The following is a 230,686-nucleotide window of genomic DNA, read 5'->3' on the forward strand; positions in this document are numbered from 1 at the left end:
GCCGGACATCCTCGCTCACGATGACCTGCGGCCCGCCCGTGATCCGATCCGCGAACGGCCCGGGCAACAGGCAGATACTCTCGATCGTGGCGCCGCTGAAGGCGATCCGCGTGGCGTCGAGCAGCAGCTCGATATCGCCGTCCGGTACGTCGATGATCTCGAGGTTGCCGCCGCCGTCGCCATCGCCATCGGCGCCGGCCGGCCCCGCCGTCGGCGGATCCGTGGGCGAACCGGACGGCAGATCCGTCGGCGCGCGCCCGTCCGCGGCCAGGGTCAGCAGCGTGGCCGGGTCGTCCGCCACGGGCGAAGGTCCTCGCTCCCGACCGCCGATGTCCACGGAACCCCCCGCGTCGCCGCCCGAGTCGCCTCGCCCGCCGCCGCATCCGATGGTCGCCGCCGCGAGGACCACGAACAGGAGCCGCCCGATTGCCCGGCGCGGTTCGAATGCGCGCGCGCCCCGCTCCCGCCCGATCGCTCGCCGTCGCAACGGCCGGCGCATCCACACCGCTGCCGTGATCGTTCGAATGGCTTGCCTATCGGCCATGATCCGACCTCCCCGTGCGTGATGGCGCATCGCCCGTCACGGCGTGTCACCCGCCGCCGACCCCGTGATGATCCCGGTCGCCCCGCCTGTTCGCGTCTCTGCCGCGCCCGACGCGCCCGACGCACCCGACGCGCCCGTCGCCTCCGTGGCCAGCGGCGTCGGCGCCAAGCGCGTCGCCTCGGCCCGCGCCAGCGCGGCGGCCGTCGGCTCGGCGCGCGTGAGCAGGCCGGCCAGCGCCAACTGCAGATGGCCGCAGATCGCCGAGTTCACGCCGCGGACGAGATCGCACCCCGCTTCGATCTCTGCGCGCGCCAGGGCCAGCCGCTCCGCGCGGAGCAGCGCCGGGTCGTCCGTCCGCAGCGCGTGCACGTACGCCCGGATCCCGTGCGCCAGCGCCGCCAGCTCGACCATCGTCGGACCGGCGGTGTCGATGACGGTGGCGAGTTCGGCGTCAGCGGCGGCCCAGCGGTCCTCGATGCCCGTTCGGCTGACACAGAAGTCCACCCGCGCCAGACCGTAGCTGGCCTTCAGGCGGCTCCGCGCTTCCGGCGGCTCTTCGACGGCCGCCTCCGCCCGCGCGAACGCGGCGCGGGCGCGCGCGAGCCCGGCCAGATCGGCGCGTGCGGCCGAGCAGCCGGCGTGGGCGCGCTGGTAGACCACCTCGGCCAACCCGAGATCGGCGCGCGTGTAGCTTGCGTTGTCGGCCAGCGAAGCGCGGAAGTGCGCCTCGGCTTCGTCCAGCCGGCCGAGGCGGAGCGCCAGATTGCCGAGCCAGAGCTCGATGACATCCCGTCCCTGCCCCGCGGGCCAGTGCTCGGCCAGGCCGGCTGCCGCGGCCAAGTGCTCCTTGGCGCAGACGACATCGTGCACCGTGGCGCACGCCAGCCCCTTGAACGCGATGAGCAGCGCCTCGATCCGCGGCCGAACGCGCCGCGCCAGCTGGACCTGGAACTCCGGGCTGCGCGGGTCGCTGCCCTCCTGGCTCACCGGCGGGCCGAGCTCGAACCGCCCGGCCATCTCCTCGGCGCCGGGCAGGAGGAGCGGGTCGATGTAGAAATACGGCTGGAGCGAGCGCGCATCCTCCGACACGCGGCCGTACACCACGACCCGGGCGGCGATCCGGCGGGCCAGCGTCTCGGCGGGCGGCGACGCGAGGCCGGCCAGCCAGCCTTCCGCTGCAGCGCTCTGCGCGCGCCCGACGGCCTCGGGCGGCCGCACGCACGCACGCCACTCCAGGAACCGCCCGCACGCGTCCACCCCCGCCGCCTCGTCCGCGTTCACCACCGCGCGCACGTCGTCGTACACCGCCTGCGCCACGCTGCGCGCCGCCTCGGCCGGACCGTCGAACGCGGCGACGGCGATGCCGAGGTGCGCCCGCATCGGCTGCGGGTCGACGATCCGCGACAGCCACGAACCGGCCCACGCCCGCGACAGCCCGGCGGCCACGAAGACCGCTGCGACGGTGCTCGCGAACCAGAGCGTCGCACGCGGCACGCGGTCGGCCAGCTTGGGCACCACGGAGCGCAGCGTCCAGGGCCGGTCGTCGCCCGTCCAGGCGATGATCCGGCCGTCGTCGGCGCGCAGATAGCAGATCGGGAGTTGGGCGAGGTCGCCGGCGCCGCCGTCGAACACCACGGTCTGGCGGCGCACGTCGTTCAACGCGGCGTCCACGCCGCGGCCGCGGGCCAGCGCGCCGTAGAAGCGGCGGGCGAAGCGCACCGCGAGGCCGTCGGGCACGGTCGTCGGCATCCCGATCACGCACGGGATCCCGAGCGCCAGGACGTCGCGGGCCAGCCAGTTGGACAGCCGGGCGGCGGTCGTCGGCGGCGCGGCGCTGAAGCACGCGCTCAGGAAGACGAGCTTCAGATCGTTCTTGAACGGCTCGAGCGCGCCCGCCAGCTGCGCGCCCGTCACGAGGCCGGCATCGAGGGCATCCGGCGCCGAGTCGGTGTCGCCGCCGGCTGCGCCGAAGTTGTCGATGCCGCCGATGCCGCCGCGCTCAGCACCGCTGTCGCCGCGCCGCTCGCCGCTCCCGTCACCGTCCCCGTCCCGCTCGCGCCGCCGCAGCGCCAGCGCCACGCGGCCGTCCGTCGGCGACACCGCGCCGTGGCCGACGAAGTGGACGACGTGGACGCTCCGACCGGCGTCGCGTTCCGCCGCGAGCTTGGCCTCGAGCGCTTCGAGCGAGGCGGCGGTGAACGTCGTGAGGACCACGTGCCGCCGGCTGACGAGCCGGCGCAGCGCGGCCGCGATGTGGCCGGCCTCGGCCTCGCCCTGCAGGCGCGGCAGGTCCGGCTGTTCGGCCAGGACGACGAGGACCCGCAAGGGCGGCGAGACGGCCAGCGGCGCGCTCGGGCCGTCGAGGCCGAGCAGCTGGCGGACGAACGGCCCGTGCGTCGCCAGGAAGCGGCCGCGGGCCGGATCGTACAGGAGCTCCCACGGCTCGGACAGGAGCGCCGCCGCCCCATCGCCGTCGATCCGCAGCCGGAGCGCGAGGCCGTCGTGGCCCGCCAGCGTCCGCTCGTACAGGTCGCGCACGTCGCCCACCGGCAGCAACCGCTCGAACAGCGCCCGGCCGATCGCCTTCACGTCGTCCGACGCGCCTGCCGTGACGCGCCCGCCGACGCCGCCGTCGCCCGCGTCACCGCCGCCGGCCGCACGTTGGCCAACGCCGGATCCTGCCGCGCCCAACTCGATGTCGCCGACCGCCGTCGCGTCGCCGGGCGCCGTGACGACGATCCGGCCGGTCGGGCTGCCCTTGGACGCCGTGATCAGGACGGTCAGCGCCCCGAGCTTGCCGACGGCCACCCGCATGGCTAGCGCGCCGCGAGGGGCGTGAGGAACGGGCGGTCCGCGAGGGCGGTCGGGCACTCCAGCTGCGGGATCTGGGTGAAGCGGTCCCTCAGCTTCTCGCCGGCCGCCGCCAGGAGCGCGCCGTACGTCGGCGGCGAGGCGGCCGCGGCCAGCGTGGTGGCGACGCTCCACGTGAAGGCCCCCTGCCACGCGCCGTCGATCCGCGCGTCGGCCGAGGTCTGGCGGTCCTGGCAGGCGGCCATGAGGACGTGCCGATCCGTCCGCACCGCCCCGAACCGGTTGCGCGCGAGCCGCTTCATCGCCTCGGCCTGCAGCTGCGGCGTGACGGCCTGCAGGTCGGCGGGCGTCGCGGCCGGGTTGGCGCCGAGGAAGGCGGTGACCGAGGCCTGGAACGCGTCGACCGCGCTCTGCGCCAGCGCGCTCTGGCGGGCGTTGATCCGCCGCAGCTCCGCATCCGGCGGCGGCACGAAGCGCGGCAGGATCTCGATGTCGCGCTGGATCGTGCCGGAGTGGCAGCAATCGGCCAGGAACGTGAAGTTCACGTCGTCGGGAATCGGGGCGAAGAGCGCGGCCAAGTCGTCGTCGCGGAACGGGCGGTCCCAGTCGTGGTCGGCGGTCACGATGACCTCGTCGTCCGGTTCGTCGCCGTCGGCGTCGGCGACGTGCGTACCGTGGCTCGAGAAGTGGAAGAAGCGGACATCCGTGCCGCCGCCGCCGTAGCCGGACAGGAGCCACGCCAGTCCCTCGCGGATGCCGCCCGCGGTCGCCTCGGCGTCCGTCAGCACGCGGACGTCGGCGGCGGCAAAGGCGTAGCGGTCGTGCAGGATGGACCGCATCTGCAGCACGTCGTTCACGCAACCGCGCAGGGACGGCACATCGGACGGCGCAAACTCGTTGATCCCGACCAACAGGGCGCGGAGGGACATGTCGGCCTCCTTCGGTTGTCGCGGCGGTGCGGCTGCGTGGAATCATGGCACCACGTGCGTCGCAGGGCGAGTCGCCCTCTCGCATCTCGGTGCGATCCATCGCCGGCCGTCGCCGATCGAGGTCGACTAGCCCGCGGACACCGCCATCCCGCCGCTCTCGTAGCGCCGCAGCCCGCGGTGGAACAGGACGACGGCCAGCGCCAGGCTTACGCCCGCCGCTGCGAGGATCTGGAGCAGCGACCGATCGGAATAGCCGCGCACGAACTCGGCCGGGACGGCGCCGATGAAGGCGGCCGGGATCACCGTCATCAGCATGAGCTTGGCCGTGCCGTCGAAGATCGTCAGCGGATAGGTCGCAAACGCCAGCACCGCATGAATGGCCTGCGCGGACAGCGCCGAAGCGCCGCCGATCCAGAACGTGAGGCTGGCCACCACCACCAGGAAGCTCACGAACACCGTCATCGACGCCAGCGCCGCCACCGCGTAGCGCCCCCAGGCGGCCGCGCCGGGATGTGCCGTCAGCGCAAAGCACAGGACACCCGTGGCGACGTCCCCCCAGCCGCTCAGGCGGCTCTTGCTGGCCAGGACGTGGAGCAGCGCCGGCCGCGGCAGCGCCAGGTAGGCGTCGAGACCGTTGTCGGCGATGATGTCGGCCAGGTTCAGCGCGTTGCCGAACAGGACGACGCCGAGGCCGAAACCGGTGGCGGTCATCCCGAAGAGCTGGAGCATGTCCTGCATCCCCCAGCCGCTGACGCTCGGGAAGCGCTCGAAGAACAGGGCCCAGAAGACCAGGAACGCGGCGTTGTTGAGCATCATGCCCACCACCTGGCTGATGAAGGCCGTGCGGTACTCGAGCGCCGAGAGCAGGTTGACCCGCCACAGGGCCAGCAAGAACCGCGTTTCCCCGCGGACCGACCGGACGGCCAGGCGCACCGTCCTCCAAAGCCGCACGGGCACCCCAGGCCTGTCCAGTGGCGGGGTACGGGTCGCCGTTTCACCCTCCTTGGCCACCCGCTTACCCCCCATTGACCGCAAGGCGCGTCGTGCACTGCCGATGGACCATCGCCACGAGCAGCGCCAGACCCGCCAGCCACGCCAGTTGGATGCCGAAGAGCCGGACGAACAGGGCGGGGTCGGGCGACACGAACAACCGCGCCGGCGCCCACGTGGTGTAGGCGAACGGCAACGCCTCGGCCACCCGGCGAAACCCATCGGGCAGAAAGTCGAGCGGGAGCAGCACACCGCCCAAGACGAGGATCAATTTGGAGTAGATCCACTCGAACGCCGCGACATCCTCGATGACGAACGCCATCAGACCGATCAGTGTGGCCATGCAGAAGTCGATCAGCCAGCCCGCGATCACCGCCACGAGCGCCAGCGGCCACCCGAGCATCGATGGCGGCGGCCCAATCATCACGGCCACCAGCGCGCCGCCGAGGAGCACCGTCACCCACCCGCGCACCAACGCATCGCCCACCGTGACGGCCGCCTGGTAGCCCAGAAAGTTGTAGGGCTTCGACAGCTGATACGCCACCGACCCGTCGCGCACCGCCAGCGCGATCGCCGTGGCCACACGCGGCTTGGAGAGCGTGATGGACTCGGCCAGCACGAGGTACCACAGCGTGTCGTTCAGCGTCAGGCCGCGCACCGACGCCTGGCCGGTGGTGGCGTACGTCGAGCGCCACAAGTGGATGAACACCCACATGAAGATGACGATCGTCAGCGAGCGCATGACGAGGTCGGCCGGATAGGCCAAGCCGTGCGCCAGCTGGGTGCGGACAACGGCGGCGTACTTGGCGGCCGACCGCCGCGCCTGCCTGCCCGCGCCCCGCCGCTCGGCCGCCGCGCCGACGCTCACGGTGCTCCCGCCGGCCCTTCCGGCTCCACCGGCGGCCAGAGGCCATCGGCGGGGCGGATCGCCTCCCCCGCCGCCGCCTGTTCGTAGATCACGCGGATGACGTCCTCGAGCGACGGGTCGCTGATCGTGACGTCCTCGACGCCGCCGAGGGCGCCGATGTGCGCCAGCAGCTCCGCCGCCGGCGTGACGGTCGTGTCGAATCGCAGCTTGAGCCCGTATCCGCCGCCGCCCACCTTGATGACGTCAGCGCCGGGGATGTCGACATCGCCGGCGATCGGCTCGACGAATCGGACGCCGACGTCCTTCACGGTCAGGTAGCGCCGCTTGAGCGCGCTCACGCGGTCGTCGTACACGATCTGGCCGTGGTTGACGATGATCACGCGCTTGCACAGCGCCTCGATGTCGCCCGCGTCGTGGCTGGTGAGGAGGACGCCGACCCCCTCCTCGGCGTTCATGCGGATGATCATGTCGCGGATGCGCTGCTTGGCCACCGGGTCGAGGCCGATGGAAGGCTCGTCCAGCAGGATCAACCGCGGCTGGTGCAGGAGCGACGCCGCGACCTCGCAACGCATGCGCTGGCCGAGCGACAGTTTTCGCACGGGCGTCTCGAGCAGGTGCGTGATCTCGAAGGCCTCGCTCAGCAGGGCGATGCGGCGCTTGACCGTGCGATGGTCCAGCTCGTAGATCTTGCCGAACAACGCCAACGTGTCGATGGCCGGCAGGTGCGGCCAGAGCTGGGAGCGCTGTCCGAACACCGTGCCGATGTGGTACGCCAGCTTCCGCCGCTCCCGCCACGGCACGAACCCGAGCACCTCGGCCGTGCCGGACGTGGGGTACAGGATGCCCGTCAGGATCTTGATCGTCGTCGACTTCCCGGCCCCGTTCGGGCCGATGAACCCCAGCAGCTCACCCTCGTCCATCCGGAACGACAGCCCCTGCACCGCCTCGACCGTCGTGCGGTCCGGCCGCACCATGGCCTTGAGGCTGCCGGCGAGGCCCGCCGCCTTGCGCTTGGCGGTGAACGTCTTGCGCAGGTTGTCGACGACGATGGCGGGCATGATCGGGCGGTCTCCTGACTGACCCTGCGGCGACGGACGGGGACTGTTGCGGAGAGTAACGCCGCTGCGCCTGGCGGGGATACGCATGACCCGCCGGCCGCCGCAACCCGCCGAGCCCCCACGGCTGCGGATTGACCGCGGGCCCGATTCGTCGACAATGCCGCGGCGCCGGTCGGACGCTTCAAGGGTCCGCCTGTTCGCGCGCGACCGGCATTCGGTGCGCCGGAGGCCTTTGGGGGGCCGCAACACCACGCGCTCGCACCGCGACGCTTCTTGGCACATCACCCTGTCGGCGCCGACGGATCCGTGCCCACAGAACGGTTGATGCTCAATGGACCTCATCCCCGGCATTCCCGGCTTCGCCTACCCTGACCTGCACGATGCCGCCCGGCTGCGTGACCTCTACGACGTCTTCATGGCCGAGTTGCGCGCCGTCGACCCCGCCTTGGCCGACCGCTACGACGCCTGGCGCGCCGCCCCCGACGCCCTCGGCCCGATCGACGCCTCGGCCATCCTCACCGCAACGGCGCCGCACGTCTCGGCATTCGTGGCGCGCCTGTTCGGCATCGACGACGAGCGCGCGCTCCTGCGGGCCGGGATCCGTGCGCACGACCCCGTCTTCCGCTTCAAGATCGATCTCGTGCGCCGGCGCGCGCTCGCCCGCGGCAAGGCGGGCGTCACGCCCGAAGCCGCCGCCGCGACCGCCGCGGCGGCGGAAGCTGACCTTTCGACGCTGCACGCCGACCCGCGCTGGCCGTTCGCCCCGCGGCCCGACGCGGCACCGGCGACGCCTTCGGACCCGCCGCTGCCTGCGCGTCCGGCCGACACGGCGAACGTCGTTGACCGCCACGATCGCCGTTCCGACGACCTCGAAGCGCAAACCGCCCGCCTGGCGTGCGTGCTCCTGGACGCCGAAGCCCACGCCAAGGCCAGCGGCCCCGCGGCGCCCCTGCCCGAGCCCGCCCGTGGCGTCGTGGCCGCGTTGCGCGACGCCCTCGGCATCGGCGATCGCGACGGCGTCGATGACGGCGTCGGCGCCGACGATGCGGCCGTCGTCGCCCGCGTCATCGCCCACCTGGCCGCCTGGTGCGCCGCACGGGTCCACGACCCGGTCGGGCATCCCGAGACCGCGGGCTGGGTCAGCTTCCGCGCGCCCGAGCCCACCGACTACGACGCGCTCGTGAGGATCGAACGCCCGCGGGCCGATGTGCCCGAGGTCATCGAGGGGCCGCACGCCGCGTGGCGCCGGCGCGACGGGTTCGCGCTGACGGATCAGCGCATGGATCAGCGCGAGGTGCTCGCCGAGGTGCACTACTGCATCTACTGCCACGAGCGCGACAAGGACTCGTGCTCCAAGGGCCTCCACACGCCGGACGGCGCCTACAAGACCAACCCGCTCGGCATCGTCCTCGACGGTTGCCCGCTGGACGAGAAGATCTCCGAGGCCCACGTCCTCATGCGCGACGGCGATCCGCTGGGCGCGCTGGCGCTCGTGATGGTGGACAACCCGATGTGCCCGGGCACCGGCCACCGGATCTGCAACAACTGCATGAAGGGCTGCATCTACCAGACCCAGGACCCGGTCAACATCCCGCAGATCGAGACCGGCGCCCTGACCGATGTCCTGCGCCTGCCGTGGGGCGTCGAGATCTACGGCTTCCTCACGCGCTGGAACCCGCTCAACGTCCGCCGCCCCTATCCCTTGCCCTACCGGGGCCGCAACGTCCTGGTCGTCGGCCTTGGGCCGGCCGGCTACACGCTGGCGCACCACCTCCTCAACGAGGGCTTCGGCGTCGTCGGCATCGACGGCTTGAAGATCGAGCCGTTGGACGCGAAGTGGGTCGGCGAGGCTGACGCGGGCGTGGCGCCGCGGCCGATCGAGTCGTGGGACACCCTTTACCGTTCGCTCGACGAGCGCATCCTGGAAGGCTTCGGCGGGGTGTCCGAATACGGCATCACGGTCCGCTGGGACAAGAACTTCCTGACGCTCCTCCACCTGACCCTGGCGCGCCGCACCGCGTTCCGCATCTTCGACGGCGTGCGCTTCGGCGGCACGCTGACCGCCGAGGACGCCTGGGGTCTCGGCTTCGACCACATCGCCGTCGCTGCCGGCGCCGGCAAGCCGACGGTCATCGAGATGCGCAACAACCTGTCGCGCGGGATCCGCAAGGCCAGCGACTTCCTCATGGCCCTCCAGCTCACCGGCGCCGCCAAGCGCGATTCGCTGGCCAACCTGCAGGTGCGCCTGCCGGCCGTCGTCATCGGCGGCGGCCTGACGGCCGTCGATACGGCCACCGAGCTCATGGCGTACTACCCGGTCCAGGTCGAGAAGATGCTGCTGCGGGTCGAGGGCATCGCCGCATCGGGCGGGGAAGCACGCGTCTGGGCCCGGATGGACGATGAGGAGCGCGACGTCCTCGAGGAGTTCCTGGCCCACGGCCGCGCCATCCGCGCCGAGCGCGCCCGCGCCGCCGCCGCCGGCGAGGCGCCGGACTTCACGCCGCTGCTGCGCGCGTGGGGCGGCGTCACATTGGCCTATCGCAAGAGCCTCGACGACTCGCCGGCCTACCGCCTGAACCACGAAGAGGTGGCCAAGGCGCTCGAAGAGGGCATTCAGATCGCCGAGTGCATGGATCCCGAGGAGGCCGTCCTGGACGATCACGGCGCGGTGGCGGCGCTGCGGTTCCGCGTGCAGGCCATGGTCGACGGCCGCTGGAAGGCCACGGACCGCACCGTGACGCTGCCGGCGCGCAGCGTGATGGTGGCCGCCGGCACGTCGCCCAACATCGGCTACGCCAAGGAGCATCCGGGCAGCCTCGGGCTGGACACGCGCGGGCGGTTCTTCCTGGGCCACCGCGCCGAACGCGCGGCGGACGGCGGCTGGCGGCCGGTGCCCGCGGAGGGCGCCGCCGATGCGTTCTTCACCTCGTACGACCAGGGCGGGCGGCTGATCTCGTTCTACGGCGACAACCACCCCGTCTTCGCCGGCAACGTCGTCAAGGCGATGGCCTCGGCCAAGTTCGGCTTCCCGCACGTGGCGGCCCTGTTCGCGGACGATCCGACGCCGAACGGCGGCGCACGGGACGCCCGCGATCCCGCACGCGGCGCACGTCCCGCAACGTCGGCCTCTTCGCCGGCCTCCTCGCCGACGTCATTGCCGACGCCCTTGCCGGCATCCGCGACGCCATCCGCGCCGATGACGCAAGACGAGTTCGGCGCCTTCGCCATCGGCCTGGCCGACGCGCTCACGCCACGGGTCCACGCCGTCAACCGCCTGACGGAAACGATCGTCGAGCTCATCGTGCGCGCGCCGCTGGCGGCGCGGCGCTTCGAGCCGGGGCAGTTCTATCGACTGCAGAGCTATGAAACCACCAGCCCGCTGGTGAACGGGACGCGGCTGATGATGGAGGGGCTGGCGCTCACCGGCGCCTGGGTGGACAAGGACGCCGGGCTGCTCTCGCTCATCATCCTGGAGATGGGCGCGTCCAGCCGCCTGTGCGCCCACCTGACGCCGGGCGAGCGCGTCGTCGTCATGGGCCCGACCGGCGCGCCGACCGAGATCCCCAACGGGGAGAACGTCCTCCTGGCCGGCGGCGGCCTCGGCAACGCCGTCCTCTTCTCGATCGCCCGGGCGCTGCGCGACAACGGCAACCGGGTCGTCTACTTCGGCGGGTACAAGCGCGGCGAGGACCTGTTCAAGCGCGAGGAGATCGAGGCGGCGACCGATCAGGTGATCTGGTCGACCGACAGCGGCGAGGCCATCGTCCCGAATCGGGCGCAGGACGTGCATTTCCGCGGCAACATCGTGCAGGCGATCCTGGCGTACGGCGAGGGCCGCTTCGGCGAGCCGTTGGTGCCGCTGCCCACGGTCGACCGCATCATCGCCATCGGCTCCGATCGGATGATGCGCGCCGTCAAGGACGCGCGGCGGGGCGTGCTGGCGCCGCATCTGGCCAAGGACCCCGTGGCGATCGGGAGCATCAACTCGCCGATGCAGTGCATGATGAAGGAAGTCTGCGCCCAGTGCCTCCAAAAGCACATCGACCCGGTGACCGGCGCCGAGTCGGTGGTGTTCTCGTGCCTCAACCAGGACCAGCGCCTCGACGAGGTGGACTTCGATCACCTGGCGGCCCGGCTGCGGGCCAACACCGTGCAGGAGAAACTGGCGAACCTTTGGCTCGATCACGTGCTGGCGCACGAGACTGGACCCGTACGATGAGCGAACGCGACGCCACCCCCTACTACATCACCACCGCCATCCCGTTTGTCAACGGGCGCCCGCACATGGGCCATGCGCTCGAGTACATCCTGACCGACAGCTACGCGCGTTTCCAGCGGCTCCACGGGCGTGACGTCCGGTTCCAGACGGGCTCGGACGAGAACAGCCTGAAGAACGTGCAGGCGGCCGAGAAGGAGGGCATCCCGACGACCGCGCTCGTCGCCCGGAACGCCCAGTACTTCGTCGACCTGCGAGAGGCGCTCGACCTGTCGTTCGACGACTTCATCCGCACGAGCGCCGAGGCGCGCCACGCCGAGGGCGCGCGCAAGCTCTGGCTGGCGTGCGCCGCACGGGGCGACTTCTATCGCAAGACGTATGAGGGACTGTACTGCGTCGGCTGCGAGCAGTACTACGCGCCCGACGAACTCGTCGACGGCCGCTGCCCCGAGCACGGCACGGTGCCGGATCGGGTGGAGGAAGAGAACTGGTTCTTCCGGCTCTCCAACTACCAGGCCGAGCTCGAGCGGCTGATCGACTCGGACGCGCTACGCGTCTGGCCCCCGACGCGCAAGAACGAGGTGCTGAGCTTCATCCGCGGCGGCTTGGCGGACTTCAGCGTCTCGCGCTCCGAAGCGCGCGCCAAGGGCTGGGGCATCCGCGTGCCCGACGACCCCGGCCAGGTCATGTACGTCTGGGTCGACGCGCTATCGAACTACATCACCGCGCTCGATTACGCCGGCGAGGGCGCGACGTATCGGCGCTACTGGACCGAGTGTCCGGACCGCGTCCATGTCATCGGCAAGGGGATCATCCGCTTCCACGCGGTCTACTGGCCGGCGCTGCTCCTCTCGGCCGGCGTGCCGCTCCCGACGGAGATCTTCGTCCACGGCTACGTCACGACCGGCGGCAGCAAGATGTCGAAGTCGCTCGGCAACGTCCTCGACCCCGTCGCGCTGGCCGCCGAACATGGCATCGATGCGCTCCGCTACATGCTGCTGCGCCACATCCGCTCGACCGAGGACGGCGACTTCACGCTGGAGCGCTTCGTCGCCGCCCACAACGCCGACCTGGCCGACCAGCTCGGCAACCTGCTCCGCCGCACGACGAACATGACGAACCGCTACTTCGGCGGCCTCGTGCCAACGCCCGTCGACGGCGTGCTGGCGGACGAAGCCGCGCCGCTCCTCGAATCGGCATCGATCCTCGGCGACCGCGTGGCCGCCGCGATGGCCGACTACCTGAACCACGACGCCCTCGAGGCGATCTGGGCGGTCCTGGCCGAGGCGAACCGCTTCCTCGTCGTCGTCGAGCCCTGGCAGCTCGCCAAGGGGCGTGCCGATCCGGCCATCGAGGCGCGCCTGGCGACGTGCCTGTACGACGTGGCAGAAGCGCTGCGCCTCGTGGCGTTCACGCTGCAGCCGTTCCTGCCGGCGACGGCGGACGGCGTTGCCCGCCAGCTCGGCCTGCGCGATGCGGGCGGCGGGCTGTCGTGGGAGGAGGGCACGCGCTGGGGGGTGCTCGCGCCGGGCACGGCCGTGGCCGAGGGCGGCGTGCTGTTCCCGAAGCTGGAGATGCCGGTGGCGATCGACGAGGACATGCCCGCCTAATCATCGCCAATGCCGCTTGCCGTTCGACGCCCCTAAAGTTGACGCCCATGGCGCGCAGCAAGCAGCGCCCCTACAACTGATTGGACGATGTAGATCATCCGTTCTATGATTGCGGCCTCGATTCGCTACCGCTCCTAGGAGGTCCGCCCGTGCCCCGGATCGATTGGCGTCATGCCGTCACGTGGTCGTTGCTCGGCCTCGTCAGCGCCGTGCTCTTCACGTTCACGACGCTGAACCCGCAGCCATGGGAGATCGTCGGCTGGCTGGTGATCTACGTCGCGTGGTATCTCGCGCTCATACGCCGCCGACCTGAAGCGCCGGTGGCACAAAGCCTGGCGACATCGCTGCTCTCGGGCGTCTGGGTGGCGGTCGTCCAGAACGCGTTCTTCGGCACGTACATCGCCAATCACCCCGAGTACCAGGCGGAGTACGACAAGCTGGGCAGCGACGTCATCCGGGCCGCGCTCATCGCCGGCACCGCCTTCGGCTTCGGCCTCGTCCTCGGCGGGATCCTGGGTCTGATCGTGCGGTGGCGGCTGCGCAGCACGGCGCCGTAGCGTCCGCCGCCCGAAGTGGCGGCGGCGTGGGAGTTGAATTGGGCGTTGGCTCGGGCGGCGACTACGGCCATCCACCAATCCGGTCGAGGATGCCGCTCTTCTCGTCGATCTTGCGCTCGATCGCGTGCAATCCGCCCGGGGCTTCGTAGTAGTCGATGACGGACTTCGTGAACGCCCCGATCCGAACCGTGACGATCGTCGTGGGCACGTCGGTGATCGAGGACGTCAGCACGTCAACCGTCCCATCGTCGTTCACGGTGATGGTCGGCTTGGAATCGTAGCGGTCGCGCATCGCGAAGAAGTCGTTCTCGAAGATGGACTTCAGGAGATCCTCGACCGCCTCGCCGTCGATCTGCGCCTCATGCGGTCCCTTCACTTCTACGTTGGCAATGCCATTGAAAGCGACATGGCCCTCACCGCTGACGGTTACCGTGTATTCGGGGCAGAAGCCGAAGCATGGCGAGCGCTCCATCTGGATCGTGACATCCTTGAGATGAAACGCGTTGGGAGGAGCAGGGTTCGTCTCGGTTGGTGTGGCCACTGGGCCTGCCGTCGCCAGTGGCGACTCCACGAGCGGCAGCTCGTTGGGCGTTTCGGACGAAACGGGGACTGCGACTGCCGTGGGATCGGCTCCGTTTCGACATCCAGCGAGCACGAGTGCGAGCCAAGACGCGCTCCAAAGTGCGAATCGACCGGCGACTGTCATCGCGTTCGAGATTCGATTCACTCCCAGCCTTCTTCGTCGATCGGGTCCACGAAGCCGTCAACACGACGTGTGGCTCTGTCGAAGCGTTCGTCCGCCATCTCTCCGAACGCCTCACCCGGTTCGAGCGGCGGTCCAATCCACCGGTGTCCCTCAAGGACCGGCACGTCCGTCAATCGCTTCTTCGGTCTAGCGTGCGTCACGCCGTACACGCGCAGTGCGTCGCGAATGAGTTGCTCCATCGACCGCCTCCTAGCGTCAGCCGCCTGCCGAAGATCCTCATACTCCGAATCCGATACGGACACCGCAATATGCTTCATTCGGTCACGGTAGAGGCCAGGAGTGGCGTTGTCAAACCGGGCGAAAGGACATGATCGCTTGCCCCGCCCGCCGATTCGCCCCACCATCGCCGCCGCCCGGATCCCGCCGCCGCCCGCACCCGTGGAGCCCGCGATGCCCGCTGTCCCGCCCCGCCGCCCCCACCCGCGCCCCCACCCGCGACGCCCCCTCGCCGCCCGCACCGCCGCGTGCGCAACGCTCGCCTGCCTCGTCCTGCGCGCCGCCGGCGGCCAACTGATGCTCAATGCCTCCGCCCTCGCCCAGGACCCGCCGCCCCTCCCGCCCCCACCCGCCCTCTTCGCCACTGCCCCCGGCGCCGTGATCAGGACGACGCTGGCGGTGACGAACACGTTCGACAGCCCGCACGTCTTCAACCTGGAGACCGAACCGGGTGCTGTCGACTCCTGGCCGCTGTCGTTCGCCCCCGCCCGCGCGCTGGCCGCCGGCGCCAGCGCGCGCTTCCCCGTGACGGTCAGCGTGCCGATCGCCGCCGTCGACGGCCAGTCGATCCGCGCCCGCATCCTCGTCCGCGCCCGCGGCAACGCCGGGACGCGCGGCTGGGTGGCCGAGCGGACACTGTACGCTTGGACGGGCGGCGATATGAAGATCGACCGTTATGTCGCCTGTCGCGGGGATCTGGACGCCAGCGGGACGGTGGACGACACCGACGTCGGCCGCGTGGCGGCCGCGTTCAACGCCCGCCCCGGCGACGCCGGCTTCGCGGCCGCGATCGACTTCGACCACGACGGGCGGATCGGCGCGGCGGACGTACAGGCGGTCGCCGGGCGGCTCGGGCGCGCATGCGGGCCGGCGGCCGGCGTCGACAGCGCGGCCTTACGCCGGGCCGTCACGCTCGACGCGCTCCGCGGGCACTTGGAGGCGCTCCAGGGCATCGCCGACGGCAACGGCGGGAACCGGGCGATCGGCAGTCCGGGCTACGCGGAGTCCGTGGCGTACGCCCGCGCCCAGCTCGAGGCCGTCGGCTACACCGTCGAAGTCCGTCCGTTCAGCTATCCCGGCCACCGCAGCCCACCGCCGGCCACGTTTGCGCAGCTGGCGCCGGACACCCGGGCGTTCGTCCTCGGCACGGACTTCGTCCAAGGCTCGCTCTCGGGCTCGGGCGACGTGACGGCAGCAGTGACGGCGGTCGACGTCGTCGTCCCACCGCCGGCGGCGCCCAACGGGAGCACGAGCGGCTGCGAGGCGGCGGACTTCGCGGCGTTCCCGGCCGGCGCCATCGCCCTTGTCCAGCGCGGCACATGCCCGTTCGACGACAAGATCGGCCACGCCGTGGCGGCCGGCGCGGCGGCGGTCGTCGTGTTCAACGAGGGCCAGGACAACCGCACAGCCGTCTTCGACGTGACGCTGCGCGCCGCCGCAACCGTGCCCGTCCTCGGCGCCAGCTATGCCGTCGGCGAGGCGATGGTGGCGCAACTGCGCGCCGGCGCCGCCGTCCGTGCCCACGTCAAGGCCGAGTCCTCGGCCGTCGACCTGCCCGGCCAGAGCGTCATCGCCGAGTGGCCGAAGAGCGAAGACGACGGCGTCATCATGATCGGCGGCCACCTCGACAGCGTGGCGGCCGGCCCCGGCATCAACGACGACGGCTCGGGCGTGGCCGCCGTCCTCGAGATCGCCCGTCAAGTGGCCCGCCTCGACGCCACCCCGCGGCACCGACTCCGGTTCGCGTTGTGGGGCGGCGAGGAGCTCGGCCTCTGGGGCTCGCGGCGCTACGTCGAGTCCTTGCTGCCCGACGAACGAGCCAGGCTGCTGGCCTACCTGAACTTCGACATGATCGCATCCCCGAACCCGATCCGGGGCTTGTACGACAGCCTCCCCGAGTCGGACGGCGCCGATCAGATCGAAGACCTCTTCGCCCGCTGGTTCGATCTGCAGGGCGTCCCGCACGAGAAGGCGACCATCGTCACCGGTCGCTCCGACCACGCGTACTTCAGCGCTGCCGGCATCCCGGTCGGCGGGCTCTTCACCGGCCTGAACCAGGCGATGAGCCCCGCACAGGCCGAGCGCTACCGCGGCACGGCGGGCGCGCTCATGGACCCGTGCTATCACCAGCGGTGCGACACGATCGCCAACATCCACTGGCCGATGTTCGACGAGATGGCCGACGCCGTCGCGCACGCGACGTGGACGCTGGCGAACGATCCGCTCTTCCCGCTCACCAGCGGACGGGCCCGGCCGCTGCCGGCCATCCTGACGAGCGCGTCAACCGGCCCGGCCGTGGCCGACGCGCCCGCCCCCGACGCACGAGCCGCCATCGGCGCGGCCGACGCCCGCTCGCGACCCGGCGCCGATGCCGCCCCCGCCCCGGCACCGCTCGACCCGCGCGCCGTCCTCCCCGCGCCCCGCGCCCCGTGGCTGCGCCTCCGCCCGGACGCCGTCATCGCCCAGTCCCCCCCCTCCGAGATCGCGGTTCTCGTTCGCGCTGTCGCCGGCATGGCCGCGTACGAGGCGACGCTGCACTATGACCCGTCGGCCGTCCAGATCCTCGGCGTCGAGCCAGGCGATTTCCTGGCGCCGGACCCCTTCGCCCTCGGCCCAACGGGCACCGCCGGCGTGCTCGCGCTCGGCGCCGCATCCGCCTCGACAGCATCGGTCTCGACAGCATCGGTCTCGACCACGGTCACCGGCACCGGCCGAGTGGCCACGATCCACTACCAGCGCCTTCGCGGCCCGCAGCCGCCGCGCCTGCGCGTGGATCACGCGGCGACGGGCACGTTCGACGCAGCCGGTGTACGGCTCGGCCCTCCCGCGGCGGTGCGGATCGAAGGTGCGCTGGTCGAGGCCGCATGGCTGCCGTGGGGCGTGCGTTGACCCGAGGGACGCCCCCCTCGGACGCATGCGCTGGCACCGCGCCGCCGATTCCACATGCGCTGGCCCCGCGCCGCCGATTCGGTGTACCCTGCCCCCGTCCGTGATCCCTCTCCCCACCCCTGACACTGACCACCAAGGAGGCCCGGCGATGGACGCCGCACCGCGATCCCGGTCTGCCCAGCCCACGAGCCGACGGTCCGCCCTCTCCAACGTCCTCTCCACCGCCCTCTCCAACGCCCTTCCCACCGCCCGGTGCGCGCTGGCCGTGCTCGTCACCGCAGCGCTGCTCGCCACCGGCACCCCCGACGCGCTCCTTGCCCGCCCCGCCGCGCCGCGCGTCCTCGCCCACCACATCGGCGCCGCCGCCATCAGCGCCGTGCTCGTCGGCCCGACGGCCTACGTCGGCATCGGCCCGCGGCTGGCGGTCATCGACGTCTCGACACCGCGCACGCCGCGGACGCTCGGCCTGAGCGAGCCGGCCGAGGTGCTGCTGTCCGAGATCGTCGCCGCGCCGGGACGCGTGTACGCCGTCGACGAGTCGCTCGGTCTGCTGATCTTCGATGTCACCGATCCGGCCCGACCGCGCGAGGTCGGGCGCTACCAGGGCCGCGGCGAGGCGGGCGGCGCCGCCGCGGTCGGCAACACCGTCCTCCTCGCCGACAGCGTGGAAGGCGTGATGGCCGTCGATCTGTCGAATCCCGCCAAGCCGACGTTCCTCGGCCGCTGGGAGGCGCCGGGCGAAGGCGAGCCCCGCGAGATCGTCGCGGCCGGCGACCGCGCGTACGTCACGCTCAAGGGCGACAACGACCAGCTCGTGGCGCTCGACATCTCCAACCCGGCCAAGATGACGACGCTCGGCGAGGTCCAGCCGCCGAGCGTGTTCATGAGCGCCCTGGCGCTGTCCGGCAACCGCCTGTTCCTGGCCGACGGCCTCGGCATGACCGCCATCGACGTCACCGATCCGCGGAAGATGGTGGTGCGCGGCCAGTTCGAAGCCGGGGCGATGGAGCGCATCGCCGTCGAAGGCGACGTCGTCTGGTGCGCCAGCCAGGACGGCCTGTGGGTGATCGACGTCCGGGCGATGGCCACGCCGCGCTTGCGCCTCGCCCTGCCGTCCGTATCCGGCGCGCGCGCCGTCGCCGTCGCCGGCGGCGTGGCCGTCGTGGCCGACACCGCCGCGCTCCAGGTGATGGACGTCGGGAGCCCGCTGGCCAGCCCCGGCGGGGCCCGCATCGACCTGAGCGCGTTCCCAGGGGTTGATCTGAGCGACCTCGCCCGCTTCGGCGACCACTTGGCCGTGGCGGCCGGCGGGGCCGGGCTGCGGGTGTACGCCGTCGCAAAGTCCGGCCAACCCGCCGCCGTCGGATCGCTCGACGGCTCACCGTCCGGCCACCACCGCACGTACACCGGCGCGCTCACCGTCCGCGGCACGACCGCTTACCTGGCCGAGGACGGGCTGGCCGGCGGCCTCCGGATCGTCGACCTCACGGCGCCCGCCAACCCGACCCAGCTCGGGGCGATCGAATCGCCCGGCCTCGGCCACCGCCCGGCGGTGATGGGCGACCACGTCCTCGTCCCGTCGACCGGCGCCGACGCCCTCGGCGTGCGCGTCTTCGCCGTCGCCGACCCCGCCCGCCCGCGGGACGTCGCGTTCGTCGATCTGGCGCGCCCGGTCCCGGCCGTCGTCGTGGCCGGCAGCCACGCCTTCGCCGCCGGCGACGACCTGACGGTCATCGGCCTGACGGATCCGGCCGCCCCGACCGTCGTCGCCACACTGCCCGGACTCGCGCTCTCCGGCCTGGCCACGGACGGTCGCTGGTTGTACGGCGCCAGTTCGACGGACGGCCTCGTCGTCGTGGACGCCGCCACCCCCTCCCGACCGCGCGTCGCCGCCCGCCTCGCCCTGCCCGGCGGCGCATCCGACCCGCGTCTGGACGGCAGCGCGCTGTTCGTGGCGACGGGCGCCGGAGGGGTGCTCCGCGTGGACGTCGCCGACCCGATCCACCCGACCGTCACCGCGCGCTGGGTCACGGGCGAGCCCGCCGCCGGCCTGACCGTCGACGGCGACACGGCCTGGGTGCGCGGCACCGCCGGCATCGTCCAGGCCATCGCGCGCGCCGCGCCGTCGGCGCCGCACGTCGTCGCGTCCGTCGATCAGTCGGGCGCCGTCGTCGAGGTCGCCGTCGACGGCGGCCGGCTGGCGGCGCTCAGCGGCTGGGACGCGGACCACCGGCACCTGACGCTGCTCGACGGCCTCGACGCGCCGCGCAGCGTCGGCCGATCGCCGCTCGGCCGCCTGTCGGGCTTCCTGACCCCTGGTGAGGACCTTTCCCTCGTGGCCGGCACCGCCTGGGTGCCCGGCGGGCCGCTCGGCCTGAGCGCCTACGGCGTGCAGGACCCGCTCAACGTCACCCGCCTGACGACGACCCTCCCGTCGCCGGACGAGATCCCGACGCTCGAGCGCTCCGTCGTCGTTGGCCAGCACGGCTTCGGCCTGACGCCCGACGGCCTCTTCGTCTTCGATGTAGCGAACCCGGCCACACCCGAGATCCTCGGCGAGAAGCGGATCGCGGACGGCTTCGCCCTGGCCGCTTCGGCCGACACGGTCTGGGTGCTGGCCGGTGATTTCGACACGACCATGCTCCTCGCCTTCGACGCGCGCACCCCGCGCTCGCTGCCCCCTGCCGGATCGTGGCCCGTTCCCGGCGGCGCCGCCGACGTCGCGTACGCCGACGGCCGGCTCTTCCTGGCGAACAGCACGGACGGCTTGGACATCTGGACCGCCGCCGGCCCGCGCGACACGAAGCGCCTCGCCACCCTGCCGTTCGACGACTTCCCGCGCGCCGTCACCGCCTCGGGCAACCGCGCCTGGATCGCCCTGGACGCCGCCCCCGGCTTCACGGTGCACGCCGTCGACATCACGGACCCCGCCGCCCCGGTCGACCTCGGCAAGACCACCGTCCCCGATCGCCAGGACATCGACCTCGCCGCGGCCGACGGACGGGCCTACGTCGCCAATGCCCTCGGCGGGCTCTACGTCCTGACGTTCGGTGAACCGCCCGCGACGCCGCCAAACCCGACGCCCGCGGCGACGACCCCGATCAGCCCAACGCCGTCCGCGCCGAAACCGTCCGCCACGACGCCCTCGGCCGCGACGACGACCGCGCCGCCGCGCGGTGAGACGCCGACGCCGGGCGGAACCATCGACGCCGGAAGCGGCAAGGTGTACCTGCCGATCAGCGTGCGGACCTTCGCGCTGCCATAGCGGGGCGCGTCCGTTCGGACGGACGGCGGGTGTTGCGGCGGCGGATGAACCGGGATCCACGGATCCACGATCGGAGTCTGGTGATGCTGGACACGCGCGCGCTCGAATCGGAGCCGGACGACATCGCGGCCGCCTACACCGGGATCGAGTCCAGCCACGCCCTTGACCGCAATTCCCTCGTCGCCGCCGTCGTCGACGCCGTGCGCGATCGGCCGGACGTCCTGGCGGCGTGGGAGGGCGGCTCGGCCGCGTGGGGCAACGCGGACCGCTGGTCGGACGCCGACGTCCAGCTGCTGGCCGCCGACGACGACCCCGCCACCAGCACCGCCATCTTCGACGCCGTCGAGCGCGCGCTTGCGGCCGGCGACGGCATCACGCATCGCTTCGACGTTCCCGAGCCCGCCTGGCACGGCCACGCCCAGCGCTTCTACCGCGTCGCCGCCGCCGGCCCCTTTGTCATGCTGGATCTCGTCGTCGTCCGCCCGGGCGTGCCGGAGCGGTTCCTCGCACCGGAGCAGCACGGCCACGCCCGCGTCCTCTTCGATCGCGGCGCCCCCGGCGCCCCGCACACCGCCCCGCCGCCATTCGACGCGAACGCCCACCGCACGCGCATGCGGCGCGCCTACGACGACGCCGTCGCCCGCTTCGATCTCTTCCAGCCGCTCGTCGTCAAGGACATCGCCCGCGGCCGCCTGGTCGACGCCATTGCCTTCTACCACGGCCTCACCCTGCGCCCGCTCGTCACCCTCCTCGGCCTCCGCCACCGCCCGCTCCGGTTCGACTTCGGCAACCGCTACCTGCACGCGGACCTGCCGCCCGCCGAGGCCGCGCAGCTGGCCGATCTGTTCGCGGTCCGCGACCTCGCCGATCTGGCCGACAAGCACCCCGCTGCGTGCCGATGGTTCCATGCGTTGGCACGAGAGGTCGACATCGACGCGGTCGACCTGGAAGCCGCGTCGGCCGCCGTCCGGCGGAGCGGAGCCGGCTGAGAGGTCGCAAGCCCATCGTCCCCTTCACCCGCCCTGCGGCAACCCATCGTTCACATCGCACTGTCCGATGCACCGATGGAGGTGGATCATGGTGGCTTCACGACGGCTCCGACCTTTGTCGCTGATCGCCCTGACATCCGGCTTGCTCCTGCTGACACCTGTCGCCCGCTCGGCCGCTTCGCAAAGTTGGTGCGGCGTTCATCGGCCTTGGGGCAGCAATCGCGGTCGTGTCCAGCGGCGGACTCGTTGTCGTCAACCTCAGCGCCCGGCGGGCGCCACGCCAGCTTGGCGCGACGGTCGTCACGGATCCCCTCGCAACAGGCCTCGCGTGGGAAACGCCCGCGGCGTCGCATCCATGCTGCCGACGGTCGACATAGGGGACTGATCGAGGCTGTCGGACCGCTTCACCGCAGAAGCCCTCGCCGGCACCCACTCGGACTTGGGCATCCTCGACCTATACTCAAGCCCTTGCCTCCCGCACGATGAGGTCGACGATGAGGACACGCCTCCGCCGCACCACCGCCGCCCTCGTGGCCGCGGCCCTTGTGGCGTTCGCCGGCACAACGCTGGCCGGGTGCCGGCCGACGCCGACCAGCCCCGCATCCGACGCATCCGACGCATCCGAAGCGTCCGAAGCGTCCGACGGATCGAGCGCCGGCGACGGCATGGGCGTCGGATCTGCGGAGCGCATGTCCGACGCGGGCGCAACGCTCGCCGTCACCGAAGCCGAATCGTCCATCAGCGGCCACCTCCCGCCCGACGCCGTCGGCCCGCTGTCCATCACGCTGCGCTCGAAGGCCGGCGCGTTGCGGGCGGTCGCATCCGCCGGCGTCGACGGCCAAGGCGGCGCATGGTCGACGGCCCTCCTCGACGCCCAGGGGGACGACGTCGCACCCACCGGCGGCGACCGGCTGTACCTCGCCGACCGCGGCCGCACCTACGACTGGACGATCCCGGACGTCGCGCTCCGCTTCGGCCGGGGCACGGACGCCGTCAGCGGCACGACGGCCGCCGGGGCGCTGCTGGACGTCGCGATCACCGGCGCGCGCCAAGGCATCGCCGACGGCGGCCTGCCCCCGGCGCAGGCCGCCTACGCCCGCACGACGCCGCTGCCGTCGGGCGACGCCGCCACCGCCCCGCCGCCGCGGAGCGCACGGGCCGTTGCCGGCGCCGACGGATCGTTCGTCGTCCGCCTGGGCGCCGGCGTGGCGCTCCGCGGCGACGACGAGGTCAAGACCACCGTCACCGTCGGCGGCGTCCGTTTCCACGCGCCGCGCCGCGTGCCGTTCCTGCGCGTCTCGCTCCACCCCGGCGATGTGACGGCCTACGTCCGCCCGAACGCCCTCGTCACGGTTACGCTTCGCGGGACGGACGGCGAAGTGCGCGCTACAGGGAGCGGCGTCGCGGACTACGCCGGCCGGGCGACGGTCTGGGCGCACGACGCCGCCTTCCAACGCACGCCTGCCCGCCCGGGCGATCTCGTCGAGGTCGAGGACGGCGAGACGAAGCTGAGCCTTCGCGTCCCGGCCTTCACCGCGGTGCACGACCTCGAGCACGGCACGCTCGCCGGCATCGGCCTCGCCGGCGGGGCGCTCGACATCACCCTCTGGAATCCGTGGTACCCCGGCGAGATCGACGAGCCGCGCAGCGCCGTCGGCGCCGACGGGCGGTGGTCCGTGACCCCCGACGTCGCCCTCCACCCCGCGTCCCACTACTACGTCACCAACCACTTCCCCGACGGTGACCGGATCTTCTACTGCTATCAGATTCCGATGCTCCACGTCGCGCCGGGCCATCCCGTCGTCGGCGTGCAGGCGCTGTACTTTGCCGCCGCGCGCCTCGAACTCGTGCGCGCCGGCCGGACGATCGCCACGGGCCGCACTTCGAAGCCGTGGGTCGAGATCGCGTCGGTCGTCCTGCGCGACGGCGCCGGCGCGCCGGTCATCGCGCAGAGCGGCGACACCGTGCGGGCAACGCTCGACGGTGTGCCGGCCGAGGTCGAGGTCGGCCGGCTGACGGCCGCCGTCGATCCGGTCAACGAATCGGTCCACGGCACCGCCGCCCCGGGCACGACGCTCGAGCTGATGCGCACCTCGCCGCTCGGCGCAATGGAAACGGCCGGCGCGGACGGCACATATCTCTTCGACCACGTCGAGTCCGCCTGGCTCGACGGTGCGCTGCCGCGACCGGGCACCGAGCTGAACGTCGTCGAACGCCTGGCCGGCGGGCACTTCCGCCGCGCCCGCTTGATCGGCCCGACGATCGAGGTCGGCATCGGCACGCGGACCGTCAAGGGCCAGGCCGCCGGCGGCTCGTCCGTCGTCGTCCGCCGCGGCACCGACCGCGCGGCCACGACCGCCGACGCGAGCGACCGCTACACCGCGACGCTGCCCGCCGCGACGGGCGTCCTGACCGGCGGCGACGTCGTCACGTTGACGCTGGGGTCGTGGTCGACGTCGCTGCGCGTGCTGCCCCTCGCCGCATCGTTCGACCCAGCCACCGGCCGGATCACGGGCCGCACCGCCGGCGACATCGTCGTCCTCGCCGTCTGGGCGGGCGAGGCGGACATGCCGGAGCGCTGGACGGTGCCGGTGGACGCCGTCGACGGCCCGTGGTCCATCGACGTGACGAAGTCCGGCGTCGGCGTTGCGAAGATCGACCCGGCGCGGGTGCGCCGGATCGAGGCGACGATCCCGATCGAAGGCCACGCCGTACGATGGGAATGGTCCCGGTAGGGGCAGGTCCCCGTGCCCGCCCCCCTCCCCGCCGATGGCATAATCGAACCCGCCCCGCCAGCCACCCAGGAGCCCCGCCATGCCCTCCCCCGCCGACTTCGAGAAGCTCGGCACGTTCTACCTCGGCCGGACGTACGACATGACGGCCAAGAAGGCAACGGACGAGCTCCTGCTCTACGACGCGAACGACCTCACGACGCACGCCCTGTGCATCGGCATGACGGGCAGCGGCAAGACCGGGCTGTGCATCAGCCTGATCGAGGAGGCGCTGCTCGACGGCGTGCCGGCGCTCATCATCGACCCCAAGGGCGATCTGACGAACCTCATGCTCACGTTCCCGGAACTTCGCCCGGCGGACTTCGAGCCCTGGGTCAACCCGGACGACGCCGTGACGGCCGGCGTGAGCGTCGGCGAGTTCGCCGCGCAGCAGGCATCGCTTTGGCAAAAGGGCTTAGCCGACTGGGGCCAGGACGGCGCCCGCATCGCCCAGCTGCGCCGGAGGGCCGACATCGCGATCTACACGCCGGGCTCGAGCGCCGGCATCCCGATCTCGATCCTCAAGAGCTTCGGCGCACCGCCCCCCGCGCTCGTCGACGACGCCGACCTCCTCCGCGAGCGGGTCACGACCACCGCCACCAGCCTCCTCTCACTCCTCGGAATCGACGCCGACCCGCTGCGCAGCCGCGAGCACATCCTCGTCGCCCGGATCTTCGAGGACGCCTGGCGCGCGGGTCGGGACGTCGGCTTGGCCGAACTGATCGGCCTGATCCAGCGACCGCCGTTCGCCACCGTCGGCGCCTTGGCCACGGACGCGTTCTACGCGCCCGATGACCGCCACGAGCTGGCGATGCGCCTGAACAACCTGCTCGCCGCGCCGGGCTTCGACGTCTGGCTGTCCGGCGAGGCGCTCGACATCGACCAACTCCTCCACGACCCCGCCGGCCGCCCACGCGCCGCCATCCTGACGATCAGCCACCTGTCGGACGCCGAGCGGATGTTCTTCGTCTCGCTCCTCCTGAACGAGGTCCTCGGCTGGGTGCGCCTGCAAAGCGGCACAACCTCCCTGCGCGCGATCCTCTACATGGACGAGATCTTCGGTTTCTTCCCCCCCACCGCCAACCCGCCGAGCAAGACGCCGCTCCTTGCCCTTCTCAAGCAGGCCCGCGCCTTCGGCCTCGGCATCGTCCTGGCCACACAGAACCCGGTCGACCTGGACTACAAGGGCCTGTCCAACATCGGCACCTGGCTGATCGGCCGCCTCCAGACGGACCGCGACAAGCAGCGGATCCTCGACGGCCTCGAGGGCGCCGCCGCCGGCGCCGGCCGGTTCGACCGCGCCGAGATGGAGGAGACGCTCGCCGGCCTCGGCAAGCGCGTCTTCCTGATGAACAACGTTCACGAGAACGCGCCCGTCATCTTCACGACGCGCTGGGCGATGAGCTACCTGCGCGGCCCGCTGGCGCGCGACCAGATCAAGCGCCTGATGGCCGGCCGCAAGCCCACGCCGGCGGCCGCACCCGCGCCGACGTTCGCCGCCACGGCAGCGTCGGCGCGCACGTCGCCCGCCGCGCCGTCGTCCGCCCACGGCGCCGCCGTGCCCTTCGCCCTGTCCGCCGACGACCCCGCCGGCCTCGCCCCCGTCCTGCCGCCCGACGTCCCGGTCTACTTCGTGCCCCGCCCCGGCCCCGTCGTCGCCCGCACACCGTACCGCGCACACGCCCTCGGCGTGGCCACGGTGCGCTTCGCCGACCGCAAGACGGGCGTGGACGTGACGCGCGAGCACGTCCTGCTCGCGCCGATCGACGACACGAGCGTGCCGGTGAGCTGGGAAACCTCGACCTCGACGAGCCTGCGCTTGGACGACCTCGAGGCCCAGCCGATGCCGGGCATCCCGTTCGCGGAGCTGCCATCGCCCGCAGTGCAGGCCCGGAACTACAAGGACTGGGGCAAGGATCTGGCGGAGTGGCTGTACGCGAACAGCGAACTGCCCGTCCTCTACTGCCCCGAACTCGAGACCTACGCCCGCCCCGACGAGGACGAGCGCGCCTTCCGGGTGCGGCTGGGCGAGGCGTCCCGCGAGGAGCGCGACCGGCAGACGGATGCGCTGAAGGCCAAGTACGGCCCGAAGATGCGCCTGCTCGAGGAGCGACTGCGCAAGGCGGAGCAGCGCGTCGACAAAGAGCAGACGGACGCGAGCACCGGCCTGGCCGGCACGATCCTCGGCGCCGTCTTGGGCCGCCGCACCGTCCTCGGCATGGCCAAGGAGGCCGCCCGCGGCGTCTCGCGCGGGATGCGCGAGCGCGAGGACGTCTCGCGCGCCAAGGAGGACGTCGCGGCGGCGAAGGAGCAGATCGAGGCGCTCGACCGGTCGTTCCAGGACGACATCGCGGCGATCGAGGCCCGGATCGACCCGGCGGCCGTCGAGATCGAGACCGTCAGCCTCAGGCCGACGAAGGCGAACGTCGTGGTGCGGGCGTGCGCTTTGGCGTGGGGGATGTGACGGACATCGTCACCGCGCCCGACGACAACATGCGGCGCGCCATCGCCCGGACGCCCGACAACGACGTGCGACGCGCCATCGCCCGGACGCTGTGTAGGGGCATGCCGTGCCCCTACACAACCGTGATCGATGACCGAGGGGGCGGCCGATGGGCACGGGGGTAACCACACGGCTCTACGGCCTCGGCACCGCCACGCCTCCGCACAGCGCCGCGCAAGCCGATGTCGGCACGTTCATGGCCCGCGTCGTCGCCGCCGCCGGCCCGGCGAACGGCAATCGCCCCGTACGCAGCGCCCGCCTGATCCGCCGCCTCTACGCCGAGAGCGGCATCGCCCGCCGCCACAGCGTCCTGGCCGACTACGCGTGCGACGATCCGGCCGCGTTCACGTTCTTCCCACCCAATTGGGCGCTCGACCCGTTCCCGACGACGGCCGAGCGGATGGTCGTCTACCGCGAGGCCAGCGTCGAACTCGGCGCCCGGGCCGCGCAGCAGGCGCTCGCCGACGCGTCGATGACAGCGCGCGACGTCACCCATCTGGTCATCAGCACGTGCACCGGGTTCTTCGCCCCCGGACCCGACGTCCTCCTCTTGCGCCGCCTCGGCCTCGCGCCGAACACCGCGCGCACCGTCATCGGCTTCATGGGCTGCAACGCCGCGTTCAACGGCCTGCGGACGGCGGATGACATCGTGCGCTCGAACGCCGACGCGGTCGTCCTCCAGATCTGTGTGGAGCTTTGCAGCCTCCACTTCCAGCGCGACGACGCCTCCGAGACGCTCATCGCGAACTGCCTGTTCGCCGACGGCGCCTCCGCCGCCGTCTGGGCGGCCGACGGCGCACGGCCGGGCGGGCACGCCGCGCTCCTCGGCACGTTCAGCACCGTCCACGACGACAGCCTCGACCAGATGGGCTGGCGGATCGGCGACCACGGCTTCGTGATGACGTTGACCGACGCCGTCCCGGACACGCTCGCCCGCGCGATCCACCCGTTCGTCCAATCGCTCCTCCACCGCAGCCGGACCGACCTCGACCGCGTCGCCGGCTGGGCGATCCACCCGGGCGGCCGCCGGATCGTCGAGGGCATCGGCCGGGCGCTCGAGCTCGACGAGCCCGACCTGGCCTCGGCCTACGGCGTGCTGCGCGACCACGGCAACATGTCCAGCGCGACGATCCTCTTCGTCCTGCAGCGCGAGCTGGACCGACTGCGCTCCGGCAGTTCGGACGTAGGCGACGGCTCGCCCGCCGAACGCCTTGGCGTCGTCGCCCCCGTTCGCGTGGGATCCGACGGCCGCGACATCGTCGGCCGCGACATCGTCGCCCTCGGCTTCGGCCCCGGGCTCAGCCTCGAGGGCGCGGTGCTCCGCGCCACGCCGTGAAGGCGCCGGCGGCCCCCCGGCCCAGCCGCTTCGCGCGCCGCAGCACGGCCGACGAGTGGATGGACGATCCGTCCATCGGCGGGCCGGAGCTCGAGGCGGCGCTCCGGCAGCTGACCCGGGTCAACCGGCTGCTCGGGGGGTATGCGCCGAGCGTGGCGGGGGTGCTGGGGTTGCTTGGGGGTGAGGCGCCCCACCCATCCGTTCTCCCCCGCACCGCCCACCTCCTCGACGTCGGCACCGGCGCCGCCGACACCCCGCGGCGCCTGATCGAAGCGTGCGCCGCGCGCGGCACCGTGCTGCACGTCACGGCGATCGACCTCGCCGCGCACACCGTCGCATACGCCCAGCGCCACAGCGCCGCCCACCCGTCGCTCAACGCCGTGCAGGCCGACCTCCTCGCGCTCGACGCCGACGCCCCCGGCGCCCGGTTCGACGTCGTGCACGCCGCGATGGTCCTGCACCACTTCCGCGACGACGATGCGGTCCGGGCGCTGGCCAGGATGTACGCCCTCGCCGAGGTCGGCGTCGTCGTGAACGATCTCCACCGCCACCCGGTGGCCTACTGGGGCTTCCGCGCCCTCGCCGCCATCTTCTTCCGCAACCGCATGGTCCGCCACGACGGCCCGGTGAGCGTCCTGCGCGGCTTCCGCCGCGCCGAACTGCGCGCACTGGCCGCCCGCGCCGGCTGGCCGATGGACCGCACGCGCCTGCGGTGGTGGCCGCTGTTCCGCTGGCAGCTCGTCGCGGACAAGCGGGGCACGGCAGCGCGCACGGCCGGGCGGTGACCCGTACGACGCGCTGCGCCGGCGTCGCGGCGCGCGGTGACGACAGCGGCAATGTCGGGGGCGAGGGCGCGGGCACGGTTGCCGGCGATGACGACGCCGCGTGCGCGGGCGAGGCCGGCACCGCCGACGTCGCCATCGTCGGCGCCGGCCCGGCCGGTGCGTCGCTGGCCGCCCTGCTCGCCCGGCACGGTCTCGACGTCGTCGTCCTCGAGCGCGACCGCTTCCCGCGCGACAAGCTGTGCGGCGAGTTCCTGAGCCCGGAAGCCCAGGAGGCGCTCCGGACGATCGGCTGCCGGGACGACCTCGCCGCCCTCGCCCCGCCCGCGCTGACCCACGCCCGCTTCACGACGCCCAGCGGCTTCGCGCTCGCCGTCCCGCTGCCCGGCGCCGCGTGGGGCCTCAGCCGCCTCGCCCTCGACGCCGCCCTGGCGGCCAACGCCCGCGCGTGCGGCGCCCGCGTGCGCGAGGGGGCCGTTGCCACGGCCGTGCGCGCCGCGGCCGACGGCACGCGCGTCATCCACTTCACGCCGGCGGCCGGCGCGCCCGGCGTCGGCGGCACGGTGCGCGCCACCCTCGTCGTCTGCGCCCACGGCCGCCGCGACCGCCTCGACCGATCGCTCGACCGCCCGTTCTTCCGCCGGACGACACCGTTCCTCGCCCTGAAGCGCCACCTCCGGGCGACGGACGACGACGTCGGCCGCGCGACCTTCGCTGCTCTGGCCGGTTCCGTCGAGATGCACGTCTTCGACGGCGGCTACTGCGGGCTGGCGCCGATCGAGACCGGCGCGGTGAACGCGTGCCTCCTCCTCCACCGCCGCTTCGTCGCGCCGCTGGCCGACGCGGCCTGGCCGACCGTCCTCGCCGCCGCCGGCCGGGCGAACCCAGCCCTTGCCGCCCGCCTCCAAGGGCTCGCCCCGGCCGACGACACCGTGCACGCCGTGGCACAGGTGTCGCTGCACTTCAAGGATCGCGGCAACGCGCTGGCGCTGTTCGCCGGCGACGCCGCCGGCATGATCGCCCCGCTGGCCGGCGACGGGCAGGCGATGGCGCTCGGCGGCGCGGTGCGCTTGGCCGACCTCATCGTGCACGCGTTGCCGGGCGCCGGGTCGCGGCTGGACGACGACGACCGCGCGCACCTTGCCGCCGCATGGAACGGCGCGTGGCGGCGTGCCTTCGGCGGGCGGATGCGCCTGGCGCTGGCGCTGCAGCCCGTGCTCCTCTCGGCGCGCGCCGCCGAGCCCGCCGCACGGCTCGTCGCCGCCACGCCCGGTGCCGCGGCATGGCTCGCGCGCGCCACGCGCGGCTAGAATCGACGCGCGCAACGCCGACAAGAGGAGGCCGAACGATGACAGGAGGCCATACAATGCCGCCAACGCTCGAATCGATCTGGATCAAGCGTGCCGCCGGCGGCACGATGGACCCCGCGACCACCGCCGATGCGATCGCCGGCGTCGGCCTGGCCGGCAACGCCGACCAGGGCGGGCGGCGCCAGGTGACGATCATCTCGCGCGCCGCCTGGGACGCCACGACGGCCGACCTCGGCGCGCCCGTCGACCCATCGGCGCGCCGGGCGAACCTGCTCGTGCGCGGCATCGACCTGGCGCACAGCAATGGGCGGGTGCTTGCGATCGGCAACGTCCGTGTCCGGATCCACGGCGAGACCCGCCCGTGCGCCCTGATGGACCAGATGCACAACGGGCTCCGCCAGGCGCTCGACCCGGACTGGCGTGCCGGTGCGTACGGCGAAGTCCTGGACAGCGGCACGCTCAGCGTTGGCGATCCGGTCGGCTGGGTCGAGGTGTCCGTCAGCGAAAGGTAAGCGTTTGGTAAGAATGCGGGAATCCCGCGTACCTCCTCGCCGCGAGCGGCGTCTTGTTCCACGAAGACACGACAGTTGTGTCTCTTGCGGTTCGATTCGACGCTTTTTCCCCTTTTCGGCTTGGAGGTTTGGACGATGGAACTTGGGATGCGCCTGCGGGCATTGTGGCTGATCGGTGCGACGTTCATGTTCGGCCTTGCGGTGGCCTTCGCCCTCCTGTACACCGCACACACCCTCGGCATCGACGTGCCGACGCCGCTCAGCTTCGTCATCGACGGCGGGGCGAACGGCTGATCGAGGGTTGACCGAGTTGTGGGCTCACCGAACCGTGGGCTCACACCGTACACATGCGGCCGGCGCGGCGAACTGCCCCGTCGGCCGCATCCGTTAACGCTCCACAACGACCCGCCCCCCACTCCGAACCCACCACGCGCCCGTCCGCCGCCGCACCGCCGCGTCGCTGAACCGGTCGTCGACGAGGACGGCGCGCACCGCCATAGGCCGGCGGCCGTCGAACGGATCGGACGCCACGAGGGCCACGACGGACGCGTCGCCCCGCTTCAGCGCCTCAAGGAACCGGCCGAGCCATACCGGCGCCTCGCCGCCCGCGCCCACCTCCAGCGCGGCGAACCAGAGCTGCCAGTCCAACCGCGGCATGTGCGGCCCGGCCAGGCGCGGCGCCCGGTGCACGTCGCTCGGCAGCCAGCGCAAGGGGTACGGCCGCCACGTATGCCCGTCGAGCGTGCCCTCGATCACGATCTCCGGCCGCGCCGTCGTCATATCGGCGAACAGGCCGTACGGGTTCACGATCCGCCACGGGGCAAGGAGGACGTACGGCACCACGACCGGCGCGGCGGCGGGCGACGACGGCCGCCAGCCCGCAGCGAGGGCAAGCGGGGTGATCGTCAGCCACAGGACGGTGACGACGACGGCGGTCTGGAGGGCGCGGCCGATGCGGGCGGGCCAAGTCGGCGCGGCGGTCGGCGCGGCGGTCGGCGCGGCGCCCGCGGTCGGTTGCGCCGGGGAGGCATCGCCCAGCAACGACATGCACAGCACCACCGTCAGCACGTTGAAGAAGCCGTAGTTGCCGGTGAGCCCGATCGCCAACTGCAGCGCGATGAACAGCCACGCCGCGGTGCGCCTCGCCCGCCGCGGGCCGAAGACGAGCAGCGGTGCGCCGAGCTCGATCGCCAGCGCACCGGCCGTCATCGCCCGCAGCGCGTCCGGCGGCAGGTGGTGGGCAAACCACGCCGCGCGCGTCGGCAGCGGCTGCGTCATGAAGTGGTGCGACAGCGCCGAGAGGTCGCGCCAGACGACGTCGCCGCGCAGCTTGACGAGGCCGCTGGCGAACATCAGGCGGGCGACGAGGAGGCGGCAGAGCCAGATCATCCGGCGGGTCGTCCGGCGGGACGGCGGGCGGGACGGAATTCGGCGGATCGAACGACCGGTGCCACCGGCATCCGTCGCCGCACCGAAGTCGTGGCGTAGCGCCGCTGCCAGCCAGATCGCCAGGAACCCGGCCTCGCACAGCAGCCCGTCCCACTGGTAGCCGAGGAACACGTCGCCCGCGCCGACGAGCGACAGGTAGCCCGCCCACGCGACGACCGCGGCGGCCGCGGGGACCCACGTCGGTGCCCACGTCGGTGCCCACGGCTGGCTCCACCGTCGCCCGCCCGCTCGACCGCCGGCCCGCGGCCGGTCCCATGGCGCCAGCGCGAGCACGATGCCCGCCACGACGACCGCCGCACACGCCGTGTGCAGCGCCCCGTCCGTCGGCCAAAGCCAGAGCAGCGACGGCTGCGCCCACCACGCGCCGAACGACGCCGTTGCCTGGCCCGCCCGCTCGGCGATCGGCAGGACGCCGCGCGCGCCGACGAGGCCGATGACCTGCACCCACAGCGACGCGCCGGCGGCGGCATACACGAGGCCGATGCCGCGCACGAGCCAGGCGGCGCTGCGCTCGATCGACATGGGTGCTGGCGCGGTCGGCATCATCGCACGCGACGATACCCCGGGGTGCCGGCGGCGACAATCCCGGGCCGCGGCGAGGCGTTTGTGCGGCGCGCGGAACGGTGTTAACCTCGACCCGGGAGCAGCGCCCGCAATCCGCACAAGGAGATGCCGCGATGACCGACGGACACCCGCCGGAGCCCTCGCCCGCCGCGCCCTGGCAGCAGGCCGTGCTGGACGACGTGTTCCTGCTGACGATGTTCGGCCTGGTGGTCCCGACGCTGTTCTACATCGTCTGGGGCCTCATCGAGCTGGCCAGCCTGCCGCTGTTCAAGCCGTAGGCCCGTCGATGGCGTCGCGCATGGCGCCGTCCGATCCGCGCCGACGATGGCGGTGGCGCCGTTCGGTTTCAACCCGACGGCCCATGCCCTGCCCGCATCCAACCCGAAAACTGGAGAGCAATCGATGATCGAGCGATCGAGCACGCTCGTCGCGCCCGGCGCCCGGTGGTGGTCGCCGTTGGGCCGCGACGAACGGTTGTGGTTCATGGTCGTCCTCGTCTGGGCGCTGGCGATGTTCCTGATGATCTTCGTCATCTGGCCGGCGATCGGCGACCAGCAGCTGACGTTCTCGTCCTATCGCACCGACCCGGCCACGTTCAAGGCCGCCGTCGACGCCTCGATCGCCGCGCATCAGGTCGGCGATCTGGAGGGCCGCCCGCTCGTGGCCCCGCCGCCGGGCGACGTCTACCTGCTGGGCGAGCGCTTCCAGTTCACGCCGGCGCTGCGCCTGAAGAAGGGCGAGACGTACCGGCTGCTCCTGTCGTCCAGCGACGTCCAGCACGGCCTCTCGATCCAGCCCGACAACATCAACTTCCAAGTCCTGCCGGGCTACGTCAGCGCGATCACGCTGACGCCCAAGCAGGACGGCGAGTACACGATCGTCTGCAACGAGTACTGCGGCATCGGCCACCACCTGATGGTCGGCCAGATCGCCGTCGTGCCGTGACGCACCCGGAGACGAACATGGCGCTCAGTGGCACACTTGGGACTGCCCTCGGCCGGACCTGCGGGGTCACCGGCCTCTTCGTGGACCGCTCGTCGGAGCGGCTGATCATCGTCAACGCGGTGACGGCGGTGCTCTGGCTGGCGACGGGCGGCGTGATGGCGCTCCTCATCGCGCTCACGCGCTGGCCGGCCGTCCAGCTGATCAGCAGCCCGGAATGGTTCTACCGCCTCGTCAGCGCCCACGGCGCGGCGATGCTGGTGTTCTGGATCCTGTTCTTCGAGGTCGCCGGGCTGATCTTCGGCGGCACGATCCTGCTGAACCAGCCGATGGTCGCCCCCAAGGTCGGCTGGCTGGCCTACGGGATGATGCTCTTCGGGTCCGTCGCGGCGGCGGTCGTCGTCCTGTCGGGCCACGCCACCGTGATGTTCACGGCCTACCCGCCGCTCGAGGCGACCCACTGGTTCTACCTGTTCATCCTCGTGTTCGCCGTCGGGGCGCTCATCGCGGTGATCCATTTCCTCATCCAGATCACCCGCGCCCGGATCACCGGCCACATCCGTACGCTGCCGCTGTTCACGTTCGGCCTCGTCGTGGCCGCCATCCTGGCGCTGTTCACGCTCGCCAGCGGCACCGCGGCGCTCATCCCGGCCTGGCTCGCGCGCCTCGGCGTGATCGAGCAGGCCGACCCGGGCGTCTACCGGCTGCTCTTCTGGGGCTTCGGCCACGGCGCGCAGCAGGTGAACCTGGCGGCGATGGTGGCGATCTGGTACGGCCTGGCCAGCCTGATGGTCGGCGCGCGGCCGATCAACGAGGGGCTGAGCCGGTTGGCGTTCCTGCTCTACGTGCTCTTCATTCAGATGGGGTCGATGCACCACATCCTGGTCGACCCGGGCCTGAGCCACTGGGCGCGCGGCATCAACACCAGCTATTTCCTGTACGCCGCCGTCATGGGCAGCATGATCCACGCGTTCACGATCCCCGCCTCCGTCGAGGTCGCCCAGCGCGAGAAGGGCCACACCGGCAGCCTGTTCGCCTGGCTCCGCAAGGCGCCGTGGGGCTCGCCCGGCTTCAGCGCGTTCGCGCTCAGCTTCATGATGTTCGGCGTGCTCGGCGGGATCAGCGGCGTGATCATGGGCGGCATCCAGCTGAACCTGATCGCGCACAACACGCTGATCGTCCCGGCCCACTTCCACATGACCGTCGTCGCCGGCACGACGCTGGCGTTCATGGGGATCAGCTACTACCTCGTGCCGCTGATCACGCGGCGCGACCTCTTCCTGCCCGGCTGGGCCAAGGTGCAGCCCTACATCTTCACGACCGGCATGCTGATCTTCGGCATCGCGATGGGCCTGGCCGGCCACTGGGGCGTCCCGCGCCGGCACTGGGACATCAGCCTCTCCGCCTACAAGTTCGCCGCCGGCACGTTCGACGCCCCGCGCATCCACATGGCGCTGGCAATCACGGCCCTCGGCGCGACGATCGCGATCGTCGGCGGGACGATGTACGTGGTCGTCGCCGCCGGCACGGTGTTCCTCGGGAAGCGGAACGACGTCCCGAACATCGGCCACGTCGACGCCGGCGCGTTCGCCCCGCCCGCCCCCGCGGCGCCCCATGTGGGCCGCGGCTTCGAGGCGCCCGGCACGATGACGCTGGCGATGACGTGGCTGGCGCTCTTCGTCGTGCTCTATGCCGTGTCGTGGTACGAGTTCAGCTCGATCCAGTGGGGGATTCGCTGACGAGGCGGCGCGCCGGCGCCGTGTGACGGCTCGGCCAGATGGCGCGGAACATCGTCCCGAAGAACAGCGCGCCGGTCAGCCACATGACGACGCCGCCGAGCCGCTGGTCGGCCAACGGGTCAAGACCCCACGGCCGGCCGGCGGCCTCGGCGGCGAGGTAGCTCGGATAGAGGACGCGCGGGCTGAACAACAGCGCCGCCGCCACGAGCCCGCCGCCCATGCAGTTCGCGAACGCCATGCCGAACGCGGCGTGCGGTGACGCCTTGTGGTGCGCCGGCAGCGGGTCGATGACGATCCACCAGAACAGCAGCGACGGCGCGAAGAACGCGACGTGCTCGAGGTCGTGGATCAGCGGGTCGGCCAGTGCGGCCTCGTAGAACCGCGGCACGTGCCACAGCCCGAGGCTGACGTTCCAGAGCACGGCGACGGTCACCGGATGGCACAGGCCGTCGAGCGCCCGCCGCAGCCAGCGGCGCCCCACTGTCGCCCGGAGCACGCCGACCAATCGGCGCGGCGGCAGCGCCCGGACGAGCAGATGGACCGGCCGTCCGAGCACGAGCAGCGGCGCGGCGAGCTGCATGAGGACGAGGTGTTGGAGCATGTGGACGAGGAAGCTCTCGTCGTTGAACGCGTCCAGCGGCCCGGCCAGCGCCGTCGTCACCGCCAGCAGCCCGCCGAAGAACGCGGCCGTGCGCCACGGACCGTGCGCCGGCCGGCCGCGCCGGCGCGCCGCGACGAGGGCGAGGGCGTAGCCGAGCGCGAAGGCGACGAGGACGAGCGTCAGCCCCGGCTCGAAACGCCACAGCGCCGCGGCGGACTCGCCAGGCACGGGGACATGGGGAGGGGAGGGCGGGCATGGGGGATGGTCGGCAGTGAGGGGGTGGGTCAGGCTGGTGGGGGGCCAGCTGCGTGGGGCACCGGCCGAAGGCCCTGGCGGCGACGCCAGGGCCGAGCCTGGCCCGTTAAACGGCACGCGACTCGCCGCGACAGCACCGTTTCGCCCCCAACCCTTTGCCCCTACTGCAGCCCGATCCGAACCCCCTCCCGCACCGCCCCGTCCGCAAGCGCGAGGAGATCGGCATCCGCGATCGCCCCCTTGCCGTCCCACCATCGCCACACCGGCGGCGTGCTGGATCGATCCGCCTTCGGCGACGCGCCCACGGCGTACGTGCCCGGCTCGACGGACAGGACGAACTCGCCTTGCGCGTTCGTCTCGACCTTCGGGCCGGTCGTCGGCAACTGCCCGTTGCGGTCCGTCGGTCCGTCGCGGCGCACCGCCATCACGCGCGCCCCGGCGGCGGCGGTGCCGTCGGCCTGGAGGACCGTGCCCCGGATCGTCGCTTGCGGCTTGTGCGCCAGGTCGAAGTCGATCCCCGGACGCACTTCATCCAGCGCCAGCGTCACCACCGTCGCGGTTCGCGACTCGACCTGGTGGTCCCAGTACTGCCGGACGTGGCCGTCCGCCTCGGCGGCGACGAGCCAGGCGCCGACCGGCACCTTCAGCACGTAGCTGCCGTCGGCGCCGGTGCGCGTTCCGCCGGCCCCGGTGCTGGACCGGTCGCCGATCGTGCTGTTGGCGGCGCGGATGGCGCGCACGACGGCGCCCTCGAGCGGCAGGCCGTCGGCGCCGCGGACGATGCCGCTGACGGCGGCCATGGGCACCGGCGTCGGGGTCGGGTCGGCGGCGACAAGCTGGAAGTCGATGGATGCCACCGTGGCCCCGGCGGCGACGGTGACCGGTTTCGCGTCGCGCTGGGCGGCGGCGCCTTCGAACCACTGGACCTTGTGCCGGGCCGCGTCGACGCGAACGGCCCAGTTGCCGGGCATGACCGGGAGCCGATAGCGCCCGTCGGCGTCGGTCGCGGCGCCGCCGGCGTTCTGGCCGCGATCCGCTTGGAGCGCGGCGTCGGTGGATGGCGGATCGAACGGCAGCCCGAGCGGCCGGGCGACGGCGATCTGTTGCGCCCGCACGAGCGCGCCGGCCAGCGGCTGGCCGTCCGCGCCAAGGACGCGGCCCTCGATCGCGCCCGGCAGGCGAAGGTCGACGTCGATCGGCAGCCGCACGGTCCGCACCGCCGGCGCACCACCGTCCGGCGTGGCGCTCACGGTGAGGACCGCGACGAACCGCGACGGGCCGGGCGCCTCGACGCGGGTGGCGGCGCGCAGGCGCGCGTCGCGCAGGGCCGGCCCGGTCCGGGTGTCGGCCACGTTCTGGATGGCCACCTCGGTCTCGGCGCCGTCGGCGCCGACGGCCATCAGCCGCAGCGTCGCATCCTCGGCGCCCGAAGCACCGTCGGTCCAGTAGCCGCGGAAGTCGGCGCAGGCGCCGACCAGGCCGGGCTTGGTCAGCACGATCTTCGTCGGGCCGGCGGCCGATCCGACGGTCGCACCGCGGCTCGTCGTCCGCGGCGTGATCACGTCGGCGATCGCGCTGCCCGGCGAGAGCACGGCCAGCGCGGTTCCGGCGCCGACGCAGACCTCGGGCTCGCGCGGCGTGTTCGCGCCGCCGCGGTCCTGGGCGCCGACGCGGCCGCCGGTGAGGACGGCCAGCAAGGCGACGGCGAGGAGCGCGGCGGTGCGGCGGGTTGGGTGGGTGAGGATGGACATCGGAGCCTCCCGGGGTGTGGGAACGGAACGAGGCAGCGACCGCCCGGCCCTGAAGGGTCGGGCTCGTTCATGACGAAGTCCCCGACGGGGACTCGTTCTCGCGCTGGCCGCAGCCCGCGACAGCGGGCTGCGGCATGGACGAGCCTGGGGCCTCGGCCCCAGGCGATCGGCCGCGCCCATGACGGCATTGCTTACCCGGCCTAACGTCGCTCGAACGGGATAAGTCACGTCGCCGCCGCGCGATTCCGCCGTTCCGTATTAATATCGTCGCGCCCCGACCGTCGCCTGACGGCGGCATGCGGCGACCTCGGAGGGCGGTGTCCCGTGGGACGGATCATCCTGGGCGACAACCTGGCGGTGCTGGCGACGCTGCCGAGCGCCTCGATCGACCTGATCTATATCGACCCGCCGTTCAACACGGGCCACCGCCAGACGCGAACGCGCCTGCGCACGGTGCGGGACGACGACGGCGGCGACCGGACCGGCTTCCAGGGGCGGCGCTATCGCACGGAGTCGCTCGGCGTGAGCGGCTACGACGACCGCTTCGAGGATTTCCCGAGCTTCATCGCACCGCGCTTGAAGGAAGGACGGCGCGTGCTGAAGCCGACCGGCAGCTTCTTCCTGCACATGGACTACCGCGAGGTCCACTACGCCAAAGTGCTGATGGACGCCTTGTTCACGCGCGAATGCTTCATGAACGAGATCATCTGGGCCTACGACTACGGCGCGCGCTCCAAGCGCCGCTGGCCGGCCAAACACGACAACATCCTGTGGTACGTGATGGACCCCGAAGCCTACACGTTCGAGTACGGGCGTATGGACCGGATCCCCTATCTGGCCCCCGGCATGGTCGGTCCAGAGAAGGCGGCGCGCGGCAAGACGCCCACCGACGTGTGGTGGCAGACGATCGTCAGCACGAACGGGCGCGAGAAGACGGGCTACGCCACGCAGAAGCCGCTGGCGATCCTGGAACGGATCGTGAAGGTGCACAGCCGACCGGGCGATGTCTGCCTCGACTTCTTCGCCGGCAGCGGCACGCTGGGCGAAGCGGCGGCCAAGCACGGGTGTGACTTCGTGCTCGTGGACAACAACCCGGACGCCGTCGAAGTGATGGCGCGGCGGCTGGCGGCGTATGAACCGACGGTGGAGCGCGGCTGATCGCGGCGCCTTGGCCGCGCCCCGGCGTGACCCCTTTGTGACCCCTATGCCCCTTCCATCGCCCCCGCCATAACCGGACAATGGCACCACCGCGCAACCGAGCGCGGGCGCGGGCGCCGATCCGGGCGGCATGGAGCGAGGGAAGGATCGATGGGCCATCTTCGGCAGGTCGCTCCCGTGCGTCCATCACGCATCGTGCGCGCCGTTCGAGCCGTTCGACAGGATCCACAGTCAGAGCAATGCGACCGACGAGTATGTGTTGGGCGCACGCCGACGATACGGCGTGGGCCATCGTCCGAATCCTTGATTGCGTACGCGCAGGAGACCCGTTCCCTCAGCATTTCGGCTGCCCACGACGCGACGACGGTGCTCCTTCCGACCGCGACCGACCCGGTCGCGCGCCGCCGGCCCACACCGTCGCCGCGCCGTGGGCAATCGGCGATGCGGCCCGTCGTCCCAACCGCCTCCGGTCGGCACCTCGATCATTTGCTTTTCCCGCCTGAAACAGTGTTTACTGCGGTGCAGCTTCCAGTCCCACTGCACCATGATCCACTGCCCGATGATCCACTGCACCGTGACCCGCCACACCGTGTCCCACTGCCACGCGTCCCGACGCACGAGCTGCCGACCGAAATGACCGAAGCCGTCATCACGCCACAGCTCGTCGAGCAGGCGCTGCGCCGCCTCGACAATCCGCGTGCGCTGGCGGAACACCCGTTTTGCAGCTTGGCCGTTGTCCGCCAACGGCGCGCCGAGGACCCGCTGGCGGGCAGCGCCGGCGACGTCGGCCGCACGCTGGCGGCGGTGCTGCGGGACTTGGTCCTGCGCAACCTGACCGGCCACCGCGGCGCCGACGTGCCCGACGGTCCACAGCCGATCGACGCTGTCGTCGCCGGGCTGCAGGCGGACTTCACCGCCCGCGACGGCGAGCGCGAGGCGTGGAGCGTCGTCTACCATCGCTGGGTCTGCCCGTCGCGGATGCCGTCGATTGACATCCAGACGATCAGCGCGTACTCCAAGCGCACGATCCACCGCCGAGGCGACGACGGCTGCCAGCTGATCGCCGAACGCCTGATCTTCCACGAGCGCGTGGCGCTGGCCGAGGAGGCCAAGCGCGCCGTGCCGCTGCCCGTGCTCGGCGACGAGATGTCCCTTCGGCGCTGGGTGATCGAGACCGTTCGGCGCGACGGCCTTGCGGCGCTGGCGCAGCTGCCGCTGGCCGAAGGGGTGCGTGCGGACGCGCCGATCGTCGACCTCATCGACTACCAGGCCAGCCGGGTGCTGGCGTGGTCCGACGCGCCCGACGCGTTGTTCTTCCGCTGCGTCGAGCTGACGTTGCTGCTGGATCAGGGCGAGGATGCCGCCGACGGGCGCTGGCGGGCCGAGGTCGAGCGCTACCCCGACCTGGTCAAGGCGCTCGACCGAACCACCGACCCGGTGCTCGTGCTGCTCGGCGCGCCCGGCAGCGGGAAGAGCACACTGCTGCGCCACCTCGAGCTGAAGGCGGCGGCTGCGGCACTGGAGGCGCCGGGCGATTCCGGACGCGTGCCGTTCTATGCGCCGCTGTCCGACTACCGTGCCGACGCCCTCGGCGCCATCCCACCCCCGCCGGCGGTGTGGCTCGCCGACCGGTGGTCGCGCCGCTACCCGCTGCTGCCGCCGTTGGACGATCTGGTGGCCGACGGCCGTGTGCTCCTGCTGCTCGACGGCCTCAACGAGATGCCGCACACCTCCGACGCCGACAACCGCGAGCGGATCGGGGTGTGGAAGACCTATCTGCACGCGATGATCGCCGGCCGACCCGGCAACCGCGCCCTCGTGGCCTGCCGCCGTCTGGACTACAGCGCGCAGCTCTCGACGCCGACGCTTCGTGTCCCGCAGCTCGAGATCCAGCCGCTCGACGACGACCAGCTGGCCGAGTTCGTCCAGAAGTACAACCCCCAGCTGGCCGCGGTGATCGACGACGGTCTGGCGATGGGCGGGCGGCGCGACCTGTTCCGGACGCCATTCCAGCTGCGCCTGCTCATCCACCACATCGAGGGCGGCGGCGACCCGAACGCCGACCCGGTGACGCTGTTCACGTCGCTGGTCCGGGCGGCGCTGCACCGCGAGATAAAGAGCGAGAACGTGCGCTTCCTGGCGGACGACCTGCTGACGGAGCGGGACCGCCGCCGGCTCGTCCAAGGGCGCGCCTGGGCCAACCCGCACGCCCTGCCGGACGAGGGCCGCCTGATCCCATCCCTCGCCCGCCTGGCCTACGGGATGCAGGCCGGCCGCGGCGGGGTCGAGGGGGCGCACGTGCGCATCGGCTACGGGCACGCCCGGGCGCTGATGGACACGCGTGTGCTCCCGTGCGCCGACGCGGTGCTGCGGGCAGGGATCGACCTCGGCGTGCTGGACGAGGACGGATCGGGCGAAGAGGTGCTCTTCCACCACCAGCTGATCCAGGAGTACTTCGCGGCGCGCATGTTCGCCGCCACGCCCGATGTCGATCGCGTCCGCGTGGCCACCCGCGCCGACGAGATCCAACCGAGCCTCGACGAGACGATCGCCGGCCTGGCGATCGCCGACCCGCTGCCGCCGCCGCCCGGCACGGTGTGGGACCAGACGGTGCTGATGGCCGCCGTCCTCACGCGCACGCCGGACGTCCTGATCCCGGACTTGGCGGAGCGCAACCCGGTGCTGGCCGGCCGTGCCGCGGCGCAGGCGGCGTGCGGCGTCTCGGAGGTCGTCAAGGAGTCCCTCCGCTGGCGCCTCGTCGAGACCTCCCGCAACCCGGAGGTGGACCTTCGCGTCCGCATCGCCGCCGGCCTCGCCCTCGGTGAGCTGGGCGATCCGCGGTTCACCCGAGGTGTCGGGCCGGAGGGGCACGCCTACCTCCTGCCGCCGTTCATCGAGATCCCGGCCGGCACGTACACGATCGGGAGCGATGGGAGCATCTATCCGGAGGAGGCGCCGGAGCACCAGGTGACGCTCGAATCGTTCAAGATCGCCCAGTTCCCGGTGACGCGGGCGGAGTATGCGCTGTTCATGGAGGCGGGGGGGTACGAGGATGAGCGGTGGTGGGATACGGAGGCGGCGCGGGCGTGGAGGCGGGGGGAGGGGACGGGAGAGGGCGTTCGTTTCAACATCATGGACGTCCTCGCACAGTACCGACAGCAGCCAGGCCTTCTGGAGGAGCAAGCTAGGCGCGGAATGATGGAGGCGCGGCTCTACGACAAGTGGCGGTCGCAGCTCGACGTCGACGTGGCTGAACTACCGGCATATCTACTTGCGCTCTATCCGGACGTCCGATTTCGCGCACCGCGCATGTCCAGCGTTGGCATGGGAACTGCGTCATCACTTCCCGTCGTCGGTATCTGTTGGTATGAGGCTGCCGCCTACTGCAACTGGCTGAGCCATCAGTCTGGCGATCAATGCGCATTGCCGACCGAGGTCGAATGGGAGGCGGCGGCGCGCGGGTCTGACGCGCGCTCACTTCCCTTCCGGGGATTATCGTACGGGTCGCCGTGCAACACCGTTGAGAGTCACTTACGATCGCTTTCACCGATCGGCGTGTTCTCCTTCGGTGACACACCATCAGGCATCAGTGACCTGGCAGGTAATGTCGGTGAGTGGACATCGTCCGCATACCTCGCATATCCATATTCGTTGCATCACGAATGCTCTTCGAACGTGTGCGCTCAGCGCGTCCGGCGAGGTGGGAGCTGGATGTATGGCATTCGCGAGGCCAGAACGACGTGTCGGTTTGGAGTCCACGCCGCCATCTATTCACGTGACGGTGGCTTTCGTTTCACAATACGCTGAACACCCAGGAGCTGCACGATGTCTGACCAAAGGTCTTCGCCCTCGATCATCTGCGCAATTGCAGCAGCATTTCTTGCCGTGCTGCTAGTTGCGGCAGGGATCATTATCTGTCAGCGCTTGGCATTAGTGCGTCCTCCGATAGAATCGTCTAACGTTGTGGACGAGACTCCTGGTCCCGAACCTGGTCGCGAACGTGCGATCGATATCATCTTCGGCAACGGTGGGGCGATCACCGATCTGGGAGAAGGGGTGGTCGAGGCTAGGTTCTTTGTCGATGACATCGAGAAGTTTGACGAGACGCCAATACCAACCGAGATAGGTGCCGTTGAAACGCCCCTCCGGTATCGACGACCGAGACAATGACGGGAACGGTGTCTTCTGTCAGCCCGATTACGGTCCGGGTAACGAGCAGTCAGGCAAACGAGCGATGCACGACATCTGAGACGCTTGCCAAGATTGAACTTCACGTGAAGCCAGCACGCGGCATCGAGTACGATGAACAAATGAGCCTCTCCGGTCCGGGTTACGAGGTAGTGCTTGGCGACACGCAGCACGAAATGAATGACCTCATGGACCTCTGTGCGACGGGCGCATGGATGGAGCTTCGCATTCGGCGTTCCTGTCGCACGAGCGACGGCCAGGTTCAGCAACGGGACGGGTCGCGAGGAATGCTCGTTGCCTACATCGGATGCTATCAAGGAAGAATCCTGCAGCTTGGCGACCCAAGCGGGATTATCGACCAGCCGCTGATAGAGGGAGGCACTCCAACCTGCAAGAACAACACCTACAAGGGCCAGACCGTGACGTTGAGAGAGGTGCAGGGATGGACTGCCGGATTCACGAACCCAAATGGTGATTCGCCAGCGTCTGGTAAGTGTTACACGGTGGACAATCATACAGGTGCATGGAGTTGGCACACGGCGTCGGAAGCCGGTTCAGCTACAGTCGTGGCGCCGAGCCCCGGGGCTCAGCCGGGCAACAGCATGTCGCTGACACAGTCCGGGACATTTGGATTCTACGCGTCTGCCAGCAAGTGCTACTTCGTGGAGTTCACGACGAATGGATGTACGTACTACTCGGACATCGTCGCAGTTCCGCCTGATCCGCAGTCGCCAGCACAGCCCCAACCGCCGAATCCGGCAAAGCTGATAACGAATCTGAATATGCACTTGCCATCCGGCACGGGGTGTCAAACACTGGCACCGACTTGTCCATAGTTTCGAATTGCGCGACGACACCTCGGTGCTTGGTGATGCGTCTGGTCGCCACACTGTAGCGGACTGATTCGCTGGGGATGGCATGTCCTCTTGCCATCCCCAGCCATCACCGCCCCTTTTCAATTTCGTATGCTACAAGTGCATGCTCGTGAACCGGTCATTTAGGTCGATCTATCTGATAGCGCCACCACTCTAGGCGTTCAGCATTCCGTCTCGAAGCAATTGCCGGAGTCAAATCCAATGTGGACTTCCATGCAGCGCCAATCGGTGCGCGCCCCGCCGACCGTCGTCCTTGTGCCAGCAGCATGAAAACATCCACCGTTTCAAGATTCCATCTCCAGGAGAATTCCCATGTACGCATCGTCCGAATCGCAACGTCATCCGCCCATCAAGCGCGGCCTCGTTGCGCTGATCACCGTGTCTATCACCATCGCCGCCCTCGGCCGCAGCATGACCGCTAGCGCGCAGGGCACGGAGCTCGCATCCGGCGCCATCGACGGCAACAGCGGCGGTTCCTTCGCCACCGTCGATGTCGGCACCCTCAGCGGCGGGTCGGTCTTGCGGCTGACGCAAACCGACGCACCGTGCCTCTCCGGCCCGCGTCCAGGTGCTCCGTCCGGCCCATTCGGCTTCGCCGTGTTCGCCGATGGGGCGCTCCTCGGCACGTCGAGCAACGTCGGAGCCTGCGTCCACACGTACGGCGGCAACACGGCATCGGCGGGGACGGTCACGGTCCAAATCTTCAACTACGCCCATGGACGGCGGGCCGCGTACCGCTTGACGCTCGATGCCGACGCCGGCGCCCCAGCGCCCAGTGTCGCTGCCGACCTTGCGCTCGCGACATTCGTACCGGACTGCGACTGGAAGGACGAACCGCCAACGTTCGAGGACTTCAAGGCATGCACGTACCGTGAGCCCGACGGCGGGCCATGGATCGTCGACGGCGATATCCCGATCTACGATGAGGACGCATTGCGGAGCCTCTTCGAGGTCGTTGTCGCATCGGATGACGTCGGTGAGCTGAAGATGCGCGACGTCGGCCAGCTGAAGGACGGCCTGATCGTCCACCAGGTGAACAGCCAGGACTCGCGCTGGTACGCTCCGGAGCAATGCGACATCACCTACTGCGTTTCCACGAGCTTCGGGCCGCGCTACAACGCCGCGGTACTCGCGATGGAACAGGCTGCCGCAGATTGGTCGGCCGTGGCTGGCGTCACGTTCCGACATGTCGTGGCCCAAGATGCGCTATGCACGGCCGGGAACTCGGATGTTCAGTTCGACGTCCGGCCGATCGCCAACGCACCTTACCTGGCCCGTGCCTTCTTCCCGCACCAGCCGCGACCGCAGCGCAATGTGATGATCGACGACCAAACGTTCGGGCCGATCTCTCCATGGACGATTCGCGGCATCCTGCGCCACGAGCTCGGACACACGCTCGGCTTCCGCCACGAGCACACCCGGCCCGAAGCCGCCATGTGCTTCGAGGACAACTCCTGGCGGCCGCTCACGGACTACGACAGCCTGTCGGTCATGCACTATCCGCAATGCAACGGTGCGCAAACAAGCGACCTGTCGATCTCACCCAAAGACGCGAGCGGCGCCGGCACATTTTACGGCGCCCCAGGCGGCTGCGGCGAGTCCGTCACGTGCCGCCTGTTCGAGGACGGCTACCGTCGGATCACCGGGCCCACCACGGGAATCACCACCCTCCGCCTGCCGTTCCTCCGCGACGTCACATTCGATGTGGAGGGCCGCACCCGCAGGTGGTTCGGTCGGTGCGCGACGACGCGGACGGGGGAGGCGGTGGAGATGCGCGTCTTCGAAGACGGCCTGGCAAACCCGTCGCCGTACACGGACGCCGTGTACATCCGGCGCGGCTCGCAGGCGTGCTCGCCGGACGGCACGAGCGCCGGCGCGTGCCGCAAGTGGTTCGGGGAGTTTCGGACGACGGGCGGCCGGCCGGTCGCGTGCTTCCTGTTCGACGATGCGGGCGCGAATCGCGTCGGTCCCACCCGGGCGATCTACTACAACAGCTCCGGCAAGCTGTGCATGCCGGACGGGACAGGGACAGGGACGTGCCGCAAGTACTGGGGCCAGTGCGCTGTCCAGTAGCCCATTCAGCCAGCACGCCGTCACGTTCCGTGCGCAGCGACCGTCCGTCGCGAGTCCGACATTCACGTGAATCGAGTGAATAGAAAAGGAGTCCGAACATGACCCCGCAGCAAGCCAAGAAGCAAGTCACCACCCGCCTCGAGACCGTCCTCAACGTCGGCTGGTCCGACAAGAAGGGCGACCTCCCGCCATCCCTCGACCTGATCGCGGTCGCCGCCAACAGCGCCAACGGCGTCAAGCCGGCGCACTTCCGGGTCTTCTTCGGCCTCGACAAGAACAAGGGCTGGCAGGGCAACCTCTTCGTGCCGTAGCGGTCGACCGAGACCCAACTGCTCCTTCGTCCAGTGAAGCAGCGTTCCCAGCATCCGGCACCATCAACACAGAATAGGAGACTCCGATGCCCCTGTCCCCGCGAGAGCAACTCGAAGCAAGCATGGCCGTGCTCATCAACGCCGGCCACACGTTTGCGACCGCCAAGAAGGGCGACGAGCGCGTCGGCCCGCTCGCCGGCCTCGTGCAGCAGGCCGCCGTTCCCGTCGGCGGCGCCACCGAACTCCGGCTGACGTTCGACCTGCAGGCCGACGGCACCTACCGCTGCACTGCGGCGCTCTGAGCCATCGCGTCCGTCGCTCGATCCGAGGGCCGCCGGTGCCGGTTTCGGCATCGGCGGCCCTCGTCACACTCCCGTCACACTTCTTTTTCCCGGACCTTACAACCCCAGCCCCGTGCTGCATCGTTACGCCCCGCAACACACCCGCGGCTCCCCCCGCCCCAATTCCGTTGCCGGAGGTTGCGATGCCTGCCCCCTTCGATCGACCGCCGTCCACCCCAACGCCGACGCCGCCCGCCTCGCCCGCCTCGCTCGCCGCGTCCGCCGCGTCCGCCGATCTCATCGTCCGCAACCGCCCGGCCGTGCCCCTCGCCCTCGCCATCTCCCTCTCCCTCGCCACTGCCCTCGCCACCGCCCTCGCCACCGCGCACCACACCGCCCCGCCGGCGACCGCCCAGCCGGCCGCCTACGCCCAGTTCGCGCTGAACACGCAGGACTTCAGCTACCCCGAGCGGAGCGCCGCCACCGTTCACCGCGTCCTCGACATCCACGAGCGCCACGGCGTGCCCGTCGACGTCTACCTCACCGACACGATCCTCCGCCTGTACGAGACCGTGGCGCCCGACCTCATCGACCGCCTCCGCACCTCGACCGTCGCCGAGGTTTCCAGCCACAACCGGCCGCCGCGGCCGTACCACACCGGTTACGACTGGCTCGGCCTGGCGGCGATGTCGGCCGCCGACCAGCAGGCCACGATCCTGCGCTACGAGACGCACGCCGTCGATCCGGTGACCGGGCGGACGACGGACGATCCGGGCGGCTACGCCTACGTCGCCGACACCATCGGTTACAGGCCGTGGATCGGCGCGTTCCTCGCCGACGCCCCTATCGCAACCAACGTCGCCGCCGTGTTCCGGCAGCTCGGCGCGCGGATGCGGATCGTGCACGGGCGGATCGTGAACGCCGGCGAGCAGATCGGCGGCGTGTACGTCCGGCCCGAGCACGTGGACCTGCGGCTGTTCGAGCACGTCGGCAAGGACCCCGGGCCGGTGCTCGATGCGGCCGTGGCCGAGGCGCGGGCGGCCGCCGGGGCGCGCGGGCCGTACTTCGTCGGGATCAAGATGCACGACAACGACTTCTTCGCCGTCGACTCCGCCTGGGTGACGGTCTACCAGAAGGATCGCCGCCGGCCGCCGTGGGACCCGACGCTGAAGTCGCCGCTGCTCGACGACGCCGAACAGGCCGCGATGTGGACGCTGTACGAAGGAACGGTGGCCGAGGTGGCGGCCGGCCGTGCCGGCCTGCAGAGCGTGAACGCCCGCGGGCTCTGGACGATGTTGACCGGCCAGCAGGCGACGCCGCGACCGACCGTGGCGGGGACCGAGTCGCCTCCGACCGCAACCGCACCGCCATCGTCGCCCCCGCCCGCGGCGCCCACCGTCCACCCAGCGGCCGGCCCGATCGTCTACGTCTCGGGCTCCATGCACATCGAGACGAACCCCGAGTCGTGGCCCGACGTGACGGCGCTGCTGGACTTCTACCGCCGCGTGACCGCCGCCGGCCACGTCGGCGCGCAGCCGACGGCGATGCGCTGGTCGATCGGGGTCGACATCGGCTGGCTCAGAGGCGAGACGCGGGCCAAGGAGGCGGTCCTGGCGCTCGAAGCGATGGGCGTCGACATGGACGTCCACGCCCACGCCGCGGCGGATCGGCCCGTCATCGTGGCGCTGCTGACCAGTTGGGGCGCGCACCCCAACCGCGTGGCCTCGGGCGTGCTGGCCGCCGAGTTCGACGCGCTGCGCCTGCCGGTCGCCGTGCCGGACGGGAGCCGCTGGCAGGCCGAGGTGACGTGGGGCTTCGCCAACCGCGCCGGGCACGGGCCGGGGGCGGACGATCGGTCGACGGGCCTCTGGCGGCCGAAGAGCGGCGCCGAGATGACGGTCCACGACCCGCGCGCCAACCTGATCAGCGTCGGCGGCGGCAGCCGCGACACGGCGGGTGTCGACGCCTACGTCGGCGCCGTCACGGCGGCCGTCGCCCGCGGCCAAGCGCTGCCGCCCGTCCTGTCGACGAGCGTGATGATCAACGCACGTGCCTTCAACGGCAACGCCCCGGCCGTGGACGTGCCCGCGCTGGCGGCGTGGGCCGACCGCGCCGCCGGATCGCCGCACCTCCGCTGGGCGACGATCCGCGAGACCGCGGCGGCGTGGGTGGCGGCGGGCGAAGTCCCGAGCCGCGCCGACTACGGCGCGCTGCCTGACGCGCCGCCGCCGCTGGCCACGGCCGTCGCGACAGCCGGCGCGACGGCCAGCGCGACGGGGACGTCCGGTCCGCCCGCGTCGACCATCTCCCCGACCGCTCCACCGGCAACTGCGACCGCCGGAGCGCCGCCGGATGTCGGGATCGATCGCGCGATGCTCTTCCTCCCGTGGGCCGGGCGCCGAGCGACGCCCGTGGACGCGACGCCGTGACGGCTCGGCTCTGGGGCACGCGAAACTTTGCGTATCCGCCCCACCGGCGGTGGCGTCATAGAGCATGCAAGCAGCGGTCGACAGACCATTTGAAGTGCGCCGGTGTGGTTGGGCCGTTTGTGGGTTTGGCAGCCGATTTTTTCGATCTTGGTCTTGATCAGCACGCTTTGCGTTTCGAATGCGACCGGCTTAGGAGACAGGGACGATGTTCTACGACCACGAAACCGTTTGGCAGGACCCCATCGCCACTGCATGGCACGACGCCGCGACGACGACGGTCGATCTCGACTTCATGGCGTTGGCCGCCCGCCAGCGCAGCCTGGAAACCGAGCGACGCCGCGCCGACGCAGTTCCCACGGTCCCGGCAGCCGCCGCCTCGGAAGGCGCCCGCCTCATGGGCGCGCCGACGTCGGGCTCACCGTACCTGTTGCTGGTCCGCAGCCCGTACGAGTTGAGCTGAGAGCGAGCGGCACCCCCCACACCGATTTCTCGCGCACCGGCATCCCCCCGGAGCCGGTGCGACAGGGCGGACACACCGAAGGCCGGGCCTCTCCTCAGGGAGGGGGCCGGCTTTCGGCTTTCATGGCCGCTACGTCACCCGGTTCGGATCCACCACGAACCGCCACCACTCGTTCGCCACACCGTCCGTCTCCCCTGCCACGTGCGGCAGGTGGGACAACCACCAGACGTGGTGCGCCCGCATGTCGCCACCGCCCCACTCACGGCAGTCGACGACTCGCGCGCGGGTACGGTTCACTTCAGTGTCTGCGGCATCCTCGATGCCGGCGTGGCGCGGGAACACCAGCCAGTCGTCGCAGTAGCTCGGCACGTCGCGCCGGTTGCCCCAGTCGTAATCACGCTCGCTGTTCGGCGCGAAGTGGACGTTGCCGCACTGGGACGCTCCGGGGTGGGTCTGGTCGTGGCGGATGAAGCGGTGCCAGAGGTTGCGCTCGCCGTGGCGCCGCCGCCAGACCCGGTCCATCACGGACTCCACGCGGTGGCCGAGGTTCTCGAGCATGCAGCCCACGTCACGTTCGTAGTTGAAGCCCATCAGCGTGAAGCGGCCGGCGCAGTCATCGAATCCCGCTACGGGCGGCGAGTTGCACCAGAATGCGTCGCGCCCGACGATCGTCGACTCCCAGTCGCCGGCGTACGGGAACGTGAGGAACCAGACCTCGTCGATCTCGTCGCGCTCGAAGCGCTTGACGAGATCGAACGCCTTCACCTGCTTGGGGTAGTCGATCGCATCCGGCTGGTACATGTCGCGCGTCTTCCAGCGCTTCAGGTAATCCGCGGGCGTGTAGCGGAAGCCGTCGACCTTCGGCGGCCACCACGGCGCGGCCCGCCGCTGAACCACGTCGTAGCGCACGAGGCCGTGGCTCGCCTCGGCCACGTCGGACACATACTGCGCCACGAGCGCGTCCGGATCGTTCCACCCCATGTGCTCGCTCAGCCGCCGGCCGTGCTTCTCGTCGACCACGGGGTCATGGACGATCACGAGCACCCGCGGCGCCAGCGGCTCGACGCGCCCCGCCGCAAACGCCGCCTCGTGCGCCAGCGTCCGCCCCAGCCGCCGCGCAAACCCGGATGCCCAGCCGGCGTCGCGGTTCGCAGCCACCTTCAGCATCGCGCCGTCCTTCGTCTCCGTCAGCTCGATCGTCCCGGAGCGGTCCGTCCAGCCCATGTGCCAGTGCGGCGCGCCCGACGCGCGGCGGACCGGCAGCCGGCCCTGGCCGCGGATGCGCAGGCCGCGGACGGTGCAGGCGTCGAGGATGTCGTCGGGGTCGTGGGGGAGCGGGAGCTCGTACATGGGCGCACCTGGCGGGGAAGCTGGTTGGGTGGCGACGATGCCTATGGTAGCCGCATCGCACGGCGCCTTGCATCAACGGCCGCGCTCTTGGTGCAGCACGCGCTCGAGGATCGGGCCCAACCTGCGCAGCTGGCGCGGGTCCGCCATCGCCGCGTCCGTTCGGAGCACCGCCGCCGGCAGCACCACATCCCGCGTGCGAGCGGGCGAGAGTGAAGGAAGAAGCGCCGGCGGCGAGGCGGCGGCACGCTGACACACGATGAGTCGCGCATTGTCCAACAAGAACCTGGAGCGGTGCTCCGCGCTGTTTTCGCCATACCAGCCGAAGGCCATGCTCTCCCAGCCCGAGCGCTGCGTAAGCAACCCGGTCACGTCCACCGGATGAGCGAACTCGTACCAGGTGTCGCTGTCGATGATCTCCTCGCTGAACATGGTGCGGGGCACGCTCTCAGGATTGCCCGACTGGTCGTAGACGACGCTGGCCAGCCAGTCGTCATGAACACCGTCCCTCACCTCGTCGGTGAGAATGCCGAAGTGCATTTGCAGCGTGGCCGAGATCATCCTGCCCGGCTCCACCAGCGGTCCGTGAGGAGGCCACGGCTGGATCAGCATCTCGTCCGAGGCGTCCGGGTTGCGCCCGAGCATGGCAAGCCACTCGCCGCTCCGCGCGGCGACGCCCACGGAGGTGCCCTCCACCACGACGGTCGCCGCGTCACCGGGCTCCAACGCCGCGAAGGCCCACCAATCCACGGGCCCGGACTCGAAGCCCGGATTCACGAGCCACGATCGGCACAACGGCCCCGGCCCGCCGGTGGCCGTCGGCGACGGCGTGGGCGGGCGGCTCGTGGGGGTTCTCGTGCGCGTGGACGTTGGGCTGGCTCCCGGCATCGACGTGCGGGTCGGTGTGCGGGTAGGCGTGCGACGAGGTGTGGCGGATGCCGTCGCGGGGGTTCCTGGGGGCGAGTCGGACGCACCGAGTCGCGCAGCCCGCAACGAAATGGGCAGGTGGGCGGTGTACGCGCGCACGGTCACGCTGATCACGTCGGCCCCGAAGACGCCCCCCGAGTCCTGTGCCCCGAGCGTGATCCAATGGTCTCCCGCGGAGAGCAGCGTCACGACCATGTCACCCACACCCAGCAACCCATCGCGATCGGACGTCCACGTGAAGGCGTCGGACGGCAGCGCACCGTCCTCGAGATCGTCGCCGCCGGCCGAGAACCTCACCGGCATGCCGGGCCGCAGGACGGCACCGCGCGCCGGCGCGAGGATGACCGGTCGCGGGCTCTTCTCCGTCACCGCGAATGCGTCGGAGGTCGCGGCGGTGGCGAGGAAGCCGTCCGAGGCATACACCCGCACGAGCGCCCCGTCACCGCCAGGCAGCTCCGCCATGTCAAGGGCGTAGCTGTTGCCCACCAGCCCGGTATCGACATGGGTCCACGTCACGCCGCCGTCAGGGCTGTACACAACGTCGAACACGAGCGGCTCGCCATCCGCATCGCTGGCGGTCCAGCGGATCGTGCGCATCCCATCCCACCGGTCGCCGGCCGCCGGGCTGGTGATCGCCACGGCCGGCGCATGGGCGCTGGCCGCGCGGCGCGCCAGCGTTTGACCCAGGCGTCGCACCTCCAGCGCACGGACGCCCGGCGCCGCGCGCCGCACGACGAAGAAGTCCTCGGCGTCGACGGGCTCCTGCTCGGAGTCCAGGAAGTCGGCCTCGAAGCAGACGTCCTCCAGCATGCGGTCGTTGCCGTCCAGTTGGGCCACACAGTACTCGCCGGACGCGCCGTATTCGATGGCCGACGGGTTGCCGTCGATGAACAGGATCTTGTCCAGTGCGGCGCTGCCGGCGCGGAAGACCGTGCCGCTGGCGACGATCAGCGGCTCAGCTACCCAATCGTCCGCCGCGGCCGCACGCGCGTCGTCGGCCGGCGGCGCCGCCACGGCCAACCGATCGTACAGCTTCTGGTACGTCCACGGTGCCAAGCCATACCCCTTGTCATCGCAGTAGCTCATGACGTCGTGGAGGCCGGACGCCAACGCTTGCCAGCCGGCGGCGGCCGGCGCCACGCCGATCTCGCGGATCGTCGGGTCGAGCGGGAACGGCCAATCCGTGTCGTCGTCCCAAGCCCCGCAGGCATTGACGCGATCCGGCTTCGTGCGGATGGGATGGCGGCGCCCCAGGTTGTGCGAAATCTCGTGCGCCATCGTCTCCGGCCCGTGGGCATAGTTCTGGACCCAGACCACATGTTCCAGACCGGCCGGTGCGCTCCACGCGGGATTCGACCTCCCAACCACCTTCGTGTCGCCGGTCCTGGGGAGCCAGCCCACCAGGAGGTCGGGCGAGCCGCCGAGGTTGAGCACGCGCGGATGCGCGTACAGCCAGTTGAGGCGGGCGATGAGCGCCCGCTGCGTCGCCTTCGGCGTCAGCGACTCGTCGAAGCCGATGGATCTCCCGCGCCGGTACGTCAGCGCGCTGGCCGCGAGCGGGAACGTGCCCTTCATCCAGGCCGCCGCACGCGCGATGCGATCGGCGTCCGGCAACTTGCCCGGCTGGCCCGGCGGCCGGTAGCGAATCGGCACGTAGGTGACGGCGAGCTCCGGGCTGGGCTCGAAGTCCAACGTCACGATCTCGGTGTTGTTGCGCGTGTCGGTTTCGGCGAGCCGGCGGTCGGGGTCGAGCTCGACGCGCAGCACGACGCGCGCCCGCCGGACGAGGTCGAGCGGCAAGTCGAAGTCCAGCGTCCCACCGCCAAGGTGCGGCCGCAGCGTAAACGCGCGGCTCCCATCCGTGTGCGCGGCGGTCAGCACGGCGGGCCCGTGCAAGGGGCGCAGCACCCGGCCGGGCGGGTCGAGGACCGTTACCCGGGCGTCCAGCCGCTGGCCGTCGACCTTGCCGGAAGCGAGGTCCACGAGCGGGTAGACCCGCAGCAGAGCGGGCTTGCCGCGGATCAGCGGGATCTCGTTGTCCGCGCAGTTCGTCGCGCCCTCGGTGATGTCCATGCACTGGATCACCTGGGTGTGCTCGACGTGCCCGACCATGACATCCAGGACCGGCGTCGGGGTTGCGCTGGGCTTGGCGGTTGCCGTCGCCGAAGCCGTCGCGGTCATCGGCGGGGCAACGGCGCGCCATTCGTAGTCGAAGGTCACCGACGACCCGTTGTTCCAGCTCGTGCCGACGCCGAAGAACCACTGCAGCGTCCCGGGACCGTTCGGCACCGCGTAGGCGAACGTCCCCGTCTTGGTGCCCGGGTTGTACTCGTAGCCGCCGAGGTTGGCGGACGCGAGGCGGCGCGCCGGGGGATCCGCCCAGAAATAGGTGTCGCAGTCATGGTGCCAACCGTCGCCGGAGCCGCTGATCGACAGCGTCGACGAGACGGACACCTCGATGGTCTGGCCGGGCAGAAGCACCGCGGGCGGCGGCGTCCAGGCGTGGCTGGTGCTCATCGAGCCGCTTCGACCGGTGCTCGAGTTGCTCCAGCTGAACGAACTGCTCGCCCCGGTTGGGCTGATGTCGAACGAACCCTGCTGGTTCTCCTCGGGCACAGGCACGCGGTCCGACGCCCGGTTCACCACGGGTTCCTTGAGCACCCACGCGCCGCCTTGCAGCGTCGCCGCATCCACCAAGGGTGTCGTGGTCCGTTCAGGCGCAAGCAGTGCAGCGGCGACGAGCACGCCGGCACACACCGCAGCCGCTGCAAGCGCGAACCGCACGGGGCCGCGGAAGGGGTTCGCAGGCCCGCGATTTGCGGTCGCCGCGACGGGCCCACGGGTGTCAACCGAACCGGAGACGACCTTGTGGTTGGTCACGGCCTTGCCCTGCTTTCGTGTGAAGGACGTGTAGTGCCCGGCCGCAGCGGGCTGCGCTCGCATGGACGCGGCTAGTACCCCGCCATGCGTTCGGCCCGGGACTGGGTGCGCGTCAGATCCCACGCCCACCCGAGCAACACCGCCGCCAGCAGCCCGAACGCCACCCCCTGCAGCCGCGCTTCGAACGCCGGCAGCGCGATGCTGGCGACGAGGGCCAGCGTGCAGACGTTGAGGCCGATCCAACTGCTCCAGCGACCGCCGAGCGCCAAGCGATCCGCGGACGATGCGTCGGCCTGTTCGACCCGCGCGAACGCGGGCGGGAGGAGCGCGATGAGCGTCTGCAGCAGCCAGCCGTACGCCAGGATGGCCGGTCCGACGGACTCGACCCGCGCCACGGGCAGCGTGCCGGAGCCGAGGAGGATGAACGGCAGCGCGGTGGCGGGCACCAGGATCCAGATGTAGGCGGTCAGCACATGGGCCGCGCCCGGGCCGCCGTGCGCGCGCAAAGGCAGAATCCGCTGGACGTACAGCAGCGCCGTCGCGACGGCGAACAGAACGATGCCGCCGATCATGAGCCCGTTCGCGTCGCCCATCCACGGCGCAGCGAGCAGCGCCAGAGCGCCGGCCAGCTGCAGCCAGAAGGCAATCGTCAGCCAGCGCGGCCGCGCGGCAGCTCGGCCCGTCAGCGGCAGTTGCAGGTCCGTCAGCAGACCGGCCAGGACGAACGATGCGAAGCCCCAGACGACGGCGTGGACGTGCGTTTCCTTGGGTACCGCGATCCGCAGCCACGGCCCCCAACCGAGCCACAGTCCGGTGCCCACGAGCGCGCCGACGACGACGAACGAGAGGGCGGCCAGGTAGAAGGGGCGGCCGCCCGTGCCGTTCGCGGTCGCATCTGATGCGTCGGGCACGATCCGCCAAAGGTCCCACGCCAGCCACACGGCCGCCAGCAGCACCAGCGTGCCGCCGACGCCGATCATCGGCGCACGGATGAGCGGAATGCCGACGAGGAGGGTGACGAGACCGACGTTCAGCAGCAGCCAGCGGTCGTTTCGCGGCGGCGGCGCCGGTCGTCCGGCACGCAGCGCCACGAGGCCGGGCAGGAGCCCGAACGCCGCCTCGGCGACGATGCCGATCGTCACAAGGTGCACGCGCAGCCAACGCAGGCCCATCAGGAACGACGTGACGCCCACCGATGCCAACGCGGCGTCGATCGCGGCCAATGCGCCGAGCACGGCGAACAGTCGGACCATCGTTCGGTAGGGCTTGGTCACCGGCATCATCCTTGGTTGAGCGCGTCTGTCTGAACGGAGCGGATCTGAACGGAGTGGATCTTGGATGAACGGATCCCGGCTGAACGGATCGAGCATACAGCATGACCCACCGCGCGAACTTGCGCCAACGCAACGTCGCGTCCGAGCAAACGTGCGATCATGTCAAGCTGTCGAACCCGGTGTCGCCGACGCCGGTGCCTCGCGACGGGGGGCCAACCACCATGCCGATGCCCATGCCGACGCCCGTGCCGATGCCCATGCCCAGACCGCGAGCCCCTCGAGCGACGACACCGAGCGCGCATCGGCCCGTCCCGTCCGGACCGTTCACCCGTATCGCTGTCGCCCTCGCGATTGCCGCGTCGCTCGCCGCATCGATTGCAGCCGTACGCGTCAGCGACCCCTCCGCCCTCGCCCACGCCGCGCCCGCCGCGCAGGCAGGTACGTGCACGATCAACGGCCGCCTCCAGCTGTCCGGCGCCGGCGCGGACGACGGGATCATCGTGCGGGCGGCCGCCGGGGCCAACGGGACCGACGGGGCCGAAACGACGACCGGGCCCGACGGCGCGTTCCAACTGACCGGCCTCTCCCCCGGCACGGTCCGCCTGCACGCGACGCGGCCGCGCCACCTCAGCGCCTCCGCCGACAACGTGCCGTGCGTCGCCGACGCCGTCACGACGATGGAGACCGTCGAGCTGCCGGGCGGCGACACCGACAACAACGACCGCGTCGACCTCTTCGACCTCGTGCGTATCCTGGCCCACTACCGCCAGTGCGCCGGCGAGGCGGACTTCGATCCGACGGCGGATCTGGACGACAGCGGCTGCATCGACCTCTACGATCTCGTGCGCGTCGCGTCGAACTACCGCGTGACGGGACCCGTGCCGTGGCCCGTCGACGACGTCACGAAGCCGGGTCCGGACCCGGTCAGCTTCCGGGACGACATCCTGCCGATGTTCGTGCGCGACTGCCGGGGCTGCCACGGCTACGTCGGCGGGCTGAACCTGGACGACTACGCCCACCTCATGGCCGGCGGCAACAGCGGGCCGGTCGTCGTGCCGGGGGAGCCGCAGGCCAGCCTGCTCTACCTCAAGGTGTCCCGGCAGGTGTCGCCGTACATGCCGCCCGGCGGCGTCCGGATGTCCGACGAGGACATCGCGCTGATCCGGGACTGGATCGAAGGCGGGGCGGCGGATAACTAGCCGCCGCGAGCCTTCCCATCAAGGCTGCAGCCCACACCCAGGAGCCCCAACCGTGTCCGATCCACTTCCCCCCCGCACGATGGGCCAACAGTTCGGCCGCCGCTCGTGGGCCGAGCCGTGGAAGATCAAGGTCGTCGAGCCGCTGACGATGACGACGCGCGCGCAGCGCGAGCAGGCGCTCGGCGAGGCCGGCTTCAACACGTTCCTGCTGCGGTCGGACGACGTGTACATCGACCTGCTGACGGACAGCGGGACGAACGCGATGAGCGACCGGCAGTGGGCCGGGATGATGCTGGGTGACGAAGCGTATGCGGGCAGCCGCAACTTCTATCGTCTCGAGGAGACGGTCCAGCGCACGTACGGCTACCGCTACTTCGTGCCGACGCATCAGGGCCGCGGGGCGGAGCACCTGATCAGCCAGACGGCGATCCGACCGGGCCAGGTGATCCCGGGCAACATGTACTTCACGACGACCCGCCTGCACCAGGAGCTGGCCGGCGGCCGCTTCGTGGACGTCATCATCGACGCGGCGCACGATCCGCACGACCCGCATCCGTTCAAGGGCAACGTCGACCTCGCCAAGCTCGAGGCCGTGATCGCATCCGAGGGCGCGGCGAACATCGCCTACGTCAGCCTGGCCGGCACGGTGAACATGGCCGGCGGGCAGCCGGTCAGCATGGCCAACGTGAAGGACGTGCGCGCGCTGTGCGATCGGCACGGCCTGAAGCTCTTCCTGGATGCCACGCGCCTCGTCGAAAACGCGTTCTTCATCCAGGAGCGCGAGGCCGGGTACGCGGAGCGCTCCATCGCCCAGATCGTCCGCGAGCTGTGCGACCTCACGGATGCGGCGTGGATGAGCGCCAAGAAGGACAGCCTCGTGAACATCGGCGGCTGGCTGGCGGTGAACGACGAGGGGCTGTTCGAGGAGCTGCGCAACCTCGTCGTCGTCTACGAGGGCCTGCACACGTACGGCGGCCTGGCGGGGCGCGACATGGAGGCGATGGCGATCGGCATCACGGAGTCCATGCAGGACGACTACATCCGCTCCCGGATCGGCCAGGTCCGTTACCTGGGCGAGCTGCTGGCCGACTGGGACATCCCGATCGTCCGTCCGACGGGCGGCCACGCCGTCTTCCTGGACGCCCGCGCGTTCTACCCGCACGTCCCGCAGGACCAGTTCCCGGCCCAGCTGCTGGCCGCCGAGCTCTACCTGGACGCCGGCATCCGGGCGATGGAGCGCGGCATCGTCAGCGCCGGCCGCGATCCGCAAACCGGCGAGCATCAGTTCCCCAAGCTCGAACTGACCCGCCTGACGATCCCGCGCCGCGTCTACACCCAGGCCCACATGGACGTCGTAGCCGAGTCCGTGAAGGCCGTGTACGACCAGCGGGCGACGGCGACGGGGCTTCGAATGCTGTACGAGCCGAAGTACTTGCGGTTCTTCCAGGCGCGGTTCGAGCGGGTATAGGCCGCGGTTTGAGTAGGTATAGGACGCAGTTCGGGCGGCCATAGGCCTTGCCGGCCAAGGCCTACCCGTCGTCCGGCGACCCGCCCGTGACCGCCAGCGCAAGCGCATCCCGCTCGACGACCCGCTGCTCCTGGGCCGCGAGGTCCTTCAGCATGACCGTCCCGGCCGCCAGCTCGTCCCCGCCGATGATCGCCGCGAACCGCGCCCCGGCGTCGGACGCATCGCCCAGCTGCTTGCGCATCCCCTTCGTGCCCGGCGACATCGAGGCCGCGATCCCGGCACGCCGGAGCGCCACGGCCGCCTGCACGCACGCGTCCTTGGTGGGGCCGTCGAAGTAGACGAACCAGACGTCGGGCGTGCCGAGTGGCGGCGGCGGGATGTCGAACTGCTTGAGGACGGCCACGCAGCGCTCGATCCCGCTGCCGAACCCCACGCCGGGCGTCGGCACGCCGCCCAGGAGCTCCATCAGGCCGTCGTACCGCCCGCCGCCGCACAGCGCGCTCTGGGCGCCGATGCCCTGCACGTGGATCTCGAACACGGAGCGCGTGTAGTAATCGAGTCCGCGAACGAGCAATGGGTTGAGGTCGTACGCCAGTCCGGCGAGGTCGAGGTAGCGCCTGAGGTCGGCGAAGTGGGCGCGGCTCTCGTCGTCGATGTGGTCCGTGAGGCGCGGCGCGTCGGCGATGACGCTCTGCGTCGGCGCCTCCTTGCTGTCCAGCACGCGCAGCGGGTTCTTCGCCAGCCGCTCGATGTCGATCTCGGGCAGCTCGGCACGGCGGCGCTCGAGGTACGGGACGAGGACGTCGGCAACGTACGACCGGCGCGCCTGGGGGCTGCCGATCGAGTTCAGCTGGAAGCGCAGGCCCGTCAGGCCAAGCGCCGAGAAGTAGTCCCACAGCAGGCTCATCACCTCGAAGTCCACGACCGGATCGGCCTCGCCGATGATCTCGACGTTGAACTGGGAGTGCTGCCGGAAACGGTTCGCCTGCGGCCGCTCGTAGCGGAAGACCGGGCCGAACGTGACGAGCCGGACGGGCTGGGGCCACGAGCCCATCCCGTTCTGGAGGTAGGCCCGCATGATCCCGGCCGTGAACTCGGGCCGGAGCGTGAGCTGCTCGCTCTCCGGCCGCGGCCGGAACGTGAACATCTCTTTTTCGACGATGTCCGTCCCGGTCCCGACCCCGCGCGCAAACAGCTCGGTGTGCTCGTAGATCGGGATGTCGATCGGCCGGCAGCCGTAACGGCCGGCGACATCGCGCGCCGTGGCGAGGATCCAGCGCCAATAGGCCTGGTCGTCTGGCAGGACGTCTTGCGTGCCGGTCGGGCGCTGGAAGTCGGTCATGGGGCGGGATTATAGATGCTATCCTTCGCGCTCCCACGCGCCCGCCCTCCAGGAGCCGACGATGTCCCGCACCCGAATCGCCTTCGTCGCCGCACTCGCCACCGCCCTCATCGCCGCGCTCGTCGCCTCCTTGCCCGCGACGCTGCCCCGCGTCCAGGCGATGCCGGCCGCCCAAGACCCGGCCCAGTCTCCACTGTCGGCCGTCGTCACGCTCGGCCGCAGCACCGTCACCGGCCAGGCCGGCTCGAACGCCGAGGTGAGCGTCGAGGTCACTACGGCGGGCGGTGCGGTGAAGGGCAGCGCGGCCGGGCGTTCGATCCCGCTCCTCCGCGCCTACAGCCTCGATGTGGCAGACGCGACCGGCCGGCGAGCGCCCATTGCGGCCGGCGACCGCGTGACGGTGCGCTCCGGCGAGGCGACGATCGCGGACAGCGCACCGGCGCTGACCGTTCTCGGCGACACCGACAGCGATGTCGTTCTCGGCACCGCCCCGCCCGGCGCGGCCGTGACGGTGACGGTGCGGACCGGGCTTGGATTCGATGCCGCGTCGCGCGGCGCCGTGGCCGACGGCACCGGGCGCTTCTCGGTCGACTTCGCGGGCGCCTACGATGTCGACACGCTCACGACGCTGCGGGTGGACGTCGTGCGGGGCGCGTTCACGTTTCGTGCGGAGCGGCTGCAGTCCGAGCAGGTGATGTTCTTCCATTACAGCGACACCGTCGCCGGGATCGCGCCGGCCGGCACCGAGTTGGCCGTCGAGCTGACCCGGCGCGGCGACACCGTCGCCGGTCGCGGCGAAGGAACGGCGAACTTCATCGGCATCTGGTCGGCCTCGCTCGCCGACGCCGCCGGCCAGCCGGTCGACATCCGGCCGGGCGACCGGCTGCGGCTGCTGATCGGCGGATCGGCCATCCTCGACTACACCGTACCGGACCTGCCGGTGACCGTCGACCCCGCGACGGACAGCGTCGGCGGAACGGCGCCGCCCGGCCGCGGCGTCACCGCCATGATCGACGGCGTCGCGAACCCGCCGGCGCGGTCCGCGACGGCTGCCGCGGACGGCAGCTGGCGCGTCTCGTTCGCGCCCGAGCTGGACATCGTGCCCGGCACGATCGGCCAGCTGAACGTCTACGACCGGAAGGACGGCGTCGACGTCACGAACCGCCGCGCGTTTGCCGTCACCCGCCTGGCGGTCCGCCTCGGTGAGAGCGTCGTCACCGGCGTCGCGACGCCGGGCGAAGGCGTGCGGCTGAACCTGAAGGATGCGCGCGGCGCACTGCGGGCGAACACCGCGACGCTTGTCGAGAGCGGCCGCTTCTTCGGCGGCGGCGCGACGTTCGAGGCGACACTGGAGAACGTGCAAGGCGATCCGATCGACGTCCGCCCGACGGACGTCCTCGAGTTTCGCCAAGGCACGGCGCGGATCGACCTCCCGATCCCGACGCTGACCGCCGACATCGACATCGCGGCCGACACCGTCGGCGGCCAGGCACCGGCCGGCGCGGCGCTGCGGGTGACGGCATCCATCCTCTTCTTCAGCGCTTCGCGCGACGTCACCGCCGACGCGGCCGGCCGCTACGTGGCCGACTTCAGGGGCGACTTCGACCTCGTCGGCGGGATCGGCGTCGAGGTGACGCAGACCGTACCCGAGGGCCACACGATCACGCTCGCCACGGCCGCCTCGTCCCTCCGCGTCTGGCCCGAGGCGGGCCGTGTGGACGGCAGCGTGGCTGGCGGGGCCGACGTGACGGTCACGGCGCTGTCGGCGACCGGAACGGTCCTCGCCGGCGGTACGGACACGGCGAACTTCCTCGGCGCGTTCGACGCGACGCTCCGCACGGCCGGCGGCGCGGCCTACTTCCCGAAGCCCGGCGACCGGATCCGCGTCCAGTTCAACAACGCCACCAAGGAGATGACCGTCCCGGCGCTGTCCATCGAGTGGGACACGGCGCGCGAGCGCGTCTTCGGCGAGGCGACGCCCGGCGGCCGCGTGGCCGTGCGCGCCCGTCCGCCGGCCGGCAGCGGCAACGGCGCCGAGACGCGCGAGCAGCTCGTCGAAGCCGTCAGCACGTACGCCGCCGAGTTCGCGCCCGACCAGGACCTGCGCGCCGCGAGCCGTCTCGAGATCACCTACACCTACCCCAACGGCGACCGCTCGCGGATCGACCGCCTTCTGCCGTACTTGAACGTCCAGGTCGGTGGCAACGCCGTGGCCGGCTACGCGCTCCCGCGCGCAAGCATCGTCGGTACGTTGAAAGACGGCGCGACCGAGATCGGCCGCGGAACCGCGACCGCCGACGACGGGCAGGCGTTCGACGCGCGCATCGTCCGCGGCGGCGACATGGACGACGCCGTCGCGATCACGGCCGGCCGCACCGTCGACGTCGAGTTCGAGGCGCGCCACATCGCCCTCACCGCCGACGACCTGTCGGCGCGCTTCAGCCGCGACGGCGGCGCCACGGCCATCGTCGGCACCGGCCCGATCTCGACCGCCCTCGCCGCGCGCGTCGTCGGCTCGAACGGGCAGGTGCGCAACCAGAACGTGACGACCGATGGAACCGGCGCCTTCCGCCTCGCCCTGCCCGGCGGCATCGACGGCCTCGGCGGGACGAGCGCGACGGTGGCGTTCCTGAACGGCGAGGGGCACCGGCAGTGGGCGCTGGCGCGGATCGCGCGGCTGACGGCGTACCTCGGCCAACGCTCGTTCGGCCTCGAGGCGACGCCGCTGACGCCGGCCGAACTGCGCTGGAACGATGGACGGCGTGTGCAGACCGCAAACGGGGCGACGAACACGGACGGCTGGATCGACTTCACGATGTTCGTTTCGGGGGAGAATGCCGTCGATGAGCCGCGGCCGGGCCAATCGGTCTCGGCGAACATCGGCACGGGCGCATCGGCCGAAGCCGCCACGATGACGATCGCCGACGTCCGCCTCGCGCTCGACACGGCGCGCAGCACCGTCACGGGCCGCGTCCCGGTCGGCACCGGCGTCCTCGGCCGCTTCGCCCAGCTGCGCCTCTGGCCGCGCGACGGCGAGGCCTCGATCAACGTCGCCGTCCGCACGGACGCCGAAGGCAACTTCACGCTGGACACGACGAACCCGCCCGGCTTCGGCGCGCAGGGTGCGGCGCTGGCCCGCTACGAGCGGGTGCAGGTGATCCACACGAACGCGGACGGGCACCGGACGATCGCGGAAGACACGGTGACGATCGCGATCTACGCGCCGTACGTGGCGAAGGGGGCGCGGCGGTAGGTTCCCGTTCCCCCAACCTGCGAACCCGCGCCGCCAATGCGGAAACCGCCGTGCCCCTAAGCGATGGTTGTCGTGCGCCTGCGGATGCGGTTGTTGTACGAATGGGCACGGCATGCCGTGCCCCTACGCAACCGTTGTCGCGCTTGCCATGAACTCGCGGATCGCCTTGGCCAGCCACTCTGGGTTGGCCCGCTCCAGCGGGTGCGGCGTTTGGGGGAACACCTGCAGCTGCGCGTTGGGCAGTGCCCGGTACGCCGCGACGCACTCGTCGACCGTCACCGTCGCGTCCCGGTCGCCGACGGCGATGCGGACCGGGATGTCGAGGGCGGGCCAGTCGGTGTCCGACAGGGCTGGGGCGGTGCCGAGGGCGAGGAGCATGTCGCGGGTGGCGGCGAGGAGCGCGGGCCAGTGGGCATCGCCGTGGCGCGCGGCGAGCTGCGCGGCGAAGGCGGGGGCGCGTTCGGTCAGGCGTGCGGCATCGAGGTAGCCGGCCTCGCGGGCGGCGACATCCGGTGTCCAGGCCAGCTTCGTGCCGAGCGTCATGATCCGCTCGATCGTACCCGGATGGCGTCGGGCGCACAGGAGCGCGGCGTAGCCGCCCATGCTGTAGCCGAACACGCGCGCCGGCGCGAGGCCGTTCGTCGCGATGTGATCGCGCACCGCCTCGGCGAAGCGGTCCATCGTCATCGGCCGCGTCGGCGGTGCCAGCGTGCCGTGGCCCTCGAAGTCGAAGCGGTGGACGTCGAACGTGTCGGACAGGCGCCCGGCGAGGGCGTCGAATTGGTCGCTCGCGCCGAGGGCACCGTGTAGGAGGAGGAGCGACGGAAGGGACATCGCGGGTTCCTGGAGGAGCGGCGCGGCGATGAAGGCTTCATCGGGCACGGATGAAGGTTTCATCGGCCGGCAAAGCCGGCGTTAGGTGCCGGCGATGATAGCTTCATCGCCGCGGAGTGAAGCTTTCACTTCGCCTGGGCGAGCCGTAGGCGCCGTCGCCAGGTCGTCGCCGATGCGTCGCCGATGTGTCGCGATCCGCGTTCCACACCGCGTTGGCGGTGGTTATCCTCATCGCTATACTGCCCGAGCAGCCCACGAGCGTCGTGTGGGCGGAGGAGCGAGCGATGACACTGGCGATCCCCACGCAGACGAAAACGGTTCGACCCGGCCGCTGGCGATTCACCGTCGAGCAGTACCACAGGCTGTTCGAGGCGGACGCCTGGCCGGAGGATGTCCGCACCGAGCTGATCCACGGGGACATCTACGTCATGGCACCCATCGGCGGCGAGCATATCCATTCATCGCTCTACCTTGTGAACTACCTGGCCCACCAATTCGGACGCCGAGCGCTCGTCTCTGCGCAGAACTCGCTTCAACTAGCGGACGACACCGAGGTCATGCCCGACGTCGCCGTCGTCGGGCCCGACGTGCTTGCGCGCGACGACCGGCTCTGGCCGTCCGACGTGGCGTTCATCGTCGAGATCGCCCAGTCCTCGGTGCGGCACGACCGCGCCATCAAGCTACCGTTGTACGCCCGCTCGGGCATCCCGGAGTACTGGATCGCCGTGCTGCCGAAGCGTCAGCTGGAAGTCTATCGGGACTTGGACGCGGCGGCCGGACGGTACCGGACGATGGCGGTGCTCGAGCCGGGGGACACGGTGTCGCCGGAGCGCTGGCCGGACGTGCGGTTGGACGTGGCGGACATCGTGCGGGCGAAGCGGGGCTAGGCGGGGCGGACGGCCTTCGGCCCTCATCCCCCGACCCCCTCCCCCCAACTCCGGGGGAGGGGGAGGATCACGAGCTGGAGGATGGATCCCGCGCTGTGCGTCGTTCGGCGCACGAGCTTAGCGGTTAGCCCACGGCAGAAAGGTCGACCAGTTGGGCGTGGCTGCAGTAGTCAGAAGCGTCGGGGTGGCAGTCGTGGTCGCCGTCGCCGATACCGTCGCAGTCGCCTCCCCAACCTCATCTGCCGCCGGACACTCGATCGGCCCGGCGCTAATGATCAGGTTGTCGAAGTACCGCTCCTGGCCCTTCACCGACCCATCGTTCCAGTAGTTCTCGACGAAGACCGCGTTCAGCGCAAAGTCGCGATAACTTCGGACGAAGTCGAGCCCATCTCGCCGCGCTTCGAGCTGGCCGTCGACGAAGAACTCCTGCACGCCGTTCGCCTGTCCGGGGTCGTTCAGGCGGACGTGGTGGACGACGCAGTACCAGCGGCCGCTGTTGGCGGTGTCGAATACGGCGGTCGTGCCGGGCCGGTACCCGAGCCACTCGAAGCTCGCGAAGTCATTGTAGGTCATGCACTTCACCGCGTTCGACGGGTCGACGCAGCGCGCGGGGTCGACGAGGAGGTGGTTCTTGCCGTCGCCCCACAGGTGCGCGACCATCGCCTGCCGCCAGTCGCTCGCGTGCGTGAACACGGTGGCGCGCGAGAGCTTGGCGGGGTCGCCGGCCCAGCCGACGTCGTGCCGCACATCGAGCCGGTACCAGATCTCGCGGAAGTTCTCGTCGGGGCGGATGCGCGACCGGTTCATGTAGCCGTTTGGGTTCCGCCCGAACGCCACCTTCAGCCCGCCCGCCCCGACCTCGCCCTGCTGCCACACCGTGCGCATGCCGAGCGAGCCGTCCCGCCCGACGCCCGCGGCGCGCGCGAATTCACCGTCGTCGTCGTCGATCTCGAAGTAGCGGCCGACGCCGACGTTGGGGGCGGCGGACTCGAAGTCGTCGCAGAAGATCCACTCGGGGTGGGCGGGGGCGTCGGCGCAAGGAGCGGCACCAGCGACGGTGTCGGCTGTGGCCACCCCGTCGGCGGCGACGTGGGCGACGATCGCCGGCAGCGCAAGAGCGCCGGATGCGAGCACGGCGGCCAAGCGCCCGGGCGCGCTCATCGTTCGCGTCTCAGCTCAACCAACGCCCAACAATGTACGTCGCGAACACCGCCGCATCCACGTAGTTCGTCCCCATCACGCGCACGTAGTTCCGCTCCCAGTTGCCGCCATCGAACGTGCGGCCCCACCACGCGATGTGGACGAGGTGCCCGAGCCAGAACGCGCCGACGAGGGCCGCGTCGATCTGGCCCTCCAGGCGGTAGAGGACGGCGATGAGCGCCGCACCGCTGACGGCCAGCAGCGCGAGCGCGAACGCGAACGAGCCGCGCACGCCCAGCGCCCGCGAGAGCGTTCGGTCGCCGGCGTTCGCATCGTCCTCGAGCTGATACAGCTGGGTGAGCGGGTACATGCCGAGCGTCAGCGCGCTGACCGCCAGGCCGCCGAGGGCTGGGATGCCGCCGAGGACATCGGCCGGCGCGCCGCCGGCGGCGACGTAGCCGGCCGTATACGTCAGGAATCCCTGGCCGATGGCCACGACAGCGGCGCTGCCGATCGGGCTGCCCTTGAGCCGGACGGCCGGATGGCTGTAGGCCAGGCTGAGGGCCATGAAGACGACATAGATGGCGATGTACGCGGCCGGCAGCCGCAGCACGGCAGCGACGACGAGGCCGAGGATCTGGATCCCCCACGCCAGCCGCCACAACCACGGGTCGACGGCCGGCGGCTTCCTCAGGCCGCCGATCGGGCCGGTGTCCTTGTCGTAGAACGAGTTGAGGGCGTTGACGCCGCCGTACAGGCACAGGTTGTAGAGGACGAACGCGATCCAGAACGAAACGCCGGGGAATGCGCCCGGGTCATGGACGAACGCGCCCCACAGGAACAGCGGCGCCAGCACGGCGATGAAGCGGATCCGCAGGTGGATGAGGAACCGGCCGAAGGCGATGCCGAGGGGCGGGTTGGCGGACATGGGGGCGGCTCCAAGGGGGCGGACGTCGAGACAGGGCGCCATGGTAGCGCGGGGCGGCGGGTTGGTCGATCCTTCGCGCCCGTCGCGTCACTCGCCCGCCCCCGCCGGCAGCATCACCGCCTCCGACGCCGCGCTCTCGCCGCGCTCGAAGTACGCCGTCGACACCGCGACCCAGTACGCGCGGCCCGGGTCGAGCCAGTCCATGACCTTCATCGGCCCGTCGTCGTGCCCGGTCGCCCGGGCGTAGCTGTAGCGAAGGCTCGGCGGTCCGCCGTCCGCGGGCGAGGCCACGACGTGGTACATCCAGGCGTCCGGCACGGGATCCCACGACACGACCCACGGCTGGGCCGCGCCGAGCGACGCGGCCGCAGCGCGCCCGGTGCGCAGGTTGGTGGGCGGCGCGCCGATGCCGGCGAACGGAAGGGCGCCGATGTCGGTGCCGTCGCTGGCGGCGTGGCGGGCGGGCGAGAGGGGGGTGAGCCACCAGTCCATCGGGGCGCGAAGGGCGTCGACGGAGAGATCACCATCGACGGCCGGAATCCACGTGGCGTACGGCCGCTTGGTCTCGCTGAACAGGTTGTGGTGGGCGTCGATGCCGGCCGAGCCGATGTCCAACGGGCCGTTGTCGATCCCGACATCGGCGCCTTCGAACAAGCTGTTCGTCAACCGGCTCTGCGGTCGGCGAATCCGCGCTCCCGTGCCGGCGCTGACGGTGAGATGGTCGGCGACGAGGTGGGTGTTGGCATCGGTGTTGATCCCGATATCGCAGTTGACGATGCTGCGCCTGATGTCGATCTGCGCGATACACTCCGGCCCGGTGGTGCACGTGCCGACGAGACCGTTGGCAAGCTGAAAGAGCATCACATCCCGGATCGTGTGACGGCCGGGTCCGTCGACGAGGATGCCGACCTCGAACGGGTTCTCGGACCAGATCCTCACCCCTTCGATCGTCGTCTTCTCGCCCGCGGCGAGCACGAAGTTCTCTACCGCGGCCAGGACCAAGGTCACCCCCGCCAGGGATGCCCGCCACGATCGCCCGCCGACCGCCGGCGCCGGATAGGGGGACGCGGACACGATCGACGACCGCCGCCAACCCGCCCCGCGCAGCGTGACGCCGTCCGGCAGGCGCAGTCCCTTCTCCGCGTACGTCCCCTCGGCCAGCCGCACGGTATCGCCCGGACGCGCGGCGGCGAAGGCGGCGGCGATCGTGGCGTACTCGCTCGGGACATCCAACGTGCGGGCACGCGGGGGTGGGGGGTTGACGTGGACGATGGGGAGGTTGAGGCGGTGGGGAGGCGCCTCGGCGTGGGCGGTGGGGATGGGGGCGGGGCGAGGGGCGACGACTACGGCAAAGGCAACGAGCAGCGTGAGAAGCGTGAGGAAGTGGATCCGCAGCTGCCGCTCGGCGAACTGCGCGACGAGGCGATGGACGACGTCCGGCGCCGTGATGGCGGGGGATGCGGCGGCGACGGTAGGGTTGGCGTGGTCGGTGTGATCGTCGTGCATGGTGCGGAATGATGCCCACACCAACCGCGCAGCGCAACGCATCGCCCCGCGGACGTCGGATGCGCGGTGCTGCGGCCTGGCATCTGGGGCGGTTGTCCCGACGGGTTGCGGCTGGCCGCAAGCGGACGTGCGGTGGCACACTCGCGGGTATGGCCCTGCGTCGCCCGCCGACCGTGCTGCTCGCCCTCCTTGCCCTCATGATCCCCCTCGCCCTCGCGTGGTGGCTTTTTGTGCCGCCGTGGGAGGCGCCGGACGGGATCTGGCATTGGCACTTTGCGGCGCATCTGGCGGACGGCGGCGGGTTGCCGCGGTCGGTCGAGGAGGCGCGGGATGCGCCGTGGCGGCAGGAGGGGAGCCAGCCGCCGCTGTACTACGCGCTCGTCGCGCTCGTCGTCCGGCCGTTCGATCGCGGCGACAGCGCGACGGCGATGCGCGACAACCCGCATGCCGCCGTTGGCGTCACGACGGCGGGCGGGAACGTGAATCGGGTCGTCCACCCGCCCGGCGAGCGCTTTCCGTGGCACGGCGTCGCCCGCGCCGCCCGCGCCGCCGGTCTCGTCAGCCTCGCCCTCGCCGTCGTCGCCGTCCTCGCCACGTTCGCCGCCGCCCGCCGCTTGCTCCCCGATCTCCCCGACGTCGCCCTCGCCGCCGCCGCCACCGTCGCCCTCTCGCCCGCGACGCTGTTCTTCGGCACGCAGGTGAGCAACGACATCGCGGCGCTCGCGGCTGGCGCGATCGTCCTGTGGGCCGTCGCGCGCGTCTTGGACGGAGGGGCGACGGCGCGCAACGCGGCGGCCCTCGGCATCGCGTGCGGCACGGCGCTCCTGTGCAAGCTGAACGGGCTGTTCCTCATCCCACCGGCCATCGTCGCGATCCTCGTCGCGGGACGCGCGGCGGAGGGCGGCCACAAGGGCCGCCCCTACCATGGTTGGTACCGGCGCGGCGAGTCGACAGGGGCCGCGCGGCCGACGAGCTCCTCAGCCTTCGCATCGTCCACTCTCCTCCCCCTCGCCGCCTTCACCCTCACCCTGACCCTCCTCGCCGTCTGGTGGCCGCTGCGCAACCTCCGCCTCTTCGGCGACCCCACCGGCCTGCCGCTCATGTGGGCCGCCATGCAGCGCCGACCGAGCCCGCCGGGGCTGGCCGAGTTGGCCGGGCAGATCGTCGGTGTTTGGAAGAGCATGTGGGCCGTGTTCGGCTGGTACAACCTGCCGGCGTCGGACACGGTGTTCATCGGCCTGGCGGCGGCAGCGGTCATCGGTGTCGCCGGTGCGATGTGGGCGACATGGCGTGGCGACGGGCGGATGCGTTGGGCCGTCGCCACGTGCGCGCTGATCGTCACATCGCTCCTCGCGGGCGTTGTGCTCTGGGCGCGGGTGCAGTTCCCGCAAGGACGGCTGATGTTCCCGGCCGTGCCGGCGCTGGCGGTGCTGCTGGCCGTCGGGTGGGGCGTCGTCGGTCGGCCGATGTTCGGCGCGCGCCGCTGGCCGTGGGTCATTGTGGCCGGATGGGCGATGTTGTCGGCGTGGCTGCTGGCGACCGTCGTGGCGCCCGCGTACCGGGCACCGGCGGCGGTGCCGGCGGCAGCGGGCGGCACGGGCGGGGCGGACGTCCTCGCGCGGTTCGACGGCGGGATCACGCTTGAGGCTGCCGGCGTGGCGACGTCGAGCGGCGTCGTGCCGGATGACCTGACGCCGGGCGGAACGAATGGGCCGCCACCGCTCGGTCTCAAGCCGGGCGACAGCCTGGTCGTCGACCTGCGCTGGTCCGCGACGCAGCCCATCTCGCGCGACCTGTCCGTGTTCATCCACCTCGTCGACAGCAACGGGCTCGTCGTCGCCCAGCACGACAGCTACCCGGCCGCAGGTCGCTGGGCCACGTCGGACTGGCCGGTTGACGTCGCGATTCCGGATCGCCACGTCTTCCGCCTGCCGCCGGCGACCGCGGCACCGTGCGATTGCACGGCGATCGTTGGGCTCTACGATCATCGTACGGGCCAACGCGTCCGCCACGGAGGCAGCGCCGACACCGTCCTTCTCTCGTTCCTCTCCGTGCGCGCCCCCGTCGGCCCGGACGGCATCCCGTCCCCGATGCGCGTCCGCTTCGGCGACGCGATCGAACTCGTCGGCTACCGCCTGCCCACCCGCAGCGTGCACGCCGGCGAGACGCTGCCGCTCACGTTGTACTGGCGGTCGACGGCGCGGCTTCGCACGGACCACAAGGTCTCCGTGCAACTGCGGCGCGGGGCCGCCGAGACATGGGGCCAGCGGGACGAGGCGCCGGCCGACGGCACGCGGCCGACGTCGGGCTGGCGGCGCGGCGAGGTCGTGGCCGACGATCAGCCGGTGCCGGTGTACGCGGACGCCCCGCCGGATGCCTACACGCTCTTCGTCAAGGTGTACGATCCTGCGCGCGGCGGCCTGAGCGTCGACGTTTTCGGCCACGAGCTGGCGCTGGCGCCGGTGCGCGTGCTGGCGCCGTAGCACGTCAGGTCCGTGCTGCCATCGCACTTCCGAGTCCCCTCCCACCCACCTCCGGCCCCGTGCATCCAATCCCGTGCGTTCAATCCCGTGCATCCATGCCCCCGCAGAAAGCCGACCCGCCATGCCCTTCGCCACCCTCCGCTCCCTGTACCACGAGGAATTCGGCGCCTACCGCGCCGCCGACTTCACGCGCGATGCCCTCGCCGGGCTGACCGTGGCGGCCGTCTCGCTGCCGCTGGCGCTCGCGTTCGGCGTGGCATCCGGGGCGACGGCGGCGGCCGGGCTCGTCACGGCGATCCTGGCCGGCGTGATCATCGGCGGCTTGTCGGGCGCACCGTATCAGATCTCGGGGCCGACCGGCGCGATGAGCGCGATCCTGCTCGTCCTGGCGCACCGCTACGGCGTGGAAGGGGTGTGGGTCGCCGGGGCGATGGCCGGCATCGTCCTGCTCGTCGTCGGGTTGCTGCGCCTCGGCCGGTTCGTCGCGTTCATCCCGTCGCCGGTGATCAGCGGCTTCACGAGCGGCATCGCCGTGATCATCGCCGTCTCTCAGATCGACAACCTCCTCGGCGTGCGGACGCCCAAGGCGGACACCGCCTTTCTCCAGCTCATGGCGTACGTGCAGCATCCGCCGACGCCGCTCCTCCGGCCCCTGGCTGTCGGGCTCTTCGTCGTCGCGGTGATGGTCTTCTGGCCGCAGCGCTGGCAGCGCGTGCCGGCCTCGCTCATCGGGCTGGTGGCGGCGACGGCGATCGTGGCGCTCCTCGGCTGGCCCGTGCCGCAGATCGGCGACATCCCGCGCACGCTGCTGCTGGCCGACCGCCTTCGGCTCGGCGAGATTCCGTGGTCGCAGATGCGCGAGCTCCTGGCGCCGGCCCTGTCCATCGCGGCGCTCGGCGCAATCGAGAGCCTGTTGTGCGGGGCCGTCGGCAGCAACATGACCGGCGTCCGGTTGCGCGCGAACCAGGAGCTGATCGCGCAAGGCGTCGGCAACGTGCTCATCCCGTTCTTCGGCGGCGTACCGGCCACGGCGGCGATCGCCCGATCGAGCGTCGGCATCAAGAGCGGCGGGCGGACGCGCGTCGTGAGCTTCGTCCACAGCGCGGCGCTGTTGGCCACGGTGCTCGTGGGCGCATCGCTCATGGCGGCCGTCCCGCTCAGCGCGCTGGCGGGCGTGCTGCTGGTGACGGCGTGGCGGATGAACGAGTGGGAGGCGATCCGCTTCATGCGCCTCCACCGCCTGAAGTCCGCCATGCTCAAGTTCGCCGTGACGCTCGTCGCCACGGTCGCGCTCGACCTGACGCAGGCCATACTGCTGGGCGTCGCGCTCTCGGCCGTCTTCTTCATCGGACAGATCGCCGCGCTGACGATCGAAGTCCGGCCGGTGGACCCGGCACGCCTGCGCAACCCGCTGCCCGTCGCCTGGCCGGACCCATACGCCGGGATCCGGGTGGCGTATCTCTCCGGGCCGCTGTTCTTCGCCGCCACCGGACCGTTCAACGAGGCGTTCGCGCACCTGGAGGGCGTGCGCGCGCTCATCCTCTCGATGCGCGGCGTCCCGCTCGTCGACACGTCGGGGCTGCTCTCGCTCACCCACCTCCACGAACGGTTGGCGGCCGACGGCTCCCGTCTGCTCCTGGCCGCCGTCCAGCCGTCCGTCCTGGCCCAGCTCGAACGGGGCGGCTTGATCGGGGCGCTCGGCCCGGATGCCGTGTTCTGGGACGCCGAGGCGGCGATCCGGGCCGCTTCGGACGCCGGTTCGGACGCGTGAACATCGAGGACGGCGAGGTGGCGCGTCCTCCCGGATCAACGGCGTCAGCCGTTGGAGCCGGTGGCTCTGTTGGCCCGCTTCAGCTCGGTTGGCCCGCTTCGAATCGCCCGCCCACATGCGTCATGCCCTGAGCTTCCGGCGTCATCTGGGCCACCATGTGGAGCGCATCCGCCCAATCGTCCGTCGGCGCAGGGGGCCAGTCCGCCGTGGGATCGCCGACGAGGGCGCGCGCAGCAAAGTAGGCTTGCCAGAGCGGGTGCGCAAAGCGGACCTCATCACGATCGAGGTCGATGTCGAGCACGCCGAGCGCGTGGCCGGCGTCCAGGATGAGGGCGGCGGACGGATCGTCCAACGCGGCGCGGACTGCAGCGTAGCTGAGCGGCTCGCTCACCGTCGGACCGACGCGCTCCGTCGCAAGCGGCGGCAGCGCAAGAGCGGCCAGGCGCCGGAACAGCGGGCCGTCCTCGGGCAGGTCCCAGGGCGTCGGCCAACGGCGCGTGTTCATGATGCGGGCACGATCATGTGCGGTGAGGACCGCGCTCGAGACGACGATCGGGTTGTCGGCGGCCAGCTCGCGCACGAGCGCTTGGCGCAGGCTGCGCGTGAGCACCTCGGCGCAGCCCTGCTGGCGCACGTCGACGTCGGGCTGCGCCAGGAGCGCCGCCATGAACGGGCTTCGGGCGAGGTCGAAGAGCGGCCCGCCGATGACGGCGTCCGCCACTTCCTGGCCGCGCTCGGGGTCGCGGCGCGCGATGAGCGCCCGAACGCCCTCGGCGTCGAGCCCTTCCACGACGACGCGCGAGATCGGGAAGGCGGCGGTCGACATCGCCACCCGGTGGGACCCCGTCCGGCAGCTGAGGACGGCCCGGTTGCCGGGATGGATCGTCAGGTCGTCGGCCAGGAAGTGCTTCCAGGCGCGCAGCCGTTCGGCGTGCACAGCATCGCAGGCGTGCGGGATCTCGTTGAGCGCGTCGAGCAGGAACACCACCCGACCGGCCCGCATCAACGTCTGCAGCGGCGGCAGGTCGGGCTGATGGCCGGCCCACCGTGCCGCCAGCCAGTCCAGCGGACGCGGCGGCGCGCCGTCCGGCCCTTCCTCCCCGTAGCGGCTCAGATCGACCACGATCGGCACGCGATCCGTCCGCCCGGCCAACGCATCCGCGGACAGGGTGAGCGCAAGCCACCTCAGCAGCGTCGACTTGCCGCTGCCCGGAGGCCCGAGAAGGAGCACGGCGCTGTCAGGCACAGTGTCGAGGATCTTGCTCAGCGAAGTGAACCGGGCCGACCGATGCGTGGTGTCGTCGCCTTCGACGGACAGCGGCAGCGGAACGATCAGCTCCGCCAGCCTGTCTCGGCCGCGCCCCGCCTCGGCGATGCGACCCGCGTGGTAGCTGGTCATGTCGTCCGCGGTCGGCATCGGAGGCGGCAGGTGGGCGTCCGCCGGTTCGTGCGGATCCGGGTTGACCGGTGTCGCCCCGTCCTGTGCCGGCGCCGGCAGGTGCGACGGATCCATCACATCCGCCGCCGGCCGCTCATCCGCCAGACGGGCGGCCTCCACGATGCGCAGCTCGTGGTGATACAGAGCCTCGGCCAGCCGGGCATGGCCGGCGATCAGCCGCCGCTCGAGCGTACGATTCGTCGTCGAGAGCATCTTGGCGATGTCGCGCAGCGATCGGCCGCTCTTGACGAAATAGCGGTAGTAGAGGTAGCTCCAAGTCTCGAGGTCGGCGCTGCCCACCCCAAAATCCAGTTGGAGCATGCTCAGCGCGGCCAGCGAGGAAAGCGAGGTCCGGTCAAACCGCGGACCGGCGATGCCGTGGTGACGGCGGGCGTCCTCGAGGCAATGCCACGTGACACCGGCCAGGTGGTCCTGCAGCGCCATCGTGCGCGCGGCATCGCCCGGCGGCACGAGCGCGTCGAGCGCGCGGAGGCTGAGCAACGGGCTGTCGCTGAACATGCGGCCGTAACAGACCGCACGCAATGCACGTCGCACGTTGAGCGGGCTGATGTTGGCGGGGAGCGTGCTCGGATCGAGACTCAACATCATCGGCCGTCTTGTCTGTCGTTGACCGGGTGCGCTGTGGAGGCAATCATGCGACGGCGACGCGTCGAGACCGGCGCAATCCCGGCTAACCATCGCCAATCGGGGGTCCGAGTCAAGCGGCAGGCATCGGATTGTTCCGTACGGCAGCGGATCGTCATGCCTGCGTCTGAGTAGGCAACTCGCGGCGGTTCTGATACAAATAGAAAACAATGACCCGTCCGGCCGGCCGTGCGGTCGGACGACCACCATTCGCCGTGCCGTGGTCGAGACCAGCTGGAGGTGTGCCGTGCATTGCCGTGCCTTGGGACGTCGTGGATGGATTGTGCTGATGTGGGTGGTGATTGGCGGGCTGATCGCCGTGCCGACCACTCCCGCAACCGGCTTGACGCTGTGCCCGACCGGGGGACCAGGTCCGGGCGATCCGCACCCGGGGCCGGCCGTACCCTTCATCGGCGGCACGGTTTCGGATGGCAACGGTCAGCCGATCGACGGCGCGAATATCCACCTCACGCGTTGCGTGCTCGGCGTTCCGACGACCGCTGACGTCCAGGCCACCGCTTCGGACGGCAGCTTCGCGTTCGTGAACCTCATGCCCGGTGCCACGTACGTGGTCCACGCACCCCTCGACGGTGTCCTCGCCGGCCTCGTGCCTTCGTCCGACACGCTGAACCCAAGCTGGGCCATCCAAGGCTCGCACGGCGACGATCACGTCGACATGGTTTTCGAGTAGCGGCGCGGCCGCCGGCCCGGAGCCCTGAACGGGCAGAACGAATGAGGGGAGCGTGTGGGCTCGGCCACGCGCTCCCCCCTTCATCTCTCGATCCAGCCGACTCTCGAACCAGCCGAGCCCCGATCCAGCAACACGCGATGGCGAACGCACACCGCGCTGATCCGGCGGCTAGCCAGCCTTCGGTGCGTCCGCCTTGCGTCGTGCCGCCGGCGCCGGCGCGGCTGCCGCGAACTCAGCGGCCAGCCGCCTCACGCTCTCTTCGTCCTGGGCGACGCGCAGGAGGGCCGTGGCCCGCTGCTGCGTCGCCTGGGCCAGGGGCTCCTCGCCGCGCGTCCGGTGGAGCACGGCCAGGCCGCCGAGCGAGAGCCCGACCTGCCAGAAGCTACGGCTCTCCTCCGCCACCTTGAGGCTCTCGCGGTATCGGGCGAGCGAGCTGTCGTATTCGCCCTTGGCCAAAGCGATCTGGCCGAGGAGACGAAGCCCGTGGGCCAGCCCGTCGCTGTCGCCGGCCTTCGTGTACAGGGAGACGGCCAGCGTGGCCTCATGCCAAGCATCGTCGTGCGCGCCGGAGAGGATGTCGACCGCCGCCAGCAGGGCGTAGTTGCGGGCCAGCTCGAGGACTTCGGGCTGCTCGGCCAGGAGCGCCTGTCGCTGCTCGATGAGGTGGCGAGCGCGCACCGGGTCACGGCGCCGGATCTCGTTCTGGGCGGCGTTGTACAGCGCCGTCGACAGCAGGCGCGGCTCGTCGAGGCGGCGGGCCATGGCAATGCACTGGCCGTAGATCTCGGCCGCACGATCGAGCTCGTTCAATCCCTGGTGGGTGATCGCCAGGTTGCCGAGCGTGCGCAGCAACCCCGTGCCCGGCTCGCGGATCGCGCGCCATCGGGCATGCGCCTTCTCGAGCTGACGACGGGCAACGTCGCGGTCGTTGTCGAAGAAGGCCAACGTGCCCGAAGCGTGCAGGGCGCGGGCGTGCAGCAGCGGCGGCACCGCGCGCACCTCGGCAAGCAGACGGTCGATCTGTCGCCGCCCGTCGGACAGGAGCTGGCGGTGGCGGTAGTAGTCCCACAGCGCGGTCGGAATCGGCAGCGCGTCCAAAGCGCGGTCGCACGATACCGCATGATCGAGCGCGGCAGTGATCGTCGGGAGCAAAGCGTCGAATTGCATGAGCCAGTCGTCGCGGGCGGGGGTCTGGATGGCCGCTTCGGCCTCCGCCGCCCACTTGGCCAGGGCGTCGAGCGTCCACTCCTGACCCGACGCGGCGCCGTCCGCCGGCGCGGCCCGCGATTCGGCGGCATCGGGCCAGTGCGGGGCAGCGCCGACATGGACAGGACCCGCGTCCGACGGGCCGGCAGCCGACCATGCACCCACGACACCGTGCAGCTGGCCGGCCATCGCCGCGACGGGGGTCGGGAGCGCAGCGGCCACCATCTGGCGCGCGCCTTCGGCGAGGTCGTGGTAGCGCTGTTGGTGCGGCGTCAGCCAGGATTGGCGGTGGGACGGCAGCAGCCCCTGGCCGTACAGCTCGAGCGCCGCTTCGAGGTGGCGCAGCCGCTGATCGACCGTCGGCGCAGCGCCGGCGGCGGCCAGCTCGGCCAGGAACTCGCGCGTGTCCAGTCCGAGATCGGTCCGCAACCGGAGGCTGTGGCGGGTCTCCTCGAACGGCGTGTCGAGTCCTTCCGCCGCTGTCAGCTTCTTGAGGAGGAACAAGTTGTACGATAGGTGCTTGCGCGCCGTGGAGACGTCGGTGGACGGCCAGATGTCGGCGGCGATGGATTTGCGCAGGTGCCACGTGTCCGGTGCGATGGCCATGTACATCAACAGCAGCTCGGGCCGGTTGGCGTTGAAGTGGCGGAACGGTCGCCCTGCCGATTCGAGGCCGAACGTGCCGAGCAGGCGAACGCGAAATGGACCGGGAGCGCTCATGTGCGGTAAACCCCCATCGGGTAATCGAACCATCGGTGGCTGGCCGGCGCAACGACCTCAGGGAGGGTCGAGTGTCCGATTGCGCCCAATTCCATACGTGATTATATCGATAATTCCATGCAGGGGGGCAGTGCTCCCGTGAGCGATGTGCCGGCCGCACCGACAGCGGACCCGGGAGCGGCCGAATCGGCACTGTCGGCCGCACCGATTCGGCCGGCCACAGGCCGATCCGCACGGTTGACCTCGGCCGTGCGGTGGGGGGCGGTCGCCGCGGTCGCCGTGTTCACGTTTCCGCCCGTCGTGCTGCCGGCGGAGACCACGCTCGACGCTTCGTGGGTGCTGGCGCTCAACTTCGCGGCGGCGCGCGGCCTCGTGCACGGCCGCGATCTGGTCTGGACGTTCGGCCCGCTCGGATCGGCGGTCTACCCGCTCGACATCGGCGGCAACCTGACGTGGGCGGTGCCGCTGCGGCTCGGCGTGATGGCGGCATGGTGGTGGGCCGTTGCCCGCCTGGTGCGCCGAACCCCCGGGACGCTCGCGCCGACCGTGCTGGCAGCGGCGATGATCTTCGCCGCATCGTTCGAGCAGTTCGCCGTGCCGCTGCTCACCGCCACGGTCGCCTGGCTGGCCGTCGCGCTGCACGAGCGCCGGGCGTGGCCGGCGGCCGTGGCGGCGGCGCTCGCGGCGATCGCGCTCCTGATGAAGTTCAACATCGGCCTGGCGGGCGCCGCGGCGACGGCCACGTGGGGGATCCTCTACGTCGCCGGCCCGGCCGCGGCACCGGGCGCGGCCGGGCCGGGACGTGCGGCGCGGCTGCGGGCGGTCGCGGCGGTGGCGGCGGTCGGTGCGCTCACGCTCGGCGGGGGGTGGTGGGCGGCCGGGGGGCCGCTGGGCGTGCTGCCCATGTGGGTCGTGGCGTCCCTGCGGCTCATGCGGGGGTTCGAGTCCCAGCTCGTGGCCGCCGGTCCGTCGTCCGATCTCGCGTTCGCGTTCGTGCCGCTCGCCGCATGTCTCGCTGCCGCTCTGGCCGCGGCCGCAGCGGCGAGGCGGGGGGGGCGCGGCCGAGCCGGCACGAGCGATCTCGCCTTGGCGGCGATCGCGGCGCTGCCGCTCTTCTCGGTCTTCAAGGCCTCGTTCGTCCGACAGGACCTGCACGCCATGCAGTGGTTCCTGGTCGTGCCGTGCTGGATCGCGCTGGCGCTCCCGGGCGAGCGTTCGCGGCGCGGGCGGGCGGTCGTCATCGGCCTCACCGCGCTGGCGCTGGCCACGGGCACCGCGTGGGGCGCCGTGCGGGTTCCGGGCGGGATGCCGTTGCCGTCCGGGCTCGCGCGGATCGCCGACGCGCTCGACCTGCCTGCCACGCGCGCCCGGGCGGCGGCGGCGGCCGAGGCGGCACGGGCGACGGTCATGGCGGACTTCGGCGCCGGCTTCGACGTGCCGGGCATCGTCGGCGACGCGCCGATCGACAGCTACCCGTGGGACCTGGCGTCCGTCCTGCTGCCCGGGCTGAACTGGACCCCGCGCTACGTCCTGCAGTCCTACCAGGCCTACGAGCCGACGCTCGACCGAACGACGGCCGCCCGCCTCGAGGGACCGGCGGCTCCGCGGTACATCCTCTACCGCCACATGGCGATCGACGGAACGCAACCCGTGACGGTCGACCCGGCCACATGGCGCGCGATCTGGCGGTGGTATCAGATCGAGGCGGACGATGGGGACGACACGCTCCTCCTCCGCCGTCGCAAGCGCCCGCGCTTCGGCGAGCCACGCCCGCTCCCGCAGGCGACGGCGGTCGGGCGGCTCGGCGAGCCGATGGACGTGCCGCTCGCCGACGGCAAGCCGGTCCTCCTGTACGCCGATCTCGCACCGAGCCTCGCCGGCCGGCTGCTGGCCGCGGCATGGCGCCTCCCGCCACCCGAGATCGAGATCGAGCGGCTGGACGGGACGCGCGATCGACGGCGAGTGGTCTGGGCGAACCTGCCGAACGGGATCCTGGCCAGCCACATGCCCCAGTGGCTGTACGAGGCAAGACCGCTCCTCCGCACGGACTGGACGCCGCCGCCGCCGACGGTGCGGCGGGTGAGGTTCGTGGCGGACGGGCGGTGGTGGCGGCGGGACTTCGAAGTGCGGTGGGCGGTGGTGGAGCGGTAGGGGCGCAGGCATCGTCTCGTCGATCGTCGACGTCGCCGCCACCGGCGACGCCTAGTACTCTGTCACTGGGCACGCTTCGGACATCCGACAGAGGCAGTTATCCGCAGACCCTGCAGTAACAGAGGACTACCGCACCACCAGCCGACGCACCGCCGCCCGCACGTCCTCCGCCGCGTTCCAGATGACGAAATGGTCCTTGTCGTCGAACGTCCGGACGTCCTTCAGCATCGCCGATGGGAACATCCGTTGCATGTAGGCCACGTTCGCGAACGGCACGAGCGAGTCGTCACGGGAGTGGATGAGGATCGTCGGGGCCGTCAGCCGGCCAAGGCGCGTGCCGAGCGCCGTCAGCTCGTCTTTGAGCGGGCGGATCTCGGCGTTGGAGTTCGTCAGGGACAGCGGCAGGAGCATCCGGATCGGCGGGAAGTCGGCGGCGCGGTTGTACCACGCCCACCGTTCGAGCCCGGGGTCGAGCGAGCCGGCGGCCATGACGAGGCCGGCGACGCGGTCCGGGAAGTCGAGGGCGGCCTGGGCGACGATCGGCCCGCCGAGCGAGTGGCCGACGAGGACTGCCCTCGGCCCCGGCATGGCGAGGAGCGCACCGAGCGCGCGCGCCTGATCGGCCAGCGACGGCATCGCGGTCGAAGGCGCGGTCTGACCGAAGCCGGGGCGGTCGTACGTGATCGACTGCATCCCGTCGACCGGGTCCTTGACGTACGCCGACCAGTTGTTCGCGTCGCCCGGTGTGCCGTGGACGTAGATCACGCGGCCCATGGCCGGATCGCCGGACTCGAAGTAGCTGATCGATAGCCCTGCCGGGCCCGGCATCGCACGGCGCTCGAAACCGATCTCGTCGAGGTGCTGGATGCCCCACTCCTTCTCAAACATCGCCTCGCCGTTATGGCTGGCGATGTAGACGAATGCGAGGGTGGTGATGGGCACGACGGTCACGAACAGCGCGAATCGCTTTGGCCATGTGCGGTGGGGCATCTCGGGACGTCCGTCCGGCTTGAGTCGGCGTGCGCGCGGAGGGGCGATTGTACCTGCCGACGCTATACTCCCCACTTCCACGACCCGCCCCACGAGCGCCCGTGCCCCCGCAGCCGCGGGAAGGAGGAGGCCCATGACGACGCAGCGCAACGGCCATCATCGCGACGAACGGGCGGACCTTGCCGCCGACGCCCTCGCCACCGACGACAACGCCACCGACGCCTTCGCCGCCCACGTCGCCTGCGCCGCCCACCTGGACCACCCGATCGCCCGCGCGATGCGCGAGCGGATCCTGGTCCTCGAAGGCCCGAAGGGCACGATGATCCAGGCCCTCGACTTCGATGAGGCCGACTACCGCGGTGCGCTGCTGGCCGACCACCCGTCGCCGCTCCAGGGCAACAACGACGTCGTCAACCTGACGCAGCCCGAGGCCGTGCGGGCGATCCACGATCAGTTCGCGGCCGCCGGCGCGGACATCGTCGCCACCAACACGTTCAACGCGAACTCTCTGTCGCAGTCCGAGTACGGCACGGCGCACCTCGTCTACGACATGAACGTCGCCGCCGCCCGCCTTGCCCGCGCCGCCGCCGATGCCGCTACGGCCGCCGCGCCCGCCAAGCCGCGCTGGGTGGCCGGCGCGCTCGGCCCGACGAACCGCGCGCTCTCGCTCTCGCCGGACGTCGACGATCCCGGCTACCGCGCCGTGACGTTCGCGCAGGTGGCGGACGCGTACGGCGAACAGGCGCGCGGCCTGCTGGACGGGGGCGTCGACATCCTGCTCGTCGAAACGTGCTTCGACACGCTGAACGCCAAGGCCGCCATCTTCGGCATCCTGCGCGAGCTCGACGCCCGGCCGGCCGCCGAGCACGTGCCGCTCTGGCTGTCCGTGACGATCGTCGACAAGTCCGGCCGCAACCTCAGCGGGCAGACCGAGGCGGCGTTCTGGCACAGCGTCCGGCACGCCCGGCCGCTGGCGGTCGGGATCAACTGCGCGCTCGGCGCGGAGGACATGCGGCCGGCCGTCGAGACGCTGTCGAACATCGCCGACTGCTACACGAGCTGCTATCCGAATGCCGGCTTGCCGAACGCGTTCGGCGGCTACGACGACACGCCCGAGATGATGGCCGCCGTGCTCGGCGAGTACGCGGACGCGGGCTGGCTGAACATCGTCGGCGGATGCTGCGGCAGCACGCCGGCCCACATCGCCGCCATCGCCGCGGCGGTGCGGGACGCGAAGCCGCGCGTGGTGCCGGTCGCGGGCGACGGCCTGCGGCTCTCCGGCCTTGAACCGTACACCGTCGATGCGCTCTCGGGCTTCGGCATCGTCGGCGAGCGGACGAACATCACGGGGTCGCCGAAGTTCGCGGCCGTCATGAAGGACGGCGGCTTCGAGGCCGGGCTCGAGATCGCGCGGCAGCAGGTGAACAACGGCGCGAACCTCATCGACATCAACATGGACGAGGGGCTGATCGACAGCGTCGCCTACATGCGCCGCTTCCTGAACCTTCTGGCGGCCGAGCCCGACATCGCCCGCGTCCCGTTCATCATCGACAGCTCGCGCTTCGAGGTCATCGAGGCCGGGCTGGGGTGCGTACAGGGGCGGGCCGTCGTGAACTCGATCAGCCTGAAGGACGGTGAGGCGGAGTTCAGGCGCCGGGCCGAGATCGTGCGGCGCTACGGCGCTGCGGCGATCGTCATGGCGTTCGACGAGGACGGGCAGGCGGACACGCTGGCGCGCAAGGTGGCAATCTGCACGCGCGCCTACCGCATCCTCGTCGACGCGTGCGGCTGGGACGGCAACGACATCGTGTTCGACCCGAACGTCCTGACGGTCGGCACCGGACTCGAGGCGCACGCGCGCTACGGGATCGACTACATCGAGGCGGTCCGGCAGATCAAGACGACGCTGCCGGGCGCGCGGACGATCGGCGGGATCAGCAACGTCTCGTTCAGCTTCCGCGGCAACAACGCCGTGCGCGAGGCGATGAACGCGGCGTTCCTGTACCACGCGATTTCCGCCGGGCTGGACATGGGCATCGTGAACGCGGGCATGCTGCAGGTGTACAGCGACATCGACCCCGTCCTGCGCGACCTCGTCGAGGACGTGCTCCTCGACCGCCGCGACGACGCGACGGACCGCCTCGTCGCGTACGGCGAGACCGTGAAGGACGCCGCGTCCGGCGGGTCGGGCGGCAAGAAGGCGGCCGAGTGGCGGAGCTTGCCCGTCGGCGAGCGGCTGTCGTACGCGCTCGTCCACGGCATCGTCGACCACATCGACGGCGATGTCGAGGAGGCGCGGCAGCAGCTCGGGCGGCCGATCGCGGTCATCGAGGGGCCGCTGATGGACGCGATGAACGTCGTCGGCGACCTGTTCGGTGCGGGCAAGATGTTCCTGCCGCAGGTCGTGAAGAGCGCGCGGGTGATGAAGAAGGCGGTGGCGTACCTGACGCCGTTCCTCGAGGCGGAGCAGGCGGCCGGCGGCGCGCCGTCGAGCGCCGGCCGGATCCTCGTCGCCACCGTCAAGGGCGACGTCCACGACATCGGCAAGAACATCGTCGGCGTCGTCCTGCGCTGCAACGGCTACGAGGTGATCGACCTGGGCGTGATGGTGCCGAGCGAGCGGATCCTGGCGGCGGCCAAGGAGCACGACGTGGATGCGATCGGCCTGTCGGGATTGATCACGCCGTCGCTGGACGAGATGGTCCACGTGGCGCGCGAGATGACGCGCGAGGGCTTCCACATCCCGCTCCTCATCGGCGGCGCGACGACGAGCCGGCTGCACACCGCCGTGAAGATCGAGCCGGCCTACCACGGCCCGACGGTCCACGTGATCGACGCGTCGCGCGCCGTCGGCGTGGCCAGCAAGCTGCTGGACGATGAGGCGCGGCCCGCCTACATCGGCGGCGTCCGCGGCGAGTACGCCGTGCTGCGCGAGCGCCACGCCCGCTCGACGGCTGCGGCGTCGCTCGTGCCGATCGCCGAGGCGCGCGCGATGCGGCTGAAGTGCGACTGGGACAGCGTCGACATCGCCGTGCCCGAGTTCACCGGCCCGCGCATCCTGCGGGACTACCCGCTGGCCGACCTGGCCGAGCTGATCGACTGGACGCCGTTCTTCAGCGTCTGGGAACTCCGCGGCGCCTTCCCGCGGATCCTGGACGACCCGCGCTTCGGTCCGGCGGCGCGCAAGGTGTATGCGGACGCGCAGGCGCACCTGGCGCGGATCATCGACGGCCGCGAGCTGCGGGCGCACGGCGTGTACGGCTTCTGGCCGGCGGCGCAGGTGGCGGACGACGACATCGCGCTGTATGCGGACGAAGGGCGCGGCATCGAGGTCGCGCGGCTGCACACGCTGCGGCAGCAGGAGGCGAAGCGGGGCGCGGCCAAATCGGCCGATGGGAATCGCGAAGTCGCCGTCGCCGACGCCACCCACCTGGCCCTCGCCGACTTCGTCGCCCCCCGCGACAGCGGCCGCGCCGACTACGTGGGCGCCTTCGCCGTGACGACCGGCGACGGTCTCGACGCCCTCGCCGCGCGCTTCGACGCCGACCACGACGACTACGGCAGCATCCTGAGCAAGGCGCTGGCCGATCGGCTGGCCGAGGCGTTCGCCGAGCGGCTGCACCAGATCGCCCGACGTGCATGGGGTTATGGCGCGGCCGAGGACCTGACGGTCGACGATCTGATCCACGAACGCTACCGCGGCATCCGCCCGGCGCCCGGCTACCCCGCCCAGCCGGACCACACCGAGAAGCGGACGCTCTGGCGGCTGCTGGATGCCGAGGCGGCCACCGGGATCACGCTGACCGAGAGTCTGGCGATGTGGCCGGCGAGCTCGGTGTGCGGGCTGTACTTCGGGCATCCGGCGAGCCGCTACTTCAGCGTCGGGCGGCTGGGGCGGGATCAGGTGGCGGATTACGCGGGGCGGAAGGGGATGGAGGTGGGGGTGGTGGAGAGGTGGTTGGGGGCGAACTTGGGGTATGAGGGGGTGGATGAGACGGTGATGGCGGGCCGTGTTGGGTCGTGAACCGTCGAGAATCCACACTGCCGCCTGGCCTACGGCCCTCACCCCCCGACCCCCTCCCCCAAAGCTGGGGGAGGGGGAGGATCACGAGTTGGAGGGTGGGAACGATACGGCACATCATGCAGCGCAGGTGCGCGTTACGGCACCGATGCCCGTGGTGAGAGGAGTCCGCAATGACGCTGAGGGTCGAGTGCGAGCAAGAGGATGACGGTCGATGGTTGGCAGAAGTCCCCGAGTTGCCTGGTGTGTTGGTTTACGGCGTGACGGTCGATGAAGCATTGAGACGAGCGATTGCGCTGGCAATGCGTGTTCGTGCGGATAGGAACCGATCGTCACGAACGGGGGGTATCAGATGAGCTCTGGCGGTATCCGGCTTGGCCAGTGGTCAGGCAGCGACGCTACGGAAGCACTTCATGAAACGATGCGCGCATTCATTGAGTCAAGTGCTCGATCGTCGAAGCGAATGCTTCAGCTCACATGGGCGATTGCGACTTTGACGCTCGTAATGCTGGTGTCGGTCATCGTCCAGCTCTGGATCGCAGTCGAGGCGACTCGCTGATTTACCCGCGCGGGCCGGGGTCGTTTGAGCACTCGCACGTTTGGTCACCGCCGCCCCGCGGATGATCGGCCGTCATTCATCGTCGGTGGCGGATACTCGTCCGATGCTGACGTTCGGCAATTGGTGACGGTGCTATGCTCACATCCTCGGGATCGTCAGGAGGGGGAACGCATGGCCGAAATAGAGCAAATCGAAGAGCAGATCCGTCGTCTATCGCGCGAAGAGCGCGCCGCGCTTCGACGGTGGTTCATGGAGTTCGAGGCCGAGGCATGGGACGCCGCTTTCGAGGACGACGTGGCAATGGGGAAGCTCGACGCCGCCGCAGATCGAGCGCTGCTGTCGAATCGTGACGGGCAATCCGGCGCTTTGTGAAGCACTTCGCATCGGGAGAATTCTGGGAGCACTACCGAGGACTGCCGGAATCTGTTCGAACGGTGGCAGATCGACAGTTCGAGCGCTTGAAGGCCGACCCTTACCACCCATCCCTTCACTTCAAGCGGGTCGGCCGGTTCTACTCGGTGCGCGTCGGACGCTCATTTCGAGTGCTCGGGGTCGATGCCGATGACGGCGTCGTATGGTTCTGGATCGGCTCGCATGCAGACTACGATCGACTTGTGAGCTGAACGCGATGTCCGTCACCCCCATCACCAACCTCATCCCCCTCGACGACCGCCTGACCACCGCCGGCCAGCCCACCGCCGCGCAGCTGGCCGACGTCGCCGCCGCCGGCTTCGACGTCGTCGTGAACCTGGCGATGGGCGAGCCGACGGACGACCTGCCGGACGAGGCGGCCGCGGTTGCCGCGCACGGCATGGCGTACCACCACATCCCGGTCGTCTGGACCGCGCCGCAGCTGGACGACTTCGCGCGCTTCGTCGCATGTATGGACGCCTGCGCCGCCGACCGCCGCTTCGTCCACTGCGCGCTGAACTACCGCGTGACGACGTTCACGTCGCTCTACGCGCAGCTCCGGTGGGGCTGGTCGCTCGACCGGGCCGAGGCATTGGCAACGACGTTCTGGACGCCGAACGAGACGTGGGCTGCGTTCATTGACACGGTGCGCCCGCGGTGGGGGTTGGCACGCGGGAGTGGGCCGCGCCCGATAACGGACCAATAACGCCCACCGCGTAGGCTGGGATCACGCCCGGCGGCACCGAACCCGCCGTCCCCCACCCCTTCGCGGAGGTCGATCATGCCCACGATCATGCCTAAGCTCCGATTGCGCGCCGCCCAGGCTGACGTCCTGTCCGCATCGCGTCGTAGCCCGACGGGCGTTCCGCGCATTGCACTCCGCCTGGTCGCGGCGTGCGTCCTCACCGCGGCCATCGCTGCACCGGTGCCGGCGCCGGCGGCGGCAGCCGTGACCGTGACGAACCTCGGGCTGGCCGTCAGCACGAATGTCGGCACCCTGGCGGTCGACGGGCGGCGCGCGGCGTTCGGGGTGCACGAGCCGAAGCAGAACCAGGACCTCAACACCGACGGCGACAAGCTCGACGTCGTGCTGTTCACGTACAACGCCCAGACGGGTGCGGTGCGCAACCACGGCGTCGGGGTCGATGCGCCAATTGCGCTGCGTGGCCGCGATGTGCTCTATCTGGCGTCGGAAGTGCAGAACGGCATCGATTACAACCAGGACGGCGTCAAGATCGGCAACCGCCTGCACCACATCAACTTGGACACGCTTCAAGTGACGGACCTGCAGCACTCCGCCAGCCGCATCGTCTTCGACGAGCCGTTCGCCGTGCTCGCGCTGAACGAAGCGACGAACGGCATCGACCTGAACGGCGATGGCGACCGCATGGATCAGGTGATCGCCACCCTCGACGTGGCCGGCGGCAAGATCACGTCGCTCGGACGGGCGGTTCCCACCACGATGAATGTCGTCACGACCGCCGACGCCGTGGTGTTCACGGTGTCCGAGACGACGGACGGGAACCGCGATCTCAACAACGATGGCGATACCGTCGATACGATCGTGTTCGTCCACACACTGTCGAACGGCCTCACGACCAACCTGAAGATCCAAGGCAGCCTCAACCTCAACACGCCGGACGGGCGGCGCCACAGCCTCAGCCCGCTCGTGCCGTTCCTCACCGGCGAAGCGCTGCAGGGCGAAGACCTCAACGGCGACGGCGACCAGTCCGACACGATCGCCTACGTCGTCGACACCGTGACCCACGATCATCATCAGGGTCTGCCGGGCACCAGCGCGGTCACGGCCATGACATGGCTCGCCCAGATCGTTATCGAATCGCAGCACGGCAAGGATATGAACGGCGACGGCGACCGTATCGACCACGCCATCGTGTTCCGCGACCATGCCACCGGCGACGAATGGAATCCCGGCCTCGCCCTGGCCGCGGGCGCGATCAGCTCGCCGGCCGTCGACCCGCTCGGCATCGTCGTGGTCGAGATCCAGGAAGGCTCCTCGGGCCAGCAGGACCTCAACGGCGACGGCGACACCAACGACACGCTTGTCGCGCGGTTCGATCCGGCCCGCGAACAAACCACGGTCTTCGGCGCCCTGAGCACGTGCGGGACCTCGCCCATCTATGGCACCCCGGTGCTACTCGGCCACCGCGTCGTGACGTGCGCGCCCGAAGCGCACTACGCCCAGGATCTCAACGGCGACGGTGACCAGCTGGATCTCATCGCGATGGGCTTGAACATGTCCACCGGCGTCGTCCGGTCAAGCGGCGCGGCGCTCTACGGGCAGACTCGGTCACCCGGCACACTGATCGGCGCGCTCGCCTATGCGGTGGTCGACGAAAACGCGCAAAGCGCGGATCTGAACGGCGACGGCGACAAGCTCGACATCGTCCTCCACCGCTTCAACGTCGACAACGGCGCCAGCGAGTCCACCGGCTTGGTGACGCGGGTGTCCGGGGGGAGCGCGTTCTGGGGCGCCGGCACCCAGGAAGTGTTCGTTGCCATCTCCGAGTTCAACGGCACCGACCTCAACGGCGACGGCGACACGACCGACTATGTCCTCCACCTGGTTCGCTGAACCGTGCGGGCCCCGGCGGCGGGCCGCGACCTAGTACGCCGCCACTGGACACGCTCGGGGTAGCCACCAGGGCACGGAACCCGGTGACGCTGCAGCGGCGGGGTACTTAGCGCAAGACTCCGGCCGCGACCGCCGCCAGCAGCGCCGCAGCGAGGACCGTCACCCCCGTGATCCACGCCCAACGCCGGCCGAGCGTGCGATTCGCCGCCTGATATCCGGCGCTCACGACGCCGCCGGCCACGACGAGCGCCAGCAGGTCCCACGGCTGCTCGTGGTGCACGAAGCTGCGGTAGGCGACGGCTGCGAGCAGGCCATAGCTCAGGAAGAGGTAGGCCATGCGGAAACTGGCGTGCTCGACGGCAGTCGTGCGCTCATCGCGCTGAACGTCGCCCAGAGATGTCGGGGCCATCGTCATCACCCTCCTTCACGTTCTTCGCGTTCACTCACCGCAAGGAAGAACAGCTCATCCACCCGCTTGCCCAGCTCCTCGGCCAACACGAACGCCAGCAGTGCCGAGGGTCCGTACTGGCCGGTCTCGATCGAGCTGACGGTCTGGCGGGTCACGCCGGCCCGTCTGGCGAGATCGTCCTGCGACCAGCCGCGCTCGGCGCGGGCAACCCTGATGCGGTTGGCTAGACGGCGAGTGGCCATTGCTCTGCCCCTTGTACTGGGCAGAATGTAATACATACTAGGCAACATGTCAAGTCAACTCGTCAATCGCCCATCGGCATCACCGCGCACTCGGCCACGCTGGCGTGCGCCAACGCACCGTCATCGCTGCGCATCCGCCGCTGGACGACCGGGCGCCCTGAGGCCATCCAGCGCCGTGACCCGCGGGTCGCCGAGGATGGTCAGCGCCGCCCGGAAGGCGGCGACCGTCTCGCCGGGATCCTCGATCCCGAACAGCCGGTAGCGCAGCAGCGTCGCCGTCCGCTCGCCGGCCTCTCGCACGGCCGCTGAACCGCGATCGAGCCCGCCAGGACACCGGAGCAGTCCGGCAACCGCCTCGGGCGCCAGGTGCGGCTGGCCCAAGGCCGTGAACCCTTCGAGCGCTGACTGGAACACGGCGGCGGCGGACGCGGGTTCGGACTGCAGTCGGATGCGACCGATGACGAGGTCGGCCGCCGGCAAGAGCCCGCGTACGCCGCTTTCCGCCGCGGCCTCGCGCACTCCGGTCACCTCGGCCAGCCGCGCGTCGGTTGCGGCGCCGTCCAGATCGAGCCGAACCCGGTGCAGGCGGACCGTGAGCGCCTGCGTCGCCTCGCCCGAGGCGGACAGCTCCGTCGCCGCCCGAGCGAGCACTTCGGCGGCCGCCTGCGGTTCCCCGAGGCGCGCCATCACCACGCCCAGCTCGGCGCGCGCCATGCCCGCACCGGAGGCATCGCCGAGCGCTTCGAACGTGTCGAGGGCCTGCCGGGCGCTGCGCTCGGCCGCGGCGTAGTGGTGCGCACGGCGCTCGGCCGTGGCGCGCACGACGTCGGCGAAGGCGGCCGTGCGCGGATGCTCGTCGGCCACCGCCTGCGCCCGCGTCCGTTCGACGTGGTGCAGGGCATCGGCCGGACGGCCAAGATCGAGGAACGTCACGGCCAGCCCCATGCGGGCATTGCGCTCGGCGATGTGATTGCCGCTGTCGACGGCAAGCTGTACGGCCCGCTCCTGGTGGTCGAGCGCTTCCGACAAGGCACCGGCGCGGTACCGAATCAACCCGATGGCGGACTGGGCGTTCGTCTCGCCCAGGCGATACCCGGCGGCGAGCGCAACTTCGAGGCAGCGCTCCGCGGCCGCGGCCGCGGCGTCCCGGTCGCCGAGTCGGTCGTGCAGTGCCGTCAGCGTGTAGGCTATCGCGCAGGCGAGGCGGTCGAAGCCACGCCCCTCGATGGAGGCCAGGACTGCCGCCGTGCCGTCGATGCAGGCCTGTGTTTGGCCGCGGTAGGCATCCACGCCGGCGCGATGGTAGGCGGCCTCGGCCGCCAGGCGCGGATCGCCCCCCGCCTCGCCGTGGGCGCACGCCGCGTCCAGGTCCGCCACCGCGGCGTCATGTCGCCCCGCCATCCGGTGCAGGACACCGCGCAGCCGGAGCGCCGCCGATGCCGATGCGCGTGCGTCGGCCGGCCAGGCGGCCGAGTCGGGGCCGAGCAGGGACAGCACGCCGAACGCCGCCTCCACCGACGCCTCGGCCACCGCCGCGTGCCCGGCTCTGAGCTCGATCGCGGCCCGTTCGGCGAGCATGCGGGCGTGAAGCGGCGCGGCCGCCGCTCTGACATCGGCCCGATCATCGGCCCGATCGCCCGCTCCTTCGTCGGACAGCACGGCGACGACGTCGTTGCAGCATGCCGTGCCGAGCGAATAGATCCCCTGCGCAAAGTAGAAGCCGACGAGGTCCACGGCCACCGTCGCCAGACTCGCGCGATCGCGCTGCCCGACGGCACTGCGCCATGCGGCCGAGAGGTTGTCGGCCTCCGTCTCGACGAACGAGACGACCGGACGGCTCTCGGCGCCCATCTCGCTGCTGAGCGTGGCAAAGGCATCGAGAAAGTAGCGGGCATGGGCGCGGTCGACTTCGTCCGCCAACAAGCCGCTGGCCGTGAGCCGGCGTGCGCCGGCCACGCGCAGGAACTCGTGGATGTCGTACCGTCCGTTGCCCGCCGGGCGCAGCAGCGACTTTCGGACGAGCCGTGCGAGCAGCTCGTCCGACACGCCGGCGACCGCGTGCGCCGCGGGGCGGTCGAAGCCGCCGCGGAAGACGCACAGCTTGGCAAAGGCGATCCGCTCGGCACCGACAAGCAAGGCCCACGTGTGATCGAACACCGCTTCGAGACCGGCATGACGCGCCGGCAGCCCGAGGGGCGTGGGCAACCCCGTCGGATCGGAGCTGAGCCGCGCCACGATCGTCGCGCACGACGCTTCATCCGTCCACGGAGCCGCCAGCTCCAGCGCTAGCGGCATCCCCTCGACGAGCCGGCAGATCTCACCGATGTCGTCCAGCGCGGGTGCGGGGTCGAACTCCGGTGCGATCCGCTGCGCGGCCGCCACGAACAAGGCAACGGCCCCGTACGCATCGGATGCCCCGCGATCGGCCTGCGTGCGCGGGTAGGGAAGGCCAACCACGGCCGCGACGCGCTCGAACGGCAGGTCCAGACTCTCACGGGACGTCACGAGGATCCGCAGGCCGGGGGCTCCTGCCAACAGGTCGGCGCAGCGCTCGGCGTGCGCGACGACATGTTCGAAGTTGTCCAGCACCAGGAGCAGCTCCCGCTCGCGCAGCGCCTGGACCAGCTGGTCGCCGAGAGCGGTGCCGCCGACGGGCTCGAGCCCCAAGCCCGCCGCGATGCTGGGTTCGATGGGGCTGCCGGGCTCGAGGCCGGCGAGCGAAACGAAGCACAACCCGTCCAGGAAGCGATGGTCCAGTCGCCTGGCCAGCTCGATCGCCAGCCGTGTCTTGCCGATGCCGCCCGGTCCGACAATCGTCACGAGCCGACCGGCCAGGGCGTGGTCGGGGTCAGGCGGCGGGTGATTCCCAGGCACGCCCGAGTCCGTCGGGGCCGCAGCGTCCGTTGCGATCAGCCAACGTTCGAGAACGGCCAGCTCCGCCGACCGGCCCACGAACGGGGTCGGCGGCACGGGCAGGCGAATGGGCGTGGCCCCGCGGCGCCCGCGCGCGGCCAGGATCCGCTCGCGAAGAGCAATCGTCTCGGGCTCGGGGTCGACGCCCAGCTCGGTGGTCAGGGCCTCGCGCAGGGCCGCGAACTGGGTCAAGGCGGCCCCGTGCTCGCCGCTGCGGGCGAGCGCCAACAGGAGCCGGCGCTGCGTCGGCTCGTGGAGCGGGTCGATCGCCGTGGCGCGCCGCAGGAGATGGATCGCTTCGTCCGGACGGTCGCCGGCTGAGGCCTCGGCTAGCCGCTCGAACACCGTGCGCGCGTCCTCGGCGACCGACCGAGCGGTCGAGACGAGCCAAGCCGTGTACCCGGGCGTGTCGACGCCGATGCGCCCAACGACCAGCGGGCCGCCGTACGAACCGACCGCCCGACGCCAGTCGGCCGGGTCGTCGCTCGCCGCCGCCCGTTGCAGCTCGGCGACGTCGACGAGGTCGCCGGGCTGCGGCACGAATGCCACCTGACGGGCGTCCGCATCCAGACGTCCGGGCGCGAGCCGTCGGACGGCGCTGAGCGCCACGCGCAGGCTCAGCAATGCGCTGGCGGGCGCGGCGTTGGGCCACAGAAGCGCCGTCAGCGCTGTGCGGGATACCGGCCGCGCCTCGAGCGCGAGGTGCGCCAGGAGGGCGCACGCCTTGTCGGAGGGCAGCGGGCTGACCGGTAGGCCGTCGACTTCGACCGCAAACGTGCCCAGCAGTCGCAACGCGAAGCCGATCGGTTCGGCCGGCGGGGGATCCGACCGCGTCGCGGCCGGCGGCAGCGAGCCCGGCGCCGTCCGGGGCACGGCCGGGACCTCTTCGTCGGGACGTGGGCTCACGGTCGTCCCAGCGGGAACCGGTGCTCGAACACGAGACCGAGCGGGGCGGTGGCGGTGACGAGGAACCTGAGGCGCGGGGCGACTTCGAGAAGCTCGGCCAAGGCGACGACATCGTCCTGTGCCGGGTCGAGCCCATCGAGCACCACCAGTCGCTCGTGGTCCGTCCAATCCGGGGTACGGGCACGCGTCGCGCCGAGTTTCGAGGTCCTCCCCGCAGGTTCGCGTTCGGCGCCGTCCAATTGGAACCCGGCGGCCGCGATACGTTCCGGCAACGGCATCCGGGGGCCGGCGGCCAGTGCGACGAAGAGCACACCGTCCAGGAAGCGATGGACGACGGCCCGGGCGGCGGCAATCGCCAGAGCGGACTTGCCGGTGCCCGCCGGGCCGAAGACACAGACCAGCCGTCGTTCAGGGTCGTCCAGCCAGCCCGCGAGGCGGGCCAGGTCATCGCCGGGGCACAGACCGTGACCCGCATCCGGCAGGTTATGGCGGGCCCCCCGCGCCCGCGCCGCCCTGATCCGATCGCGGAGATGAACCGTCGCGGCAGCGGGCGCAAGTCCGGTGCGCTCCAGCAGCGTCGCGGCAAACCGCCCGTAGACGCTCTCCGCGTCGTCGTACGACCCGGCGCGGGCGCAGGCCAGCATGACATCGCGAACGACCCGTTCCTGAAGCGGATCGCGGTCCAATGCCCCGCGCAGCACGTCGAGCGGGTGGGTCGACGCCGCCTCGCGCCGGCTGTCCCTCGACCCGCCGGACGCGCCCCCGGTTGCCCCGGCGGCCAGCGCGCCCAGCACGGCGTCCGTTTCCGCACGCGCCCCGGCGAGCCACTCCAGGAACGGCTGCGGCATGCCGTCCTCGAGCCCCTCGCCGAGCGGACCCCGCACCCGGGCCAGAACGCGAGGCACATCGGCGGCGGGCGACGAACGGTTCCCGGACGAAACGTCGCCGCCCGCCGCGGCGCCCGCTGCGACGCCCGCGAGCGCGGCGCGAACCGCCACGAGATCGATGTCATCGCCGGGACGGGCTTCGAAGGTCACGGTGCGGCGATCGGCGCGGATCCGGTCGCCCAGCACGGGTCGCAGGCGCGTGAGGGCCACCCGCAGGCTGAGCCGGGCCCGGTCCTCGGGGACGTCCGGCCACAGCAGCCCGCACAGCGCGCCGCGCTCCACCGGGCGGCTCGCCGCCACGAGCACCACGAGCAGCGCGCGCGTCTTGACGGACCACCCGAGTGGCGCGCCGTCGCTCGCGGTTACCCGGAACGGCCCGAGCAGGTCGATTTGAAGCGGTGCGTGGCCCACGCAGGCGACTCCAAGACGTGTCCGGGCCGTGCCCGCCGGCACCCCGGCAGAGACGGTAACGGTGCGATAACGGTACGGCCGTAGCCTGCTCGCCACAAGTTGCGCACGGCCCAGCAGCGTTCGATCGCCGCGGCGGAGCGGCAGGGGCCGGACGCGGCGGGCACGGCGAAGGGGAGAAGCGGCATGGGATTCGTGATCGGGGCCTGGCTGCGTCGCTACGGCCCGCTCGAGCTGGTCGGCACGCTGGGCGCCCTCGCTGCGGCAGGAGCGGCGGCGGCGCTCACCGGTGAGGTTGCCTTGGCCGCGCTGGCAGGTGCGGCGGGCGAGAACGTCGGCTTCTACGGCTATGCCGGTTGGCGATCGGCGCGTGGTCACATGGCCGCGCACGGCCGGTCCCTGACCGCAACGGACCGCGCGCGCGCCTGGCACATCGGCCGCCGGACCGTGGCGGACCTCGCTGGCGAGTTCGGGCCGGCGGAACTCCTCGACAGCGCGCTGCTGCGGCCGGCACTCCTGTACGCGGCCACACGTGCCACGGGCAGCGTGGCCGTCGGCGTCCTCCTCGGCAAGGTGCTGGCCGACCTCGTGTTCTACGGCATCGCCTTCGCGTCCCTCACGTTCCTTCGACGACGGAGCTCCGCCGTCACGCCGCAAGAGGTGTCCAACCCATGACGACGACCTACGCTGCCATCCGCTCGCGCGGCGACCACGCGCCCGCCGCCGCGCCTGCGTGGCCCGACCTCACGCGCGCCACGCCGTACCTCCGGATGCGCCTGGATGCCGTAACGGACGCCTATCGGCAGTTGGCCGCCGCCCTTCCGGGGGTTCGGGTGCACTATGCGATGAAGTGCAACCCGGATCCGGAGGTCCTCAAGGTGCTGCAGCGGGCCGGTTGCTCGTTCGAGATCGCCTCTGCGCCCGAATTGGACGTGCTGCGCTCGCTCGGGGTGCCGCCGCACGAGGTGCTCTTCAGCAATCCGGTCAAGCCCGTCGACCACGTCCGACGGGCCTGGGCGGCGGGCGTCGATCGATTTGCGGTGGACAGCACGGCCGAGATCGAGAAGATCGCGGCGACGGCTCCCGGGGCCAAGGTCTACGTGCGGCTGGCCGTGGCAAACGGCGCGAGCCAGGTCGCCAGCGAGGGCAAGTTCGGGGTGGATGCCGACACGGCCGTCCGCCTGCTGCACCAGGCCGTGCGCTTCGGGCTCGAGCCGTACGGGCTGACGTTCCATGTCGGCTCGCAGATGCTCGACCCGGGCGCCTGGGAGCGCGCGATCGACTTGAGCGCGGGCGTGATGCGGACCCTCGATGCGGACGGCATTCGCCTGACGATGTTGGACATGGGCGGCGGCTTCCCGGCCCGCTACGATGCCGACGTCCCGCCGATCGCCGCGTACGGCGCGCGCATCCTCGCGGCCATCCGGACCCACCTGCCCTATCCGGTGGCGCTCGTCGTCGAGCCGGGCCGGGCGCTGGTGGCCGAGGCGGGCGTCATGGTCGCGGAGGTGATCGGGACCGCGGAGCGCGCCGGCCGGACCTGGGTTCATCTCGATGTCGGGGCATTCAACGGGATGATGGAGGCGCTCGAGACCCAGAACGGCCTGCGCTTCCCGATCCGCGACTCGCGCGACGACCCGCGCCGGAGCCTCGTCCACCTCACCGGGCCGTCGTGCGACAGCCAGGACACGATCCTCTACGACGTCGCCGTCTCGCACGGCATCCGGGCCGGCGACCAGGTGTACATCGGAACGGCGGGCGCCTACACGACGAGCTACGCCTCGCGCTTCAACGGCTTCGACGTCCCGCGCACGCACTGCGTCGGGCGGGGCTGACGGGACCGCTTGCCGCACCGATCGGCACCACGGATTGCCTTCCCCCCCACCGTGCATAACATCCTGCGGCCACGCAGGCCGCGTCCTGTCGGGCGCCGGATCGCGATGCCCGGAGTTCCGCCGATGGCCCTTTCGCCCCCCGCCGCCGAATCCGCCGGCGCCGAGCCCGCTCCCGTCGACCCCATGCCGGTCGGGACCACTCCCGTCGACCCCGCGCCCGTCGCGTCGAGCGCCTCGCCCCACGACGCCCACCCCCACCCCCCCGCCCACGGCCCGCTCTGGCCCCTCGCACTCGCGGCCCTCGGCGTCGTGTTCGGCGATATCGGCACGAGCCCGCTGTACGCGATCCGCGAGTGCTTTCACGGCCCGCACGCCGTGGCGGTGACGTACGACAACGTCGTCGGGGTGCTGTCGCTGATCGTCTGGTCGCTTATCGTCGTCATCTCGGTGAAGTACGTCCTGTTCATTCTCCGCTCGGACAACAACGGCGAGGGCGGGATCCTGGCGCTGACGGCGCTCATCAGCCCGCACGGCCACCGCGCCCACGCCGGGCGCGCCAAGCTCATCCTCCTCGGCCTTTTCGGCGCGGCGCTCCTGTACGGCGATGGGGTGATCACCCCCGCGATCAGTGTCCTGTCGGCCGTCGAGGGGCTCCGTCTCGTCGCCCCGACCATCGAGCCTTTCCTCCTGCCGTTGACGGTCGGCATCCTGATCGGCCTCTTCGCGTTCCAGCGCCGCGGCACGGCCGGCGTCGGGGCCGTGTTCGGGCCGGTGATGCTCCTGTGGTTCTTCGTCATCGCCGTGCTCGGCGTGCGCAACGTCGTCGCCGAGCCGTCCGTGCTCTGGGCGATCAACCCGCTCTACGCCGTGCGCTTCTTCATCGCCAACGGCTACCACGGCTTCGTCATCCTCGGCACGGTCTTCCTCGTCGTGACGGGCGGTGAGGCGCTCTACGCGGACATGGGCCACTTCGGGCGGCGGCCGATCAGCGCGGCGTGGTTCGCGCTCGTCCTGCCGTGCCTGCTCCTGAACTACGCCGGCCAGAGCGCCCTCCTGGTGGCGCGGCCCGCGGCGGCGGCCGAGCACCCGTTCTTCCAACTCGCCCCCACGTGGGCCATCGCACCGCTCGTCATCCTGGCGACATTCGCCACCGTCATCGCCTCCCAGGCGCTGATCTCGGGCGCTTTCTCCCTGACGATGCAGGCGATCCAGCTGGGTTACAGCCCGCGCCTGGACATCCGGCACACGTCGTCCGATGCGCGCGGCCAGATCTACATTCCGGCGATCAACTGGGCGCTCATGGTCGCCTGCATCGCCGTCGTCCTCGGCTTCCGGTCCTCGAGCAACCTGGCCGCCGCCTACGGCATCGCGGTCACGAGCACGATGGCGATCACGACGGCCCTGTTCTACGTCGTGCTGCGCGAGCGCTGGGGCTGGTCGCCGGTCAGCGCCGGCGCGCTGTGCGGCCTCTTCCTGACGGTCGATTTGGCCTTCCTGGGCGCGAACGTTCTCAAGGTGCTCCACGGCGGCTGGTTCCCGCTCCTCATGGCGGGCGTCATCTTCGGCCTCATGACGACATGGCACACCGGCCGTCGCCTGCTGTCGTTCCGGCTGGCGGCCGCGTCGAAGCCGCTCGGCGACTTCCTCGACCGCACCGAACGCACGTCGGTCACGCGCGTGCCCGGCACGGCCGTCTTCCTGCACAGCAACCGCCACGGCACGCCGCCGGCACTGATTCAAAACGTGCGCCACAACCACGTCCTGCACGCGCGCCTGATCGTCGTCACCGTCGTCACGGAGGACGTCCCGACGGTCGAGCCCGCCGCCCGCGCCGCCCTCGAACACCTGCGCGAGAACGCGTGGCGCGTCGTGCTCAGCTACGGCTTCATGGAGCAGCCGAACGTCCCGGCCGCGCTCGCCGCCATCGACGCGCCCGACTGGACATTCGAGGCCGACGCGGCCACATACTTCCTCAGCCGCGAGAAGATCCTCCCCAGCCGCCGGCCGGGCATGGCGCTGTGGCGCGACTACGTCTTCGCCTGGCTGTCGCGCAACGCATCGGGCGCCACGTTCTACTTCGGCCTGCCGCCGGCGCAGGTCATCGAGCTCGGGACGCAGCTGCCGATCTGACGGGCTGTCTGAAGTGCCGACCGCAAGCGGTGAGCGGCGACCGGCCTGCCCCTGAAGGGGTGGGCTCGTTCATGACAAAGTCCCCTTCGGGGACTAGACCTGGTGACGACCGTGAGCATCGACGACGCCGAAATCCAGTACGCGATCGAGCCCGACTTGACGCCGGCCGAGTTCGTCGACGTCCTCGTGCGCTCGACCCTCGCCCCGCGCCGCCCCATCCATGCGGCCGAGATCATCGCCGGCATGCTCGCCCACGCCGACATCATCGTCACCGCCCGCGCCGCAGACGGCGTGCTCGTCGGCGTGGCGCGGAGCATCACCGACTTCACGTACTGCACCTACCTCGCCGACCTCGGCGTCGACGCCGCCTACCAGGGCCGCGGCATCGGCCGCGCCCTCATCGCCCGCACCCACGCCGCCGTCCCGCCGACGTCCAGCCTGATCCTCCTGGCCGCGCCCGGCGCGCGGACGTACTACCCGCACATCGGCATGGAAGCGCACCCGTCGTGCTGGATCCTCCCGCGGCGACTGCCGCCGGCGCCGGACGCGTGACGGCGGAGCCGACCGGGCGCGGAGCCTCGCTGTCCGGCGCGATATCGACGTCCCCACTGCCGACGGAGACGCGACGGTGGCGCCCGTCCGCGACGACGGCGGCCGCTGCCGTTCTCCTGCTTACCTTCACCGCGCTCGCCGTCGCCTACAACGCCGCCGTCCCACCGTTCGAGGGCGCCGACGAGAGCACGCACTACTTCTACGCCAAGCACGTGTACTGCACCGGCACGCTGCCCGTGCAGCAGGCCGACGCGGAGAGCCGTGGGCTGTGGGAACAGGAGGGCAGCCAGCCGCCGTTGTACTACGCGCTGGTGCATTCGCTCGTCGGGCTCGAGTGGCTTGAACCCGACCTCGACACGTTCCGCGAACCACGCACGCCATGCGCATACCCCGATGAGGCGCTCACCTACAACCACCAGAACTCGATGGGTCGGCCGGCCGTCGTCGGCAACGAGAATCGGTTCATCGACAGTGCCACGCACCAAGCGCGCGGGTACGCCGGCGCTGTCCACTTCATCCGCTTCGCCTCGACCCTCCTCGGCCTCCTGACCCTCATCGCCCTGTGGACGATCTTCACCCGCGTGTTCGCCCTCCGCCGCTGGCTCGCCGTCGCCGCCCTCGCCCTCGTCGCCCTCAACCCGCAGTACATCCACCTGTCCTCGACGGTCTCGAACGACAACGCGATGAACGCCATCGCCGCGGTCGCCCTCGCACTGCTCCTGCGCGTCCTCGCCGGCGACGGCCGGCCGGCCATCCCGCCGACTTCGCCCCCGCGCGTCGCCCCCCCCGGCCCGCGCCGCGCCCATGCAGCCGCCATCGCCCTCGCCTTGGTCGTCGGCCTGGCGCCGCTGGCCAAGCTCACCGGGCTGGCGCTGGCCGCGTTCGTCGTCGCCGCGCTGCTGTGGACCGCCTGGCGCCGGTACGCCGCCGGCGCGCGCGGCGAGGCGCGACAGCTTGGTGCGACGGCCGTAGGCGTGGCGATCGCCTGCGTCGCCCTGGCCGGCTGGTGGTACGTGCGGAACATCGACCTCTATGGCTCGCTGACCGGCCTGAACATCATGCTCCCGCCGGAGCTGCGCCGCGACTTGAACGTGGCGCGCTTCCTCCGCGGGCTGCCGGGCGAACTGAACGGGATGTGGCTGTCGAGCTGGGGGCTGTTCGGCTGGTTCACCATCCTCATGCCCACTTGGGTTTATGTACTCATCGGCGTCGCGGCGGCCGCGGCGGCCATCGGCGGCTGGCGCGCGTGGGGCGACGAGCGGCGTCGGCGCAGGGCGCCCCAGCCATACGCGCGCGTTCTGCCGACGGACCGGCACGCCGTGGTGCTGCTGGCCCTGTGGTGGCTCGTCACGTTTGCCAGCCTCCTGCGCTGGATGCTGATCGCCAAGGGCGCCCACGGACGCCTGCTCTTCCCCGCCATCGCCGCCCCCGCCGTCCTTCTCGTCCTCGGCTGGCGCGCCCTCCTGCCGGCACGGCGCGTGGGCGACCGCACCCTCGCGCTGGCCGTCTCCGGCACGATGGCGGCGCTGGCCGTCGGTGCCCTCGTCGGCGTCATCCGCCCGGCCTACGCCCGACCGGCGACGATCGCGGCGAGCGCGCTGCCGGCCGACGCGGTGCCGATCGGCGTCGTGTTCGACGAAGCGGTCGAGCTCGTGGCGATGCGCACGCCGCGACGGGCGGCGACCGGGGCGGCGGTCGAGGTGACGCTCTACTGGCGCGTGCGGCGGGCGGTGGAGCGCGACGGGTTCGTCGCGCTGCGGTTCGATCAGGAGGTCGCTGCGAGCGACGATCCGGGCGCGTGGCGCACCGTGGCCAGCGACGCCAGCCTGAGCTACCCGGGCCGCGGGAACGCGCCGTTCGCCTTGCTGCCGCCGTCCGACGCCCTGTACGTCGACAAGAGGACGCTGCCGGTGCCGCCGGCGGCCACGGCGTTGCCCGGCGTCGTCGGTCCGCAGTCCGTGCTCGCCCGGCTGGTGGCCAGCGTCTATGAACCCGCAGCCGGGCGCAGCTGGCCGGCGGAGCGGCCCGACGGCGGAGACGGCGTCGCGGCCGTGGACATCGCGCTCGACACGGTCGCGGCCGGCGGCGCACGCCGGCCCGACGCCAGCGCACCGCTGGCCGTATTCGACGACCGGATCGAACTGCGGGTCGATGGACGAACCGGCGGCGATGCGGACGCGGAGGGCGGCCTGTTTGCGGCCGGTGGCGGGATCCGCATGCGCAGTGTCGTCGTTCCGCCGGGCAGCGACGCCGCGCATCGCGTGGCCATCCGGTGGCACGTCATCGAGCCGCCGACAGAGGATCTGTCCCTCTTCGTTCATCTCGTGGACGCCGACGGTGCCCTTGTGTCGCCGTTCGACAGCGCGCCGTCCGCCGGTGCGCGCTACCCGACGTCGTACTGGCGCGCCGGCGAAGACGTCGACTCCTTCGTCGCGTTCCGGCTGCCCGACGGGGCACGGCCGGGGGATCGCTTCGCCCTGCGCCTCGGCCTCTACAAGCCGGCAGACGACGCGCCACGGCTCGCCGCGATCGATGCCGCCGGCCGGCGCTGGACGGACGATTCGGTCCACGCGCTGACCATCGACGTGCGCAGCGACCCATGACCGCGCGACGCCCAACGAGCTCGCCCGACGGCATGCTACGTACCGCGCTGGGGTCCGACGCCCGCTCCCTGGCCGCGCTGGCCGTCATCGTCGCCGCCTTCTTCGCCCCCGTCCTCTCCGCCCGCTACTGGCTCCCCCAAGGCGGCGGCGACCTCGCCTCGTTCCTCTGGCCGATGTACCGCTTCGCCGCGGGCCGCATCGCCGCCGGCGACCTGCCGCTGTGGAACCCCCACCAGTACGCCGGCGCACCGCTGCTGGCCGACAACCAGTCCGGCCTCCTCTACCCGCCGCTCTGGCTGCTCTACGTCCTCAAACCGGCCTTCAGCTACCGCGATCTGCAATGGCTCGTCATTGGCCACATGCTCTTCACCGGCGTCGCGATGTACGCATGCCTGCGGCTTTGGCGACGCCGCGACGCAACCGACCCAGGCTCAACGGCGGGCTTCGCGCCAACGCCGGCCCTCGTCGGTGCCGTCGCCTGGATGCTGAACGACGTTTTCCTCACCCACATCGGCAACCTGAACTTCAACGCCGCCGCCAGCTGGCTCCCCCTCGCCCTCCTCGGCCTCCACCGCGCGTGCGAACCTCCGATTGCGGTCCGCGCAGGGGCGGGCCTGAGACCCGCCCCTGCCCACGGCCCGGCGCATGTCTCCCGTATCGGGTCGATGAATCGCTCGCCTGGCTGGCTCGCACTCGCCGCCCTGTCCCTCGCCCTCAGCGCCCTCGCCGGCCACGCCCAGGCCACATTCCTCTGCGCCCTCGCCGTCGCCCTCTACGCCCTCTGGCGCGCCGCCACCGACCGCCGCTGGTGGCCCCTCGCCGCCCTGGCCATCGTCGGCGCCACCGCCTTCGCCCTCGCCGCCCCCGCCCTGTTGCCCACGCTCGCGCTCCGACCGGCGACGGTCCGCGCGACGTACGAAACCGCCACGTCGGTCCAGTACAGCCTGCCGCCGCGCGCGCTCGTCGGGCTCGTCGCGCCGTGGTGGTGGGGGCGGGGCGCGGCAGGCTTCCACGGCGATTGGGACCGCGTCGAGGTGGGCTACGTCGGTGTCGTGCCCCTCGCTCTGGCGATCGTTGCGATGTGGGGTGGCCGGCGTCGCATGGCGAGGCGGAAGGCGGGCACCGGGACCCGTCCCCACGGAATCGGGGACGTCCCATTCTTCGCCGCCCTGGCGATCGTCGCCCTCCTCGTCGCCCTCGGCCCCGCGACGCCGGTGCACCGCTGGCTGATCGCCCCGCTCCACCTGCCGTTCCGCGCGCCGGCGCGCTACCTCGTGCTCGTCGACTTCGCGCTGGCGTGGCTGGCAGCGGCCGGCGCGGCGGCCGTCATCGCCCGCGTCGCCCGCACCGCGACGTCCCGGTCGTCGACCGGTCCATCCGCACGATGGCGCTGCTTGGCCGCGGCAACCGGTCCGCTCCTCGTCCTCGTTGCCGCCATCGACCTCGTCGCCCTCGGCGCCCGAGTCGAGATCGACCGCAACGACCCGACCGCCGGCTACTGGCGCACGACCGCCAAGGACTGGCTGGCCGCCAACGGCGCGACGTTCGCGCCCGGCGCCGCCGACCTCCCGCCGCGAATCGACGAAGCCTCCGGCGCGTGGCAGCCCGGCTCGGCCCAGCTCTGGGGCCTCTACAGCCTCGGCGGCGTCTACAACCCGTCCCGGCTCGGGACGTACAGCTTCGCGATGGACGGCCTGCAGCACCGCGGGTCGCCGCTCTACAACCTGTTCGGCGTCGGCTGGTGCCTGACGGACAAGGGCGCGGCCCCGAGCGACGCCGGCCGGTGGACCAAGGCCTTCACCGGCGACGCCGCCGTCGACATCTGGCGCAATGACGGCGCGCTGCCCCGCATCCGCCTCGTCACCCACACCCACGTCGCACGCGACGACCTCGCGGCATTCGACCGCCTGCGGGATCCGGCGCACGATCCACGCACGTCCGTCGTCTTCGTCGCGGCCGACGTCGAAGCGGATGCGACGGCGCAGGCCGACGAACGCCCCGACGATCCCACCGATCCCCCCGCTGCCGCCGCAAGCCCGGTCGTCGTCGACGCATACGGCCCCGACCGGATCACCCTCCGCGTCGACGTCCGCCGGCCGACCTTCGTCGTTCTAACCGACGTCTGGCACCCGGACTGGCGGGCCACAATCGACGGCGCACCGGCGCCGATGCTGCGCGCCGACTTCCTCTTCCGCGCCGTCGCCGTCGACGCCGGTGCGCACGTCCTCGAGCTGCGCTACCGGCCGCGCGGCTGGCGCCTCGGCCTCGCGCTGGCGGCCGTCATGTGGGCGGTGCTGCTGGCGGGGGCGGCTCGGGCGTTGGCACGGCGGGGCTGATCGCCGACGCCGGGCCCTCGCTCCGGAACGCCTCCGCGGTCGTCTCGGGGAACGGGCCGTCGCCGTTCGGCTCGTGACGCCGGGGCGGAACGGCCCGGTCGTCGACCGAGCCCTCGCCGCCCGGCCCGACACCGCTCGGCGGGGTCGGCTTGGGCCGTCGGTTGCCGGTGCGGTGGCCGTCGCGGCGCGGCGCCCCGCCGCCCGGCGGTCCCGCGGCCGCGGCGGCCTGCGCGACCGCCGGTTCGGACGGATCGAGCGGCGCCGGGCGAACGGTCGGACCGCGCGCTGGCGGGTTTTCGGCGCGGGGCCGCCGTTGCGGCCGCGGCGCCGGCCGCGCCTTGGCGCGGATGCCCGCCGAGGCGACGTCACGGGCGCTTGCGGCCAGCGCCGAGCGGTCGTCGCCGGTCGAACGCGGGCGCTCGTCCACCGTGCCTGCCACCGCCGGGCGACCGCGCGCGGCCGGTGCGTCGTGAAAGGCGAACTGCACCGGACCGGCCAGTGTCTGGAGGTTGATCGCCATGAGGCCGGCGACCAGCGCGGCGACGGGCAGGGCGCGACAGAACCGGCGGGCGATCGGGGCCTGGAGAACCCGGAGAGCCCGGAGGGAGAGATGCCGAGCGATCGGGGCGCGGGCTGCCATCCGGTTGGACCCCGTTGCCCACGCCGCAACCACAGCATCCTGCACACCCGCCCAGCCCGCCGCCAGCAGCGTCGAGATCGCCGGCAGCGCCGGGAACAGCAGGCGCCCCTGGGCCGCGGACAACCGCGCGTTGTGCGCCAGGAACGCGCACCACGTCACGCCCACGATCAGGCCGAGCGCGGCGGCGCTGCCGCGGTCAACGGTGCGACGGCGAATCGCCGGCGGCAGTCCGAGGACGCCGAGCACGGTCAACAAGCCGAAGAAGGCGTACGCATCGACGTGCAGCGGCACCGTCATCGAGCCGATCTTGCCCCAGTACGAGATGAAGACCCCCCACAGAAATGCCGGGTCGGCGGTCAGCGCCAGCGGCGACGCGTCGACGGCAAGCACGGCGTGCGCTCGCCGCATCGCGGCGCCGGCCAGCGGATCGCCGTAGCGCCACGTGTTCCACGCCAGCCACGGACCTGAAACCGCCAGGGCGGCCAGGGTGAAGTGCAGCGTGCGCGACAGCCGCACGCGGCGTGTGCCCGGCAGCAGGATCAGGACGAGTCCGGCCGCGGCCGCGACCGGGGCCATCGTGTATTTCGTCCACATCCCGACACCGGCGACGATGCCCATGCGCATGGCAGGCGTCATCGACGGGCGATCGCTGGTCGGGCGGCCGCCCAATGGGCCGTCACGGGCCGTCCGATCGCCCGCCAGGCGGTCGCCGGTGATCGATCGCACGAGCTGCCAGGTCAGGAGCGCGCACCACGTCGTCGCGAGGGCGTCGTTCGTGAGGACGGCGTTGTGGTGGGCGAACATCGGCGTGAGCGCCGGCAGCGCCGCGGCGGCCAGGGCGATCGAGCGGCGGCCGCGGCCGGCGGCGAGGGCGGCGGCGTAGATCAGCACGAGGGTCGCGGCGCCGAAGAGCGTGGAGAGGAGGCGCAGGCGGCGGGCGGGGCGGGCATCCGCAGGGTCGTAGCTGCGCGGATCGTATGCGTCGGCGGACGACGGGTCGTCGAACCGGAACCCGTCGTTCAACCGCAGCGTCCGCGGCACCAACGACCGGCCGCCGGCCGCGCCGTTCATCGCGGCGGCGATGACGTAGTACAGCGGCGGTTGGACGGATTCCCAGACCGTCCCGATCGGCGGCAGCGCGTGCCGGGCCGCCACGAAGTCGATGTACGATGCGTGCCCGTGCTCGTCGGCGCCCTCGAGGATCGGCACGCGCCAGGCGTACGCGGCGGCGAGGCAGAGGTAGAGCGCGACGACGACGGCCAGGGGTGCGTGGCGCGCGATCAAACGGGGTCGGGCGGCAGTCATCGGCGGCGTTCCTCGGTGTGCGCGGGTCGTCGAGCGGGGGCCGCTCGTTGCGACACGGGCGGGCGACAGATCGGTTCCAACCCGGGTTGCGATGGCCCGCCCGCGGGCCTACACTCGCCCCCCACAACCGACGCCCATCCTGGAGGCTCCCCTATGCCCCGAGCGATCGTCTACGCCAGCGACCCGGCCCACGTCCGGACGGCCGATGTGGACGGCGGCGACAACGACGCCTACCTGAGCAAGCTGACGAAGTACGTCCCGGCCGAGGTGCTGGCGTTCTTCGTGCCCACGTACGCCAACCTGCCCGCCAACGCCGAGCGCTGGCACTGGACGGTGTTCGGCATCGGCCTGGCGGCGACGCTGGGCTACACGCTTGCGACGCGGATGCGCGAGCAGGGCAAGACCGGTCCGTGGTACTACTACGTCCTGACGGGCCTCGCCTTCGCCGGCTGGGCGTCCAGCGTGACGGCCGCCGGCACCGACCTCGCCGGCCTCGATCCGGCCATCGCCCCGACGGTCCTGTCCATCACGGTCCTCATGGTGCCCCTGGCGGACGACCTCCTCACGCGGTTCTGGCCGCCGGCCGCATGACCAAGGGTGCGCCCCCCGCCGATGCCGTGCCGACGGGCGAGCTGCTGGCCGACATCCTCGACCGCGTCGACAGCTGGCTCAAGTTCGCCGAGGCCAAGAACTTGGCGATCAGCGCCCTCACCGGCACCGCCAGCGGCGCCATGATCGGGCTCCTTCGCGGCGCCGATGGGATGCCGCTGCCGGCCGTCGCCGCCTTCGGGGCATCCGAGCTCGCCTTTCTCGGCGCGCTTGCGACGGCGGTTCTTTCGTTCCGACCGCAGAGCGCGCCCAGGATTCGCCCCGCCCGCCCGCCGTCGGGCGCGCCCGACGACAACCTCCTGTACTCCGGGCACCTGGCCGCCTACACCCCCACGGAGCTTGCCGCCGAGGTCGCCCGGCGCTACGGCGGCGACACGGCGTACGATCCGACAGCGCACCCGTTGCACGCCGCGCTGGCCGGGCAGATCGTGGCCAATGCCGTCATCACCCAGGCCAAGCTGCGCACCTTCAACCGGGCATCCTTCCTCGTCCTCGTCGGGCTCACGCTACTGGCGGCCGGGCTGCTGGCGGAGCTCGTCCTCTGACGGCCGGGCAATACGCGGCCGGCAGCGCGTGGCCGACCGGCACCGTCGCGTTCCTCTTCACCGACATCCAGGGCAGCACGGCGCGCTGGGAGCGGGACGCGGACGCGATGCGGGCCGCCCTGGCGCAGCACGACGCCGTCCTCGAGGGCGCGATCCGCCGCCACGACGGCGTCTGGTTCAAGCGCGTCGGCGACGCCATGCAAGCCGCGTTCGCTGCCGCGCCCGACGCGCTCGCCGCCGCGGTCGAGGCCCAGCGCGGCCTCGGTGCCGCGTCCTGGGGACCGGACGGGCCGGTGTCCGTTCGCATGGCCCTCCACGCCGGCGAAGCCGCACCGCACCGCGGCGACTACGTGGCGCCGTGCCTGAACCGGCTGGCGCGGCTGATGGCGGCCGGCCACGGCGGCCAGATCCTGCTCAGCCAGGCCGCAGCGCTGCTCGTGCGCGACGACGTGCCGCCGGGGGTGGCGCTGCACTCGCTCGGCACCCATCGGCTGCGCGACCTCCTCGCGCCGGAGGAAGTGTTCCAAGCGGACGTCGACGGTCTGCCTGGCGCGTTCCCGGCACTGAAGACGCTGGACGCCCACCCGAACAACCTGCCCCAGGCGCTGACACCGCTCATCGACCGGTCCGACGATCTCGCGGCAGTGAACGCGCTGCTGGCCCGCAACGACGTACGCCTCGTCACGCTGACCGGCCCGGGCGGCATCGGCAAGTCGCGCCTGGCGCTCCAGCTGGCCGCCGACGCGCTCGACGGCTTCCCGGACGGCGCATTCTTCGTGCCGCTGGCCGCCGTCCACGATCCGACGCTCGTCCTTCCCGCGCTGGCCGCCGCCGTGGGCGTGTCCGAGGGCGGCAGCGCGCCGCTGGCGGCGACGCTGGCGGCACGGCTGGCGACGCGGCACATGCTTGCCGTCCTCGACAACGTGGAACAAGTGCTGGCCGTCGGCCCGGCCCTCGCGGCCCTCCTCGAAGCATGTGCCCACCTCACGCTCCTTGTCACGAGCCGCGCCCCGCTGCGCGTCCGCGGCGAGCACGAGTACGCCGTCGGGCCACTCGGCCTGCCCGGAGCGGATGGAGCGGATGGGGCGAACGAGGAGGACGAAAGCGAAGGCCACGACGTCGCTGGCGCGGACAGCCATGCGGGTCGCCCATTCGACGCCGTCGACGACTTCGGCGCCGCGGCGATCGCGCGCAGCCCGGCGGTGATGCTCTTCGTGGACCGCGCCCAGGCGATGTCCGCCGATTTCACGCTCACGCCCGAAAACGCATCCGCCGTCGCCGCGATCTGCCGGCGGCTCGACGGGCTGCCGCTGGCGATCGAACTCGCGGCGGCCCGCGTGCGCCTACTGCCGCCGGCGGCGCTCCTGGCGCGCCTCGAGGGCCGGCTGGCGCAGCTCGGCGGCGGGCTGCGCGACCTGCCGGCGCGCCAGCAGACGCTGGCCGCGACGCTCGACTGGAGCCACGCCCTCCTCACGGGCGCTCAGCAGGCGCTCTTCCGGCGCCTGGCAGTGTTCCGCGGCGGCTGGACGCTCGAGCTGGCCGACACCGTCTGCGCGACCGGCGTCGACCCGGGCGTCGACAATGGCGTCGACAATGGCGCGGGCACCGCCGCGCCGATCGACGTCTTGGATGCGCTGGCCGCACTGGCCGACCACAGCCTGATCCAGCCCGTGCCCGCCGGCGACGTCGCGCGCTTCACGATGTTCCACGTCGTGACCGAGTACGCCGCCGAGCACTTGGCGGCTGCCGGCGAGGCCGACGCGACGGAAGCCCGGCATGCGGCGGCCATGGCCGCATTGGCCGAGGAGGGCCGGCGGAACATCATCGGCGGTCAGCAGTTGGCCTGGCTCGAGCGGCTGTCCGCGGAGCACGCGAACCTGCGCGCCGCGCTCGACCGTCTGCTGCAGCGCGGCGACGACGCTGCGGCCCTTGCGCTCTCGGCGGATCTGTGGCGCTACTGGTACCTGCGCGGACACCTGCAGGAGGGCCGCGCCTACCTAAGCCGGACGCTGACCGCCCCAGGCGCGGGCGCCGCCGGCGATGCCCGGGCGCGGGCGTCCAACGGGCTCGGCGTTCTGTCCTGGCTGCAGGGCGACTTTGCCGCCGCCCGGACAGCCCTCGGCGAGGCGCGCGCCCTGGCCTCGTCGCTCGGCGACGACGCGCTCGTGTTGCGCGTCACCCACAATCTCGGCGTCGTGGCCGTCGACGAGGGCGATCTCGACACCGCGGCGGCGCTCGGCGAAGCCAACCTCGCCGTCGCTCGCCGCTTGGGGGATGCCCAGGCCGAAGCCGGCGTGCTGCACGGCCTGGGTGTGCTCAGCGCCGAACGGGCCGATCTCGAGGTGGCGCGCACGCACTTCACCGGCGCGCTGGCCCTCCAACGCCGGCTCGACGACCGGGAGGGCATGGCCGCGACGATGGTCAATTTGGCGGGGCTGTGCGTCCTCTCCGGCGACCTGACCGGCGCCGAGCGATGGCTCGACGAGGCCCAGCCGCTGGCGGAAGCCGTGGAGGACGTCTGGACGCTCGGCACGCTCCGCCAGGCGCGCGGCGAGGTCGCGATCGCGCAGCACCGCCTGGACGATGCCGGGCGCGCGCTAGCAGGCGCCGCCCGCCTGCGCCTGAGCGCGGGCGATCAGAAGGGTCTGTCGCGCGTGCTGGTGCTGACCGCCCGTCTGATGTTGGCGGCCGCCGACGCACGCACGGCGGCCCAACTCCTCGGCGCCGCGGCCGCGCTCCGCGAACGCGTGGGCGCGCCGCTGTCGCCGCGGGAGGCGCCGCAGCACGAAGGCTACGTCGCCTCGGCGCGCGCCGCGCTGGGTGATGCGGCGTACGCTGCGGCTTGGGCGGCGGGGGCGGCGCTGGATCCCGAGGCGGTCGCGGATCTGGCGCTCGGGGCGGAGATGGAGGGCTGATCGACGCGGCGGGCACGGAGCGGCCGGTCCGGCTGTTGCTCTTGCCCGCCCGCTCTGGCATCATCGCGCGGCTGCGTCGCCCGAACGATTCGCACATTGAGGAAGCACACGACTTTGGACTCCACGATGGGACTCATGTCGATCGGCGGGCTATGGATCATCCTCTACCTGGTCTACATCGCCATCGTGATCTACGTCATCCCTTCCTCAGCCCCCCGGGGGGGGGGGGGGGGGGGGGGGGGGGGGGGGGGGGCGAACACGGGCGCGGGATGTAATCGACGAAGGGGCGGAGGTGCGGTTGGCAAAGCGTGCGCGGCGCCCCCTCGAGACGATCGGCTGGCGGGAATGGGTGACGCTGCCCGAGCTCGGCATCGCCGCCGTGAAGGTCAAGGTGGACACGGGCGCTCGCTCGTCGGCGCTGCATGCCTGGAACGTGGCGCGCTTCAAGCGCGACGGTGCGCACTGGGTACGGTTCCAGGTCCATCCGATCATCGACGACGACACGACGACCGTGACATGCGAGGCGCCGCTGCTCGGCATGAAGTGGGTTCGGTCATCCAGCGGCAAGAAGACGTTCCGGCCGGTGATCCACACGACGTTTCTCATCGGATCCCACCGCTACTCGATCGACCTGACGCTGGTGCGCCGCGACCTCATGGGCTTCCGGATGCTCCTCGGCCGCCAGGCCCTCCGCCGGCGGTTCCTCGTGAACAGCGGCCGGTCGTTCGTCCAGAGCGCGCGCGATCCGGCGCTCGCCGGCACGGGCGACGTCGACGGCGACCATGACCGCGCCGAGTCCGTAACCGTATCCACCCCCGCTCCGGACCGTACGCCCGCCCCTGCCTCGGAGAGTCGCCCATGAAGATCGGCATCCTGTCCCGCCGCGCGGCGCTTTACTCGACGACGCGGCTGAGGGAGGCGGCGGAAGCGCGCGGTCACGAGGTGCAGATCGTCGACTACCTGCGCTGCTACATGAACATCACGTCACAGAAGCCTTCCGTCATCCTCGGCGGCAAGAACCTGGACTTCGACGCGATCATCCCTCGCATCGGCGCCACGTACACGTTCTACGGCACGGCCGTCGTCCGCCAGTTCGAGATGATGGGCGTGTTCGCGGCCAACGAGTCCCAGGCCATCTCGCGCTCACGGGACAAGCTGCGCAGCCTGCAGCTCCTGAGCCGCGAGGGAATCGGGATGCCCGTCACGGGCTTCGCCCACGCCACGAAGGACATCGAGGGCCTCATCGACAGCGTCGGCAAGCCGCCGTTCGTCATCAAGCTGCTCGAGGGCACGCAAGGGATGGGCGTCGTGCTGGCCGAAACGCGCAACGCGGCCGAGTCGGTCATCGCCGCGTTCCGGCAGCTGGACGCGAACATTCTGCTCCAGGAGTTCATCGCCGAGGCCGGCGGTGCCGACATCCGGGCGTTCGTCGTCGGCGGGCGCGTCGTGGCGGCGATGCGGCGCCAGGCGCCCGAGGGCGAGTTCCGCAGCAACCTCCACCGCGGCGGGTCGGCCAGCCAGATCCGCCTGCGCCCCGTCGAGCGCACGACCGCCGTGCGTGCCTGCAAGACGCTCGGCCTGAACGTCGCCGGCGTCGACCTCCTGCGCAGCAACCACGGTCCGCTCGTCATCGAGGTGAACTCATCGCCCGGCCTCGAGGGCATCGAGGCCGCCAGCGGTGTCGACGTGGCCGGGGCGATCATCGAGTTTCTCGAGAAGCGGGCACGGCGCGGGCGGACGCGCGACCGGGTCGGGGGATGATCATCCCCACACCATCGGGCCGATCGCACCGCCCACGTGCTCTTCCACCGTCTTCACGACCACGGACAGCTCGTCGGCGATCTGACGGTAGGTGCGCCCTTCGGCGATGAGCCGTGCCACCGCCGGCCGGCAGCCAGCTCGATGGGGGCGGCGGGACAAGGCGCGGCGGAAGCAGGGCGGTCATCGCCGGTCAGGACATCGCAACGATTGACATCGGACGATGTCGTCCGCCATGCGGATCCGGCCGCGCATGGCGCGGGCGCCCGCCCACGCGATCCATCGCCCAATCCACCGAGCCGCGCTATCCTACCGGCCCCGCCGCGACCCTTCGAGGAGCACGATGGGCACCCACGACGTCAGCGACGCGCTCGACGGCGACAACCTCCGCCGCTTCACGCGCCGCCTGCTGGCGGACCTTCGCGCGCTCGAGGCGATGATCGACGGCGGCCAGATCGAGACCGGCGTGCGGCGGATCGGCGCCGAGCAGGAGGTCTTTCTCGTCGATGCGGCGTGGCGTCCGGCGCTGGCGGGCCTCGACGTGCTGGCGCGCGTCGATGACGTGCACTTCACAACCGAGCTCGGGCTGTTCAACGTCGAGCTGAACCTCGATCCGCAGGTCTTCACGGGCGACGCCCTCGCGCAGCTCGAGCGCCAGCTCGGCGACCTCATCGCCCAGCTGCGCGCGGCGTGCGCGGACCTCGGCGTGCGGCCGATCCTCGTCGGCAGCCTGCCGACGATGCGCAAGAGCGACGTTGGGCCGGAGGCGATGACGCCGGTGCGCCGTTACGCGCTGCTGGGCGAGGCGCTCCACCGCCTGCGCGGCGGCCACTTCGACTTCCACATCAAGGGGATCGACGAGCTGATCGTCACGCACGACAGCTTCATGCTCGAGGCGTGCAACGCCAGCTTCCAGGTCCACTTCCAGGTCGACCCCGAGGGCTTCGCGAACGCCTACAACGTCGCCCAGCTCGTCGCGGCGCCGGTCCTCGCCGCCGGCGCGAACGCGCCGCTGCTCTTCGGCCGCCGACTGTGGCACGAGACGCGCATCGCCCTCTTCCAGCAGTCGATCGACACCCGCAGCTCGGCCGACCACCTGCGCGAGCGGAGCCCGCGCGTCACGTTCGGCAACCGTTGGGTGGACCGGAGCGTCCTCGAGCTCTACCGCGAGGACGTCGTGCGCTTCCGGGCCCTCCTCGGCGAGCTGCACGACGAGGACCCGTTCGCCGAGCTCGCCGCCGGGCGGGTACCGCGATTGCGGGCGCTCTCGCTCCACAACAGCACGGTGTATCGCTGGAACCGTGCGTGCTACGGCGTGACGGACGGCAAGCCGCACCTGCGGATCGAGAACCGCGTCCTGCCGTCGGGCCCGACCGTCGTCGATGAGATCGCCAACGCCGCGTTCTGGCTTGGGCTCGTGACGGCGATCACGGCCGACTGCGACGACGTGCGCCGCCACATCGCGTTCGCCGACGCCAAGGCGAACTTCTTCCAAGCCGCTCAGCACGGCCTGAACGCGCAGCTGCAGTGGCTCGACGGCGAGACGGTGCCGGCGGCGGAGCTCGTCGCCGACCGCCTCGTGCCGCTCGCCGCGTCGGGCCTGCGCGCGGCGGGGATCGACGCGCCCGACATCGACCGCCTTCTCGGGATCATCCACCGCCGGGCGACGTCCGGCCAGAACGGCGCGCGCTGGCAGCTGCGCTCGCTGGCCGGCCTGGACGCATCCGGGCGCGGCACGCCGGGCGAGCGGCTGAACGCGCTCGTCGGCGCGATGGCGCAACGCCAGGAGGAGGGGACGCCCGTGGCCGAGTGGCCGCCGGCCGCGCTGGACGAGAGCGGCGGCTGGCAGTTCAACTTCCTGCGCGTCGAGCAGTACATGACGACCGACCTGTTCACCGTCCACGAGGACGAGAGCGTCGACCTCGTCGCCAACCTGATGGTCTGGCAGCACGTCCGCCACGTGCCCGTGGAGGACAACGACCATCGCCTGATCGGCATGGTCAGCTACCGTGCCCTCGTCGACCTCGTTGCCCGTGCCCGGCTCGGCAGCGAATCGGCGCCGCCGGCGGTGCGGGATATCATGCGCCGCGACCTCGTGACGTGCGGGCCGGAAACGTCGACGTTGGATGCGATCCGGCTGATGCACGATCGGGGCGTCGGCGCGCTGCCCGTCGTCAAGGACGGCCAGCTGGTCGGGATGATCACGCAGTACGATTTCCTGGCCGTGGCGCGCGACCTGTTGACGGGGCACCTGGCCCAAGTCGCCTCCGACACGACGATGTCCGCTGCGACCGTGCCCGCCCCGCCCGCCCGAACGCCCGCGCCGCGTGCCCAACCGAACCCACGACGCCCGCGCAAGCGGCAAGGAGACACCACATGACCGCACCTTCGTCGATGGACGATGCAGCGATCGCCCTCCAGGACCGCTACGCCCCCGACAGCATCTGTTTCGGCTGCGGCCCCGCGAACACGAAGGGCCTGCAGATCAAGAGCCGCGTCGCGGGCGACGCCGTCGTCGCCGACTGGCAGGGCGCGAAGGAGCACGAGGCGTTCGAGGGGATGTTGAACGGCGGGATCATCGGCTCGCTGCTGGACTGTCACTGCAACTGGACGGCCGCCCACCACTTGATGCTCCGCACCGGCACACCCGAGCCCCCGTGCACCGTCACCGCCGAGTACCACATCAAGCTGCTGCGCCCGACGCCGTCCGGTGGACCGGTGCACCTGGTCGCGCGGGTGACGGACGCCAGCGACCGCCGCGCGAACGTCCACGGCGAGCTGTTCGACGCCGCCGGCGAGCTGTGCGCGACGTGCGACGGGGTGTTCGTGGCGGTGCGGGAGGGGCATCCGGCCTGGCATCGGTGGTGAGCCGTTGGGCGGGGGTTCGGCGAGGCGTCGTTACCGACGATCCCCGACCCGCTCCCCCCGCAGCGCCTCGTACGCCCGCCCGTACCGCCGATCCTGCTGTCGCATCCGCTGCCGCTCCCTCCGCCGATGGCGCACGCCGGGCCGGACGCCGAAGAACGCCAGCGCCACGGCGGTGAGGAAGAGATGAACGTCGAGCGCCGGACCACGCTTGCGGATGTAGAGCCGGTCGTAGCGCAGCTTCTCGCGCGGCGTGCTGTAGTAGTCGCCGTACACCTGCGCCATGCCGGCCAGGCCGGGCGGGACGCGGTGGCGCTCGGCGTAGCCCGGGACGTTGGTCAGGTGGCGGGCGACGAAGACCGTCCGCTCGGGCCGCGGGCCGACGAGGCTCATCTGGCCGATGGCGATGTTGATCATCTGCGGCAGCTCGTCGATGTGCGTCCGCCGCAGCAGCCCGCCGAGCCGCGTCACGCGCGCGTCCGTCGGCGCGGCAGGGACGGGACCGGTGGCGGCTTCGGCGTCCTTGATCATCGTGCGAAGCTTGAGTTGCTTGAAGCTCTTGCCGGCTTGGCGGACCGCCACCTTGGCCACGAGGAGCGGACCGGGATCCTGCCACCACAGCGCCATCGTGAGCGGGATCGAGATCGGCAGGCTGACGATGAGGATCGTCAGCGACGCGGCCGCGTCGATGCCGCGCTTGGCGTGATCCCAGAGGCGATGCGCCGGCACGACGTGCGCGTGCGCCTCCTCGACGAGACGGACGATCTCGGCGGACGGAGGGGCGATGACTTCGACGAGGCCGTACGTCCGCCACGTGGCCGCGAGGACGCCGGCGTACGCGCCGAGGACGCCGACGACGAAGTACACGATCCCCTTGTCGACGCCAAGCTGAAGCTCGGCCTCGGGGTAGCGCGACTGGTAGAGCGCGACGATGGCGGCCAGCGTCAGCCCGCCGAGCAGCGCCAGCCGCAAGCGGTTCTCGCGCTGCATCCGAAAGCGGGGCGGCAGATGTCCGACGGCCCAGTCGACGACGACGGCGAAGGCGATGAAGATCGCGCAGAGCAGGCCGTATTGAAGCCAGAGGTTCTCGATGTTGCCGCCGTACACCTGCACCAAACGCTGGGTGTATCGGTAGACGCTCCCGAATGCGACGATCGAGAGGACGGCGTACAGGAACAGGGCCAGCGCAAACCGGCGCCGCCGCCGGACACGCTCACCGCTCGGCCCGGACGCGGCGGTGGCGGGGGGTTCGGCGGACGGTTCGGCGGGCAGCCGAGCGGACTGTTGAGACGACCGTTGAGAGGACCGTTGAGAGGACCGTTGAGAGGACATGGCGCCCGATGATACCCGAACAGCCGCCCGGTGCGCCGGGCGCGACCGCCGCGCCGCCGCCGCGCAACCGTCGCGCGGACATCCTCGGCACTTGGATCGACGACGTGACGTTCGACGAGGCCATCGCCCGGATCGCCGATCTGGTGGCCGACGGACGCACGAACGGCCGGTCGCACCTCGTGGTGACGCCGAACCCCGAGATGGTGGTCCAGGCGCGTCGCGACCCATCGCTGGCCGCCGCGCTGGCCGGCGCCGCACTCGCCACGCCCGACGGTGTCGGGATCCGGTGGGCGGCGCGCATGCTCGGCACACCGATCCGCGCCGTCGTCCCCGGCAGCGCGCTGACCGTCCGCCTCGCCCCCGCCGCCGCGGATGCGGGCTGGCGCCTGTTCCTGCTGGGCGCGGCCGAGGGCGTCGCCGCCGCGGCAGCGGACCGACTCGCGGCCGATCATCCGGGGATTCGGATCGCGGGGACGTTCGCCGGCAGCCCACGGCCCGGTGATCTCGACGTGGTCCGCGCCGCCCTGGCCGCGGCGGCGCCGATCGACGTTCTCCTCGTCGCCTACGGCACGCCCGCCCAGGAAGTCTGGCTCGCGAAGCACCTGCCGGCCCTCGGGATCCCGGTCGGGATGGGGGTGGGCGGCACGTTCAACTTCATCGCCGGCATCGCGCCGTGGCCGCCGCGGTGGGTGGCGCGGATCGGGCTCATCTGGCTGTGGCGGCTCGGGACGGAACCGTGGCGGTGGCGGAGGCAGCTGCGGCTCGTGCGGTTCGTCGGAATGACGGTCGCGGCGGCGGGGCGGCGGGCCGCGGGCATGTAGCGCGCGGTCGTCAGCCGCCTCGCGGTCCTTGCCCACGCACGTCCGCGCGATCTGCCGCCGACGCCCGCCCGACCCACCCCGCCATCAACCCCGCCGCCCCCACCGCCATCCCCGCCCCAACGAGGAACGGCGCCCGCGGCCCGAACCCGCCCCACCCACCGACGCCCTGCCACAGCACGCCCGCCAGCACGCTCGCCGGCAGCGCCGTCAGGCCGACGGCCGCGTGGTACGCGCCGTACGCCGCACCGCGCCGTTCGGCTGGCACAAGGTCGGCGACGATCGCCTTGGCGACGCCCTCGGTCAGGGCGTAGTAGATGCCGTAGGCCCCGTACAGCAGCCACAACCAGCCCGGCGCGTCGGCGAACGCGAAGCCGACGTAGACGCCGGCGTAGATCAACCAGCCTGCGACGATCAACCGTCGCCGCGGAATGCGATCGGACAGTCCGCCTGCCCACGTCGACAACGCCGCGTACACGAGGTTGAACAGTGCAAGCAGCGCCAGCACCTCGATCAGCGAAGCGCCGAGGCTCCGCGCGCGGAGCACGAGGAACGCATCGCTCGCGTTCGCCAGCGTGAAGAGCACCGTGACGATCAGGAATCGCCCGAACGCCGTGTTCCCCCACATCGACGACTCTGCGGTCCCTTCCTCGAGCCAAGCATCCTCCCCCTCCCCCAAACGGCTCGACGGGGTCCCCGCCGCACCGAAGGTGCGGTGGGGTTCGGGAGGGGGTCTGGGGGAGAGGGCCGTAGGCCGCGTGTCTCCAAATGCCTTACGCCCCCCCTCCCGCACCCCAACAACGATCACGACGACCGCCAACACCGCCGGCACCACCGCCCACCCCACGATCGTCCGAAACGTCGCCTCATCCAACGGCAACGCCCCGATCCCGGCGCGCCAGACGATCGCCATGGCCACGAGCAGCCCGACGAACGCGCCGGCGCTGTCGGCGGCGCGGTGGAGGCCGAACGCGCGGCCGCGGGTCTCGGGCGTCACGGCGTCGGCCAGGAGCGCATCGCGCGGCGCCGTGCGGATGCCTTTGCCCAGGCGGTCGAGGAGGCGGGCCAACAGGACGACGGGCCAGGTTGCGGCGGCGAACAGCACAGGCAGCGCGGCGGCGGCGACGCCGTAGCCGGAGGCCGTGAGGCCCTTGCGGCGGCCCCAGCGGTCGGATAGGCGACCGCTGTAGAGCTTCGTGAGGCTGGCGGTCGTCTCGGCCAGGCCCTCGATCAGGCCGACGACGGCGGTCCGCGCGCCGAGCGTCTCGGCCAGGAAGACGGGCACGAGGTGGGTGAGCATCTCGCTGGCGATGTCGCGCAGGAAGCTGGCGGCGGACAGGGCGATGACGTTGCGTGACAGAGGGGGCGATGCGGGTCCGGGCGTCGGGCTGGACGACGCGGCGTTGCGGGCGACGCGTTCGGCGGGGCTCGGCCCGGTCACGGACAGCCAGGGCGCTTGACGGCCCTCCCCGACGGGCGAAAATAGGCGCCGCGCACCGGGCGGAGTGGACCGCTCCGCCCGTCACCCGAGGAGGATCGTCGCATGGCTGGGATCAACGGCAAGAAGGTGCTGGTCGCCAGCGCCGCGTCGGGCGTGGCCATGGTCGTCGTCGACATGCTCACGAACGGCTTGCTCCTGTCGTCGTACTGGGATGCGGCGATGACGCGGCTCAACCTGCCGCCGTTCTCGGAAGGCGGCTTCGGCGGCCTGGCGGCCTTGCTGCTGACGGACATCGTCTACGGCATCCTCGTCGCGTTCCTCTACGCGGCCATCCGGCCGCGCTTCGGTCCCGGCGTGCGCACGGCGCTGATCGCCGGCGTCCTCGTCTGGCTGCCCGGCCTGCCGCTCTCAATCGGCCTGGCGGGCCTTGGCGTGTTCGGGTGGTCGTTCGTCGCCATGGCCGGCGTCGCATCGCTCGTCATCGCGTTGGTGGGCGGCTACATCGCCGGCAGGCTCTACACCGAATAGGTCGACCCGAGCGCCGGTCACGGCACGCGCCCTGGTGGACCGGCAGCGCGCGCAGCGTGCGCTGCAGCGGGCAACGGCCGTCACCCAAGGTGCCGATCGAACCACAGCCCGAACATCATCAGCCCCCACAACTCGCGGCTGAGGTTCCGCCGACCCTCCAGGTGGGCGCGGACGAGCGCGTCGACGGCCGCCGGATCGAACACACCCTGCCGCCGCACGCGCTCGGGCGCCAGCACGTCGGTCAGGAGCGGCCGCAGCTCGCCCTTCAGCCACGCCGGGATCGGAACGTGGAAGCCCGCCTTCGGCCGGTGGACGATGTCGCGCGGCAGCAGATCCGCGGCCACGCGCCGGAGCAACGGCTTGAGCGCCATGCCGCGGTGGATCGGACGGACCTTGTAGACGTCGGGGACGCGCGCGAGCAGCTCGACGAGCGGGTGGTCGAGGAGCGGGACGCGCACCTCAAGGCCGTGCGCCATGCTCGTGCGGTCCACCTTCGTGAGCATGTCGTCGACGAGGCTGATCGAGGCGTCGACGGCCATCAAGCGGTTGATCGGGTCGGCGTGGGGGTAGGCGTCGTGGGCGGCTCGCAGCAGGTCGAGGGTTGGGCGGTTGGCGAGTGAGGGCACGGCATGCCGTGCCCCTACACGGGCGTTGGATGCGGGATCGATGCCCCGGTTCGATGGGCGGTCGGCGTCGGCGTGGGATGCGACGCCGATGCCGGAAGGGGCGGCGTAGAGTGTCGCCTTCGCCTCCTCGGTGAAGATCTCCCGCCACGCCAGGTGCGCCGCCAGCGGATCGAGCGCGACGCCGCGGGCGAAGCGCTGCAGGCGCAGGTCAAGCGCCATCTTGCGATCGGAGGCCGGCACCGCGCGGGCGATCGCCGGCAGCAGGCGCTGCGTGAGGAACGACGGCAGCCGCCGTCCGATCGCCGCCAGCCGGTCGGCCTGGTAGATCACGTAGCCGCCGAAGACCTCGTCCCCCCCGTCGCCCGAGAGCACGACCTTGGTGTGCCCGGCCGCCTCGCGCGCCACGATCCACGAGCCGATGGCCGACGAGTCGGCGAACGGCTCGTCGAAGGCGTCGACGAGGTCGTGGACGAGGTCGGCGGCGGCCGGCCGGACGACGGCCTCGTGGTGCACCGTGCCGCAGTGGGCCGCCACGCGCTTGGCAAACGGCAGCTCGTCGTACGAGCGGTCGTCGAAGCCGACGCTGAACGTCTCGACCCGCCCGCCGGCCATCCGCTGCATGAGCGCGACGACGACGCTCGAGTCGATCCCGCCCGACAGGAACGCACCGACCGGCACGTCGCTGACCAAATGGGCCGCCACGGCATCCTCGAGCGCCGTGCGGACGAGCGCGACGAGGCCGGCCTCGCTGCGCGGCAGCGGCGGCGCGCCGTCGCCGCCCGCCGCCTGACCGGCCGCCGATGCCCCGTGTTGTGCGGGCAGCGACCACCACCGCCGCACGCCGATCGCCGGCCCGCGCGGGGCCGCCGCGTCCCAGACGAGCATCGTCCCGGCCGCCAGCTTCCGCACGCCGGCGAACATCGTCGCCGGTCCGGGCACGTAGTCCAGGCTGAGATAATCGTGCAGCGCCTGCGCATCCAACGCACGATGGACGCCCGCCGCCAGGATCGCCTTGATCTCGCTGGCAAACCAGAGCCCGTCCGCCGTCTCGGCGTAGTGCAGCGGCTTGATGCCGAGGCGGTCGCGCGCCAGCACCAGCCGGCCGCGGGGCGCGTCCCACAGCGCCACGGCGAACATCCCGCGCAGCCGCCGCGGAAAGTCGAGCCCGTCTGCCTCGTACAGGTGCGGCAGGAGATCGGTGTCGCCCCGGTTGTCGAAGCGATGGCCGGCCGCGGCGAGCCGTTGCCGCAGCTCGCCGTAGTTGTAGAGCTCGCCGTTCTGGCAGGCGACGATCGAGCCGTCCTCGTTCGTCACCGGCTGCCGGCCGCCCTCGACGTCGATGATCGACAGCCGCGTCGCACCCAGCGCCGCCGTGCCGTCGCGCCAGACGTGCGCATCGTCCGGCCCGCGGTGGGCCAGCGCCGCGCCCATCGCCGCCACACGGGCCGGGTCGATGGCCGCGCCCGGTCGGACGACGACGCCGTATATGCCGCACATGCGGGCGATTATACGGGCAGGACGGGGGCGCGGCCCTCGATGTGGCCGCCGGTCCCGCCCTGTGGCACCATCCGCGTCATGCCCCGCCGCCCTCCTTCGCCGCTCGGCCACCCCGTCGCCGCGACGCCGTCCGCGACGGTCGCGACCGACGTCGCCACTCGGCCGCTCCGGACGAGCGCCGAGCCGGTCACCGGCGTCGTCCTCGCCGGCGGCCGCAGCCGGCGGATGGGCATGGACAAGGCATTCATCGAGCTTGCCGGCCGGCCGCTCATCGCCTGGGTGCTCGACGCGCTCGCCACCATCGCCGCCCACCGCATCATCGTCACGCACGACGACGACCCGCGCTACGACCGCTTCGGCGTGCCGGTCATCGTCGATCGCCTGCCCGCGCGCTGCCCGCTGTCCGGCCTTCACGCCGGCATCAGCGCGGCCCCGACCGACCTCGTCCTGGCCGTCGCGTGCGACCTGCCGCTCGTCCAGCCGCCCCTCCTTACCCTCCTCGCCGACGCCATCGGCGACGCCTTGGCGGCCCTCCCGGACGCCGGCCCGACCCCGTTGCCCGCCCGCCACCCGACACCCGACGTCGGCGCCGGCGGCCTGCAGCCGCTCCTGGCCGCCTACCGCCGCGGCTGCGTCCCGGCCATCGAGCGGCTGCTGTCCAACGGGCCGGCGCCGGCCACCATGGTCGCCTCGACCGTCCCATCCGTCATCGTCCCCCCGGACCGCTGGCGCGCCGCCGACCCGGACGGCCGATCGTTCCACAACGTCAACACGCTCACCGATCTGGCGGCGGCAGCCCAGCTGCTGAACCGAATGGCGCCGTAGCGCCGTACATGCGCTTGGTTGGGTGCGATCCGATGCGAGCGGTCACGGATCGTCACGCCCGTGCGTTCGACGCAGGCGCTGTCTGCGCGCGCCGCCCCAGCCGTCGCCGATAACCGGCATCGATCACCACAAGGCCCCCGAATGTCCACCCCATCCCTTGTCCTCTGGCTCCAACTCGAGCCGCTCACCTGGCTCTTCGGCTTCCTCCTCGGCTTGGCGACGTATCTGGCCGCATGTCCCCGCCGGCGCGAGACGTGGCAGGAGCTCGGGAGCGTCGGCTGGCAGATCCTGGCCCTGGCCGCCACCGCACCGTCCTTCCTGCTCGGCGCCGAGCTCAGCCTCTGGCTCGGCCTGATGGGCCTTCGCGCACCGCTCGCGCTGACCGGCCTCGTCCGCGGTCTCGGCTGGGCGATGCTCGCCCTCGGCCCGATCCCTGTCGTCGCCGCGCTCGTGTACGGCCGCCGCCCGACCGGCCGCTGGGCGATCGGCACGTTGTCCCTCATGACCGTCGGCTTGTCGCTCACCTTCGCCGGCCCGCGGTGGCGCGCCGCCGCCTGGACCGACCTCGCCGCCCGCGCCGCCGTCGACCCCGCCGCCCTCGACCGCGCCCTCGTCCTCGAGGCGCACCGCTACACGTCACCCGCCGAGCGCGAAGCGCTCCTCGACACCGCCGCACCCAACGCTGCCGCCGCCCGCGCCCTGGCCGAACGCGCCCGCGCGACCGGCCAGCCCTACCTGTCGCTCGCTGCCAAGTCCTCGCTCGCCGAGCGCATCCTCGCCGGCCTCACGCACAGCGCCGACGCCGCCGGCGGCCCCGTCGCCCCCGCCCTGTGGTGGCTGACCGCCGACCCTGCCGCGACCCTCCGCGGCCACGCCCTGGCCACACCCGCCCTGCGCGCCGCTGCGCTCGAAGCGGCGCCGCGCCTGCCGCGCGCCTTCCAGCCGATCGCCGCCGACGCCCTCGACCACGGCGACCCCGCGACCCGTCTGGCCGCCGCCGCCGCGACGTTCCAGGCCGCCGCACCCGTACTCCTCGAACCCGCCCTCATCGACGCCCTCGGCCGCCACCTCGACGAGCCCGACCCCGCCGGCCGCCTGATCTGGGAGACCCTCCTCCGCAACGCCTCCGCCGCCTCCCTCCGCCCCATCGTGCCCGCCTACGCCGACCCATCCGCGCGCCAGTGGCTCTGGCTGCGCGACCTCTGCCCAACCCGCACGCCCGACCTGATCGCCCTGCAGGACGATCCCGACCCGGCCGTCGCGGAGGGCGCGCGCAAGCTGTTCGCCTACGTGAAGCTGAACTGCAAGGCGGCGTATCGACAGCGGTAGGATCACGCTTGCGAGGCATGGCGATCGGCGGCGAAAACGACGGGCGAGCGGCGGGTGATCGGCGGCGATCCGCCGTTTCCGCCCAGCGCCCTAACCCCTCGCCCCGGAAACCCTCTAACCTATCCTCACCCATCCGTGTCCAACCCCCCGACGCGAAGCACCGCGCAGCCGCCCGGTCCTTCGCGCTTCCGCCTCGACGGCCGTGGGTGCGCAACAAGCGGATGGGCACAGCGTGACGATCCTCCTCGCCGAACTCCATCGCCCCCCTTCCGGCCCCGCCGCAGCGCCGGTCGACACCGACGCCGACCTCGCCGCCCGCGCCGCGTGCGGCGAGCCGGGGGCGTTCGCGGCGCTCTACCAGCGGCACGTCGAGGCGGTCTTCTACTACTTCAGCTTTCGCGTGCGCGATGCAAGCGTGGCGGAGGACCTCACCCAGGACGTCTTCATCGCCGCCTTGAAAGCCGCCCGCACGCTGCGCGAGCCCGAGCGGTTCGTCGGCTGGCTCATGCGGATCGCCCACAACCGCCTGGCGAACCATTGGCGCTCCGCCGGACGCACCTCTGAGCCGTTGGAGGCGCTCGACGGTTCGACCGAGCCCCATGTCCCACCCGCAACCCAGCATGGCGCCACCGACCCCACCGACATGCTCGACGCCCTGACCGACGCTCCTCGCCTCACAGCCGCCTTGGCGCGCCTCACGCCGCTCCAGCACGACGTCGTCGCGCTCCGCTTCATCGCCGGCCTGAGCGTCGCCGAGACCGCGGAAGCACTCGGCCGATCGGTGAACGCCGTCAAGAACGTCCAGCACCAAGCCCTCGCCAAGCTGCGCGGTGAGCTTGTCTCGATCCAGATCGCCTGAGGAGTCCCACGTGGACGAGCCCATCCGCTCCGAACAGCGTCACGCATCCCGCTCGAACCGCAACGGCAGCACGCCGGTACCCGTCGATGCGCACGATGGGATCGGTCCGATCCAGGCGCACGACAGCGTCACCCCGGTCGACGCGCGCGACCTCGTCCACCCGCTCGACCCGGCCGACCTGTTCGACACGGCCGACGACCTCCTCGCGCCCATCGGCGACGCGATCGCCGCGCTCCCGCGCCCGACCCTCTCCCCGGTCTTCCGCGCCCGCCTCCACGGCGACCTCGTCCGATTGGAGGCCCTCCTCGCCGCCGAAGCCGCCCGAACCACGCGACGCTGGGCTGTCCTCCCGTGGCTTCGTCGTCGGGACGATAGCGACGGCCCGGCCACACATCGCGCGCCGGCTCTGCCTTCGCCCCATCTCCGCCGAACGCTCTTCCCCGCCCTCGGCCTGCCGGCCGTGTTGGCGCTCAGCCTCACCGTCGCCCTCTTCACCGTCGCCGGCCTGGCCTATGCCGCCGAACGCAGCGCGCCCGGCGACCCTCTCTGGCGCGTGCACAGCGCGTTCGTCCGCTGGCGGACCGGCCGGGTACCCTCCGCCCCGGAGTCGCGCGGTCCGGCGGGCCCATCGACCGGCGGCGCCGGCGCCGCGCCCGGTGTCCGCTCCGTTGCGGTCGCCACTGTCGTCCGGCGAACGCATGCCCGTTCGATCGCGACGTCCGGCCCCGTCCGACCGCCGTCCGCACCGAACGAGGAAGTGCCCGCCGCCGTGGCACCGGCCGGCTGGCTCGAGCCCCTCGATAAGCTGAGCGCACCGCCGATGCCCGCCACCGGCGATCCGGCATCGGACGACGGCGCGACGTCCGTCGCGGACCCGCCGCGCGGCGGCCCGGATAAACCGCCCACCGGCGCGGCGACCGGCGACCCTGTTCCGCCACCCGTCGTCGTCCCGCCCGGTCGTCCGGACGGCACGGACACCCCGGCCGCCCCGACGCCGGCCTCGGCATCGCCCGATCCGACGACGCGGACCCCGCCGACCCCGCCGCCGGCGATGACCGCACCGCCGACCCTGACCGCTCCGCCCGACACCGCCACCCTCGCCGGCACCGTCCGCCTGCGCGACGGCAGCGTCGTCGTCCCGCTGGCCGGCGTGACCGTCGGGCTCGCGTCCGTCGCCCCTGACTACCCGACGGGCTGCGACCCGCTCGCGCGCCCGGCGTTCGCGCGAACGGCGACGACGGACGCCGACGGCCAGTGGTCGGCGGCCGTTCCGTCCGGCCGCTGGATCATCGCCGTCGCCGGCGGCTGCCTCGGCCCGCAACCCCTCTACCTGGCCGATTTCAACGGCGCCGCCACCTTCGACGCCTGCGCCGCCCTCACGCTACCGATCGCCGACGGCGCGAGCCCATCCGCCGACGTCGTCATCGACCTCGGGAGCGCGCCCGGCTGCGGGCCGCTGCCGACCGCAACCCCGTGAAGTCGCCCGCCGGCTCACCTACCTCAGGAGCGATTGGAATGACGTCCGCGCACCGACCGATCGGTCCCGCTGCCCTCGCGCTCGTCGCCATCACCGCGGCGTCGGCTCTCACCCTATGGTCAACGCCCGCCGATCCCGCCCACGCGCAGCGCGCCACGATGACGCCGGCGCCCTTCCAGTCGCCACCGCCGACCACCCTGCCGCCCGCCTCGCCGACGCCCGCGCCGCCGGCCGCACCTCCGGATGGGGCGGGCGTGCGGGAACGCGGGGCGCGACAGGTCTTCGTCCCGCTGCTGGGCGACCCCGTCGGGACGGACCTCTGTGGGGGGGTCGTCGCCGTATTCAACGCCGGCGATGTCGAGATGAAGCCGGCGCTCATGACGTGGGACCGGACACCGGCAGGTCCGTCCGGGGTGGAGTGCGGCGGGCTGCTGCGGCCGGGCGCGACGTGGCGCTTCATGATGCCTCCTCAGGTGCTGGAGCCCCGGAGCGGCGTCGTCTTCTCGTTCAACATGCGCCGCCTGTCGGAAGTCGCGCCCGGCCTCGGTCAGGACGACCTCGTCGGCGACTACCTCTGCGAGCAGCTGTTCTTCGGCGTCCTAGGTGATCCCGTCGACCTGCGGCTGCTCCGCCAGGCCCTGATGGACGGCGGAGAGTTCAAGGGCGTCCCGCTGGCTCAGGCGATGGGCGGCCCGCTGGCCGTCGCGGTCGAGCGGTCGTGCGAGGCGGCCGGCCAGGAGTTCATGGTCGCCGCGGAGTATGCCGGCACGCCGTTCGACGACAGCCTCTCGGCCTGGACGCCATCCCTCAAGCGCTACCGCTATGCCCTCCCCGCTCTCCACGGCCCCGACGCCGCCGGCGCCGGACCGCGCTCGCGGATCGTCATCCAGAACGCGGGCGCCGACTACGCTGCGGTCGAGCTTCTCCTCGCCGGCGACGGTGCCGAGTGCGAGCCGCCCCGGCGCGTGTTCAGCCGCGACATCGCGCCGGGCGCCAGCGTCGTCCCGACCGAGCTGCTGCCCTCCGGCGCATCCGCCGGCTGGGTCCTCGGCACGCAGCCGCTCGCCGTCGTCGTCGAGACCGCGGACGCCGAGACGCTGACGGCCTACGAGGCAGCGCCGGCGCCGGTCGAGGAACCGCCACCGGCGGCCGCCGTCGAGCCAGGCCCGAGCCTTCACGCGCCCTTGGTATACGCAGACATCGGCGGCTGGAGCACGACGGTCCAGCTCCAGAACCTCAGCCAGGACACCGCCGCCATGGTGAAACTGTACGCGCACGAGCGCGGCGGCGACATCGAGGCGGCCGAGACCGTCTGGATCTGCCCGAGCGGCCACGTCGACGTCGACGTCGGCTCGGCGCTCGGTCTCACGCCCGACCATCGCTACACGCTGCGGATCGCGAGCCTGCCGTGGCAGACCGCCGACCCGGCCCCCGCGCCGGCCGGTGTCGCGGCGGTCGTCGAGATCACCCGCCGCCTGCCGGGCGCGGCCCACGACAGCGAGGCCGGCGCCTACCGCGTCACGGGCGGGCGGCGCGGCCGCTTCGCCGACGGCCCGGCGGTCCTCGTTGTACCGGACGTCGCCGCCCCGTCGACGGACGTGCGGACCATCGGCGATCTGGCGATCCTCAACACCGTGACGCTGCCCGGCCTAACATCCGTCGTCGTCGCCTTTGGCGAGCAGGCCGGGCTGTTCCGCAACCTCGAGTGCCGGAGCATGCTCGAAAAAAGTGTCGCTTACGTCACGCTGGACACAGCGCCGACCGACGTGCCCCCGTTCCGCGGCGCCGCGCTCGTCAGCGCCGCCAGCTGGGATCATCTCATGTTCGACGAACGCGGCGTGCTGCGCGCCAACGTCGTCGGCCTCGCCCTCGCCGCCATCGAACGCCCCGTCGGCTCGATGCCGTGGGACGATCGGCCGGACGACGACGCGCCCGGCGACGCGACGCGCATCCAGGGCGGCATCCCGATCCACCTCGCAACCGCCGACGGCCCGCTCGTCCGCCGGAGCGTCGACGGCAAGCCGCTGCGCGACGTCTGCCCGAGTGGTCCGAACGTCCCGACCGCCACGCCCTCGGCCGGTGGCACGCCCCCCGTTGGACGCCCGACCGAAGGGACGGCGATGTGGCGTATCTCCCTGCCGTTCCTCCTCCGCAACGTGGAGAAGCCGCTGCCGCTTCCCCCGTCGGCCTGTGACGCGCCGTGGAACGTTCGCCTCAGCGCCGTGGCCGATGGCGGCGCGGACGAGGGCGACATGGTGACGCCCTGCAACGGCCGCGCCGAACCGGCGGACGCGCTTGGCGTCGCCGGCTGCCCGCTGCCCACGTTCAGCGTCGGGATCGTAAGTGCCGCCGATTCCACGCTCCTGTGGCGGGGCGACCTGCCCGTCAGCCCGAACGGCGCCGGCGCCACGATCCACGTCGTGGTGTGCGCGCCGCCGCCCTACTTCGTCTCGATCTTCCGTTCCGGCGATGGCGCCGCATGTTGGCGCGCCTGCCCCGGCTCGCCCGAAGTCCGCGCCGTGAACCAGGCCGATTTCGACGCGGCCGAACCGGCCGCCGGGCCGGGGAAGGGCCGCAACGTCACGGTCGGCTGGGGCTACGATCGAGTGGCGACGGTGGCCGTCCTGCAGGGGCCGCCGATCGCCTACCTTCCGATCCTCAACTTTATCGGCGACGACGATGTCTGCGCCGCTCAGGTCCGGGCGCAGAACACGGGTGCCGAGATCAGCAAGGCGGTGCTCGTCACGTGGGGCGAGCCGGGCTTCTGCCCGCCGGCGGCGGCCGGTCCGTTGAAGGTCGAGTGCTCCGGCCTGATCCGGCCGGGCGGCAGCTGGAATTTCATCGGCCCGCAGATCCCGACCGGTTCGAGGAGCGGCTACGTCGTCTCGCTGACCGCCAAGCTGCTGTCCGAGATCGGCGTCGAGATCGGCGTCGACGACGTGACGGCCGACTTCGTGTGCGAGACGCTGTTCTTCAACATCGTCGGCGACGGCGACGACGAGCGGCGCTTCCATCGCGCGTTCCTGAACGGCGAGACGTTTGAAGGCGTCCCGATGAACCGCGCCTACGGCGGCCCGGTCGCAGTCCACGTCGAGCGGGCGTGCCCGAGCGCGCTGCCGATGGACACCGACACGGAGGTCGTCACGGACAGCTACGTCGCGCTGAGCCACCGCCAGGTGGACACCCGTCCTGGCGACGTGGCGGAGTACCGCTACCCGCTGCCCGCGCTTGTCGCCGACGCGCAGTCGCGCACGCTCGTCTATCTCCAGAACGCCGGCTTGACGTGCGCCGACGTCCAGCTGACGTACCGCGCGGCCGGTGGCGGCATCGCCCGCTGCGCGAACCTCCCGCTCGCCCCCGGCGAGACCCACACCGTCGACATCGCCGCGTGCCTCGCTGCGGAAGCCCCCGGCGACGGTCTGGCGTCGCCCGGCGTCGGCTGGGCCGTCGGCACCGCGCCGCTGGCCGTCGTCGTCGATGTCGTCGGCCGCGGGGCGGGGACGCTGGCGAGCTACGCCGCGCCGCCGGCGACGGATCAAGTGGACCGTCCCGACTTCCCGCTCGCAGCACCGCTGCTCCTGCCCTCGCCCCCTTCCGCCCCGCAGCGCGCCCGCATGTTCATCCAGAACCTCGACCCGGATCGCCTCGCTTTCGTCGTCCTCATTGCCCGCGACCGGAGGGGCGACATCGCGACCCGTATCGACGGCATCACGATCACGCCCGGCGCCGGGACCGCCATCGACGTTGCCGTGCCGCTGTTCGGCGGCACGGTGCACGTCACGAGCACGTGCGCGCCCCTCGCCGACTGTCCGACCGTCGCCCCGATCGCCGCCGCCCTCCTCCAGTGGCGCCAGGCCGATGCCGAATCCCCGCCGCGCGACGCCGTGATCGGCCTCCTCGCGCCCAGAGGCAGCCCGGCGGGCACGATCCGGGGCACGGCCGTCGGCGTGACGCGGCTGGCGATCCCGACGGTCGGCAAGGCGATCCCGGCGAACACGTTGGCTCACGGCGACCAGACGAGCCGGATCGCGCTCGTCAACCGGGTGGACAAGCCGGGCTTCACGGACGTCGTCCTCTACGTCTACGACCAGAATGGGCTCCTGGACTACATCTGCCACAAGCTGAACGAGCGCGAGACGGAGTACATCGACCTGACCACGTGGGGCTTCGTGAACAACGGCTTCCGAGGCAGCCTGCTCGTCAGCGCCTTCTTCTGGGAGCACGATGTCTTCGACGGTGAGGGCAACTTGGTCCGCAACCTCGTCGACCTCGACGCCGCCTTCGGCTGGTCCGGCGCGGCCGGCAACGACGACGCGACGCTGAACAACGCCGTGCCGCTCTCCCCCGACTTCCCGTGGCCGGTCGTCTTCCCGCACGGGTGTGCGGAGTTCCCGGTCCAGGGAACGCTGGCGCACGACCCTGCGTGCGTCCCGGCACCAGCGCGGCTGCCCGTTCCAACGTCACGCCGCATCCCCGCCGCCTCCTTCGCCCGACCCGTCGCCATCCGGTGACCCACCCCCACCGCGCCGCGCGCGCCCTGACGCTCGTCGCCGTCGCCCTCGCCGCCGCGCGCCTGGGCGCGGTGCGGGCGGGTGACGATCGAGGCGTGGACGTGCGATCGGACGCGCGGACGCCGCTCGGCGAGCAGGGGTTCGAGCGCGCGGTCGACGGGGCAATCCACGACCCGTCCGGCGGCCTCGCCGACCGGGCGTGCGCCGGACCGGTCGCCTACCACCCGGCACGCGTCGACCCGGTCTTCCTGCCGGCGCTGGACGCGCCGCTCGGCCGGCAGGCGTGCGCCTCCGCGGTGCGCGTCCAGAACGTCGGCGCCTCGCCCGGGCGGGTGATGCTCTGGCTCTGGGGCACGCCGGGCGACTGCTTCGTGGCCTGCCGGCCGCCGCTGGCGGTCGTGTGCTCCGGCCTGATCGGCCCGGGCGGCACGTGGGACTTCGGCACGACCTCGGCCGGCTGGCCGGAACACGCCGGCAGCGCCGCCGCATTCAGCGTGGCGGCATCGGTCACCTGGCCGTGCGTTGGGCTGGCGATGCGGGCGGATGTCGACGATGCGGGCGACGCGCCGCCGCCCCGCACGCCGAGCTGCGGCGAGTACCGGACGTTCCGCGCTGCGTGGGACAGTGGGGCCGCAGCCGGTGGCGGCGTGCCGCTGGCGACGGCCTACGGACCGCCGATCGTCGCCTCCATCGTCCGCACCTGTCCTTCGCCGTCGAACAAGCTCGTCGCCGGCGTCAGCGCCTACGAGGGCGCGGCCGGGCGGCAGCTGGCGGGGTATGACCGCGTGGCCTGGGTCGGCACGTACGCCGTGCCGGCCGTCCGGACGGCGCCGGGGGCGGACGAGACGTGGCTGTCCGTCCAGAACGCGGGCTCGTGCTGCGCGGCCGTCGACATCTGGTTCCAGGCGCGCGACGCCTGCCAGCCGGACGCGCTGTGCTACTCCGGCAACGTGCCCCCGGGCGCATCCGTCCGCTTCCGCGCCTCGGACTGCCGCGCTGCGTTCGACGGCAGCGCCTGGATCCGCGGCTCCGAGCCGCTGGCCGTCGTCGTGGACGTCGTCGGCGCCGTCGGCGGCCCGCTGGAAGTCGACGGCCGGCCGTCGCCGGACCCGCCCGAGCCCGCCGCCGGCCTCGCCACGTACGTCGCCCCGCCCGCCGATCTGCGCCGTTCCTTCGATGCCCGTCCGGTCCACACGTCCGGCGGCACGAAGCTGTACGGCCCGTGGCTGCGCGGCGGAGCGGACGTGCGTTCGCGCCTGACGATCCAGAACATGGCCGGTGACCGGCCGGCACGCGTGCGGGTGACGGTGCGGGCGGCCGGCCAGGTGATGACCCACGTCATCGACCTCTGCCCTCGCGGCAGCTTGGCGTGGACGGGCGATGACGTCGGCGCGCAGATCGGCCGGCCGCGCGGCTGGGTGGGCGATGTGACCGTCGAGAGCGTGCCCGATCCGGCCAGCTTCGACGCGCCGCCCAACCTCATCGCCGTCGCGGAGGTGCGCGCGGCACCTCGGCCCGTCGAATCGCCCGTCCGGACCGCCGCGTCCGGCGACGTAGCCGTTCGGACGATGTACGCCGGCGATTCGCCCGTCCGGACGGTATCCGCCGGCGAATCGCCCGCCCGCATGGCCATGCCGGGCCGCGACGAAGTCGCCGGCGCCCTGACCTATGAGCTGTCGACGGTGCCCGACCACAGCCCACCCAAGACCCCGACCCGTCTCATCGCCGTCCCGCGCGTCGGCACGACGGGCGACCCGGCACCGGGCATGCCGGCAACGCTGATCGTCGCCGACCTGGGCGGCGGCGTCGGCGGCACGGCGTTCGGCCTGTTCGTCTTCGACGCGAACGGCCTCGTGTCCGTGCGCTGCCACCGCCTGCCCCCCTACGGCCAGCTCGCGGTGTCCATTCCGCCGCTGCACGGCCGCGGCGCCTCGTTCCGCGGCGCCGCGCTGATCAGCGCCGCCAGCTGGGACAGGACGATCCGCCCCGACGGCCCCGCCGCTGCCGGCAGCCTGGCCGTGCTGGCCGTCGACGACGTCGCGTCTCCGGACGGCGACATCTGGACCGCCGCCGCCGGCATCCCACTGCCGCCCGGCGCCCCGATCGCCCGCGTGCTCGCCGCCACCGGACCGCTGGCGTGCGCCGCGGGGGACGGGTGGGGGGTGTACAAGGCGCACCTGCCCGTCCTCCGACGCACGCCTTGAGGCAGCCGTTCGCGAATCCCGCCGCACGGCCTATGATCCTCGTCGCCCACGCCGTCGAACTCGTCGTCGAGCCCACGCCGTCGCGCCCGCCGTCGATGCCGGGGCACCAGGAGGACGCCATGCTCCCGCCGCCCCCGTCCGACCCAAGCCGTTCGCGCTGCGCAAGCAACCCCCTCGCCGCGACGCGCCTCCTCACCCTCGCCCTTTCCACCGCCCTCGTCCTCCTCCCACGGCCCGCCTTCGCCGCCCCGCTCGCCGCCCGCGCCCAACAACCGCCGCCCACCGCCACCGTCATCCCCCGCCCGTCGGCGACGATTCGCCCGCCGACGCACCCGACTCCGACGGTTCGCATCGATCTTATCCCCCTCCCCAAGATCTTCCTCCCGCTCGCCGCCCGCCATGCCCTCCTCAACGCGCCGCCGATGCGGCCCACCTCGGCCCCGCCGAGGACGCGAACGCCCCGCCCGACGGTGACGCCCACCCCCTTGCCCACCGACACGCCCACCGCCACCCCTCCCGCCTGCCCCCGCCCATGGCGCCTCGGCCTCACCGTGCTCGCCGACGGCGGCTTCGACCTCGCCTCGCACCCGTGCGACGGCCTCGTCGCCGCCAGCGCCCAGCGCGAGGTGGCGGAGTGTCCGCTCCCGCCGATGGCCGTGACGGTCCGCGCCGGCGGCCCGGAAGGCGCCGTCCTCTGGTCCGGGACGCTCGCACCCAGTCGCCACGACACCGCCGTCCTCTTGCGGTTGCTGTTGTGCGTCCCGCCGCCCTACCTCGTCCAAGCCCATCCGCTCGGCGCCACGTCCGACTGCTGGGCGCTCTGTCCCGGCACCACCGCGGATCGCACCGTGACGCAAGCCGACTTCGACGCCGCCTCAGCCGCCGTCCCCGGCGAGGGCCGCACGGCGCCCGTCCGGTGGGCCGTTTCCCGCGTCAGCGGCTACGCCGATTCGCAAGGACCGCCGCTCGTCTACCTCCCGGCGCTCCGGGCGCCGGTCGCGGGCATCGACGGCGACGCCGGTGGCGGCGCGAACCCCGGATCGCGGGGGCGCGCCGCGAACGCCGACCTCGCCTGCACCCCGTCGATCACGCTCGTCAACGCCGCCATCGACGTCGCCCGCGCCGTGTTCATCGTTTGGCCGGCGCCGACGGGCGGCAACGCCGATGACGCGGCAAGCGGGCCGTCCACGGTCTTCTGCACCGAGCCGCTCAAGACAGGCGTTCCGCTGACACTCGATGACATGGCGCTCCCCGCCGACTTCGCCAGCGCGTATGTCGTGTCACTGAGTGCGCGCCCCGCGTCCGAAGCCGCAGCCGGAGCGCCCGCCGACGGCGCCCCGCTCGAAGGCACGATCGCCGACCACCTCTGCCGGCAGCTCCAGAACCGCGCCGTCGGCGACCCCGCCGAGGAAGCCCGCTTCCGCCGCGCCTTCCTGGAAGGTTCGACGTACGCCGGCCTGCGCCTCGACCACGCCTACGGCGGCCCGCTGGCCGTCCAGGTATCGCGTGACTGCCCCCGCCGTGCCATCGACGGCGCCGCGCCCCGCCCCGACGCGGCGGCCTACAACGGCCCGGCGCACCGCACGGTCGACGTCCCGTTCGCGAACGCGGGCGATCTGGCGCCCGTGGCCGGCGATGCGGCGGCCCCAGGCCCCGCCACCTATCGCTACCCTCTCCCCGCCATCGTTGCCGACGGCCACCGCACGACCGTCGTCCACGTGCAGAACGCCGATTTCGTCACGAGCACGATCGAGCTGACCGTCGTCGACGCGGCGGGCGCCGCCCTGCCGTGCGCCGCCGTGACGCTCCCGCCCGGCCGCAGCCGCGGCCTCGACGTGGCGGCCTGCACCGGGCTGGGCGACCCGGCCGCCGGCGCCGTCCCGTTCGCTGCCGCCTGGGTGACCGCGGCCGGGCCGCTGGCGATCGTCGTCGACATCGTCGGCGTTGCGGACGGCTGGCCCGTGCTGGCGAGCTACACCGCGCCGAGCCCGGCCGGGCCGCGGGCGAACGTCGGCGCTGGCGTCGGCACGCACCTGGCTGCGCCGCTCGTGTACGGGCCGTGGGTGGCCGGCGCCGAGCTGTTCGTGCAGAACGTCGACCGGGCACACGCGGCCGTCGTCACGCTGTCCCTCCGCAACCGGAGCGGCGACGAAGTGTCCGGGCGAACGCTTGCGCTCGCGCCCGGCGGACAGGAGCGCATCATGATCGTGCCCAACCCGCTCGAGATCGAACCCGCCTCGAGCGTGCGGTACCTGCGCCTCACCAGCAGCGCGGCCACCGCCGACCCGGCCGATGCGCCGCCCATCGCCGCCGTCGTCGTCCACGGTCGAACGGCCTCGGCCCCGAACGCCCCGTTCGACCCCGCCCGCCCCCTCTCCTCCACCGCCGCCGAGGCCCTGCAAGCCATTCGCGAACCGCGGGACGGCACGCCCGCGTACGCCACCCGGACGGGCCGGCTCATCCTCCCCGTGATCTCGAACGCCCGCAAGGCCGGCTCGGCCGACGGACCGGTGGACACGTCCTCGATCGCGATCGTCAACCATGTCGACAAGCCGGGCTTTACCGATCTCGTCATCCTCTTCTTCGACCGCAACGGCCTGCTCGACCTGCAGTGCCAGAAGCTGAACGAACGCCAGACGGAGTACATCGATCTGGCGTCCTGGGGCTTCATCAACCCGGGCTTCAAGGGCAGTGTCCTCATCAGCGCCGTGTTCTGGGAGCACGACGTGTTCACCCCGGACGGAACGTTCGTCGGCAACATCCTCGACCTCGGCGCGGCCGCCGGCACGGTCTCGTCCGACGGCTTGGGCCGCGCGTGGACCAGCGCCGTGCCGCTGTCGCCCGACGGGCCGACCTTTGCCGGCGATGGAGATATGGCGACCGTGCGCCAGTTCTGCGGCGGCGGGCCCGATACACGACCCGACCCCCGGGTGACGGTTGCGCCACCACTGCCGCCCTTCGGCAGCGTCGCCGGCGCACAGGCCACCGGCGCGCCAAGGGGGATGGGCGAAGTGCGCCCCTACCAACCCGCGCTCGCCGCCCCCAACCCCGCCACCTCATCCGCCCCCAGCGTCAGCCCCGCCGCCGGCAGCAGCTCGTCCAGCTGCCCCACCGTGTTCGCGCCGATGATCGGCGCGGCGACGTTCGGCTGGGCGAGGAGCCACGCCAGCGCCACCTGGGCGCACGTCGCGCCGTGCGATGCGGCCACGGCGTCAAGCGCGTCGAGGACGGCAATGCCGCGATCGTTCAGGTAGCGGTCGCGCAGGCGGGCGGAGCGGGCGCCCGTCGGGGGCGCGGCGTCCAGGCGGTACTTGCCGGTCAGAAAGCCACCGGCCAGCGGGCTGTAGGGCAGGATGGCGATCTCGAACCGGGCGCAGACCGCCGCCAGATCGGCCTCGTGCTCCTGGCGATGGATGAGGCTGAAGTTCGGCTGGAGCGTGTCGTAGCGGGCCCAGTGGCCCACATCGCTGCGCCAGAGCGCCTCGACGAGGTGCCACGCCGGGATGTTCGAGGCGCCGATGAACCGGACCTTGCCGGAGCGCACGAGATCGTCCAGCGCCGCGAGCGTTTCGTCCAGCGGCGTCCCTTCGTCCCAGGCGTGCGTCTGGTAGAGGTCGATGCGGTCCGTCCGCAGCCGCCGCAAGCTGTCCTCGCACGCACGCACGATGTGCGCGCGCGACAGCCCCTCGCCGTCCGGCCCGTCCCACATCCGCCCGCGCACCTTCGTCGCCAGCACGACGCCGTCACGCGCCCCGCGATCGGCCATCCAGCGGCCGATGATCGCCTCGCTCACGCCCCCGGGGTTGCCCTCTGCCCAGCGCGAGTAGACGTCGGCCGTGTCGATCACGTTGCCGCCGGCCTCGAGGAAGCGGTCGAGGACGGCGAAGCTCGTCGCTTCGTCCGCCGTCCAGCCGAACTGCATGGTCCCGAGTGCGAGCGCGGATACGTCGAGACCGGTGCGGCCGAGCGGGCGCCGCGGCAGGGTCGGCGGCATCACGACGACCTCCGCTTCGTGAACGGCGTCACGGTCGTGGCCCCGGCACCGTCGTCGCCATCGGCGTCGCGTCGCCGCCCGTCGTCGCCCCCGTCGCCGTCGCCGCCGGAGCGGCCGCGGCCGTCGGCGTGCCGCTGCCGGGCCACGTCACGCCGCCGTCCTTCGACCGATAGACGTTGTAGGCGCCCGGCGTGATCGCGTAGATCATGTTCGGGTCTGTCGGCGCGACGGCGGCGGTCACGAGCTGCTTGAACGGTCCGAACTTCGCCCACGTCGCGCCGCCGTCGCCGCTCTCGAACAACCCGTCCGTCGTGGCGGCCACGAGACGCTCGCCCGGTTCCGGGCCGGCGCGCGTCATGGCGAGCCATTCACCGGTCGCCCCCGTGGTTGCCAGCGCCGCCCATGTTGCGCCGCCGTCGGCGCTCCGGAGCAGGCCGCCGCCGGCGCGGTCCGTCGTCGCGAGCACCGTCGGGTCGGCGCCGATCGCCCAGAGCCCGAACGCCAGCGGCGGCAGCTCGCCGGCCGCCGGCTCCCAGGTCGCGCCGTCGTCGGCGGACACCGCGACGCCGAGACCGTGGAACAGTCCGTAGAGCCGGTGCCCGTCCGTCGGGTCGACGGCGAGCCCGCGCACGTCGATCTGCGTCGTGCCGTCCACTTCGCCGCGCACGCGGCGCCACAATCCGGCCAAGCCGCCCGCACTGCTCGTCAGCGTCGGCGTGATCGGCTGCCACGACGTGCCGGCGTCGTCGCTCATCCGCAGCGTCCCCGGTCCGCCGACGACGAGCCGGCCGCCCGTCAGCTGCACGGCGGCGCTGAGCTCGACGCCCTCGTCCACTTTGGAGTGCTGCAGCGGCGCCCACGTGAGCCCGCCGTCCGCCGAGTGCATGATGCCGCGCACGAAGGTGAGGTAGAGCCGGTCCGGGTCGAGGCCATCCACCACCAAGGCGTGCGCCCGCTCGGGCCGCGCCGGGTCGGGCGTTTCGGTCGGCCGGGGTGTCACGAGTCGCAATGCCATCGTCGGCATCGCGCCGGGCTCAAGCGTCATGGTCGTCCCCACGGTCGCCGTAACAGCCCCTTCGTCGCGCGCCACCGAGCCGTCGCCCGCACCGCAGCCGGCGACGGCCGGCATCGCGACGGCGAGGACGAGGGCGATCGCGGCGGTGGACGCGGCGCCAAGAGGGCGCGTGCAGGATTCGATCGACATGGGCGACGGCTCCAGGCAGGGCGGGGGTTCGGTGGGCGGGAGGGGCGATTGTAGGGCGGGGGGGGAGGGGGGTCTAGGGTGGGGGGAGGTGCGACGCGTGGTCGCGATGGGGCGGGTCGGGGGCCGGTCGGTGGCGGGGAGAAGGGGAGACGGTGAGAAGGGGAGAAGGGTGCAGGGCCGGCGGGCGGGGGTGGTTGGGGGCGTGCGTGTTTGGGTTCGTGCATTTTGTTCGCAGGGGCCACCTTGCCCCTGCACCCCGGCCAGGGGGCGCAGCGCCCCCCTGGACCCCCCGCACCAGGTTTCGCGTCGATGCGGCCAATGGATGACGTCGGCGCGTAGATTGGAGCGGACGCCCCGCTCCTGTCGACCGAGGAAGCGAGTCACTGGGTCACATCGTCTTGCTCGATGACGTTTTTGGCTCGCACCGCGCGGGGCAGTTCATACACTTCTACGTACCGCACTTCGATCCGCCAGACCTCTTCCGGGCGCGAGACCGCGTGCTTGAACGACCGGAAACCCCGATGCGGGGGGTCCAGGGGGGCGCTGCGCCCCCTGGCCGGGGTGCAGGGGCAAGGTGGCCCCTGCGAACAAAATGCACGAACCCAAGCAGTCCCGGGCCCAACCATCCCCACCCGCCGGCTCTGCACCTCCTCCTCCCCCTCCCCATCCCCATCCCCCTACCCCTACCCCTCCCCATCCTCCCCCACCCACCTCCGCCCCCGCTTCACCTCACTCCGATGCCGCTTCCCCCGCCGCCGCTCCGCCCGCGAAGTCCGCGGCACCGCGGTCGCATGCCGCGGGCGATCCGGTTCCAGCGCGCCCGCGACCAAGTCGGCCAAGTGGCCAGCGGCGCGCTTGCGGTTCGCGTACTGGCTCCGCCCGACGGCCGAGAAGACCCGCAGCTCGCCATCCGCCGAAAGGCGGTCCGCCAGCTGCCCCACGAGCCGGGCGCGCACGTCTTCCGAAATCGACGGCGACAACACCACATTCCAGCGCAGCTCGACGCGCGTGGAGTTCTTCTGCACGTGCTGCCCGCCCGGACCGCCGGACAGGCTGAAGCGCCACTGCAGCTCCGCCACAGGGATCGTCACCGTCACGTCGCCGGCCCGCACCACGATATCTTCGATCATGGAACCCTCACACCGGTGGCCACGGGATGTGGCGGACGTTGGGGTCGGGCTCGGGCAGGCGCCCGGCCTTGAGGAGCGCCTTGGCGCGGTGGACTGTCGCCCCGACCTCCTCCGCCGTCAGCAGACCGAGCATCGTCCGCCGTAGGTCGCTGTGCCGGTCGGCCAACGCGGCGGCCACGCGCTGCACGTCGTCCGCGACGCCGCCGGGCAGGCGGTCGCCCGCCGCGTCCCAGATGACCGTCCGCAGCTTCGGCGCAACGTGGAAGGTCAGCCCGTGGTCGATCGCCCACAACCGCCCGGTCGGGTCGATGAGGACGTGGCCGCTCTTGCGGTCGGCATTGTTCGCGATGACGTCGAACACCGCCAGGCGGCAGACCGCCGCCCGGTCCGGATCCGGCAGGGCGAGGAAGTGCAGCGCCGGGTCGTGCGGGATGAAGAGTTGGACCATGCCGCCGCCCAACGGACCGCGCCGCAGCACCGTCGGCGGCGCGAGCGACCAGCCGAGCGCCTCGGACAGGACGAACGCCGCCAGCTCGCGCCGCGCCAGCGTCCCGCCCGGGAAGTCCCACAGCGGCTGCTCCCCCCGGCGCGGCTTGTAGACCACGTGCAGCGACGGTCCGTCCTCCGCGCCATCGAGGCACGCGAGGAACGTGTCGTTCGAACCATGTACGAACTGCCCTTCGATCCGCACTTCGCCCTCGGTCAACCGCACCAGCGCCTCCGCCGCCGTCAACCAGATGACGCGCTCCGCTGGCAGCGAACGCGAAACGTCCGCATCGCCGGGGTGGGCGGGCACTTGGACGGCTGTGGTCATCGGTGGGTGAGGAACGATCGTGCGCTCGGGTGGCGTTCGCACGCGTCGCGCGCTGGCGGGCGATGCATGGCACGTCGCCCTTGGCGTCAGGATTCCGGGACTTCGGGCGGCGGCGCCGGCTTGCCGTTCTTGCGTGGGCAGAAATGGCCGGCCTCGTCGACCGGCTCGCCGCACAGGGGGCACGTCGGGCGACCCTGGCGCGCCACTTCGATCGCCTGCTGGGCCAGTGCCGCCATCTGGGCGTAGCTGGCCGTGAAGCGGGCGCGCTGGCCGCTCTCGTCGTCGTCCTCGCCGCTCTCTTCGGCGATCAAGACGACCAACGACCGGTCCTCGTCGACGCCGATCCCCATCTGACTGACGCGAAAGGCGGCATCGATCGGCAGCAGCAGGCCCATGTTGCCGTGCACCGGCTCGACTTCCTCTGCGGGCAGCACGCCCGACTCCTGGAGCCGGGCGAACAGCTGCTCGATGCCGGCCGCCAGCGCCAGCGCCTGCTCCTTCTCGATCAACAGCGAGACGACATCGCTCTGCTGCGCGGCCTGCAGAAAGAACGTCCGATCCCCCGGCTGGCCCACCGCGCCGATCGTGAGGAACGACACCGGATCGAGATCGAACGTGAACGAACGCGCCATCGCGCTACTCCTCCTCGCCGTCCGCGCGCGCCGCCGGCTCGGCCGGCTTGGGTGGCGGCGGGATGCGGCCGACATCGTTGACGAGAACCACCGAAGCGCCTTCCGGCGCGAACTGGAGGATCGACACGCTGGCGGTGCTGATCGTGATCCGCTGGAAGTGGTCGAAGTGCACGCCCGCGAAGTGCGCCACGATCGCCTTGATCACGTCGGCGTGCGAGACGATCGCCACGGTCTCGCCACCGTGCGCGGCGCACACGTCCTCGACCGCCGCCAGCGCCCGCGCCTGGGCGTCGCGCAAACGCTCGCCGCCCGGGAACCGCATGGCGCTCGGCTGGGCGATCACCGTCCGCCAGAGCGGGTCTTTGCGCAGATCGGCCAGCTTGCAGCCCGTCCAGTGCCCGAAATCCACCTCGCCGACACCCGGCAGCAGCCGCACATCGAGGTCGCGCGGCCGCGCCACGTAGCCGGCCGTCTCGCGCGTGCGGTCCAGCGGGCTGGCGTAGACCGCGCTGATCGGCGTATCCGTCAGCCGCGCCGCGAGCGCCGAAGCCTCGGCGCGGCCGGCGGCGTTCAGCGGGATGCCGGGCGTCAGGCCGGCGAGGCGATCGCCGACCCAATCCGTCTGGCCATGGCGGATGAGCAATAGCTGGGTCATGGTCGCTGCTCGTGCGGGCCGGCGGGCGGGCGGCGGCCGAGTATAGCATGTGTTTGACTCCCCCCTGCCGGACGCTACACTTGCCCTACCCGTCCGGGCGGCCCGTGACGAACCGTGGTTGCGCGCCGGCCCGTCCGCCGCCCCTTCTGTCTGGATCACCGCTCCGATGCCGATGCCGTTCGATGATGCGCTGGCCGCCCTCAAGCAGGTCGAGCAGAAAAAGGACGATCTCGACGACGCGGCCCTCGAATCGGAACTCGATTCGGAAGCCGTGGCGGAGGACGATTCGGCGCCGGACGGCGACGCGCTCGCTGGCCTGGCGGACGACCTCGACGACGTCGATCCGATCCTCGCCCTCGGCGACGACGAGCCGCCGCTCGAAGTGTTGGCCGAGCTCGAGGACTTGGATCTTGCGTCCTTGGCCGAACTCGACCCCTTCCTCTCGGGCCGCGGCATTCGATCGACGCCGCTCGACCTCTCGTTCAGCGACGGCGACGATGCCGTCAGCCTCTACCTGCGCGAGATCGGCTCGATCCCGCTCCTGACCGCCGATGACGAGAAGAGCCTCGCCCAGGCCTACCAGGCCGGCCGAAAGGCTGCCGAGGACCTCGTCGCGCTGCGGGCCGAAGGCAAGACGGACGCGGTGTTGCAGGCCGCCGTCAAGAAGGGGCTCGATGCGCGCGAGCGGTTGATCCAGGCGAACAGCCGACTCGTCGTCCACATCGCCAAGAAGTACAACAACAACGACGTGCCGCTGCTCGACCTCATCCAGGAGGGCAACGTCGGCCTGATTCGCGCCGTCGAGAAGTTCGACTGGACGCGCGGCTTCAAGTTCAGCACGTACGCCACGTGGTGGATCCGCCAGGCCATCACGCGCGCACTGGCCGACCAGGCCCGCACGATCCGCGTGCCCGTCCACATGAGCGAGCAGATCGCCAAGTACATGGCCATCTTCCGCCGCCTCGAACAGGAGCAGGGCCGCGCCCCGTCGTTGGCCGAGGTGGCGACCGAGATGGGCGTCAGCGTGAAGCGCGTCGAGCACATTCGCGAGATCGCCCAGCGGCCGCTCAGCCTGGAGAAGAAGGTCGGCGACGAGGCGGACAGCGAGCTCGGTGAGTTCCTGGCCGACGACGACTCGCCGGACCCGACCGAGCAAGCCGGCCGCGAGATGCTGCGCGAGGAGATCGAGCTGATCCTGGACGACCTCCTGCCCCGCGAGGCCGAGGTCCTCCAGCTCCGCTACGGCCTGATCGACGGCAAGCAGCACACGCTCGAAGAGGTCGGCGAACGCTTCGGCGTGACGCGCGAGCGGATCCGCCAGATCGAGACGAAAGCGATCCGGCGGCTGCGGCATCCGACGCGGTCAAAGAAGCTGCGCGATTTCCTGCGGTAGGGGCACGGCATGTCGCGCCCCTACCCACCGGTGTCGGTCAAGCCGGGGTGGCGCCGTTAACGCGGGTGCTTACGGCGCCGTACCATACCCATAGAACCCCCGCCCGCTCTTCCGCCCCAGCCACCCCGCCGCCACCATCTGCCGCAGCCGCGGCGGCGCGGCGTAGCGCGGGTCCTTCGTCTCGTCGTACATCGCGTCGGCGATGAAAAGCATCGTGTCCAGCCCCACGAAGTCCATCAGCGTGAACGGGCCCATCGGGTGGCTCATCCCGAGCTTCATCGCGGTGTCGAAGTCTTGAATCGTCGCCACGCCGTCGTCCAAGGCGCGGATCGCGTCGAGGCCGTACGGGATGAACAGGCGGTTGACGATGAAGCCGGGCGCGTCCTTCTGGCATAGGACGAGCGTCTTGCCGAGCCGCTCGCCCAGCGCGCACGCCGCCTGATACGTCGCGTCGCTCGTTTGCAGGCCGCGGACGAGCTCGAGCAGCGGCATGACGGGCACCGGGTTGAAGAAGTGCGTGCCGATCACGCGGTCGGCGCGCGACGTGGCGGCGGCAATCTTCGTGATGCTGATCGATGACGTGTTGCTCGACAACACGGTGTCCGGTCCGACGAGGCCGTCCAGCTCACGGAACGTCGCCTGCTTGATCGCCAGGTCCTCGACCGCCGCCTCGATCACCCAGTCGCAGTCCGCCAGATCGGCCAGCTCCGTCGTGCCCCGCACCCGGTCCAACGCCGCTGCGTGCTCGTCAGCCGTGAGCTTGCCGCGCTCGAGCCCCTTGTCCAGCGATGTCCGCAGCCGCCCGAGCCCGCCGTGCAGCGCGGGCTGCGACACCTCGCGCACCACCACGTTCAGTCCGCTGCGCACGCAGACCTCGACGATCCCCGAACCCATCAGGCCACAGCCGACGACGCCGATCGTGTGGAGTTCGGTGGTCATCGCAGGCACTCCTGTTTGTTGCGCGACATCGGTCTTGAGCGACGCGGGTCGCGGGCAGAACGAATCGAGTCCGTCATGGTAGGTCGGACGATCACGCGGTCAAGGGATGTCACATCGCACACGCTGCCGCCGTATGAGTCCCCGTGACGTGAGGATCCCTCGCGTCCGCATTGGCTTGGCGGTGCGGCCGACCCGGTCGCACGCATTTGTAAGGAAGGAAACGCCATGAACACGCGATTTGAGTCCACCGGGCGCTTGCGCCCCCATCGTTGGCAGCCGATCTCGTTGTTTGTCGCGCTCGGCATCGCCGTCGCCGGCATCGCCGTTCCGGGCCGCGCCGCGGCGCAGGACGCCCTCGGCGGCGGCGCGACGGCCGACGTCTCGCTCGTCGACGCAGCCATACCTGCTCAGGCGCAGGCGCCCGTGCCGTTCGTCGGCACCCTGACGACCGTGCCGGCGGATGCCGCCGCACCCGCCGGCCAGCTTCTGACCGGCGCCTTCGGCGACATCGCCGACCTCGTCGACGCGGGCGTCGAAGCGCTGCCGGCGGGCAGCGCGGCCGCGCTGGGCAACGAGGGCGCGACCGCGGACGGCACCGCCGCCGCGTACACCCCGTACGTCGAGCACGCCTGGACGACGGACCGCTACGGCCGGCCGCAGACGCGGTTCAGCCAGGGCGACAGCCTGCGGTTCTACTTCACGGCGGTGAACCCGGCCCGGAACTGGCAGTCGGCCTACCTGCGACTCGCCGCCCGGATGGACATCGTCTGCATCACGACGCCGTGCCTCGCGCCGGAGACGGTGCTCCTGCAGGGCCACAAGTGGTTCCCACCCGGCCGCGCGACGTACTACCTGCCGGTGCGCATCGAGCGCGATGACACGGTCGGCAACTGGCGCTTCGAGGCGACCGTCGGCCAGACGCTGGCCATGGCGCGCTTCGAGATCGCCCAGGGCGACGGCGGCACGCCGGGCCAGAACGGCGTGATCGTCTACAGCGGGGCCGAGTACTCGGGCCAGGCGATCGTCGTCGGCGCCGGCAACTGGCAGCTGCCGACCGGCTTCCGGCCGCAGTCCGTGCGCTTCAGCGGCGCCTACGCCTACGGCTGGCGCGTCGACCTCTACAACACGATCTGCCCATTCGTCCCGCCGTGCACGTACCACTACGTGGCCACGTACGGCAGCGACCAGATCGACCTCGGCGAGGTCGGGACGGGGCCGTACCGGTTGAGCGTGCATCGGTAAGCGAACGATGACGCGGGTGATGATGCCCGTGAACGCCAGTGGGGGCGGGCCTTCGGGTCCGCCCCCGCTGTCGTTGGAGCCCCATTGCGTCAGGGCAACGGATCTGCGTCAGGGCAACGGATACCCGCCCGCCATCTCCTCCACCGCCCCGCGAATCCGCCCGATCGTCGCCTCGTCTTCCGGCCCGTCGAGCGCCTCGTCCATCCAGCGGGCGATCGTCCGCATGTCGTCGGGCGTCATGCCCCGCGTCGTGACGGCCGGCGTGCCGAGGCGCAGGCCGCTCGTCGTGAACGGGCCCTCGGGGTCGAACGGGATCGTGTTCTTGTTCGTCGTGATGGCGGCACGGTCGAGGCGCGCCTCGGCCGCCTTGCCGGTCAGGCCCTTCGGCCGCAGGTCGACCAGGACGATGTGGTTGTCCGTGCCGCCCGAGACGATGCGAAAGCCGCGCCCGGCCAGCGCGTCGGCCAGCGCGCGCGCATTGGCGATGATCGCCGCCTGGTAGGCCGCGAACCCCGGCTGCGCCGCCTCGTGCAGCGCGACCGCCTTGCCGGCGATCACGTGCTCCAGCGGACCACCCTGCAGGTGCGGGAAGACGGCCTTGTCCACCGCCTTGGCATGCTCCGCCTTGCACAGGATCAACCCGCCGCGCGGCCCGCGCAGCGTCTTGTGCGTCGTCGTCGTGACGACGTCCGCCGTCGGAACGGGGTCCGGGTGGAGCCGGGCGGCCACGAGGCCGGCGATGTGGGCCATGTCCACGAGCAGCTTCGCCCCGACCTCGGCCGCGATTTCGGCCATGAACGGGAAGTCGATCGCCCGCGGGTAGGCCGTCGCGCCCCCGACGATCAGCGCCGGGCGGTGCGCGCGCGCCAGCGCGGCGAAGGCGTCGTGGTCGATCCGCTCCGTCGCCGCATCGACGCCGTACGCGACGACCTTGTAGTCCGTGCCGCTGAAGTTCACGGGGCTGCCGTGCGTCAGGTGGCCGCCCTGGTCGAGGCGCATCGCCATGATGAGGTCGCCCGGCCGGATGAGCGCCCGGTAGGCCGCCATGTTCGCCTGCGATCCGGCGTGCGGCTGCACGTTGGCGTGCTCGGCGCCGAAGAGCGCCTTGGCCCGCTCGCGCGCCAGGTCCTCGACGACGTCGACGACGGCGCAGCCGCCGTAGTACCGCTTGCCCGGCAGCCCCTCGGCGTACTTGTTCGTCAGGACCGAGCCGACGGCCTCGCGGACCGCCCGGCTCGTGAAGTTCTCAGAGGCGATCAGCTCGATGCCCGTCCGCTGCCGCTCGGCCTCTTGGGCGATGAGGTCGGCGATCGCGGGATCGACATCGGCGAGCGCGCGCTGCAAGGACGCGCCGACCGTCGGCGCCACGCCGTCGGGGACGGGTGCGGGCGGATCGAAACGGTGCATCGGCGCTGTCGACATGTCCCGCATTGTACACTTGGCCCATGATTGAGACTCCGCTGGGTGAAGCGACCGACGAAACGACAGAGACGGCGATCGACGAGGTGGCCGTTGAGGCGCTGGGCGAGGCGAAGAACGACGCGCTCGACGTGGCGCACCATGCAGCGCTCGACGCAGGGCGCGCCATTGCGCACGACATTGCACACGACGCAGCGCTCGATGACGCGGCCGCCGAAGCACTCGACGCCACCGTCCTGCGTGACGTGGCCGCCGCCCGCGGCATCGACCTGACGGACGCGCACGTGGCGGCGTTCACCCGGCTCGCCGCCGAACTCGTCGACCACAACCGGCGCGTGAACCTCACGCGGATCACCGCCCCGGCCGACATCGCCGTCCAGCACATCGTCGACAGCCTGATCGGCTTGCGGGCGCTGCGCGACCTCGATCCCGAGCGGCCGCTGCGGGTCGTCGATGTCGGCAGCGGGGCCGGCTTCCCGGGGCTGCCGCTGGCCGTGTTGCGCCCGAACTGGCACTTCACGCTCATCGAGGCCACCGGCAAGATCGTCGCCTGGCTCGAACACGCCGTCACCGCCCTCGGCCTGTCGAACGTGACCGCGCTGCACGTCCGCGTCGAGGACGCCGGCCGAACGCGCGAGCTGCGCGAGCGGTTCGATGTCGCGGTCGCCCGCGGCTTGGCGCCGCTGCCCGTCCTCCTCGAGTACACGCTGCCGCTCGTGGCCGTCGGCGGCCGGGTCGTGGCCTACAAGGGCGCGGACGCCGATGCCGAGGTTGCCGCCAGCGTCAACGCGCTTTCCATCCTGGGCGGCCGATCGCGGCCGCGGATCGCCTATCGGCTGCCCGGCCTCGACCGGCCCCGGCACCTCGTCGTCGTCGACAAGCGTCGGCCGACGCCGCGGGCTTATCCGCGCAAGGCGGGGACGCCGGGGCGGACGCCGCTTTAGGGCGGAGGGCAGCCACTGGGGCCCGCCCCAACCGGGGGATGGGGGGGGCGATCGCGACCTATCGTCACGTTTCCTTATGGGGTTACGTCACACTGCGATGTCGCGCGCACCTCATTGACACCGCTCCGGCGGGCCGTACGCTATGTGCCATACTCTGTAGACCGCTCTGTGGACCGTCCACGGCCCCGCTCGCTCGGCGCCCGATCCGGTCGTTGCGCGTCGCTTGTTCTTCACATCTTCTTCACATCTTCTTCACCTCTGGGTCGCTACGTTTACGCACTCTTCCCGTGACGCACTCTTCCCGATAGGATCCCCCATGAAGCGATTGCCGCGCCTCGCCGCGCTGCTGGCCGCCGCCGTCTTGGCGTCCTGCAGGCCCGGCGACTCAGGTTCCACGTTGCCCGACGCCCACGGCACGACACCCGCCGCTGCCGCCGCCCCGGCCGAACATGCCCATGGCGCCGAGGCGTTGCCCGGCCTTGCCGCCGCCGAACACCCACAGCACCCCGGCACCGTCATGATGGCCGCCCGATTGGCGCAGATCGTCGCCGGCCTGACGCTGGATTCGGCCACGTACGAGAGTTCGATCCGTCTCAAGGCGCTGCAGAGCGCGCCGACCCCGGCCGACCCGCAACAGGCGTTCACGCGCGCCTACAGCATCGGCGTCGAACAGCTCGGCGCCGGCCAGTTCGAAGCGGCCATCCAGACGTTCGAGGCGCTGCGGAGCCAGCTGCGGCAGCAGAGCCAGAGCATGACGGACTCGGAGGCGCTGCGGACGCTCACGTCGATGATCGGCGTCACATGGCTGCGCTTGGGCGAGGTCCGGAACTGCGCCGTGAACCACAACGCCGACTCGTGCCTGCTGCCGATCCAGGGCGGCGGCGTACATCAGGACACGACGGGCGTGGATCGCGCGATCCCCGAGTTCGAGCTCCTGCTCCGGGTCGACCCGGACGACCTGACGAGCCGCTGGCTGCTGAACGTCGCCCACATGGCCCGCGGCACCTGGCCGGACGGCGTGGCCGAGAAGCACCGCCTCGACGCGAGCCTGTTCGAATCGACCGCCGACATCGGCCGCTTCATGGATATCGCCCCCGCCCTCGGCGTCGACGCCGCGGGACTGGCAGGCGGCGTGATCATGGACGACTTCACGGGCGACGGGAACCTCGACATCCTGAACTCGTCGTGGGGCGTCTCGGACCCGTTGCACTTCTTCGTCAGCAACGGCGACGGCACGTTCGAGGACCGGACGGCGGCGGCCGGCCTGACCGGCCTCACCGGGGGGCTGAACATCGGCCAGGTGGACTACGACGGCGACGGCTGGCTCGACTTCGTCATCTACCGCGGCGCCTGGCGGCTCGGCAGCACGACGTTCCCGAGCTCGCTCGTGCGCAACCGGGGCGACGGCACGTTCGAGGACGTCACCGAGGCGGCGGGCCTGCTGAGCTACCACCCGACGCAAGCCGGCGCATGGGCCGACTTCGACGCGGACGGCGACCTCGACCTCTTCTGCGGCAACGAGAACGCCGACGGGGGAACGACGCACCCCAACCAGCTCTGGCGCAACAACGGAGACGGGACGTTCACGGATATCGCCCGCGCGTCCGGCGTCGAGCTGCCCGGCTACACGAAGGGTGCGGCATGGGGTGACTTCGACAACGACGGCCGCCCGGACCTCTACCTCAGCCGAATGGGCCAGGACGACGTGCTCTGGCACAACGACGGGCCCGGCGAGGACGGCGCATGGCGCTTCAGCGACGTCACCGCCGCGGCCGGCGTGCGCGGCCCGCGCAACAGCTTCTCCACGTGGTGGTGGGACTACGACAACGACGGCTGGCTCGACCTGATGGTCGCGCCGTTCGGCCAACAGGGTGCCGACGTCCGCCCGGCCGCCGACACATTGGCCGGTTTGCTCGATGTCCCGACGAACGCCTCCCGCCTCGCGCTGTACCGCAACAACGGCGACGGCACGTTCGAGGACGTGGCCCCCGCGGCCGGTGTCGACGGCGTGTTCTACGCCATGGGCACGAACTTCGGCGATCTGAACAACGACGGCTCGGAGGACTTCTACCTCGGCACCGGCAACCCCGACTACCGGGCGCTGGTGCCCAACAAGATGTTCCTGAACGCCGGCGACGGCACGTTCGACGACATCACGACCTCCGGCGGCTTTGGCAACCTCCAGAAGGGCCACGCCATCAGCTTCGCCGACCTCGACAACGACGGCGATCAGGACGTGTATGCCGATCTGGGCGGGGCGTACGAGGGCGACTGGTACCCCAACTCCCTGTTCGAGAACCCGGGCCACGGCCAGCACTGGGTGACGCTGCGCTTGAAGGGCGACCGCGCGAACGGCTTCGCCGTCGGGGCGCGCGTGAAGGTGCGGCTGGCCACGCCGGCCGGTCCGCGCACGCTGCACCGGCTGGTGGGCACGGGCAGCAGCTTCGGCGCGAACAGCCTGCAGATCGAGCTCGGCCTCGGCGACGCGACGGCGGTCGAGGCCGTTGACGTGACGTGGCCGGGCGCCACCGCGCCCGAGGCATTCAGCGGCGTCGGCATGGACGCGATCTGGCAGCTCCGACACGGCACCGGCACCGCATCGCCCGTCGCGCAAGCCCCGTTCGGCCTGGGCGGCGGCGCGGGGACGGGCGAGCCGGCGGCGCCCTAGTACTCCGTCACTGGACACGCTTCGGATATCCGACGGAGGTAGTTGTCCGCAGACCCTGCAATGACAGAGTACAAGCCGGCCGCTTCCGTCCGGCCAACGGGCCGACGCCACCGCTCCGCTATCGGCGGTCTTCAGCCGCGAGCATCTGCTTCAAGAACGCGCCCTCCGGTGCCGCCAGCACCGTGCCGATCGGCCCGGACTGCGCGATCCGGCCGCCCTCGAGCACCATCAGCCGATCGGCGAGCGCCTCGGCGTCGAGCGGGTCGTGCGTGATCAGGACGGCGACGCCTTCGAACGCACCGAGCACGTCGCCGAGCAGCGCGCGGATCCGCCCGCGGGCCGGGCGGTCGAGCGCGGCGAGCGGCTCGTCGAGCAGGAGGAGGCGCGGCTTGGCGATGAGGGCGCGGGCGAGTGCCACGCGCTGCGCCTCGCCGCCCGAGAGCGCGCCGGGCCGGGCATCGGCGCGGTGGCCGACGCCGAGGTGATCCAGGGCGTCCATTGCGCGCGCCCGGGCCTCGGCGGCGGGCACTGCGCGAGCGCGCAGCGGGAATGCGGCATTCTCGACGGCCGAGAGGTGCGGGAAGAGCGCGAGATCCTGGAAGACGACGCCGATCGGCCGCGCCTGCGGCGGGACATGGACCGGCGGCCGGACGGCGCGGCCCCGCTCGTCAACGGCGGCGTCGTCCCACACGACGCCGTCCAGCGCCACGCGCCCCGTGTCCGGCCGGACGAGCCCGGCGATCACCGCGAGCAGCGTGCTCTTCCCGGCGCCGTTCGGACCGACGACGGCGCACGTCTCACCGGCCGCCGCGGCGAACGCGACGTCAAGGCACAGCGGGCCGCGGCGGAGGCGAACGCCGACGTCGAGGCTCACGCGGGCGATCTCACGCCGCGCCGAAGAGGCGCCGGTGGAGGGCGATGAGCACCGTCGCCGCGACGGCGACGAGGAGCAGCGAGACGACGATCGCGGCGTCCGGGTCCGTCTGCAGCAGCTCGTACACCGCCAGCGGCAGCGTCTGCGTGCGGCCCTGCAGGTTGCCGGCGAACGTGATCGTGGCGCCGAACTCGCCGAGCGCGCGCGCCCAGCCAAGTGCGACGCCGGCGGCGACCTGCGCGCCGAGGAGCGGCAGCGTGACGCGCCGGAGCGTGTAGGCGCGCGACGAGCCCATGACGGCGGCCGCGTCGTCCAGCCGCGGGTCCAGCGCCCGGAAGCCCCCTTCGACGGCCAGCGCCACGAGCGGCAGGCTGACGAACGTGGCGGCGACGACCGCGCCGGCCGTCGTGAACGGCAGCTGGACGCCCAGCTGAGCGAGCGGAGCACCGACGATCCCGCGCCGACCGAGCGCCGCGAGCAGCCCGACGCCGCCGACGACCGGCGGCAGGACGAGCGGCAAGAGCACGACCGGACGGACGACGGCCATCGCGCGATCCCCGCCGCGCGCCAGCCACCAGCCGAGCGGGAAGCCGAAGACGAACGCCGCGGCCGTCGCCGCCGACGAGACGAGGAGCGACAGCCTGAGGGCGGCCAATGTCGACGGTTCGCCCAGGACGTCCATCGCACGGCCCCACGGTGCGCGAGCGGCAAGACCGACGAGCGGCAGCAACAGGAACGCAACGGCGACGAGGGCAGCGGCGCGGGCGAGGGCAGGGGCGCGGCGGGTGGGGTGGGCGGGGCGGGCGGGGGAGGGCATGGCGGGAGTATACCGTGGCGGAACGGCGCGTCGCGGCGGCGACGGTGGTGCTCACGGCAGCGACGACGGTGGCCGAGGGGGCCGGGCTATCATGTGGCGCATGGCTATCCGACCGCCCTTCGGCACTGCGCTCCGCCGTGCCGCCGCCCATGCGCTGGCTGCCGTCGCCCGCAGCGTCGGGACGCTGCTGCTGTTGTGCGGCGCGCTCCTTGTCGTCGTCGGGCTCGGCGTGCGCCTGTCCCGGCAGCGGCAACTGGCAGCCGACGAACGGCTGCGCCTCGCTCCGCGGTTCGAGGACACGGTGGGGCAGCGCGTGTTGGGCGCAGAAGCCGAACGGGCGCCGCGGGCGACGGGCGCGGCAGTGCCGCCGGCGGCCACGGCGCCTCCGACCACCCGGCCACCGAGCACGCCGGGTGCGAAGCGCGTGGCGGACCGGGGACCATCCGTGTCGCTGGCGCCGCGGGTGGTCGTGTTCGGCGCAGCCGACGAACGTGGGGCGGCCAGCGCGACGCCGCTGCGGCGGTTTGGCAAGGGGAGGGGAGGGGCTGGGCAAGGAACCGAAGGGACCGAAGGGACCGAAGGGACCGAAGGGACCTATGGGACCTAGGGACCTATGGGACCTATGGGATCTACGCGACGCCGACTCCAGAAGCGTTGGGTGCGGATTCAGGCCCGGGCCGTGTGGCAGCGCCGGACCGGATTCTCATCCAATCGATTGGTGTGGATCGGCCGGTGGTGCCGATCGGGTGGACGACGGAGGTCGTAGACAACGCGACGTTGCGCAGCGTATGGCGCACGGCCGACGATGCCGCGGGCTGGCACGAGACTTCGGCGCCGCTCGGCGGCGTCGGGAACACCGTCGTCAGCGGGCACAACAACATCGCCGGTGCGGTGTTCCGGTCGTTGCACGAGCTCGCGGTCGGCGACACCGTGACGCTGCGCGCCGGCGCGGCCGAGATCCGCTATGCCGTCGAGCGGACGTTCATCGTCCAGGAGGACGGCGCCACGGACGACGATCGGCGGGCCAACAACCGCTGGATCGAGCCGACGGACGACGAGCGTCTGACGCTGGTGACGTGCTACCCGCCGTGGGGGAACACGCATCGGCTCATCGTCATCGCCCGGCCGGTCGTGTACATTCTGCCGACGGCGGTTTCCGATGCCGCCGCGACAAGAGCCGCTACGGGAGAGGTGCGATGACCGCAGGGACGCGCAGCACGGCAGCAAACGTCGACGACCCCCGCCGCGCCCTGCCCGCCGTCGACGCCCTCGCCGACGCCGCCGCGGCCGCCGCGCCCTCCACCACCGACGCCGGCCGCGGCCTGCTCGTCGCCATCGCGCGCGAGGTGCTGGACGACGCGCGGGCGCGGCTGGCGGGGGCCGCGGGTGGGAATCACGACGGCGTCGGAACTTCCCGCACGGACGACCTCGCCGCGCCGTTCGGCGTCGACGACCTCATCGCCGATGTCGTCGAGCGCACAGCCGCGATCTTGACCCCACGACCCCGCCACGTCGTCAACGCCACCGGCGTGATCCTCCACACCAACCTCGGCCGGGCGCCCGTCAGCCGTGCCGCGGCAGCGGCGATGGCGGAAGCGGCGGCCGGCTACAACGACCTGGAGTACGACCTCGCCTCCGGCCGCCGCGGCAGCCGGCACGACGTCGTCGCGCCGCTCCTCGCACGCCTGTCGGGCGCCGAGGCGGCGCTCGTCGTGAACAACAACGCCGGGGCGACGCTGCTCGTCGTCGCGGCGCTGGCGGCCGGGCGGGGCGTCATCGTGTCGCGCGGGCAGCTCGTCGAGATCGGCGGCGGCTACCGGATCCCGGACGTGATGGCTGCCGGCGGCGCGCGGCTCGTCGAGGTCGGGACGACGAATCGGACGCGGCTGGCGGACTACGAGCGGGCGATCGACGAGACGACGGCGCTGCTGCTGCGGGTCCACACGAGCAACTTCCGGATCACCGGCTTCACCGCCGCGGTCGGCCTCGACGACCTCGTCGCCCTGGGCCGCAAGCACGCCGTGCCGGTCGTCGACGATCTCGGCAGCGGCAGCTTCATCGACGTGGCGCCGTTCGGCCTGTCGCCCGAGCCCACCGTGCAGGAGAGCATCGCCGCCGGCGCTGACGCGGTGACGTTCAGCGGCGACAAGCTCCTCGGCGGCCCGCAAGCCGGCCTGATCGTCGGACGCGCCGCGATCATCGCCCGCCTGCGCGCCCACCCGCTGTGCCGCGCGCTGCGGCCCGACAAGGCGACGCTGGCGGGACTGGCGGTGACGCTGCAGAGCTATCTGCGCGGGCGGGCGATCGACGACGTGCCGGTGTGGCGGATGATCGGCGCTGACGTCGAGGGATTGCGGACGCGAGCGACACGGTGGCTGGACGATCTGCCGGCCACCGGCCGGGGAAGCGCGACGCTCTCCGTGCGCACGTCGTCGAGCGCGATCGGCGGCGGGAGCCTGCCCGGCGAGACGCTGCCGACGTTCGTGCTGGCCGTCGCAACGCCCCACCCCGACGCCCTCGCCGCCCGGCTGCGCGCCGCCGACCCGCCCGTCATCGCCCGTGTCGAGGACGATGCGGTGCTCCTGGACCCGCGGACGGTGTTGCCGGACGAGGACGAGCACGTCGTCAAGGCCCTACGCCAATCCCTCGCCCCGGCCCACCTCCCAACGTCCGCGTAGGGGCGACGCATGCGTCGCCCGCAGGCCGCTCGCTCCCGTCACTTCCCCCGCCCCCCCATCACCGCCGTGAACACCCCGAGCCCGATGAACGCCCCGCCCGCCACCCACCGCCCCGCCACTTGCGCCCGCCGCCCGCCGCCCCGCACCAGCACCGGCCCTACCGTCCCGGCCGCGACCGCGTAGGCCGAGTCCGTGCAGGCGGCGATGGCGATGAACAGCGCCCCGAGGGCCAGGCTCTGCGGCAGGGCCGGCGCGTCCGCGCGCATGAACTGCGGCAGGAACGCGGCGAAGAAGAGCGCGGTCTTAGGGTTGAAGAGGGCGACGATGACGGCGTCGCGGAACACGCGGCGGACGTCGGGTGCGTGGGCGAGCGACGCCGTCGATGCGGACGACGTGCGCGACGCGGCTGCCTGCGCATCGGCAGACACGACAGCCGACGCCACCGGCGCGGTGCTGCGGATCGTCTGCACGCCCATATAGACGAGGTACAGCGCGCCCGCGTACTTCACGAGCGTGAACGCCACGGACGACGCCGCGAACAGCGCCGCCAGCCCGATCGATGCCCCGAGCATGTTGCCGAGGTTGCCGAGCGCGATGCCCCCGACGGACGCGAGGCCGACGCGCCGGCCCTGCAGGAGGCTGCGGGAGACGATGAAGACGACGGCCGGGCCGGGGGTGACGGCGAGGACGAGGCTGGCAAGGAGGAAGGTGGAGAGGACCGAGCCGCTGGGCAGCCATCGACCGAGCCCAGATTCGAGCTGCATGATCCCCCCGGCCTGTCGACCGCACGGTCATCGACGCAGAAAAGCCCGCCCCGTACACCCGCACGGGACGACGAACTCGAGGCTACGCGCGTTGCCGTGGCAGAGCAACTCGCCGCACAACAGCCGCCGACGCCGCTATCATCACCGCCGCCCGACTTCCTCTCCCCCCAACCCGTGATCCTCCCCCTCCCCCAGACTTGGGGGAGGGGGTCGGGGGGAGAGGGCCTCCCGCAACCCGTCGAGGACCCCGCCCCATGATCCGCCTCCGCCGCCTCGTCGCCCGCGAGTTCCGCCAGCTGACCGACATCGACCTCACGTTCCCCCCCCGCGGCAGGATCCTGGTCCAGGGGAACAACGAGGCCGGCAAGAGCACGCTCTTCGAGGCCGTGTTCGTGGCGCTGTTCGGCAAGCCGCTGGACGGGAAGAAACTGGACGACTGCGTCCAGTACGGCCAGGAACAGGCGTGGCTCGAGCTGGAGCTCGAGCTCTCGGGCGGCAGGACGATGACGGTCACGCGCCGGATCCGCGCGACGGCCGCGCGCAACCGCTACGAGCTCGTCCTCACCAAGCCGGACGGGACGACGGAGACCGTGCAGGGCGCGCCGGTCAGCGAACGGATCGAGGCCGAGCTCGGGCTCGACGGCGAGGCGCTCCTGAACACGTGCTTCGTCGAGCAGAAGAAGCTCGAGAAGCTGGAAGGGATGGGTCTGCGGGAGCGCGAGCAGAGCCTGATGAAGCTCCTCAACCTGGACCGCCTCGTCGCCCTGGCCGACGAGCTGAAGGTCACGCGCGCCGACCAAGCCGACGTCCAGCGCCTCCGCGACCGCCTCGCCCTGGCCACGCTGCAGGCCCGCCTCCCCGCCCTCGACGCCGAGCTCTCCGCCGCCACCACCGCCCTCGCCCGCGCCGAAGCCGCCGCCGCCCTCGCCGCCGCCGCCGCCGAGCGCCGCGCCTTGGACGCGCTGGCCGCCGAACGCGCCGCCGCCGAGGCTGAGGCAAACCGCATCGCCGCGCGCGCCGCCGCAGCGGAGCGCCTGCGCGACGCGATGCAGGCGCTCCGCGAAGCCGCCACCGCCCGCGACCGCGCCCGCGAAGCCGTCGCCGCCCGCGTGGAGGCCGACCGCGCCGCCGCCGAGGCAACGGCTGCGCGCGACGCCCTCCCGGCCGTTGCCGACACGGGTGCGCGACTCGCGACGCTCGGCCGAAGGCGCGACGGGCTCGACCGGCTGGTCGAGGAGCGCGCGACGACGGCCCGCTGGGGCGAGAGTGCCGACGCACAGTTGAAGCGGCTGGCCGAGGCGCGGGAGGCGCTGAACGACACGCGGCGCGCGCTCGTCGAGGCGCGGGCGGCGGAGCGCGAGGCAGCGGGGGACGCGGAAGTGGCGGCGCAGGACGGGCGGGCGTTCGACGTGCGGGAGGGGCTCAAGGGGTGGGTGGAGGCGACGCAAGCAATGGCAAGCGGCGACGAGCCGGTCCGGGCCATCGCTGCGGCGCGGGCGGAACGAACGGCGGCTACATCGGCGTTGGGACGAGCGGCGCTGTTGCCGGCGTTGCTGGGAGTGGCCGTCGCAGCGGCGGGACACATCGTTCACCTGGCGGCGACGAGCCGCCTTGCTACGCTGCGAACCGCGACCGTAACGCCCCAGCCGATAGGTCCGTGGCCGACGCTGCCGGCCTCTCCGTTATGGGAATGGGCCGCGCTGGCGGCCGGGGCGATAGGTCTGGCACTTGCTGCTCGACGTTATGCTCAGATTCAAGGTGCGGCATCGCGCCTCGACCGCACCATCGCCCGCCTCGAAGGCGAAGCCTCGGTCGCCGAAGCACGCCGCACGATGTGGGCCGAGCGCCGCACCGCCGCCGAGCATCGCCTGCGCGAACTCAACGCCGTCGCCCCCACCGACCCCGCCCGCGCCGCCGCCGCGCTCGCCGAGCTGGACGCGCGCCTCGGCGACCGCAGCCGAACGGACGTCGCCGAGGCGCTCGAAGCCGCCCGCGACACGCGGTCGCGCGCCGCGGCGCAGATCGAGGCGCTCGTGCGGCGGGAGGCCGAGCTGCGGCAGCTGGACGGGCCGGTCGACGCGCAGGCGCTCGCCCAGGAGCGGGCGGCGAAGGCGGCGCGGGTGGAGCGGCTGGGGCGGTTCATCGAGCGCGCGACGGCCCACATCGGCCGCAGCGCGGCACGGCTGGACGTCGCACCCGATCGGGCGGCGATTCAGGAGGCGGTGGCGAGCATGCGCGGGCGGTGGGCGGCGCTCAGGGAGCAGGCGGATCGGCTGCCGGCGCTCGTCGCGGCGCGCGCCAAGTGGGAAGGCGAGGCGGCGGGGCGGTGGGCGGAGGCGGAGGGGTGCTGGCGGAACATCGAGTCGCTCGTCGCCGACGTCCGCGAGCGGGCGTGGCCGGCGTGGGATCCGGCGGCGAGCGATCAGGCGTGGGCGCAGCAGGCCGGGTGGCTGGCGGATGAATACGCCGCGGCCGGCGGGGATGCCGTGCGGGAGGCGCATCGGGCGGCAGCGACGAAGGCGGCGGGGGTGGCGGCGCGGCATGGGGATGCGGTGGGGCGGTGGCGGGGGACGGTGCGGGGGGTGGGGGCTTGGGTGGCGGGGGTGGTGGGTGGTGCGGGGGGGGATGGGGATGCGGGCGTCATGGGCGACGCGTTCGCGTCGCCCCTACGCGGGGGGGAGGGCGAAGAGCGGGGGGGGGACATCTTGGGGGTAGATCACGTGGCGGCGTTGGTGGGGGATGACGATCCGTCGGTGGAGGCGCTTGTTGCGGCGCAGCAGGCGCTGGGGCGGCATGGGGCGGCGGACATCTCCGTGTTGGTGGATCGGCGGGATCGGTTGGTGCGGGATATCGATGTCGGGCGGCATGAGCAGGCGCGGTTGGCGACGGCGCTTGGGCTGCGGGGGGAGGCGCTGGACGTCGGGGCGTGCCGGGTGGCGGTGGATGAGGGGGAGCGGGGGCTGGCGGTGCGGGAGAAGGCGTACCGGATCGTCGACGATGCGGGGCGGAGCGTGGTGCATCAGGTGCTGCCGAGCACGCTGGACTACATGCGGCGGCTGCTGCCGGCGCTGACGGACGGGCGGTACTACGACGCGCGGCTGACGGACGACTATCGGATCGAGACGTGGGACGAGCGGGCGGAGCTGTGGCAGAAGAAGAACCTGTTCAGCGGCGGCACGAAGGACCAGTTCTCGCTGGCGCTGCGCCTCTCGTTCGCCATGGCCACGCTGCCCGAGGAGCGCGGCGCGGCGCCGAGCTTCCTCTTCCTCGACGAGCCCCTCGGCGCCTTCGACGACCAACGAGCCAGCGCGCTCGTCCACCTGCTCACCGAGGGCGAGGTGGCGGAGGCGTTCGATCAGATCTTCCTCATCAGCCACGTCCGCGTGGACGACAGATTGTTCGACCACCGGATCGTGCTCGAAGCCGGCCGCGTCGTCGAAGGGGATATGTAGGGGCGACGCATGCGTCGCCCGCAGGCCATGCGCAACACGTGATGCCCCGGCCCAACGTCGGCCACAACGTGTGTGATACCACGGCCGAACGTCGGCGCGTATCGTGCGGATATCGGGCGACGCATGCGTCGCCCCTACGCGGGGGTGGGATGCGGGAGCGGCGGCACGGACATCGTGGACGGTGATCACGGTTGTCGTTCGGTGCTACGGTACCGTGAACCGCCCATACTCCCCCTCGCTCGGCAACCCCCGAATCGCCCACATCTCCCCCGTCGCCGGCCGCGCGACGACGGCGCCGCACGTGGCGACGTCCTTGGGGGGCTTGGGGCGCACGCAGATCGCGTCGGGGTCGCGGGTGAGGGCGATGAGGGCATCGACGGTGATCGGGCGCGTGGCGAGCATGTCGTCGGCGCGGGCGAGGCGGGCTTCCGAGGCCGCTTGGAGGTCGGACGGGCGGATCTGCATCACCGCCCGCGTCGACGGGGCGAGGCAGTGGTTCGTGTGGACGAGCGGGGAGGCGGCCAGGGGCGTGACGTGGCACGCGCTCGGGAAGGCCTCGACGTTGTAGCCGTCGCCGGCGGCGTCGAGGACCAGGTAGTTGTGCGCACCGGCGAGCGGCGCCTCCGTGATGCAACGCAGCGCGCCGGCGGCGGACGATGCCTGCAGCGCCCGGCGCACGACGAACGGCCACGTCACGCCGATCCGCCCGTCCGCCCCCGCCAGGTTGTTGATCCCGACGACGACGCCGGCCGCATTCAGGCCGATCATCCCGAGGCAGCCGGCGGACGTGAAGACGAGCGCCCGCGGCCCGTCGTCGGGTGCGATGTCCAGCAACACGACGTGCTCGGCCGCCGTGGCGTGCATGTCCCACGTCTGCGCGTAGAGCGCCGCGCCGTCGTCCGTCGCGCCGGCGGGCACGAGGCAGGCGGTGCAGTCGTCGATCGGGCGGGGGGTCGCCGTAGGCGGCATCGGCGCGCGGGGCGCCGTCGAGGCATCTGTTGTGGCCGTCGAACGACGATCCGCATCACCCGCCTCGAGGTTGAACAACGTGTCCGTGAAGTCCGTGAACCCGCCGGCGACGATCAGCTCCGCCACCGACAGCCCCGTCGCCTCCGCCATGCCCTCGAGTTCGGCGAAGAGGTCGGCCGCGTACGCGCGATGCGCCGGCACGCACGCTTCGGCCACCGCCAGCACGGCCGCGCGCGACATCGTCCGCCCCGACCACAGCGGGTCGCCGGCCAGCGCGACGCGTTCGGCGGCGAAGTGGCGGATCGCCCCGGCCAGCGCGGCGCCGTGCGCCCGGCCGATGGCGCGCGGGGCGCCGGCGAGGGTGAGGACGGGGGCCGGTCCGGCGGGGGGCATCGGTGGGCGCATCGAGAGATCCTCTGATTCGTCGTGACGTTCGGGTGCGGCGTCGACGCCGCAAGCATTCTAACGTTGTCGGATGCGATTGCCTGGCATATCGTCCTGCCCCAGCCGACCGCCCGCGAGGAGCCGCCCGATGATCCGCCCGCCCCGCGCGTCGATGACAACTCTCCGTTCCACCGCGGTCGTCAAGACCGCCGCCCTCGCCCTCTTCGCCCTTATCGCCGTCGCCACCTTCCTCGTGCCCCTCGCCCGCCCCGCCACCCACCCACCCACCGCCCGCGCCCAAGCCGTCGACCCGACGTGGATCGACGCGCCCGTCGACCAGTTCGGCGGCCGCGTGGCCGTGATGGCCGCTGGCGACGACCGTTCGACGGTCTGGCTGGGGCAGGGGCCGCGCGTGCTGGCGCTGAACGTGGCCGATCCGGCGGCGCCTCGGCTGGGGGGTCGTTCGGCGTGGCTGGACGGCTTGGTGACGGGGCTGGCGATCGACGGCGGGCGGGCGGTGGCGATCACGAGCGGCGCCGATAACGCTGGTGGACTGACTGTCGGCACCCCCGGTCGACTGGTCGTGCTCGATGTCGCCGACCCGGCAACTCCGACGATCGTCGGCACCGTCCCGCTGCCCGGCGTGTTCGGCAACCGCACCGCCGTGGCGCTGCGCGGCGGCATCGCGTTCGTGGTCCGCACGTTCACCGCGACGCTGCCCGAAGACGGCAGCCTGACCACCCACACCGGCTTGAGCATGATCGACATCCGCCAGCCCGACGCCCCGCGCATCGTCGTCGACGACATCGTGCCGCCGCCGCTGGAAGTGACGGACGTCGTCGTCATCGGCGACGTGCTGGCCGTAACGGTGGCCAGCGGGACGGACGATTCCGTCGGGATCATCACCTCGCTCCTCCTCTACCGGCAGGCGGGCGACGCGCCGCCGACACTGCTGACCGAGCACGAGAACCCCGCCTGGCGCGTGCTCGCGCGGGAGGCCGGCCCGGCGCCGCGCGCGATCGTGTACGGCCAGGGCAGCGGCGGGCTGGCGCTCGACATCTCGAACCCGTCCGAGCCGCGCGAAGTCCGGCGTTGGGACGGCTCGACGTGGTGCCATGACTGCCTGCGGCTGCTCGTGGGCGAGGGCGGCGCGGTGTCGATGGTCTCGCCGGGCGGCTTCGGCGGCGGCTACATCGCCTCTGTCGGCGCAGGCGGCCAGGTGGCGACGGCCCTGTCGCTGCTCGTCCGCCCGGCCGGCGGCGCGGCGGTCGTCGGTGAGCACGTCGTCTTCGCCGACGTCGGGGGCGACGTGCGCGTCCTCGACATGCGCCTGGCGTCCACGGCGCGCGGGACGGACCCGACCGTCGGCCGGCTGGCGCTGCCGGGCGACGCCGTGGCGCTCGCCTTCCGCGACGACGCCGACGACGCGCACGCCTACACCGCTTCGTGGGAGGGCGGGCTGCGGACGCTGTCGCTGGCCCACCCGACGCATCCGCCGCTCATCGGCGGCTGGCGGAGCGCCAGCTACCGGTCGTCGCTGGACGTGGCCGGCGACTGGGCGCTGACGTCCTACGAGGGCGAGGGTGACGCGCTGACGCGGGCGCTCGATGTCTTCGCGCTGGGGCGCCCGGAGGAACCTGCGCACATCGGCCGGCTGTACGACGGCCAGATCGGCCGCCTGCTCCACGCCGCCGGCCGCGACTTTGCGGTCGTGGCCGGCGCGCGCCGCGGCGGACAGGGCGAACCCGCCCCCGGCGCCGCGCTGGCCGTCTACGCCCTGACCCCGGCCAGCGCGACCGAGCAGGAACCGAGCGTCGCCGACGTGCCGTCGGGCACGCTCGATCTGCAGCAATCCGTGGTGGACATCGACATCCACGGCCAGCGCCTGGCGGCCGTCGGCCGCGAATGGACGCCGCCCGACGACCCGCAGTCGGGCCTCTGGATCGAGGTCATCGACCTGACGAATCCGGCCGCGCCCGCCCGCCGCCTCTCCGCCGCGCTCGACGTCCCGCCCGCCGCCTACTCGGACGGCCTGCCGCATGTCGCACTCGATGGCGACGCGGCCGTCGTCGTCACGCCGCTCGGCCCGCCCGACCCGTTCGACGGTCTGACGACTTCGTCCCTCGTCTCCCGCGTCGACGTCTCGGGTGCCGCGCCGCGCGTGACCGCCAGCGTGGCGCTGAGCGGCACGGTCGTCAGCGTCGCGATGGCCGACGGCTACGCCTTCGCCGGCCCGGTGTCGTGCGACGCGGCGGCGACGTGCGTGGTCGTTCTCGATACGGGCACGCCCGACGCACTGCGCGTCGTCGGCTGGCTGACGGTGCCGGCCGGCATGGCGCCGTACGCCCTCGGGCGCGACGCGATCGCGCTGCGCGGTCGGCACGTGTACGTGGCGGCGGACAACGCGGGGGTGTGGGTGTTCACACCGCCGTTGGACTGGGCGCGGCCGGTGGATCGGGCGCCGGTGTGGCTGCCGTGGCTGGGGCGGGAGGCGTCGCGGCCATAGCGGGGCCATGCAACGAAAGCACGATGTCGCGGTGTCAACGTCTACGGCATCCGAACGAACACCGAGGAGCGTGCGCCGTGGTTCGCCGCCGACATCGCCTCCTTCGCCCGCTTCCGCTCTGCGTGTGCCTGCTCATCACCTCGGTACCCGCGCCGACCCGCGCTGACGTCCGTGCCGACAGCCCCGCCCCGCCCTGGACCGCCGCGCCCGTCGGCCAGTTCGGCGGGACGATTTCGGCGATGGCGGTGGACCGCGGCGGCCGGGGCGGGATCGTCTGGCTGGCCCAGGGACCGCGCGTCGTCGCGATCGACGTGCGCGACCCGGCGGCGCCGGCGGTGGTCGGGCGGTCGGGGTGGCTGGATCGCGTCGTCACCGCCTTGGCCGTCGATGGGCCGGCCGGCGTGGCGTTGACCGGCTTCCCATCCGATCGGCCGGACGAAGAGGCGATCCACACGCTCGACCTGTCCGATCCGTCCGCTCCACGCGTCGTCGCCCGGCTGCCGCTGGACGGCGCGGCGCACGCGGTCGCCCTCGCCGGCGGCATCGCCTACGTCGTGCGCGAGACGTACGACCCGCAGGCCGAAGGGAATCAGTACCGCAACACGGTCGCCGCCGTCGATGTGCGCGATCCGGCCGCCCCGCACGTCGTCCACGCCGACGTCGTGCCCGCGCCGTTCGACGTCATCGACGTGCAGGTGGTCGGGCAGGCGCTGGTGGTGACCGCGTCGGAGCCCCTCCAGCCGCCGCAGAGCGCCGCGTGGCGCAAGGTCCTCCACGTGTTCGATCTCGCCGACCCGGCGAACCCTGCGCCCGCCGCCAGGATCGTCGACGAGGCCTGGTGCCGGCTCGGCGAGCGGCCGGGCGCCGATCGCACCGGGATCGTGTACGGCTACGGGGACGGCGGCGGCATCGTGGCCCTCGACGTCAGTGTTGCGGCCACGCCGCGCGAGGTCCGGCGCTGGCCGGACGCGAGCGTCGGTGCGTGGGGCTGCGGCAAGGGAATCCAGCCGCTGTTCCTCGTCGACGAGCACGGACTGCCCTATCTGGCCACGCACGACGCGTACAACCTCAAGGGCGGCCTGCTCACCGCCATCGGTCCCCCCGCCGACGCGGCTGCCCGCCGGCCGATCCACCGGCTCGCCGTCGGACCGGCGGCCGCCGCCCTCGTCGGACCGCACGCGCTCATCGCCGATGACAGCGGCGACGTCACCGTCATCGACACCCGGGCGCTGGCCGTCGGCGACGGCGCCGTCGAGGTCGTCGGCACGCTGCCGCTCCTCGGCGGCGCGAGCGCGATCGCGACACGGCAGGACCGGGACGACGGGCGGCTCTACGCAGCCCTCGGGCACGGCGGGATCTCGGTCCTGTCGCTCGACCGGCCGCACGGCCGGCCGCTCGACCCGCCGGTCACCGGGCGCTTCGTCGACGGCTTGTCACGCAGCGCGCTGCATGTCGCCGGACGCTGGGTGGTCGCCGGCCGCACGGGCCTGGCGATCGGTCAGCGCGTGCCGTTCGTGGACGAATCCGAGGTGGTGGACGCGACGGACCCGACCGCGCCGCGGCTCCGCGGCGCCTTCCGCGACGGACGCTTCGCCCGCATCTGGACGACGCCGGCCGGCGACTGGGTCGTCCACGGCCGATCCGGCAGCACAGGCCCTGCCAGCGCGCCGGTCGCGTCGCCCCTCGGCGATCCGCCGGGGCGCGCCGACGTCCCGGTCCCGCTCGACATGCGGCTGTTCGACGGCGCGACGGTCGGCGGCCGCTTCGTCGCCGTCGGCACGCACCCGCGGATCCCCGCGACGGGCGGGTGCTCCGTGAAGCGGCTCGCCGTCTGGGCGCTGTCGGACGCGAACACGGCGCGCTTGGAGGGCGAGATCGACCTCGGACCGTGCGACATGGCGCCCAAGGAGGTCGTCGTCGCGGCCGCCGGCGACGTCGCCTACGTCAGCACCGTGCTGGAGGCGCCGATGCCGCCCGGTGTCGGGCGGTCGCAGCTGACGATCGTCGCGCTGAGCGGCCCTTCGGCGCCGCGCATCGTCGCCCAACTGGCGCTCAGCGGCACCGTCACGACCCTCGCCGTTCGCGACGGCTACGTCTTCGCCAGCGGCGGCCGCGCCCTAGACGGGAGCCCGTCCGTGGTCGCCGTCGACGCGCGCGACCCGTCGGCACCGGCCGTCGTCGGGTCGCTGCCCGGCACGGGCAGCTTGGCGGTGGCCGGCGGGCGGGTCTACGTGTCGGCGGGTCAATCGGGCGTCTGGGTCTTCGAGCCGCCGCTGGCGTGGCGGAGGCCGCGGGGGGAGGCGTGGGTGGCGCTGCCGTGGGTGGGCGTGCACGCGATGCGTTGATGTTGCCGTTGCGACGGATGACCGTTGAACCGTCCGGCGCGCACCCACAACTTCAGGCGGCCGAGACTTCGATGCCGTTTCTGTCGTAGGATCTGCCAGCACCGGTCCAACAGCATCGCCGCCAACGCGAGCCGCCTCAAACGGGAGTTCCATCGCATGCCCTCGCGCCGTCCCTCCACGCTCGCTCCGCACACCGCCATTGTCGTCAGCGTCTTCATCCTCGCGCTTGCCGCACCTGGCTGCGCCGTCATCCCGGCCGACGCCACGCCTGAAGCCCCGCCCGGCCCGCGCAGCCACGCCAGCGTCGCATCGGACGCCGCAGCGGACGTCCCAGCGGACGTCGCAGCGAACGTCGCAGCGAACGTTGAATCGGACGTTGCAGCGGACGCGCCATGGATCGCCGCGCCCGTCGGCCAGTTCGGCGGCGGCATTCAGGCGATGGCCGCCGACACCGAGCGCGGCATCGTTTGGGTCGGTATCGGGCCGCGGGTGGCGGCACTCGACGTAAGCGACCCCGCGGCGCCGACCGTTGTCGGGCGGACGGCGCTGATGGCCGGCGCCGTGACCGGGATGGCCGTTCAGGGCACGACCGGCGTTGCGTTGGGATGGGCGAGGGCCACCACGGACGACACGTTTCACGTCCTTGACCTGCACGAGCCGACAGCGCCGCAGGTCGTCGGTGGCTTGTCGCTGCCCGGGACGATGGTCAGCGTCGCGATCGGACACGGCCATGCCTACGCGCTGCGGGATACGACGGATCCGGACACGTTCATCCGACGATTCCGTCTCGTCGCCGTCGACATCCGCGACCCGCAGCAGCCTCGTTTGGTGAACGACGACGTCGTTTCCGGCGCGGACGACGTCGTCGACGTCCAGGTCAAGGGGGACGTGCTGGCCGTGACGGTCCGCCACACCCGCTCGGAAGCGGACCCGACCGACCGCTACTTGCTGCACCTGCTGCGCCTGACCGACCCCGCAGCGCCGACCGCTGTCCAGGTAATCGCCGATGCGGCGTGGTGCCGCCTTGCCGACGGGCCGGGCGCCGATGTCGACGGGATGCTCTACGGCCACGGCTACCGCGGCGGGATCGTCGCGCTCGACGTCTCCGTGCCCGAATCGCCGCGCGAGGTCCGGCGCTGGTCGGCTGCCGAGAGCGGCGACTCCACGTGCGGGCCCGTCGATGTCGCCCCCTTCCTCGTCGATGCGGCTGGATCGCCCTTTCTGACAACGTTCGATGAGCACGACCGGCGGGGCAACCGGCTGACCGCCGTCGATGCGCCCCCCGACGCGCGCGGGCGGCGACCGAGCCACTTCTTCGACATCTGGGCCCAGGCGGCGGCGCTCGTCGGACCGCACGCCGTCATGGCTGAGGCCAGCGGGGACATCACCGTGCTCGACACGCGCGCGATGACCGCGGCGGAGGGCGCCGCCGACGTCGTCGGCCAATTGGCACAACTCGGCTGGACGACCACGATCGCCGTGCGGGAAGACTTCGACGACGGCATGCTCTACGCCGCGACCGTCGTGGGCGGCCTCACGATGCTGTCGCTCGACACACCGCTCAACCCGCCCGTCGCGGGACGCCTTGTCGATGGCCGGCACCAGCGCTATTCGCTGCACGTTGCGGGCGGAATGGCGGCCATTGGCCGTGGCAGACAGGCAACCGATCCCGGGCAGCCGGATGTCCACGAGGCCGAGGTGATCGATGTCACGGATCCGACAACGCCTCGGCCGCGTGCAGTGTTCGGCGGTGGGCGGTTCGCGCGTCTGCTGACGACGAACAGCGGCCCATCGATTGTCCACGGTCCTTCCGGAGTCTTCGGCGAGGGCCCGGCGCCGGTGCTTTCCGGCGTGGACGATCCGCCCAGCCGCGCGGGCACGTCGGTCCCGATCGACATGCGACTTCTGGACGGCGTCACCGTCGGCGAGCGCTTCGTCGCGGTCGGCTCCGCGCCGTCCGCTCCGTCCGCCCGGTGCACGACGAAGCGGCTGTCGCTCTGGAACCTGGCCGATTCGCGGCAACCGCGGCTGGAGAGCAAGCTCGATCTCGGCGCTTGCTCGAATGAGCCCAACCGCTTGGTCGTCGCCGCCACCGACCGTGTCGCGTTCGTCGGCGCAGCGCTGGACTGGACGGAATGGCCCGAGGTCGGTCACTCACGGCTGACCGTCGTCGCCATCGACGACCGGAGCACGCTGCGCGTCCTCGCCCAGCTACCGATCGTTGGCACGGTCAACAACCTGACCGAACACGACGGCTTTGTCTACGCCGGGACGTCCGGGTGCCTCGCGGACGGTCGCGGATGCGTCGTCGTCGTCGACGCGCACGACCCGTCCGCGCCGCGCATCGTCGGCCTGCTCGACGCCGGGTCGGCCGGCGAGCGGGACACCGTCGCCGTGCGGGGCGGGCGGGTGTACGTGGCATCCGACACCAACGGGGTGATGGTCTTCGAGCCGCCGCTGGCGTGGCGGAGGCCGCGGGGGGAGGCGTGGGTGGCGCTGCCGTGGGTAGACAGGCAGGCGGGCGACTAACCCGCGACGATCGCCGCCAAGTCGAACAGCCGCACGTCCGACCGCTCCCGCACCACCGCCCGCACACCGGCCGTAAAGCCGCTCCGCGAGCACAGCCCGTACCACACGGCCGCCCTGTCGCCGACCCCGGCGAGCGCTGTAGTGCGTGCTTCCAGGCGTGCCAATATGTCCGTGCCGACCGGCCGGCTGCTCCACCTGCACTCGAATGCCATCGCCGAATCGCCTCCAAGGGCGATCAGGTCGATCTCGGCGTCACCGCCCCACCACCCGCCGACACGTTCAGGCACGAGCGGCAGCCGCCCGCTCAGGCCAAGCCGCCAGACGAACTGTTCGCAGACCTGCTCGAACGCCGGGCCGGTGAACGCATCGAGTTGCGGCACGACCTTGGTCTCGAGAACCACCTGTGCGCCGCCGCGCTCGAGGAGCGTGCGGTTGGCGTGGACGAACCGGAGCCAGAAGCGGAAGAACGGGTCACGCAGGCGGTAGATACCGCGACGGCTCTTGTGCGGCTGTGTCTCGGTTACCGGGACGATGCGCTCGACGAGCTTAAGCTCCTGCAGTGTGCCCAGGTAGGCGCTGACCCCGTCGATGCCGGTCGCCTGCTTGATCTCGTTCTGCCGCGTCCGACCCCCGGCAATCGCTTCGAGCACCGCGAAGTAGTTCCGCGGCTCGCGCAGCTCCTGCTGCAACAGGAAGCGCACCTCGTCGTAGAAGAACGTCCCTCGCTGCAGCACCCGGCTCTGAATCGTCTCGACCAGCGGGGCCGTCAATTGGGCCGCCGTCAGATACGCCGGCGTGCCTCCGAACACCGCGAACGCCCGAACCTGGTCCTCGGCAGAGTACGACGGGCAGAAGGCGCGCGCGTCATGGAAGCCCAGGGGTTCGAGGAGCGCTTGGCCGGTGCGGCGGCCGTAGAGCGGCGCTTGATAGCCGAGGACTTCCGACTCCATCATGCCGATATGGGAGCCGCAGAGAACGAGCTTGAGGCGCGTGTGCCGAAGCTCGCTGTCCCACAACCGCTGGAGAATGGACGCCAGCGGCGGATGGGCTGCCAACAGGTACGTAAACTCGTCGAGGACGACCACCAGCGGTTCGTGCTGCGCGTGTGATGCCAGCAGCCGAAACAACGCCTCCCACGTCGGATACACTGCGCTCGCCGCCGCCTCTCCCAACAGTCGCGTGTTGACCTCGGCTGACAGCCCGGCCCTCAGCCGCGGCTCGGCATCCTGGTCGGCGACATAGAAGACGTATCGCTTGCCCTCGCAGAACCGCCCGAGCAACTCCGTCTTGCCGACACGACGCCGGCCGTAGAGAACAAACAGCTCGGCCACTTCGGACGAGTAACACTGCTCCAGCAATGCCAGCTCTTGCTCACGGTCGAGGAACACGAGGCTCTCCTTTAGATAAACACGATTATGATAATCAGGGACGCCCATATTTCAATGCCGTGAGCGCACCACGCGGCGTCGCCCTGTCGTCGGCACGCATCCTGCAGCGCCGCTCTCCCCATGCCCCCGAACGACAGATCGTGCCCGCACTCGGAACGTGCGATGCAACTTCGCCTCGCCCCCACCGCCCTGGCGCTGTGCCTGTCCACCCTCTCCTGCGCCCCGCGCCCCGCGCCCACCGTGCCGCCACTCGCCACCGCCGGCCGCACGATCCCCGCCACCGCCGCACCAACGTCGTCCGCGTCACTGTCGCCCGCCACGCCTTCGCCTTCGCCGCTCCCCTCGCTCTCCCCGCCCATCCCGCCCCCCGCCGCATGGACTCCCGCCGAGCGCCTCCCCCTCATCCCGCTCGCCCCGCCGCCCCCCGGCGACCTCTCGCCGGACGGCCTGCGCCTGATCGACCGCGTCGGACGGGAGCCAGGCAACGTGCTCGTCGACGGCCGCCGCGCCTTCGTCCACCGCGACCAGCGCCTGCAGGTCATCGACCTGAGCGACCCTGCGTCCGCGGCGACGTTCGATGCCGGCCCGATCGGCCCCGACGGCCCGACGCTCCTGCCAGGCGGCCTCGCGAACATGGCGGTGCATGGCGACCGCCTGTACGGCCTCGTCGACTGGGACCGCACCGTGCGCGACGGCGCTGCCATGCCGGCCTGGTTGGTGACGCTGGATGCCGCGGACGAGCGTGCGATCCGCGTGCTGAGCGTCGTGCAGCTGCCGATCGGCACCGGCCGGGCGACCGCCAACGGCGAGTCGGCTCTCATCGCGCTCGACGGTGACATCGTCGTCGTCACCGGATCGGAAGGACCGGGCGGACCGGACGGATCGCTGGAATCGAACGACGCAGGCACGGGTCCCCGCCATGACGTCTTGGCCACCGTCGACACTTCTGATCCCCACGCGCCAAAGCTGCACGCGCTGATGCCGCTCAGTGGCACGCTCGTCGGAGCCGCCGTGGACGGCAGAACGATGTACATCCTGGCGCGTCACGACGACCTCCGGGTGCAAAACCCGGCCCTCGCGGACGCGTCCGCCTCCCTCACCGCCATCGACCTGCGCGATCCCGCCGCGCCACGCATGGGCCAACCGGCGCGCTTCGCCCGCCCGGCGATCGACGTTCACCTCATATCCGGGCGGGCCGTCGTGCTCAGCCCGGGCATCGTCGACGTATTCGCACTCGACGACCCATCGGCGCCCGTCGCCATCGCCAACAGCGCGCCCGCGACCGCGACGCCGCGGGGGCCGGGATGGCCGACGGCGGTCCCGCGGCCGACGTCGCCGCTGTCCGGCGACTACACCTGGTACATGCGCCCGGGCGCGCATGCGGTCGTCGACAGTCCGCTGGCGTGCGTGCCGGGCCTGCACGGTATGGACGATTTCGACCTCTCGGACGTCGACCATCCCCGCCTCACGACGCATGTGCCGTTCAACGACTTCCACACCGCCTGCCCGGCGCGCTTCGACGGTCGCCCGGTCGACGGGCTCGCGTACTCGCAGGACGGCGAGTTGCAGCGCTGGATGCCGGACGACACGTGGTGGAAGCTCAAGGAGGCCGATGTCGAGCGCCGCCTTGCCTCAGCGACACGTGCGGCCGAGTTTGTCGCAGCCAATATGTCGGCTCCGGTGACAACCGACGGCCAGCGGCTGATGACCGAGGTCGGCGGACGGATCTACACGTTCGACGAACGCGCGCAGCCGGCCGTCCGAGTGTGGCCGAACGCCCTGCCCGAAGGCGCGTGGCGCTTCGCCGCGAGCAGGACCCGTTTCGCGGCTGCGTTCGACGAGGCGATCCAGATCTTTGATGCCCTCGACCCGGCACAGCGGACGGTCACCGGCACCGTGGCGATCAGCTCCACCCACCTAGCCTTCGACGGCACGATGCTGTTCATCGCCGTCGAAGAGCGCCGCCTGTCGCTCGACCCGGAACGCTACCTTATGCTCGCCGCGATCGACACCTCCGACGCAGCGCGCCCATTCGTCGTCGACCGACTGCCGCTGGAACAGGATCCGGTCAGCATCGCCGCCGGTCAAGGGCATGTGTTCGTCTCGACCTGGGACGGTCTCGCCGCCTATGCGCTCGTTGGCGGACGGTCGCTCACGAAGGTCGGCGCCACCATGGACTTCATGCCGAGCGGCCTTGCCCTTCAATGGCCCTTCCTCTTGGTCGGCGGCCTGACGGTCCTCGACGTCAGCACGCCGTCGGCGCCGCAGGTCATCGCCCAGCATCGCTTGGCGTTTCGTCCGTGGCAGTGTCCGCCGAGTGCCACGTGCCACTACTGGCCGGCGCCCGAGCCCGTCACGTGGCGCGAATCGTCCGCATTCGTCGGCGACCCGGGCTCCACCGTCTGGACGTTCGACACGCGCCAGATCACCCGCCAACCCGCCCGGCCGACCACCCCCTGAACACAGCGGCAATCTCCCCCCATCGTCCTTCCCGGCAAAGCATCCTCTCCCTCCCCCCGGTTTGGGGGAGGGGGTCAGGGGGTGAGGGCCTTCGGCCGTCGGCCAACACCAGCCCCCGCCTTTTGACCCACCCCCACCCCACCCCTTACACTCCTCCAACCCCTGAATCGCCCCCGAACCGCCCCTGTGCCGCCCACCTTGCCGGCCGCTGGAGGAAACGCACCTCATGCGCATCGTCATCACCGGCGGCGCCGGATTCGTCGGCTCGCACCTCGTCGAACGCTATCTGGCGGCGGGCGACGAAGTCGTCGTCGTCGACAACCTGATCACCGGCAGCCTTCGCAACCTCGAGAGCGTGGCGGATCACCCGCGGCTGGCGTTCATCGAGCACGACATCTCGCGCCCTCTGACCATCGACGGTCCGGTGGACGCGATCGCTCACCTCGCCTCGCCCGCCAGCCCGATCGACTTCCTGCGGCTGCCGATCCAGATCCTCAAGGTGAACAGCCTCGGCACCTACCACGCGCTCGGCATGGCCCGGGCCAAAGGCGCGCGCTTCCTGCTGGCCTCGACGAGCGAGATCTACGGCGACCCCGACGTCCACCCGCAGACCGAGGACTACCACGGCAACGTCGACACGCTCGGCCCGCGCGGCGCCTACGACGAGGCCAAGCGCTTCGCCGAGGCGATCACGATGGCCTATCACCGGATGCACGGCGTGCCGATCCGGATCGTCCGCATCTTCAACACCTACGGCCCGCGGATGCGCCTGGACGACGGCCGCGTCGTCCCGAACTTCGTCGGCCAGTCGCTCAAGGGCGAACCGCTGACGGCCTTCGGCGACGGCCAGCAAACGCGGTCCTTCTGTTATGTCGACGATCTGGTCGACGGCATCGTCCGCCTCATGGCCAGCGACGTGACCGGGCCGGTGAACATCGGCAACCCGCTCGAGCTCACCGTGCTCGAGTTCGCCCAGCGGATCAACGCCCATACCGGCAACCCGGCCGGCGTCGCCCTCCTGCCGCTGCCCACCGAGCGCACCGGCGATCCGTCCCGCCGCTGCCCCGACATCACGCGCGCCACGACGCTCCTCGGCTGGCAGCCGACCATCAGCCTGGACGACGGGCTGGCACGGACGGTGGCGTGGTTCGCCAGCGAGATCCAGCGGGCCGGCCGCTAGCGTGATCGCCGCCGAATCGAGTCGCGTGACGACCACCGCCCTTAGGCGGGCGGCCGTGCGTGCTTGGCCGCTCGGTCTGGCGACGTCGCTGTCCGCCGCCCTCGCCTGGCTCCCCATTCGCGACCTCGCCCCCCTCCTCGCCGCCGCCCTCTCAGTCGCCGCCCTCCTCGCGATGACCCGCGCCCCCGCCCTCGCGCTGGCCGCCGCCGTCGCGCTCGTCCCGTTCGGCCCACGCATGGCGCTGCCCCTCGGCGGCGCCGCGCTCACGCCCCCGACACCGCTCATCGCGCTGGCCATCGGCGGCGTCGCGCTCGGCCACCTGGCGACGCGGCGCCGACCGAAACCGGCCCCGGGCGTCGTCTTCATCGCGGGCATGACGGCGGCTTGGCTGACGGTGCTCGCCGCCAGCGCCTTGCACGCGCCGTCGCCCACGACGGCCGCCCTCGAGATCGTGCGCTGGGGCGTCTTCGGCGCCGCCGTCGCCGTCGCCGGTACGCTCCGCGGGGCGCGCGGACGCCGCTGGGGCGTCGTCGTCGTCCTGGCGATCCTGGCCAGCGGCGCCGCCGAGGCCGCGTACGGCAGCCGCCTCGCGCTGGCCGGCATCGGCCCCGACGCCTTCGGGCTGGCCGGCGGCCGGTCGCGCGCCTTCGGCAACTTCGGCCAGCCCAACCCGTTCGGCGGCTACATGAACCTCATCTGGCCGCTCGGGGTCGCGCTCATCGCCGAACGGTTGTGGCCGCGGCGCGATGCGCGCGGCGGGCGGTTGCCGCTCGCGCCCGGCCACCACCTGGCGCTGCCGATCGCCGCGCTGGCGGCCGCCGCCTGCCTGGCCGGCCTCGGCCTGTCGTGGTCGCGCGGCGCGTGGCTCGCCGCCGTCGCCGGGGGCGGCGCGATGGCGGTGCTGCGCTGCGCTGCCGGCCTGCGGCGGCCCCGCGATGCCTTTGCCGTCGTCCTGCCCTACATCGCCGTCACGACGCTCGTCGCGGCGTTCACCTTCGGCGTCGCGCCAGGCATCCCGGCCTCCGTTGCGAACCGCGTCGCAACGATCACCGGCGCCGCCGGCGCCGGCGCCGCGTCCAACGGCGCCGACAGGCTCGACCTGGCGCGCGCCGACGTCACCGGCGCCAACTTCTCGACGATCGAGCGCCTGGCGCACTGGGACGCCGCGACGCGGATGTGGGCCGACCGGCCGTGGCTCGGGCAAGGCCCCGGGCACTTTGCGCTCCGCTACCAGGCCTACCGCCTGCCCCGCTGGCCGTACGATCTGGGCCACGCCCACAACGCCTACCTGAACACGCTCGCCGAGACCGGCCTGCTCGGCCTGCTGGCGAACGTCGCGCTCATGGCCGCCGCCCTCGCCCTGGCCGTGCGGGCCGCCGTTGCGCCGCACAACGCGCTCGAGGGCGCGCTCGGCCTGGCCGCGGCCGGCAGCTTGACGGCGGTGGCGGTGCACAGCCTGTTCGACTTGCTTTGGGTGCACGATATGACGGTGCTCTTGGGGGTGTTGATCGGGCTGACGTTGGCGGCGCGGACGTGGGAACCCGGAGGCGAGACGCGATGAACCCGCCGTCCCACGACGTCGACACCCACCCTACCCCCGAGCCCGACCCCAACGAGATCCTCGACGTCCTCGACGTCCTCGGCCACCTCCACCCCGACGACCTCGCCGAAGCAGCCGCCGCCGAAGCCGCGATCGACGCCGCCGAGCACGCCGCCCACACCCCCGCCGACCCGCCGTCCACCCGCCCGCCGTCGCTCTGGCGCCGCCTGGCAAGCCCGCGCACGCTGCTGTCGTTCGCCGTTGCGGGCGGCCTCGTGTGGTTCACGCTGCAGCGCCAGGACCAGGGCGAGCTGGCCAAGGCCGGCGCGATGCTGCGGTCCGTGCGGCCGATGTGGTTCGTGACGGCGCTGGCCGTCTACTACGCCAGCTTCCCACTGCGCGCGCTCCGCTGGCGGATCCTGCTCGGCAACGCCGGCGAGCGGCCGGAGCACATCCCGCGGCTGCGCGACCTCGTCGAGATCATCTACCTCTCATGGTTCGTGAACACGCTCGTGCCGGCCAAGCTGGGTGACGTCTACCGCGGCTGGCTGTACGGGCGCACGTCGCGGGCGCTCGTTTCGCGGGATGCGGCCCGTGGTTCGGGCGGCCCAATCCACGTCGGCGTCCCTGCCGGCGGCGGCTGGTCGCGCGGCATGGGCACGATCGTCGCCGAGCGGGCGCTCGACCTGATCGTCCTCGTCGTCCTGATGGTCACGGCCGGCATCCTGACGTACGGCGACGTCGTCGCCAAGAGCACGCACGGCGATGTGGCGGCGTGCTTCCGGCACGGGCTGGACGTGACGGACCTGGGCTGCGTGCTGGCCGAGCTCTTCGTCGTCGGCGGTGTCGGCGTCGTCCTCCTCGTCGGCGGCCTCGTCGGCTTCGCCCGCTTCGGCGTCCACGTGGAGCGCTGGATCCCGCGCCGGTTCGAGCGCCTCGGGACGGCCTACACCACGTTCGCGCACGGCCTCGTGCTGTCGTTCGGCCGCTTCGGGCCGCTGCTCGGGCTGAGCGCCGGCGCCTGGCTGTGCGAGGGCGCCGCGTTCTGGTGCGTCAGCCGCGCGCTGGCGGTGCCGCTGCCGGTGCCGCTCGTCCTGTTCTTCAGCCTGCTGCAAGCGTTCCTCACCGCCATCCCGGCCACACCGGGCGCCCTCGGCTTCGAGGGCATCCTGAAGGCCGCGATCGAGCTGAAGGGCTTCGCCGCCGGGCCGGCGATCGCGTTGACGGTGTTGTATCGGGCGATCAGTTACTTGAGCTTATTGGTGGGCGGAATGATCGTGTTCGTCGTCAGCAACAAGACCCGGTAGGGGCAGGCCTCGTGCCTGCCCTCCCTCACCCCGCGAAATCCTCACCTCACCCGATGAACCCCCGCCTCCTCCGCGTCGCCTACGACCTCACCCCCGCCGTCCGCCAGCGCGCCGGCATCGGCCGCTACGCGCGCGAACTCGGGCGGGCGATTGCGGTGCGCGGGGACGTCGACGTCGTGTGGTTCGTCGCCGACAGGCTGGACGATGCGGGGCGGGCGGCGGCGGCGGCGCTCGTGGGCGCGGAGGCGCGGGATGTGCGGTCGATGCGGATCGGCGCGCGGTGGGTGACGTTGTTGTGGCATCGGGTGGGGGTGCCGGGGGGGGTTGGGATGGGGCGATGGGGCGACGGCGGGGGTGGTGGGGGGATCGATGTGTTTCATGCGACGGACTACCTTGCTCCGCCCCGTCCCGGTGCACCGACCGTCGTGACGATCCACGATCTGAGCTTCCTGCGCCACCCCGACCTCGCCGAACCGTCCCTGGCCCGCTTCCTGCGCCGCACCGTCCCGCGCGCCGCCCGCCGTGCCGCCCACGTCCTGGCGGACTCGGCCTGGACGCGGGACGACGTGATCGACCTCCTCGACGTGCCGCCCGAGCGGGTCAGTGTGGCGTATGCCGGCGTCGACGCGGCCTTCCGGCCGAGGGTCGACCGCGCCGACGCCGGCATTCGTGCCCGCTTGGGGATCGACAAGCCGTACGTCCTCGGCGTCGGGACGATCGAGCCGCGCAAGGACTGGCCGACGCTCATCGCCGCCTTCGGCACGGCGTTCGCGGGCGGCGGTGCGACGGGCGACTCCGGCGACCGGGCCCTCGTCCTCGCCGGCGGCCTCGGCTGGCGGACGGAGGGGACGGTGGCGGCGGCTTCGGCGGCCCGTGCGGCGGGAGTCGACGTCCGGCTCCTCGGCTTCGTGGCCGACGACGACCTGCCGGCGCTCTACCGCGGCGCGGACGCCTTTGCCTTCCCGAGTCGCTACGAGGGCTTCGGCCTGCCGCCGCTCGAGGCGATGGCGTGCGGCGTTCCGACGGCGGTGAGCGATGCGAGCTGCCTGCCGGAGGTGACGGGCGACGCGGCGCTCCACGTGCCTGCGGGCGACGTGGAGGGCTGGGCGGCGGCGCTGCGGGCACTCGTCGGCGACGCGGCGCTGCGGGCGCGGCTGGCGGCGGCGGGGCCGGTGCGGGCGGCGGGGTTCACGTGGGCGGGGGGGGCGGAGGCGGCGGTGGGGGCGTATCGGGCGGTGGTCGACTGAGCGAGCGGCACCCGGGGCCTCGGCCCCGGGCATCGGCAGCATGCGTTTGCGCTGCCGCACATCCCTGTACGTTCCCTGTCGTGGTATTAATGACGAACTCACGTCGTGCGCCTATCCTCCCCCTGTCAGCGCCCGGCGCAGGAACCAACCTGCGCCTTTCGCCCGCCCCACAAGAGGCCTCTCCCATGCCCGACCACATCCTGATCGTCGAGGACGACGAGCGCATCGCCAACATGCTCCGCCGCGGCCTGATCTTCGAGGGCTACGAGGCCGACGTGGCGCACACCGGCACGGACGGACTGGCCAAGGCGCGCGAGCGGATGCCGGAGATGGTCATCCTGGACCTCATGCTGCCCGAGATGGACGGCATGGAGGTCTGCCGCCGCCTCCGCGCCGCCGGCGACGTCCCGATCCTCATGCTCACCGCCAAGGACGCCATCGGCGACCGAGTGGCCGGCCTGGACGCCGGGGCGGACGACTACCTCGCCAAGCCGTTCGCGTTCGAGGAGCTCCTGGCCCGCGTCCGGGCGCTCCTTCGGCGGGCCGTCAAGGCGCCGACGTCGACGACGCCCGAGGTGATCAAGTTCATGGACCTCGAGCTCGACACCGGCACGCGCCAAGCCCGGCGCGGGGCCAAGGTCATCGACCTGACGGCCAAGGAGTACGACCTCCTTCACCTCTTCATGCGCCACCCCCGCCAGGTACTGACCCGCGACCAGATCTTCGACGACGTCTGGGGCTACGACTTCGGTGGCGAGAGCAACATCATCGAGGTCTACGTCCGCTACCTGCGGATGAAGCTCGAGGACGACGAGCTCACGCGCCTGATCCACACCGCTCGCGGCGTCGGCTACGTCCTGCGGGAGCCGACGTGACCGTGGCCGATCCGGCCTTGGCGGGGACGTGCTGCGCGGGGGGTCGGCTCGCGGGGGGCTCGGGCGGCGGCGCAGTCGCGACCGTTGGCGCGACGGCGACGGACGCTGCCGCCCGCCGCACCTTCGTTCGCATCACGCTGCCGTCGCTGTCCTTCGTGCGCGGCGTGCTGTCGTCCCTGCGCTGGCGGCTGACGCTGACGTTCACCATCGTCGTCTTCCTCATGCTCAGCTCGTTCAGCATGGGCGCGTACTACTACTTCGCCCAGCGCGCGATCGCCGACATCCAGAGCGCCAGCCGCAGCGGCGCCGACTTCGCCAACGAGCAGATCGGCGGCGCGCTGTATCGCGCGCAGGCGATCAGCGCGGCCGTGGCGCAGGCGGCCGGCACGGAGATGTCGCCGGAGCTGCGCGACCTCGTCCTCCGCGCCGCGCGGAGCCAGAGCGTCGGCGAAAAGCTGGACGAGCTCCGGCTGCCCGGGCTCGACTTCCAGTTGTTCTGGGCGAATGGGCAGCAGATCTACTCCTCGCGCCAAAGCGCACGGGCGAGCCGACCGCCGGCGGGCGAGGGGCTGCTCATCGAACCGGACAAGGACGATGCGATCGAGCGCGGGACGCAGCTCATCCCGCTCGACGTCCGCCACCGCATCGCCCAGGTCGGCCACGACGCGCGCATCGCCCAGTTCGACACCGAGTCGATGTACATCTTCAGCCGGCCGATCATCATGCAGGTCGACCGCGTGCGGGGACGGGCCGAGCCGGTGGCCTACATCCAGATCCTCACGTCGCTGACGCCGCACAACCGCGCCCTGGCGCAGCTGCGGCGAATGCTCGTCCTCGGCACGCTGTTCGCGACGATGCTCTCGCTCTTGATCGGCGCCGCGCTGGCCCAGACCGCCATCGCCCCGATCGGGCGGATCCAGCGGACCGCGGACCGGATCAACCGCGAGCAGGACCTCGGCCGGCGGATCGCCAGCACGGGCGCCGAGGACGAGCTCGGCCGGCTGGCGGTGACGATCAACCTCATGCTCGACCGGATCGAGGGGATGTTCGATCGCCAGCGGCGCTTCCTGGCCGACGTCTCGCACGAGCTCCGCACACCGCTCACGACGATCCGCGGCGAGGTCGAACTCATGAGCCGCACCGGCATCACGGACCCCGACGCGCTCAAGGCCGTCCAAGCCGAGGCCGAGCGGATGAGCCGGATGATCGACGACCTCCTCATGCTCGCCCGCGCCGACTCCGGCGTGCCGGTCGTGAAGGACGCGCGGCCGGTCTCGGTCGACGGCCTGCTGCTCGACGTCTACCAGCAAGCGTGCATGCTGTCGCGCGGCAGCCACCGCGTCGAGCTCGACATCGACCAGCCGGCGGTCGTCATCGGCGATCCGGACCGGCTGAAGCAGCTCGTCCTCAACCTCATGATGAACGCCCTCACCCACACGCCCGCCGGCACGATGGTCCGCCTCGGCCTGCGCCCCGCCGGCCGGGACGTCGTCGTGACCGTGGCGGACAACGGCCCCGGCATCCCGGAAGCCGACCTCCTCCACATCTGGGACCGCTTCTTCCGCGCCGACAAGGCCCGCGCCCGCGCCTCCGGCGGCACCGGCCTCGGCCTCGCGATCGTCCAGTCCATCGCCCAAGCCCACGGCGGCAGCGTGGCCGTCGAGAGCGCGCCGGGCACGGGGACGACGTTCAGCGTCCGGCTGCCGGCCGGGGGCTGATCATTCCCGCGCGCCAGGCCCGCCTCAGCGCCGACGTTCAGCCTGCGCCTATCGCCTTCTCATCCGCACCGCCTATCGTCAACCGCACGCACGTTCGGTGCGATTGGAGGACTCCATGAACCCCTACGACTGGTCGGACGATTCGCCGGCGTCGGATTCGACGGCCCTGACGACGACAACCCCCGCCACGCCCCCCGCCACACCGACAGCCACACCGACAGCCACACCGACAGCCACGCCCCCGGCGGCCTGGACGCCGATCGATGCCGCCGCATCCCGCATCCCGCCGCCCGCCCGGCCGCGCCGACGGCGCATCCTCGGCCTTGGCGTCGTGCTCGGCGTGAGCGCGCTGGTGGCCATGACGATCATCGGCGGCGCGATCGGCGGGGCGGCGACGGCGCTCTGGTTGGATGCACGCGACGGGTCGACGCCGGCACCTGCGGCCGTGGCGGGCAACGGCGACGTCTGGCTTGCGGAGCCGGCAGCCAACACCGAGACCGGCGAGGGCACGCTCCTGCAGGCGGTGCGCGCGACGCGGCCGGCCGTCGTCACCGTCTGGAACATGCAGTACGTCCGCCAGAGCTGGAACGCACCGGCCCAGCTGGCGCCGGCGTCCAGCGGCTCGGGCGTGATCTTCGACGCCCGCGGATACGTGGCCACCAACGCCCACGTCGTGGACGGCGCGCGGTCGCTCGAGATCGTGCTGATCAACGGCCAGCGCGCGGCCGCCACGCTCGTCAACCTGGACACGAACTACGACGTCGCGATCCTGAAAGTGGCCGACGGGACCGTGCTGCCGGCCGTCGCCCCGCTGGCCGATTCGGCGGCGCTCGAGCCCGGGATGGCGGTCATCGCCATCGGCAGCCCGCTGGGCACGGACTACCAGAACAGCGTGACGAGCGGGATCATCGCCGGGCTGAACCGCCGGGTGAAGGACCTCGCGCCGCGCTCCGCCGGCCCGTGGGGCTACACGCTGGAAGAGCGCGACGTGAACGGCGCCCCGCTCATCCAGACGGACGCGGCCATCAACTCCGGCAACTCGGGCGGCCCGCTGATCGACCTGCGCGGTCAGATCGTCGGCCTGAACACGCTCATCGTGCGCCGCGAGGGCCAATCCGACGTCGAGGGCTTCGGCTTCGCGATCCCGAGCAACGTCGTGAACGCGCTGGCCGACGAGTGGATCGACAATCAGCCCCGCGGCTGCCTCGGCATCACGTTCGCCCCCCTCGATCCCGAGGTGGCGCGCGAGCTCAGCCTGTCCCGCGCCGCCGGCGCCTACGTCTCCGGCGTCCCGAACGCCGCCGGCACCGGCGCGTTGGCCGGCATGCGCGAGGGGGACGTGATCATCGCCGTCGACAAGGTGGACCTGAACCTCGACCGCGGCCTGCGCGACGTCCTGTGGCGCTACCGCGCCGGCGACAGCGTGACGCTGACGATCGACCGCGGCGGACAGCTCGTCGAAACCTCGCTCGTGCTGGATCGGTGCGAAGCGGCGGTGCAGCCGACGAATTGAGCGCGTCGGGGCGGATGGTCGAACGCCCCGCGGAGTTCCTGCGGCACCCTGTTTCCTGGTAACGTAGCCCTCAGTACATGCCGTCCTTCCGCCCAGGAGATGACTTCGATGAACGACAGCCCCACGACCAGCGGCGTCCGTGCCCCCGTCGCGCTGCTCGCAGCGCTCGGCGCGCTCCTCGTCGGCCTGGCCGGCGGCGCGGCCATCGGCGGGATGCTCGGCTACGTCGCGGGCCAGCGGGCTGCCGGCGGCGACGTCGTCGTCCCGGCGGCGATCGAGCGCCTCGGCCTCGTGCCGCGTGCGGCGGAAGCGCCGTCGGAGTCGGCGTCGGACGACGACACCGCGGACGCGGATGGCGCGTCGGAGGGTGGGTCGGAGGGTGAATCGGCCGGATCGCCCGATGCCGACGACGGCTCCGACGCGGCCGAAGGCTCCGACGCGGCCGACGCGACCGACAACCGCGACGCACCCGGCCCGGGCAGCGCGGGCCGTTCGAAGGGCGGCCGGCAGGCCGGCATGTCGGGCGATCGGCCGCGCCTCGGCGTCGAGGTGGCCACGGAGCCGCTGGCGGTGGACGATTACGCGTCCGGGGCGCGGGTGATGACCGTGACGCCCGGCTCCGCCGCGGCGGCGGCCGGGATTCGGGAGGGCGACGTCATCGTCGCCGTCGACGGCGCGCCGGTGCGAACGAGCGACGAGCTGGCCGCGGCGATCGCAGCGCACGCATCCGGGGACGCCGTGGCGCTTGTCGTGCTCCGCGGCGAGGCCGAGCTGGAGTTCGAGGCGACGCTGGGCGCGGCGCAGCCGTGACGGGCTGGCGGGGCGTCGCGCTCGCGGCGGCGCTCGTTGCCGTCGTCGCGCTCGCGGTGTACGGCGGTTCACGCTATCGAGCGGCCATCCTTCGGTCGAACGCCGACGACGCGTCCACCGCGGTCGAAGGCGGCGGGACATTGCCGGGTGATGGGCCAGCAGCCGGAGCCTCAGGGCCGAGCGAGGCCGACGTCGCGCGCGTGATCGCCCAATTGCGATCCGACCCGCCGGCGCGCGATCAGGCCGTGATCGCCCGTCGCATGGGCCGCATCCCGGCGGACGGCCCCCTGCCGAGGCAGGTCGCAGCCGGCACGCCCCGTGTCTACGCCGAGGGCGACGTCGAGCCGTTCTGGGTACACGACATCCCGAACAACCGCCACCTGCGCGTCCAGGCCCGCCTCGAGGTGATCGGCGCGCACGCCTATCTGTGGGTACAGGAGGGCCAGCCCTTCGATCGACCGGGGCTCGAATCCGGTTCCCGCGCGTTCGACACCGAGATCTACCCCAAGGTCCGCGCCGTTTTCGGCAGCGAGTGGTCACCGGGCGTCGACAACGACCCGCGGGTCCACATCCTCCACACCGAGCCGATCGCCGGCATCGCCGGCTTCTATTCCTCGGCCGACGAGGCGACGCACGCGGTCGACGAGAAGTCGAACGCGAAAGAGATCTTCTACGTCAACCTCCAGACCTATGCCCCCGGCACGCCCGACTACCTCCAGCTCCTGGCGCACGAGTTCCAGCACATGATCCACTGGCACCAGGACCTGGGCGAGCCCGTTTGGGTGAACGAGGGGCTGAGCGAAGTCGCGCCGTACATCGCGGGTTACGGGCGGCAGAACGGAGCGGCGTACCTCTCGGACACGGACGTCTCGCTTCCGAACTGGGAGGCGACGGGGGGCAACAACGGGCCGCACTACGCCGCCGGCTTCCTGTTTTTCGAATGGCTGCGGGGGCTGTACGGGGATGCGTTCCTGACGGCGCTCGTGGGGGCACAGGGGAACGGGATGAACGGGGTGGATGAGGCGTTGGCGTTGGCGAACGCGAAAGTCGAGGCAACCCCGATGGCCGACTTCGACTTCGTGCGCGAATCCGGCTGCATGCCGACAACATTCGATGTCGCGTTCCAGTGTTGGGCCATCGCCAATGTCGTCCGCAACGTCCAACGCATGCGCATCGGCTACGCCGATCCAGGCATCGGCACGGCGCGCATCGAGGGACTGCCGCCCGGCGGCATCTCGTCCACCGTGCAGCCTTACGGCGTCGACTACTGGGATGTCACGTCGCTCGTCGGCGCGGACGGCCGAATCGCACTGCAGTTCGAAGGCGATCCGACCGTGCCGCTGCTGCCCGATGCGCCGCCCGGCCACATCTGGTGGTCGAACAGCGCCGACAGCGCGGACAGCCGCCTGATGCGCACCTTCGACCTCACCGACGTCGCCGCCGACGCGGCGCCGGTGCTCACGTGGCGCAGCTGGTACGCCCTCGAGGACAGCTGGGACTACGCTTACCTGATGGCTTCGACGGACGGCGGCAGCACGTGGCGCACGGTCCCGACGCTGAACACCCGCACGGACAACCCGAACGGCAACAGCCTCGGCGACGGGTTGACCGGAGAAGCCTACGGCTGGATCGACGACTCGGCGGACCTCACCCCGTTCGCCGGCCAGCGCGTCGACATCGCGTTCGAGGTCATCACGGACGACGCCGTCAGCCTCGAGGGCTGGGCGATCGACGACATCGCGCTCGACGCCCTCGGCTTCCACGACGACGCCGAGGCGGACGGCGACTGGATGGCCGAAGGCTGGCTGCGCGTCGATCCGACGTTGCCGCAGCGGTGGTCCGTCCAGTACGTCCAGCGCGGGGCGACGACGGACGGAATGCAACTCGACACGGGCACCGGGCCCTGGCCCGCCAGCCAAACGATCGAAGTCGACGACGTCGATCCCGACGGCCAAGTCATCGTCATCGTCAGCGCGATGACGCCGGGCACGCGGCACCCCGGCCGCTACCGGCTCTGGCCGCAGGGCGGAGCGACGCCGGTCGAGGGCGCGTATCCGGGGCCGGGCAGCACGGTGCGGGACGGGGGCGGAACGGGGTACCCGTAGGATTGCCTGCGCACTTGCGCTCACCGACCTACACCCCGACGGATTCGCATCCCAGTGTCGCGCCGCGCGCACTTACGTCGCTCGATCCGGCTACGCACGTTCGACTACGCATCTACCGCAGTGCACTTCGTGACGCTGTGCGTGCGGGGGCGGGAGAAAGCGCTGGGCGAGGTTGCGGACGGGCGGGTGGTGCTGAGCGCGGACGGGCGGATTGTCGAGGAGGCTTGGCGGGCGCTGGCCGACCGCTTCCCGTACGTTTGGCTCGACGACAACGTCGTGATGCCCGACCATTTCCACGGGATCATCGCGCTGAACGCCGGTCACACGCCGGGCGGCAAGGAGCACTCCAACATCTTCCGACCCGGACCGCCACCGCGATCCCTGGGCGCCGTGATCGGCGCCTTCAAGACCGTATCGGCCAAACAAATCAACGCGTTGCGCGGCACGCCTGGGCAACCCGTCTGGCAACGGAATTACTACGAACACGTCGTCCGCAACGAACCCGACCTCCAACGCATCCGCCAATACATCGCCAACAACCCGCTTCTCTGGCGACCCAACGCCCCAGATGCATGATCCACGGCTCCTGCACACCCCACGCGTAGGGGCGACGCGAACGCGTCGCCCGTGGGCCATCGCCCATGCGAACCGGGATCGGGTGATGCCATCGCGTCGCCCGTGACGCGCGGCCCGTGGGATGCGGTTCGCCGAATCGTGGGATGCGGACGACGGCGTGGGGCGAACGTTGGATCCGGGCGACGCGTTCGCGTCGCCCCTACGCGGATGGGGGCGTTGCGGCCGACGTGCCGTCATCTGGGGCGGCAATCACGCCGTTCGGCGCCGTGGCGACCGCACCGTTGATCGCACCGTTGCTCTCGACGTCGCCGTCGATCTCGTCATCCGCGTCCCCATCCCCTGCCGCCCGCCCCGGCATGTATGCCACCGCGGCCACCTTCTGGCCGCTGTCCAGGCGGATCACGCGCACGCCGCGGGTCAGGCGGCCCATGCGGCTGATCTCGTCCGTGGAGGTGCGGATGATGATGCCGCGGTCCGTGATGACGGTCAGCTCGGTGCCGTCCTCGACGACGCGGGCGTCGACGATCTCGCCGATCTCGTCCAGGCGGCCGATGTCGATCGTCCGCACGCCCTGGTTGTAGCGCCCGAGCGAGCGGTACTCGTTCAATGGTGAACGCTTGCCGTAGCCCTTGGTCGTGATGACGAACAGGTCGGCCTCGGGCTTGACGAGGTCGACGGCGGTGACGATGTCGCCCTTCTTCAGGCGCATCGCGTTCACGCCGCCGGCCGCCCGGCCCATCGGGCGAACGGTGCGCTCGTGGAAGCGCAGCGCCATGCCCAGGCGCGTGACGAAGATCAACTCGTCCTCGCCGGTCGTGATCTTCACCCAGTCGAGCGAGTCGTCCGCGTCCAGGTTCACGGCGATCAGGCCGCTCGGGCGGACGCCGTCGTACTCGGAGAGGACGGTGCGCTTGATCCGGCCGCGGCGGGTGGCCATGATCAGGAAGTTGCCGTGCTCGAACTGCCACTCCGGGGCGGCGACGGCCACCGTGACCTTCTCGCCGGATTGGATCTGGATCAGGTTGATCAGCGGCGTGCCGGCCGCCTCGCGGCTCGAGGCCGGGATGTGGTGCGCCCGGAGCTGGTAGACGCGGCCGCGGTCCGTGAAGAACAGCAGACGGTCGCGCGTGTTCGCCAGGAAGACGTGCTGGAGCGCGTCCTCGTCGCGGGTGCGCGCGCCGATGATCCCGCGGCCGCCGCGGCGCTGGCTGCGGTACGTGTCGGCCGGGACGCGCTTGATGTAGCCGCGGTCCGTCAGCGTGACGAGGACGTCCTCGGAGGCGATGAGGTCGTCCTCCGAGAACTCGCCGGCGCCGGCCACGATCTCGGTCCGGCGCGGATCGCCATAGGTGGTCTTGATGTCCTGCAGGTCGTCGCGGATGACGCCGAGAACCTTCTCGGGGTGCGCCAGGAGGTCGAGCAGGAATTGGATGCGGGCCGTGATCTCCGCGTGCTCGTTCTCGATCTTCAAGCGCTCGAGCGCGGCCAGGCGGCGCAGCTGCATGTCCAGGATGGCCTGCGCCTGCACCTCGGTGATCGACAGGAGGGCCATCAGCGCGTCGCGCGCGTCCGCCACGTCGTCGGCGGCGCGGATCGTGCGGATCACGTCGTCCAGGGCGCTGATCGCCTTCAGGAGGCCTTCCAGGATGTGCTGGCGTTGGCGCGCCTTCTCGAGCTCGTGCTCGCTGCGGCGGCGGATGACCTCGCGGCGGTGCTCCAGGAAGTGGACGAGCATCCGCTTGAGCGGCAGCATCGTGGGCTGGCCGTCCACGAGCGCCAGCGTGTTGATGCCGAACGTTTGCTGCAACGCGCTGTACTTGAGGAGTCGGTTCAGCGTCGAGTGCGCGTCCGCACCCTTCTTCAGCTCGATGACGATCCGCATCCCGTCGCGGTCGGACTCGTCGCGCAGGTCGTGGATCGTATCGATCCGCTTCGTGCGGGCGAGCTCGGCGATCCGCTCGAGCAGCGTCGATTTGTTCACCTGGAACGGGATCTCGGTGACGACGATCGCCAGGCGCTCGCCGCGCACCTCCTCGAACTCGCTCTTGGCGCGCATGATCACCCGCCCGCGCCCGGTGCCGTACGCCGAAGCGATCCCCTCGAAGCCGACGATCTGCCCGCCGGTCGGGAAGTCAGGGCCGTGGATGAACTGCCGAATGTCCTCCGGCGTCACGTCGTCGAGCGTCGCCCAGTGGTCGATGCAGTACATGAGCGCATCGCAGACCTCGCCGAGGTTGTGCGGCGGGATGTTCGTGGCCATGCCGACCGCGATGCCGGACGCGCCGTTGATGAGCAGGTTGGGGATGCGCGCCGGCAGCACCGTCGGCTCTTGGCGCGAGTCGTCGTAGTTCGGCCGCCAGTCGACGGTGTCCTCGTCGATGTCGGCGAGGAGCTCCATCGCCATCCGCGACGGCCGCGCTTCGGTGTAGCGGTAGGCCGCCGCCCGGTCGCCGTCCACCGAGCCGAAGTTGCCCTGGCCGTCGATGAGCATGTAGCGCATCGAGAAGTCCTGCGCCATGCGAACCATCGCATCGTAGACGGACGAGTCCCCGTGCGGGTGGTATTTGCCGAGCACGTCGCCGACGGTGGCGGCGCTCTTCTTGTAGGCGCGGTCCGGCCGCAGGCCGGCGTCGTACATCGTGTAGAGGATGCGGCGCTGCACGGGCTTGAGGCCGTCGCGGACATCGGGCAGCGCGCGGCTCGTGATCACGCTCATCGCGTAATCCAGGTAGGCCTCGCGCATCTCCTTGTCGATGTTGACGAGCGTGACGGCGGCGTTCGTGGTCTCGCCTTCCATGCTACCCCCAGGGGTGCGACGCGGCGTCGGGAGGGGACGGCGTCAAGGGGGGAATTGTACCATGGGGGGCTTATTTAACAGTCATCCCGTTACGGTTTCTTCTTCCGCTCCGCCCGCCGCCGCCGCAGCTCCCAGAAGTCCAGCCCCCGCTCGATCCGGCCCGCCCACCGGCGCGGCCCGGCCAGCGCCATGCGCATCGCCTGGCGGGTGCGCTTGTAGGGCGACCAGCGCCGGTCCTCGGGGCTGTAGCTCCACTGGACCAGACAAGCGCCCCACGTCAGGCCGCCGCCGAAGCCGATCATCAGGACGTGGTCGCCGGCGTGCAGGCGGCCCTCCTTGAGCGCATCGATCATCGCGATCGGGATGCTGGCCGCCGAGGTGTTGCCGACACGCTCCAGGTTGGAGTAGATCCGGTCGATCGGGTAGTTCAGCTGCTTGGCGGCGGTGGCCAGGATCCGCTGGTTCGCCTGGTGCGGGATGATCAGGTCGATGTCGTCCACCGCGATGCCGGCCTCGGCCGCCACCTGGCGGGTCACCTGGTTCATCGTCTTCGTCGCGAAGCGGAAGACCTCGTTGCCCGACATCGTCATGTACGGGCCGTTGCCGTTCACCATGTTCAGCGGGTTCAGGGGCACACGCGTGCCGAGCGTGACCTTGAGGACGTCCGCGCTCGAGCCGTCCGAGCCGAGCCGGCAGCTCATCACGCCGCCCGGCTCGTCGCTGGCCTCGAGGACGACGGCACCGGCGCCGTCGCCGAAGAGAACGCACGTCGTGCGGTCCGTCCAGTCCATCACGCGGCTCATCGCCTCGGCGCCGATGACGAGGACGTTCTTGTACAGGCCGCTCTTGAGCATCGCCGCGCCGACGGTCAGGCCGTACACGAAGCCCGAACACGCCGCGTTCAGGTCGAACGCGCCGGCGTGCGAGGCGCCGAGGCCGTCCTGGACCAGGCTGGCCGTGTTCGGCATCAGGTAGTCGGGCGTGCTCGTGGCGCAGATGACGAGATCCAGCTTGGCGGGATCGAGGTTGGCCACCTTGAGCGCCTCGCGCCCGGCCTTGATCGCCATCGTGCTCGTGTGGTCCTCGGCGTCGGCGATGTGCCGCGTCTTGATGCCGGTGCGCTCGACGATCCACTCGTCGGAGGTCTCGACGAGATGGCTCAGCTCTTCGTTCGTGACGATACGGGGCGGCGTGTAGGCGCCCCAGCCGGTGATGTGCGCGTAGCGCATGACGGGCCTCCGATCGGCCTATACCTGCTGATACCCTTACGGAACCTTAAAGAACCTTGCGAAACACGAGCGCCGCGTTGTGGCCGCCAAAGCCGGCCGAGTTCAGGAGGACGCTGTTGACGCCGCCCGGGATCGTGCGCGCCGCGTTCGGCACGTAGTCGAGGTCGCACGCCGGGTCGGGCGTGTGGAGGTTGATCGTCGGCGTGACGATGCCGGTCTGAATCGTCCGGCAGCTGGCCAGCGCGGCCACGGCCCCGCTGGCGCCCAGCAGGTGTCCGATCATGCTCTTCACGGCGCTCACCGGCACAGCGTACGCCCGCTCGCCGAACAGCGACTTCAGCGCGACGGTCTCGACCTTGTCGTTGATCGGCGTGCTCGTGCCGTGCGCGCTGACGACGTCGATGTCGGCGGGCGTCACGCCGGCCGAGTCGAACGCCATCGTGACGGCGCGGATCAGGCCGTCGCCGTCCTCGCTGGGGGCCGTGATGTGCCCGGCATCCGCCGAGAGGCCGTAGCCGGCGAGCTCGGCGTAGATCCGGGCGCCGCGGGCTTGGGCGATGTCCAGCCGCTCGAGGATCAGGACGGCCGCGCCCTCGCCGATGACGAAGCCGTCGCGCGCGGCGTCGAACGGGCGGCTGGCGAGCGGCGGATCGCCCGCCCACTTGGACAGCGCGCCCATGTTCTGGAAGCCGGCGACGACGACCGGCAGGATCGCGGCCTCCGATCCGCCGGCGACCATCATGTCCGCCGCGCCGCGCCGGATGAGTTCGAGCGCCTCGCCGATCGCGTTGGCGGCCGAGGCGCAGGCGCTGACCATCGACATGTTCGGCCCCTTCAGGCCGTGCTGGATGGACACCGCACCCGGCGTCGAGTCGTTCAGGATCATCGGCACCGCCAGCGGGCTGATCCGGTTCTGGCCCTTCTCGAGCCGAACGTTCTCGCTGTCCACCAGCGTCCCGACGCCGCCGACGCCCGAGCCCATGTAGCACCCGGCGCGGTTCGGGTCGTACGCCGCCGCGTCGATCCGCCCGTCGGCGTCGAGCAGGCCGGCGTCGGCCAGCGCCTCGCGCGCCGCAGCGATCGCGAACTGCATGACGCGATCGGATCGCCGCGCGACCTTGCGGTCCATGTAGTTCTCGGGCACGAAGCCCTTCACCTCGGCCGCGACCTTGGCCTCGAAGCCCATGCCCGCGGCATCGAACAAGGCGATCGGCGCGACGCCGCTGCGTCCGGCGACGAACGCGTCCCACGTGGACGGCGCGTCGAGGCCGACGGGGGTGACGGCGCCGAGGCCGGTGACGACGACGCGGTGGGTTGGCGGATGAGGTGCGTTCATGCGAATCTCCCGGGGGTGCAGAGATCGCACATTGTACATGGCGCGGCGATCCGGATGCGGCCTCAGGCGCCATGCTACACTTCCCCGCACACCCCGCCCCTGCGCCCGAAAGCCGCCGCGTGACCCCCGACTTCATCCCGTCCGACCCCGCCATCCTGGCTCTCGAAGACGACATCGACGACGTGTTCGCCATCCACGAAGTCCGCGTGCAGGCGGGCGGGCGCGGGGTGATGTTCGTCGGTGAGTTCCTGCGCAGCCCGGCCCTCGTCTTCGAGACCGTGGCGGAGCGCTTCAAGGCGCGCGATCGGATCCCGGTCCTGCGGCGCGAGGGCGGCAGGGACATCCTGATCGCCCAGACGGCCCCGCCGGCGCGCGGCCGGCGACGGGTGCGGATCAACGTCCTCCTGTTCGCGCTGACCGTCCTGTCCGTGCTGTACGCCGGGGTGATGATGAACCTGTCCGGCCCGGCGGCCGCCGCCTACGACGCGGCCCTCACCCGCCTGGCCGTCGCACCCGGCGCCGATCTGTCCGCCCGACTGGCATGCAGCATGGCCAGCAAGGGCGTGACGGGGTCGATGTTCGCCGCCAACTGGCGCGCCGGCCTCCCGTTCATGCTCGCCCTGCTCGGCATCCTCGGCGTGCACGAGTTCGGCCACTACTTCGCCGCCCGCCGCTACAAGCTGGACACCAGCCTGCCCTACTTCCTCCCGTTCCCGAACCCGTTCACCGGCACGCTCGGAGCGGTGATCCGGATCGACTCGCCGTTCACATCCCGCAGGTCCCTGTTCGACGTCGGCATCGCGGGGCCGCTGGCGGGGCTGGCGGTGGCCGTTCCGGTGCTGATCGCCGGCCTATCGCACGCGACGTTCCTGCCGATCGTCACGCCCGAGACGAGCGGCGTGGTCTTCAACGAGCCGCTCCTCTTCCGCGGCTTGGCGTGGCTCGTCATCGGCGCGCGGCCGGCCGGGATGGACATCGAGATGAACCCGCTCATCATGGCCGGCTGGTGGGGCCTGCTGGTGACGGCGATCAACCTGCTGCCGGTTTCGCAACTGGACGGCGGCCACATCAACTACGCCGTCTTCGGCCGCGCCCACCGCTACGTGGCCTGGGCGATGTACGGCGCCGCGGTCCTCGTGGCCGTCACGATGTCGACGAGCTACGTGATCATGCTCGTCCTCATCCTGTTCATGGGCCTCCAACACCCGCCCGCCCTGGACGACATCACGGACGTCGGGCGGTTCAGGCGGGTGCTCGGGATCGGGACGCTGTTGTTGTTCTTCGTGCTCGTGACGCCGGTGCCGTTGCAGTTCATGGGGGTGGTCGGTGGGGGGCGTCGTTGTGCGGGTTGCCGTTTTGAGCGCGCCCACTCTCCTTCTCACCGGTGCAACCGGCTACGTCGGCGGCCGCCTGCTTCAGTTGCTGGAGCAGCAGGGGCACCGCGTCCGTTGCCTGGCCCGGCGCCCCGAGATCCTCACGCCGAAGACCCATCCGCCCACCGAGGTCGTCGCGGGCGACGTTCTCGATCGCGACAGCCTCGACGCCGCGTTGCGCGGGATCGAGGCGGCCTACTATCTCGTTCACTCGATGGGATCGACGGGCTCCTTCGAAGACGCGGACCGGCAGGCGGCGACGAACTTCGGTGAGGCGGCGAAGGCGGCGGGTGTCGGACGCATCATCTACCTCGGGGGCCTCGGCCGCAGCGAAGATGCGCTCTCGCCGCACCTGCGCAGCCGGCACGAGGTGGGCGAGATCTTGCGCCGGTCGGGCGTGCCGGTCATCGAGTTTCGCGCATCGATCGTCGTCGGTCCCGGCAGCTTGTCGTTCGAGATGATCCGGTCGCTGGTGGAGCGGCTGCCGTTCATGATCACCCCCAAGTGGGTGAATGTGCCGGCGCAGCCCATCGCCGTCGACGACGTTTTGGCGTACCTGGTGGCGGCGCTTCAGCTCCCGGTGGCGCAGTGCCGGGTGTACGAAATCGGTGGGGCCGACCAGGTGTCCTATGCCGACATCATGCGGGCGTACGCGCGGCAGCGCGGGATGCGGCTGCGAATGATCTCGGTGCCGGTCCTGACGCCCTTCCTGTCCAGCCTGTGGCTCGGCCTTGTCACGCCGCTGTACGCGCGCATCGGGCGCAAGCTGATCGAGAGCATCATCCACTCCACCGTGGTGCGCGACGCCGCGGCGCTCACGACGTTTCCCGTGCGCCCGATCGGGATCGACGAGGCCGTCCGCCGCGCCCTCGCCAGCGAAGACCTTCAGTACGCGACGCGCTGGTCCGACGCCCTGTCGTCCTCCGGCGCGGTGCCGACGTGGGGCGGCGTGCAGTTCGGATCGCGGCTGGTGGACTCGCGCACGATCACCGTCGCCGCACCGCCCGCCGTCGCCTTCGCACCCATTCAGCGCATCGGCGGCGACACGGGCTGGTACGCCTGGAACGGGCTGTGGCGCCTGCGCGGCTTTCTCGACCTGATGGCCGGCGGCGTCGGCCTGCGACGCGGCCGGCCATCGCCCACGGCCCTCCGCGTCGGCGACACCGTCGACTTCTGGCGCGTCGAAGCGCTCGAGCCGGACCGCCGGCTGCGGCTCATCGCCGAGATGAAGGTGCCCGGGCGGGCGTGGCTCGAGTTCGAGGTTGAGGCGGACGGGCGCGACGGCTCGTCTGCGACGATCCGGCAGACGGCGGTGTTCGATCCGGTCGGGCTCTTCGGACGCATGTATTGGTACGCGCTGTTCCCGCTGCATCAGCTGGTGTTCGGCGGGATGCTGCGGGGGATTGCGCGACAAGTTGCAGTGGAGCGTGAACGCACCGCGGATCGTGGCCCGAATCACAGTGGGCCGTCGGGGACGGCGCGTCGATCGCGATGAACCCGCTTCTCATGGCCGGCCAGTCGTTAGTCGGTATGACGTTGCAGAATCACCGTGTGTTGGCTATCGTAACAAACCTACATGGACTTCGAGTTCGATCCGGACAAGAGCACCGCCAACCTGCGCAAGCACGGCATCAGCTTCGCCGTCGCGCGGGCGCTATGGGACGATCCCGATCGTCTTGAGGTTCCGGCGCGCACGGACGACGAACCGCGTCATGCGCTGATCGCGACGCTGCGAGGCCGAGTCTGGATCGCCATCTTCACCTGGCGCGAGGGGCGGGTCAGGATCATCTCCGTGCGCAGGGCACGGCCGTTGGAACGGAGGCTGTATCGTGAAGGCAGCTGAACTTGATGCCCGGTTCGACGCGGGCGAAGACATCGTCGAGCATCTCGACGTGAGTCAGGCGCGCCGGCCCGGGCACGCACAGCGCCGGATCACGGTCGACTTCCCCGTGTGGGTTATCGCCGCCCTCGATCAAGAAGCCGGCCGTCTCGGCGTCACGCGACAGGCCGTGATCAAAATGTGGGTCGCGGAGCGGCTCGATCAGCGGCGTGCCGGCGTCGGTTGATGTCGGGTTCGCGTCCCGACACGTATTCGCGTCCCGCCATGTAGAGGAGACCCCCCATGTCCATCACGCACCGCTTCACCCCCTGCCTCTGGTTCGACCACCAAGCCGAGGAAGCCGCCAACTACTACGTCGGCATCTTCAAGAACGCCCGGATCGTGCAGATCGCACGCTACGGCGAGGCGGGCTTCGAGGTCCACGGACAGCCGGCGGGGTCCGTCCTGACCGTGGAGTTCGAGCTGGACGGGCAGCCCTTCACCGCGCTGAACGGCGGGCCGGCGTTCACGTTCAACGAGGCGCTGTCGCTCCAGGTGAACTGCGAGACGCAGGACGAGGTGGACCACTACTGGATGAAGCTCGCCGGCGGCGGCGACGAGTCGGCGCAGGCGTGCGGCTGGCTCAAGGACAAGTACGGCGTCTCATGGCAGGTCGTCCCGACGACGATCAACCGCATGTTCCTCGACCACACCTCCGCCGGCGCAAAGCGGGCGATGGAGGCGATGCTGAAGATGAAGAAGCTGGACATCGCCGAGCTCGAGCGCGCGTACGCGGGCTGAGGGTTCGGATGTCCCAACGCGCCGCGGCCCCACCGCCCCCCGTCCCGATCGTCAACGTCGGCTACCGTTCGACGAACTTCTGGGTGATCGGTGCCGGTCCGTCGCGTCTCCTCGTCGACCTCGGCTGGCCGGGCTCGATGGGCACGATGCGGGCGAACCTGACCCGCATGGGGATCCCGCTCAGCGAGCTCCGCTACGGCGTCGCGACGCACTACCATATTGACCACGCCGGCGTGGCACAGGAGCTCAAAGACGCGGGCGTGCCACTCCTCGTTCTCGAACCGCAGGTGCCGTGGATCCCGCGGATGAAGCGCTGGACGAAGCCGGCGGATCGGTACCTCGACATCGCCCTGCACGACAACGTGACGATCTCGTTCGCCGAGAGCCGCGCCGTGCTCGCGCACATCGGCCTTGCCGGCGAGATTGTGCCCACGCCGGGGCACTCGGACGACAGCGTCTCGGTCGTGCTCGACGACGGCGCGGCGTTCACGGGGGACCTCACGCATCCGCAGATGATCGGCCAGGAGGACGCGGCCGTCGTCGCCGCCAGCTGGCAGCGGCTGCGAGAACATGGCGCGACGTGGGTGTATCCGGGGCACGGGCCGGTGCGGGGGATGGAGGCGGTGGTGGGAGGGCGAGCTGAATCATGATGGTGACGGACACCGTATCGTGGGGCCCATCCACGATCGAACTGACGTTTGAGCCGTGGGACCCGGCGGTCGACGGCGGCGACGTATCCTCGGTTAGAGCCATCATTCTGGCAGGAGACAAAGTGCTCGTCGTGACGAACGAACATGAGATGCACATCGTTCCCGGCGGACAGCCCCAGGAAGGGGAAACGCACGACGACGCACTGCGCAGGGAGCTGCTCGAGGAGACCGGATGGACGATCGAGTCTGCCGTTCCGTTGGGGTGCCTACGCTGTAGGCACGTGACGCCGAAGCCCGAAGGATACCGTCATCCCTATCCGGAATTCGTTCAGAAGGTCTATGTGGCTTGGGCCGACCAATTCACGCCTGAAGCCAAGCATGCGGACGACTATGAGCGGCTCGCAGAGTTCCGGCCGATCGGCAAACTGGCGCCGAACGAGCTGCCGAACACGCAGTGGGCGATGCTGCAAGCCGCCGTCCGTGTGCCGCGTCCTGGACGTCCCGGATGTTGACCGACATGCCGACGGGCCTATCATGCGCGACCTGTCTCTGCTCAACAGTCCGTGGCACGAGAAGAACGGGATGCCGTCGAGCACACAAATCAAGAAGTTGTGCGCGTTATGGCCAGTGAGTTCCACCTATCGGATGACGAACGCGCGCAGCTTCTCCCCCGTGGAGGCCAAACCGTACTGGCGAACAGACTCGCATGGGCCAAGGCACATTTCAAGCGGGCCGGTCTACTGGAAGCCACCGGACGGGGCGTATATCGAATTGCGGAGCGGGGCCGGGAAGTCAATGGACGCAGTCCTGATCGAATAGATCTGAAATACCTTGACCAGTTTCCAGGGCATCGCGAATTCCGAACGTCGCCGCGAAGATCTTCTCGTTGCGATGGGCTATGGTGGTTCACGGCAGGATGCCGGTCGAGCAATTGGGCGAGGCGGTGATGGCGGTATCGACGGGATCATCAAGGAGGATCGACTGGGCCTTGACGTGATTTATCTTCAGGCCAAACGCTGGGAGGGAGTCGTGGGGCGGCCTGAAATCCAGAAATTTGCCGGCGCCTTGCAGGGTCAACGGGCACGAAAAGGGATATTCATCACAACATCTTCCTTTACAAAAGATGCAGTCGACTTCGCTGCTGCAATCGAAAGTAAGCTGATACTTATGGACGGAGAAGATCTTGCTGGTCATATGATTGACCATGGCGTCGGTGTGAGTCATGTAGCATTATACGCCGTGAAACGAATTGACTCAGACTACTTCGTTCAGGAGTAACGGCTAGCAATTGACCGCCGTGTGACAAGTCCGCCGAATCACTGTGCATCGCTTCCGCATGCACTGTGCTCCGCGGCCCGATTCACAGTGCATCGCCGCTCGTTACACAGTGCTTCGCTCGTCGATTCACCGTACCTGTCGCCCTCTGCCCACCTTCCTGCGACACCCGCACAAGAAGAAGGGGCGGGGTGCTGCTCCTCAGCAGCTCCCCGCCCCTCAGAATCGTCGCCATCTACGTGGCGCAGGGCATCATTGCCCGCGCAACTCCGGAACCACTGTACGCGTGGCCGCCGATCGGACGTCTTGGCACGGCCACCGCCGCACGGAGCCGAACTGCGACCGCCCAGCCGCCTCGCCGACCATCCCCCCGACCGTCCACGCTAGCCCGCGGGTGATCCACATCGCTGAAGCCAGTCGCCCGACAAGCAAGCCCAAATCCATCGTCGCGATAGTCAAGACGCGCATGCACAAGTGGTTCGCGATTTCGATCAAGTATGCCATCACACTCCACCTCCTATGGCTGCCGTGGCCCGCCGACCACGGCTGCGAGCGTGCGTCCAGCATACGAGGTCGCGACGTCGATGGAAGGCCCTCGAGCCGCCGCGCAACCGCCGCGCAACCGTTAACCATCGCGCTTGACCTCCCCATCGCGGCCCATTGCCTCCCCCACCAACCCATGATCCTCCCCCTCCCCCAGACTGTTCGACGGGGTCCCCACCGCGCCGAAGGTGCGGTGGGGTTCGGGAGGGGGTCGGGGGGTGAGGGCCGCAGGCCGCCGCCTCTCGACGGCTACCGCCGCAAGGCCGCCCATTACGCGCCGCGACGACGAGGGCACGGCATGCCGTGCCCCTACACGCACCGGGATCGTGTAGAGCGCATCTCGTCGTAGCGAGCACGCCCTACCCGACCGGCGCGGCTCCACCCAGCCGCCCCTCCGCCATCCCCGCCACCACCCCCTTCAACCGCCGCGCCTCCCCCGGCGCCAGCGCGCTCTGCCGCCGCCCCTCGTCCCGCAGCCAGCCGCGCAGCTCGGTGGCGCGGACGGCCATCGGGGTCGGGGCGTTCGTCGTCAGGACGAGGCCGGGGCGGGTGAAGACGACGACGGGGATGATCGGGACGTTGCGCAGCGCGTCGTTCGCGTCACCCGTAGCGACCACGGCGGCGCGGAGGGCGGCGATGTCGGCGTCGATGAGCGGGCTCGGGTTGCGGACCGCCCGGCGGCCGAAGGCCAGGAAGCGGCGCCAGAGCGGGCGGCGGTCGCGCCACCGGGCGCCGTCGATGTCGATCGGGCCCTCGGTGCTGAAGACGTGCACCACGGCCAGGCCCCACGGCGCCACGATCACGTGCTCCGCCGCCGGGAGCGCCCAGTTGTAGAGCGTGAAGAGCGGCCCGGCGTCGGCCAGCGCCGCCGCGAGCGCCACCTCGGCGCGCGGGACCGCCACCCAGCGGTCCATCAGCGCGATGCCGAACCAGGACGCCAACGTGCCGGCGACAAGACAGAAAAGGGCGATCGGCTGCGTGCGCGGGCTGTTCAGGAAGAGGCCGCCCAACAGGAGCCCGAAGCCGAGCACCGCGACGCGCACGGCGAGGCTGCGCCGCTTGCGGGCATAGTCCGCCGCGGTGAAGATCATGGCCCCGCCGTGCGGCGCGGGCGCGCCTCTACGCGCCACGGGACGCAAGCGCGATCTCGGACGCGTGCCCGACGGCAGCCTCCGCCTCGACCACCGCCTCCACGCGCGCGATCCCGTCGGCGATCGCGTCGACCAAGTGTTGCTCGACGCCGCGCCGGGCGACGGCCACCGCACTGGCCACGGCCATCGCATCCGATCGCCCGTGGCCGATGACGACGGCGCCCCGCACCCCGAGCAGCATCGCGCCGCCGTGACCGCGGTAGTCCCAGCCGCGGCGGATCCGGCCGAGGGCCGGACGCATGAGGAACCCGCCGAGTGCGCTCAGGAAGTCCGCCTTGGCCTCGCGCTTGAGCGTGGCCGTCACCAAGCCGGCGATGCCCTCGGACAGCTTGAGCATGACGTTGCCCGTGAAGCCGTCCGTGACGGCCACGTCCACCCGGCTCTGCGGCACGTCGTGGCCCTCGATGTTGCCGATGAAGTGCAGCGGCGCGGCCTCGAGCAGCGGCAACGCCGCCTGGACCAGCGCCGTGCCCTTGCCGCGCTCCTCGCCGATCGAGATCAAGCCGACGCGCGGCCGCTCGATGCCGAGGACGCGCTCGGCGTACGCGGCGCCCATCATCGCGAACTGGAGGAGATGCTCCGGCCGAACTTCGGGGTTCGCACCGACGTCGAGGAGCGCCACCGGGCCGTCGATCGCCGGGAAGACCATCGCCAGCGCCGGCCGCAGGACGCCCTTCACCCGCCCGAGCCCGAACGTGGCCGCGGTCATCGCCGCACCGGTGTTGCCGGCCGTGACGAACGCATCGGCCGAACCGTGCCGCACCAGCTGGACGCCGACGGACATCGAGTTGTCCCGCCGGGAGCGCACGGCCTCCGCCGGCGCCTTCTCGTCCATCCCGATGACGGCATCCGCGTTCACGACTTCGATCGGCAGCCCGCGCACGTCGTGCCGATCGAGCTCGCGCACGACCTCCGCCTCCCGGCCGACGAGAACGATGCCGGTGCCGGCGCGCGCGGCGAGAACGGCGCCGGCCACGCTGCTGGCCGCGCCGTGGTCACCGCCCATCGCATCCACCACTATCCGCACGGCCGGCGATTCTAGCATAGCGCCGTGGCCGGCTCACCCGTTGTACCCGCCGATCGAGGCGCCTAGAATGGGCGCCGTCCGGCTCGCCTCGTCGCCCAGGTCCTCAGTCGGCTGGATAAGCCTCGGATCTCCGACAGAAATCTCCGACAGAGGCAGCGATCCGTAAGACTCTGCGGGGACAGAGTACTCGCCCTGGAGACCGTCATGCGCTTGCCTGCCGCACTGGCGTCCGCGCTCGGCCTCGCCGCCCTGGCGCTGCTGACCGCCGCTCCGCCCCATCCCCCCGCCGCCGCCGCCCTGATCCGCCAGGAAACGACCCCGATCGTCGTTCCGCCGGACCCGACACCGCGACCGATCTACGCGCCGTACGTGAACCGGAACTGGGACCCGCTGGCGCCCGAGCCCGTGGACAACGTCGCCCTCGGCTGGCTCGCCGCCCTGCAACCCGAGGGTCGTACCGCGTGCACCCCGGCAACGCACGTCCTGCTGCGGTTCCCGGAAGGGGCGCTGAACAACGTCGTCGAGGCCGTCGTCGCCCCGGCAGCGCCCGGCCTGACGCTCGACCTGTTCGTGAACGACTACGTCCGCCTCAACGGCGGCGTCGACTTGGCGCCGGACCGATGCCGCTTCCTGACGTGGCGGATGATCCTGGTGACGCGCGTACGGTCGATGGTGCCGCCACCGCCGTAGGGGTGGTGGGGGTGTGATCGCGGGATGTTTCGGGGGCGGACGGCGGGCGACGCATGCGTCGCCCCTACGCGGGGGGGGATGGGAGCCGGGGATCATGCGTCCGGGGGGTGGGATCAGGGAACGCGGGGCCTACGGGCGCCGCGTCCTTGTGGCAACCGCCTGCGGTGCCGGCGCCGCCGTCAGCGTCGCGTCGACATCGATCCGCCGCGGTGTCGCGACGGTCGACGCGCCTTGCCCGCGGGTGCCTTCCGACCCGTTCGTCCCCGCCCGCGGCGTCGCGGTCGGCCGCGGGCGGCGGGTGCGCGTCGGCGTGGCGGTGGGGTCGACGCCGGCGGTGGCGGTGGCGGCGGCGGCACGGACGCGTTCGCTGTCCGGGAAGTGCACACGGAAGCCGAGCGAGACGTCGTTGTAGAGCGGCGCCGTGGCGCGGAGCACGTCGACCCAGGCGTTGTCGCGCGTGCGGGGCTCGCCGGCGGGGTAGAGCTGGTTCAGGACGCCGACCAAGTTGGCGAGCGTCTCCTCGTTCCAGCCGACGTGCGGCATCGCATGGCCATCCACGATGAGGTAGAGGCCTGAGTTCGTGAGCTGCAGTTCGGCGTCGTCGACGGACGCACGCTGCAGACGCGTCTGCAGGTCGCTCCGCAGGCGCAGGAGCGGCGATTTCACGTCGGCCGGCGCCAGCAGCGTGCGCAGATCGTCCGTGCTGAAGCCGAGCCAGCTCGGCACCCAGCTCCGGTCGGCGCCGCGGCGCTCGTAGTCGAGGTCGATGTCGATCGTCTGGCTCGGCAGCGTCTCGCGCTCGGCGTCGGTCAGCGAGATGATGAACGCGTCCGCGTCCGGCGACGGGGGCTTGGGGGCGCGCGGCGCGCCCTTGGAAGGCGGGAAGTTGAAGTCCAGCTGGAGCGGCACGGACTGCAGGAGCGGCGCCAGATCGGCCAGCATGTCGCGCTGCTCGGCGGACAGGAGCGGATCGCCGTCGTCGTCGACGGCCATACGGTCGATGAGGTCGAGTGCGTTGTCGAGCTCGCGCGTGCCCCAGGCGATGTACGGCAGCGGTCGACCGTTCACGAGCACGTACAGGCCGTCGCGGCGCGAGGCCACCGTCATCTGGCGGATGCCGGCGCGGGCGAACCAGCGGGTGTAACTCTCGCCGTCCTCGTCGTCGCTGAAGAACCGCACCCGCCCGACGAGCGGGTTGCCCGTGATCCGCTCCCAGAGCTCGTCGACCTGCGCGCTCTTGAACCCACCGATCCGCGCGATCCGGCCGTCGTTGTCGACCTCGATCGGGATCGGCGGCAGGCTGAAGATCGAGGCGCCGCCGAGCACCGTCGTCATCGGCTCGAGGTCGCGCTTCAGCTGGGACAACGAAGCGCCCTTGTCGTCGCCCTGGCAACCGGCCACGGCGCCGCCGGCCGCAAGCAGCAGGACGACGGCCAGCCAAACGCCTCCGTGGCGGCGGATGGGCATGTGGACCTCCAGAAACGTCGGCCACCGACACGACACGTGATCCGTGGGGCATCGGCGGGGATACGAGCTTCTTAATGCAACGGTAACCAGGATAGCGCCGCGTACGCGCGTCGTCAACCCCCTGTGACGCGGGCGCCACCGGCGGGCGGCGCTGCATCGGGCGACGCGAACACATGGCCGCGTCGAGGGATGCGCCCGCGGAGCCATCGGTCGACGCGCACGCTTCATCCCTGCGCGGGGAGGTGAATTTCGAGCGGACGGCGCTCCACAAGCGCATCGCGCAGGAGTTGTAACCACGCGCCGCCACGGCCAGAATGGGCGCCGGCTCATCCGGAGCGACACGACTGCGCGGTCCAATGGCCCATCGCCCCATTCCGCTCGCCATCCTAGACGGTCTGGCCGCCGTCGCCAGCGGCCTCACCGAGCACGAGGCGGCCGAACGCCTTGGCGAGTTCGGGCCGAACGACATCGTCGAAGCCCCATCCCACCCGTGGCGGGCGCTCATCGCGGATACCGCCAAGGATCCGATGCTCTGGTTCTTCTCCGCGACCGCCGGTCTCTATGCGCTCGTCGGGCAGCACTCGGAGGCCGTCACGCTGGTACTGGCCATCCTGCCGCTGCTGGGCATGGACGTCTACCTGCACCGCCGCACCCAGGCGTCGACCGAGGGCCTCACGTCGCGGCTGGCCACGACGGCGACCGTCGTCCGTAACGGGGTGACAAGGACTTTGCCGACCATCGCCCTCGTCCCCGGCGATCGGGTGGTCGTGTCCATCGGCGAGCCCTTCCCGGCCGACGTGATCATCGTGGCCGGCGCGGACCTCCAGGTCGACGAGTCCGCGCTCACCGGCGAGGCGTTCCCGGTCGCAAAGCGCCCGCTCGACGCACAACCGCCGCGTGAGACATCTCACGAAGGCGCCGGACCGCGCGTCGCCGAAGCGCACTGGGGGTTCGCCGGGACGCGCCTCTTGACGGGCCACGCGCAGGCGTGCGTCGCACACACAGGCGGCGCGACGCTGTACGGCGAGATCGCCCGCTCCGCTCTGGGCGGCGGGCACGAGCGTACGCCAATCCAGGCCGCCATCGACCACCTCGTGCGGCGACTGCTCGTCGTCGCGATCGCATTGTGCGTGGTGCTCGCCGCCGTCCGGCTCGCCCAGGGCAACTCATGGCTCGACGCGCTCGTGAGCGCGGTGACGCTGGCCACGGCCGCGATCCCCGAGGAGTTCCCGGTCGTCTTCACGTTCTACCTCAGCGTTGGCGTGTACCGGCTGGCGCGGCGTCAGGCGCTGGTCCGGCGCGCCGTGACGGTCGAGAACATCGGCCGCGTGACGTGCATCTGCTCCGACAAGACGGGCACGATCACCGAAGGGCGGCTGCAGCTCACCCATGTGCTGCCGGCGCCGGGCACGTCGGCACCGCGGCTGCTCGAGGTGGCCCGCGCGGCCGCGCGGGCCGAGACGGGCGACCCGCTGGACGAGGCGATCCTGCTCGCCGCCGGCGCCACCACGGACATCGCGCCCGCGTCGGTTCGGGTGACGACGTTTCCGTTCACCGAGGATCGCCAGCGTGAAACGGCCGTCGTCGAAACGCCGGCGCACGAGCGCTGGGTCGCAACCAAGGGCGCGGCCGAGGTGGTCATGGCTATGTGCGACGCTGTCGACGGCGCGGTGCAGGCCGAGCGCACCGCCGCGATCCAGGCGTTCGCGACCGATGCCCACAAGGTCGTCGCCGTGGCATGGCGGCCGCTCGACGCGGCGGCGGATGTCGGTACGGAGCCGGCGTCGGGCTATCGGTTCGCCGGCCTTCTGGCGTTCGAGGACCCGGTGCGTGAGGGCGTGCGCGAGGCGGTGACGGCGTGCCGCGTGGCCGGCATCCACACGATCATGGTGACAGGCGATCACCCGGTTACCGCCGCCGCCGTAGCCCGCGCGGTCGGGCTCGGCGGTCGCGAGCCGCGGGTCGTCCTGGGCGACGCGCTGGAGGCGATGGTCGCCGACGGGCTGGGTGGGACGCTGCGCGACGTCGATGTCGTGGCCCGCGCCAAGCCCGCTCAGAAGCTCCTGCTCGTCAAGACGCTGCAGTCGCTCGGCGAGATCGTCGCGGTGACGGGCGACGGCGTGAACGACGTCCCGGCACTTCAAGCGGCCGACATCGGCGTCGCGATGGGCGCGCGCGGCACGCGCAGCGCACGTGAGGTCGCGGCCATCGTGCTCATGGACGACAACTTCCGGACGATCGTCGGCGCGATCGGCGAGGGTCGGCAGCTGTTCCAGAACCTTCAGATCAGCTTCCAGTACCTGCTGATCACGCACATTCCGCTCGTGCTCACCGCCGCGCTGATCCCCCTGGCCGGCTATCCGCTGCTCTACCTGCCGACCCACATCGTGTGGCTCGAGATGTTGATCCACCCGACGGCAATGCTGGTGTTCCAGGCGCTGCCAACGCGCGACCTCGTGCCGCACGCCCGATCGGTCGGGCGGGCGCGGTTCTTCGATCCGGTCCAAATGACGACGATCGTGGTCACCGGACTGCTGGTGGCCGCCGCCGTAACCGCCGGGTACCTGCGCAGCCTCGGCGTCGTCGCCGACGTCGATCACGGCCGCGCGATGGCGCTGGCGACGTTCACCCTGGCTAGCGCCGGCGTGACGGCCGGGCTGAGCGGCCTGCGATCGCGCGCGGCGTGGTTCATGTGTCTCGGCACCTTGGCGAGCTCGTGGCTGCTGATCCAGACGCCGGCGGTGGCGGCTAAGCTGCACCTGCGTCCGCTGGATCCCGACGACTGGGCGCTGGCGCTCGGCGGGGCGATCATCGCGGGGGCCATCCCGTGGTTGGCGCGGTGGATTCGTGGATAGTGGGGAGGATTGCATGACCTGCACGCTCACGAACAAAGTGGTGGTGATCACCGGCGGCACACGCGGGATCGGCCTTGCCATCGCCGAGGCCTGCGCGGCGGAGGGCGCCGCCGTGGTGATCGCATCCCGGGCGGGCGATGCGGTGGCGGCGGCCATGGCGCGGCTGGCGAGCGGCGGTGCGCGAGCTGACGGCATCGCGTGCGACGTGGCCGACGCGCGCCAAGTCGAGGCGCTGGCCGACCACGCCGTTCGCGCGTTTGGGTGCATCGATGTCTGGTTCAACAACGCGGGCATCGCGGCGCCGTACGGCCCGACGCTCGACATCCCGCCGGCGCGATTCGAGCGCGTCGTTGCGACGAACATTATCGGCACGTACCACGGCAGCACCACCGCGCTGCGCCGATTCCTGGCGCAGGGGCACGGCAAGCTCGTGAACTCGGTCGGGCGCGGCGAGCGCGGACCGGTGGCGCTCCAAAGCCCTTACGCGTCGTCGAAGGCATGGGTGCGCAACTTCACGCTGGCCATGGCCAAAGAGTACGCCGACCGAGGCGTCGGCATCTTCGGCTTCAACCCCGGCCTGACGATCACCGACCTCGTGACGGACCTCGAGGTAACGCCGGGCCAATCGGAGGGCGTGGCCGTCTTCGGGACGGTGCTCCGTTGGCTCGGCCACTCGGTCGAGGTCGCGGCGGCCAAGGCCGCCTGGGTCGCCGGCCCGGAGACGGACGGGCGTACCGGCCGCGTCTACCGTGTTTCAACCGCGGCCACGCTGGCAGTCAACCTGCGCAACGAAGTGGCCGGGCGGCTGGCGGGCCGGCCTCGGAAGGCCGTGTCGATGCGCGTACGAACGATCGGCCCCGACAACGATGCGGGCGCCGCCGGGTCGCGGCGGCCATGGCACCATTCGGCGATGACGACTCAGCCGCCGGCAGCCGATACATCGAACGTCTGCTCTCCGCCGCTGTGACGCTCGGCCTTTAGAATCGGACCCTGTTCGCCCACCTCACCGACGGGATCACGGCGTACTTCGCGGGCAAGCCGGCGCCAACCCTGTTGCCGGCAGCTTCGGAGGGGTGAACGCGCACGCCGAGGGTACAATCGCCCCATGCCCGAGCTCCCCGAGGTCGAGACCTACGCCCGCGACCTGGCCGCCGTCCTGCCGGGCCGCCGCCTCGTCGGCGCCCGCGTCGGCTGGCCGCGCCAAGCGCCGCGCAGCGCGCCGGAGGAGATGGCCGCGCGCCTCGCCGGCCAGACGATCCTGGCGGTGGGACGGCGCGGCAAGTACCTCTGCCTCCAGCTGTCGGACGACTGGCTGATCCTCCATCTCAAGATGAGCGGCCGGCTCGAACTCGTTCCCGCCGCCCACCCGCGCAACCCGCACGCCCACACCGTCTTCGCGCTCGACCGGGGCGACGAGCTGCGCTTCCACGACCCGCGCAAGTTCGGCCGCGTCTACGTGGTGGCCGATCCGGCGGCCGTCACCGGCGCCCTCGGCCCCGAGCCGCTGGACGACGCTTTCACGTTGGCCGCATTCGCGGCGCGCCTGCGCGGGCGCCGCGGCCGCCTCAAGCCGCTCCTGCTCGACCAGCGCTTCGTGGCCGGCCTCGGGAACATCTACGTCGACGAGGCGCTGTTCACCGCCCGCCTCCACCCGCTGGCCACGGCCGACGGGCTGACGGACGATGACGTCCGGCGGCTGCACGGCGCCATCCGCGCTGTGTTGGCGCGCGGCGTCGAGCTGCGCGGAACGAGCTTCTCGACCGGCGGCTACCGAGACCTGACGGGCAACCGCGGCGAGATGCAGGGCACGCTGCTGGTGTTTCGGCGAACCGGCGAGCCCTGCCCGGCCTGCGGCACGCCGATCGAGCGCCTGGTCGTCGGCGGGCGGAGCACGCACGTCTGTCCGGCGTGCCAGGCAGCGCCCGTTTCGGGACGGCGCTGATCGGCGTTCGCGCACAGGCGCCGCGTGGCGCACAGGCCCCGCGCTGACGGAAACACCCCATGCCGTTGGCGCGCGAACCGGATTGCGGCAACCCCGACGGCACGGGATAATCGTCAGGATCATTCCAGGAACGAGGAGGCAACCCGAATCATGACCACTTCCACGCTGTCCGCGCCCCGCGTCTCGGGCTGGGCGGGTATGATGGATCGCCTGAACAACGTTTGGCACGAGCGCGCGCTGCAGGTCTACCTGTTCATCGTGCTCGCGCACTGGGCCGAGCACCTCACCCAGGCTGTCCAGGTGTTCGTCCTCGGGTGGCCGCGTCCGGAGTCGCGGGGCTTCCTCGGGCAGTTCTTCCCGTGGCTCGCCAAGAGCGAGACGCTCCACTACGGCTACGCGATCGTCATGCTGATCGGCCTCTTCCTGCTGCGGCCGGGCTTCAAGGGCTCATCGCGCACATGGTGGACGATTTCGCTCGCGATCCAGTTCTGGCACCACATCGAGCACTTGCTGCTCCAGGCACAGTACGCGCTGCATCAGAACCTGTTCGGCTCGGCTGTCCCGACGAGCGTCATCCAATGGCTGCTGTTCCAGGTCGGCGACAAGCCTCACCAGTTCCGCGTCGAGCTCCACCTCTTCTACAACACGATCGTGTTCATCCCGATGGTCATTGCGATGTACAAGCACATGTACCCGTCGAAGGCCGAGTATGCCGCGCATCCCCCGACGTGCTCGTGCACGCGGAAGCCGGCAGGCATGACGAGCGCCGCATAGGGGCGCTCGGGCGACCGAAATCATGTACGGTCCGTCATCATAAACCTCCTGTACACTGGCCGCCGTCCCGCACGGCGGCCAGCGTGCATTCCGGCAACTGCGACAGGACGATAACCCCATGACGACTCCCGAACGACGCACGTCGCCCGGCTCCCGGTGGTTGGCCCCTTTGGCCCTCGCGGCGCTCCTGGCCGCCGGCGCCCTGATCGCTCGACAGGTGATCACGACGCCGCCGCACCCGTCCGTCCGGCCGGACGTGCCCGCCGACGACCCGGCAGCCGGAGCTGCCGACGAAACTGCGCCTGCCGCGTCCAACGGCGTGCCCGCCGACGGCGACGCCGCCGAGCTGCACGGCTTCGTGCTCTCACCCGCCCTGCCGGCCCCCGACGTCCGCGCCGCGGACACCGCCGGCGCACCGTGGGACCTGGCCGACCGCCGCGGCAACGTCGTGGCCCTGTTCTTCGGCTACACCACCTGCCCGGACGTCTGCCCCCAGACGCTGGCCCTCCTCGCCGCCACGAAGGCCGCCCTCGGCGACGGGTCGATCCCGTTCGACGTGGCGATGATCACCGTCGATCCGGAACGCGACACGCCCGACGTTCTCGGCCGCTACATGGCCGGCTTCGACCCGTCGTTCGTCGGCCTCGAAGCGGGCGATGGATTGGCGACGATCGCTGATGCCTTCGGGGCGACCTACACGCGCGATCTCCCACCGGACCTCGCGACACAGGCGGCGCAGATCGCCGGGCACGACGAGGCGGAGGGCGACGGCCAAGGCGGAGATGCGGATCACCCCGTCGACGACGACCACCAGGGCGACGAGGCGGCGGGCGACGGCGACCACGACGCCGCCGAACCCGCGGCCCTCGGCCACAGCGCCGGCCTGCCCGGCGGCTTCGAGCCCGGCTCGCCGGCCTACACCGTCGCGCACTCGGGCGTCGTGTTCCTGATCGACCCCGAGGGCCGGCTGCGCTCATCCTACCTGGCGCCCTTCGATCCGGCCGAACTGGCCGCCGACGTCACGGTCCTGCTCGCCGGTGATCACCGCTCCGCCAAGGCTCGATGAGGCCCACGGAGGCGCCGCCGATGCACGACACGATGCACGAGACCCCCACGTCGATCGCCACCGCGCCCCGCCGGGCGCGCGCCGGCCGCGGCGCGGTGGCATTGGCCGTGCTCGGCGCCGTGGCCATCGCCGCCGCGGCACGCCTCGATCCGGTGCGCCGCGCCACCCGCGACGACGTGTACACGATCCCTCCGGGCACCGCCCAGCGTGTCGCGCGCGGCGAGTCCGTGGCCGACGTGCTGCCGCAGCGCGTCGGCACCACCGTCGGCAACCAGCTGATCGTCGTCAACCACGACGTCCAGGACCATGCCTTCGGGCCGTTCATCCTGGCACCCGGACAGCGTTGGGCGCGCCGGTTCGCGGTCGTCGGCGACTACGCGATGGACTGCACGATCTACCCCGATGCCGGCTTCACCGTGCACGTCGAACCCGGCCCGACACCCGCCGGCGGGCCGACGCTGCGGCTGCATCAGCTGTTCCTCATCGCTTGGCTGTCCGCCGCGGCCGTCGTCGCCGGGATGCATCTGGCGGCCGCGGCGACGCTCGGCGGTTCGCCGTCCGAGACCGCCTTCGCCGCACGGATGCTCTCGGTCAGCCGCGCCGTGCGCTCCTTCCTGCCCGTCTTGGCGGTGCTGTCGGCCGTCGCGCTCGGGACGGCGCTCGCACGCATCGTGCCGTGGCGTTCCGCGCTGTCCGGAACGGCATCGCTCGATGCCTGGTTCGCCGCCGTCTGGACGTTGGTGGCGGTCCTGGTCATGCGCCGCTTGCTGCCCGCATCGACCGCGCCGTCGGCCTGGAACCTGTCGATGTGGGCCCTCGTCGTGCTCTGGCCGGCGTCCCGCATCCTCGTCCCGGCGGTCAGCCCGCTGTCCATGCTCCTCGTGCTCACCGGCACCGGGCTGCTGGCGGCGGTGGTCGTCGGCCAGCGGGCGGCAGCGCGCGCGGCAGAGAGCGCTCCACCGTCCGTCTTCGGCTGGCTGGCCGCGGCGGGCATCGCGTTCGTCGTCGCCGGCGCGCCGCTGCCCCCGACCGGCATCACGCCGCGGCTCGTGGCCGGCGGCCTCGACCTGGCGATCGGGCTGGCCCTCATCGTCGCCCTGACCCGAGCCGCACCGCGCGTCGAGCTGGCGAGGCTCGGCTACGCCGCAGCGTTTGCGGCCGGCGCAATGGGTGCGTTCCAGATGGCGTTGGCGGCCGTTGGCGGGGTCATGACGGGCTAGTACTCCGTCACTGCAGGGTCTGCGGCCCCCATGCCCTGCCGGGCCCCCCAGGCATGCTCAGTGGCGGGGTGCTAGCCGACCGCCCGCCCCTCGAAGAAGCACACCAGCGGATGGTCACCCGCCAGCGCCACGCGCACCGGCGCGCCGTCGGCGAGCACGACCTCGTGCGGCGTCGCGGCCTTGATCGCGACGCCGGAGGGAAGGCGCACGCGGTAGAGGTTGTGCATCCCCTGGAAATAGCGTCGCTCGACGCGGGCCGTCGCGCCGCCGTCCGCCGCCACGTGGACGTCATCCGGACGGGCGAGGACTTGGACCGCCGTGCCCACCGGCAGCGAGCACAGCTGCGGCAGCAGGCCAAGCTCGGTGGCGATGCCGCCCGGCACGACGGTGCCGTCAAGGAAGCCGGTGTGGCCGAGGAAATCGGCGACGAAGCGGCTGGCGGGCGCGTGGAACACGGCCTCGGGCGTCCCGATCTGCTCGAGCCGGCCGCCGTTGAGGACCGCCACCCGATCGCCCATCAGGAAGGCCTCTTCCTGATCGTGCGTGACGAAGATCGATGCGACGGCGGCGGCCGTGAGGATGTCGCGCACCTCGTCGCGGACCAGGTGGCGCATCCGGGCGTCCAGGTTCGAGAACGGCTCGTCCAGCAGGAGGAGCGCCGGCCGCGGCGCGAGCGCCCGGGCGAGTGCGACGCGCTGCTGCTGGCCGCCGGACAACTCGTTCGGCAGACGCCCCGCCAAGCCGGACAGCCCCACGAGCGCGAGCGCCCGCGCCACCTCGGCCTGGCGCGCGGCGCGGTCGCGGACGCGGTGGAGCCCGTAGGCCACGTTCCGCGCCACGGTGAGATGTGGGAACAGCGCGAAGTCCTGGAAGACGACGCCGACATTGCGCGCCTCGGGCGGCACCCAGAGACCGTCGCCCGCCACCGTCCGGCCGTGGACCGTGATCCGTCCCGCGTCGGGCGCCACGAAGCCGGCGATGAGCCGCAGCGTCGTCGTCTTGCCGCAGCCGCTCGGTCCGAGCAGCGCGACGATCTCGCCGGCGGCGACGGCCAGATCGAGGCTGTCGAGGGCCCGGACCGGACCGTAGTGCTTCGTCAGGCCGTCGCAGACGACGACGGGCGCGCCGTCGCCGGGACGATCGTCCGTCATGGCCCGCCCCGGCGCCGGCTGCGGTCCCAGCCGAACGCCAGCCAAGCGGACGGGATGCTGGCCACGATCAGGAGCGCCAGCGCCGGGGCAGCGGCCTGCGCCTGGCGGCCCTCGGTGGCCGCCGACCAAACCTCGGTGGCCAGGGTGTGGAAGCCGTACGGGCCGAGCAGCAGCGTCGCCGGCAGCTCCTTGACGGCCGTCAGGAACACGAGCGCCGCGCCGGCCGCCACGCCGGGGGCGGCGAGAGGCAGCGTGATCGTCCGGAAGACCGCCGCCGGCGACCGGCCGAGGACGCGGGCGCTCTCCTCGATGCCCGGTGAGAGCTGCGCGAAGGCCGCCTCGTCGTAGCCGACGGCCTCGGGCAGGAACAGGACGACGTAGGCGAAGACGAGCAGCGGCAGCGTCTGGTAGAGCGCCGGCACGACCCCGAGTCCGAGGAAGACGACGGCCAGCGCGACGGTGATCGGCGGGAGCGCAAGGCCGGTGTAGGACAGCCGACCAAGCCAACGCCCGGCCCCCCCCGGCCAGCTCCGCGCCGCCGCCGCCACGGGCAGCGCGGCGAGCACGGTGGCCGCAGCGGCCAGCCCGGCGGCCAGCGCGCTGTTCCGGAGCGCGCCCAACAGGCGCCCGCCATCGATCACTTGCCCCCTGACCAGCCCCCGCCCGAGTTCGAAGCCAAGCTCGATGCCCGGCACCGCCAACGCCAGCAGCACCGTCGCGGCACAGCCGAGGAGCGCCGCGACCCGCCAGCGGCCGAGCGGCACGCGCAGCGGAACGGCCGCCGCACGCGACGTCGCCGCCGCGACGCGCGGCGCGCGCGAGGCGAGGAGCCGCTCCAAGCCGAGGACGGCGACGGTGATCCCGACGACGACGAGCGAGAGCATGGCCGCGCCGGGCCGGTCGAGGCTGGCGCGGAGCGTGAGATAGATCACCTGTGAGAGCGCGTCGAAGCGCAGCACGGAGACCGCGCCGAAGTCGCGCAGCGTATAGAGCGCCACAAGGAGCGCGCCGGCGGCGATCGACGGCCGAAGGCCGGGCAGCGTGACGCGCAGGAACGTGGCCCACGGGCCGCGGCCGAGGCTGCGCGACGCCTCGGTCAGGGCGGGGTCCAGGCGGCGCAGGGCGCTCTGGGCAGTGAGGAGAACGTACGGATACGTGGCCAGGCTGAGGACGAGCCACGCCCCGACGAAGCCTGCGACCCGGGGCAGGCGCTCGATGCCGAGCGGCGCGAGCGCGACGCCGAGGCTGCCGCGCGGGCCGAGGGCGGCGCTGTACAGGTAAGCGCTGACGTAGCTCGGCACAACGAGCGGCAGCGCGAGGGCGACGGACCACGCCCGCCGGCCGGGCAGGTCGGTCGACGTCGTCAGCCACGCCAAGGGCACGGCCAGCGCGACGGCCGTGGCGGTGACGGCCGCCATCAGCGCGAGCGTGCGCAACACCGTCCAAGCCGTCTGTGGCCGGCGCAGCACGGCGAGCGCCGCATCGCTGCCCTGCGCCGCGCGCAGCGCGAGATAGCCGAGCGGCAGGAGCGCGACGACGACGATCGCCGCCGCCGCCGCGCGCAACAGCCAGGTGCGCGGGGCGACCGGGACGGGCACGGGGCGACGGCGCGCGGCGGTGAGCGCGCCCATCACGGCGCCCGCTTCACAGGGCTCCCATCACAGGACCCCCACGCCAAGACCCCGTTCGATGGGACGGCCGTCGAAGAATCCAAGACCCCCACTATGGCAACGCGCCCGCGTCGCGCAGCATCGCCACCGAGCCCGCGATGTCGTCCAGCGCGCCGAGGTCGAGCGTCGTGAGCTTCAGATCGGCGAGGGCCGGCAGCTGCGCGTCGGGCTGGACGCCGGCGGAGAGCGGGTACTCCCACGTCCGCTCGGCGAAGAAGTGCTGCGCTTCAGTTCCCTGCAGGAAGCGGACGAACCGCTCGGCGGCCTCCGGGTGGGCAGCGGTCTTCAGGATCGCGGCGCCGGCGACGAGCAGGATCGAGGCCGGCCCGCCCTCACGCAACACGGCATTGCGGGCTTTGAACGCCTCGCCTTCCTCGGCCAGGAAGCCGTACAGGTAATAGTGGTTGACGAAGCCGACGTCGATCTCGCCGTCGGCCACGGCCTGGACGATCGGCCCGTTCTTCGGGAACGCGACGGCCCCGTTGGCGACCATGCCCTCGACCCAGCGACGCGTTTCGTCCTCACCCCACGTCCGCCGCATCGCCGTCACCATCGACTGGAACGACGCGTTGGCGGGCGCCCAGCCGACCCGGCCCTTCCATTCGGGTCCGATGAACGCCCGGATATCCGCGGGCAGATCCTCGGCCATGAGCTTGTCGGTGTTGAAGACGACGACGCGGGCGCGGCCCGAGATGCCCACCCAGCTGCCATCCGCGGCGCGGTACTGCGGCTCGACGGCGCCGAGGACGTCGGCGGGGAGCGGCGCGAGCATTGCGGCCACCTCACCGAGCCCGCCCGGCTCCTGCGCGAAGAACACGTCGGCCGGCGAGCGGTCGCCCTCCTCGAGCAGCGTGACCGCCAGCTCGCCGGTGTCGCCGTAGCGAACGTCCACCTGCAGACCGCTCGTCGCCTCGAACGCTTCGATCAGCGGGCCGACAAGGCTCTCGGTGCGGCCGGAATAGACGACGAGACCGGCCGGGCCGGACGTCTCACGCGCGGCGTGTTCGGGGTCGGGCTCGGGCATGGGCAACGGGTAGGCCTCGGCCGCGGTGGCGGCTGCGGCGGGCGGCGACGCGGTCTCGGCGCCGCCGATCGACGTTGCGGCCGGTGCGCTGCAGCCGGCGATCTGCAGCAGAGAGAACGACAGACACACGGCCGCCCACGCACCGCGCGCAGCGACGAGCGGTGCGTGGGCGCGGGATGGAGTAGCGCCGGATAGGGACATCGACCACCTGCCAGTCCTGATTATTGCTGATCGCTGGTATCATTTTTCCGTGCGGCCCGCATCCAGGTCAAGAGCAGCGGGTGCTTGCGGGCCGCAACGACCATCCCATCCTCCTCACAACCGCGGTTGATCGGTGCTTCAACGGGGCGCCGGGCCGTCGGTGGTGCGCAACCGACGACGATCCCCATGGGCCATTCGACCCCGACCGAAGAAGTCGACACCGCCGCGCTCACGCGCGCCATGCAGCGCTACGCCGCCGAGATCTACCGGCTCCAGCAGGACCACGATCACGTGAGCCTTGCCCGGCTGGCGGACATGCTCGAGGTCACGGCGCAGGCCGTGTCCCGCATGGTCCGCCGCCTCGATGCGGCCGGGCTCGTCCAGCACACCCGCTACCGCGGCGTGCGCCTCACCCCCGCCGGCGAGCGCTTCAGCCTGCCGGCGATCCGCCGCCACCGCCTCGTCGAGGTCTTCCTGGTCGACGTGATGCGCTTCGGCATCGACGAGGTGCACCCGTTGGCCGACGTCCTCGAGAACGGCATCGACGATCATATCGAGGCCCGCATCGACGACCTCACCGGCCACCCGCGCCACTGCCCCCACGGCGACCCGATCCCCGACCGCGACGGCCGAATGCCCGCGCTGGACGACGGCCCGCTCTCGGCGTACGACGGTGCGCGCGCCGCCGTCAGCCGCGTCCGGACGCACGACGGCGAGAAGATGCGCTACATCTACCGGATCGGCGCACGCCCCGGCGCAGCGCTCGAGATCGTCTCGCGCGCACCGTTCAACGGCCCGCTCACGCTGCGGATCGGGGGCGACAGCGTCGTCATCGGGCGCGAGGTGGCGGACGCGATCTGGGTACGGCGGGACAGGTCGGCGGCCGACTGAGCGCCATCGGGCGGCGGCGGGTGTAACACGCGCCGGGCTGAGGAGACGGACCCACCGTTCGCGCACCCGACATCACCCGCCCGATGTCGCCTGCCCGATGTCACCTGCCCGATGTCGCCTGCCCGATGTCGCCTGCCCGATGTCACCTGCCCGATATCACCCGCCCGAGGAGCAACCCACCGCATGAGCGCCTCGACGTCCGCGTCGGATCCGGCCGACATGGGCCGCATCATCGTCACCGGCGGCTCCGGCCTCATCGGCCGCCGCCTCGTCACCGAACTCGCCGGCCGCGGCCACGAGGTCGTCGTCCTTTCGCGCACCCCTGCGCGCATCACCGGGCTGCCGGCCGGCGCGCGGGCGGTCGGCTGGGACGGCCGAACGGCGGCGGGCTGGGGCGACCTGGCGGACGGCGCCCTGGCGATCGTGAACCTGGCCGGCGAAACGATTGCCAAGCGCTGGACGGCGGACCACAAGACGCGCATCCTCGAAAGCCGCCTGAACGCCGGCGCGGCCGTCGTCGAGGCGATCCGCGGGACGGCGGTCAAGCCGCGCGTGCTCGTCCAGGCTGCGGCCGTCGGCTTCTACGGCGCGTGCGGCGGCGAGGTCGTAACCGAGGACAGCCCGAGCAAGCCCGGGCAGTTCCTGTCGGACGTCGTCGTGGCCTGGGAGGCCTCGACCTCGGCCGTCGAGGCGATGGGCGTCCGGCGCGCGGTGGTCCGCACCGGCCTCGTCCTGGCGAAGGAAGGCGGTGCGCTGCCGCCGATGGCCCTGCCGTTCCGCCTGTTCGTCGGCGGCCCGACCGGCAGCGGCCGGCAGTACTACCCCTGGATCCACATCGACGACGTCGTCGGTGCGATCATCCATCTGATCGGCGACCCACAGGCGCGCGGCGCGTACAACCTGACGGCCCCAACGCCCGTCACGAACCGCGCCTTCGCCGCCGCGCTCGGCCGCGCCCTCCACCGCCCCGCGCTCATCCCGACCCCGGGCTTCGCGCTCCGCCTGGTCCTCGGCGAGATGGCGACGCTCATCCTCGACGGCCAACAGGCCGTGCCGGCGCGGCTGCTGGCGCAGGGTTACCGCCACCGCCACGCCAACCTCGACGACGCCCTCAAGGACCTCGCGTAGGGGCGGCCACGCGTCGCACCTACATTCGCCCCGGTGCAGGATCACGGTACACTGTGACCGAGGTGACGATGACCGATCCGCCGCTCCGCCCCCCACCCTCGCCGTTCGGCGACGACAACCCGCTCGCGGCGCCGCTCGGCGTCGGCGACGTCCTGGACGGCGCGTTTCGGTTGTACCGGGCCCACTTCGGGCCGATGCTCCTCTCGGCGGCCATCGTCATGGTGCCGCTCGGGATCATGGCGGCGCAGATGCTCGGACCGACACAGGCCGCGCAGCTGGGCGTCTTCCAGGCGATGCTCCGGCAGCGCGAAGCGTTCGACGCGTCGGCCTTGGACTCCGCGGCGCCGTTTCCGATCCTGGCGATGTGCCTCCTCGTGCCATTGCAGATTCTCGGAACCCTGCTCACCCGCCTCGTCCTGACCCAGCAGGCGGTCGATGCCTTCAAGGGCCGGACGCGCAGCGTGGGCGATCGGTTCCGGATCGCGTTCCCCCGGCTGCCGAGCTACGCCGCGATGGGCTGTCTCGTCTGGCTGCTGATCGGCATCGTCGTCATCGCCCTCGGTCTGGCCGGCGCCGTGGCGATGGGGGCCGTCGGCGTGTTCGCCGCCGCGGCCGGCGCCGGGTCGGGGGCGACGGTGCTCGCGGCCGTGCTCGTCGGCGCCGCGCTGCTCGCGATGTTCGTCGGGATCGGCGGCGCCGCGCTCTACCTGTCCGGCCGCTGGGTCGCGGCGCTGCCAACCCTGGTGCTCGTCACGCCGGACCCGATCGCCGCCCTCGGCACGAGCTGGCAGCTCACGGCGCGCCGCCCGTGGCGCGCGATGGGATTCACGCTGCTGCTGTTGCTGTTGAACTACGCCCTGACAGCCATTCTCACGACGCCGCTCTACTTCGCTTCGGTCCTGATGCCGCCCTCGACCGCCGCCGCACTCGGCATGGTGATCCAGGCGCTCGGGGCGATCGTCGCGATCCTCATCCTGCCCCTGTCGACCGCTGCCGTCGTCGTGTTCCACTACGACCTCCGCCTGCGCGCCGAACGGGCGCCGTGACCGCGGTCGACCGCCTGCGCGATGCAGGCCGGTGGTGGATCGCTCGGACGGCAGTGCTCGGCATCCTCGTCGCCCTCGGCGGCGTCGCCGGCTGCCGCGGCACGCCAGCGTCAACGCCGTCGTCGGCACCGCCCGCCCGCCCGTTGGGCACCCCGACCGCGCTGACGCTGGCCGCGTACGGCGACCGCGTCGGAACGGCCGCCGCCGTGCTGGCGAACGCGCCCCGCGCTGCCACGACGCGCGCCGCGGCGCGCACCCAGCCTGACGTCCTTGCGACGATGCGGGCCCTCGTCGGCTCGCCGGCGCCGGTCGCGCTGCGTCCGAACGCCGTCGGGGAGGCAGGGTCGGCCGCGGAAGGAGCGGCCGTGGAAGGAGATCCTTCGGGGCGTGTGATCCTTGCCCAGCCGCTGGCGGCGGGAGCGCGCGGGACGGCCGAAGGGACCTCGCAGCCGAGCGGCACGCAAGCGTCCACGTCGAGCGACGCGGCCGTGAGCGCAATGGCCCGGCTCGAGATCGTTCGCGACGAGTTGGACGCGAGCCGTGCGGATGACACGGCGGCACATGCGGCGGCGCTGGACCGTGTGCTGGCGGATCCGGCGTTCCGCGACCCGCGCTCGCTCTGGCAGCGCGGGTGGGAATGGGTGACGGACCGGTTCCGGCGCTGGTGGGGCAGCCGCGGGCTGTCGAGCGGCGCGGGCGAGACCGCGCTGCGGCTCGGCCAGGCCATCGGCTGGGCGGTCGCATTCATCGTCGTCGCGACCACCGCCGTCTGGGTCGCCCGCCTGATCGCCCGCCTCACCGACGCCCCGCGCGTTCCGAACGCGCCGGGCTCACCGCCGTCCACGCCGGCCGAAGCGCGCGCACGGGCCGAGGCCGATGCCGGCGCGGGCGACTTCCGCTCGGCCGTCCGCCAGCTCTACCTGGCGGCGCTCCTCGTCCTCGAGTCGAACGGCCTGCTGCGCCCGGACCGCAGCCGGACGAACCGCGAGCAGCTGGCGTCGCTGGCCGGCGACGAGGCGCTGCGCGCGCACATGGCCGCCGTCGTCGACACGTTCGATCGGGTGTGGTACGGCGTGACCGTGCCCGACGGCGCGACGTTTCGCACATATGCGGACGATGTCCACCAGCTCGAGGTCCTCGCGCGGCGCGCATCCGCCCCGCCGCGTGCGGGGGCCCGGCCGACGTCGACGCCCGGCGTGCCAGCGGCGCCGGCCGGGGACACGCAGTGACCGCGTCCCCATCGGCGCGCCTGTCGCGCAGCGCAGCCGGACTGCTGGCCGCGCTGCTCGGCGCCCTCCTGCTGGCCGGCGTGCTCTTCGGCGGCGGGCCGGCCGCGGCGCCGCGGCCGCCGTACGCCCTCGACAGCGCCCAGCCCGACGGCCTGCTCGCCCTCGTCCGGTGGCTCGAACGCCTGGACTACGACGTCGCGACGCTGGACTCCGCCGCCCCGCCGGCCGAGGACGACGCGCTGCTGTTCATCTGGCCGGGCACGGAACGCTACACGCCGGACGAGGCAGCGGCGCTCGAGCGGTGGGTGCATGCCGGCGGCACGCTGGCCCTCATCGGGCCCGGTTTCCGCGAGCAGGCGCTGGCGACTCGCTTCGGCGTGCGGCTCGGTGAATCGGGCGGGCCCGGCGGCGGGCCGAGCGGCCCGCTGTCGCGCCCGACGCTCGCCGCCCAGCAGCCGCTCGTCCCGGACGGTCCGACCGGCTACGGCGCGCTCGTCCGATCGCCCCTCGACCTCGACGACGCCCCCGCCGCCGTGGCGGTCATCGGCGCGCCGGGACGGCCGACCGTGGCCGTGCAGCGGCTCGGCACGGGCCGGATCTGGCACTTCGCGCCGCAGCACGACTTCACGAACGAACGGTTGGCGGACAGCGCCGACCGCGCCTTCATGGCCCCGCTCGTGCGCCATGTTCCGGCGGGCGGCCGCGTGCGACTGGACGCCTATCATCTGGGCGTCGAAGCAGCCGCGGACGGCGGCGACGGAACGGGCACGCTGCGCGGCTGGCTCTGGGCGAGCGGTCCGGGCCGGGCGGTCCTCTGGCTTGCGGCGCTCGCGTTCGCCGCGCTGGCCCTTGCCGGCGTCCGCCTCGGCCCGCCGCTCCCGTTCGCGGCTGCCGGCGCGCGGCGCACCGAGGCGGAGTTCGTTACGGCGATGGCAGCGCTCCACCGCCGCGCCGGGGACCGCGCGCTCGTGGCCGACCATGCCCGCGCGCGGCTGCTCGGCAGGGCGGGCAAGGACGATCTCGACGCGGCGACGGCAGCGCGGGTGGAGGCGGCGGTCGCAGGATTGGCGGCGGCGCGTGATGAGGCAGCGGTGCTGCGGTGGGTCGTCGAGGCGGACGACATCCTGACCGCGTTGAACGGCGGCACGAAACCCCAAGCGACACGAGGACGACGACGATGACGATGACCCTTCACGACCTCAGCGACCGCTGGCAGGCGCTGCGCGACCAAGCGGCCAAGGTGGTCGTCGGGCAGGACGATGCGTTCGAGCAGGTGATCGTGGCCGTCGTGGCCGGCGGGCACGTCCTGCTGGAGGGCGTGCCCGGCATCGGCAAGACGCTGCTGGCGCGCACCGTGGCCGGGCTGATCGACGCGCCGTTCCGGCGGGTGCAGTTCACGCCCGACCTCATGCCGTCGGACATCATCGGCACCCAGGTGTTCGATCTGACGCGGGGCCAGTTCTTCCTCAAGAAGGGTCCGGTGTTCACGTCCGTCCTGCTGGCCGACGAGATCAACCGCGCCCCGGCCAAGACGCAGGCCGGCCTGCTCGAGGCGATGGAGGAGCGCCAGGTGACGATCGAGGGCGAGCGGCACGCGTTGCCCGACCCGTACATCGTCATCGCCACGCAGAACCCGGTGGAGTACGAGGGCACGTACCCGCTGCCCGAGGCGCAACTCGACCGCTTCTTGTTCAAGATCGTCCTGCCCTACCCGCCCGCGGCGGTGGAGCGCGAGGTGCTCCGCCGCTACCACACCGGCTTCGACGCCCGCAACCTGGCCGCCGCCGGCCTGACGCCGGTCCTCCACCCGAACGACCTGCCGGCCGTGCGCGCCGTCGTGGCGGCCGTCACCGTCGAGGACGGCGTGCTGGACTACATCGGCCGGATCACCGGCGCCACGCGCGAGAGCTCTGATCTCTTGCTCGGCGCAAGCCCGCGCGCCTCGATCGGCCTGCTGCTGGCCAGCAAGGCCGCCGCCGCCCTCGCCGGCCGGGACTACGTCACCCCCGACGACGTGAAGCGCCTCGCGCCGGCGATCTACCGCCACCGGATCATCCTGCGCCCCGAGGCCGAGATCGACGGGCTGGACGCGGACGCCGTGATCGGTCGGTTGCTCGACGGCATCCCGGTGCCGCGGTAGGGCCGATGACGGACGCCGTCGCCGGGGCCGCCCGATGATCACGCCCACCCGCCGCGCACTCGCCCTCGCGGCCGTGGCCGCCGCCGCGTTCGCCGGGTCCGGCCGTGTGCCGGTGCTCCACTGGCTGGCGCTGGCGTCGATCGCGGTCGTCGCTGCCGCGGTGGCGTTCGACGCCTGGCTGGCGCCGCGGGCACGTGACTGGGACGTCGTTCGGCTCGTCCCGACGCGGCTGTCCGTTGCGGCATGGAACGCTGTGCCGCTCGTCGTCCGGTTGCGCCGGGCGCGGCTCGCGGCGGCGGTGCCGTTCCTCGTGCGCGATCTGCCGCCGTCCGACTTCGCGGTGGCCGAGGGCGAGCGCGTCATCGGCGGCGACGTGGCGCCCGGGCAGGCGGTGCGGCTGGCCTACCACGTCCGGCCGCCGCGGCGCGGTGCGTTCGCGTTCGGCGACGTCCACATCGCGTGGCGCGGCCCGTTCGGGCTGGCGGAGCGGCGGGCGCGGCTGCCGCTGGCGGCGCCGGTGGCGGTGTTCCCGAACCTGATCGACGTTCGCAAGTACGATCTCCTGCACCGCCGCAGCGCGCTGCGCGAGATGGGCATGCGCCCGGTGCGCGTCGTCGGGGCCGGCCGCGAGTTCGAGCGTCTGCGGGACTACACGCTCGACGACCCGTACCGGCACATCAACTGGGCCGCCACAGCCCGCCGCGGCACGCCGATCAGCGTGCAGTACCAGGTCGAGATCCGCCAGAACGTCGTGGCGATGGTGGATGTCGGTCGGATGATGCGCTCGCCGGTCGGCGACGTGGCGCGGATGGACTATGCGCTGAACGCGGTGCTCCTGCTGTGCTACGTCGCGGCGCGCAAGGGCGATCGGATCGGCGCGCTGACGTTCGCGGACGCGCCGATGCAGTGGCTGGCGCCCGCCGGCGGCACGGCCCAGTTCCACAAAGCGCTCGAGCTGCTCTACGCCGTGGAAGGCCAGCCCGTGGAGCCGGACTACGATGCGGCGTTCGCGTTCCTGCAGACCAAGCTACGGCAGCGCAGCCTCGTCGTCCTCTTCACCGAGCTCACGGGCGCCGTCTCGGTCGACCGCCTGGTCGCCCACGTCCTGCGCCTGCGACGCCACCACCTGCCGCTCGTCGTCACCGTCGCCGACCCGTCCGTCGAGGCGCTCGCCCGCCGCCCGCTCACCTCGACCGAAGCGCTGTACGAGCGAACGGTGGCGGAGCGCCTGCTGGCCGAGCGCGCCGCGGCGCTGTCCGCGCTGCGCGCCCGCGGCGTGGCCACGCTGGACGTGCCCGCCGATCGGCTGAGCGTGGCCGTTATCGACCGCTACCTGGCGCTCAAGGCGCGGCAGGCGATCTGAGGCGTGAGGCGTTCGCCCACGGGGCGCGCGACCGGGTCGGCGATTGTCGCGTAGAATCCGCCGTCCGTCCGCGCGACCGCTCCACATGCTGCGCCACGAGGTGCCCCGTGCCCCCGATCACCGAACAGCAGATCCGCCAGACCGCCGTCCTGTGCCACCTGGCCGCCTTCCTGGGAATGGTCATCCCGCTCGGCTCGCTCTTCGGCCCGCTCGCCGTCTGGCTGGTCAAGCGGGCTGACGATCCGTTCATCGACGAGAACGGCCGGGAAGCCGTGAACTTCCAGCTCTCGAAGCTGATCTACTTCGTCGTCCTGATCTTTGTCGGCATCGTGACGACGTTCGGGTCCGTGGGCGGCATGATGGCCGGCTCCGGAATGGACTCGTCGGCCCTATCGTTCGGCGCGGTGGCAGCCATGTTCGGCAGCTTCGGGCTGATCGGCATCGGACTGCTGGCAGTCTTCCTCCTCGGCCTGATCTGCCCGATCATCGCCGCGCTCAAGGCCGACAAGGGCGAGGCGTTCCGCTATCCGGTGACGATGCGGTTCGTGCGGTAGCCGGCCGTCGACGCCGTGCCCGGCGCGATGCGCGCCCCTCACGGCGCGCGCATCGCCGCCCCGTCCGCCAGGCGCACCGGTATGAGCAGCCGGTTGCCCTCGACCCGCGCCGCCAGTCCCGCCGCCGCCAGTCCCGCGACCTCGATCCCGTGCGTCGGCAGTGCCTCCCAATCGCCGTCGCTGGCCGTGTACGTGCCGATCGACAGCGTGTAGTCACCCGCCGGCAGGCCGCGCACGTCCAGCGCGTGCCGCGTCGCGACGTCGACGCCGGGCGTCCAATCGTCCGTCCCGTCGCCTGCGTCATCGACCAACCGCTCGTCCAGCTGGGCGCGCTGGGCGCCGGTGGCATCCATCAGCTGCACGCTCAGCGTGGCGGGCGGGTCGATCGGGCCGACGGCCCGCCAGGCGAACCGGAGCGCGCCCTGACGGTCGTTGGGCCAGGGCCCGTCCGGCAGGGCGAGCCCGTGCAGGCGGAGGGTGCCGGCAGCGCCGAAGTCGACGGACAGTCGGCGCGACACGGCCGGAAGGAGCGCCCGCGGGTCGGCATCCCGGTAGCCGTCGATCACGAGGTCGCCGATGACGTGGTGATCGAAGCGATGCGCGCCGGTCTCCAGCAAGAGCGTCATGCGCGCGTCGGCGGGTGCGCGTTCGCCCTCTGCGCGGTGGACGTGCCAGACGCGCGGCAGACGCCCGAGCGCGTCGATCACGCCGCGGGCCATGTGCACGTCGTCCGTCGCGTCGCCGTACTTGATGATCGGGAGAGGGCCGGCGTAGCGGCGGACCAGGATGTTGCGCGAACGCATGACCAGCGCGTCCATCGCCGGATCCCCGTTGGCGTCGAGGAACGCCGCGACCTCCTCGTCGGCCCGGTTGCGATAGACCCAGGCCAACGTGATCCCGCCGATCTCGGCAGCGAACGCGGGCGGGTCGACGCCCATGTACTTGGCCAACAGCTCCGGGTCCTGGTGGCGCTGCACCTGGTTGAGCATCACCACGAGGTAGTCCGTCGTGTCCGGCGCGTAATCGTCCGTCTGGACGTTCCGGCCGTCGAACAACAGCCCGAACGCCGCCCGGTAGCGGCCGGCGACCTCGAGGTCCGCCGCGCCCGGCTGGCCGTTCAGGAACGCCGCCGCCTGATCGAGCCCTTCGCCCCACCCGACGAGCACCAGCTGCTGCGCCCGCTCCGCCCCGCCGGCGAGCGGGTCGTACCACGTCACCCAGTACGGTCCGATCGGCAGGACGAGCGCCAGCTGCGTCGCCAACACGAACATCACGGCGAGGGGTACGGCATGCCGTGCCCCTGCACGGACGTTTGTGGGCTGTCCGGCGCGCCTCGATGTTCGCGCCGCCCACCACTGCCCCAGCCACCCGACCGCCCCCACCCACCCCGCCGCCGCGACAATGTCCGCCGCCGGGAACGCGGGCAACAGATAGCGATCGAACTCCTTGCTTGCCGCCGTGAGAAACACCGTGAACAGGATGATGAAGCCGAGCAGCGCGCCGACGACAATCCGGCGCTCGAGCCCTCGCGCCCCCGCATTGCCCCGCACCCCACCTTCGCCCGCGATGCCCGAGATACCCGCGATGCCTGCGACCCCCACCAACCCCACCCCTCCCACCACCCAAGGGCTCGTCCGCAGCCACCACACGATCCCGTAAAACCCCGGCCCCGCATCATCCCTTACCTCGCCCGCGAAGAAGCTCGCCCGCTCCAACGTCGCCGTGCCATGGGACGCAAGCTCGCTCAAGTACAGCCGGGCCACCGCAAGCGGCTCCGCCCACAGCGCCGGCCACAGCGCGACGAGCGTCACGCCCGCCACGGCCAGCCAGAGCGCACCCTCGCCGATCATCGTCCGGAGCCCCGTCCGACGCCATCGAGCCAGCGCGAGCCAAAGCACGCCCCCGTAGCCCACGACGAAGAGGGCCGGCGACTTGGCCGCCAGCGCCATGCCGAGCAAGACGCCGCTGACGATCAGCCAGCGCCGGCCGGCCGGACGACGGTCGTCGCCTGGCCCGACGACCTCCCGGTCGCCCGCCCCATCGCCCACCAGGAAGAGCAACAACGTCAGCAGCGCCACGCTCACGAGCCCGGTCAGCACGCCGTCCAGATGAAGGAACCGCGAATGCGCCAGCCAAAACGGGTCGAGCGCCACGAGCGGCGCGGCCAAGAGCGCCGTGCGCCGGCCGAGCAGGCGGGCGGTCAGCCAGACGGTCACGCCCGCCAGGAAGGCCGTGAACCACGCGATGCGGCGGCGGCCGGCGTACAGCCGGTCGAGGATCACCTGTCGATCGGCCGGCGCGAGCTCGTAGAGCAGCTCGCTGCTGTCCGAGCCGAGGCACGCCTTCGACCACGCCGCTTCCGGCGCCACCGGCAGCCCGATCCCGCCCAGCCACATCGTGATCACCCCGGGGTGTCCGGTCTGGAGCGTGAGCGCCAGGTCGCCGGTCCGCAGGCCGGTGTGGAAGCCGACCGTCCGGCAGACCCAGCGCAGCTCGTCAGGCGTCAGATGGGCATCGATGCGCCAGAGGCGGGGGACGAGGGCGAGGGCGAAGACCGCCACGGCGAGCGCCGCCAGCGTGCGTTGGGCGCGGATGGATGAACGGGGCGGGAACATAGGGCGATTATACGGCGGCCGACCGGCCCTCACGCCCCGGTCGCCACCCCGCGCGCCGGATCGACGATCCACTCCGACCACGACCCCGCGTACAACCGCGGCAGCGGCCGTCCGGCGTGCGCCGCGGCCAGCACGAGGTGAGCGGCGGTCACGCCCGAGCCGCAGTAGACGATCGCCTCCGCCGCGTCGGCGCCGGCGAGGGCCCCGTCGAAGCGCGACGCGAGCACAGCCGGCGACAGCAGCCGCCCGTCCGGCCCGAGGCCGCCCGCGAAGGGCAGCGACACCGCGCCCGGGATGTGGCCGGCCACCGGATCGATCGTTTCGTTCTGCCCGGCGAACCGGTCCGCCGCCCGCGCGTCCAGCACGCGCACCGTGCCGCCTGCCGCGGCCGCCGCGGTCGTGTCGGCGTCGGCGACCATCGCGGGCCGGGGGCGCGGCGCGAACGTTCGTGCCGCGCGATGCTCGACGCCGCTGCGCACGGGCAGCCCGGCCGCCAGCCAGGCGGGCCAGCCGCCGTCGACGACCGCGACGGCATCGTGCCCGAGCCACTTCAGCAGCCACCACAGCCGCGCCGCGAACGCCCCGCCGATGTCGTCGTAGGCCACGACCTGGGTCGCCGCATCGATCCCCCAGCCGCCGAGCGTCGCCGCCAGTGCGTCGGGCGACGGGAGCGGGTGGCGGCCGGTGACGCCGGGCACGACGGGCGCGCTGAGGTCGCGGTCGAGGTCGGCGAAGACCGCGTCTGGGACGTGCGACTCGCGGTAGGCGGTCGCGCCCCAGGCGGGATCGGCCAGGCGGTGGCGGCAATCGACGACGGCCAACTCGGTGCCGTCCGCATCCAGGCGCGCGGCCAGCGCGCGGACGTCGACGAGCACCGTCCACGGCAGGGCGGACGGCGTTGGCGTCATCGGGGCGGTCGGTCGCAGATCGTCTTGGGTACGCATGCCGCCGATTCTAGCCCACCACCGGGCGCATCGCCCGGTGGGGTGACCGCAGGCTCAGCATCGAGCCGGGACTACCTCGCCAGGGCCGTCGGGGCCTCCTTGGCCAGTTCCGCTTCGACCGCCGCCAGCAAGCCGTCGGGATCGTACTCACGGGAGATGTAGGCGATCGTGCCATCCCTGCCGACGACGACGTCGACCGGGTAGGGGTTCAGCCCCTTGAAGTTCTTCACCAGCGCCTTGTACGTCGGCGTGTCGGGGCTCTCGAGTCCGATGGGATACGTGACCCCGCTCGACGAGGACCATGCCTGCACGCCGTCGGCGCTGTCGCCGTTCGGATCGATCGCCGCCACCACCACACCCTGATCCTTGAACTTCGTCCAGATCCGATCCTCGATGTCTGGCAACTCCAGACTGCAGACCGGTCAGAAGGTGGCGAAGTACGCCAACACCTGCACGTTCCCTGTTCCCTCGGCGGTCGACCACTCGGAGCCGTCGAGAAGCGTGACCTTCGTCTCGGGCAGCATGCGCCCGATGCCGAGGCCGTCGCGGTTGACGGTCAGGTAGGCGGTTCGCTTCGGCTGGTCGGGATCGTCCGACCAGATGTGGAGGTTGCTCCAAGCCGTGTCCGTGACGCTGGCCGTGAAGCTGAGCTGCAGCGTCGTGCTCTCGCCCGGCGCCACCTGTACCTGCTCGGGGCTGACCGTGAACGCCTCGCCTTCGGTCCAGTTGCCGAACAGGTTCAGCGGCGCCGTGCCCTGGTTCGTCACCTCGAGCGGCACGGTCTTCGTCTCGCCGGCCGCCACGAGACCGAAGTCGATCGTGTTCGCGTCCTCCGGCAGAAGCAGGTTGGGCGCCGTGCGGTCCGGGAGCATGCGGTAGCTGTAGAGCACCCACCAGTTGCCGATGAAGACGATGTTCTCATGCGCGGCAATGCCGAGGTTGCGCACCGTCACCGGCGGGCGCCCGGTGTCGAGGTCACCGGCGTTGGCGCCGTACGTCGACTGTTGGGTCTGGCGCGCGGCGCCGATGAACTTCGGCGCTGCCGGATCGCTGACGTCGTACGCCCGCGCGTCGTTCCAGGCCGCCACGAAGGCGTGCCCGGCGGAGTAGTCGACGCGGATCGCCGTGCCAGGCATGGGGGCCTGACCGACGACCTTGGGCGCGGTGGGGACCGAGGCATCGACGAGCACGAGGCCCGCCGAGCCCGCCGCGACATAGGCCATCGTTCCATCGACCGCCAAGCCGCGCGCCACGCCGCCGGTGTCGGCCTTGCCGAGGAGCTTCGGCGCCGTCGGATCGGTCACGTCCACCGTGACGAGCTCGCCGGCCAGGGTCGTGAGGTACGCCGTCGTGCCGACGACGCGCATGCCCCACGTGCTGCCGATATCCTTCAGCTCGCCGACGCGCGAAACGACGTTCGTCGCCGGATCGCGCTTGTAGACGCCGAGCCCGTCCTTGGCCAGCGCGACATAGATGACGCCGTCGGCGACGTCGACTCCCTCGTAGCTGACGCCCGGCTCCTGGAGGACCGGGATCTGCGCGGGCACCATCTTCGTGTCGTCCTCGGGGTCGGTCTGGGCGATGTCCCAGCCGCTCAGGAACGCCGGGTTGCTGATGTTGCCGCGGTGGGTCGTGTAGACGATGTCGCCGTCCCATGCGAGGTGGATGCAGCCGGGGCTGCGCTCGTCGTCCGGAACCTTGTGCTTGATGTTCTGCGCCAGGTAGCGCAGGTTCGCGGGGTCCTTGGCATCCACGACGCCGAACGTGTAGCTGCACTGGAACAGCTTCTGGTCATCGGCCCGGTACCGGACCTCGTCGACGTGAAGGTGGGTCTTGTCGCCCTCGAGCCGGTGCAGGCGGGCCAGCGGGGAGAGATACTGGCCAGGCACGAGCCGGGCTTCGCTGCCCCCTTCCTGCCCCGCGGCCGACGGCTCCTGGCCGCTCGTCGCGTCGCCGCTCGCCGCACCCTCGCCGGCCGCTCCGGCCGAGGAGGCCGGCGCCGCCGCGTCGGGCGCCGTCGCCGCCGGGTCGTTGTCCGTCGAGCAGCCCGCCAGCAAGGTCAACGCCAGCAGGCCGACAAGGGCGGCTCGAAGCCGGTCGGCGTGACGGTCGGCCGTGCCGGCCGCCTGTTCGGGTTCCGACCGCCATCGCGATCGCCTGTTCCACATCGTGCAATGTCCTTCCTGGAAGTCGGGCAAGTTGCAGGGCTCGGACCGCAGTCGCATCGCCTGGTCGCGTCCTGAGGTCGCATCCTGAGGTCGCATCCTGAGGTTGAACAGTGTGAACGGCCCGGCTCCGGCGTCAATCCGGTCCTTTCCGACGGCGGCGGCGCTGACACCCCATCGCCGCGACGGTGTCACCTCACTGCCTGCGTCGGCGCGGCGATCGCCTTGTGCTCCGCCGCGGAGTGGCCCATACTCCCCCCATGCATGCGCGCCCGACGGGCTGGTCCCGATGCAAGATGTGACCCACGCCTGGACGGTGCGCGTGCGCGCCGACGGTCCCGACGATGCGACGGCGCATGCCCGCCGCCACGTCCTCCGGCTAGGCGCAGCCGCCGGCTTCGACGCCGAGGCCCCCCTGCCGTCCGCCGTCGAGGCGCTGCTCGCCGCCCTCGGCGCCGACCTCCTCTCGACCTTCGCCGCGACCGCCCGCCGCGCCCGCCTGCCGCACGACGCCCTCGAGGCCGTCCTGCGCTGCACGCTCGACAACCCACTCGTCCACCTCGGCGTCATCGGCGAGGTGGGCAGCCCACGGATCGCGGCCATCGACGGCACGCTCTACGTCTCGTCCGACGCCGCCGCGCCCGATGTCGAGCGCGCCTGGGCCGTGACCCGCGCCCGCTCCCCGCTGTACACCACGCTGGAGCGCAGCGTCGCGCTCACCGTCCGCCTCTGCCCGACCCCGTGACCCGCCCGCCGGTCGCACGGCGGCCGGCACCGCACCAGGAGCACCCCGTGTACCGTCTGGATGCCGATCAGACCGCCCTTCTCGACCGCGTGCGGACCGTCGCCGACGCCGCCCTCGCCCCCAACGCCGACGATGTCGACCAGCGCGGCCGCTTCCCGGCCGAGTCCATCCGCGCCCTCGGCGAGGCCGGCCTGCTCGGCCTGACGGTGCCCACCGAGTTCGGCGGCCTCGGCCAGGGCCCGCGCGTCATGGCCGCCGTGCTCGACGAGCTGGCGCAGCGCTGCGCGTCGACGGCGATGGTCTACCTCATGCACGTCGCGGGCGTGGCGTACTACGCCGCGCGCCCCGACGTGGCCGGCGACGCCCTGCGCGAGGCGGCGGCCGGACGACACCTGAGCACCCTCGCCTGGAGCGAGAAGGGGTCGCGCAGCCACTTCTGGGCGCCGATCGGCCAGGCCGTGGCCACGAACGGCCACGTGACGCTGCGTGCCGACAAGTCGTGGGTGACCTCCGCCGGCATCGCCGACGGCTACGTCGTCTCGAGCCGCGCGCCGCTGAGCACCGGGCCGCTCGACAGTGCTTTGTATTATGTCAAGAAGGGCGACCCCGGCCTCGCCGTCAGCGGACCGTGGGTGGCGATGGGCATGCGCGGCAACGCCAGCGCGCCGATGACGCTCGACGGCACGACGATCCCGGCCGATCGCCTCCTGTCCGAGCCCGGCAAGGGCATGGACGCGATGCTCGGCATCGGCCTGCCGATCTTCGCGATCGGCAACGCCGCCGTCTCGCTCGGGATCGCCGAGTCGGCGGTGGCCGGCACGCAGGCGCATCTGACCGGCAAGGGATTCGAGCACCTCGGCACGAAGCTGGCGGACCTGCCGAACCTGCGCGCCCGCCTGGCCAAGATGCGCATCGAGACGGACCGCGGCCGCGCCCACCTCGGGGCCGTCCTCGACGCCGTCGAGAATCCGGGGCCGACGACGATGCTGATGGTCCTCGAGGCCAAGGCCGCCGCCAGCGACACCGCGCTGCACGTGACGGACCTGGCGATGAAGGCGTGCGGCGGCGCCGCGTTCAGCCGCCACCTCAGCATCGAGCGCAACTTCCGCGACGCCCGCGCCGGCAGCGTCATGGCGCCCACGACGGACGTCCTGCACGATTTCATCGGCAAGGCCCTCTGTGGCATGGAGCTGTTCGCATGACCCCCCTCCGCCCGATCATCGTCGGCGCCGTGGCGTACGATCCGAAGGTCGTCACGATCTGGGAGATCATCAAGGCCTACTTCGAGGACCACGGCACCCCGATGGACTTCGTGTTCTACAGCAACTACGGCCTGCTCGTAACGGCCCTCCTGGACGGCGACCTCGACATCGCCTGGAACTCGCCGCTGGCCTGGGTCGACGCCGTGCGCCGTACGGGCGGCACGTGCCGCGCGATCGCGATGCGCGACACGGACCGCGATCGCGTGAGCCACATCGTCGTCCGCGCGGACGGCGACGTGGCGACCCTCGCCGACATGCGCGGCCGAACGATCGCCGTCGGCGCCGCCGACTCGCCCCAGGCGACGCTCATCCCGCTCGGCCTGCTGGCCGCCAGCGGCCTCGTGCCCGGCCAGGACGTGACCGTGCTGCGCCACAACGTCCTCGTCGGCAAGCACGGCGACCACGTCGGCGGCGAGCGCGACGCCCTCGACGCGCTGTTGGCGGGCGGCGCGGACGCGTGTGCGATGCTCGACCTCAACCACGCCGGCTGGACCGCCGATGGGACGCTCGACCCGGCGACGACGCGGATCCTGGCGACGACGCCCCCGTTCGACCACTGCGTGTTCACGGTGCGGGACGACTTCGACGCGGCGATGGAGCGCGCCTGGCTCGAGACGCTCTTCACGATGGACTACGCCAACCCCGATCACCGCGAGATGATGGACCTCGAGGGTCTGAAGGCGTGGCTGCCGGGCCGGACGAGCGGCTTCGGCCCGCTGACGGAGGCGGTCGAGGCGTTCGGGTACTTCGATGCGGACCGCTAGTACCTGTCCGACGCATCGCGGCCGCAACACGGTGGCCTGGCATGGCCACCGGCCGCGACACGCTGACGCAGCACGCGACGTCGCGCCGGCGCGTCCATCGTCGCGTCGACGTGCGGCCGGGTAGTCGCATGCCGCTCCCACCGCTCCCCGTCACGACCGTCGGCAGCCTTCCGCGCTCGCCCGAGCTGCTGCGCGCCCTGAAGGCCCGCCGCCGCGGCGACCTCGACCGCGCCGGCTTCGACGCCGTGGCGGACGCCGCCGTGCGCGACGCCGTGGCGCTCCAGACCGCCGCCGGCATCGACATCGTCACGGACGGCGAGCAGCGGCGGGACAACTTCTACAGCTTCGTCGCCGAGAAGCTCGACGGCGTTCGGGCGATGACGCTCGCCGAGATGCTCGACCACGTCGAGGACAAGGCCGGCTTCGAGCGACTCCTGGCCACACTCGACGTCCCGGCGTACGCGATCACGAACCCGACGTGCGTCGGCCGGCTCGTGGCGCGCGAGCCGCTGGCGGCGGACGAGCTGGCGTTCGTGCGCGGCCTCACCGACGCGCCGGTCAAAGTGCCGCTGCCCGGCCCGTACCTCTTGACCCGGGCGATGTGGGTGCCCGAGCTGACGGGCAGGGTCTACGCCGACAAGGAGGCGCTGGCCGAGGACGTCGTGGCGCTCCTGCGCGCCGAGGCACTGGCGCTGGCCGCGGGCGGCGCGGCCGTGGTCCAGTTCGACGAGCCCGTCCTCAGCGAGCTCGTGTTCGGCCGCGGCCAGACACGCACGTTCATGTGCGCCGCCCTGGCCGCGCGCAGCGATCCCGAAGAGGAGCTCGCGTTCGCCGTCGATCTGATCAACCGCGTCGCAGCCGACCTGCCGGTCCGCACCGCGCTCCACGTCTGCCGCGGCAACTGGAGCCGCGACGAACGCACCCTCCTCTCCGGCGGCTACGCCCCGCTCCAGCCGACGTTCGACGCGCTCGCCGTCGACGAGCTCGTCCTCGAGTACGCCACGCCCCGCGCCGGCGCCGTCGTCGACCCGGGCGGCAAAGCGCTCGGCCTCGGCGTCGTCAACCCGCGCACGGACGAGATCGAGGCGGTCGACGACATCGTCGCGCGGATCCGAACGGCGCTCGACGTCGTGCCGATCGACCGCCTGTCGATCAACCCCGACTGCGGCTTCGGCACGTTCGCGCTGCGGCCGATGAACGACGGCGCGCGGGTGGCGGGCAAGCTGCGGGCGATGGTGGCGGCGGCGCGGGTGGTTCGCGAAGATCCGTTGGGGTGATCGCAGGTGCATGCGCGCGACTGGGTCCACTGGACGGCCAATGCCAATCGCGCTACCCTGCGCCCGTGCGATCAGCAGCACACATCCGCCCATCCCAAGAGGAGAAGTCTGTGAAGCTGTCCGCCCCGACCCAGATCGTGTACCTCATCGCCGCCGTCCTGGCCATCCTCGGCCTGCTGGCCGGCCCGCTCGGCGTCATCGCCGCGCTTGCCGCCTACGCCGGCTGGCTGTCGTTTGCCGGATGGGCGGTCCTGGCCATCGGCTGTCTCTTGAAGGGCTTCTAGTACTCTGTCACTGGACACGCTTCGGATATCCGACAGAGGAAGTGGTCCGCAGTCTCCGCAGTGACAGAGTACTGGTCACCGCAGACGAGGGTCTGTGTTCTGCGAGCGGCGGCCGACGAACGGCCATTCGTGCCTTTTGATTGGTTCAGCTTATCGGATCACAGCAGAAGGGCCGGCCCACTTTGGGTCGGCCCTTCTGCTGTTCGGCGGATGCTATACTGCCCGTCCCGTCCCCAACCCCCAAGGCACATCCGTCGATGATCTTCGAGCTCTTCCGCAACCCGATCCAAGGGGTCGCGCTCATCACCGCGCTCGTCATCGGGTTGACGTTCCACGAGTACGCGCACGCTTGGTGGGCCAACCATCTCGGTGACGACACGGCGGCGCGCCTTGGCCGGCTGACGCTCAACCCGATCAAGCACCTCGATCCGCTCGGCTCGCTGATGATGCTCCTCGTCGGCTTCGGCTGGGCCAAGCCCGTGCCGGTGAACGGCTGGCGGCTGACGCGCCAGGGAATGCTGCAAGTGGCCCTGGCCGGACCGGTCTCCAACATGATCCTGGCGACGATCGCGGCGCTGGGCGCCCGCGCGCTGTCGGCCTCGGACGGCCGCTGGCCGACGTTCGTCGCCTCGTTCCTCCTCTTCTTCGCGCTGTTGAACCTGTTCCTCGCCTTCTTCAACCTCATCCCCGTCGCGCCGCTCGATGGCTGGAAGGTCCTCATGGGGCTCGTGCCGGCGAGCCGCGCGGAGTGGCTGGCGCAGTACGAGCGCTACGGGCCCATCGTGCTCCTCATCGTCATCCTGATGGGTCGCAACGGAACGTTCGACATCTTCAGCTGGCTCGTGCAGGCCCCGGCGCAGTGGATCCTCCGCCTCTTGGCCGGCCCGGCGATCGCCTGATCGCCGCCCCGACCCCATGCCCGTACTGACCGCCGCCCGCTACCGCAACCGCCAGTTCTGGCACGCCCTCGCCGCCCGCCGCCGCCCGATCGACCCCGCACCCGCCCGCGCCGTCCTCCCGCCCGCCCTGTACGCGCTGTTCGAGCGGATGTCGCCCGAGGACCGCCAGCACGGCCTCGACGTCCTCGGTCGATTGCAGGCGGCCGGGGCGACCGCGCCGCCGCTCCTCCAGGCCGGGCTGCTGCACGATCTCGGCAAGGCGGAGGCCGGTGTCGGCT

164 protein-coding genes and 1 pseudogene (2 of these 165 cut by a window edge) are annotated in these 230,686 nt (G+C 71.8%); 108 read left to right on the forward strand and 57 right to left on the reverse strand.

The window, feature by feature from the left end:
* The 6 genes from IPG72_11420 to IPG72_11445 form a co-directional block, all read right to left on the reverse strand.
* Nucleotides 1–544, reverse strand: partial view of a hypothetical protein gene (locus tag IPG72_11420; protein MBK6769594.1) — the start only. Its footprint begins 746 nt before the window's first position; 544 of the gene's 1,290 nt are visible here — the first part of the coding sequence; the start codon lies at nt 542–544; its stop codon lies off the left edge, out of view.
* Between the two features lie 36 nt (nt 545–580).
* Nucleotides 581–3,358: a CHAT domain-containing protein gene (locus IPG72_11425; protein MBK6769595.1), complete on the reverse strand. Its 2,778-nt coding sequence runs from the start codon at nt 3,356–3,358 to the stop codon at nt 581–583.
* A gap of 2 nt (nt 3,359–3,360) precedes the next feature.
* Nucleotides 3,361–4,284 carry a caspase family protein gene (locus tag IPG72_11430; GenBank protein ID MBK6769596.1) on the reverse strand — a complete coding sequence of 308 codons (924 nt, stop codon included), beginning with the start codon at nt 4,282–4,284 and terminating at the stop codon, nt 3,361–3,363.
* A gap of 126 nt (nt 4,285–4,410) precedes the next feature.
* A complete protein-coding gene (locus IPG72_11435; protein ID MBK6769597.1) occupies nt 4,411–5,217 on the reverse strand; it encodes an ABC-2 family transporter protein in 807 nt (268 codons plus the stop codon).
* A gap of 82 nt (nt 5,218–5,299) precedes the next feature.
* Nucleotides 5,300–6,142: an ABC-2 family transporter protein gene (locus IPG72_11440; GenBank protein ID MBK6769598.1), complete on the reverse strand. Its 843-nt coding sequence runs from the start codon at nt 6,140–6,142 to the stop codon at nt 5,300–5,302.
* Nucleotides 6,139–7,200 carry an ATP-binding cassette domain-containing protein gene (locus IPG72_11445; protein ID MBK6769599.1) on the reverse strand — a complete coding sequence of 354 codons (1,062 nt, stop codon included), beginning with the start codon at nt 7,198–7,200 and terminating at the stop codon, nt 6,139–6,141. Before IPG72_11445 ends, IPG72_11440 begins: the two co-directional genes overlap by 4 nt.
* 415 nt (nt 7,201–7,615) lie before the next feature.
* Here IPG72_11445 and IPG72_11450 point away from each other — a divergent pair, with 415 nt between their 5' ends.
* The 3 genes from IPG72_11450 (at nt 7,616) to IPG72_11460 (ending at nt 13,583) form a co-directional block, all read left to right on the forward strand.
* A complete protein-coding gene (locus IPG72_11450) occupies nt 7,616–11,419 on the forward strand; it encodes an FAD-dependent oxidoreductase (protein MBK6769600.1) in 3,804 nt (1,267 codons plus the stop codon).
* Entirely contained in the window at nt 11,416–13,026 is a 1,611-nt protein-coding gene (locus IPG72_11455; protein MBK6769601.1) for a methionine--tRNA ligase, read from the forward strand. Before IPG72_11450 ends, IPG72_11455 begins: the two co-directional genes overlap by 4 nt.
* 149 nt (nt 13,027–13,175) lie before the next feature.
* The gene (locus IPG72_11460; GenBank protein MBK6769602.1) at nt 13,176–13,583 is read left to right on the forward strand and encodes a hypothetical protein; all 408 of its coding nucleotides are present in this window, start codon (nt 13,176–13,178) and stop codon (nt 13,581–13,583) included.
* Nucleotides 13,584–13,644: 61 nt separating this feature from the next.
* On the opposite strand, the gene IPG72_11465 is transcribed toward IPG72_11460, so the two are convergent.
* Both IPG72_11465 and IPG72_11470 read right to left on the reverse strand, forming a co-directional pair.
* Nucleotides 13,645–14,055 carry a hypothetical protein gene (locus IPG72_11465; protein MBK6769603.1) on the reverse strand — a complete coding sequence of 137 codons (411 nt, stop codon included), beginning with the start codon at nt 14,053–14,055 and terminating at the stop codon, nt 13,645–13,647.
* Between the two features lie 251 nt (nt 14,056–14,306).
* Nucleotides 14,307–14,591: a ribbon-helix-helix protein, CopG family gene (locus IPG72_11470; protein ID MBK6769604.1), complete on the reverse strand. Its 285-nt coding sequence runs from the start codon at nt 14,589–14,591 to the stop codon at nt 14,307–14,309.
* A 148-nt stretch (nt 14,592–14,739) separates the two neighbouring features.
* On the opposite strand from IPG72_11470, the gene IPG72_11475 reads away from it, so the two are divergent.
* The 10 genes from IPG72_11475 (at nt 14,740) to IPG72_11520 (ending at nt 31,216) form a co-directional block, all read left to right on the forward strand.
* The gene (locus tag IPG72_11475; GenBank protein MBK6769605.1) at nt 14,740–17,454 is read left to right on the forward strand and encodes a M20/M25/M40 family metallo-hydrolase; all 2,715 of its coding nucleotides are present in this window, start codon (nt 14,740–14,742) and stop codon (nt 17,452–17,454) included.
* A gap of 148 nt (nt 17,455–17,602) precedes the next feature.
* Complete coding sequence (locus IPG72_11480) at nt 17,603–20,719, forward strand: hypothetical protein (protein ID MBK6769606.1); 3,117 nt, start codon at nt 17,603–17,605, stop codon at nt 20,717–20,719.
* 83 nt (nt 20,720–20,802) lie between these two features.
* Nucleotides 20,803–21,708 carry a nucleotidyltransferase domain-containing protein gene (locus IPG72_11485; protein ID MBK6769607.1) on the forward strand — a complete coding sequence of 302 codons (906 nt, stop codon included), beginning with the start codon at nt 20,803–20,805 and terminating at the stop codon, nt 21,706–21,708.
* 494 nt (nt 21,709–22,202) lie between these two features.
* Nucleotides 22,203–24,443, forward strand: a complete 2,241-nt coding sequence (locus IPG72_11490) for a hypothetical protein (protein ID MBK6769608.1) — start codon at nt 22,203–22,205, stop codon at nt 24,441–24,443.
* A gap of 79 nt (nt 24,444–24,522) precedes the next feature.
* A complete protein-coding gene (locus tag IPG72_11495; GenBank protein MBK6769609.1) occupies nt 24,523–26,943 on the forward strand; it encodes an ATP-binding protein in 2,421 nt (806 codons plus the stop codon).
* Nucleotides 26,944–27,091: 148 nt separating this feature from the next.
* Nucleotides 27,092–28,318, forward strand: coding sequence for a type III polyketide synthase (locus tag IPG72_11500; GenBank protein MBK6769610.1), 1,227 nt, complete (start codon nt 27,092–27,094; stop codon nt 28,316–28,318).
* The gene (locus tag IPG72_11505) at nt 28,315–29,103 is read left to right on the forward strand and encodes a methyltransferase domain-containing protein (protein ID MBK6769611.1); all 789 of its coding nucleotides are present in this window, start codon (nt 28,315–28,317) and stop codon (nt 29,101–29,103) included. The genes IPG72_11500 and IPG72_11505 overlap by 4 nt, the downstream gene beginning before the upstream one ends.
* Nucleotides 29,100–30,410: an FAD-dependent monooxygenase gene (locus tag IPG72_11510; protein MBK6769612.1), complete on the forward strand. Its 1,311-nt coding sequence runs from the start codon at nt 29,100–29,102 to the stop codon at nt 30,408–30,410. The genes IPG72_11505 and IPG72_11510 overlap by 4 nt, the downstream gene beginning before the upstream one ends.
* 56 nt (nt 30,411–30,466) lie before the next feature.
* Nucleotides 30,467–30,922 (forward strand): MOSC domain-containing protein, encoded by a 456-nt coding sequence (locus tag IPG72_11515; protein MBK6769613.1) that lies wholly within the window; start codon nt 30,467–30,469, stop codon nt 30,920–30,922.
* A 135-nt stretch (nt 30,923–31,057) separates the two neighbouring features.
* A complete protein-coding gene (locus IPG72_11520) occupies nt 31,058–31,216 on the forward strand; it encodes a hypothetical protein (protein MBK6769614.1) in 159 nt (52 codons plus the stop codon).
* Nucleotides 31,217–31,309: 93 nt separating this feature from the next.
* On the opposite strand, the gene IPG72_11525 is transcribed toward IPG72_11520, so the two are convergent.
* The gene (locus IPG72_11525) at nt 31,310–32,893 is read right to left on the reverse strand and encodes a lipase maturation factor family protein (protein MBK6769615.1); all 1,584 of its coding nucleotides are present in this window, start codon (nt 32,891–32,893) and stop codon (nt 31,310–31,312) included.
* 155 nt (nt 32,894–33,048) lie between these two features.
* Between IPG72_11525 and IPG72_11530 the strand changes: the two genes are divergently transcribed.
* The 3 genes from IPG72_11530 to IPG72_11540 all read left to right on the forward strand — a co-directional run bounded on the left by IPG72_11530 (nt 33,049) and on the right by IPG72_11540 (nt 35,616).
* Nucleotides 33,049–33,213, forward strand: coding sequence for a hypothetical protein (locus tag IPG72_11530; protein MBK6769616.1), 165 nt, complete (start codon nt 33,049–33,051; stop codon nt 33,211–33,213).
* 124 nt (nt 33,214–33,337) lie between these two features.
* Complete coding sequence (locus IPG72_11535; GenBank protein MBK6769617.1) at nt 33,338–33,880, forward strand: cytochrome C oxidase subunit II; 543 nt, start codon at nt 33,338–33,340, stop codon at nt 33,878–33,880.
* A 17-nt stretch (nt 33,881–33,897) separates the two neighbouring features.
* Nucleotides 33,898–35,616 (forward strand): cbb3-type cytochrome c oxidase subunit I, encoded by a 1,719-nt coding sequence (locus tag IPG72_11540; protein ID MBK6769618.1) that lies wholly within the window; start codon nt 33,898–33,900, stop codon nt 35,614–35,616.
* Here the strand turns inward: IPG72_11540 and IPG72_11545 are convergent.
* Both IPG72_11545 and IPG72_11550 read right to left on the reverse strand, forming a co-directional pair.
* Entirely contained in the window at nt 35,588–36,445 is an 858-nt protein-coding gene (locus IPG72_11545) for a cytochrome c oxidase assembly protein (protein MBK6769619.1), read from the reverse strand. The genes IPG72_11540 and IPG72_11545 overlap by 29 nt on opposite strands.
* 188 nt (nt 36,446–36,633) lie before the next feature.
* The gene (locus IPG72_11550) at nt 36,634–38,223 is read right to left on the reverse strand and encodes a carboxypeptidase regulatory-like domain-containing protein (protein MBK6769620.1); all 1,590 of its coding nucleotides are present in this window, start codon (nt 38,221–38,223) and stop codon (nt 36,634–36,636) included.
* A 324-nt stretch (nt 38,224–38,547) separates the two neighbouring features.
* Between IPG72_11550 and IPG72_11555 the strand changes: the two genes are divergently transcribed.
* The 8 genes from IPG72_11555 (at nt 38,548) to IPG72_11590 (ending at nt 49,998) form a co-directional block, all read left to right on the forward strand.
* Nucleotides 38,548–39,381, forward strand: a complete 834-nt coding sequence (locus IPG72_11555; protein ID MBK6769621.1) for a site-specific DNA-methyltransferase — start codon at nt 38,548–38,550, stop codon at nt 39,379–39,381.
* Between the two features lie 633 nt (nt 39,382–40,014).
* Nucleotides 40,015–43,188, forward strand: coding sequence for an SUMF1/EgtB/PvdO family nonheme iron enzyme (locus tag IPG72_11560; protein MBK6769622.1), 3,174 nt, complete (start codon nt 40,015–40,017; stop codon nt 43,186–43,188).
* 18 nt (nt 43,189–43,206) lie between these two features.
* Nucleotides 43,207–43,551 carry a hypothetical protein gene (locus tag IPG72_11565; protein MBK6769623.1) on the forward strand — a complete coding sequence of 115 codons (345 nt, stop codon included), beginning with the start codon at nt 43,207–43,209 and terminating at the stop codon, nt 43,549–43,551.
* A gap of 1,205 nt (nt 43,552–44,756) precedes the next feature.
* Nucleotides 44,757–46,517, forward strand: a complete 1,761-nt coding sequence (locus IPG72_11570; GenBank protein ID MBK6769624.1) for a hypothetical protein — start codon at nt 44,757–44,759, stop codon at nt 46,515–46,517.
* Nucleotides 46,518–46,615: 98 nt separating this feature from the next.
* The gene (locus tag IPG72_11575; protein ID MBK6769625.1) at nt 46,616–46,828 is read left to right on the forward strand and encodes a hypothetical protein; all 213 of its coding nucleotides are present in this window, start codon (nt 46,616–46,618) and stop codon (nt 46,826–46,828) included.
* 86 nt (nt 46,829–46,914) lie between these two features.
* Nucleotides 46,915–47,130, forward strand: coding sequence for a hypothetical protein (locus tag IPG72_11580; GenBank protein ID MBK6769626.1), 216 nt, complete (start codon nt 46,915–46,917; stop codon nt 47,128–47,130).
* A gap of 182 nt (nt 47,131–47,312) precedes the next feature.
* Nucleotides 47,313–49,538, forward strand: a complete 2,226-nt coding sequence (locus IPG72_11585; GenBank protein MBK6769627.1) for a hypothetical protein — start codon at nt 47,313–47,315, stop codon at nt 49,536–49,538.
* A 205-nt stretch (nt 49,539–49,743) separates the two neighbouring features.
* Nucleotides 49,744–49,998 (forward strand): hypothetical protein, encoded by a 255-nt coding sequence (locus IPG72_11590; GenBank protein MBK6769628.1) that lies wholly within the window; start codon nt 49,744–49,746, stop codon nt 49,996–49,998.
* Nucleotides 49,999–50,127: 129 nt separating this feature from the next.
* Here the strand turns inward: IPG72_11590 and IPG72_11595 are convergent, their stop codons facing one another.
* The 3 genes from IPG72_11595 to IPG72_11605 all read right to left on the reverse strand — a co-directional run bounded on the left by IPG72_11595 (nt 50,128) and on the right by IPG72_11605 (nt 56,426).
* A complete protein-coding gene (locus IPG72_11595; protein MBK6769629.1) occupies nt 50,128–51,348 on the reverse strand; it encodes a hypothetical protein in 1,221 nt (406 codons plus the stop codon).
* Between the two features lie 72 nt (nt 51,349–51,420).
* A complete protein-coding gene (locus tag IPG72_11600) occupies nt 51,421–55,056 on the reverse strand; it encodes a hypothetical protein (protein MBK6769630.1) in 3,636 nt (1,211 codons plus the stop codon).
* A 167-nt stretch (nt 55,057–55,223) separates the two neighbouring features.
* The gene (locus tag IPG72_11605; protein MBK6769631.1) at nt 55,224–56,426 is read right to left on the reverse strand and encodes a hypothetical protein; all 1,203 of its coding nucleotides are present in this window, start codon (nt 56,424–56,426) and stop codon (nt 55,224–55,226) included.
* A 257-nt stretch (nt 56,427–56,683) separates the two neighbouring features.
* On the opposite strand from IPG72_11605, the gene IPG72_11610 reads away from it, so the two are divergent.
* Both IPG72_11610 and IPG72_11615 read left to right on the forward strand, forming a co-directional pair.
* Nucleotides 56,684–57,625 (forward strand): hypothetical protein, encoded by a 942-nt coding sequence (locus tag IPG72_11610; protein MBK6769632.1) that lies wholly within the window; start codon nt 56,684–56,686, stop codon nt 57,623–57,625.
* A 79-nt stretch (nt 57,626–57,704) separates the two neighbouring features.
* Nucleotides 57,705–59,093, forward strand: coding sequence for a tyrosine phenol-lyase (locus IPG72_11615; GenBank protein ID MBK6769633.1), 1,389 nt, complete (start codon nt 57,705–57,707; stop codon nt 59,091–59,093).
* A 61-nt stretch (nt 59,094–59,154) separates the two neighbouring features.
* On the opposite strand, the gene IPG72_11620 is transcribed toward IPG72_11615, so the two are convergent.
* Nucleotides 59,155–60,435: a histidine--tRNA ligase gene (locus tag IPG72_11620; GenBank protein MBK6769634.1), complete on the reverse strand. Its 1,281-nt coding sequence runs from the start codon at nt 60,433–60,435 to the stop codon at nt 59,155–59,157.
* A gap of 61 nt (nt 60,436–60,496) precedes the next feature.
* Here IPG72_11620 and IPG72_11625 point away from each other — a divergent pair, with 61 nt between their 5' ends.
* The gene (locus tag IPG72_11625; protein ID MBK6769635.1) at nt 60,497–63,688 is read left to right on the forward strand and encodes a hypothetical protein; all 3,192 of its coding nucleotides are present in this window, start codon (nt 60,497–60,499) and stop codon (nt 63,686–63,688) included.
* Between the two features lie 123 nt (nt 63,689–63,811).
* On the opposite strand, the gene IPG72_11630 is transcribed toward IPG72_11625, so the two are convergent.
* Entirely contained in the window at nt 63,812–64,570 is a 759-nt protein-coding gene (locus tag IPG72_11630; protein ID MBK6769636.1) for an alpha/beta hydrolase, read from the reverse strand.
* A gap of 236 nt (nt 64,571–64,806) precedes the next feature.
* Between IPG72_11630 and IPG72_11635 the strand changes: the two genes are divergently transcribed.
* Entirely contained in the window at nt 64,807–65,409 is a 603-nt protein-coding gene (locus tag IPG72_11635; GenBank protein MBK6769637.1) for a Uma2 family endonuclease, read from the forward strand.
* A 117-nt stretch (nt 65,410–65,526) separates the two neighbouring features.
* On the opposite strand, the gene IPG72_11640 is transcribed toward IPG72_11635, so the two are convergent.
* From IPG72_11640 to IPG72_11650, 3 genes are all read right to left on the reverse strand, one after another.
* Nucleotides 65,527–66,570: a hypothetical protein gene (locus IPG72_11640; GenBank protein MBK6769638.1), complete on the reverse strand. Its 1,044-nt coding sequence runs from the start codon at nt 66,568–66,570 to the stop codon at nt 65,527–65,529.
* A gap of 10 nt (nt 66,571–66,580) precedes the next feature.
* Nucleotides 66,581–67,477, reverse strand: a complete 897-nt coding sequence (locus tag IPG72_11645) for a UbiA prenyltransferase family protein (protein MBK6769639.1) — start codon at nt 67,475–67,477, stop codon at nt 66,581–66,583.
* A gap of 87 nt (nt 67,478–67,564) precedes the next feature.
* Complete coding sequence (locus IPG72_11650; GenBank protein ID MBK6769640.1) at nt 67,565–68,983, reverse strand: DUF1565 domain-containing protein; 1,419 nt, start codon at nt 68,981–68,983, stop codon at nt 67,565–67,567.
* A gap of 149 nt (nt 68,984–69,132) precedes the next feature.
* On the opposite strand from IPG72_11650, the gene IPG72_11655 reads away from it, so the two are divergent.
* Nucleotides 69,133–71,466, forward strand: coding sequence for a glycosyltransferase family 39 protein (locus tag IPG72_11655; protein ID MBK6769641.1), 2,334 nt, complete (start codon nt 69,133–69,135; stop codon nt 71,464–71,466).
* 121 nt (nt 71,467–71,587) lie between these two features.
* Nucleotides 71,588–73,237 (forward strand): SulP family inorganic anion transporter, encoded by a 1,650-nt coding sequence (locus IPG72_11660; protein ID MBK6769642.1) that lies wholly within the window; start codon nt 71,588–71,590, stop codon nt 73,235–73,237.
* A gap of 79 nt (nt 73,238–73,316) precedes the next feature.
* On the opposite strand, the gene IPG72_11665 is transcribed toward IPG72_11660, so the two are convergent.
* Nucleotides 73,317–75,284: an NACHT domain-containing protein gene (locus IPG72_11665; GenBank protein ID MBK6769643.1), complete on the reverse strand. Its 1,968-nt coding sequence runs from the start codon at nt 75,282–75,284 to the stop codon at nt 73,317–73,319.
* Between the two features lie 325 nt (nt 75,285–75,609).
* On the opposite strand from IPG72_11665, the gene IPG72_11670 reads away from it, so the two are divergent.
* On the forward strand, nt 75,610–76,011 hold the full coding sequence (locus tag IPG72_11670) for a carboxypeptidase regulatory-like domain-containing protein (GenBank protein MBK6769644.1): 402 nt from the start codon (nt 75,610–75,612) through the stop codon (nt 76,009–76,011).
* Nucleotides 76,012–76,179: 168 nt separating this feature from the next.
* On the opposite strand, the gene IPG72_11675 is transcribed toward IPG72_11670, so the two are convergent.
* Nucleotides 76,180–77,937 carry a tetratricopeptide repeat protein gene (locus IPG72_11675; GenBank protein MBK6769645.1) on the reverse strand — a complete coding sequence of 586 codons (1,758 nt, stop codon included), beginning with the start codon at nt 77,935–77,937 and terminating at the stop codon, nt 76,180–76,182.
* Between the two features lie 138 nt (nt 77,938–78,075).
* On the opposite strand from IPG72_11675, the gene IPG72_11680 reads away from it, so the two are divergent.
* Entirely contained in the window at nt 78,076–80,088 is a 2,013-nt protein-coding gene (locus IPG72_11680) for a hypothetical protein (protein MBK6769646.1), read from the forward strand.
* Nucleotides 80,089–80,214: 126 nt separating this feature from the next.
* Here IPG72_11680 and IPG72_11685 read toward each other — a convergent pair whose 3' ends face one another.
* On the reverse strand, nt 80,215–81,078 hold the full coding sequence (locus tag IPG72_11685; GenBank protein MBK6769647.1) for an alpha/beta fold hydrolase: 864 nt from the start codon (nt 81,076–81,078) through the stop codon (nt 80,215–80,217).
* Between the two features lie 133 nt (nt 81,079–81,211).
* Here IPG72_11685 and metH point away from each other — a divergent pair, with 133 nt between their 5' ends.
* The 4 genes from metH (at nt 81,212) to IPG72_11705 (ending at nt 88,665) form a co-directional block, all read left to right on the forward strand.
* Nucleotides 81,212–85,102, forward strand: coding sequence for a methionine synthase (gene metH, locus IPG72_11690; GenBank protein MBK6769648.1), 3,891 nt, complete (start codon nt 81,212–81,214; stop codon nt 85,100–85,102).
* Between the two features lie 727 nt (nt 85,103–85,829).
* Nucleotides 85,830–86,030 (forward strand): hypothetical protein, encoded by a 201-nt coding sequence (locus tag IPG72_11695; protein ID MBK6769649.1) that lies wholly within the window; start codon nt 85,830–85,832, stop codon nt 86,028–86,030.
* Nucleotides 86,031–86,286: 256 nt separating this feature from the next.
* Complete coding sequence (locus IPG72_11700; GenBank protein ID MBK6769650.1) at nt 86,287–86,775, forward strand: protein tyrosine phosphatase family protein; 489 nt, start codon at nt 86,287–86,289, stop codon at nt 86,773–86,775.
* 75 nt (nt 86,776–86,850) lie between these two features.
* On the forward strand, nt 86,851–88,665 hold the full coding sequence (locus tag IPG72_11705; protein MBK6769651.1) for a hypothetical protein: 1,815 nt from the start codon (nt 86,851–86,853) through the stop codon (nt 88,663–88,665).
* A 106-nt stretch (nt 88,666–88,771) separates the two neighbouring features.
* On the opposite strand, the gene IPG72_11710 is transcribed toward IPG72_11705, so the two are convergent.
* The 4 genes from IPG72_11710 to IPG72_11725 form a co-directional block, all read right to left on the reverse strand.
* On the reverse strand, nt 88,772–89,074 hold the full coding sequence (locus IPG72_11710) for a hypothetical protein (protein ID MBK6769652.1): 303 nt from the start codon (nt 89,072–89,074) through the stop codon (nt 88,772–88,774).
* Between the two features lie 5 nt (nt 89,075–89,079).
* The gene (locus tag IPG72_11715; protein ID MBK6769653.1) at nt 89,080–89,316 is read right to left on the reverse strand and encodes a helix-turn-helix transcriptional regulator; all 237 of its coding nucleotides are present in this window, start codon (nt 89,314–89,316) and stop codon (nt 89,080–89,082) included.
* A gap of 120 nt (nt 89,317–89,436) precedes the next feature.
* Nucleotides 89,437–93,135: a hypothetical protein gene (locus IPG72_11720; protein ID MBK6769654.1), complete on the reverse strand. Its 3,699-nt coding sequence runs from the start codon at nt 93,133–93,135 to the stop codon at nt 89,437–89,439.
* Complete coding sequence (locus IPG72_11725) at nt 93,132–94,433, reverse strand: hypothetical protein (GenBank protein ID MBK6769655.1); 1,302 nt, start codon at nt 94,431–94,433, stop codon at nt 93,132–93,134. Before IPG72_11725 ends, IPG72_11720 begins: the two co-directional genes overlap by 4 nt.
* Nucleotides 94,434–94,616: 183 nt before the next feature.
* Between IPG72_11725 and IPG72_11730 the strand changes: the two genes are divergently transcribed.
* The 6 genes from IPG72_11730 to IPG72_11755 all read left to right on the forward strand — a co-directional run bounded on the left by IPG72_11730 (nt 94,617) and on the right by IPG72_11755 (nt 103,886).
* Nucleotides 94,617–95,105 carry a hypothetical protein gene (locus IPG72_11730; GenBank protein ID MBK6769656.1) on the forward strand — a complete coding sequence of 163 codons (489 nt, stop codon included), beginning with the start codon at nt 94,617–94,619 and terminating at the stop codon, nt 95,103–95,105.
* Complete coding sequence (locus tag IPG72_11735; protein MBK6769657.1) at nt 95,102–96,265, forward strand: type III PLP-dependent enzyme; 1,164 nt, start codon at nt 95,102–95,104, stop codon at nt 96,263–96,265. Before IPG72_11730 ends, IPG72_11735 begins: the two co-directional genes overlap by 4 nt.
* Before the next feature lie 183 nt (nt 96,266–96,448).
* Complete coding sequence (locus IPG72_11740; protein MBK6769658.1) at nt 96,449–98,395, forward strand: potassium transporter Kup; 1,947 nt, start codon at nt 96,449–96,451, stop codon at nt 98,393–98,395.
* A gap of 117 nt (nt 98,396–98,512) precedes the next feature.
* Nucleotides 98,513–98,947 carry a GNAT family N-acetyltransferase gene (locus IPG72_11745; GenBank protein ID MBK6769659.1) on the forward strand — a complete coding sequence of 145 codons (435 nt, stop codon included), beginning with the start codon at nt 98,513–98,515 and terminating at the stop codon, nt 98,945–98,947.
* Nucleotides 98,902–101,550 (forward strand): phospholipid carrier-dependent glycosyltransferase, encoded by a 2,649-nt coding sequence (locus tag IPG72_11750; protein MBK6769660.1) that lies wholly within the window; start codon nt 98,902–98,904, stop codon nt 101,548–101,550. The genes IPG72_11745 and IPG72_11750 overlap by 46 nt, the downstream gene beginning before the upstream one ends.
* Nucleotides 101,547–103,886: a hypothetical protein gene (locus IPG72_11755; protein ID MBK6769661.1), complete on the forward strand. Its 2,340-nt coding sequence runs from the start codon at nt 101,547–101,549 to the stop codon at nt 103,884–103,886. The genes IPG72_11750 and IPG72_11755 overlap by 4 nt, the downstream gene beginning before the upstream one ends.
* On the opposite strand, the gene IPG72_11760 is transcribed toward IPG72_11755, so the two are convergent.
* Nucleotides 103,831–105,831, reverse strand: a complete 2,001-nt coding sequence (locus tag IPG72_11760; GenBank protein MBK6769662.1) for a hypothetical protein — start codon at nt 105,829–105,831, stop codon at nt 103,831–103,833. The two genes, IPG72_11755 and IPG72_11760, sit on opposite strands and share 56 nt — an antisense overlap.
* Before the next feature lie 153 nt (nt 105,832–105,984).
* On the opposite strand from IPG72_11760, the gene IPG72_11765 reads away from it, so the two are divergent.
* From IPG72_11765 to rimK, 5 genes are all read left to right on the forward strand, one after another.
* On the forward strand, nt 105,985–106,422 hold the full coding sequence (locus IPG72_11765) for a hypothetical protein (GenBank protein MBK6769663.1): 438 nt from the start codon (nt 105,985–105,987) through the stop codon (nt 106,420–106,422).
* On the forward strand, nt 106,419–106,985 hold the full coding sequence (locus IPG72_11770) for a hypothetical protein (GenBank protein ID MBK6769664.1): 567 nt from the start codon (nt 106,419–106,421) through the stop codon (nt 106,983–106,985). Before IPG72_11765 ends, IPG72_11770 begins: the two co-directional genes overlap by 4 nt.
* Before the next feature lie 107 nt (nt 106,986–107,092).
* Nucleotides 107,093–109,900 carry a tetratricopeptide repeat protein gene (locus IPG72_11775; protein ID MBK6769665.1) on the forward strand — a complete coding sequence of 936 codons (2,808 nt, stop codon included), beginning with the start codon at nt 107,093–107,095 and terminating at the stop codon, nt 109,898–109,900.
* 298 nt (nt 109,901–110,198) lie between these two features.
* Nucleotides 110,199–110,762 (forward strand): ATP-dependent zinc protease, encoded by a 564-nt coding sequence (locus IPG72_11780; protein ID MBK6769666.1) that lies wholly within the window; start codon nt 110,199–110,201, stop codon nt 110,760–110,762.
* Nucleotides 110,759–111,661 carry a 30S ribosomal protein S6--L-glutamate ligase gene (gene rimK, locus IPG72_11785; GenBank protein ID MBK6769667.1) on the forward strand — a complete coding sequence of 301 codons (903 nt, stop codon included), beginning with the start codon at nt 110,759–110,761 and terminating at the stop codon, nt 111,659–111,661. The genes IPG72_11780 and rimK overlap by 4 nt, the downstream gene beginning before the upstream one ends.
* On the opposite strand, the gene IPG72_11790 is transcribed toward rimK, so the two are convergent.
* Nucleotides 111,662–111,820: a hypothetical protein gene (locus IPG72_11790; GenBank protein MBK6769668.1), complete on the reverse strand. Its 159-nt coding sequence runs from the start codon at nt 111,818–111,820 to the stop codon at nt 111,662–111,664.
* A gap of 181 nt (nt 111,821–112,001) precedes the next feature.
* Between IPG72_11790 and IPG72_11795 the strand changes: the two genes are divergently transcribed.
* Together IPG72_11795 and IPG72_11800 are read left to right on the forward strand one after the other, a co-directional pair.
* The gene (locus IPG72_11795) at nt 112,002–114,038 is read left to right on the forward strand and encodes a CBS domain-containing protein (protein ID MBK6769669.1); all 2,037 of its coding nucleotides are present in this window, start codon (nt 112,002–112,004) and stop codon (nt 114,036–114,038) included.
* Nucleotides 114,039–114,052: 14 nt separating this feature from the next.
* Entirely contained in the window at nt 114,053–114,526 is a 474-nt protein-coding gene (locus tag IPG72_11800) for a PaaI family thioesterase (protein ID MBK6769670.1), read from the forward strand.
* Between the two features lie 30 nt (nt 114,527–114,556).
* On the opposite strand, the gene IPG72_11805 is transcribed toward IPG72_11800, so the two are convergent.
* Entirely contained in the window at nt 114,557–115,855 is a 1,299-nt protein-coding gene (locus tag IPG72_11805) for a sugar transferase (GenBank protein MBK6769671.1), read from the reverse strand.
* Between the two features lie 8 nt (nt 115,856–115,863).
* Here IPG72_11805 and IPG72_11810 point away from each other — a divergent pair, with 8 nt between their 5' ends.
* A complete protein-coding gene (locus IPG72_11810) occupies nt 115,864–116,676 on the forward strand; it encodes a WecB/TagA/CpsF family glycosyltransferase (protein ID MBK6769672.1) in 813 nt (270 codons plus the stop codon).
* A 10-nt stretch (nt 116,677–116,686) separates the two neighbouring features.
* Here IPG72_11810 and IPG72_11815 read toward each other — a convergent pair whose 3' ends face one another.
* On the reverse strand, nt 116,687–117,973 hold the full coding sequence (locus IPG72_11815; protein MBK6769673.1) for an MFS transporter: 1,287 nt from the start codon (nt 117,971–117,973) through the stop codon (nt 116,687–116,689).
* Nucleotides 117,974–118,216: 243 nt separating this feature from the next.
* Here IPG72_11815 and IPG72_11820 point away from each other — a divergent pair, with 243 nt between their 5' ends.
* On the forward strand, nt 118,217–118,642 hold the full coding sequence (locus tag IPG72_11820) for a hypothetical protein (protein ID MBK6769674.1): 426 nt from the start codon (nt 118,217–118,219) through the stop codon (nt 118,640–118,642).
* Between the two features lie 80 nt (nt 118,643–118,722).
* Here IPG72_11820 and asnB read toward each other — a convergent pair whose 3' ends face one another.
* On the reverse strand, nt 118,723–120,765 hold the full coding sequence (gene asnB / locus IPG72_11825) for an asparagine synthase (glutamine-hydrolyzing) (protein ID MBK6769675.1): 2,043 nt from the start codon (nt 120,763–120,765) through the stop codon (nt 118,723–118,725).
* Nucleotides 120,766–120,843: 78 nt separating this feature from the next.
* On the opposite strand from asnB, the gene IPG72_11830 reads away from it, so the two are divergent.
* The 6 genes from IPG72_11830 to IPG72_11855 all read left to right on the forward strand — a co-directional run bounded on the left by IPG72_11830 (nt 120,844) and on the right by IPG72_11855 (nt 131,970).
* Nucleotides 120,844–121,590, forward strand: coding sequence for a molybdenum cofactor guanylyltransferase (locus IPG72_11830; GenBank protein ID MBK6769676.1), 747 nt, complete (start codon nt 120,844–120,846; stop codon nt 121,588–121,590).
* A 141-nt stretch (nt 121,591–121,731) separates the two neighbouring features.
* Nucleotides 121,732–122,919 (forward strand): hypothetical protein, encoded by a 1,188-nt coding sequence (locus IPG72_11835; protein MBK6769677.1) that lies wholly within the window; start codon nt 121,732–121,734, stop codon nt 122,917–122,919.
* A 232-nt stretch (nt 122,920–123,151) separates the two neighbouring features.
* Nucleotides 123,152–123,778, forward strand: a complete 627-nt coding sequence (locus IPG72_11840; protein ID MBK6769678.1) for an RNA polymerase sigma factor — start codon at nt 123,152–123,154, stop codon at nt 123,776–123,778.
* A gap of 10 nt (nt 123,779–123,788) precedes the next feature.
* Nucleotides 123,789–125,255: a hypothetical protein gene (locus IPG72_11845; protein ID MBK6769679.1), complete on the forward strand. Its 1,467-nt coding sequence runs from the start codon at nt 123,789–123,791 to the stop codon at nt 125,253–125,255.
* Between the two features lie 38 nt (nt 125,256–125,293).
* Nucleotides 125,294–129,766: a hypothetical protein gene (locus tag IPG72_11850; GenBank protein ID MBK6769680.1), complete on the forward strand. Its 4,473-nt coding sequence runs from the start codon at nt 125,294–125,296 to the stop codon at nt 129,764–129,766.
* Nucleotides 129,763–131,970 carry a hypothetical protein gene (locus IPG72_11855; protein MBK6769681.1) on the forward strand — a complete coding sequence of 736 codons (2,208 nt, stop codon included), beginning with the start codon at nt 129,763–129,765 and terminating at the stop codon, nt 131,968–131,970. The genes IPG72_11850 and IPG72_11855 overlap by 4 nt, the downstream gene beginning before the upstream one ends.
* A gap of 3,019 nt (nt 131,971–134,989) precedes the next feature.
* Here IPG72_11855 and IPG72_11860 read toward each other — a convergent pair.
* The 6 genes from IPG72_11860 to IPG72_11885 all read right to left on the reverse strand — a co-directional run bounded on the left by IPG72_11860 (nt 134,990) and on the right by IPG72_11885 (nt 140,399).
* Nucleotides 134,990–135,952, reverse strand: a complete 963-nt coding sequence (locus IPG72_11860; protein ID MBK6769682.1) for an aldo/keto reductase — start codon at nt 135,950–135,952, stop codon at nt 134,990–134,992.
* A 40-nt stretch (nt 135,953–135,992) separates the two neighbouring features.
* On the reverse strand, nt 135,993–137,168 hold the full coding sequence (locus IPG72_11865) for an exo-alpha-sialidase (protein MBK6769683.1): 1,176 nt from the start codon (nt 137,166–137,168) through the stop codon (nt 135,993–135,995).
* Nucleotides 137,169–137,851: 683 nt separating this feature from the next.
* Nucleotides 137,852–138,298 carry an aminoacyl-tRNA hydrolase gene (gene arfB / locus IPG72_11870; protein ID MBK6769684.1) on the reverse strand — a complete coding sequence of 149 codons (447 nt, stop codon included), beginning with the start codon at nt 138,296–138,298 and terminating at the stop codon, nt 137,852–137,854.
* Nucleotides 138,299–138,305: 7 nt separating this feature from the next.
* The gene (locus tag IPG72_11875; protein ID MBK6769685.1) at nt 138,306–139,037 is read right to left on the reverse strand and encodes an SCO1664 family protein; all 732 of its coding nucleotides are present in this window, start codon (nt 139,035–139,037) and stop codon (nt 138,306–138,308) included.
* A 161-nt stretch (nt 139,038–139,198) separates the two neighbouring features.
* The gene (locus tag IPG72_11880; GenBank protein MBK6769686.1) at nt 139,199–139,744 is read right to left on the reverse strand and encodes a DUF3090 family protein; all 546 of its coding nucleotides are present in this window, start codon (nt 139,742–139,744) and stop codon (nt 139,199–139,201) included.
* Between the two features lie 4 nt (nt 139,745–139,748).
* On the reverse strand, nt 139,749–140,399 hold the full coding sequence (locus IPG72_11885) for an MSMEG_4193 family putative phosphomutase (protein ID MBK6769687.1): 651 nt from the start codon (nt 140,397–140,399) through the stop codon (nt 139,749–139,751).
* Between the two features lie 166 nt (nt 140,400–140,565).
* On the opposite strand from IPG72_11885, the gene IPG72_11890 reads away from it, so the two are divergent.
* Nucleotides 140,566–141,792, forward strand: coding sequence for a sigma-70 family RNA polymerase sigma factor (locus tag IPG72_11890; GenBank protein ID MBK6769688.1), 1,227 nt, complete (start codon nt 140,566–140,568; stop codon nt 141,790–141,792).
* A gap of 69 nt (nt 141,793–141,861) precedes the next feature.
* Here the strand turns inward: IPG72_11890 and IPG72_11895 are convergent, their stop codons facing one another.
* Nucleotides 141,862–142,731: a 3-hydroxybutyryl-CoA dehydrogenase gene (locus IPG72_11895; protein ID MBK6769689.1), complete on the reverse strand. Its 870-nt coding sequence runs from the start codon at nt 142,729–142,731 to the stop codon at nt 141,862–141,864.
* A 225-nt stretch (nt 142,732–142,956) separates the two neighbouring features.
* Here IPG72_11895 and IPG72_11900 point away from each other — a divergent pair, with 225 nt between their 5' ends.
* Nucleotides 142,957–143,973, forward strand: coding sequence for a hypothetical protein (locus tag IPG72_11900; protein ID MBK6769690.1), 1,017 nt, complete (start codon nt 142,957–142,959; stop codon nt 143,971–143,973).
* Nucleotides 143,974–144,081: 108 nt separating this feature from the next.
* Here IPG72_11900 and IPG72_11905 read toward each other — a convergent pair whose 3' ends face one another.
* Entirely contained in the window at nt 144,082–145,380 is a 1,299-nt protein-coding gene (locus IPG72_11905; GenBank protein ID MBK6769691.1) for a serine hydroxymethyltransferase, read from the reverse strand.
* A 38-nt stretch (nt 145,381–145,418) separates the two neighbouring features.
* Between IPG72_11905 and rsmG the strand changes: the two genes are divergently transcribed.
* Together rsmG and IPG72_11915 are read left to right on the forward strand one after the other, a co-directional pair.
* The gene (gene rsmG, locus IPG72_11910) at nt 145,419–146,336 is read left to right on the forward strand and encodes a 16S rRNA (guanine(527)-N(7))-methyltransferase RsmG (GenBank protein MBK6769692.1); all 918 of its coding nucleotides are present in this window, start codon (nt 145,419–145,421) and stop codon (nt 146,334–146,336) included.
* 316 nt (nt 146,337–146,652) lie between these two features.
* Complete coding sequence (locus IPG72_11915; GenBank protein ID MBK6769693.1) at nt 146,653–149,004, forward strand: CRTAC1 family protein; 2,352 nt, start codon at nt 146,653–146,655, stop codon at nt 149,002–149,004.
* Between the two features lie 118 nt (nt 149,005–149,122).
* Here the strand turns inward: IPG72_11915 and IPG72_11920 are convergent, their stop codons facing one another.
* Complete coding sequence (locus tag IPG72_11920) at nt 149,123–149,878, reverse strand: ATP-binding cassette domain-containing protein (protein ID MBK6769694.1); 756 nt, start codon at nt 149,876–149,878, stop codon at nt 149,123–149,125.
* A 10-nt stretch (nt 149,879–149,888) separates the two neighbouring features.
* A complete protein-coding gene (gene modB / locus IPG72_11925; GenBank protein MBK6769695.1) occupies nt 149,889–150,695 on the reverse strand; it encodes a molybdate ABC transporter permease subunit in 807 nt (268 codons plus the stop codon).
* A gap of 100 nt (nt 150,696–150,795) precedes the next feature.
* On the opposite strand from modB, the gene IPG72_11930 reads away from it, so the two are divergent.
* From IPG72_11930 to IPG72_11940, 3 genes are all read left to right on the forward strand, one after another.
* Nucleotides 150,796–151,302, forward strand: coding sequence for a hypothetical protein (locus IPG72_11930; GenBank protein ID MBK6769696.1), 507 nt, complete (start codon nt 150,796–150,798; stop codon nt 151,300–151,302).
* A gap of 125 nt (nt 151,303–151,427) precedes the next feature.
* Nucleotides 151,428–151,895, forward strand: a complete 468-nt coding sequence (locus IPG72_11935; GenBank protein MBK6769697.1) for a sortase — start codon at nt 151,428–151,430, stop codon at nt 151,893–151,895.
* On the forward strand, nt 151,892–153,373 hold the full coding sequence (locus IPG72_11940; protein MBK6769698.1) for an L-seryl-tRNA(Sec) selenium transferase: 1,482 nt from the start codon (nt 151,892–151,894) through the stop codon (nt 153,371–153,373). Before IPG72_11935 ends, IPG72_11940 begins: the two co-directional genes overlap by 4 nt.
* Before the next feature lie 38 nt (nt 153,374–153,411).
* Here IPG72_11940 and IPG72_11945 read toward each other — a convergent pair whose 3' ends face one another.
* On the reverse strand, nt 153,412–154,137 hold the full coding sequence (locus tag IPG72_11945) for a LysE family translocator (GenBank protein ID MBK6769699.1): 726 nt from the start codon (nt 154,135–154,137) through the stop codon (nt 153,412–153,414).
* Between the two features lie 254 nt (nt 154,138–154,391).
* Between IPG72_11945 and IPG72_11950 the strand changes: the two genes are divergently transcribed.
* Entirely contained in the window at nt 154,392–157,589 is a 3,198-nt protein-coding gene (locus tag IPG72_11950) for an AAA family ATPase (GenBank protein MBK6769700.1), read from the forward strand.
* Between the two features lie 204 nt (nt 157,590–157,793).
* On the opposite strand, the gene IPG72_11955 is transcribed toward IPG72_11950, so the two are convergent.
* Nucleotides 157,794–158,963 carry a hypothetical protein gene (locus IPG72_11955; GenBank protein MBK6769701.1) on the reverse strand — a complete coding sequence of 390 codons (1,170 nt, stop codon included), beginning with the start codon at nt 158,961–158,963 and terminating at the stop codon, nt 157,794–157,796.
* 127 nt (nt 158,964–159,090) lie between these two features.
* Between IPG72_11955 and IPG72_11960 the strand changes: the two genes are divergently transcribed.
* The 3 genes from IPG72_11960 to IPG72_11970 all read left to right on the forward strand — a co-directional run bounded on the left by IPG72_11960 (nt 159,091) and on the right by IPG72_11970 (nt 166,322).
* Nucleotides 159,091–161,448 carry a hypothetical protein gene (locus IPG72_11960; protein MBK6769702.1) on the forward strand — a complete coding sequence of 786 codons (2,358 nt, stop codon included), beginning with the start codon at nt 159,091–159,093 and terminating at the stop codon, nt 161,446–161,448.
* A gap of 77 nt (nt 161,449–161,525) precedes the next feature.
* A complete protein-coding gene (locus IPG72_11965; GenBank protein ID MBK6769703.1) occupies nt 161,526–163,793 on the forward strand; it encodes a hypothetical protein in 2,268 nt (755 codons plus the stop codon).
* Nucleotides 163,794–163,949: 156 nt separating this feature from the next.
* A complete protein-coding gene (locus tag IPG72_11970; GenBank protein MBK6769704.1) occupies nt 163,950–166,322 on the forward strand; it encodes a hypothetical protein in 2,373 nt (790 codons plus the stop codon).
* On the opposite strand, the gene IPG72_11975 is transcribed toward IPG72_11970, so the two are convergent.
* Complete coding sequence (locus tag IPG72_11975; protein ID MBK6769705.1) at nt 166,319–167,710, reverse strand: ATP-binding protein; 1,392 nt, start codon at nt 167,708–167,710, stop codon at nt 166,319–166,321. The two genes, IPG72_11970 and IPG72_11975, sit on opposite strands and share 4 nt — an antisense overlap.
* A 162-nt stretch (nt 167,711–167,872) precedes the next feature.
* Between IPG72_11975 and IPG72_11980 the strand changes: the two genes are divergently transcribed.
* The 11 genes from IPG72_11980 (at nt 167,873) to IPG72_12030 (ending at nt 183,041) form a co-directional block, all read left to right on the forward strand.
* A complete protein-coding gene (locus IPG72_11980) occupies nt 167,873–170,170 on the forward strand; it encodes a hypothetical protein (GenBank protein ID MBK6769706.1) in 2,298 nt (765 codons plus the stop codon).
* Between the two features lie 226 nt (nt 170,171–170,396).
* A complete protein-coding gene (locus IPG72_11985) occupies nt 170,397–171,350 on the forward strand; it encodes an SDR family oxidoreductase (protein MBK6769707.1) in 954 nt (317 codons plus the stop codon).
* Nucleotides 171,351–171,375: 25 nt separating this feature from the next.
* Nucleotides 171,376–172,911, forward strand: a complete 1,536-nt coding sequence (locus IPG72_11990) for an O-antigen ligase family protein (GenBank protein ID MBK6769708.1) — start codon at nt 171,376–171,378, stop codon at nt 172,909–172,911.
* Entirely contained in the window at nt 172,908–174,197 is a 1,290-nt protein-coding gene (locus tag IPG72_11995; GenBank protein MBK6769709.1) for a flippase-like domain-containing protein, read from the forward strand. The genes IPG72_11990 and IPG72_11995 overlap by 4 nt, the downstream gene beginning before the upstream one ends.
* Nucleotides 174,198–174,250: 53 nt before the next feature.
* Nucleotides 174,251–175,444 (forward strand): glycosyltransferase family 4 protein, encoded by a 1,194-nt coding sequence (locus IPG72_12000; protein ID MBK6769710.1) that lies wholly within the window; start codon nt 174,251–174,253, stop codon nt 175,442–175,444.
* Nucleotides 175,445–175,629: 185 nt separating this feature from the next.
* On the forward strand, nt 175,630–176,319 hold the full coding sequence (locus tag IPG72_12005; GenBank protein MBK6769711.1) for a response regulator transcription factor: 690 nt from the start codon (nt 175,630–175,632) through the stop codon (nt 176,317–176,319).
* Nucleotides 176,316–178,037 (forward strand): HAMP domain-containing histidine kinase, encoded by a 1,722-nt coding sequence (locus tag IPG72_12010; protein MBK6769712.1) that lies wholly within the window; start codon nt 176,316–176,318, stop codon nt 178,035–178,037. Before IPG72_12005 ends, IPG72_12010 begins: the two co-directional genes overlap by 4 nt.
* Nucleotides 178,038–178,152: 115 nt before the next feature.
* Nucleotides 178,153–179,550: a trypsin-like peptidase domain-containing protein gene (locus IPG72_12015; GenBank protein MBK6769713.1), complete on the forward strand. Its 1,398-nt coding sequence runs from the start codon at nt 178,153–178,155 to the stop codon at nt 179,548–179,550.
* Between the two features lie 108 nt (nt 179,551–179,658).
* Nucleotides 179,659–180,360, forward strand: coding sequence for a PDZ domain-containing protein (locus IPG72_12020; protein ID MBK6769714.1), 702 nt, complete (start codon nt 179,659–179,661; stop codon nt 180,358–180,360).
* The gene (locus IPG72_12025) at nt 180,357–182,465 is read left to right on the forward strand and encodes an immune inhibitor A (GenBank protein MBK6769715.1); all 2,109 of its coding nucleotides are present in this window, start codon (nt 180,357–180,359) and stop codon (nt 182,463–182,465) included. The genes IPG72_12020 and IPG72_12025 overlap by 4 nt, the downstream gene beginning before the upstream one ends.
* 48 nt (nt 182,466–182,513) lie before the next feature.
* Nucleotides 182,514–183,041 (forward strand): transposase, encoded by a 528-nt coding sequence (locus tag IPG72_12030; GenBank protein MBK6769716.1) that lies wholly within the window; start codon nt 182,514–182,516, stop codon nt 183,039–183,041.
* A 199-nt stretch (nt 183,042–183,240) separates the two neighbouring features.
* Here the strand turns inward: IPG72_12030 and gyrA are convergent, their stop codons facing one another.
* From gyrA to fabF, 3 genes are all read right to left on the reverse strand, one after another.
* The gene (gyrA, locus tag IPG72_12035; protein ID MBK6769717.1) at nt 183,241–185,838 is read right to left on the reverse strand and encodes a DNA gyrase subunit A; all 2,598 of its coding nucleotides are present in this window, start codon (nt 185,836–185,838) and stop codon (nt 183,241–183,243) included.
* Between the two features lie 89 nt (nt 185,839–185,927).
* The gene (locus IPG72_12040) at nt 185,928–187,067 is read right to left on the reverse strand and encodes a ketoacyl-ACP synthase III (GenBank protein MBK6769718.1); all 1,140 of its coding nucleotides are present in this window, start codon (nt 187,065–187,067) and stop codon (nt 185,928–185,930) included.
* A gap of 46 nt (nt 187,068–187,113) precedes the next feature.
* Nucleotides 187,114–188,403 carry a beta-ketoacyl-ACP synthase II gene (gene fabF / locus IPG72_12045; protein MBK6769719.1) on the reverse strand — a complete coding sequence of 430 codons (1,290 nt, stop codon included), beginning with the start codon at nt 188,401–188,403 and terminating at the stop codon, nt 187,114–187,116.
* A gap of 1,356 nt (nt 188,404–189,759) precedes the next feature.
* Between fabF and IPG72_12050 the strand changes: the two genes are divergently transcribed.
* The 7 genes and pseudogenes from IPG72_12050 (at nt 189,760) to IPG72_12080 (ending at nt 194,324) form a co-directional block, all read left to right on the forward strand.
* The gene (locus IPG72_12050) at nt 189,760–191,271 is read left to right on the forward strand and encodes an SDR family oxidoreductase (GenBank protein MBK6769720.1); all 1,512 of its coding nucleotides are present in this window, start codon (nt 189,760–189,762) and stop codon (nt 191,269–191,271) included.
* An 81-nt stretch (nt 191,272–191,352) separates the two neighbouring features.
* Nucleotides 191,353–191,619, forward strand: a complete 267-nt coding sequence (locus IPG72_12055) for a BrnT family toxin (protein ID MBK6769721.1) — start codon at nt 191,353–191,355, stop codon at nt 191,617–191,619.
* On the forward strand, nt 191,606–191,842 hold the full coding sequence (locus IPG72_12060; protein ID MBK6769722.1) for a CopG family transcriptional regulator: 237 nt from the start codon (nt 191,606–191,608) through the stop codon (nt 191,840–191,842). Before IPG72_12055 ends, IPG72_12060 begins: the two co-directional genes overlap by 14 nt.
* 56 nt (nt 191,843–191,898) lie before the next feature.
* On the forward strand, nt 191,899–192,396 hold the full coding sequence (locus tag IPG72_12065) for a VOC family protein (protein MBK6769723.1): 498 nt from the start codon (nt 191,899–191,901) through the stop codon (nt 192,394–192,396).
* Between the two features lie 8 nt (nt 192,397–192,404).
* Entirely contained in the window at nt 192,405–193,046 is a 642-nt protein-coding gene (locus IPG72_12070; protein ID MBK6769724.1) for an MBL fold metallo-hydrolase, read from the forward strand.
* Entirely contained in the window at nt 193,043–193,558 is a 516-nt protein-coding gene (locus IPG72_12075; GenBank protein ID MBK6769725.1) for an NUDIX domain-containing protein, read from the forward strand. The genes IPG72_12070 and IPG72_12075 overlap by 4 nt, the downstream gene beginning before the upstream one ends.
* Before the next feature lie 108 nt (nt 193,559–193,666).
* Nucleotides 193,667–194,324, forward strand: a pseudogene (locus IPG72_12080) (restriction endonuclease).
* 899 nt (nt 194,325–195,223) lie between these two features.
* Here IPG72_12080 and IPG72_12085 read toward each other — a convergent pair.
* On the reverse strand, nt 195,224–195,955 hold the full coding sequence (locus IPG72_12085; protein ID MBK6769726.1) for a hypothetical protein: 732 nt from the start codon (nt 195,953–195,955) through the stop codon (nt 195,224–195,226).
* Nucleotides 195,956–195,983: 28 nt separating this feature from the next.
* Nucleotides 195,984–197,021, reverse strand: a complete 1,038-nt coding sequence (plsX, locus tag IPG72_12090) for a phosphate acyltransferase PlsX (GenBank protein ID MBK6769727.1) — start codon at nt 197,019–197,021, stop codon at nt 195,984–195,986.
* A gap of 225 nt (nt 197,022–197,246) precedes the next feature.
* Here plsX and IPG72_12095 point away from each other — a divergent pair, with 225 nt between their 5' ends.
* Nucleotides 197,247–197,732 carry a hypothetical protein gene (locus IPG72_12095; GenBank protein MBK6769728.1) on the forward strand — a complete coding sequence of 162 codons (486 nt, stop codon included), beginning with the start codon at nt 197,247–197,249 and terminating at the stop codon, nt 197,730–197,732.
* Nucleotides 197,733–197,861: 129 nt separating this feature from the next.
* Here the strand turns inward: IPG72_12095 and IPG72_12100 are convergent, their stop codons facing one another.
* Nucleotides 197,862–199,199, reverse strand: a complete 1,338-nt coding sequence (locus tag IPG72_12100; protein MBK6769729.1) for a hypothetical protein — start codon at nt 199,197–199,199, stop codon at nt 197,862–197,864.
* Nucleotides 199,200–199,555: 356 nt separating this feature from the next.
* Here IPG72_12100 and IPG72_12105 point away from each other — a divergent pair, with 356 nt between their 5' ends.
* The 6 genes from IPG72_12105 (at nt 199,556) to IPG72_12130 (ending at nt 207,056) form a co-directional block, all read left to right on the forward strand.
* A complete protein-coding gene (locus IPG72_12105) occupies nt 199,556–202,054 on the forward strand; it encodes a cation-transporting P-type ATPase (GenBank protein MBK6769730.1) in 2,499 nt (832 codons plus the stop codon).
* Nucleotides 202,055–202,067: 13 nt separating this feature from the next.
* Nucleotides 202,068–203,021 carry an SDR family oxidoreductase gene (locus IPG72_12110; protein ID MBK6769731.1) on the forward strand — a complete coding sequence of 318 codons (954 nt, stop codon included), beginning with the start codon at nt 202,068–202,070 and terminating at the stop codon, nt 203,019–203,021.
* A 138-nt stretch (nt 203,022–203,159) separates the two neighbouring features.
* Nucleotides 203,160–203,996: a bifunctional DNA-formamidopyrimidine glycosylase/DNA-(apurinic or apyrimidinic site) lyase gene (mutM, locus tag IPG72_12115; GenBank protein MBK6769732.1), complete on the forward strand. Its 837-nt coding sequence runs from the start codon at nt 203,160–203,162 to the stop codon at nt 203,994–203,996.
* Nucleotides 203,997–204,146: 150 nt separating this feature from the next.
* Nucleotides 204,147–204,770, forward strand: coding sequence for a hypothetical protein (locus IPG72_12120; protein MBK6769733.1), 624 nt, complete (start codon nt 204,147–204,149; stop codon nt 204,768–204,770).
* A 118-nt stretch (nt 204,771–204,888) separates the two neighbouring features.
* Nucleotides 204,889–205,836, forward strand: a complete 948-nt coding sequence (locus tag IPG72_12125) for an SCO family protein (protein MBK6769734.1) — start codon at nt 204,889–204,891, stop codon at nt 205,834–205,836.
* A 20-nt stretch (nt 205,837–205,856) separates the two neighbouring features.
* On the forward strand, nt 205,857–207,056 hold the full coding sequence (locus IPG72_12130) for a hypothetical protein (protein ID MBK6769735.1): 1,200 nt from the start codon (nt 205,857–205,859) through the stop codon (nt 207,054–207,056).
* A 71-nt stretch (nt 207,057–207,127) separates the two neighbouring features.
* Here IPG72_12130 and IPG72_12135 read toward each other — a convergent pair whose 3' ends face one another.
* The 3 genes from IPG72_12135 to IPG72_12145 all read right to left on the reverse strand — a co-directional run bounded on the left by IPG72_12135 (nt 207,128) and on the right by IPG72_12145 (nt 211,102).
* Nucleotides 207,128–208,207 (reverse strand): ABC transporter ATP-binding protein, encoded by a 1,080-nt coding sequence (locus IPG72_12135; GenBank protein MBK6769736.1) that lies wholly within the window; start codon nt 208,205–208,207, stop codon nt 207,128–207,130.
* Complete coding sequence (locus tag IPG72_12140; GenBank protein ID MBK6769737.1) at nt 208,204–209,838, reverse strand: iron ABC transporter permease; 1,635 nt, start codon at nt 209,836–209,838, stop codon at nt 208,204–208,206. Before IPG72_12140 ends, IPG72_12135 begins: the two co-directional genes overlap by 4 nt.
* 91 nt (nt 209,839–209,929) lie before the next feature.
* A complete protein-coding gene (locus IPG72_12145; protein MBK6769738.1) occupies nt 209,930–211,102 on the reverse strand; it encodes an iron ABC transporter substrate-binding protein in 1,173 nt (390 codons plus the stop codon).
* A gap of 186 nt (nt 211,103–211,288) precedes the next feature.
* On the opposite strand from IPG72_12145, the gene IPG72_12150 reads away from it, so the two are divergent.
* The 8 genes from IPG72_12150 to IPG72_12185 all read left to right on the forward strand — a co-directional run bounded on the left by IPG72_12150 (nt 211,289) and on the right by IPG72_12185 (nt 219,453).
* A complete protein-coding gene (locus tag IPG72_12150; GenBank protein ID MBK6769739.1) occupies nt 211,289–211,993 on the forward strand; it encodes a metal-dependent transcriptional regulator in 705 nt (234 codons plus the stop codon).
* Nucleotides 211,994–212,212: 219 nt separating this feature from the next.
* Entirely contained in the window at nt 212,213–213,121 is a 909-nt protein-coding gene (locus tag IPG72_12155; protein ID MBK6769740.1) for a TIGR01777 family protein, read from the forward strand.
* Between the two features lie 68 nt (nt 213,122–213,189).
* Complete coding sequence (locus IPG72_12160) at nt 213,190–214,167, forward strand: glycerophosphoryl diester phosphodiesterase membrane domain-containing protein (GenBank protein ID MBK6769741.1); 978 nt, start codon at nt 213,190–213,192, stop codon at nt 214,165–214,167.
* Nucleotides 214,164–215,396, forward strand: coding sequence for a DUF4129 domain-containing protein (locus IPG72_12165; protein MBK6769742.1), 1,233 nt, complete (start codon nt 214,164–214,166; stop codon nt 215,394–215,396). The genes IPG72_12160 and IPG72_12165 overlap by 4 nt, the downstream gene beginning before the upstream one ends.
* On the forward strand, nt 215,393–216,577 hold the full coding sequence (locus IPG72_12170) for a DUF4350 domain-containing protein (protein ID MBK6769743.1): 1,185 nt from the start codon (nt 215,393–215,395) through the stop codon (nt 216,575–216,577). Before IPG72_12165 ends, IPG72_12170 begins: the two co-directional genes overlap by 4 nt.
* Before the next feature lie 2 nt (nt 216,578–216,579).
* On the forward strand, nt 216,580–217,536 hold the full coding sequence (locus tag IPG72_12175) for a MoxR family ATPase (GenBank protein ID MBK6769744.1): 957 nt from the start codon (nt 216,580–216,582) through the stop codon (nt 217,534–217,536).
* A gap of 34 nt (nt 217,537–217,570) precedes the next feature.
* Complete coding sequence (locus tag IPG72_12180) at nt 217,571–218,899, forward strand: DUF58 domain-containing protein (GenBank protein ID MBK6769745.1); 1,329 nt, start codon at nt 217,571–217,573, stop codon at nt 218,897–218,899.
* 176 nt (nt 218,900–219,075) lie between these two features.
* On the forward strand, nt 219,076–219,453 hold the full coding sequence (locus IPG72_12185) for a DUF4870 domain-containing protein (GenBank protein ID MBK6769746.1): 378 nt from the start codon (nt 219,076–219,078) through the stop codon (nt 219,451–219,453).
* 38 nt (nt 219,454–219,491) lie between these two features.
* Here IPG72_12185 and IPG72_12190 read toward each other — a convergent pair whose 3' ends face one another.
* The 4 genes from IPG72_12190 to IPG72_12205 form a co-directional block, all read right to left on the reverse strand.
* Entirely contained in the window at nt 219,492–222,068 is a 2,577-nt protein-coding gene (locus tag IPG72_12190) for a phospholipid carrier-dependent glycosyltransferase (protein MBK6769747.1), read from the reverse strand.
* 29 nt (nt 222,069–222,097) lie between these two features.
* Nucleotides 222,098–222,976, reverse strand: a complete 879-nt coding sequence (locus IPG72_12195; protein ID MBK6769748.1) for a sulfurtransferase — start codon at nt 222,974–222,976, stop codon at nt 222,098–222,100.
* Between the two features lie 107 nt (nt 222,977–223,083).
* The gene (locus IPG72_12200; protein ID MBK6769749.1) at nt 223,084–223,416 is read right to left on the reverse strand and encodes a hypothetical protein; all 333 of its coding nucleotides are present in this window, start codon (nt 223,414–223,416) and stop codon (nt 223,084–223,086) included.
* Between the two features lie 18 nt (nt 223,417–223,434).
* Nucleotides 223,435–225,180 (reverse strand): DUF1573 domain-containing protein, encoded by a 1,746-nt coding sequence (locus IPG72_12205; GenBank protein MBK6769750.1) that lies wholly within the window; start codon nt 225,178–225,180, stop codon nt 223,435–223,437.
* A 286-nt stretch (nt 225,181–225,466) separates the two neighbouring features.
* Here IPG72_12205 and IPG72_12210 point away from each other — a divergent pair, with 286 nt between their 5' ends.
* From IPG72_12210 to IPG72_12240, 7 genes are all read left to right on the forward strand, one after another.
* Nucleotides 225,467–225,922 (forward strand): OsmC family protein, encoded by a 456-nt coding sequence (locus IPG72_12210; protein ID MBK6769751.1) that lies wholly within the window; start codon nt 225,467–225,469, stop codon nt 225,920–225,922.
* Nucleotides 225,923–225,978: 56 nt separating this feature from the next.
* Complete coding sequence (locus IPG72_12215; protein MBK6769752.1) at nt 225,979–227,124, forward strand: acyl-CoA/acyl-ACP dehydrogenase; 1,146 nt, start codon at nt 225,979–225,981, stop codon at nt 227,122–227,124.
* Nucleotides 227,121–227,948: a PhnD/SsuA/transferrin family substrate-binding protein gene (locus tag IPG72_12220; GenBank protein MBK6769753.1), complete on the forward strand. Its 828-nt coding sequence runs from the start codon at nt 227,121–227,123 to the stop codon at nt 227,946–227,948. Before IPG72_12215 ends, IPG72_12220 begins: the two co-directional genes overlap by 4 nt.
* A gap of 128 nt (nt 227,949–228,076) precedes the next feature.
* Nucleotides 228,077–229,225, forward strand: coding sequence for a cobalamin-independent methionine synthase II family protein (locus tag IPG72_12225; GenBank protein MBK6769754.1), 1,149 nt, complete (start codon nt 228,077–228,079; stop codon nt 229,223–229,225).
* A gap of 110 nt (nt 229,226–229,335) precedes the next feature.
* Nucleotides 229,336–229,509 (forward strand): hypothetical protein, encoded by a 174-nt coding sequence (locus IPG72_12230; protein MBK6769755.1) that lies wholly within the window; start codon nt 229,336–229,338, stop codon nt 229,507–229,509.
* Between the two features lie 257 nt (nt 229,510–229,766).
* Nucleotides 229,767–230,408: a site-2 protease family protein gene (locus IPG72_12235; GenBank protein ID MBK6769756.1), complete on the forward strand. Its 642-nt coding sequence runs from the start codon at nt 229,767–229,769 to the stop codon at nt 230,406–230,408.
* A 16-nt stretch (nt 230,409–230,424) separates the two neighbouring features.
* Nucleotides 230,425–230,686 carry the 5' end (the start) of a hypothetical protein gene (locus tag IPG72_12240; GenBank protein ID MBK6769757.1) on the forward strand. Its footprint extends 269 nt past the window's final position, so only the first 262 of its 531 coding nucleotides appear in the window; its start codon is at nt 230,425–230,427; its stop codon lies beyond the right edge, outside the window.

It is taken from the genome of Candidatus Avedoeria danica (genome assembly GCA_016703025.1).
GTDB lineage: Bacteria > Chloroflexota > Anaerolineae > Epilineales > Epilineaceae > Avedoeria > Avedoeria danica.

Excerpts from the sequence above, each read along its gene's own strand:
- IPG72_11675 (MBK6769645.1), bottom strand. The coding sequence starts at position 77,937 with ATGAGCGCTCCCGGTCCATTTCGCGTTCGCCTGCTCGGCACGTTCGGC.
- IPG72_11515 (MBK6769613.1), top strand. The coding sequence starts at position 30,467 with ATGCCGCCAACGCTCGAATCGATCTGGATCAAGCGTGCCGCCGGCGGC.
- IPG72_11715 (MBK6769653.1), bottom strand. The coding sequence starts at position 89,316 with ATGGCCACTCGCCGTCTAGCCAACCGCATCAGGGTTGCCCGCGCCGAG.
- IPG72_11480 (MBK6769606.1), top strand. The coding sequence starts at position 17,603 with ATGGACGCCGCACCGCGATCCCGGTCTGCCCAGCCCACGAGCCGACGG.
- IPG72_12105 (MBK6769730.1), top strand. The coding sequence starts at position 199,556 with ATGGCCCATCGCCCCATTCCGCTCGCCATCCTAGACGGTCTGGCCGCC.
- IPG72_11650 (MBK6769640.1), bottom strand. The coding sequence starts at position 68,983 with ATGCACGACGATCACACCGACCACGCCAACCCTACCGTCGCCGCCGCA.
- IPG72_11625 (MBK6769635.1), top strand. The coding sequence starts at position 60,497 with ATGTCCCGCACCCGAATCGCCTTCGTCGCCGCACTCGCCACCGCCCTC.
- IPG72_11885 (MBK6769687.1), bottom strand. The coding sequence starts at position 140,399 with ATGACCCAGCTATTGCTCATCCGCCATGGCCAGACGGATTGGGTCGGC.
- IPG72_12175 (MBK6769744.1), top strand. The coding sequence starts at position 216,580 with ATGACCCTTCACGACCTCAGCGACCGCTGGCAGGCGCTGCGCGACCAA.
- IPG72_12135 (MBK6769736.1), bottom strand. The coding sequence starts at position 208,207 with ATGACGGACGATCGTCCCGGCGACGGCGCGCCCGTCGTCGTCTGCGAC.
- IPG72_11520 (MBK6769614.1), top strand. The coding sequence starts at position 31,058 with ATGGAACTTGGGATGCGCCTGCGGGCATTGTGGCTGATCGGTGCGACG.
- IPG72_12015 (MBK6769713.1), top strand. The coding sequence starts at position 178,153 with ATGAACCCCTACGACTGGTCGGACGATTCGCCGGCGTCGGATTCGACG.
- IPG72_12005 (MBK6769711.1), top strand. The coding sequence starts at position 175,630 with ATGCCCGACCACATCCTGATCGTCGAGGACGACGAGCGCATCGCCAAC.
- IPG72_11655 (MBK6769641.1), top strand. The coding sequence starts at position 69,133 with ATGGCCCTGCGTCGCCCGCCGACCGTGCTGCTCGCCCTCCTTGCCCTC.
- IPG72_11700 (MBK6769650.1), top strand. The coding sequence starts at position 86,287 with ATGTCCGTCACCCCCATCACCAACCTCATCCCCCTCGACGACCGCCTG.
- IPG72_11485 (MBK6769607.1), top strand. The coding sequence starts at position 20,803 with ATGCTGGACACGCGCGCGCTCGAATCGGAGCCGGACGACATCGCGGCC.
- IPG72_11820 (MBK6769674.1), top strand. The coding sequence starts at position 118,217 with ATGGCTGGGATCAACGGCAAGAAGGTGCTGGTCGCCAGCGCCGCGTCG.
- IPG72_12195 (MBK6769748.1), bottom strand. The coding sequence starts at position 222,976 with ATGACGCCAACGCCGTCCGCCCTGCCGTGGACGGTGCTCGTCGACGTC.
- IPG72_11955 (MBK6769701.1), bottom strand. The coding sequence starts at position 158,963 with ATGCGCCCACCGATGCCCCCCGCCGGACCGGCCCCCGTCCTCACCCTC.
- IPG72_11710 (MBK6769652.1), bottom strand. The coding sequence starts at position 89,074 with ATGGCCCCGACATCTCTGGGCGACGTTCAGCGCGATGAGCGCACGACT.
- IPG72_11550 (MBK6769620.1), bottom strand. The coding sequence starts at position 38,223 with ATGTCCATCCTCACCCACCCAACCCGCCGCACCGCCGCGCTCCTCGCC.
- IPG72_12075 (MBK6769725.1), top strand. The coding sequence starts at position 193,043 with ATGATGGTGACGGACACCGTATCGTGGGGCCCATCCACGATCGAACTG.
- IPG72_11530 (MBK6769616.1), top strand. The coding sequence starts at position 33,049 with ATGACCGACGGACACCCGCCGGAGCCCTCGCCCGCCGCGCCCTGGCAG.
- IPG72_11500 (MBK6769610.1), top strand. The coding sequence starts at position 27,092 with ATGGGCACGGGGGTAACCACACGGCTCTACGGCCTCGGCACCGCCACG.
- IPG72_11685 (MBK6769647.1), bottom strand. The coding sequence starts at position 81,078 with ATGCCCCACCGCACATGGCCAAAGCGATTCGCGCTGTTCGTGACCGTC.
- IPG72_11760 (MBK6769662.1), bottom strand. The coding sequence starts at position 105,831 with ATGACTGCCGCCCGACCCCGTTTGATCGCGCGCCACGCACCCCTGGCC.
- IPG72_12145 (MBK6769738.1), bottom strand. The coding sequence starts at position 211,102 with ATGTCCCTATCCGGCGCTACTCCATCCCGCGCCCACGCACCGCTCGTC.
- IPG72_11525 (MBK6769615.1), bottom strand. The coding sequence starts at position 32,893 with ATGTCGATCGAGCGCAGCGCCGCCTGGCTCGTGCGCGGCATCGGCCTC.
- IPG72_12095 (MBK6769728.1), top strand. The coding sequence starts at position 197,247 with ATGCGCTTGCCTGCCGCACTGGCGTCCGCGCTCGGCCTCGCCGCCCTG.
- IPG72_11950 (MBK6769700.1), top strand. The coding sequence starts at position 154,392 with ATGATCCGCCTCCGCCGCCTCGTCGCCCGCGAGTTCCGCCAGCTGACC.
- IPG72_11590 (MBK6769628.1), top strand. The coding sequence starts at position 49,744 with ATGTTCTACGACCACGAAACCGTTTGGCAGGACCCCATCGCCACTGCA.
- IPG72_12065 (MBK6769723.1), top strand. The coding sequence starts at position 191,899 with ATGTCCATCACGCACCGCTTCACCCCCTGCCTCTGGTTCGACCACCAA.
- IPG72_12120 (MBK6769733.1), top strand. The coding sequence starts at position 204,147 with ATGACCACTTCCACGCTGTCCGCGCCCCGCGTCTCGGGCTGGGCGGGT.
- IPG72_11490 (MBK6769608.1), top strand. The coding sequence starts at position 22,203 with ATGAGGACACGCCTCCGCCGCACCACCGCCGCCCTCGTGGCCGCGGCC.
- IPG72_11695 (MBK6769649.1), top strand. The coding sequence starts at position 85,830 with ATGGCCGAAATAGAGCAAATCGAAGAGCAGATCCGTCGTCTATCGCGC.
- IPG72_12020 (MBK6769714.1), top strand. The coding sequence starts at position 179,659 with ATGAACGACAGCCCCACGACCAGCGGCGTCCGTGCCCCCGTCGCGCTG.
- IPG72_12210 (MBK6769751.1), top strand. The coding sequence starts at position 225,467 with ATGCAAGATGTGACCCACGCCTGGACGGTGCGCGTGCGCGCCGACGGT.
- IPG72_11880 (MBK6769686.1), bottom strand. The coding sequence starts at position 139,744 with ATGGCGCGTTCGTTCACGTTCGATCTCGATCCGGTGTCGTTCCTCACG.
- arfB (MBK6769684.1), bottom strand. The coding sequence starts at position 138,298 with ATGATCGAAGATATCGTGGTGCGGGCCGGCGACGTGACGGTGACGATC.
- IPG72_12205 (MBK6769750.1), bottom strand. The coding sequence starts at position 225,180 with ATGTGGAACAGGCGATCGCGATGGCGGTCGGAACCCGAACAGGCGGCC.
- IPG72_11810 (MBK6769672.1), top strand. The coding sequence starts at position 115,864 with ATGATACCCGAACAGCCGCCCGGTGCGCCGGGCGCGACCGCCGCGCCG.
- IPG72_11425 (MBK6769595.1), bottom strand. The coding sequence starts at position 3,358 with ATGCGGGTGGCCGTCGGCAAGCTCGGGGCGCTGACCGTCCTGATCACG.
- rsmG (MBK6769692.1), top strand. The coding sequence starts at position 145,419 with ATGATTGAGACTCCGCTGGGTGAAGCGACCGACGAAACGACAGAGACG.
- IPG72_12160 (MBK6769741.1), top strand. The coding sequence starts at position 213,190 with ATGACCGATCCGCCGCTCCGCCCCCCACCCTCGCCGTTCGGCGACGAC.
- IPG72_11610 (MBK6769632.1), top strand. The coding sequence starts at position 56,684 with ATGCCCAGACCGCGAGCCCCTCGAGCGACGACACCGAGCGCGCATCGG.
- IPG72_11945 (MBK6769699.1), bottom strand. The coding sequence starts at position 154,137 with ATGCAGCTCGAATCTGGGCTCGGTCGATGGCTGCCCAGCGGCTCGGTC.
- fabF (MBK6769719.1), bottom strand. The coding sequence starts at position 188,403 with ATGAACGCACCTCATCCGCCAACCCACCGCGTCGTCGTCACCGGCCTC.
- metH (MBK6769648.1), top strand. The coding sequence starts at position 81,212 with ATGACGACGCAGCGCAACGGCCATCATCGCGACGAACGGGCGGACCTT.
- IPG72_12185 (MBK6769746.1), top strand. The coding sequence starts at position 219,076 with ATGGTCATCCCGCTCGGCTCGCTCTTCGGCCCGCTCGCCGTCTGGCTG.
- IPG72_11620 (MBK6769634.1), bottom strand. The coding sequence starts at position 60,435 with ATGACCGACTTCCAGCGCCCGACCGGCACGCAAGACGTCCTGCCAGAC.
- IPG72_11770 (MBK6769664.1), top strand. The coding sequence starts at position 106,419 with ATGACCAAGGGTGCGCCCCCCGCCGATGCCGTGCCGACGGGCGAGCTG.
- IPG72_12225 (MBK6769754.1), top strand. The coding sequence starts at position 228,077 with ATGCCGCTCCCACCGCTCCCCGTCACGACCGTCGGCAGCCTTCCGCGC.
- IPG72_11805 (MBK6769671.1), bottom strand. The coding sequence starts at position 115,855 with ATGTCCTCTCAACGGTCCTCTCAACGGTCCTCTCAACGGTCGTCTCAA.
- IPG72_12130 (MBK6769735.1), top strand. The coding sequence starts at position 205,857 with ATGCACGACACGATGCACGAGACCCCCACGTCGATCGCCACCGCGCCC.
- IPG72_11795 (MBK6769669.1), top strand. The coding sequence starts at position 112,002 with ATGGGCACCCACGACGTCAGCGACGCGCTCGACGGCGACAACCTCCGC.
- IPG72_12070 (MBK6769724.1), top strand. The coding sequence starts at position 192,405 with ATGTCCCAACGCGCCGCGGCCCCACCGCCCCCCGTCCCGATCGTCAAC.
- IPG72_11540 (MBK6769618.1), top strand. The coding sequence starts at position 33,898 with ATGGCGCTCAGTGGCACACTTGGGACTGCCCTCGGCCGGACCTGCGGG.
- IPG72_12125 (MBK6769734.1), top strand. The coding sequence starts at position 204,889 with ATGACGACTCCCGAACGACGCACGTCGCCCGGCTCCCGGTGGTTGGCC.
- IPG72_11475 (MBK6769605.1), top strand. The coding sequence starts at position 14,740 with ATGCCCGCTGTCCCGCCCCGCCGCCCCCACCCGCGCCCCCACCCGCGA.
- IPG72_11940 (MBK6769698.1), top strand. The coding sequence starts at position 151,892 with ATGACCGCAGGGACGCGCAGCACGGCAGCAAACGTCGACGACCCCCGC.
- asnB (MBK6769675.1), bottom strand. The coding sequence starts at position 120,765 with ATGTGCGGCATATACGGCGTCGTCGTCCGACCGGGCGCGGCCATCGAC.
- IPG72_11580 (MBK6769626.1), top strand. The coding sequence starts at position 46,915 with ATGCCCCTGTCCCCGCGAGAGCAACTCGAAGCAAGCATGGCCGTGCTC.
- IPG72_11905 (MBK6769691.1), bottom strand. The coding sequence starts at position 145,380 with ATGCACCGTTTCGATCCGCCCGCACCCGTCCCCGACGGCGTGGCGCCG.
- IPG72_11730 (MBK6769656.1), top strand. The coding sequence starts at position 94,617 with ATGGGATTCGTGATCGGGGCCTGGCTGCGTCGCTACGGCCCGCTCGAG.
- IPG72_12190 (MBK6769747.1), bottom strand. The coding sequence starts at position 222,068 with ATGTTCCCGCCCCGTTCATCCATCCGCGCCCAACGCACGCTGGCGGCG.
- IPG72_11775 (MBK6769665.1), top strand. The coding sequence starts at position 107,093 with ATGCGGGCCGCCCTGGCGCAGCACGACGCCGTCCTCGAGGGCGCGATC.
- IPG72_11645 (MBK6769639.1), bottom strand. The coding sequence starts at position 67,477 with ATGTCCGCCAACCCGCCCCTCGGCATCGCCTTCGGCCGGTTCCTCATC.
- IPG72_12040 (MBK6769718.1), bottom strand. The coding sequence starts at position 187,067 with ATGCGCTACGCGCACATCACCGGCTGGGGCGCCTACACGCCGCCCCGT.
- IPG72_12220 (MBK6769753.1), top strand. The coding sequence starts at position 227,121 with ATGACCCCCCTCCGCCCGATCATCGTCGGCGCCGTGGCGTACGATCCG.
- IPG72_11660 (MBK6769642.1), top strand. The coding sequence starts at position 71,588 with ATGCCCTTCGCCACCCTCCGCTCCCTGTACCACGAGGAATTCGGCGCC.
- IPG72_12155 (MBK6769740.1), top strand. The coding sequence starts at position 212,213 with ATGGGCCGCATCATCGTCACCGGCGGCTCCGGCCTCATCGGCCGCCGC.
- IPG72_12055 (MBK6769721.1), top strand. The coding sequence starts at position 191,353 with ATGGACTTCGAGTTCGATCCGGACAAGAGCACCGCCAACCTGCGCAAG.
- IPG72_11735 (MBK6769657.1), top strand. The coding sequence starts at position 95,102 with ATGACGACGACCTACGCTGCCATCCGCTCGCGCGGCGACCACGCGCCC.
- IPG72_11995 (MBK6769709.1), top strand. The coding sequence starts at position 172,908 with ATGAACCCGCCGTCCCACGACGTCGACACCCACCCTACCCCCGAGCCC.
- IPG72_11915 (MBK6769693.1), top strand. The coding sequence starts at position 146,653 with ATGAAGCGATTGCCGCGCCTCGCCGCGCTGCTGGCCGCCGCCGTCTTG.
- IPG72_11430 (MBK6769596.1), bottom strand. The coding sequence starts at position 4,284 with ATGTCCCTCCGCGCCCTGTTGGTCGGGATCAACGAGTTTGCGCCGTCC.
- IPG72_11465 (MBK6769603.1), bottom strand. The coding sequence starts at position 14,055 with ATGGAGCGCTCGCCATGCTTCGGCTTCTGCCCCGAATACACGGTAACC.
- IPG72_11980 (MBK6769706.1), top strand. The coding sequence starts at position 167,873 with ATGCAACTTCGCCTCGCCCCCACCGCCCTGGCGCTGTGCCTGTCCACC.
- IPG72_12100 (MBK6769729.1), bottom strand. The coding sequence starts at position 199,199 with ATGCCCATCCGCCGCCACGGAGGCGTTTGGCTGGCCGTCGTCCTGCTG.
- IPG72_11930 (MBK6769696.1), top strand. The coding sequence starts at position 150,796 with ATGGCTATCCGACCGCCCTTCGGCACTGCGCTCCGCCGTGCCGCCGCC.
- IPG72_11575 (MBK6769625.1), top strand. The coding sequence starts at position 46,616 with ATGACCCCGCAGCAAGCCAAGAAGCAAGTCACCACCCGCCTCGAGACC.
- IPG72_11740 (MBK6769658.1), top strand. The coding sequence starts at position 96,449 with ATGCCGGTCGGGACCACTCCCGTCGACCCCGCGCCCGTCGCGTCGAGC.
- IPG72_11705 (MBK6769651.1), top strand. The coding sequence starts at position 86,851 with ATGCCCACGATCATGCCTAAGCTCCGATTGCGCGCCGCCCAGGCTGAC.
- IPG72_11445 (MBK6769599.1), bottom strand. The coding sequence starts at position 7,200 with ATGCCCGCCATCGTCGTCGACAACCTGCGCAAGACGTTCACCGCCAAG.
- IPG72_11670 (MBK6769644.1), top strand. The coding sequence starts at position 75,610 with ATGTGGGTGGTGATTGGCGGGCTGATCGCCGTGCCGACCACTCCCGCA.
- plsX (MBK6769727.1), bottom strand. The coding sequence starts at position 197,021 with ATGGGCGGTGACCACGGCGCGGCCAGCAGCGTGGCCGGCGCCGTTCTC.
- IPG72_11665 (MBK6769643.1), bottom strand. The coding sequence starts at position 75,284 with ATGATGTTGAGTCTCGATCCGAGCACGCTCCCCGCCAACATCAGCCCG.
- IPG72_11570 (MBK6769624.1), top strand. The coding sequence starts at position 44,757 with ATGTACGCATCGTCCGAATCGCAACGTCATCCGCCCATCAAGCGCGGC.
- IPG72_12140 (MBK6769737.1), bottom strand. The coding sequence starts at position 209,838 with ATGGGCGCGCTCACCGCCGCGCGCCGTCGCCCCGTGCCCGTCCCGGTC.
- IPG72_11595 (MBK6769629.1), bottom strand. The coding sequence starts at position 51,348 with ATGTACGAGCTCCCGCTCCCCCACGACCCCGACGACATCCTCGACGCC.
- IPG72_11890 (MBK6769688.1), top strand. The coding sequence starts at position 140,566 with ATGCCGATGCCGTTCGATGATGCGCTGGCCGCCCTCAAGCAGGTCGAG.
- IPG72_11450 (MBK6769600.1), top strand. The coding sequence starts at position 7,616 with ATGGCCGAGTTGCGCGCCGTCGACCCCGCCTTGGCCGACCGCTACGAC.
- IPG72_11455 (MBK6769601.1), top strand. The coding sequence starts at position 11,416 with ATGAGCGAACGCGACGCCACCCCCTACTACATCACCACCGCCATCCCG.
- modB (MBK6769695.1), bottom strand. The coding sequence starts at position 150,695 with ATGCCCTCCCCCGCCCGCCCCGCCCACCCCACCCGCCGCGCCCCTGCC.
- IPG72_12235 (MBK6769756.1), top strand. The coding sequence starts at position 229,767 with ATGATCTTCGAGCTCTTCCGCAACCCGATCCAAGGGGTCGCGCTCATC.
- IPG72_11755 (MBK6769661.1), top strand. The coding sequence starts at position 101,547 with ATGACCGCGCGACGCCCAACGAGCTCGCCCGACGGCATGCTACGTACC.
- rimK (MBK6769667.1), top strand. The coding sequence starts at position 110,759 with ATGAAGATCGGCATCCTGTCCCGCCGCGCGGCGCTTTACTCGACGACG.
- IPG72_11895 (MBK6769689.1), bottom strand. The coding sequence starts at position 142,731 with ATGACCACCGAACTCCACACGATCGGCGTCGTCGGCTGTGGCCTGATG.
- IPG72_11850 (MBK6769680.1), top strand. The coding sequence starts at position 125,294 with ATGACGTCCGCGCACCGACCGATCGGTCCCGCTGCCCTCGCGCTCGTC.
- IPG72_11830 (MBK6769676.1), top strand. The coding sequence starts at position 120,844 with ATGCCCCGCCGCCCTCCTTCGCCGCTCGGCCACCCCGTCGCCGCGACG.
- IPG72_11835 (MBK6769677.1), top strand. The coding sequence starts at position 121,732 with ATGTCCACCCCATCCCTTGTCCTCTGGCTCCAACTCGAGCCGCTCACC.
- IPG72_11565 (MBK6769623.1), top strand. The coding sequence starts at position 43,207 with ATGTCTGACCAAAGGTCTTCGCCCTCGATCATCTGCGCAATTGCAGCA.
- gyrA (MBK6769717.1), bottom strand. The coding sequence starts at position 185,838 with ATGGAAGGCGAGACCACGAACGCCGCCGTCACGCTCGTCAACATCGAC.
- IPG72_11960 (MBK6769702.1), top strand. The coding sequence starts at position 159,091 with ATGATCCGCCCGCCCCGCGCGTCGATGACAACTCTCCGTTCCACCGCG.
- IPG72_12085 (MBK6769726.1), bottom strand. The coding sequence starts at position 195,955 with ATGATCTTCACCGCGGCGGACTATGCCCGCAAGCGGCGCAGCCTCGCC.
- IPG72_11585 (MBK6769627.1), top strand. The coding sequence starts at position 47,313 with ATGCCTGCCCCCTTCGATCGACCGCCGTCCACCCCAACGCCGACGCCG.
- IPG72_11495 (MBK6769609.1), top strand. The coding sequence starts at position 24,523 with ATGCCCTCCCCCGCCGACTTCGAGAAGCTCGGCACGTTCTACCTCGGC.
- IPG72_11985 (MBK6769707.1), top strand. The coding sequence starts at position 170,397 with ATGCGCATCGTCATCACCGGCGGCGCCGGATTCGTCGGCTCGCACCTC.
- IPG72_11800 (MBK6769670.1), top strand. The coding sequence starts at position 114,053 with ATGGACGATGCAGCGATCGCCCTCCAGGACCGCTACGCCCCCGACAGC.
- IPG72_11970 (MBK6769704.1), top strand. The coding sequence starts at position 163,950 with ATGCCCTCGCGCCGTCCCTCCACGCTCGCTCCGCACACCGCCATTGTC.
- IPG72_12110 (MBK6769731.1), top strand. The coding sequence starts at position 202,068 with ATGACCTGCACGCTCACGAACAAAGTGGTGGTGATCACCGGCGGCACA.
- IPG72_11615 (MBK6769633.1), top strand. The coding sequence starts at position 57,705 with ATGGGCCAACAGTTCGGCCGCCGCTCGTGGGCCGAGCCGTGGAAGATC.
- IPG72_12180 (MBK6769745.1), top strand. The coding sequence starts at position 217,571 with ATGATCACGCCCACCCGCCGCGCACTCGCCCTCGCGGCCGTGGCCGCC.
- IPG72_11765 (MBK6769663.1), top strand. The coding sequence starts at position 105,985 with ATGCCCCGAGCGATCGTCTACGCCAGCGACCCGGCCCACGTCCGGACG.
- IPG72_12000 (MBK6769710.1), top strand. The coding sequence starts at position 174,251 with ATGAACCCCCGCCTCCTCCGCGTCGCCTACGACCTCACCCCCGCCGTC.
- IPG72_11535 (MBK6769617.1), top strand. The coding sequence starts at position 33,338 with ATGATCGAGCGATCGAGCACGCTCGTCGCGCCCGGCGCCCGGTGGTGG.
- IPG72_11560 (MBK6769622.1), top strand. The coding sequence starts at position 40,015 with ATGACCGAAGCCGTCATCACGCCACAGCTCGTCGAGCAGGCGCTGCGC.
- IPG72_12150 (MBK6769739.1), top strand. The coding sequence starts at position 211,289 with ATGGGCCATTCGACCCCGACCGAAGAAGTCGACACCGCCGCGCTCACG.
- IPG72_11640 (MBK6769638.1), bottom strand. The coding sequence starts at position 66,570 with ATGAGCGCGCCCGGGCGCTTGGCCGCCGTGCTCGCATCCGGCGCTCTT.
- IPG72_11865 (MBK6769683.1), bottom strand. The coding sequence starts at position 137,168 with ATGTCGATCGAATCCTGCACGCGCCCTCTTGGCGCCGCGTCCACCGCC.
- IPG72_11815 (MBK6769673.1), bottom strand. The coding sequence starts at position 117,973 with ATGCTCACCCACCTCGTGCCCGTCTTCCTGGCCGAGACGCTCGGCGCG.
- IPG72_11900 (MBK6769690.1), top strand. The coding sequence starts at position 142,957 with ATGAACACGCGATTTGAGTCCACCGGGCGCTTGCGCCCCCATCGTTGG.
- IPG72_11635 (MBK6769637.1), top strand. The coding sequence starts at position 64,807 with ATGACACTGGCGATCCCCACGCAGACGAAAACGGTTCGACCCGGCCGC.
- mutM (MBK6769732.1), top strand. The coding sequence starts at position 203,160 with ATGCCCGAGCTCCCCGAGGTCGAGACCTACGCCCGCGACCTGGCCGCC.